We start from the raw sequence: 230,686 nt of genomic DNA, 5'->3' as shown, positions 1-230,686 counted from the left end.
TCTCTCACGTATGGGTGATATAACACTGATAATTAAATCAGCTAACTCTTTTTTGAAGTGCTTCATGTCATGTTTGTTCACTTCTTCACATACTTTTTCCGCATTTACATTACTAAGCACTGAATAAATGTTTATCAAATTGCTTATTTCTGGTCGGCACTCTAAAGTAGCAAAATCAAAGCCTAGAATTGAATCTGTTTTTGCTTTTTCTATTTTTTTGACAATTAAATCATCCGTATCATCAAGGTTAATGCACGAATATTCTGAAGGGTCAGATTTACTCATCTTGCTTGTGCCATCTCTTAAGCTCATTATTCTTGATGTGCAATCCAAAGTTAAGATTTCAGGTACGATGAAATAATCCAGTTTATAATGATTGTTAAAAGCTGATGCAATATCACGTGCAAGCTCCAAATGCTGTTTTTGATCATCACCAACAGGAACGTATTTAGTTTGATACAACAATATATCTGCAGCCATAAGTACTGGATAACTATATAATCCAAGAGAGGCTTTTTGTTTATCGCCGCCAGCTTTATCTTTAAATTGAGTCATGCGATTAAGCCAACCAATTGGTGTATAGCACCCAAGCAGCCAGCCCAGTTCTGCATGACCACTAACCGTGGACTGATTAAAAATAATGGACTTTTCTGGATCTATTCCACATGCAATATAAGCTGCTGCTGTTTTGAAAATATTACTTTTTAATTCACTTGCGGGAAGCTTATTTGCTGTGATTGCATGTAGGTCGACAATACAAAAAAGAGATTTGTATTTATGCTGTAAGTCTATCCACTGTTTGATTGCACCAAGATAATTACCTAAATGTAGTACGCCACTTGGCTGGATACCTGAAAAGACAATACTTGTCATTATACATTTACCTCATGCTAATCGCTTCCACAATCAGCAGATTTCTTAGAAAGAATAACCATTGCAGGACGGAGCAACCTATTTTTGATAGTATAACCAGTCTGTAGTACTTCTATAATAGTGCCAGGCTCTTTTTCATTGTCTTCTCTTTCCACAACAGCTTGGTGTAAATTACTATCAAAAAGCTCACCAAGTGGATCTACTTCCTCTATTCCATGTTTTTTTAGATCATTTATAATTTTTTGATAAGCTACTTTAATCCCCTCATGAACAGGATCACCGTCTTTCAAAATTTCCATTACTTTTTTTAAATTGTCGCACGAGTCGATCATATCACGTGCAAATTTTGTGACTGCATAGTCACTTGCATCGCTAATTTGCTTTTGCATTATACGTTTGACGTTTTCATTATCTGCAACAGCACGGCGTAAATGATCTTCAAGCTGAGCTGCACGTTCTTTTAATGTATTGAGATCTTCATTTAAATCATCAGTTTGCTTATGGTTATCACTTTGTTGGTCGTCACCTTTCTGCCTATTTACCATATCGGCAAATTTCCTCTTTTTTTCTTTACTGCTGTCTGACATATCACTATCCTTAAGAATCTAATAAATATATAGCAATTAATTCGAAAATATCAAGCACCAGCTACATTTGTCTTTCTATGCTCGCATTTAAAAAGTCAATTAAAGTAATTTTATAAAAAGAATCAGAAAAAGTACTAATATCATTTTGTGCCATATTAATGTAGTATCTAGCTTTTTCCATAGAAAGCTGAATGGCATTATGGTGATTAATATAGTGTAATGCTTGGTCAAAATTGTGTCTAGCTGAAGAAAAGCATTTTTCCCAGAATTTTTGCTCTGCTGGACTGCCCTTTTCGTATGCTATAATAGCAGGTAAGGTGACTTTACCTTCGAAAAAGTCTTTTCCGACTTGTTTTCCAGAAGTGCCTTGATTAGCAGTATAATCGAGCATATCATCAACTATTTGAAATGCCATACCAAAATTAAAACCAAAATTCTTTAGCCTCTCTGTTTCGTCATTTGTTGCACCAGATACTGTAGATGCAGCTTCACAGCATGCAGAAAATAAAGATGCTGTCTTTTCTCCAATGATATCAAAATAATTTTCCCTGACTGTGTGGGGGTCAAAACGTGTTGTCATCTGCTTTATTTCACCCTTCACAAGTAAATGCGATGCTTTAGATAAAATAGAGAGAATATTTAAATTTCCACACTCTATAAGCCATCTAAATGCTAGAGTCAACAATAGATCACCAACTAAAATGCTTGATTTATTCCCCCAAATCTTATTCGCTGTTTTAACTCCATGGCGTGCCTCACTTTCATCGAGCACATCATCATGAAGTAAAGTAGCATTGTGTATAAACTCTACCGATGCAGCAACGTTGATCCTATCCTCCCCAGAATAGTTTAGCATTTTACATATAATAAAAACTAGTTTAGGCCTTATTTTTTTTCCACCTGAACTAACAAGATGAGATATAATATCAGTAGCAAGCTTAGCACCTTCATCATTGACATTTTTGAAGATAAAGTCCTTCATAGCTGATAGATCAGAAGATACGACATCGTCTAATTTACCATTATTTGTTAAATCAGTATTTAGCATTTTAAAGAGACTTATGCTTCTTGTCCCTGTGCTTTCTCGTTCTCTACTTTCTTCTTTTCTGTTTTCTTTGGTTCTGTTTCTAAAGTTACTATGCCTTTTTTAATGAACCATAGTACTCTTTCAGTTGCTTGCGCGCCTACGCTTAGCCAATGTTTTAATCTATCAGCCTTCACCACAACACGATTTTTATTGTCTTTTGGTAACATTGGATCATATTGTCCTATTTTCTCAATAAAACGCCCATCTCTTGGTGCTCGTGAATCAGCTACAACTATCCTATAAAAAGGGCGTTTCTTTGCGCCAAACCTTGCCAACCTTATTTTAACTACCATGTTAACCTTTATTCATATATTAGTCACAATTTTATACAATGAGCCGTTTTAAGTCAAATGAATTATACAACTTTTGCACCTTATAATATAATTACCAATAATGTAGGGCAGCGCCGGGCGCACAGCTATACGAACATTCATTTTTGAAGGTAAATTGCACAGCAAATGGTGTCATTCCAGTCTGGAATCCAGCCTTTTCATAATCATTAAAACGTTGTATTTTAACATAAAACGGCTACTTTTATACTTAATAAAATTCCTGGATCCCAGACTGGGATGACATCCTTCCTAGTGAAGATTGCTCTCAAATCGCAATGTTCGTACAGTTGTGTGTCTCGGCACTGGATGCGTTTGAAGCAACTTATAAGATTTTTGACTATATATCATCAAGTATAGCGTGATTAACTTCGACTTTATACTTTGATTCCAGATAGCTAATTAATTGCTCTTTTAGCGATATCATCACACGTTTTCCGGTGTCAAGCGTGTTTAATTTACCATTTGATGAATGCATTTCTTTTAGAACACCTATTATAATTTCATTATTGTATTGAATAGGGTCTGTCACTGAACCAGTTGTTTTCATATTGAAAATCTCTTCTACAAAAGAAAAAGGGTAGTTTTGTTGATCCACTTCATTGCGTTGCATCTGCTGACCTTTAACTAATTCCACACCTTGAATTTCTTCCAAATCTGTTTTTTCTCTTAGTTGAACTGCAACCTCTTGCCCAATTTTAAACATTCTTTCTTTTATAAACTCACTACACCAAAGCTCTACCGCTAATGCCCTGCCTTCTTCAAAACTTTGCAATTTGGGTGGAACGATATCAATGATTTTTACACTAACAACAGCGTCCCCAACGCCCTTGAAATAACCTTTCTGATCCTTTTCTCGCGAAAAAATGAAAGAAATCAAATCACCAGAATCTCCTACGTTATTACCGCTTTGATCTTTTCCACTCGCATCTACTGGACCAATAGTTTGTATAGGTAAATTATATTCACTCAATATTTCTTCAATTTCTGAACCATTGTATATCTTATAGTTCACTTGGTTTATGAAATCATTGACTCTTTCAAAAGACTTTTGGTTAGTTAGAACTGACTTTATGTCTTTTTTTAAATCAACTAAGTCTTCATCAGAGATTTGATGCGCACTTTCCACTTTTATTATATGCCAACCAAAACTGCTTGCTAAAACTTCACTTACTTCACCTACTTTGAGAGCAAATACCTTTTCCCTCACGTCTTCTGGTAAAAAATCCTTAGTTATATTATTTACTCTAGTTTCCTCAAGTTTTGCTTTGCCAAACTCTCCTACTATCTGTTCAAAGCTTGTTTTACCCTCCTCAAATGCTCTTCTTGCTGTCTCAGCTTCTTCTTTGGTAGAAAATATTACATTGAATACATCTCTTTGATCTTTTAGTTCCTGTTGTTCTATTATACCATCAACTTCTTCATCTGAGATCTTGATTTGATCTTCAAAATACTTTTGGCCTAGGGAAATATATTGCGCAGTTCGATACTCAGGATAATAAAAATGGGATTTATTTCTTTCGTACAAATCAAGTAATGCTTGATCATCTGGTTCAGGAATGTTTGTAACTGCATCTTCAGTTATTTTAACAATATCAACCACTCTAGTTTGGTAGCGACTTTTGTATATCTGCTCATCAACTCTCTCGCCAAAAGTTACCGGATAATTATCTTTAAATAACGAAGTCATGAACATCATTGCAGGCAGAACTTTCTCTAGCTTTGCTATATACTCTTTCTCTGTCATATGCAGGTCATTTAGCGTTTCATGGAATTTATTTTTGTCAAATTCGCCTTTATCATTTTGAAAGTATTTGGTATTTTTAATATGGTTTTTTATAGACTCTTCTCCAACTGTCAACCCCAGCTCACTAATTAGGTTAAACAATAGTTTTTGCTCTATAAGTGCGTTAAGCAAATCATATTTCAGCTTTTTTACTTGTTCTCTACTCGCATCAGATCCAGAAATTTGCTTTTCATAATTTTGATATAGTGATTTATACTCATCTGACGTTATAACTTCTTTTCCAACCCTAGCTACCTCTTCTTTTTCATCATCACCTGATAAAAGGTTGCCAATTCCCATGAAGACTAATAAGCAAGCTAAAAGGACAACGGTTACTTTAGTGAAAAAATTTTTAACATTCATTTTAAACTCAGTTAATTAATGGTTAATTATAGAATAGTGATAATTTAATTCTTGTAAACCTGTTGCTTTATTAGCCAATATATATAATATTACAATATATTAACTTAAAATTTAACTCTTTTCTTAAATAGAAACATATGTTTGACTAAGTTATACTATACCTTAAGAAGGGAAAATATTTTTTTGAATCGTTTGAAATATGCTTAAACGTAAGCGCATTTAATTAACTTAAGAGGTGGGAAGTGACAAACAAAAAGTCATTGAATGACAAAATTAATGCTTTTTTAGTTTTAATAGCTTATATTTTAGCTCTGTATAACAGTAAGGGATACTTTAAATGGGAGATGCTTTTTTGATGTCAATGGAATCTTCTAAGGGCAATAACGATAGAAATAAACAGTTTCTAATGCAAATAGCTGCTTGGTTAGTAGACAACACTGGTTTAACTTTTAATCAAATAGCACAATGCTGTAGGTTGGCCCTTGAAGAAGTACAAGACATAGCTGATGAGGAAATAGAAGTTGAAAAATATAACCCTATTATTTCTGGGGTAATTACTGAAAAAGAAATCGATGATTGCAAAAAAAATTCAAACCGTGTACCAAATTTGATTATAAAAAATATAAAAAAAAGGAGTAAAGCGATTGGTAGCATTCTTGGCTTTGCCTCTACGGCAAGGCGTAGAGATAAACCTGATGCGATTTATTATTTAGTAAAAAAATTTCCTATCTTGGATAATAACGTTATAGCTAAATTAATTAGTACAACAAATTACACAGTTGAGCAAGTAAGAGATGGATCTCATCATAACATGCAAAATATAAAACCCCAAGATCCTGTACTACTTGGCTTATGTAGTCAAGAAAATTTAGAAGCAGAAGTGGAAAAAGCAAAAGTAGAAGAAGAGAAGCAAGAAAGGTTAAAAAATATAAAGAATAGCTATTGAAAATCCTCAAATTTTTGTGCTTTGTTAACATTAAATTAACTTGACTTGCTAGTGTTTATTAGTATAATGTAAGTAAAGTACGGGGTTTAATAATAATTAAGCTTAATACGCACTAAAACTAGCTCAGCCTAATTTATTATCTTATAGTCACATTTTAGGTTAGTAAGCATCAATTAAAATTTTTGGAGGATTATGACAACAATCAATGAAGATGTTTTGGCAAAAGGAAAGGTTACAGCTCAACCTGAAAAAAGTGAGCAAATTCACAATAACGATACAGTAAAACAGATGGTCAATGAAGGTACTGAGAAAAACAGAAAAACATTAGATCTGAGCGAATTAAAAGAGAAAACAGCAGAAGAATTGTTAGAGTTAGCTGAAGAAAGAAAAATTTCAACTAACGGTAAAAGCAATGGTAGAATGCTAAAGCAGGAAATGATATTCAGCTTAATGAAGAAAATGAGCGAAGAAGGAGGCATAACCACAGGGAGTGGAATAGTGGAAATATTGCCTGATGGTTTCGGTTTCTTACGTTCAGCAAGTGCAAATTATGCTCCAAGTACCGATGATGTTTATATTTCTAACGGGCAAATAAAGAAGTTTAATTTACGTACAGGAGATATGGCATGTGGAGAAATAAGGCCACCTGGTGATAAAGAAAGATATTTTACTTTAACTAAGGTTCAAAGTATAAACTCTACTGAAGTCAGTGAATTAAGAAAGTACGTCCATTTTGATAATTTGCTTCCTCTTTATCCTGAGGAAAGCATAGTACTTGAGTGTAATAGTGGTGATGATAAAAAAGGCTTAAGCATGCGTGCTATAGATATAGTAGCTCCTCTTGGAAAAGGGCAAAGAGCGTTAGTAGTTGCTCCACCTCGCACAGGAAAAACTGTATTGCTTCAGCAAATGGCTAACTCTATAGCTATAAATCACCCTGAAATAGAATTAATAGTGTTACTTATAGATGAAAGACCTGAAGAAGTAACAGATATGATACGTTCTGTAAAAGGTGAGGTAGTGAGTTCTACGTTTGATGAGCCTGCTTACCGTCACGTACAGCTTGCTGAAATAGTAATAGAAAAAGCTAAAAGAATGGTTGAGCATAAAAAAGATGTGGTAATCCTACTTGACAATATTACTAGACTTGCACGTGCTTATAACGCTGTTATTCCTTCGTCTGGGAAAGTTCTAACTGGTGGTGTGGATTCAAATGCACTGCAGAGACCCAAGCGTTTTTTTGGAGCGGCTCGTAATATTGAAAATGGTGGTTCTTTGACAATCATTGCTACAGCTCTTATAGACACTGGTTCAAAAATGGATGAGGTTATTTTTGAAGAGTTTAAAGGTACAGGAAACGCTGAGATTATACTTGATAGAAAACTTTCTGATAAACGTATATTTCCAGCTATTGACATTACAAAATCCGGAACAAGGAAGGAAGAGCTATTAGTTGATAAGGCTATACTAAATAAAATATGGGTGTTGCGTAGAATACTCAATCCTATGGGATCTGTTGAAGCAATGGAATTTTTACGTGACAAACTACTTTTAACAAAGAGCAATGCTGACTTTTTTAACTCCATGAATCACTAAAAGTAAGCCAGTTATGATGGATATGCTGAGCAAAAAGTAAAACGCTTTTATAGTTAAAATAATTGTATCCGTTCAGGCAATGGCGAACTTAGGGAGCGTTAAATAAACTATACGCGTCAAGTTAAGAAGCAAAGGTAAGAAAATTCAATGAACTTAAGGTGGATACTCTAGTCTTTCTATATCTGTCTTTCACAGAAAATTGTGACCAGTTTGTGGTAAGTTTTTTCAGGAAAATTCTCAAATTATTAATTTTGCTGCTTAACGCTAAAAACAAGTAACCGTTCACGGATTGTGAGAATGAATAAAGAACTAAGCAGTCGTAACTTTTGGAAGGGATTTTGGCCATTGAGACGTGATGTCAAAAATATCGACAACATTCTTCCACGAACCTTTCCCCACGTTCCAACCAGGTGAAAAAGCTGTTTTTACGATAGCCGTCTAATTTGCCGTTCTGCAAGGTTGTTGATTGACTTCAGGCTTTCGTAAAAACTTCCACACTATAACCTCGGCCTTAACATCTTAATGGCCATTCTCAAACCATTCTCGTCATTTCATGAAAAAACCCTTCTTTCGCATTAGTTGTGTAGCATCTTTTAATATTAACAAGGCCTATAATAGTGCAGCACTGCCTTACGTATTGCCAATCCAAATTCTACTTGCTGTAAAATAACACAATCTGCTACATCGCTGCTAATCTCAATCCCTCTATTTATTGGCCCTGGGTGCATAACAATCGCATCTGGTTTTGCGTATGATAGCTTTTGTGAATCAAGTCCATACAAATGAAAATATTCTTTCTCTGAAGGAACAAAACAACTATTATTCATGCGCTCTTTCTGCAGTCTTAAAAGCATGATTACATCAGCATCCTTTATACCTTCAATTAATGAATAATGGACTGAATCTACTTCAGGAAAATGCTTACAAATCAAAGTTGGTGGTGCGACCAAGCTTATCTCTGCTCCAAACATTTTTAGCAACCTTATATTTGACCTTGCAACTCTGCTGTGCAGAATATCTCCACATATCACAACTTTGAGATCCTTTATTTGCTTTTTATGACTGCTGATTACAAGATAATCTGCAAGAGCTTGAGTTGGGTGTTCACTGCTTCCATCGCCTGCGTTGATTAGCGAGCAGCTAACATTCTTAGCCAGCATATTAACAATACCGCTATTTTTTTGCCTGATTATTATATAGTCAGGATTCATTGCATTTAATGTTTTGATCATGTCTTTTAGATCTTCTCCCTTGTTAATAGAAGAAGATCTTATTGGCAAAGTTACAACATTTGCTCCAAGGCTTTTTGCTGCTATTTCAAAAGACGCAAGTGTACGCGTTGAATCTTCAAAGAATAAATTTATTACTGTCTTATTTTCCAAGATATGACTATTTGCAGCTTTTTTTTTAAGGTACTGGTTAGCCAACTTAGTTATATTTTCTACATCATCGACTGTAAGGTCTGAGATGTTTAACAAATTCCTTCTCTTGTGCATAGTTTCCTTTTCAACTACTTGAACCTATTCTACTTTCTTATTATTGTTTTTCAATAGACCTCTTGTGCAGCAATTGTTTTGGTGAAAGAACAGAAAAAGATAGTAAAGTCAAAATTAAGTTAGAAGGAAGAAAAAGTTCAGCGAGTCAAGAGTAAGGTACATTAGCATAAATCTTTCATCCCAGTGTTCAGTGGCACTGGGGATTACTTCCACTTACACTCATCCGCTATCATAACAGCCTCAAGAAGATGCTTCTCAAGTTCACTTAGAGGTAAATCACTTTGTGGATAATTTCCCCAAGACTTTAGTATATCGGAAGTTTCAACGCCTTCAATAACAGGGTATTCTTGGTTTTTTTTAGCGTATAGCTCTTGAGCCTGCTTGCTTACTAAAAATTCCAATAAGACTATAGCATTTTCCCTGTTTTTTGCGTTTTTTGTTACTGCTGCACCACTGATGTTTACCATTACGCCGTGATCATTGCGATTAGGAAAAAAAGCCCCTAGCTTGTCTATAACATTCTTTTTATTTTCTGATGAAAGAATTCTTGCAAAGTAATAACTATTTACTATTGCAACATCTCCTTCACCAGCAGCTACAGCATAAATTTGGTCAGTATCACCACCACTTGGTTTTCTTGCCATATTACTCACAATTCCACTTACCCATTCTTTCGTCTTTTCAAAACCATTATTTGCAATCATAAAAGCAATCAATGACCGGTTATATGGACTTGTAGAAGAACGCACTAATATTTTTCCTTTCCATTTTTCATTTGCTAAATCTTCATAAGTACTTAAGTTTTTAGGATTTACTGACTCTTTATTATAAACTAATATTCTGGTTCTTTTTGTAAGGCCAAACCAATAATCTTCACTATCTCTAAATTTTGCAGGTATAACACTTTTTAAAATCTCTGAATCCACTTGAGATAAAAGCCCTCTTTTTTTTGCCAAAATCAGGTTCACTGCATCTGCAGTTAAAAGCAAGTCAGCTTCACCGCCATTTTCCATGCGTGAAAGTAGCTGAGAATAATCATCAATGATGTAACGTACTTTAATGCCTGTATTTTTTGTAAATTCATCAAATAAAGTACGTACTAATTCTTCTTTGCGCGATGAATAGACATTCACTACTTGTGAATTGTCAGTTCCGCTGTTTTTATACAAAAAAGTAATGACTATTAATACAACTGCTATTAAGGATGTGAATATAAAGGCTTTTTTCATATTGGATAAAAAATAACTTCTTTCAGTTAAAGATACTCAAATAGCGCAATCTTAGCAAGTGTAAAATTCGTTAGATGTAGCTAATATAATTTGGATTTACCGAAGTCAATGTATGAAATAATCGAAATTGTCATTCCAGCGCGTGACGCTAGGCCATAAAACCTACTTGACAAACTCCGTCAGCCCCCTTATCATGAAACTGAAGGTATTCAGTTATCTTCATCTGTGCAGATTAAACAGCAAAAAAACAACGTAGTTGGCGTCTTATTTTTAATTTTTTGCACTATGTGCACCTTATGTCTTCACAACATTTCTAGGTTTTTACCTACACAAGCTGAAACGCGCTTATAAAGCGTTTAAGACAGTATAGTACGCCAATTTGCAGGATTAGAGAGTGATAACTAGCTAACACGGGGTTTCTTTTGCCTTTTTTTCTGCTTAGTAAATTTCTTAAACATTTGAACTAAGGTGAGCTGCACTTAAAAGCAGCTAAATTGCAGTGTTTAAGACTTAAAAAAACGCCAATACAGAAAATAGACAATGACCAGGGCCTCTTTTGCCTTTTTTTTCGTTTGGTAAATTTCTTAAATATTTATGGCTAAACGACAACCGTCATCCCGCTACGTGTTAGCGGGATCTGGAGATACCGCGGCGGTATGACGGTCTGCGGCGGTATGGCGGTTCGCGGTGGCATGACAATAACTTCGTCATCCCGCTACGTGTTAGCGGGATCTGGAGATACCGCGGCGGTATGACGGTTCGTGGCGGTATATTCGTCATCCCGCTACGTGTTAGCGGCTAAGAGATACCGCGGCGGTATGACGTATTACTTATTATAGCTATAGTTCTACATGAATTACAAAAGTAATATTTACTAGATCTTAATATTTTAGATCTATATTTTAATAAATAATGAGCTGTAATTAGTATGAATGATCCATTTAAAAGTGAGAACTATAAAAAAAATCTCGACTCCTTGATAGAAGCTATAAAGCTGAAAAATATTGGTGAACAATATAATAAAACAGTGAGAGATTTATCCCAGACATTAGAGAGTTTTACAGATAAGGCAGAAGATTTAGCTAAGTTTGTTATATGTAGTGACTTGAATAATTATATAGAACCGGTGAACAAAAAGCCATCAGGTTTTTTTGGAATATTCAAGGAAACATTTAATAAAATCTTGGGAAAAGATGCTTCAATTCAGGATAACGATATAAGAAATTTTGCTAATGATAAATTGCCCAGTCTTGCTGAAAAAATAACATTCGAATACCTAAATGTTTTAAAGAAAATTTCAGATTTAGAGCAAAGTAAAAAAAATCAGGAGGAACATAGATTGTATGGAGTGAACTTAGAGGATAGAACAGCGTCAAAGCAAGAAGAAAATCCTTTATATGATCTACAAGCAGGAGATTCAGGCTATGGAAGTTCATTAAATGAAGAGCATGAATATGAAGACATATCACATTATCAAGAGAAAAAGCAAAAGGAAAATCCTTTATATGAGCAGAGAGAAGATTTAGGCTATGGAAGTTTATTAAATGAAGAGCATGAATATGAAGACATATCAAATTATCAAGAGAAGAAGAGTAAAATTTTAATAGAAAATTCGCAGAGTTCAAAATCGCCCAAAGAAGAGCCAATTTATGCAACAGTTTCTAAAGAACATATAGAGGCAAAAAGAAAACGTAAGCAGAAACAACAACCTCAATCCCTCGTACTACCAAAACCACCAAGAGCATCGCAAGTGCCAAAAAAAATGTTTACTACTGGTCAAGAAGTTAGACAAGAATCGAAAGTGGTAGTCAAAGATAAACCTGCAGTACCGCCAAAGCCTAAAAATCTAAGCCGTGCTGATCAAAAAGTAAGCACAGAGCCAAAAGTAGTAGAAGTAATTCTTAAAAAATCAGCTGAAAGTAAACCTACAGTACCACTAAAATCTGAAAATCAAGACAATAGGAAATCAGCACAAAAAGCTGCTGGTAAGGCGATACCAAAAGTAGCAGCAGCTACTATGAAAGGAGGAGCTAATCGCGAGATGGGCAGTAAAGTAAAGGCATTAAAAGAAAAATTTGAGCAAAATCAAGCAAAAGGAAATGCTAATGTACGGCTTGCTGAAAGCAAAACTACCCCAGCAGCACAAGCGGATATCGGTGTGAAGAAAAAACAATCTCATTCATTTCTAACAGAGAATAAAAGATCTGCAACGAAACACATAACAGCAAAATCTGATCCAAAATCTCATGTCAGCAAAAATCCTCCTTCCACACAAGTAAGTGTTAAGGAAATGGTTGCACAAATTGAGAAAGGAAAAGGAGGAAGATAGTAACATTTGGGAAAAAAACATATGGTCAAGTCAAGAGATTGTGAGCAAACTTAGGAAGTTATAGCTAAACTGACTGTATCTGTTCAGAGGAGTGGCTAATGTGCAAATATTGAAGCAAAGTGCGTGACTCACAGCTGTACGAACATTGCAATATGGCACATAGTAAACGATGTCATCCCAGTGCCCAGACACTGGGATCCAGTTTTCCATATAATCTCATCGAAAATGTTGTAATCACTTTCTGTGCTAGTTTGCTTGTTCACAAGCAAACTTTTCTGGTTCCCAGTGTCAAGCACTGGGATGACATCATAGGGACACTGGGATCTAGGGAATGTTCAAAAAACTGTGTCAAATCAACTCATACACTTCATTACCAACTTCATGATGAAGTTCTGCAGTTGGATGGAAATAATCAAAAAAGAAATAATCCTTTAGTGTTTCTTCGCTACACCCAGGGTTATAGTGAACGTCAAGTTCCCCTTTAAATATCAACTTTAAGAGTATTTTTATATTTTCTTTAAATCTCCCAATTTGGTCTGCAATGTTCGATGTGCATGCATCTTGACAATTTAAACCTTTGCTCTTGTATTCGCTAAGCATACTTTTCATTTTAGAGTTAAGATCAAATGCTTTTATTTCAAGATTTGTACTTTTCTTCATATAATCTAAGCCATTAGCCAATTTTGCATTGAAACTCTCTGTGAGCTTCGTAGCTAGTTCCCTTGCTTCTTCATCTCTATTAAAAGCTGGTATTGAGCCAACTTCAGGTGCGTTTGCAACAACTACATGCTTAACACCATGTTCATTTAGAACCTTAAGTGCATTACATATTTCACTCACTGCTTGTTCCAACACTTCTTCCGCTTTAGTATCGTCATAAGCAGTGGCAACCATAACATCATTTCCGCCGATTATGATGCAAAATAAATCTTCTTTACCTATATCTGGATGGCTTTGTTGCATAGCTAGTGTTGGTTGAGGTTATTGTAAGAAGAAAAGCTTTTTAATATATGGCTACTAACGCATTTTGTTGTAAAATAGGCATTTTTCAAACAAGTACAACTTATGCCACAAAAAATGAGAGTAAGTAACCAAAGAGAATATAACGAGTTTCTCAAAAAAAGAGGAAATGTTTTTCATTTTGTTAATCAAGCCATAGAAAATTGGTATGAAAATAGTCCAAAAGTTGCAGGTGGCAATAACACTTATAGTGATAAAGTTGTAATTTTAATACACATAATAGTTCATCTTTTTAGAATTGGCTTGAGACAAGCTGTAGGTTTTGTAAAAGGTTATATGGTACAAATAGGCAAAAAACTTAAGATTATCAGCTATACACAAGCTTCCAGAAGATTTAAAAAGCTTAATTTGAAGATTGATGACCATAGAAGCAATAAAGATGATCTGGAAAATGTTGAAATTGCCGTAGATAGCACTAGAGTTAGTATCTACAATAAGAACGGTGGGCATAGTAAGCTTAATATTCGAAAAAGAAAATACAGTGGTTATGGTCAAGTAAGAAAATTACATGTTGTTTTAAACATAAATGATAAGAAAGCAATAAGCATGAACTACACTAGTGGTGTTGCTGTAGACTATTTGCCGGTCTGCGATATGTTAGAAGAAGTCAGTGATAAATATAACATTTGTTCTATTCGAGCAGATGCGGCTTATGATATAAAAAGTGTGTATAAAGAATGCAGAAAATACAATATTGTGCCTATTATTCGCCCTAGGAAGGATACTAAAATTTGTTTAGCTGACTACTTATCAGAAAGAAACAAGTATATTAGTAGAATTAGGTCATATGAGAATTATGAAGATGGTATTAATGAATGGAAGAAAAAAGTTAAGTATGGAGCACGGTCTTATATTGAAGTCTTTTTCTATAGGTTGAAGCAAATATTTGGGTTTGGCTTGAAAAATAAATCAGAGGTAAATCGTGAAAAAGAGCTGTTAATTAAGTGCTACTTATTGAACAAATTTACTGATATAGGTATGGCTAAATTTAAATTAGCTGCGTAAATTCACTGTGATTTACATGCCTATCAGTGCTATGCAACAAAGCCTATCTGGATGATGTTTAATTACCGCATCTAGCTGGTTAGCTAAACGAAATTTATTGAAGAAATAATAAAAAATAGGGTCAAAAATTTCAGATGCTGTTGCACATGAAACTGCATAGTTTTGACCTTGCTGTTCGTGGCATTTCCCAAAAAATGAATAACTCCACCCAGGTTTAAATTCGTCTAAATCTAAATATTTTGCTACATATTCAACAGCAGTGGGGCCATTGCTAAAAGATCCTCCTTGATAAAAAGGGTCATCAAACTTTACGCTTTTTGCAAAGGATAAGTTATTTAAAATTCCAATGATTGCGCCATTATCGGATAAACTATCACCCAGAACATAAAAATTTCTATACTTTGAATTAGAATTGTCATTTTTGTTTGTCATAATATTTACCGTAGATTAGCATGTTGTTTCATTAGATTCATAAAAAAAAATAGCGGTGCAACTTTTTTACAACCCCCATTTTAAACTTTATTGTGCATTTCCTTCATATCATACCTTTTTGAAAAAACGTTTTATTTTAAAAACGCTCTGACTTTTTCTCCACTTTTTCCGGGCAAAATCAGCTTCTTCTTAACTTGACACGTATACTTAAAAGAACCCTCTAAGTTTTCTAGCGCGGCTTGGATGTTTCAACTTGCGCAGTGCTTTTGCCTCTATTTGCCTAATTCTCTCACGTGTTACATTAAAAATTTTTCCTACTTCTTCTAAGGTATGCTCCTTCCCATCTTTACCAAGGCCAAAACGCATTCTTAGAATTCTTTCTTCCTTTGGTGTTAAAGTTGCAAGAACATTGGTTGTAATGCCACGCAAGTCAGCAAGTATTGCAGCATCCTCTGGTCTGGAGACTCGCTTATCTTCTATACAATCACCGAAGGTACTACTATCATCCTTTCCTGTTGGAGCTTCAAGACTTACTGGGTCCCTTGCTATTTTCATAACTTTGCGTATTCTTTCCAGTGGCATTGTCAGTTCTACACTTAATTCCTCTAACGTCGGCTCTCTTCCCATCTCATGAGTCATTTTTCTTAATGCTCTGTTGATTTTACTGATAACTTCTACCATATGAACTGGTATTCTAACTACTTTAGACTGCTCAGGTATTGCCCTAGTGATTGATTGTCTTACCCACCAAGTGCCATAAGTTGAAAATTTATATCCACGTTTGTAATCAAACTTATCCACGGCCTTCATAAGACCAATATTGCCTTCTTGTATCAAATCAAGCAGATCAAGGCCTCTTTTTGAATACTTCTTAGCAATGGAAACTACTAGCCTTAAGTTAGCCTTAATCATCTCTTGCTTTGCTTCAGAGACTTCTCGTTCGTGTTTTTGTATTCTCCTGATTAGATCCTTAAATTCTTGCACGTTATCTTCCTGTATATGCTGCTTAATACCGTTCAAAGTACTAGCTATATGTTCAGAGTTATCGTCTATAAACCTTAAAAATTTGTTTTTTAATTCACCTGTAAAAGAGGACTGATTTTCATTGATCTTTAAAAGAATTATCTTTTTCAATTCGTGCTTTAAAAGCACGTCATCATAAACTTTATAGAAACTTTCTCTATCGATATCGTATTTTCTAGCCTCAGCAATAAGATTAGCCTCTTCAAGCGTGATGGATCTATTTATCTTATAAAGTTCTTGTGTAATTCTGGCAACAGCAGCATCACTTAACTTAATTTGTAATGCTATAGACCATATTTGACTATATAAATTCTCTAGTTCATCAGAGGAATCTTTAGAATTTTTTCTTAATACCAATGCTTCATTTGTTAAAGTAATTATCTCATCCAATGCAACTATGACCTTTGGCAATAAGTCACTTTCCATTTCAAGAATAGAAACATTTAAATTCGCTGAATTTATATCTTCATTATCACCGTCTTTCTCATCATCACTTTTTTTACTATCTTTCTCATCATCACTACAGTACTCAGCATCTTCAGAAACATCCTCAGAATCCTCAACATCTTCAGCACTTTCTTCACTCTCTTCTTTGGGTACCACATTAAAGTCAGAGTTATAAATTGCATCCAGATCTATAATTTCTCTCAGTAAGAGAGCTCCACTACTTAAATCATCACGCCATACTTTTATCACCTTTAATGTTACTGATGTTTCAATTATTGCACGTAACATGTTATGCTTTTCAGATTCAATTTTTTTTGCTATCTCGATTTCATCTGCCCTTGACAAAAGCTTTACAGAGCTCATGTCTTGTAAATAAATCCTCACTGGATCATCATTTTGTACTAAAGTTGCAGTAATATTTGGCGATGTGTCATCATCATCAAGTTTACTATCATCACTGTTGGAAGGAATATCTTCTTCATCTTCGCTACTTTCAAGCACATTAATTCCGGAATCCTGCAATAAAGATATAGCATCATCTATAAAATCAGACGAAAAATTTTCATCTGATAATTTATCATTTATATCATCAAAGGTGACAAAACCACCTTTTTTTATACTTTTAGTTACAAGATCTCTGATAACTTTTTTCTTATCTTCTGCATCATTAATAGTTGACATCATTACCTTTATAGTTTATAATTTTATTTCTTATTAACAAATAAACTTACAACGAGCAAGTCTATAATTTACTTTTAACTTGTGGCTATTCGTTACTTCATATAGTTTAAGATACTGTTAATTTATGTACACTTGTCTTGATCAATTGTTCCATACTTTTCTTCCATTTTTACTGCTATGGACAATCCAACTGAAAATGTTGCAATTCCAACCACTATAGCAGTAAGCATTAAAACATGAGGTATAGGATTGCTATATGAATAAAAATTTGAAACCAATATAGGAGGCAAAGAACTTTTTATATATCCTAGAGATATGTAAAACAACAAAACAGATGCTTGGAAGACGCTTACCCCTATCATTTTCTTGATTAAATTTTTATCGTTTATAATAATATATAAACCTAGCACCATTAATACAATAATAATCGTATAATTATATAAAGTCATTGTTTTTTCCTACGAGCAAAATTCATATATATAATTAACATAGAGGAGCAGACAGTAAATGCTACACCTAATTCCACCAAAAAAATACCCAATTTTTGACCGGTTCTATTATTGGCTGACAAGATATCATAAGATAAAAAATTTTGGCCAAGTAAAGTTGTTGCAACGCCCGTTCCTCCATAAATTAAAATACCTAACACGTTAGTCAATCTAATCACAGAATAAGGTATTGCTTTTAGAGTTGTAGATACACCAAATAGCATTGAATATAATATTATCCCGGAGGCAATAATTATTCCTGCTTGAAAACCTCCACCCGGAGTGTAATCACCGTGAAATTGTATGTATAAACCAAATAAAATGATAAAAGGTATCATCAAAAATGTTACTGCATTTAATATCGGATCTTTAATCATTGTCTTTTTCTTCTTTTAATATCAACGTTATACAAAGCGCAGCAGTAAAAACTACTATAGTTTCTCCAAACGTGTCATAACCACGAAAGCTTGCCAAAACAGCTGTCACTATATTAGGAATACCGGTAGCTTTTTCGGTATTTTCCACATAATAAGGAGCAACATGCAAGTGGATCGGAGCATTGTGGCTGCCAAAATCTGGCAATTGAATCATAAAATATGACAAACATACAGCCAGAAATAACATAAAAAAAAGCGTTATAGGGTTATGAGATAGATTTACTTTATGATTCTTTATCAAGGAGAGTGCTGCAAACGTAAAAATCGTACTGAGCCCCGCACCAACAGAAGCTTCAGTAATTGCAACATCAGGTGCATTCATAATTAAGTATATAAGCGCAATAAGTGAACTAAATACACACATTAGAACAGCACTTACGACTAAATGTCGCGAGAAGACTATAAAAACCGTAACTGTTAGTAACAACAAAAGTAGCACTACATTTAATATTTCTAACACCTTAACCTTCTTTAACAGTTTTTTTCTTAACTTTATAATAAGTGCGCGCTAAAATATAGCCATTAGTTGAGCTAGCTACCCATATTATAAGAATTAATAATATTATTTTAACAGTATTGATTGAAAATCCATTCTGCAAAGCAAAACCAATTAACAATAGCGTTGCACCGCTAGAATCTGTAATACCTGCTGCATGTAACCTAGTATAGAAATCAGGAAATCTAATTACTCCCACACTTGAAATGATTACTGAACAAATGCCTAAAAATATAAGAACGGATCCTATCATAAATTATTAAAACAACATTAATCTCATTAGTGCTATAGTTGATATAAAGCTAACGCTAGCATACAACAATGCTATATCAATTAAAAAAAAATTATTCAGAATGATTGATATTGCTGTTATGAGTACAACTACTTGCGTTGAGAAATTATTGAACGCTAAAACCTTATTGTACACATCACTTGACTTAGACACTATGCGGCACAACATTATACTCATACAGAACGACAGTGTATAGATAGCAATGTGAAGCATTTAAAGACTATGTAACTTCAGTAGATTTCTAAACGGATACTTCTTCATCGCCATCTTGATCATTTATTTCATCATCTATTTCACCATCCACTTCATAATCTTGGCTTTCTTGACTTGCATCAAGATCTGTGTTAAATTGACCATCAGAAAAATTTAATAAATTCGCTAGCTTACTTGTATTACTGCTGTAAACATTATTCATATTTCCTTTCATGTACTCCTTGCATCTACCTACCAAAAGGTTAAATAGCTCATGAGTATCCACCTGTTTTTCTGCTATTTCATATAAGGAAACTATGGTGTTTTTATGGTCTTTAAACTGAACTGTTTGAACTGGATTACTTGCTCCTGTATTTAAATCATGTGTTCTTTGACTTGCCAATAGAACCAATTTGAAACGGTTACTTACCTGTTCTGTACACTTTTCTACAATAGACTCAGCCATAAGATACTACCTTAATAAGTTTTATACTATATCACAAAAAACAAGTTGTCAACTTTGTATCTATTGCGATTCAACTTCATGTTTTACTTTTTCTGCCTCAGATTTTATTTCTTGGCTTTCTGTCATCGTGATTGTTATTTCATGATCAAGTTTTTTTAGAAATCCTAACAATCGCTCTAAAGAAAAACCATCTATTTTACCATTTTTAATTTGTGATACCTTTGGCTGATCAATACCAAGTTTCTCAGCTGCAAAAGCCTGAGTCCAAGCATTTTTTTCTATAATTTTATTTATTATATAAAGCAACTTTGTTTTTATTGCTGCACTGTCTAAGTTATTTAACGATATTATTTCCATAATTCTTACACTCACATATCAATTAACTTTATTAAATATTATAGCATAATATTTAATATACCAAGATATTAATATCATATAACTTGTCAATAATTATATGATATCAAATTTAAAACTTTAAGTTGATTGTATATTAATATTTCAATCAAATTTCTAGTAATTTTAAATTACCATTTTACCATCAGCCTCTCTGAAAAAATCATTTACAGAAAGAACAAGCTAAAATTACAAAGCTTGAAATACAAAAATAATTATTTTATAAATTTATCTTACATAAGAAGTTTATATCTCTATATCTTAACATAGATATTTATTTAAATTTTTAAAATTTCTATTTTAACGAGAATTCTATATACTATATTTATAATATAACTTAAATATTTGTTGCTTTTTAGCTGGAACACTATTTAGTTAGTAAGTAAAATTGTGTTGAATATGACAAAAATAAAAAAAGATGTTGCTGTTATTATGGGAAGTGAGTCAGATTACACCACTATGGTCCATACCGTCGATATGCTAAAAGCATTAGAAGTTTCACATGACATATTCATAATATCTGCACATAGAACACCAGAAAGGCTCTTCAATTTTGCTAAATCTGCACAAGAAGAAGGTTTCAAGGTTATTATAGCTGGTGCAGGAGGTGCAGCTCATTTACCTGGTATGGTTGCGTCATTAACTTGTTTACCAGTTATCGGCGTTCCTGTGCATAGTAAACAATTAAATGGGCTGGACAGTCTACTCTCTATAGTTCAAATGCCAAAGGGTGTTCCAGTTGCAACCATGTCTATAGGAGAAAATGGAGCATATAATGCTGCCATTACCGCCGTATCTATATTGTCAATTTCCAACAGTGAAATTGCAGGTAGGTTAAAAAAGTGGAGAGAGAGACAGACCAAAGAAGTAAAAGAAAAACCAGTTTCATAATAAATCTATGGCAATAATCCTTCTAGACACAAAAACCATAAACCGTATAGCAGCGGGGGAGGTGATAGAAAGGCCAGCAAGTGTAGTAAAGGAATTAGTGGAAAATGCAATAGATGCTGGAAGTTTAGAAATAGAGATCAAAATAGAAAGTGGTGGGCGTAACCTTATTATTGTGACAGATGATGGTAACGGAGTAGAAAAAAACGATTTAGAACTTGCGTTTATGCGCCATGCTACTTCAAAATTGAGCGATAGTGAGTTGATAGAAATCAAGCATCTTGGCTTTAGAGGAGAAGCTCTGCCTTCAATAGCAGCAGTAAGTAGGATAAAATTATCGTCTAAAGCAAGCGGAGCAAGTGAAGCATGGTCTATAAGTTATGAGGGTGGAGAAAAGATGGGGGAGCTAACTCCTTACTCTTTATCACAAGGGACACATATTGAAGTACGAGATTTGTTTTTCGCTACCCCAAATAGACTAAAATTTCTAAAAACCGAAAGAGCAGAAACTCAAAGCATTGTTGATATTGTAAACAACCTAGCAATGGTTAACTATCATATAGGGTTTACTCTCACTTCAGGTAATAAAAAGCTCTTAAAATACGCTAAGCAGACTTCGTTATTTCATAGATTGTGTGAAGTAGAAGAAGAATTTCAGGGCAATTCTTTGGAGGTCAATGAAGAAGAAGACGGCATCAAACTTACGGGACACATCTGTAAGCCAACCGTCAATCGTGGTAAGTCAACTCAGATCTATACATTTGTTAATGGAAGGCCAATTAAAGATAATTTACTTATTGGTGCGGTTAGGTATGCATATCATGATTTTATTCCAAGCGATAGGTATCCTTTTGCAGCGTTACATTTAGAGATACCTTATGATCAAGTAGATGTAAATGTGCATCCAAATAAGTCAGAAGTAAGGTTTCAGAATAAGAAGCTCATATATGAGATAGTGACAAGAGGATTAATCAAAGCATTGTCAAGAAGGATAGGCACCTTTGATGTCATTCCAGCTAGTGACCAGAAAACTACTAATACAATAGAGGGTTTTTTGAAAGGTTCATTATCAGATCCTTTTGATAAATCTGATGTTCAAAATGAATTTTATGAAAGAAGGCCAAGTCCTTTTGAAAATCAACTAATAAAAGAATTTGCTTCTCCAAATGAAAAAGCAAAAGGCTTATCAGAACAGTCAAAATCGTTTGATTATACCGGCATACAGAAATCCCCATCACAAGCGGAAATTATGGTTCTAGAAAAAAAGGTGTTAGAGCAAGTTGATTTGATAGAGAGCCACCCGCTCGGGTTTGCACGCTGTCAGGTCTATAATACTTACATTATTGCCGAAGTAAGAGACAAATTGATTATAGTTGATCAGCATGCAGCCCACGAGAGATTAGTATATGAATGCCTAAAACAAAAATCAAGTATAAAAAGACAAAAACTACTTCTTCCTGAAACGGTTGAAATCAAAAATCAAGCTGGAATGGAGATGATTGAAATCTATAAAGATAAGTTATTTGAAATGGGTTTTGATATTGAAATCAAATCAGAGAATAAAGTGATAGTAAAAGAAATCCCTGCAATTTTGGGAGCAATAGATGTGAAAGAGATGCTAATTAATATAGTGGGTAGATTAACGGAAATAGAAGATACATTGCCAGTAGAAGACAAAGTGAACAAGATATTGGCTACTATCGCTTGTCATGGATCAATTAGAGCAGGCAGGAAAATGAGGTTAGAGGAGATGAATGAGCTGCTGAGACAAATGGAAAAAACTCCATATTCCGGGCAATGCAACCACGGAAGACCAACTTATATAGAAATGAAACTCAGTGATATTGAAAAACTGTTTGAGCGCAGGTAATGAGGTTGCCATAAATATGTAAGTGCTCTTTCCTCGTCATCCAAGTAGCTCATAGAAACGGATTAAACGAAAAACGACTTGACAAACTCCGCCAGCTCCCTTATCATGACAATAAGGGTATTTATGACTCAAAACTTGTTTTTGACCTGCAGGCTTAATGACAAAATTCAGTAAAAAACTTAGGGTATTTATTGGCGGATTACATAAAATTATAGCGGCTGCATGTCTTTTTTATTTTTTCTACATTCAGCCAAATCGCGCTTATTTTAAGCGTTAGCACATTATTACAGCGCCACTTACAGTAATATAGAGTCAAAACTCGCTACTCGGGGCTTCTTTTGCCTTTTTTTTCATTTGGTAAATTTCTTAATGTTTATAGCTCAAAGAGAGGTGTCATTCCAGCACTTGATGCTGGAATCCAGGAATTTTATCAAGTATAAAAGTTATGTTAAAATGCACCATTTATGGAAAACTAGATCCCAGTGTCTGGGCACTGGGATGACATCATAGGGGCACTGGGATGACACCCTTTCCTAGATGGAGATAAATTACAATGTTTGTACAGTTATGGGATTGCGCAGTGGATGCAGTTTAACATAAAAAGCTTTGCTTTTTGAAATTTTGGGTTATACTCAACTTCAACACTATTAGCAGGGGTAATGATCATGAATAAAGAAGAAGCTTTAAAAATTTTGGAACTAACAGATAGCCATGACGTTATCTCTAAAGCCAGAAAGAAATTATTTGATAGTGAAAAAAACTCAGATGTATTAAAAACGCAGATCGAGGCATATAAATCGCTTACCGATAGTCAAGCAGAAGCTTTTTCGGATCTTGTAATATCAGCTATTAACAGTAATGAGCTAGATTTTCTGAAGTTGTTGCTGAAGACAGTAAAAAATGATGATAAATTTAACTATTTGAATACAGAAGGTACTAGTGGCAGTATACCATTGAACTTTGCATTAAGATATACAGGTTATAAGAATGAGTCAAGAGTTAAGATCATAGCTTTGCTTTTAGAGCATGGTGCTAATCCTAATACGAGAGATCGAGAAGGTAAATCATCATTACACTATGTTATTAATAATAGTGATGGCGTTTCTTGCCACAAAGTTACTGAATCACTTTTAAATAAAGGTGCTGACCCTAATGCAAAAGATAGTCAAGGTAAAACACTGTTGCATTACTTATTTGAAGATAAAAGTCACGATCGTGTTGAAATTGCAAAATTGCTGTTGAGGAAAGGCGCTAACCCAGACAGGCTTTGTTGCATAGCACTGATAGGCATGTAAATCACAGTGAATTTACGCAGCTAATTTAAATTTAGCCATACCTATATCAGTAAATTTGTTCAATAAGTAGCACTTAATTAACAGCTCTTTTTCACGATTTACCTCTGATTTATTTTTCAAGCCAAACCCAAATATTTGCTTCAACCTATAGAAAAAGACTTCAATATAAGACCGTGCTCCATACTTAACTTTTTTCTTCCATTCATTAATACCATCTTCATAATTCTCATATGACCTAATTCTACTAATATACTTGTTTCTTTCTGATAAGTAGTCAGCTAAACAAATTTTAGTATCCTTCCTAGGGCGAATAATAGGCACAATATTGTATTTTCTGCATTCTTTATACACACTTTTTATATCATAAGCCGCATCTGCTCGAATAGAACAAATGTTATATTTATCACTGACTTCTTCTAACATATCGCAGACCGGCAAATAGTCTACAGCAACACCACTAGTGTAGTTCATGCTTATTGCTTTCTTATCATTTATGTTTAAAACAACATGTAATTTTCTTACTTGACCATAACCACTGTATTTTCTTTTTCGAATATTAAGCTTACTATGCCCACCGTTCTTATTGTAGATACTAACTCTAGTGCTATCTACGGCAATTTCAACATTTTCCAGATCATCTTTATTGCTTCTATGGTCATCAATCTTCAAATTAAGCTTTTTAAATCTTCTGGAAGCTTGTGTATAGCTGATAATCTTAAGTTTTTTGCCTATTTGTACCATATAACCTTTTACAAAACCTACAGCTTGTCTCAAGCCAATTCTAAAAAGATGAACTATTATGTGTATTAAAATTACAACTTTATCACTATAAGTGTTATTGCCACCTGCAACTTTTGGACTATTTTCATACCAATTTTCTATGGCTTGATTAACAAAATGAAAAACATTTCCTCTTTTTTTGAGAAACTCGTTATATTCTCTTTGGTTACTTACTCTCATTTTTTGTGGCATAAGTTGTACTTGTTTGAAAAATGCCTATTTTACAACAAAATGCGTTAGTAGCCATATATTAAAAAGCTTTTCTTCTTACAATAACCTCAACCAACACTAGCTATGCAACAAAGCCATTCTGGATTAAGGATAAAAAAGAGCAAATAACTTATAATTTTATAGCTAAAGTGACTTAGGTTTACCGATAATTTGAAAAACAACAAATTCGTCATTCCGCTACTTGTTAGCGGAATCTATCCTTGGCGGTATGACGTAGGGAAACCTTTCTTGGGTTAGTTATAGAAGGTTAAGAATTTTTCATTGGACAGGCTTCTTATACTTTTGGTGAGGTTAAATTTTGAAGTGAAAATTTTAATAAACAGCAAATAAACAAGTTTATCAAAAAAAGAGTTAAATGTTAGGGTTTTCAGCATTCCGGACAATTTAAAATCAACCTGGGATGGAGGAAGTTAGTGGCGGTCACATACTCTTTCATCACAATGATAAAGAAGCTTACCTTTATCTCTGACGTATTTTAAAGGAATTTTGGGATTATTGATGTCTTTACCACCAGTATCATGCCATTTCTTTTCCCATGTAATATAATATGGTTCAAGGTCTTGCGGCGTTAATTTATATATTTCTTTTAGCTCTATTCCTTCATAAATAGCAAATACCCAATCCACCTTTCGGTATTTTGCAATTATTGTAGGATTCATATGATGATGAGTAGAAAAGCTTTTTGTAAGAAGAGCATTTACTGATTTAAGCTCATATTCATTACCATACTCATCAATGACATCATTTCCCTCGCGTGCTGGAAGAATAGTGAGTCCAGTTAGTAATAAGACTTGTAGGATTTTTCCGCCGTTATCCTGAAAGATATCATTTATACCATGCTTAACAGCAAACTCCTGATACTTCCGTATATGAGGAAATATATCTTTCAGACATTTTCTGTCTTGATCCTGATTTAGAAGTGCAGTAGGTTCAACACCAAGGGCATCTGCTATGCGCTCAACATTATCTATAGAGATATTTCTCTCACCACGTTCAACGGAGCCTATATATGTTCTGTGTAATTCACATAAATCAGCAAGAGTTTCTTGGGAAAGCCCTTTTATATTTCTTATCTTTCGTATATTCTGGGAAAGAAGTAACCGCAAAGATTGTTTTTTTATTTTTGTCATCTTTGTAAGATAATAGTTGACAATTATAAGTCTACAGACTATAAGTATCTTTCATATGGTGCACATATTGGAAAAATTTAAATTTAATAGTAAACCCACATATATTACAGATAGGGGAGCTGCATATTGTGGAGACTCTCTTAACCTATTGCCACAATTACCAGACAATAGCTTAGACCTCGTAATAACCAGTCCACCGTTTGCTTTGCAAAGAAAAAAAGAATACGGAAATGAATCCCAAGCCGAATATGTTGCCTGGCTTAGTCGATTTGCAAAATTAGTACATAGCAAACTCAAAGATACAGGCAGTTTTGTACTTGATTTAGGTGGGGCTTATGAAAAAGGCGTGCCATCCAGAAGTTTATATAATTTTAGAGTGCTTATACATTTCTGTGATGACATAGGCTTCTTCCTTGCAGAAGATTTCTATTGGTATAATCCTTCTAAATTGCCAAGTCCAATTGAATGGGTAAATAAGAGAAAAATCAGAGCAAAAGATTCTGTTAATACAGTATGGTAGTTCAGCAAAACTGAGTGGCCTAAAGCAGATGTCACAAAGGTGCTAGTGGAATACAGTGGCCGCATGAAAAAACTTATCGAGAACCCAAAGGCTTATTATACTCCAAAAGAACGACCATCAGGACATAATATTGGTAGTAGCTTTGGTAAAGATAATGGAGGAGCTATTCCATCAAATCTTTTGCAGATTCCCAATTCAGAATCTAACAGCCAGTATCTTGCTGCATGTAAGGAACTAGGTGTAAAAGAGCATCCAGCTCGATTCCCTGCTAAATTACCTCAATTTTTTATTCAGTTTCTAACACAACCAGGAGATGTTGTTTTAGATATTTTTGCTGGTTCTAACACAACAGGTTTTGTATGTGAGCAAGAAGACCGTTACTGGTTAGCATTTGAAGAAAATAGAGAATATCTTGCTGCATCTGCTTTTAGGTTCTTAAAAAAAGAATGCTCAAAAGAAACTATTTATCAACGCATTGTTCATGGTGAAGAGCAAGTGTTAAAGGCTAAGCAGTCTGTATTGGATCCTAAGTTCACTCAGCAGTCATTAGTAGTTTAGTTATGCTCTTTGTTCGTATCCGTTCAGCGGAGCGGCAAAATAAGGTAGACAAGGTAGTATAAAAAGATAACCATAGAGTAAAAGTGAGTTTACAACAAATGCCAGTGCGTGACACTGGGATGACAAAAAAGGGGCTACTCGGATGACAAAAAAAGGAGCACTGGAATGACAGCAGCCCTACGTCATACCGCCGCGGTATCTCTTAACATAGATCCCGCTAACAAGTAGCGGGATGACGAATATACCGCCACGAACCGTCATACCGCCGCGGTATCTCTTAGCCGCTAACAAGCAGCAGACCGTCATACCGCGATTCATTCGCGGTATCTCATCCGCTAACAAGTAGCAGGATACTTGACCTTTACAGGGATGACGGTTGTCGGTAGGCCTAAATTACTTTAGCTACAAACATTAAGAAATTTACCAAATGAAAAAAAAGGCAAAAGAAGCCCTAGTCACTGTCTATTTTCTGTATTGGCGTTTTTTAAGTCTTAAACACTGCAATTTAGCTGCTTTTAAGTGCAACTCACCTTATCTTAAATGTTTAAGAAATTTACTAAGCAGAAAAAAAAGGCAAAGAAATCCCGTGTTAGCTAGTTGTCACTCTCTAATCCTGCAAATCGGCGTTCTATACTGTCTTAAACGACTTATAAGCGCGTTTCAGCTTGTGTAGGTAAAAACCCAGAAATGTTGTGAAGACATAAGGTGCACATAGTGCAAAAAATTAAAAATAAGACACCAACTACGTTGTTTTTTGCTGTTTAATCTGCACAGATGAAGATAACTGAATACCTTCAGTATTATGATAAGGGGACTGGGGGAATTTGTCAAGTAGTTTCTACCTGAAACCACAATATTCGCACAGTTGGAAAATGGTTGCGGGAGTAGGATTTGAACCTACGGCCTTCAGGTTATGAGCCTGACGAGCTACCGAGCTGCTCCATCCCGCGTCGTTGTTTATTTAGCTATTATACTTGCAATTATAGGATATACAAGGATAAAATCCGCTATGGGTCGTATATTAGTATATTTATTAACTTTTTTTGACATAATAGTTAGCTATATACGTCATAACCTACGTAATGAAAAATATAACTTGATACTGTGGTTTCCTGTGTGTCAGTGTGTAGGGATTTTAACCTATTTTTCCCTAAGTTTTGAACCAAGCTGCATTTTCACTATATCTATTTTTCTTTTGCTTCCACCTACACTAACTCTGATTGCGATACTGCACAAAAGGTACACAATACTATGCATTGCTTTAATTGCAGTGCTCATAGGATTTACAGCTAGTAAATTAAGAACAGCTTTAGTTGATACTCAAATTCTTGATAAAGAGAGATACGTAAAAGATATAATTGCCACAGTGAAGGACATTAATGACAGGGGCTCATACAAACAATTTCTGCTTTCTGTCTCTACTATCTCAAAATCCTCTCCTGTCATCCCAGCACCCCCTTTTGTCATCCCAGTACTTGATACTGGGATCCAGAAAAAAAAGATATGGATTCCAGCGTTACGCGCTGGAATGACACCGGATAGAGCTCTAGATAACATCAGAATATCAGTTAGAACCAAAGTGGAAAAAGGCATTAAAATAGGCGATCAAGTAAAATTATCAGCAAAACTCTTCCCTCTAAAGATTGCGCCCTCGGAGCATGCATATGATTTTGCAAGAATAGCATATTATCAGAAAATAAGTGCAACAGGTTTTGCAACAAGCAAAATAGCTTTGCACAAAAAGGCTGAAGCAAGGAAATTTCAAGAATATATAGAATCTTTCCGTCAATACATTTATGAAAACCTGCAGCAAAATATTAAAAAACCACATGCAGACATAATTTCTGCATTACTAATCGGCAAAAAGGACGGAATAGACCAAAAAACTATGGATGCGATAAGAGATTCAGGTATAGCACATTTGTTTGCCATATCTGGTTTGCATTTATCATTTGTTGCTGGCCTGTTTTTTATAGTGTTTCGTAATTTATTCGCAATATCTGAAACTTTGACTCTTAAGTATAACACCAAGAAAATATCTGCATTCCTTACTATCTTGCCAACCACGTTTTATTTGTTGATTACCGGTATGCAAATTTCTGCTCAGCGTGCCTACATCATGGTGATTTTAGTACTCGTTGCAATAATGATAGAGAGAAAATATCGAGGGTTAATAGCAATTGCGTTTGCTGCTGCAGTGATACTCTCAGTAGAACCAGAAGCAATTTTAAAGCCAGGCTTTCAGATGTCATTTTCTGCGGTTTTGGCACTGGCTGCCAGTTATCAAATTAATGCTAATAAATTGTTCAAAATAAAAATAATGAAATATTTTGTGTCGATAATGATCAGCTCAGTAATAGCAAGTTTAGCAACTGTTCCGTACACGATATACAATTTTAATTATTTTTCAATTAGTGGTATTATCACAAATTTAGTTGCTATACCAATAGTTACATTAATTATTATTCCACTTGGAATAATTTATGTCTTATTGATTCCTTTAGGTATTGAATGGATTATAGCGCCATTTATAGAGCGCCCAATTGACAGTATCTTGTATATAACAAATGCAATCGCTAGTCTTCAGTATTTGGTTATTCCCATTCGTACTTTTCCTGCCTCATCAATTATTATCATAACACTTGGTTTATTGTGGCTGTGCTTGTGGGAAAGAAATTGGCGTTTCTTCGGAATTTTCTTTATTGTACTAGGTATTTGCTTTAGCACCGCATATAAAACCCCCGACATCCTAATAAATGCTGATAATGTTGCTGCAAAGGAGAGTGATAACTTACTATATTCTCTCACCAGAAAAAATAGGAACTTTGTTGTCAAAACATGGGCGAAACAAAATGGGCAGAACCAAATTTTGAATCATACAAAATATAGCAATCCAGATAAAAGACTAAAGTGCAACGATTATGGCTGTATATATAATAAAGGAAATAATAAATCAGTACTGCTTGCTTATAAAAAAGAAGATATTTCAGAAAATTGTGATAAAGTTGATTTAATAATTCAATTAAGTGAATTCGACTATTCAGTTTGTAATACTAGAACTATTAAATACACCAATCTAAAAACATATGGCACACATTCAATTTGGTTAACAAATCGTTACGTAAAGATTAATAAAGTGCGCTCTAACCGGCCTTGGCATAAGTTAAAAAGCTTGATTTTAAAGTGTTGTTAACAATAATTAATTAAATTTAAATGTAAGGAAATTTATGTATTTAGGTACTCAAGAAGGAAATTCTTTAAACCTCAACCTAACTCATGATCATAATGTAGCCAGAATAAATGATGCCATTGGTTTTCTCCCTAAAGCATGGCATGCAGCAAAAAAATATTCTGTAAATAATACCCTACCTATAGCAGTTGTGAACACTTGGCTTCAATTTTCTCTAGCCTACATAACTGCAATGGTAATAACCCTTAACGATTTAAGCTTTATTGCTACTTTTAACCCAACATTAATGCCAACTTACTTTCTGGTTTCTGTTATTTTTGGAGTAGTTTTATTAACCTCTCTTGCTCTAAGATATATATACAAGCAAGAAATAAAAGATGAGAAATCAAAAGATGGTGATAGCCCAATAGATATAAAGATTAGAGGTGGAAAAAGTGATGAAATAAATGAGATTGCTCAAAATGCATTAACAATAGAAATTGTTCCTGATTTGGTCGATAAAAAGCAAGGTTTTTCAATAATTTTACCAATCTCTGAAAAACAGGGAGAAATATTAGAAAACAAAAGACAAGAGAATAGAAATAAAGTTATTTTGCTTACTGTGCCATATGTGCTGAGCGGTCTAATTGTAGCTGGTGCATTGATACAAAATAAATTTAGCTTTGCCAATGTTCATGGTTGGGAAGAATGGGGTTTCATTGCATTCGTGAGTGCTGTCTTCATTGTTGGAATATGTATAGCATTGAGTAAATTAAAAAGTAATGAAGTAAATAACGCATGCAATATTGTTAAAAAATTCGATAATGTGGATATTTTACTCCCATGGAGAAAAGGTAGTGTTGTATCAGTAATGGAGAATAAATTTAAGAGTGAAGAGGAGAATGATCCGATATCTCGATTGGGAAGATTAGTTAATAGACACCTAACTGACTTTATTGATAAAATTTGCTGTTTATTTAAGAACGATCTTTTAAAGCCTGCAAATATTAACATTAAAGAAACGCTTGGCAGTATAGGGAAGGATCTCAAAGCTTTACTTGATAAATTAGAAAAAGATATAAAGAAAAATGTGGATGAGGTGAAAACAACTGCTAGTAAAGAAATAACTGACTGCCTGAAAAATATTAGTAAAAGTGTGGATGTTCTGTGTAAAGAAGTTAGCGGAGACGTAAAAGGTAAACTGAGTGAAGTGGACGTAGAAAAGGTAATGAGTTTAGTAAACAACTTGAGTAATCTAGCAGAGACTTTAGAAGATAGAATATCTAGACTTAAACCTGGAGCCCGTATGGGATTATCCGGAGCGACTTTTGCAGATGAAAGATTACCTAACGCACCTAATAACCCCAACCCTCAACAAAATGGGCAAGGAAGCAGTAGTCAATCTAATACTGATCGATCTGCAAATAAAGATATGCAAACTAGTACTAATGAATCTGCAGATCAAGAGATACAGACACAGTTATTAGAAGAACACAACCGACCAAGTGAGCCTGATAATGAAGATAATACTGATCAATTAGTAGATGAAGAGAAGAAGCTACAAGAAAAAATGGCAGTCTTAGAAAAACAAGACAGAGTAAGGCAGCTGAAAAAAGATTTATTTGAACGAGAAAAAACAGATGAATGGAAAGAAAAAATCAACGGCAAACCAAGTGACTTTCTATATTATTTATTAGAATCTATTAAGCTGGAAGAAAAAGATAATAAAGAAGAAAAGGTTGAGGCAACACTACGGGATTTTGATAACAAGATAATAATTCACTGGAAAGATGGCTCTCAAACAACTTGCCATATTAAAAAACAAGGTGATCTTCCTAGTACAAAAGTTGATTTCGTAAATCAAAATATTCAAGCAGCATGGGAAATGGCGCGGGGTAAATCACTATAGATCACTCAGTAATAACCTTAAGTGTTAATAATGATAAGGAGAAATTAAGGCTAGATATCTACGTAGCTGAAAAGTGCAACATATCACGCAGTAAAGCTCAAAGATTGATACAAAATGAGCAGGTGAAATTACTTGGCATACCGATAATTAATAATGATCACATAGTAAAACCAGGTGAAGAGTATGTGGTGCATCTCGTTCAACCTGACATATCCACATCAATTGAGCCTAATTATGACATAAAACTTGATATCGTCTATGAAGATGAGGACATTATAGTTCTGAGTAAACAAAGTGGATTAACAGTGCACCCTGGTGCTGGGACAAACAATGATACGCTCTTGAACGCAGTTATCGCTCACCTTGATGTAAGACCAAGAATTGTTCATAGACTCGATAAAGATACCAGTGGGCTGATGGTAATTGCAAAAAATGAGGAAGCCCATAGTTTTTTGTCTGAGTTGTTATCAAATCGTAAAGTAAAGCGGGAATACTTAGCAGTAGTTTGGGGAACATTGTCTACTCAACAAGGAACGATAAAGACTAACATTGCTCCAAAGCGTGGTAATAAAGAAATGATGTGTGTAACAAAAATCACAGGCAAATTAGCAATCACTCACTATTTAGTGCAGAAAGTTATAGGACAAGTAAGCCTGGTTAAATGCACTTTAGAGACAGGTAGAACACACCAAATTCGAGTCCACATGAGCCACATAGGACATTCCATAGTTGGTGATCAAGTTTACGGAAAAAATAGTAGTAAAAGCACAAAATATGCTAAAAACTCTAGTTTCATTCATAATTTCAATAGGCAAGCACTACATGCTTATACACTGGGCTTATACCACCCAAAAAGTAAGGAATACATGGAATTTGTCTCTGATTTACCGCAAGATATAAAAACTTTAATTGGTGAGTTTGAAAATATACCTAAGAAAGGTTTACCTGATTTTTGAAGTAACGGCATCATTGCTGGTATAGCTAACCCAAGAAAGGTTTCCCTACGTCATACCGCGATTCATTCGCGGTATCTCTAGATCCCGCTAACGAGCAGCGGGATGACGAATTTTTGTTTTTCAAATTGTAGGTAAACCTAAGCCACTTTAGCTATATATATCTTTGGCTGAAATAAATTAAGATTTACTGCAGCTACAATAAGTACTCTTATCATCACATTTTGGTGTTAAGTCGGGATAGAACGTGAGTATAGCATCATTCTTTCTTACAAACACTGATTGATAATTGTCATCTTCCATTTCATATAGGCACATTCCATCTTTTCCTAATTCCTTGAACGCCTTAGTTGCAGAAATTAAAATATCATCGGCATGAAGGTTATATGCGTATCCATTTGGGCATTTAACTTTCACTTCCCCATCCTTACCCAAATATTTCATTCCAAATGTATAAACTGGTGGCTTAATATCTGATTTATTGCATAGGGACTTATCATTCCAAATTGCACCTGCCCATTTATCTTCTTGAGCTTCAACATATCTACCTACAAAATGCATACCACCTAATTTATCGTTTGGCTCACCACAAAAAATATGTCCAAACCCTATAGTTTCTTTTTCACTTTCACTATTTGTAAACCAAATGTTAGCCAGTTCATCTTTAAATAACTCCAAATCCGCATCTGGCGTAATCACTTGATGATCAAGCTTATCATATATTCCTTTCACTACTTCTTGATGCTGCGGACAACTAAGTAAAATTTTGAAATCTTCTTTATCTGGATGTGCTCCCCAATCTCCACAAACTTTCAACACTCCTCTATCGAAGTCAGTTAATTCTGGAAACGGTGGTATATAACCTGGTTGTGAACTGAAAAATGGTTCAAAATTGACCTTAACATTTTCTTCTACATAACTGGTGTGAAAATAATGATCCTTAATATAAAAAATAAATCCTATTATTGGTATTATTAAACACAAAATTAGTTTAACTGTCTTCGACATAATCACGTTCACAAAAAAGCTAGCTTATAATAAACAATTTAAAAAAGTTTTAATCTAATCATTTTTGCAGAGCAGCAACTCCCGGCATTTCATCACCACCCAGCCAACTTAAAAACGCTCCTCCACCAGTGGAAACATATGTAAAATCCTTATCGGTAAGGCCTGCAGCGCTTATTGCAGATAGACTATCACCTCCCCCTATTATGCTGGTTAACTTTCCTTTGTGCGTTAAGTCACTTACGACTTTCATTACCCCTATTGTACCACTTGCAAAAGCTGAATGTTCAAAAACACCAATAGGTCCATTCCACAGCAGAGTCTTACTGCTTGCTATTATACTGCTTATTGTACTCAAAGTTTGTGGTCCGATATCCAAAATTATATCACCGTCCAAAATGGACTCAGTTCTTCTTGAAATACTAGTGCTGTAATCAGAGTTTACTGCAACCAGAACGTCTTCTGGCACAACTATTTTGCAATTGTTTTTATTTGCTGTTTCAACAATATTATGTAGAAGGTCGTCAACACCATTTTGAAAGAAAGATTTTCCTATATTTACTTTGCTAAATAACAAAAAATTATTAGCAATTGCACCTCCGAGAACTAGGTAATCAACCTTTTCTGTTAGCTTTATAAGCATTTTTATCTTAGTTGACATTTTGGCTCCCCCAACTATCGCAGTAATAGGTTTAGCTTTAAACGATACAGCTTTTTCAAGATACTTTAGCTCATCTTGTAAGCAAAATCCCGCGTAGGAAGGTAAAAACTCTGTAATGCATGAAATAGAAGCGTGAGCTCTGTGAGAGCAAGAAAATGCATCATTTACATATATATCCGCTAGAGATGCTAGTTGTTTGGCAAAATTTGAGTCACTCTGCTCTTCCTCTTTATAAAATCTTAGATTCTCTAGTAATATTATATCTCTTGCATCCATAGCACTCACTGCTTTTTGCACTTTTTCACCAACGCAATCATCAATGAATTTCACTTTTTTATTTAGTAACTGCGATAAAGTGTCAATTACATTTTTTAGCGACAGATTATTGTCTCTGGCCTTTGGGCGTCCGAAATGCGATATAATAATAATCTTTGCACTTGCATTCACTAAATACTCAATAGTAGGCAATGCTCTCAAAATACGAGTGACGTCACGAATTTCTCCATCTTTTATAGGAACATTGAAGTCAACTCTGAGTAAGACGGTTTTATTGTGAAGATCACAATTTTCTATACTAGGTATATTCATTGTAAAACTAAAGCTATAAAGCCACTATACAGCAGTTTGACCTAAAGTAAAGTTTTAAGTTTACGAACGTTTAAGGAAATTTGCATCCAGATGGTGTCATGAAAGTAGCTGACACTGGTTCACTCTATAATGGTGTAATCCAAGTAGCCGACACTGGGATCCAGGTTGCTTACAAGCAAATTAGCATAGAAAGTGGTTACAACGTTTTCGATGAGATTGCAGGAACCAGTGTCAGCTACTTGGATGACACCATTCTTTTTTCTGGATCTCAGTGTCAGCTACTTTCATCTGCCACCTGCAAATTGCAATGTTCGTACAGTTATGTGTCACGCTACTTGGATGACACCGTTGAAAGAAATGAACCGCCTTTTCAAAATTGTTTTGAATAGAGGAATAACATTCACAAGTAAAATTTCATATTACCATTTTTTAATTTATGTATTATAATAAGCTTAATCTATAAGAAAAACAAAGTTGGAAAAGTTGGAAGAACTAAGCAAAAACTGGGTGATAAGAACGGGAAGATTTTTATCTTCATTGTTTTTTTTACTGTTGATTGCGCTATCAATACGTAGTTTTTTATTCGAGCCATTTCATATACCTTCTGGTTCAATGAAAAGCACCCTACTTGAAGGGGATTACATTTTTACTAGTAAATATTCATACGGTTACAGTAAACACTCATTTCCATTTTCTCCAAACATTTTTAGCGGCAGGATTTTTTATACCCCTCCAAAGCGTGGCGACATAGTAGTTTTCAAACCCACAAGAAACGACAGTATCCGATTTGTTAAGCGAGTAATAGGAACACCAGGCGACAAAGTGCAAATGATAGAGGGAGAATTATACCTAAATGATCAGAAAGTAGAGCGAAGGCAAATTGAAAGTTTTTTTGATTATGAGTCAAATCGTAACATACCAAGATATATAGAAACGCTTTTAAGTGGCAAGGAGCATGAGATTTTGGTAGATAACATTTCTAATAAGCTATCATATAACACTACGGTTTATTATGTACCTAACGATCAATTTTTTGTTATGGGAGACAATAGAAATAATTCTTTGGATAGCAGGTTTCCTGAGGTTGGTTTTGTACCAATGGAAAATATCATTGGGCGTGTAAGTATAGTTGGTTTATCGTTTAAATTGGGGAAAGTCGATTGGTTACCATTTAATTTCAGGTTACCTGTTGCTTTGAGATTAAATAGGGTATTGCACAAGGTTGTGTAAGCTTTTTCTACCTATTTGTTAATTCACATAACTCTAAAGAAGAATTTTCTAACTCGGCAATAGTGTTGTTAATTTCATTCAAGTCATTGCCTTGTAAAGCGTTTTTTGCATTTTGTAATAGGTTTTTCAACTTTTGATCAGTGGAAAGGTTATTATTGTTTTCAACCAAGTGTATGAGTTTATTTCCATTAATTTTAGCACCTGCAAGGGAACGAGCCTTCATATCTTCATCAAAGCTGTTTATTGACTGGTTAACCATATTTTGAACATCAGCTTCACTCAAGCCAAAACTTGAATTTACTTTAACTGTCTGCTCAATTCCAGTAGTTTTTTCTCTTGCAGTAACAGTCAAGATCCCGTCAACGTTAACTGTAAATTCTATTTCAACTCTTGCAGAACCTGCAGGCAGTGGCGGTATACCTTTTAGTTCAAACTGCGCTAGAGATTTGTTATCCTCGATCATTTCACGTTCTCCCTGACAAACGTGAATTTTCATTGCTGGTTGCCCATCAACATAAGTTGTAAACTCTTTTATCTCTGAAACTGGTAGTGGTGTATTTCTTGGTATGATTTTTTCAACTATGCCTCCCATAGTTTCTATGCCAAGTGATAAAGGTAAAACATCCAGGAGAATATTCCTATCTTTTGAGCTCGAAGTTAAATCATGAGCCTGCAGAGCTGCTCCCATGACAACTGCTTTATCTGGATCCACGTCATTCAGTACTTTATTTCCAAAGAGCTTGACTAGTGAATTTTGAACCAATGGTGTTCTAGTTGCACCACCAACTAAAATTACTCCTTTTATATCATCAATTTTAAGATCTATGTCGCTTATAGTACGAGTGACTATATTGATAGTCTTATTAACTAAAGGACTTATTGCCTGTTCGAACTTCTCTCTAGTTATTTCACATTCAAATGGCTTGCCGTTAATGTTAAAGCCAAAAGTGCCTGATGCATTTTCACTTAAGTATTCTTTCGCGGTACGGATATTGCAGGTTCCAGCGTTATGTGTTGGAATGACATTAAGGTGTGTTGTCGACTCCTTGTTTAAACCTACTTTTTCTCTATACTTATCAAGTACAATTGAACTCAGAAGATGATCAAAATCATCACCGCCGAGTTTGGTATCACCACCAACCGCAAGGACTTGAAACACTCCTTGATGTAATTTCAATATTGAAATATCAAATGTTCCTCCACCAAGGTCGTAAACTGCATATATTCCGCTGCTGTTGTTCTCTTCAATGGAGTAAGAAAGTGCAGCAGCAGTTGGTTCATTAACGAGACGAAGAACTTCTATGCCAGCTAATTTTGCTGCATATTTAGTTGCGTTACGTGCTGAATCGTCAAAGTAAGCTGGCACAGTGATCACTGCTTTTTTTACTTCCATTCCTGTAGACTTTTTCACCCTCTCGCATAAAGCTTTTAATATCTCAGCAGAAATCTCAACAGGAGTAAGATACTTTTCCTCTGAGCATTTTACTCTAATAACTTTTTCACTTTCGTTATCTATTTCAAAATTGAGGCCTTCTTTATTTAATTCTTCAACACTTTCACCCATTAAACGCTTTATTGAGTAGATTGCATTTTGACCGACGTCACAGCCAGTTTTCAATGTATTATTTTCATACGAAATAACAGAAGGCAGTAGCTCTCTTCCCTGCTCATCTTTAAATATCTCCACGTTGCCAGCTTTATTTACCATAGCAATTAAAGAGTTAGTAGTGCCAAGATCTATACCAAAAACTACTTCACTTGAATTTGGTTCAGAAATTTGAATTGGTTGCATTCTTTTTCACCTCCTCAAATGACTTATATAAATATTTCAATCTTAAGACTTGTGTAGCAGCTCCATCAAAATTCTTTACAGCAAAAGTGTTAATTAGGTTTTTAACGCAATCTTTTATTTTTTCATCAACCATCCTACTTGCAAATTGTAGATCATCGCAGTCCAACAAATATTCTCTTATTTCCATTGATTCATTTAATATTTCAGAATTTGGATGATCCTTTGGGCTTTCCACACCAAAAAGATTCAACAAATGCTCGGCACGTTTTAGAGGTGACTTTAGCACCTGATAAGCTTTGTTAATATTAATTATATTTTTAGATTGTCCTTCGTTTATATCAGTCCTGCTTAGCTCAATATATTTTTTCTCTAACTCATCAAAGCTGATATTGAAAGTTGGTTCAATTTCAAACAATGTAAAATAGCTGCTAGACATGAAAACTCTCTCCACAACCACATTTTCCTTTCTCATTAGGATTTTTGAAAACAAAACCCGATGAAAATTTTTCTTCTACATAATCCATTTCAGAGCCAAGAATAAACATGACAGATTTTGGATCGATCAACACTTTAACTTTTTGGTCATCACTGCAGTTTTCCTCAATTATCGACTCTAAAGGACGAGTATCATATGCATATTCAATATCATATTTTAAACCAGAACATCCTTTTTGTTTAATTAGCACTCTTATTCCTATTGCTTCTTCCGGTTTCTCAAGGTTAGTATGCTTCTTTTGGTCCAATAAATACCTTATCCTTTCTACTGCTTTCGCAGTTATAGTAATAAGTTTTTTATCTTTCTTTATAGCGTTTACTCCTTGATATTCACTCATGCTTTAGTTCTCAATGTCCACCTTTACTTTGTTTGCTTTGATAATCATGAATAGCAGCCTTTATAGCATCTTCAGCAAGCACCGAGCAGTGTATCTTCACTGGAGGTAAAGACAACTCTTCCACTATTTGAGTATTCTTTATCTGTGTAACGTCACTGATGGTTCTTCCCTTTATCATCTCTGTTAACAAGGAACTTGAAGCAATGGCAGAACCACAACCAAAAGTTTTAAATTTTGCATCTTCAATAACACCTTTGTCATTGACCTTTATCTGCAATTTCATTACATCACCGCACGATGGTGCACCAACTAAACCAGTACCAACATTTGGATCATTTTTATCCAGAGAGCCAACATTCCTTGGATTTTCGTAATGATCTAAAATTTTCTCATTATAACTCATAAAATTACCTGTGAACCGCTATTCTACATTATAACATATTTAGGTTAAAAACTAAAGTGAAATACACTAGTTTTGTGTATATTTTACTTACAAAATATTACGAAAATGAGTATATTTACTTTACAAATTCACGTAGTGCATGTCATTCTCTATATTGTAATTAAGTTTGTAATTTAAAAGGAGTATTCTCTTGAGTTTATTTGGTAACCTTTATAAAGGCTTGTTAAAAACTTCTTCTCGCTTTAGCGACGGGGTGAAAAGTATTTTTTCTGGCAAAAAAAAATTAGATCAGTCGCTTTTAGATGAGCTAGAAGAATTGCTAATTAGCATGGATATTGGTCATAAAACTTCCAAGTTGATTATTGACAGGCTCACAAGCATCAAATTTGACAAGGAAGTTGAGTATAATATTATCTCGCAGCAGTTAATGAACGAAATAGAAGCTATATTGAGCCCAGTTGTGCAACCGTTAATTTTGAACAAAAAACCACATATAATAATGGTATGTGGAGTAAATGGTAATGGTAAAACCACAACTATAGGTAAGCTCGCATATAAATATAAGGAGATGGGAAAGTCCGTTATGCTTGTTGCATGTGATACATTTAGAGCTGCTGCTAGTGAACAATTAAACATTTGGGCAGAACGTTCTGATTGCTTGATTGTTACTGGAGAGCATGGTAGCGACTCTGCAAGTGTGGCATATAGAGCTGTGAGTCAAGCTATAAAAGATAACGTTGAAGTTGTTCTAATTGACACAGCAGGCAGGCTACAAAATAATGTGAACCTTATGGAGGAGTTATCAAAAATATATAGAACGATAAAGAAATTGGATGACACTGCCCCTCATGACGTTATTTTAGTTCTTGATGCAACTACCGGCCAAAATGCTTATAGCCAATTAGAGGCATTTAGTAAGATGGTTAGTGTTACCGGGCTAATCATAACAAAGCTAGATGGCACCGCTAAGGGCGGAGTAGTAATTGGACTTGCAGAAGCTTATAAGGTAAAGTTACATGCTATAGGAATTGGTGAAAGTATAGAGGACTTAAAGGAGTTTACTAGTAAAGAGTTTGCTGAAGCGTTATTTAATTGTAATTAAAGACTTCTCTTAATTCCCTTACGTGACCAAGCTTAATTATCTCAATATCATGAGAAGAGTAATTACCATTTTTAGGCATAATTGCTTTTTTGAATCCTAACTTTTGTGCTTCTTTTAGTCTAAGATCAGCATGCGAGACATTCCTAATTTCTCCTGAAAGTGCAACTTCACCGCAGATTATTGAAGAAGTTGGCAGCGGTAAATTTACTACACTTGAAATAAGGGAAGCAGCAACAGCAAGATCAGCCGATGGTTCCTGTATTTTGAGTCCCCCTGCAATGTTTAGGTATACCTCTTTATCATGCAAAAACATTTTACAGCGAGCATTTAGCACCGCGATGATCATAGCCAATCGATTAATATCCCATCCAACTACTGCCCTTCTTGGGGTTGCCATATTAGTCCCTGCTATCAACGCTTGAACTTCCATTAAAATTGGTCTTGAACCTTCAATTCCTGCAAATACGGCGCTGCCAACTACTTCTCTGTCATGGGCCATCAGAAACAATGATGATGGATTATCAACAGGCACAAGTCCTGCTTCAGACATCTCAAAAACACCAATTTCATTTGCAGGGCCAAATCTATTTTTAATAGTACGCAAAATACGGTATTGATTGCTATTTTCACCTTCAAAATATAATACCGTATCTACCATATGCTCCAAAGTTTTAGGTCCAGCTATTTGCCCATCCTTAGTTATATGACCAACTATTAAAAGAGAAACACCATATTGTTTTGCAAGAATGGTTAATTCATGGGCACAAGTACGAACCTGAGTTACAGTTCCTGGTGCCGATGTAATTCTGCTATCATACATTGTTTGTATAGAGTCAATTACTAAAAATTTAATGCTTTTATTTTCCTTTATTGTTGCTACTACATCAGTTAAAGACACTGTAGATAAAAGCTTAATTTTAGGTTCATTTATCTTAAGACGCTTTGCTCTGAGGCTCACCTGCTCTAAAGATTCCTCGCCAGATACATAAAGACATTCAAAAGAGGAAAGTTGCACAACATTAGCTGCAATTCTAAGCAAAAGGGTAGATTTTCCAATACCAGGTTCGCCTCCAATTAGAATGCTAGCACCTTGAACGATACCCCCACCAAAAACTCTATCTAATTCTTCTACTCCTGTTAGAAAACGACTTGGAGTGATAATTTCGCTACCCGATAACGCCTTTATTAAAATTGGCGCAGATATACTTCTTTTGCCCGTTTTTACTGCTATTTCTTCAACAACTGTATCCCAATTGTCACATGCAATGCACTTTCCTACCCACCTACCAGTGCTATGACCACAGGATTGACATACATATACAGTTTTCATCAAAGCCAAAATTATTTTGTTATAATTGTAATAAAAATTAGCTGAATAGGCGAAGTAAATCTAACCACTGAGTCTCACAAACGTTTTGGTGCGAAGATAATTGTCATAAGTTGTGCCATTTAAATTCATGCACAATAATTGCACGAACGCTTCCCTCTAGGATCCAAGTAGCCCATTCTCCTGTCATTCCAGTAGCATCCTTTTTTTGTCATCCCAGTGCCCAGACTACTTGGATCCAGGAAAAAGAATGATGTCATCCCAGTGCCCCGACACTGGGATCCAGAAAAGTTTGCTTGTAAGCAAGCAAACTAGCATAGAAAGTGGTTACAACATTTTCGATGAGATTATATGGAAAACTGGATCCCAGTGTCAAGCACTGGGATGACAGCAGTCCTACGTCATACCGCGATTCATTCGCGGTATCTCTTAACATAGATCCCGCTAACAAGCAGCGGGATGACACCTCTCTTGGGCTCTTTTAGCTACAAACGTTAAGAAATTTACCAAACGAAAAAAAAGGCAAAAGAAGCCCTAGTCATTGTCTATTTTCTGTATTGGCGTTTTTTAAGTCTTAAACACTGCAATTTAGCTGCTTTTAAGTGCAACTAACCTTAACTAAAATGTTTGAGAAATTTACTAAGCAGAAAAAAAGGCAAAAGAAACCCCGTGGTAATTAGTGTTCACTCTCTAATCCTGCAAATTGGCGTACTATACTGTCTTAAACGACTTATAAGCGCGTTTCAGCTTGTGTGGGTAAAAACCCAGAAATGTTGTGAAGACATAAGGTGCACATAGTGCAAAAAATTAAAAATAAGACGCCAACTACGTTGTTTTCTTGCTGTTTAATCTGCACAGATGAAGATAACTGAATACCTTCACTATCATGATAAGGGGGCTGGCGGAGTTTGTCAAGGAAGTTTTTTCGTTTCTAACGGTTGTTGCCAAAAACTATACAAAAAGTCTAATGAGTTAACTTCCATATATCCTGAGTAGTTCTTGTGCATTAGCTTTGATTAGGATAGGGCATTTTCTGTCATTTAATAGGGAACGCAATATTTCAGTTGCACCTTTAATGTCGTTATTATGTATCTTTACTACAGCGATAGCTTCTTGGCTTGAATAAGGATACACTGCACTTGATTCTAAATTATCAATTTTATCTTTATTTATTTTTTCACCGTTGGAGTGAAGTAAGCTCATTACCTCTAAGTATTGTGCTAACTCACGCAAAACATTAGGAGCATCTTTATCATCTGCCAAATCATTATAAATAGATGCTGTGTTTGTTGGCATTGAATCTGAGATATGATTGAATGCGTGTTCAAAATTTGCTAAATACCCCCAATTTGAATCTATTTCTTCTAGCAGCGGCTTATTATCTTTTTTAAAGAATAATACTTCGTAAAACTTGTCACCCGCAGTTATAGATTGTTTTGTGTTATCAATGTTGCGCAATAAGTATAATGTGATGCCAACTAACATTGGTGCGAGTGCAAGCAGAAAGATGTATTTTTTCATGGTAATATTCCAAATAGTTATATATTTATACATTAATGCTTTTGATTTGCAAAAACATATTGACATAGTGATTATATCACATAATAATGTTCTCAAAGTTGTTTGAATAGTTGGAGATTAAAATATTTCTAAAGTAGAAATAAAGACAGCAGTATTAAGCTAAATTATTTTTTGTCGGATCCGATGTACCCTCAACCTTTTATAGGTTGAAGTCTAAATTTGAGAGTTTGATCCTGGCTCAGAATGAACGCTGGCGGCAGGCCTAACACATGCAAGTCGAACGGAGTTATATTGTAGCTTGCTATGGTATAACTTAGTGGCAGACGGGTGAGTAATATATAGGAATCTACCTAGTAGTACGGAATAATTGTTGGAAACGGCAACTAATACCGTATACGCCCTACGGGGGAAAAAATTTATTGCTATTAGATGAGCCTATATTAGATTAGCTAGTTGGTGGAGTAATAGCCTACCAAGGCAATGATCTATAGCTGATCTGAGAGGATGATCAGCCACACTGGAACTGAGATACGGTCCAGACTCCTACGGGAGGCAGCAGTGGGGAATATTGGACAATGGGCGAAAGCCTGATCCAGCCATGCCGCATGAGTGAAGAAGGCCTTTGGGTTGTAAAGCTCTTTTAGTGAGGAAGATAATGACGGTACTCACAGAAGAAGTCCTGGCTAACTCCGTGCCAGCAGCCGCGGTAATACGGAGAGGGCTAGCGTTATTCGGAATTATTGGGCGTAAAGGGCGCGTAGGCTGGTTAGTAAGTTAAAAGTGAAATCCCGAGGCTTAACCTTGGAACTGCTTTTAAAACTGCTAACCTAGAGATTGAAAGAGGATAGAGGAATTCCTAGTGTAGAGGTGAAATTCGTAAATATTAGGAGGAACACCAGTGGCGAAGGCGTCTATCTGGTTCAAATCTGACGCTGAGGCGCGAAGGCGTGGGGAGCAAACAGGATTAGATACCCTGGTAGTCCACGCTGTAAACGATGAATGTTAAATATGGGAAGTTTACTTTCTGTATTACAGCTAACGCGTTAAACATTCCGCCTGGGGACTACGGTCGCAAGATTAAAACTCAAAGGAATTGACGGGGACCCGCACAAGCGGTGGAGCATGTGGTTTAATTCGATGCAACGCGAAAAACCTTACCACTCCTTGACATGGAAATTATACCTATTCGAAGGGATAGGGTCGGTTCGGCCGGATTTCACACAGGTGTTGCATGGCTGTCGTCAGCTCGTGTCGTGAGATGTTGGGTTAAGTCCTGCAACGAGCGCAACCCTCATCCTTAGTTACCATCAGGTAATGCTGGGGACTTTAAGGAAACTGCCAGTGATAAACTGGAGGAAGGTGGGGATGATGTCAAGTCATCATGGCCCTTATGGAGTGGGCTACACACGTGCTACAATGGTGGCTACAATGGGCTGCAAAGTCGCGAGGCTAAGCTAATCCCTTAAAAGCCATCTCAGTTCGGATTGTACTCTGCAACTCGAGTACATGAAGTTGGAATCGCTAGTAATCGTGGATCAGCATGCCACGGTGAATACGTTCTCGGGTCTTGTACACACTGCCCGTCACGCCATGGGAATTGGTTTCACTCGAAGCTAACGACCTAACCGCAAGGAGGGAGTTATTTAAAGTGGGATCGGTGACTGGGGTGAAGTCGTAACAAGGTAGCAGTAGGGGAATCTGCAGCTGGATTACCTCCTTGGGCTTTGCGCATAACTTACCATTTTTAATGATGGTGTTGTTATGTGCTATACTGCTGTCTTTACTTCTACTTTATTTTAATTTCCCAATAACGAAATTTTATGAGTGATAGGCCTCTTTCTCCACATTTACAAATATATAAAGTACAAGTTACTAGTTTTTTCTCTATTATGCACAGATTGACTGGTATCTTGCTATTCCTTTTATTAATGATACTTTCTTGGTATTTCATATTACATGTTTACTTTCCTGAGTTACTTATAGTAAGGTACTTAAATGCATTATTATTCACTCCTGTTGCTAAATTAGCTTATGTCTTATGTTTTGTAAGTTTTGTATATCATTTTCTTAATGGTATTCGTCATTTATTGTGGGATGTTGGGCTTAATTTAGAAATTACTGGCGTTTCAAGGAGTGCTATACTGCTGACAGTAACGCTACTTCTTTCTACTATTGCTTTTTTATTTATGTTTATATGAGTCAATCTGGAAATTCAGTACATCATTGGTGGGTCCAGCGTGTTTCTGCAGTAATTTTACTGCTCCTGTTTCCTTGGTTTATCTATTCATTTTCTTGCGCATTTTATACTGATAGCTCTTTGTCTTTTAGTGAAAAATTTATTAATCACCCTCTAGAGCTTTTATTTTTTGTTGTATTGTTGTTTTGCATTTTTTGGCACGCAGTTCTTGGAATGCAGGTAGTGTGTGAAGATTATATACACAGCGTATCTCTAAGGATTTTCACAATTACATGCATAAAGTACTTATCAAGCATTACTTATATAACCCTCGCTTTTACAATCTTTGTCTTCTACAGGCATATTTTCTTGTAAAATTGCCAATTCTGTGTTAATATATTATTAGTGTACTAGTTTTATCATTGAACTATAGCGATTTTGGTTTAGCAATATGTTAGAGACATTGAAAAAGTGGGGAATAGACCTTACGCTAAAGGTGAAGGATCTATTTAGTTCATCTGAGTCTCAAGTTTATGTCAAAGACCTTAGAAAGGTAATGATATATGAGGATGGACGAAAGTGTCAATATCCAAAAAATTATGATCAGATTGTAGATTCTGGGAGAGTTGTAAAAAAAAATGACAAGCTTGTAAAAAATAAAGACGGAAATCCAGAGTACCAGCTTATATATAATGAATACGAATTTGATCTAGCCTTGGTTAAGGAAATTGATAAAAAATCTTACTTTACTATTGACTTTTTAGTTAGTAAAGGTAGGCGTGAGGTTAATGATTATAGTAAATTTTATAAGCCATTTAAGTTTTCAAAAATAGATCTTGAAAAACACTTGCCGGTCTTTGAGGTTGATACTAAGTTACTTAGATTAACTAATTCTTCTTTTCTTGCTAAAAAAGGTTGCTTCATCAATGATGACACGGGAGAAGTTGATGAGAAAGATAGAGATGAAAAAGGAAGAAATGGAAAATTACTATACACTAGTGATTACAAGAAGCTAAGCACCCATTTTTCAGAAATTAGAGATCAGAATAATAACTTGGAGCTAGATAAAAGTCTTATATCTGTTCCTATTATTTTCGTTGCAAGCTTGGCTAAAGTTTGTACTAAATTGTTGACTTCTCTTCCTATAAAGTTAGGGGAGTATTTAATAAGCGAACAAAACCCAATTGCAAAGTCTTTTGGCTATCTTTTGTTCACCCCTGCAATGGCAGTAAAAAATTTAGTGAATATGGGAGCTACCATACTTAAGGCTCCAATTTTATTATTTGTAGCAGATAAGAAGAAGTATGGTGATGCTTACTTCACTATGTGGAAACACCAATTGAAAGGATGTTGGGAAGAAGCAAAAAGTGACTTTAATGTTATTAAAGGTGGAGAAAGGCTAAAGCCAGGGCAAAAGGATCATAAGCCACTTAGTATAGTGGGCACATGGGATGAGCTTAATGCTAGAAGGCCAGGTATTGAAAAAGACTTAGAGAAGCCGTCAAATAAAAGTAGTGAAAGTATAGATAAATCTAGAGAACCAGATATTGGAAAAAGCTTAAAGAAGGAGAAGTTGCAAAACAAAAGTAATGAGAAAATAGCTGCGTCTAAAAAAGCAGATGTTGAAAAAGTGAGTGATACTCCTCATGTTAATGAAGTACTAAGCAGACGGAGTTCATTGCAAGACGAAAAATTTCAATTACCTCCTCGCTAACCGGCCACTACTTTAAATTAACATTTACTTTCTTTATTAACTATTCCACAACAAAAACTTGCATGCATTTTACTATTAGCATAAGATGTTAATTATTTAATTAATTTTCTTAACTATATGCGCCCTGTAATACTATGTGGTGGTAGTGGCAGCAGACTTTGGCCTTTATCGAAGCCAAAGCAATTTCAAAAAATATTTAGCCATAACACTATGTTTCAGAACACTTTATTGAGGCTAAAAAGTGGTTATATGCCACCCATAATTGCCACAAATATACAGTACGAGTCGTTAGTGAAGAAGGAGTTGCATGCGCTGCGAGAATATAAAGTGATTTTCGAACCAGTGAAAATTGGAACAGCAGCAGCGATATTAATTGCTGCGCTTCTCTGCAATGAAAACGAGATAATGTTAATTCTGCCTTCAGACCATTTTATAGGTGATTTGAATAATTTTTATGCTTCTGCTCACAAAGCATCTCAGCTAGCTTCTGAAACTAACTCTATAGTTACGTTTGGAGTTAAGCCTCATGAATTCAATTCTGAATACGGCTATATAAATGCAGTTTATGATCATAAGGAAAAGTATCATATAGTAAAGGATTTCATAGAGAAACCTGAGCATGTATTAAGTAATGATTATTATTGGAATTCTGGAATATTTGTGTTCAAAGCAAAACGCTATATAGATGAGATCAAAAAATCTGCCCCGACTCTTTATAATTTATGTTTTGCAAGTGTGAAACATTTCACACCGCAAGAGAGATTTCTGTATTTAAAACAACGAGATTTTGCAGGAATTGAAGGCGTCTCTATTGATTACTTGGTAATGGAAAAAGCAAAAAACGTTGCAATGATAGAAGCTAATTTCGATTGGCTGGATGTTGGAACTTGGAATTCAGTTTTAGAATTGAGTGAGAAGTTTACGTCGTCATTCCGACATGTAACAAAAAAAAGAGAGCCAGTTTCAACGACAGAAAGTAATAAAAATTTATTGGGTGGAGCTTATAAGCAACCAAACAAAAGCCTAATATCGTTTATTAATAAGGTTAAGAAAGCAAAAGCGATAAGAAGAGAAATCAAGCCATGGGGATTTTGTAGTATAATTTTAATAGGCGAAAATTTTCTTATAAAATATCTTTTTATAAATCCATTAAGCTGCACTTCTAAGCAATTCCATCACTATAGAGATGAATACCATATAGTACTATCGGGAGTTGGGTATGTTAGTTTAGGCAACAAAGAATATGCTATAGTAAAAGACCATATGATAGAAATCCCAAGGGAAGTTTCCCATAGGATTGAAAATAGAAGCACAAGCTCTCCACTTGAAATAGTTGAATTTCAGATAGGAGAGCATTTATCTGATAATGATATAGTGAGGTTGGATGATGTATATGGAAGATTTTGAAATTCTAATGTTAAAGATACTCTATAAGTCTGCTAAATTTAAAGGAGTAAAAATATCTAGTTTTCAAATAAAGAAAAGTCTACAATTATACGAAGTTTCAAGAATATAATGTTTAACCTCAAAATATTTTGTAATGTCCATTGCCTTTGAAATTACTATGGCTGCTTGCTATTTGCGAGCGAAAAATGCCAGATTTTGCTCTATAACGACTTTGTTCTCTATTATCGGCATTGCCCTTGGAGTTGCAACACTAATAGTGGTGATGTCTGTGATGAACGGATTCAGAGCAAAGTTGCTTGACTCAATACTTGGCATTGATGGCCATATTAATGTTTATTTTGATAGGAACATAAATTCAGATTACTGCACAGTTTCGAAATCGATTGAGAAAATTCCTGGTATATTAAAAGCTACTCCTATGACCAATGATCAAGTTATTATTGTAGCAAATGGTAAAATTGCAGGTAGCGTAGTGCGAGGTGTGTCAACTAAAGATTTGCTTGATAGTACTACCATTACAAATAATGTAATTATAGGTGATGTAAAAAAATTTGATGAAGGGATAATAATAGGAGCACGATTGGCAGAAGCTTTGAACGTTGACTATGGCGACAAAATTACGTTTATATCATCTGAAGAATTTGATGCATTACTTGGTGAAATGCCGCGAATGAAAAAATATAAAGTTATAGCAATATTTGATATGGGTATGTTTGAGTATGACAATACCTTGATATATATGCCTCTAAAATCAGCACAAGCCTTTTTTAATTATGAAAATAGCATAAAAAATATAGAAGTACTTGTAGACGACGTTACTAGAGCTGGTAAGCTTGCAGATGCTATAGAAAAAGAAATAGGAATGAAAGCTGAAAGTTGGCAATCACAGCAAAGCCATTATTTTAGTGCTTTAAAAACTGAAAGAAATGTGATGTTTTTAATTCTTACTTTGATTATAGTTGTAGCAGCGTTTAATATTATCTCAAATTTAATGATGATAGTGCAAGAAAAGAAATCCGCGATTGCAATTATGCGTACATTTGGTGCAACAAGTGGAAGCATTATGCGCATATTTTGCGCTTGTGGTCTATTAATCGGTTTTACGGGAACTTGTCTTGGCTGTATTATAGGTGTCGTTTTTTCTCTCAATATCGAAAGTATTAGAGTGTTTTTAGAAAACATTACTAACGTCAAGCTGTTTGATCCTATGATATACTTTTTTTCAAGTTTACCGGTGATATTAGTCCCTCAAGATGTAGTAAGTATTTCTGCACTTGCGTTACTCTTATCATTTTTAGCGACAATTGCTCCTGCATTGCAGGCAGCTGCACAAGATCCTGCGGAGATACTACGTTATGAATGATACTCAGCAAAAGTACATAGGTTGGTTCTTAATTGTATTGTTATTTACCGGTTACATCACAATAAATAACATAATCTTTTTTAAAATAAGTCAGCAAGAAAGCGAAGACAATATAAATGTTTTAACGGAAAAAATAGATGAATTCAGAATGTCACTTGAAGTTAATCAATCCAGGGTAGAAAAAAAGATATTTGACTTAAAGAGAGGTCTGCACACTCAATGTGAGCAAGGTGATGGTAGCTCAAGGTATAAGAACCTCGCAAGATTGCTGCTACTTGTAGTTAAAATGAAGAATTCGTTATTGCGAGAAGCAAAATTTGATAATCATATAAATTCAATAAAGCCTTTGATATCAGAGCTTGATGATCCAGAGATAGAAAATGCAGTAAATGAATTGGAAAGTTTGAAAGAGGTAGATACTTTACGTGAGTTGAAGTTATCTTTTGAGAAGACCATTGCTGTTATTAACTACAATAAAAGTACATTGTCTAAAAAAATCATTTCAAACTGGATTAGAATACAAGATAAAAATGACCCATTAAGGGCAAAATTCGCAGAAATTGAGGAGTCAATAAACGATAATGATTGGCAAAATATAACTGTTACAGTAAGCAATTTAACGCATTCAGAATTCAAGCCATGGCTGAATAAATTGAATGGTTTTATTGTAGCTTCTAAGAATATTTCAACAATATATCATCACTTATTACAATATATCTCATGATTTATTTTATAATTTTCGCTCTTTCGTTTTTATTTGGCATATGGGTCAAGGTAAGTGGTGAAGTAATAAAATTGGAATTAGGCAATTACACTATAAGTATTGATCTATATTTCATTATTTTTACTTGTGTAGTTTTATTATTTTTATTAATTACACTTGTACGCTTTTTTTCCTCCATTTTATCAACATTTGCCAACATAAGAAATAGAAGAAGGGATAGGGAAGAATTGCTTCTCTTTGAAGCTTTTTTTAGCATAGACTTAGACAATATAGAGAATGCTGAAAAGCTAGTTAAAAGTCTAAATGAGAAGAGTGATAAGTTATCTTTAATAAAGCTCTTTAACTCAGGTAAGACGGGAAATTACAGCTTTTTCAGTAACGGTTTAACAAACGTTGCAAATAAAAATCGTAACTTAGCTCTACTTCTGGCCAATAAGCTGATTGTTCACCTCAAACAAGAAAAAGTAGTCTTTCAAAAATTTATAGAATATTGCTCTAGTTCAATTAATGATAAAATGCTATCTATTCCCTTTCAAATAGAGCATTGCATATTGAAAGAAGATTGGATTAATGCAATTTTGAAGTTGAGGGAAGCAGTTAAGTTCAATATTTTTCTTCCCTTTGACCATAAAGAAATGTTTGCAGTTTTTTATTGTGCTTTGGCAAAACAATATGAAAGTAAAGGGGATTTTAAAGGGGCTATAAAGTCTTTACTCAGAGCACAAAGTTATTATGCAACTTTTCGGCCCATTAATTATTTAAAGGCAGAATTATATATTAAACTTGGAAAAATCAGAAAAGCTTCTGCAGTGCTAGAGGCAGAATATGCAGTAAATCCTACTCCTCAGTCAGCTAAAATGTACATCAATTTAAATAGTAAAGGTGCTGAAAGACTATACAACTTACGCCCTGATTATTATTTTAGTTACTGTTTACTTGCTTTGTCCTCAATGAGTTCAGGTAAATATGATCTTGCAAGTCAATATTTAGACACTGCTATGAAAAAGGCTAATTACATGTCAATCTACTTTATTGTAATACAACTTAAGGTTACATTGCAAGAACACGACAAGGTAATTTATTGGCTAAACAAGATGGGCTCAGAAGCTTTGCCTGATCCGGGCTGGAAGTGTAAAAATTGTAACAGAGAACTAAAGCAATGGGATCATAAATGTTCAAATTGTAATAGTTTTAATTGCGTTTATTATATATTATAAGGTTCCACAAAGTGTGATGATAATAATATATGGGAAATTACCATCAAAGACCTCTATTGAACAATTTTTGGAGTAGATCTCTTAATATAACCCTTATTTCAAAATAATAAACCTGCAAGTTTTTTAGTTAGACTTGGTTCTAATGTCAAAAAAACTTGCTTTTAGACACTAACAATTATATATTTTAATAAATCAGGGTTGTATACAAAATGAAGAGCTTAAAGGAATTATCCTTAAGAATTAAGAATATTAGGTCTGTACAGAAAACCACGAAAATAATGCAAATGGTTTCTGCAGCAAAGTTATTACAAAGCCAAAAGAAATTATCAAATTCAAAATTATATATATCTAAGCTGCATAGCATTATTTCTTCATTAATGCTATCAGTTGATCAAAAATTACTGGCAAAAATTCTAAATATCAGTAATGACGGTTCTTACCTAGTATTCATTGTTGCGTCTGATCGTGGCTTGTGCGGCAACTTTAACTCTTCTATTGTCAAATTTAGTCAAGAGCGTGTAAATAAGTCAATCGCAAATGGCAAAAAAGTAGATATTGTATTTCTTGGTAAAAAAGCTTTTGATGTAGGTAAAAATAGGTTTGACTCTAAAAGTATCTTAAAAATTGAAAATAGTAAGGGGATCACGTTAAAGCACGTAGAAGCTTTGGTTGGTGGTATAGATCTAAGTAAATACGATAAAGTTAAAGTTTTTTATAGTAAATTCTATAATACCTTCACGCAAAAACCAATGTTGGAAACAATAAAACCATGGAGTAAAGACTCATCCTTGATTGATAACTCTCTGGCTGGTCCAACAACAGATTACGGCTATGAGTATGAACCACAAAATATTGAATTTATTTTAAAATCTTTGATTCAGGATTACGTTGTAATTGCTCTTTACTCTGCTTTACTTGAAAGTGCAACAAGTGAGAATAGTGCTAGAATGGTTGCTATGGAATCAGCAAACAGAAACACTAAAGAGATGCTGAACAAACTAGCATTGCTTTATAATCGTTCTCGTCAAGCAGCAATTACAACTGATTTAATTGAAGTTATAGGTGGTGCAGAGTCTTTATAAAAATCTAAGGAATAGAAAATGAATATATTAAATATTGCAGCAGATATCACTAAATTAATAAAAAAGCAGAATCAAGATGCGGAAGTTACAATATATGAAACTAATAAGACTTCAGTTTCTCAGCGTCTATCAAAAATTGAGCAAATATCACAATCTAAAAATTGCACTGTAGGAATCAGAGCTATAGCAGGTAAAAACAAAGCTGCGTATATTTCTACAAATGATTTGAATAATCTTAGTGATACGGTAAGCCAAGTGGTAGAAATGGCAAAGAATGCGCCAGAAGATCCTTGCATTAATTTTGCTGTAAATGGTAGTAATTATATCTCTTCTGCAGATTTAAGTATCTCAGATAATAATGTTGTAACCGTTGATAACCTAAAAGAAATTGCTGAAGCTGCAGAAAATTCAGCCCTTGCACATAAGAGTATCACTAATTCTGAAGGAGCCTCTTCTTCATACGCTTTAGTGAATACAGTATTATCGACTGTTTCTGGTTTTATTGGCTCGTTTAGTAAATCAACCTTTGCTAATCAGGTCTCTGTTGTTGCTGGAAGAGAAAGTGAAATGAAGGTTGGTTACGATTATGATATAGCATGTAATTTTAGTGATTTAAAGTTGCCAGAGTTAATGGGAAAAGAAGCAGCAAAAAGAGCAGTTGATCAATTGAATTCACGTACAATTAAAACTGGTAAATTTCCAGTTATTTTTGAAAAAAGAGCAGCAAAAGGGCTAGTAAAAAGTTTTGCTTCTGCTATAAATGGGAGCAGTATTATAAGCAACAGTTCTTTCTTGAGGGGTAGTTTAAACGCTCAGATTTTCAACGATAGAATTAATATTGTCGATGATCCATTGTTGCCAAGAGGCATAGCATCGAGACCATTTGATGGAGAAGGGATAACTAGCAAGAAAAATATATTTGTAAAAAACGGAATATTACAAAATTGGATTTTAGACTTATACTCGGCTAGAAAATTAGACTCAGAAACAACCGGAAGTGCAACTCGTGCAAGTAATGCTGCAGTTATTCCTGCAGCTAGTAACCTCTACATTGAGAATGGTAATGTATCGTTTGAAGAATTAATTCAGGAAGTGAAAGAGGGAATATATGTAACTGATTTATTTGGTTTTGGTGTTAATTTAATCAATAGCGATTACAGCCAAGGCGCTTCCGGATTTTTTATAGAAAATGGAAAAATAACGTATCCAATACATGAGATTACCATTGCTAGCAATTTAAAGGATATGTTTAGCAATTTAGTCGTTGCAGATGATCTAACTTTTTGTGGGCAATTTAATTCACCAACGATTAAAGTTAGCGAAATGACGGTTGCAGGTTCGCTTAACGATTAAAAAATTTATTTGCATTAAGTACAACAATTGTGTATTATTGTCATGTAATGTTAAGAATAGACTATGGAGTATAAAGGTTTAGTTTCAATAGCTAAGCTTAAAGCATTCTCAATCGTAATTTCAAAGTTTTTCATCACATTAGTAATGTTAATTAATAATTTAGGAGTTGTTTAAATGGAATTTGGTAATGTAAAATGGTTTAATGCCGAAAAAGGCTATGGTTTCATCAAGCCAGAAGGTAAAGGGGGTGACGTTTTTGTACATATTAGCACGTTGGAACGTTCAGGAATAAGGCCTGAGACACTTAAAGGAGAGAATAAAGAGAAGGGGATAAAAGGAGAAAGGGTGAGTTATGAGGTTAAAGAGGAGCGTGGTAGAAACGGAGAAGATAAAAAATCTGCAATAAATTTAAGATTGGAAGATTAATCTATTATGAAGTCTTTTAATAGGGTTAACGTATTGTGAATAATTTTTATGAGATGGGTCTCCCAGCTTCGCTTACACAAGCTCTAGATAAAAATAATCTTTTCGTCCCAACTCCGATTCAAATACAAGCGATTCCCTTAGCGCTACAAGGTAAAGATATTCTTGGGTCTGCTCAAACGGGAACTGGAAAAACTTTGGCATTTGCTATTCCGTTGGTTGCTAAGTTGCTGAATGAGCCTAACACTGGTTCAGCTTTAGTCATCGTGCCAACCAGGGAGCTTGCGCATCAGGTAACAAATGAGATAAGAAAACTCTTATTTCAAAATTCTGCACTAAGGGTCGCTTTATTGATTGGTGGTGAGCCTATTTTTAGGCAGCTAAATCAGCTTCAGAAAAAACCACAAATTGTAATAGGTACTCCTGGTCGTATTATAGACCATATTGAGCGTAAAACTTTGATTACTCGCAATGTTAGCGTTCTTGTGCTTGATGAAACGGATCGTATGTTTGATATGGGCTTTGGAATTCAAATTGAAGGGATCATGAAATATCTGCCAAAAATACGGCAGACTCTTATGTTTTCTGCAACTCTTCCTAGTGATATAGTTAAACTTACTGAGAAGTACCTTAATCGACCAGAACGTATTTCTGTTGATTGTGAGACTACAACTTCTGTAAAAATTAAGCAAGAGATTGTTTATGCATCAGAATCAGAAAAATATGAAAAGCTTGTTACACAACTATGTCAGCGCGAAGGATCAATCATTATCTTTGTCAAAACAAAGCAAGGAGCGGATCAGCTAGCTAGCAGATTGCACAAAGATGACTATAGCGCTTTAGCAATTCATGGTGATTTAAGGCAGCACAAGCGCGAAAGGGTTATTAATTCTTTTCGTCGTGGCCGCAATCAAATCATGGTTGCAACAGATGTTGCTTCTCGCGGCCTTGATATTCCCCACATTCAACATGTTATCAATTATGATGCACCACAATCGCAAGCTGACTATATTCATCGTATAGGCAGAACTGCACGTGCTGGAGCTGAAGGGCATGCGCTATCTTTTGTTACACCTCAAGATAAGAGAAGACTGCCTGCATTGGCAGACAAAGAAGGAGAGCCAAATTTTGATTGTAGTGTGCAATTTAAAAAACGTAATAGCAAAAAGGTCTTTAAAAGGCCAAGTACGTTAAAGACTAAATACGGTAGAAAAAAGATCAATGCATTTAAGAAGAAAAGCAGAGTACTAGAAAAAGCATATTAAATAGGATTTACCTACAACTTGATAAGCGTAAAACTCGTCATTCCGCTACTCATTAGCGGAATCTATGTTGAGATATCGCGGTGCTATGACGTAGATCCAGAGTGGGGATTCAAATTGGCTACAGCGAACTGCTGGATTTCAATTTTTTTAATAATTGTGTGCTATTCATTATATATGAGTTCCCACTTTTAAAGAGAATAGGAGATGATTTCCAAAAACTTAGAGGCAAGTTTGAATAGAGCGCTACTCATTGCTTCTAATTTTAATCTAAAATATGCGAAAGTAGAACATTTATTGCTGGCGTTAACTAAAGACGTGGATGTAAATTACGTTTTATCAAGATGTAATATCAGAGCCGATGAAATCATCAATATGGATAACATTCTATCAAGATGCAATATTAAGGCTAATGATTATAATAATAATATAAAAGGGTTTTTACAAAGCAGTTCTGAATTGATTATCAGTGGAGTTAAACCTAGCTCAATGTTTCAATGCATAATACACAGAGCAATAATACGGGCTCATAGCTTGGGAAAAAAAGAAATAAATGGAGCAAGTGTTCTAGTAGAAATTTTGTCTGGGCAAGATTTATACGTTGAAGATCTATTGCAGAAACAAAGTGTGAAAGATTCCAATTTGATTTACCATATATCTAATATGAAATACTTGAGCGATATAGATGAATACACCACCAATCATAAAGTAAAACTTGATAAAAATAATGACGCTCCTACTACAGTAAATAAAGGTGAGCTACTAAAAGATGAGGAAGTTCTACAAAGTTATTGTAAAAATTTAAATGACTATGCAAGAAGCAAAAAAATAGATTATGTTATTGGTCGTGATTATGAATTAAATCGCACTATAGAAATATTATTGAGGCGTAGAAAAAACAACCCTTTATATGTTGGAGACCCAGGTGTTGGCAAAACAACAATAGTTGAGGGTTTGGTACTCAAGATCATTGAAGGCAGTGTTCCGAGTGCGCTCAGGTCCAGTATAATTTATGCTTTGGATTTAGGATCACTCCTTGCAGGGACACGCTACAGAGGTGATTTTGAAGAGAGAATAAAATCTATAATAAAAGCGATTGAGGCAAAACCAGGTGCTATCCTTTTTATTGACGAAATACACACTATCATTGGAGCAGGTTCTACAAGTGGTAGCTTTCTTGATGCAGGTAACCTACTCAAACCTGCGCTTGCAAGAGGTACACTGCGTTGTATAGGTGCAACTACATATAGAGAATACAGCACTAGTTTTGAAAAAGATAAAGCACTAGCGAGAAGGTTTCAAAAAATTAATGTTAAAGAATCTTCTGTTAATGAAACGATAAAGATACTAGATGGTATAAAGCACTACTATGAAGGGTATCATGGAGTATATTATACAAAGAATGCCATTAGGTCTGCGGCTGAACTTTCGCATAAGTATATTACTGGGCGAATATTACCTGATAAAGCGGTTGATGTTATTGATGAGGCAGGGGCATATTGTAAATTGCTAAGAAACAGGGGTAAAATTGTAAATAGTAGAGATATTAAGAATACCATTACTAGAATTACAAATGTGCCTTGCGGATCTGAATCTGATGATTTGCAGAAAGTAAAGTCTTTAAAAGCTAATCTAGAAAAGGTGATTTTTGGCCAAGAGCAGGCAATAGAATCTCTTGTTAATTCTATTAAAATTGCTAAATCTGGGTTGAGAAATTACAATAAGCCTTTAGCAAATTATCTTTTTGCAGGGCCAACCGGTGTTGGTAAAACCGAGCTAGCAAAACAATTAGCAGAAAGCATGGGCATGAATCTTATACGCTTTGATATGTCCGAATATATTGAATCTCATACGATATCAAGGATGATTGGTTCTCCTCCTGGATATGTAGGTTATGATCAGGGTGGATTACTCACAGAGTCTGTATCTAACAATCAATATAGTGTTGTGCTGCTTGATGAAATTGAAAAGGCCCATAGCGATATCTATAATATATTGCTACAAATTATGGATTATGGTTGTGTTACAGACACTTACGGACGTAAAGTTAACTTTTCCAATATAATTTTAATTATGACAACTAATGCAGGAGCAGTTGAACGCAGCAAAAGTTTTGTTGGCTTTGGGCATAAAAATTTTAACATTGGTGATAGCGAAAAAGCAATAGAACAGGTTTTTAGCCCTGAATTTCGTAATCGTCTTGATGCGATTATTTCTTTTTCTGACTTAAGTACGGATGTGATTTTGCATATTGTGGATAAATTTGTCCTAGAACTGAAAAAGCAACTGACGCAAAAAGGCATAAACTGCTTGGTAGAGGATGAAGTGAAATCTTATCTTGTACAAATGGGTTATAGTAAGGAAATGGGAGCACGTCCGATAGAGAGACTTATTGAAAAAGAGATAAAAAGTTACTTAGCGGAAGAAATACTGAATCGTAAATTAATAAAAGGAAAGAAATTAAGAATCTATATGAATAAAGTAGAAAATAAAATTGCTTTTAATATAGTTTAAAATCCTTGTATTGAACTTCATCTTTGTTACAATTTATAACTTAAATTTAATTTGAATTATAGTGATAAGTGATAAAGTAAAACAAGTCCTAAGCTACTACGAAAGTGAAAACCCCGGGGTAAAAGCAAATCTTACTCGTATTCTCATGCATGGAAAGCTTGGCGGTACTGGCAAGTTAGTGATTCTGCCAGTAGATCAAGGATTTGAGCACGGGCCAATAAAAAGCTTTGAAGTTAACCCTGATGCTTATGACCCACATTATCATTTTCAGCTTGCAGTTGATTCGGGAGTAAGTGCATATGCTGCTCCACTTGGTATGATTGAAGCTGGTGCTTCAACTTATGCTGGAATGCTCCCACTTATTTTGAAACTTAATAGTTCCAACTCCTTACATTCAAAAAATCTGACTTCTGATCAAGCAATAACCTCTTCTGTGAAAGATGCACTGCGTTTGGGCTGCTTGGCTGTTGGATTTACTATATATCCTGGTTCTGCTAAGTGTTTTGATATGATGGAAGAAGCCCGTGAAATCGTAGCTGAAGCCAAATCTTATGGGCTTGCAGTAGTGCTATGGTCTTATCCACGTGGTGAAGGAATTTCCAAAGAAGGTGAAACAGCAGTTGATGTTATTGCCTATGCTGCGCACATAGCAGCTTTACTTGGCGCTAATATAATCAAAGTAAAGCTTCCAACTAGATATTTGGAAAAAGAAAAGATAGAAACAGAAAATATTGAATCATTATCTAAAAGAATTGAATATATTAAAAAATCTTGCTTTGCAGGGAAAAGAATAGTAGTTTTTTCTGGTGGCGAATCGAAGGAAGTAGATGACATATGCAATGAAGCGAAAGAAATTAAGCAGGGAGGTGGTAATGGTTCAATCATTGGACGTAACACTTTTCAACGCAAAAGGGAGGAAGCTTTATCTATGCTAAAAGATATAATGGATATCTACACATAAAAAACGGCTGGGTGGCAGAATGGCTTATGCGGAGGACTGCAAATCCTTTTATACCGGTTCAATTCCGGTCCCGGCCTCTTTCATTTTCTATATCTTGTAAAAGTTGCTCAATTCAACAGTAGCTTTAAGTGTGTAACCTATAGAGAAAGCTTGTCCATTATTCATAAGTAAAATCAATTTCTTTTCAAGTTATGGTTATACTCTTATAGCGTTTCATGGTAAAAAATAAACTAAAAATAAGCAAAGTGTTTTACAAAATGATATTACGTAATTTATTGTTTTTACTGCCGCCTGAAGTTGCTCACTCTTTGGCAATCATGGCATTAAAGAAAATACCTTATAAGAATCCTATAGAGCTACCAGAATCTTTGAGTGTGAATTTTTTTGGTAATAAGCTCAGAAGCCCCGTGGGCCTGGCTGCAGGTTTTGACAAGAATGCAGAAGTTATAAGGCCTATGCTTTCATTTGGTTTTGGGTTTATTGAAACTGGTACTGTAACTCGTAATCCACAATATGGAAACAAAAAACCAAGAATTTTTCGGTTAATTAAAGATCAAGGGGTAATTAACAGATTGGGATTTAACAATAAAGGAATAGACTATTTTCTTAAACAAATAGATGAAACCAAGCTTGATGACTGCATTTTTGGCATAAATATAGGAAAAAATAGTGCATCGAAAGACCAAATTAGTGATTATGTTGATTTAATAAAGATGGTATATGGAAAAAGCAATTATATAGTGCTGAACATCTCGTCTCCAAACACGCCTAATTTACGCAATCTGCACAATAAGCAAGAATTATCGAAATTGTTGAAATCCATCCGGAAATCAATTGATAATTCTAAATCCATACCAATAATATTAAAAATCTCACCAGATATAGATCAGCAAACGAAAGAAAATATCGCTGAGCTTGCGTTGGAATATAAGATTGACGGATTAACAGTAAGCAACACTACGGTAAGTAGAGATAATCTGCATTCCCACTACAACGAAAGTGGCGGATTGAGTGGCAAACCACTGTTCAAACTTTCAACCGAGTTATTGGGCGATATGTACAAATTTACTAAGGGCAAAATATTATTGATAGGGTGCGGAGGAATCTCAAGTGGTGCTGATGCATATAAAAAAATAAAGGCAGGAGCCTCTTTGGTGCAGTTGTACACTGCTCTCATATACCACGGACCTCAAGTTGTAAACAAAATTAATCTAGAACTTGCAGAACTAATAAGGAGAGATGGATTTAGTAACATTAGTGAGGTGGTGGGTTGTATACATTAATTTTGGAAGTTGGTGGTATTATTTTAATAAAATAAGACTAATTCTCTGGTATAAAGGTGGTAGAAAGTGCTTTTCTTTTAAATAATGGGTATGAAGAGTTTGAATGATGCAATATCTAAGATCATTGATTATAAATTTACAAATTATGCAATATTAGAAGAGGCACTAACTCACCCAAGCGTAAATAAAAGGAATAGCAAAAACCAGATTGTAAGCTACGAAAGACTAGAGTTTTTGGGCGATAGTGTTTTGAATATGGTCGTATCTGCCATACTGTTTAAACTATTTCCTGAAGAAAAAGAAGGAGCATTGGCAAAAAGAAAGACGGATTTAGTTTGTGGCAACACCATTGCTAATGTTGCTAAAGAAATAAAATTAGGCAGCTTTATCATCATGAATAATAGTGAACGCTGCAATGGAGGAAGATGTAACCTAAAAAATTTAGAAAACTCGCTTGAAGCACTAATAGGTGCAATTTATATTGATGGCGGACTTGAAAATGTTGAAAAATTTATTACCCAATATTGGGAAAAGCTAGCTAAAAGCATGCTTGACCCCCCTCAAGATCCTAAAACCTCACTGCAAGAGTGGACTCAGAAAAACAAATTGCCTTTACCAGAGTATGAGCTTGTAAAACAAACTGGACCAGCACACAATCCTGAATTTACTATATCAGTTTGCATAGAAGATTATGGTAAAGTTTCTGCATGTGCTTCTAGTAAAAAGATTGCTGAACAAAAAGCTGCTGAGTTGATGCTAGAAAAAATTGGAAAAGACGCTTCAGTTTAGGCAAAATAGGCATTAATGTAAGTTTTGAGGAAGCTAATAGCGTTTAGGGGAAATGGTCAATTTAAGGAGAAGCATAGTATTATTCATAAAAAAGTTGATCTACCAAAAATTAAGCCTTATGTAGTGGAATATCAATGGCCGTTGTTGGAGATGCGGAAAAAAAAGAAGTAGCAAGTTACCAAAAGGTGTTATGCCAGATACATTTGGTCCAAGAGTTGTTTTGTGAAGTTGACAGAGTCAAGGAGAATGAAAGTTTTAAAAAATAGCATATTTTTTAATTATAAAAATTTAATATTAACTGATATAGCTAACCCAAGAAAGGTTTTCCTACGTCATACCGCCGCGGTATCTCAGCATAGATTCCGCTAACAAGTAGCGGAATGACGAATTTTTGTTTTTCAAATTATCGGTAAATCTAAGTCAGTTTAGCTATATTATCTCTCACACCGCTTAGCTGAACAGATACCATAAAAGATAGCTAGAAAGCAATTGCACTTGCAGCAAATTTCAAGATACAAGCTTCTGTATTTATTTTAAATTAAAAAAAGCTCAAGAAAAATAAAGTCAATTTTTGACGTCCCAAATATTACAGAATGTAATTGATTGATTGAGTAAAAACCAGTGAACGGTCAGGTTAAAACATGTTTTTAAATTTTTGCCAAAATCATGGTTTATTATCATTAACCTTTGTAAATGTTATATTTAAACTGTATTTCGGATCATTTGGCACGTCGTATTTTATGCTAAATGTTGAAACTTTATCGTTATTGTAAATATGTACATCATCATATGATAGCTTTGTTGTGTAACACTTTACATGCTTTTGCTTATCATACACTAAATCACCTGACTCCCTTTCTAGTTCCACAAATTTCGTTTTTTTCTGACATTCCTTCATTTTTATTAAATCCTTATCTAGTGATATTGAAACTGGCAACGTATTTCCAGCATATTCTTTAGCTAAAAGTTCACTTTGAGGATACATTTTTATTTCCCTGCCAAAATGTGAGTCTATGAAATTATTACTCCAAAATTTATCGCCAGAATGCACGTACTCATCAGTAGCATACGGCACCCCACCATAACTGCATTGAACTTTGTAATCTCCAACACCGTTGTTTTGAAAAAAATCATGAATGGCAGTGTAGCTACCGTCAGCATCATTTATATAATCCATTACTTTATTCCTTAAACTTTTAGTTCATTATATCATAATCATTATGTCAATCAATCAAAAAAGCTCTCTCTTGCTGTTTTTAGAACTGATTTTAAGCAAGCGCTCTCGATTAGTTGGGAGCGTATTTATAAGATTGTGACATTCGTGCCTCCCAGTTTTTCACATACTGCTGGATCAATTCAGGATAATCTGTAATAATTAATAAATTTTCAGCATTTCCTTTTTTAGCTGTCTTACTAAGGTTAAATGACCCTGTGATGACTTTTTGATTGTCAACAATCATTATCTTATTATGAGCAATCTTTGGCTTATCATCGATCCAAATTGGTACTCCACCTGAAAATAATTCATTTATAACACTATATTTTGAGTAGAGTTGCGATTTATCTAAGATGACTTTAACATCAACACCGCGTTCTTTAGCATTAATCAAAGATTTTGCAACTGTTCCAAGAGTAAATGTATATTCTTGAACTAAGATAGATTTTTTAGACTGATCTATTACGCTGATTATCGGTACAGCACAATCTTCTCCAGGTGAAAAGCAAACCGTAGCTTTTGGGCAGGGCGAAAATATAAAACCCGCATAGTAATACAGAGAAAAACACATTAACAAGAATAAAAAGTGAAAAAGCCTCACAACAACCCACCCCCGGATATACGGCGATAGGCTACATCATAATTTAATCACCTGTCAATCCATATTCTTCCCACTTCTCCGTGACTTTTCTTACTATTTCCTCACTCATTTTAATTTTCTCTCCCCATTCTCGTTTGGTTTCAGGCGGGATTTTATTTGTTGCATCAAATCCCATTTTACCTCCAAGTCCACTTTCAGGGGAAGCAAAATCTAAATAATCAATAGGTGCGTTCTCTATTGTGATTGTGTCACGCACAGGGTCCATTCTCGTTGATATTGCCCACATCACTTCCTTCCAATCACGTACATTTATATCATCATCAACAACGATAATAAACTTCGTGTATAAAAATTGCTTTAGAAAGGAAAGTATGCCCATAACAATTCTTTTTGCCTGCCCTGGATAAGACTTTTTTATCGATATCACCGCTATTCTATATGAACAACCTTCTGGTGGTAGATAAAAATCCACTATCTCTGGAAATTGATTGATAAGAATGGGCACAAAGATTTCGTTGAGCGCTTCACCAAGAATTGATGGTTCATCAGGTGGCTTGCCAGTGAAAGTGCTGAGATAAATTGGATTTTTGCGCATAGTAATTGCAGTAATATTAAATTCTGGAAATTGCTCAACAGAATTATAGTAGCCGGTGTGATCTCCGTATGGCCCTTCATCTTGATATCTATCCAAACTTACATAGCCTTCCAGAACAATCTCTGCATGAGCTGGCACTTGAAGCGGAATAGTCTTACAATTTACAAGCTCAAGCGGTTTTTTGCGCAGCAACCCAGCAAATTGGTATTCTGACAATGTTTCTGGCACTGGAGTTACCGCAGCAATAATTGTTGCAGGATCACTACCGATCACAGCAGCAGCAGGAAATTTCATATTTTGTTCCTTCTCTTTCCATCGTTTGTGGTGACCTGCACCACCACGATATGCAAGCCAGCGCATTAGAGTCGTTTTTTTATCTATAACCTGCATACGATATATTCCAAGATTGAAATTATCTTGCTTGTCTTCCGTTGGGCCTTTTGTCACCACAATTGGCCAGGTGATAAGTGGTGCAGGTTCATTTGGCCAGCATGTTTGAATAGGTAGCAAACTAAGATCCACCTCATCCCCAGTTAGCACCACTTCTTGACATGGAGCCTTGCTCACAACTTTACTTCGCATCGACAATACAACTTTTAGTAAAGGAAACATTTTCACGGCATCTTTGAAGTTTTTTGGTGGCTCAGGTGATCGCAAAAATGCTAAAAGTTTACCAAGATCTCTTAGTTCACCAGGGTTTATGTTCAACCCCAATGCAATCCTCTTAATAGTACCAAATAAATTCACCAAAACTGGAATCGAATTTTTACCGTTTTCCGTGACAACATTTTCAAAGATGATAGCTGGTCCTTTATTTGACAAAACCCTACGGTGAATTTCTGTCATTTCAAGAACTGTTGAAACTTCCTCCTTAATCCTAATCAGATCTTTTTTTTCTTCTAAGGCTTTAATGAAGTCGCGTAAGTTGGTGTACATATTAAAATTTAAAATAACTTAAAACAAGTCTTCTAGTGTAATCACATGATGTATCGTATCTTTTAGATATTGGTTCTCAGAAACTCCATTTGCAGCAATTAACACCCAGAATATTTGCTTCTTTGATTTCGTTTTTTCTCTATAAATTGCTTCTTTTCTTTTTAATTGTTCGACAAATTCCTTTGTTACTGTATAAGGTTTATCACTATATTTTATCTCACAGAGCATTACACATCCATCTTCTCGATCGAAAACTAGATCTATTTGAGCACCAGACTCTTTACTGTATTTTTCTGGTTGATATTGCCAATCTCCACATATAACTGCTATATGCTCTATATCTAATTTTTTTCTAATTACATTGGCATGTTTAAAACACACTGCTTCAAATGTTTGCCCTGTCCATGTTTGCCAAGCTGGTTTCTTTATTGCTAACTCCCAATAGTGAGCATCACTTATTATTGCCCTTTTTGTTACTTCCTTAAACGGCTCAATCCACGTTAGATAAAATAATACATATTCGTCCATTACCCTGTAATATACTCCTCTCTTTCCCTTGTTCAATGGTAAAAAACCACCAATAAATCCTGCTTCTTCTAAACTCCTTAATTTAGCAGTTAAGCGACCACCCTCAGTGATTTTAGTCGCTTTTATAAGTTCTTTTCTGCTTATCCCTTTTGGCTTTTTTGCAATCGCACGAATGATATTTAGATATGTCTCTGGCTCTTCATACAAGGAGTGAAACAACATATCAAATTCATCAAATAACAAACCACCCTTCTGAAAACAGATCATATTAATGTTTTGTGCTGCTGATAATCCTTTACTTACTTCCTTAAGGTAATGTGGTATTCCTCCAATAGCCATATAGATCTGTAATATCTGCTGGTGATTAAGGTTGATTCCTAAATATCTTAGATACTCTTTAGTTTCACGTAAGTTAAAAGGCTGCAAAGGTATCCTTGCGGTAATGCGGTTATGCAACCCCCCTTTTGGTATAAATTATATTTTCCAACATCCAAGAAGCTGCTGAACCACATACAACCAAGATAAGCTTCTTTCGGTTTGTCCAATGTATATTCCAAAAATATTCTAACGTTTCTAGAAAACGAGACTTTCTTGTAGCTAACCATGGAAGTTCATCAAAAAATAAGACAATGTGTTCATTCTCATGTGTGTTATCAATAGCAAGTGTTAATTGTTGTAATGCATCCAGCCACACTTCAGGCAAAGCCATTTTTGCACCTTTATAAAAAGTATTTGATAACGACTGTGTAAAAATTGCAAGTTGTTCCTGCATAGTACCATTATTAAGACCTGTTTGTTCAAATAAAACATCGGCATGTTTACTGAAAAATTGTTTTATTAGGTACGTCTTACCCACACGACGCCGACCATACACTGCAATAAACTTAGCAAATGGGGAAAAGAGAAGCTTACTTTCTAGAATGGCTATTTCCTTTTCTCTACCAATTATTGGTTCGCTCATATAATTTACCGCCGCATTTGTTAGCATTATACACGGCGGTTATAAGATGATCAACTTTTTTTACCGCCATGTTTACAGTTGTTATACGCGGCGGTAAAAGATAGAGCATCTCATAATTGGCTATTCTGGCGATGGTTTGGTCATTTGCATCACCAAGTCTTCTGATGAGCTTTTCAGTAATGTGCTTGAGTTCCATTGTACGTAAAGTTTGCATTTGAGGCAAAACTGGTTATAAAATACACTTGATATAAATGTTTTCATATATTAATATTAGATGCTTCTTTTAATATACAGATAAATGTGTACTAAAGTTTTATGTTGTAGGTTTTTAAATAAATTGTATGTCTAGAATATCGTTTTTATTGATCCTTATACTGGCAGTAGCAAGTTTACCAGTAATAAACAATTGGCTTTCAAATCGCAGCCAAATGCTAAGCGATGATTATATAGGTGAGAAATTAGATAATTATATAAGTAGAAATTTTGATAAGATCGTAAAAACTCTCAAAGAGGAGTCGATTAAAAGTAGTTACGCTGCTCGAGATAATGTGACCAAAAGTAAAATTTCACAATACAAGGATCAAATATTTGACCTTACTTATCCTTACTCCGGAAATGAAAATAGTAGTGTTATAGCTGTAGGTTTCTTTGACTATTCTTGTGGATATTGCAAGACTATAAAAGACGATATAAAACAGTTAATTAACGACGGTAAAATTAAGTATATCTTTAGGGATGCTCCAATACTTGGTAATGACTCTTTAAGGGCAGCAAAAAGCGCTTTAGCTGTTTACTTTATTGATAAAGAAAAATATTTCGACTTTCACTATTCTGCTTTAAGTCACAAAGGAGGATTTTCAGACGAAAGCATATTGGATATAGTGAAAAGCATAGGGATTGATGAGGACGATTTTAATAATTCCATGAAAAATAACGCGGACAAAATTGAGCAAATGATAAATGGCAGTAAGCTCCTAGTAAGAGATTTGGGAGTAGGGGGCACACCTTTTTTAATAATTGGGGATAGTCTGTTTGTAGGAGCAACTGATTTGAATGTATTACGCAAAAAAGTAGATGAATTAAGTCGCAAGCAAAAACTAGCTTCAGCGATTAATTTGCTATAAAATTTTATTTTTTTACTTGACAACGTAAACGAATCTAATTATGAATGTGATAAATAGCAGTACGTATAAGATACGCAGTAGCTCAAGAAAAGCAGGTGATGCCTACAGTCGAGCATAACCTTAGCCTGCAAAGGTTGACTAATCCATTAAAAAGTGTTAAACTTAACATATAGCTACCATTCTGAGGTTACAATATGAAAGAGCCTAATTATACAAGAGAACCAATTGCTCTTTTTCGACAAATCAAAGAAAAGAAAAAATCAAGTGATTTACTGCATAATTTAAAAAATGCTTGTCCCAAAAATCTAAACATAGGAATTGCTATAAAGACAGGAGATTGCTTTTTTGACTCCGTGGCTCAAGAGTTGAATGAGTTAAATATAAAACCTGGTTATCGTTTTACCGCAAAATCATTAAGAAAAGATTGTGCAGATTATGCTGAAAACAAAAAGGACTCACGATGGGTTTTTAATGAAATAACAAAAAATATTGCTGAAGGATATGCTGTACCTATGATAGGTTCAAACGGAAATGTAATGAAAGATAACCAGAACAATATTATACCAGACAATATTGCATCTTTTGATAGATATTTAAAAGATATTAGAAGTATGGCTACAGAAGCTAGCCCACCTATATGGGGTCGCCCAGGGGTTGAAGGGAGAATGATATGTGATAAGTATGAAGTGGAGCTTTATATTTATTCAATAGAGGAAGATAGTCAAAAAGTTACAGTAACTAAAATTACAGCACATGATGATGATCTAGAAGTTTTTATACAAGATGTGAATCTTGATCAATTAAAGATAGATAATAGTAAAAAAACTGTAGGAGTAGTGAATTACATGCAACATTTTGTACCACTCCTTAGTGGAATTTCTGAAGATATAAAAGAAGATCAACAAGTTTCTAGTGAAGAAATTTTTAGTACAGATAAAAGAGTTCCTCCTTCTAATCAACCAGAGCAAGAAGTACAACAAGAAAGAATTAATACCAGCACTAATGCGACTGTTTATACGGATAAAGAAATCCCTTTTTCTCATCAACTAGAGCAAAAAACACGACAAGAAGGAATTAATGCCAGCGCTAGTGCGACTGTTTATACGGATAGAGAAATTCCTACTTCTAATCAATCAGAGCAAAAAGTACAACAAGAAAGAATTGATACCAGTACTAGTGCGCCGGTTTTACAAATTCACATAGATAAAGAAATCCCTTCCTCTCATCAGCAAGAACAAAAAACACAACAAAAAGAAATACAAAAAAAATTAATTAATAATTACAAGAAAGAGGGAGTGTTAAATAAACTGTGTCAAACCGCATTTTTAGTTCAACTCAATTTTCAATCTGCCAGGAAAGAAAACATCAAGTTGAGAGATAGTTAATGCCCAATCATGTACAGGCATCGTCCACTTTTCCTCTGCCTTCTTTATAGCACAATATACCTGCTTATACAAGGCATTTATGCTGGTAAATGAGCATTAGGAAAGACACTGTTTATAGCTGCAGGAAAGCTTTTCAGCCCATCAACGCAGGCAATAAGGATATCTTCTACTCCTCTTTCTTTGAGGTCATTTAGCACTCCCAACCAGAAGTTAGCTCCTTCACTTTCAGCCAAATAAAAACCTAATACTTCTTTTTTGCCATTTTGATCTATGCCTAATATGTTATACATGCATTTACTTACGCAATGCCCGTCCTCTTTGACTTTAAAAAACCATGAAAACTATCGGATATACAGACTGCAGCGGGCGACTACGCCATTCGTTGATTACTGGTAGCAATTTGTCAGTAATACTTGATATCTCTGCCACCGATATTTTGTGATCATAAATTTCCTCAACATGTGACACTATATCTCTATAGCCCATACCACTGGCAAATGTGCTCAAAATCTTCGTTTCAAGCTCTGGATGTAAGTTTGTTTGCCTTTTTTTGACTATTTGTGGTTCGAAACTTCCTTCCCTATCTCTTGGCGTCAAAAGCTCAAATGACCCTGCGCTTGTACGTAAAGTCTTTGCATTCCTCCCATTTCTTCGATTATTCTCTTCGCTTTCAGCCGACAAGTGGTTTTCTATTTCACCTTCCAGGCTTACCTCCAGCAACTTTTTTATAAACGGTGTTAATGCTCCATCTCTTCCTGTCAACGGTCTTCCTTCTCGTATAGACAACAGGATATTTGTTTCTAATTCTTTATAATCTACCAAACCGGTAGTTCTGTTTACTACTTTCTGACTCATTGTCAAACCTCCATTTTTTTATATCAATTTATTACTTTTTTTTCGGTTTGACACAGTTTATTTAACACTCCCTTTCTATTAATTCTTTCGTCTTGTCAGACTTATGAAAACTCGCATTGTCAAACCTAGCCAGGTTTTAATATTGGCATAAGCCTATTTTCAACATACGCTTCAAAAAGCTCACTGTTGCAATATCCCTCATGGTGCCTCTTCACTTAGGGCTCCAATTATTTCTTCCTTTGTATCTTGGTTTCTCCGCAAATAGCCCTTTTCCTCTTCGAGACCATCCATATTCATAAAATTCGTTGTCTTCTATACCTGATTCATCTATGAATACTAAATTTTCTTCATTTATTTCTGCTACCTTTTGTATGACTTCCTTTCGTTTTCCTTCATCCCTTTCCTGGTAGAGAAAAGTTTTTTTTATACATATAGTTCACTTTTTTAAGGTAGTTATATACTTTGTCTTTGCACATATTGCCAAATTTTTCAATTATCTTTTCAACTCTGATTTTCATCTAGAAATTCGACAAAGCTATCTAAGTCTTTAATTTTATGACTATGCCCCTTTTGATAGCCTGAAGATGGTTTTATGCTTCCTGTTTCTTCTCTTCTTTTCCTCCACCAATATATTGTTTTTCTATCAATTTTGAACATCTTCCTCCATAGTCATTTTTTTCTCGTCTACTACTTTCAAAACACGTTCCCTCAGATCCTCACTTTGGCATCATTCTACCTTATCCAAAGCCATTTTATACCTTTTTATCCCTTCTGAGGTAACCTTTTTTCAGTTAGCTATAGGTATAAAATAATGGAGTATGTCTCTCCATCATTCAACAGCAATCACAGTATGTTTTTACAAATTTGAAAATTAGTGTTAAATAAAAATATAAATGCAAAAGGAAAAGAAATGATTGAACTTAAAGGCCAAGAAATTTGTGCAGGCGGAAATAAGAAAAATTTGATTATTTTTTTACATGGTTGGGGCTCAAGTGGCGATAATTTCATTCACCTTGCTAAAGTTATGAGCAAGTTTTTACCCGAGTCATATTTTGTAGCACCCAATGCTCCGTTTGAAAGAGAAATAGGTGATGGTTATCAGTGGTTCAGCTTGGAAGATCGTAGTGAGGAAGCGCTATATAATGGAGTAAAAAATGCTACATCAATTGTAAATCATTTCATTGATACAAAATTAAAGGAGCTTAATTTAAAAGATACGCAACTTTCTTTGGTTGGATTTTCTCAAGGAGCAATGCTTGCAATACATACAGCTCTCACCCGCTCTCAATCCTGTGCATCAGTTGTTGCATACTCTGGTAGGTTTCTTTCACCTTCAAAAACTGCACCAGAGATCAAGTCAAAACCTAACATATGTGTTATCCATGGTGATGCTGACGACGTGGTACCTTTTTCGTCCCTCGACTTAGCGGTTAAAGCTTTGAAAGAAAATGGAATAAATGTTGAAGGGCACCCAATTCATGCATTAGGGCATATTATTAATGAAGAGGGGATAAAATTAGGAGTAGAATTTATCAAGAAGAATTTTAAAAATTAATTTTCATGCACTTGTTTTGCTTTGGTTATGGGTATGTGGCTAAATTTTTATCGAAAAAACTGCTGAACTTAGGTTGGAAAGTCAGTGGCACATCAAGAAGTAAAAATATACAAAATGTAATCCTCTTTAATTATGAGAAAGTTAGTCAAGATCTGCTTAAAAGCGCAACGCACGTTTTAATTTCTATTCCTCCAGATGGTGATGATGTTATGGAGAGATATGGTGATTGCCTGCAAAATGTTAAATGGTTTGGTTATTTGTCTGCAACTAGCGTTTATGGTGATTACTCTGGTAATTGGGTGAATGAGGAATCTGAAACAAAACCTATAGAAATCAGAGGAGAAAAGCGCCTTAGATCTGAAAAGAAGTGGCTGAATAGCAAACTGCCTGTACATATTTTTCGTTTAGCTGGAATATACGGTCCTGGTAGGAACGTGTTAATTGACTTGCAGCTTGGCAAAGCAAAAAATGTGAAAAAAGAAGGGCATTTTTTTTCTCGTATTCACGTTGAAGATATATCGAACATTCTATTTTCTTCCATGCAAAACATAAAACCTGGTGAAGTATACAATTGTGCAGATGATTTACCCACTACACAATCTGAAGTGATAATGTATGCAGCCAAACTCCTCAATGTTAGTCCTCCAGAGCCAATTGAGGTTTCTTCCTTACCAGATTATGCACAGAGTTTTTATTTAGAGTCAAAAAAAGTAAGTAATGTTAAAATTAAAAAAGATCTTAATGTCTCTCTAATTTATCCTAACTATAAGGTGGGATTAGAGAGTTTGCATGTAAAAAAAACTGAAATCACATTAGAATGAAGTAGATAGACCTATTGTTTAGTTGTATCCGTTCAGCAAAGTGGCAAAATAGGTAGGCGAGATAAACCAAAAAATCAAGAAAAAAGTAAGTTTACAACAAATGGTGTCATTCCAGTGCTTGACACTGGAATCCAGCCTTTCCATAATCATCAAAACATTGTATTTTAACGTAAAACAGCTATTTTTATGCTCACCAACTTAATAAAATTCCTGGATCCCAGTGTCTGGGCACTGGGATGACAAAGGAGAGCAGTGTCAAGCACTGATCACTTTTGCTTCAATATTTGCACATTAGCCATGCCTTGAATCAATACGTTTAGTTCTGTAATTGTGTCCGCTCAGACTAATGTTCTCTAGGTAAGATTGTGGAGTATTCGTTGCAGCATTTGGCTGTTCAATTACGCTAGTTGGTATAATACTTCTATTTCTTTCAAAATTTCCATCTCGTATAGCTTCCAGAACGCTTTTTCCTCCTAAAAGACAGTTTTCTCCTAAACTTTTCCCCTTATCTTCTAACTCGTTAAGCCTTGCTTCGCTCTCCTTATCAATCTTTACTTCTATTTCATTACTATTTTCCTTAGGATTTAGATGAATACTGATTTTTCCTGCTTCACTATCAAAAGATAATGTTACACCTTGCTTACAAACATCCAGATAATTTCTTTTTCCGTTGTAGCTTTCAACTCTTACTATACTTTTCCCAATTTGCAGTATACCAACTCTTAAGTTTAAACCTTTATTCTTTTCATTGCTTAGGATTTTTGCAACTTCAACAGTACTATCTTGTGGATATTTTATACAAAAGCACTCATTATCTATCTCTACTTTTAATTCTAATTTGTCCTTTTGAGCTTGCTCATTTTTGTTTACAATACTTTCATATGCTGCATTTTTTAGATCGTTTTCAATTTCCTTACATTGTGCAAAGAGATCATTTACATAATCAGAATCAGAAGTTACATGTCCTAGCTCACCACCATCGAAAAGACCTCTTTCTACTTTCCCACCTTTTAACAATAAATCCCTAATGGTGTTTCTTATGATGTCTAAATTACCATCTTCCAGTGCTTCATTCGTGTTGTCATCATCTTGATCTTCATTGTTACAGGAAACATCCTGACCTCTAAATGCATGCGCTTTACTGCTAGGGCATAGGCCTTCATTATTGATAACATCTATTATTTCTTCAAATATCAAATTTGTTACAGTTCTATAACGATCACCATAACATGAATTTAGTCTTATCCCTTTCCCTAAATATTTATTTGTTATGTCTCGAACAAGCCTTAAAGCACTTCCTTTGTTATTTTCTTCTTCCACCTTTTTCATCTCCTTACAAAATTCATCAATCAGCTTCTCTTCATTTTCAGTTAATGGTATTTCTAGATCCATTAAAAGTGAGCCACCTTCCGGAAAATAAGAATAATCTGAACTACAGCTCGAATTTGAGTCCCAATCACTTGGTTCAGTACAAGGCGTCTGATTACCATCAGCAGAACTATCATATGAATCATAATCACTAAAGTTCTGTAGTCGATTATCACTTTCGTGTTCATCTGTTTTGTTTGACAAATCACTGCGAGAGAACTCCATCGGATCTTTTATATTACTTCCAAACTTTGTTGATTATCACTTTCGCCTAACCTAATATCAGTTAGTGTTGGATCATATAATTCTTGGGTATTTTTTGCTTCTGTTTTCCTCGTCTTACGTAATGGATAAGGCTGATAAAATTGAGTTCGTTTCCTTTTTACCTTATTCATGTTGCATAACTGTTATTCAATAATTCTTTAACAAATACCATAATACATAGGCAAGTCAGTAAAAAAATTTGACTTACATTACTCTACCACAATTTTGAGATAGAGTAATGAATTATTTTCGTTTGGCATTTAAACGTTTTGTATCTGCTGTAATGATTTCACTTCCAATTTGCTATTCTTTACATATTGAATTGCAAGCACTAACGCTTTACTCCCAGAAGCTGTGGTGCTATAAGCTATATTTTGCAAAATAGCAGTTCTCCTGATATCTTTGCTATCTGAGACTGATTTCACACCTTTTGAAGTATTGATTACTAGATTTATTTTTCCATCTTTGAGCATATCAACTATGTGGGGTCTGCCTTCTCTCACTTTATTTACAGCTTTTGCAGCAATGCCGTTATTATTCAGATATAAAGCTGTGCCTTTGGTTGCATATATTTCAAAACTCAGTTCTTTCAACATTCGTGCAACAGGCAATATATACTCTTTATCATCATCTTTTACTGAAACCAGAGCTGTTCCTTCTATTGGTAACTTGTATCCTGCAGCCATGTGCGTTTTTGCAAGTGCAGCTTCAAACGATGAGTCAATTCCCATTACTTCTCCTGTTGATTTCATTTCAGGACCAAGTAGAGTGTCAATTCCCGAAAAGCGCGTGAATGGAAAAACAGCAGCTTTAACTGCAAAATGATTGAAAGGCTTGTTTTCCTGATTCAATTTTTTACCCAAAATAACCTGAGTGGCAAGCTTTGCAATAGGAATATTGATTACCTTGGAAATAAAAGGAACGGTTCGACTAGCTCGTAAATTTACTTCAAGTATGTATACATAACTCTCTTGAACAGCAAACTGAATGTTTATCAGACCTTTCACTTCTAGTGCAAGAGCTATTCTTTCAGTTTGGAGCTCGATCTCTTTTATTACTTCGTCACTCAATGTATTTGTCGGTATTGAGCATGTTGAATCGCCAGAGTGGATACCAGCTTCTTCAATATGCTCCATTACCGCTGCAATGAAAACTTTTTTCCCATCACACACAGCATCAACGTCAACCTCAACTGCATTGACTAAAAATTTATCAAGAAGCAGCGATCCGTGTTCAAAAATTTTGGTTTGATTCAAGACATACTCTTTAAAGCTCTGAGTATCGTGTCTAATCGACATAGACTGACCGCCGAGGACATATGATGGCCTGACTACTAGTGGAAACCCCACCTTTTCTGCGTTGGTTAACGCTTCTTTTACTGAATGGCAGATAGAACTTTCAGGTTGTTTTAAATTAAGTTGCAAAGCAAGGTTTTTAAACCTCATGCGATCTTCTGCAAGGTCAATAGAATCAAACGAAGTTCCCAGAATTTTGAAACCTCTCTCGTTAAGCACTTTGGCTAACTTTAAAGGTGTTTGACCACCTATTTGAACTATTACACCAACCAGTGTGCCATTTTCTTGCTCTTTACTTAGTATTTCAAGCACATCCTCTGCAATCAGTGGGGCGAAATATAAACGATCAGCGGTATCATAATCAGTTGAAACGGTTTCTGGATTACAGTTGATCATTATTGTTTCATACCCCATTTCTTTGGCGGCAGAAGCTGCATGTACGCATGCATAATCAAACTCAATACCTTGACCAATGCGATTTGGACCACTTCCTAAAATGACAACCTTTTCTCGGTCAGAAACATCTGCTTCGCACTCCATTCCCTCTGTCATCCGAGTAGCTGACACTGGGATCCATTCTTCCTTATCTCTGGATTCCAGCGTCACGCGCTGGAATGACATCATTGTGTTACCCTCATAACAGCCATACATATAAGCAGTGCTCGATTCAAATTCAGCTGCACAGGTGTCTACACGCTTATAAACTTGTTTAATGCCAAATTTTTTTCTTATTTCTTCAATTTGCTCTACTTTCTTATTGCTTAATTTTGCCAATCTTGCATCTGAAAACCCCATTTTTTTCAGCTCTAACATTTCATATGCAGTCTCAGGAAGGCCGTTTTCCTTGATTTTTTGTTCAGCTAATATAATTTGCTGTATATTCTGCAAAAACCATAAGTCATATCCTGTAATCGAATTTATTTCTTCTATGCTTATTCCATGACGCATTGCGTCAGCAGCAATCAGTAATCTGTTTGGCAGCAATTTTGCTAATTGAGATCTGATGTGATCAATATCAGTATTTTCAGGAAATACTTCATTAAGTCCCGTAAGCCCAGTTTCAAGCGAGCGAAAAGCTTTCTGCAGCGACTCATTAAAAGTGCGGCCGATCGACATCACTTCCCCCACTGATTTCATGGAAGTTGATAGTTCACAATTCGTCCCCTTAAACTTCTCAAATTCAAAACGAGGAATTTTAGTGACGATGTAATCAATCACTGGTTCAAATGCAGCAGGTATAACTGGAGCGCAATCATTACGTATCTCATCGAGTGAATAGCCGATAGCAAGTTTAGTTACAACTTTTGCAATAGGATAACCTGTTGCTTTTGAAGCAAGTGCAGAAGAGCGAGAAACCCTTGGATTCATTTCAATCACAACGAGGCTTCCATCTTCTTTAGGATTCACTGCAAACTGAACATTTGCACCACCGGCACTAACATCAATTTCTCTTAGCACTGCTATAGATGCATTTCTCATCTGTTGGTATTCTACGTCACGCAGAGTCAAAGCAGGAGCAACCGTGATACTATCTCCGGTGTGCACTCCCATTGGATCAATATTTTCTATCGAACAGACTATTATGCAGTTATCTTTACAATCACGGATAACTTCCATTTCATATTCTTTCCAGCCGATAATTGATTCATCTATCTGAACTTCATTTATTGGCGAAATTTTGAGAGCACTTTCTGCAATATTGAAAAACTCCTCTTTATTGTATGCTATGCCGCTACCTGCACCACCAAGGGTGAATGACGAGCGGATGATTGCTGGTAATCCAATGTAATCCAAAGCCTTTCTTATTTGTTCTTGATTTTTTATAATGATACTTTTGGGGTATTTTAGCCCTATTTTATCCATGGACTGACGGAATAACTCTCTATCCTCTGCTTTTTTTATTGCTTCTCTATTTACCCCTATTAATTCTACATTGTATTTGTCTAACACTCCATCATCTGCAAGTTTTATTGCGCAATTGAGTGCTGTTTGCCCGCCCATTGTTGGCAATATTGCATTTGGCATCTCCTTAATTATAATTTTCTCTATGATTTCAGGCAGTACCGGCTCAATATAAGTTGCATCAGAAAACTCAGGATCTGTCATTATAGTTGCGGGGTTGGAGTTAACCAAAATGACTTTATAACCTTCACTTTTTAATACTTTACAGCTTTGCGTTCCGGAATAATCAAACTCGCATGCCTGACCTATAACTATTGGGCCTGCTCCTATTACTAATATAGATTCTATATCTGTGCGTTTTGGCATAATTACAATAACGATTTCTGTTCAAATAATGTTACCAATCTTTCCTGTATATGTGAATTTTTATTAAACCTATTAGCTAACTGTTTTTAGGCTTGACGCATAACTGTACGAACATTGTGATTTGAGTCCACTAGGAGGGCGTCATCCAAGTAGCCTTCTACTTGTATCTTGTCAAAAGCATCTAATGTTTTAAGCTTAAGCATTAGGTGGAGAAGGGAGGAACTCTGTGCTTCTTCTTAGATATAAAATCTGTAGAGGAGATAAGAATTCCCTTCTCAAAAGTATAGGCTGGACGGTATCGTAGAAAGACCTGAATGGTTCTAATTCTGTATTCACAAGACTAGCCTTACTTTTCATTTTTAATGGTAACGTATGGGGTTATATATGATCAACAACTTTTTGGGCATAGATATATCAAAAGATCGCTTTGATGTTTTTCTCTCATTTATAAGCAAAAAAGGAAAGCGTGAAACTAGAAAAAGAAGCTTTAAGAACGATGGTTTCAAAGTCTACTGAATTTTCTACACAAACATAATGTAGAAAAAGTAAAAACCTGCATGGAATCTACTGGTTGTTATAGCGAAGCACTGGCTGAATTTCTACACAATGCTGGACATTTTGTAAGTGTTGTAAATCCTTATTGCATAAAATCTTATGCAAGGAGTAAGCTGATACGACAAAAGAATGATCAGACCGATGCAGAAGTTATTGCTGATTATTGCCAAAGACAGGAACCTTCTAGTTGGACACCACCTTCTCCTGAAATGAAAAAATTAAAACATCTTTATCGTTGCTCAGTTGCGTTAAAAGATGAGTTAACATTAGTAAATAACCACTTAGAAAAAAAAGAGAGACTGCCTAAAGAAGTTGCAAATGCTTGGGAAGACCTTGCAATGAATATAGCTCAAAAAATAGAAACAATAAAAAACTCCGTACGTGAACTATTAAATCAACACAAAGAATTGTTGGAAAATTTTCAACTTCTATTGACTATTCCAGGCATAGGAGAAGAATCAGCAATAGCTATTTTAGCTGAAGTTTCTGATATAGAGGTTTTTAGAGATGCCAGGCAATTGGCAGCATATACAGGAGTTATACCACGAAATATGACGTCAGGTTCCTCTGTATATGCCAAACCCAGATTAAGTAAATCCGGTTCACAAACATTACGTAAGGCACTTTTCTTTCCTGCCATAGTAGCTAAGAATCACAATCCTATCATTATGAGCTTTTGCCAAAGATTAAAGGAAAAGGGTAAGCATAATATGGCCATCGTTGGTGCTGCAATGCGTAAGCTACTCCATATCATTTTCGGTATTCTGACATCCAAAAGTGCTTTTGATCCTAACCATATCAAAAACTACAGGGCTAGGAGGTTGACTGAAGGTTTAGTACTTTAAAATCAAAAATGCTTCCTATCATCTATCTTATGTAAAGTGGTATCTTACACAAATTTATTGAATGTTGTTGGTTAGTGGATATGTTGATAAGTAAACTTCATCTGTTTTGTGCGTATAAAACTAATTTACTTATCAACATATCCACTAACTATAATCTGTGTACTGTTACACAATTGGAAGTATTTTTTGATTTTATGATGCAACTTGGGAAATTTTTATAATTTTTTTGTTGACTAACAAGACGGTATCTCCTCTTTCTTTGAGGTCATTTAGCACTCCCAACCAGAAGTTAGCTCCTTCACTTTCAGCCAAATAAAAACCTAATACTTCTTTTTTGCCATTTTGATCTATGCCTAATATGTTATACATGCATTTACTTACGCAATGCCCGTCCTCTTTGACTTTAAAAAACCATGAAAACTATCGGATATACAGACTGCAGCGGGCGACTACGCCATTCGTTGATTACTGGTAGCAATTTGTCAGTAATACTTGATATCTCTGCCACCGATATTTTGTGATCATAAATTTCCTCAACATGTGACACTATATCTCTATAGCCCATACCACTGGCAAATGTGCTCAAAATCTTCGTTTCAAGCTCTGGATGTAAGTTTGTTTGCCTTTTTTTGACTATTTGTGGTTCGAAACTTCCTTCCCTATCTCTTGGCGTCAAAAGCTCAAATGACCCTGCGCTTGTACGTAAAGTCTTTGCATTCCTCCCATTTCTTCGATTATTCTCTTCGCTTTCAGCCGACAAGTGGTTTTCTATTTCACCTTCCAGGCTTACCTCCAGCAACTTTTTTATAAACGGTGTTAATGCTCCATCTCTTCCTGTCAACGGTCTTCCTTCTCGTATAGACAACAGGATATTTGTTTCTAATTCTTTATAATCTACCAAACCGGTAGTTCTGTTTACTACTTTCTGACTCATTGTCAAACCTCCATTTTTTTATATCAATTTATTACTTTTTTTTCGGTTTGACACAGTTTATTTAACACTCCCTGCTTAACAGCAGTTCCTACTTCCATATCTGGATTTTCTGCTTTCTTTTCATAAATTTTTACTGCTCCAAATAGTATAGCAGCAGTTACCACAGCTCCAACAAATATGCCAGCAGCTACCACAGGATCGAAAACTGCTGCACCTACAACTAAAGCGTAAATTCCCACTGCTATAAATGGAGAAGCTATCATCACACCATACATAATTTTCTTTTTTGTGCTGACTTGCTGAAAGGATTTACTTGCAGTACTAGGTGTTCCTATACTTTCACTTGCATTATGTACAGAGGCACATCTTCTTTGTGATCTTTCTTTTTGTTCCATGAAAATTGGAGCTCTAGAATTGGGATCGGCTTTAAGTAAATCTTCGTGGCTCATAGGTTTTGTATGAACTATATAGCGTGCCCAATCTGCTAGTGACATGTCGTCCGAGTATTCTAGTGCGTTTGTGCTCACTTGCTCCAATTGCTTGACTACACCTTTAAGCCCTTTTATTGACTCTTCTAACTCCTTGAGTGCTGCATCATTTAATGGGATGCTTTCTGCATAATCTACACAAGCCCCTAATCTCCTTACATTTTCTAGGTTTACTTTTTGTGTATTGAAAGTTCTTTCCAAATTAGATGTACTTCGTTTTAAAACACCGGTAAAAACGCTTATAACAGCTTTTTTATCATAACGATATTGAATGCTTAGATTACTCAACTCGCTCTTTATTCTTTTTGCAACTGCGTTTCGAAGACTTTGTTCTTTCTGAAGATGAGGATCCAAATCATAGAGTACGATAATTTGCTTTATATCCCACTCCAACAAAGCAGAACACGTTTTAATATTACCTTCTCCATCTCGAATATAATTTTCATGCCCCTCCTCAAGCTTTGTAATGAGGTTTGCTCCTGATAGCGTAGTTATTTCATCAACCTTTAAGCAGCTTTCATCAGATGTAAACATATCAAAATAACATGATCCTTTACTTTTTGCATCTCTTCCAACTCTTCCCATAAGCTGAAGTAAAAACATTGGATCTAGCATTTCGGTTTTGTCTTTTACTATAGCTGCAGCTCTGCTGAGTCTTGGAGCATCAATTCCTAATGCCAGCTCTTTAGAAATAGTGTTTGGCACAAAGCCAGCCTTAATTATACTAAGTATATTCTTTTTATCCATATCATCAATATACTGATAGATTTGCTCTCCATTACTTTTGAAACGCTTCACACTTCCATTAAAGCAACAGATAACTGCATCCTGCTCACAAAATTTTTTAATTTTAGGAAATTCGTTAAAAATATGCTCATGTAGTTTTTTATCTCCAGGATAGTTACGTTCCGTACTTTTTTTGTGACCTTGATCACTTTGAAGCTTATGTAATTTCAATATAGCATCTGTGAGTTCAGAATTGAACTCTAGAGAAGAAGAATCAGTAATTTCATATTTTTCATCAATAAATTTACTTATTTCATCCTTATTAACTGCTCTGCCACTCTTTTTATATTCATCCAAAGTATCAAGTATGTTATGTAGTTTAATGGAAGGAAGTAATTTGCTACCAATTTCAACATTTAAGTTTTCCTCTACCAGGCATCTTATATTGTTTTCTGTTAACCCAATATTCAGATCTTTAATTACTTTAACAAAAGATTCTATGCGCTTTTTTCTTCTTTCTTGAGCATCATCTTTTCTTCCCTCAGTGATATAATTTTTCACGTTTTCTGCCCACCTTTCTTCAGTGCCGATTAAACCTTTCTTATAAGCTTGACTGTCTAATGATTTGCTAATGAAATCTAAAAATGGCTGTGATAGCTTACTAAGATCACCGTTCTGCTTTGTTATCTCACTTATAAATTTCGCTACTGCATCTTTATATTGATTGAGTCTTGTATGGGTATTTTCACTTTTTTCTGTATATGCTATTTCTGGATTTACAAATCGCAACTCATATGTGCTTTTGCCTCGACCTTTAGCACTTACCATCTCTTCCAAGTTTTTAAATTTCATTTTATGGTAGTACACCACAGGCAATTTTCCAATACCAAGTGCTTCTCTTTCCTTTGGAGAAAGCAAGATCTGTTGTTTTATTTTAAATTCTTCACTGAGAAATTTATCTGGTGTAGCACTGAAAAAAGCAGTCGGGTTACCACGAGATACTTCAACTGCACGAGCCATTTGCACAGCATTTTCTTTCAATTTTGGAGCTTCATCGATAAGAATCAATGCTGGTTTGCTTTTATTTTTACCATATTTATCATTAAGCAAATTCCATTGCGTATTAAACGCTTCAGTAAAAGTTGAAGTTGCATATTCAGCATTTGTTTCAGAAAAAGGTTCAGCAAATTCTTGTGCAACTTCATCAGGTAAAAATGCTCTATCAAAATTATTTGATTGATTTCTCAAATTGTCGCTTGGAACTGCAGTAACGCAAGGAATATTTGTAAGATAAGCCCAGAATTTTAAGAGCGCTATATCCCCTGTTTTTCCTGAACCAGTTGCTATATTATTTGCTATTCTTAGTCTTTCTTCTAATGGTGTCCCTTCATCCTTTAAAACCTCTATGACTTTGTAAAAATTGGCAAAACGCAAAGCAAATGGAACTTTTTTACCTAGCCCACCGACTTTTAAATCTTGCAATCTTGATTGATCATGTAAACCAACAGCAAATGCCCTATTATTATTGGCTTTGTTGCATCGCTAGCTATGATGGATTAAAGATAAAAAAGATGGAGAATATCAGTAGCTTATTATTCTGGTATTTATAACAAGAACGGTCAGTGAATACCTAAATTTGAGTAAAAGAAATTTCACTACCACTCACTAATCCGGCTAAAATTCAAGAATTTCAATGCTTTAGCTATTTTCAATAGAATTAAGTTTATTAATATAAATAATAAATTACTATTCCTAAATTTGATCAGATTGATTGCAAAAAAACAAGATTTTCAATAGGTTGCTTATAATCCTAGCTATAGTTAGCCTTTCATAAGTAGCGATGCAACAAAGCCATCCCGTATAATCTATCTGGCTGTTGCTTTAATATCTGCACCATGTATGACTTATCCTTTGATTCATACAACGCTTGCTGCCCTAGATGTGCAAAACAATCTTTCATAATCTTTTTATTTTTTCTTGCATACTTTACCTTTATGCACTAATCTCTACATGCACGCTAAGAAGGGGCATACTGGTAGAGCACTTTCATGCCTCACCACTTTTGTAGTTGCTCTACCAGTATTGTTATGCTGCAACGACTTTGATTAATATTCCTGGGCGATGGCACATTGGTAAAGGATTTGACTGAGTATGTAAATCGGTCCCTCTATCAAATCTTCTTGGCTCTTGTTTTGCATATAACGGTTGCCCTAGTGTATTTACTGTTTCATTGAAGTCGCTGGGGCAAAGTAAGTAGTAAATGTGCTTGCTGTTCCTAGTGGAAAACAGTGTCCCGTGTCTTTTTCTATAAATCTTCTCACATTTCCTTCAGGGTCAGTTGCTTGTCCTCTGTACTCCTCAAATGTTATTCCACAGAACGTAAATCCTGATCTCATGTCGTTCCGGAGTGCTGCTCCTTCTTGCCATCTCTCGTATGCTTCTTTTACCTTGGTATGAGAAGTTAAAGCGTCAAAAAACTCTGGGCTTACCAGCGCATGAATCCCGGTCATATATTCACCACTTAAGTTGTCCTCAACATGCCTCAATACTTCCAGACACTTACGCTTGACATCGGTGGTTGCTGTTCCCAGCGCAAAATTTACTACTTTTGGCGTAATTTCAAATTCGTTGTAAAGGTTTAATAACTCACTGCCATCAGCATCCAGAATAATCCCTTTTAACGCCCCCATCCGCAAATGTTCTAACGTTATTGCGTGTTTGTTTCTCATCAATTGCAAATGATCGGTTATTACATCTGCAAGTGCTTTTAGTTCACTCTCTGACCCAAATGCCCTTATTCCTTGTACTTCTTCAGGCAATACTACGTCATCATGGGGAATATGTGGTATCGTAAACGTCCTTATTTTCCTTTTTCCTCTTTTCCCTACTGTTGCTGGTGCTCCTGGGACTTGTGTTGGTAATAAAGTTAAAACTCCGTGGTGTTCTTCTATCGTAATATGTCGAAATCTTACCGATCTACTTGGAAATAAATTTAAGCTTTCTGTTCGACCATAATTTATCGGCAATATGTTTATTGCTTTAGTTAATTCCGTCATACTAAATGCTGGATTTGTAAATGGATTTTGCATTCTTTCCCCCTTTCCCTTTAATGCTGTGTGTTTTAAGTTGTTTCTATGTAAGTTGCTGAGTCTGGTAGCTCGTTAAACTCCCTTGCGGATGATAACGCCTCGTGCTTCAAGTTGTTTTATTGCTGCAGCTTTTTGCTCTTCTGTTATATTTGCTGGCCACACCACTGCATGATCTGCTAACATTGCAATACGAGTAATGATTACTGCTTTGGTGGTTTCCGTTGCGTTTACATCACTTGTTATTACACCTATCGCTGTTTGTGTTCCATCCGTGGCCGTTGGATTTATTATCTTAATCATGTTATCTTTATCATAGCCAACAACTGTTCCAAGTTTGAGGTTTTGTCCTTTGGCTACGGTTATTTCCTCTCTTGTATAATCTCTATATACTTCATATTTCAGAAGGTCACCTTATATGTTAAAAACAAGTTCATAAATATTACAAAGTGGTAATATTAAGAACATGCAGAGAAGAGGAACCGTAGATCGCCTTGGTCATAAAGGACCGTAATTTAGCAAGGTTCTCTTCCCTGATTATTTACTGAAAAGTTCCGAACAACTGATTGAGCTTTTAGGCTCGTATATAAGGGTGGAAAATGCAGTATTACATGTTATTCTATGGAGGAATTATGAATTTATCAAATATCATTGCTGGCATTGATGTTAGCAAAAATAAACTAGATATCCACATTCATCCACTTGGACATTATAAAGTATTTGAAAATAACGTTCAAGCTATTGATCAAATACTCGACTTTCTGCATTTACATAATGTAATCAAAGTTGGACTTGAAGCAACTGGTGGGTACGAAAAATTATGTGCTTATACTTTACTAAGCCATGGTTTCGAAGTATATGTAATTCAACCTAGATGGGTGAGAGACTATGCAAAAAGCCTTGGTATTGCTACTAAAACTGATAAAATAGACTGCAGCATTATCTCACGTTATATTAATAATACAGATATGCGCGTTACTCCTTTAAAAGTTAGTAATGTTGACTTCTTGAGGCAAAAGCTATCTCGTAGAAATCAACTAGTAGAAATGGCAAAAATACAAAAAACTCAAGCTCATCAAGTAACTGATATATCCATAATCAAACAAATGGAAGAGCTACTTGTCATATTACAGAATCAAATTCAAGTTTTAGAAGATGAGATGATTGAGTTGATTGAACAAAGTCAAGAGCTTAAAAAAAAATACATATCAATAACTAGTATACCAGGTGTAAGTAAAATCACAGCTATTACTATTATTTGTTATCTGCCAGAATTAGGAACTCTTCAAAGAAAGCAAATATCTAGCATTGCCGGAGTTGCACCTTTTAATCGAGACAGTGGTTTTAATAAAGGAAAAAGGTGCATTCAAGGCGGTAGGTCACAAATTAGAACAGTCTTGTATATGTGTATTCTTAGTGCGCGGAAATGGAATTCTTTCATAAAAACTTTTTTTGATAGGTTACATAATCAATATAAAAAACCATATAAAGTTGCTTCCACTGCTGCTATGAGAAAGTTACTTTTACTTGCTAACTCTTTAGTAAGAGATGACAGGGTTTTTACTGAGGAATACAGCCCTAAGTCTGCTTAGATCCAACACTAGCAGATTAGTGTGGATGTGGATAAGTGCGCTTACACAGACTGAAAGCACTTATCCACATCCACACTTTTTAAAAGAATTTAAATCAAATATTACAACTTATTTTTCCAACAGTTGCTGGTGCTCCTGGAACTTGAGTTGGAAGTAGTGCTAAAAAACCGTTTTGTTCTTCAATGGCAATATGGCGAAACCTTACTGATTTACTCGGAAAAAGTTTTAAACTTTCAGTTCGACCAAAACTAATTGGTAAAATATTAATAGCTCCAGTTAATGCTATCATATTGAATGCTGGATTTGAAAGTGGATTTTGCATAATGTTTAGCTCCTATTAAAAATTAATATAAAATTCAGATTCCTTTACGGACAATAATACCCCTCTCTTCAAGTTGTTTTATTGCTGCTGTTTCTTGCTCTTCAGTTATATTTGCTGGCCAGACAATTGCATGATCAGCAAGTAAAGCTACGCGAGTAATGATTACTGCTTTAATATCTGCATCTTTACTATTTACATCGTTTATAATCACACCTATTGCTGTTTGAGTACCATCTGTGCCTAGCGGATTTAGAGCTCTTATAAAGCCCCCATCATCTGTCTTTTTGCTAACCACTGCTTCAAGCTTTAGGTTTTGTCCCTTAGCAACAGTAATTTGGTCACGTGAGTATAGATTTGATGCCTCATATTTTAAGAGGTCACCAAGATTATTTGGTTCAGTTATACAAGACATGTTTTTCTCCTGGAAATTTTGGCTGATAAAGTTATTAATTTTGTTTTTTCCGCTGAATTTGTAGTTGCTATAGTCCGCGGAATAGCTTTAGCTTTGTAGGTTTATATATTTTGTCGTGCCTTGGCTGCCTGCATCAATAAATCCTCCGAAATTACGTAAAATATGTTAAAAGCATCTTTGGCTTTATAGCCCACCAAGTAAAAATTATTTTTCAGTATTTTTCATTTCTCTATTGACTTTTAACACAACTGCTAAATTATTTGTTTCAGTTATACTTGTCATGTTTTTTCTCCTATATTTGTTACTTAAAAAAACTGCTTAAGTTTTTCTAAAATTTTGATGTTAAGTTAAAATAAATCTTCTAACGTAATCACTTTGTTGATTATATCTTTCAAGTGCTGGTTTTCAGTCGCTCCGTTTGCAGCAATAAGTACCCAAAATATTTGTTTCTTTGACCTAGTTTTCTCTTTATAAATTGCCTCTTTTTTTCTTAACTGTTCTATATATTCTTTTGTTATCGTATAAGGCTTATCACTGTATTTTATTTCACAAAGTGTCGTACATCCATCCTCTCGATCAAACACCAAGTCTATCTGAGCACCACTTTCTTCGCTGTCTTTCTCTGGGTGATATTGCCACTCACCACATACAGTTAGTATATGTTCCATCTCTAGTTTTCTTTTAATCGTATTGGCATGTTTAAAACACACTGCTTCAAATGCTTGTCCTGTCCATGTTAGCCAAGCTGGTTTTTTTATTGCTAACTCCCAATAATGAACATCACTTGTTATTGCCTTTTTCATTACTTCTCTGAATGGTTCAATCCACGTTAGATAAAATAACACATATTCGTCCATTACCCTGTAATATACTCCTCTCTTTGCCTTATTCAGTGGTAAAAAACCTCCAATAAATCCTGCTGCTTCTAAGCTCCTTAGTTTAGTAGTTAAGTACCCACCTTCAGTGATTTTAGTTGCTTTTATAAGTTCTTTCCTGCTGATCCCTTTTGGCTTTCTTGCAATCGCACGAATAATATTTATATATATTTCTGGTTCTTCATACAACGAGTGGAACAACATATCAAATTCATCAAATAACAAACCTTCCTTCTGAAAACAGATCGCATTAACATTTTGTGCTGCTGATAATCCTTGACTTACTTCCTTAAGGTAGTGTGGTATCCCTCCCATGTCCATATAGATCTGTAATATCTGCTGGTGATTAAGATTGACTCCTGAATACCTTAGATACTCTTTAGTTTCACTTAAGTTAAAAGGCTGCAAAGGTATTCTTGCAGTAATACGGTTATGTAATCCTCCTTTATTATAGATTAAATTTTCTAACATCCATGATGCTGCTGAACCACACACGATCAATATAAGCCTTTTTCGATATGTCCAATATACATTCCAGTAGTGTTCCAGTGCTACTAAAAATCCAGATTTTCTTGCAGCAAGCCATGGCAACTCATCAAAAAATAAAACAACCTGCTCATTTCTATGAATATCAATCGAAAGAGTTAATTGATGCAATGCATCCATCCAGTTTTTAGGCAAAGCCATTCTTACACCATTGTAAAAAGATCTAGATAATGATTCTGCAAAGATCTCAAGCTGCTCCTTCAAAGCACCTTTGTTGAGACCTGTCTGCTCAAATAGGATTACATCACGTTTGTTGAAAAATTGTTTTATTAAATATGTTTTTCCTACACGACGTCGACCATACACTGCGATAAACTCGGCTGATTGGGAAAGAAGCTTATTTTCTAGGATGGCTATTTCTTTTTCTCTACCAATTATTGGTTCACTCATACAATTTACCGCGGCGTATGTTAGCATTATATACCGCGGTTATAAGATGATCAACTTTATTTTACCGCGGCGTATGTTAGCATTATATACCGCGGTTATAAGATGATCAACTTTATTTTACCGCGGCGTATGTTAGCATTATATACCGCGGTTAAGACCATCAAATGCCCCGACTTTTCGCTACCTGCATCATCAAGTCTTCCGGTGTACTTTGCGGTATTGTACTCAAAATCTCTGTCTTCTTCGTACGCTCTGCTAGTATCGACATTAATATCTCTTGCGCTTGTTTCGCATTTACATTCTGCTCAATAAATTCTCCTATCTTCTCTGGCATCTTTGATAAATTACATAATCGTATTACCTCTAATACTTCCGTGCGGCAGCTCTCGTACCCTAAACATCTTCCTTGCTCAATTAGATCATCAATATCTATTGCTTGTTCTTTTATCTCAGTTTTAGTCATATTATTTCTCCTATAATTATCTATAAATTCAGAAAACGTTGTGATTCCATCAGCAAGACCTATTTCTATTGCTCTCTCACCAAAATATAGCCCTGCTTCCGTTGATTTGATTCTTTCCGTGGACAAATTTCTGTTTCTTGCTATAAGCTGCAAAAACATTTCATATAGGCGGTCTACTTCCTCTTGTAAGCTTTCCAGACTTTCTGATGTTATTGGCTCATGCGGGTTTAAATCGTTTTTTCGACTTCCTGCAAATACTGTGGTATATTTTATCCCTTGTTTTTCATCAAACCCACTTTGATCTATATGGCTTGCTATTACTCCTATGCTTCCTACCCCAGATGTTCTGCTTACAAATACTTTTTCGGCACTTGACGCTATTGCATACGCCGCAGAATACGCATCATCATTTGCTATTGCTATGATCTTTTTTAATGCCCTTGCTTCGTAAATAAAGTCAGCAAGGTCGAATAAACCGTTTACTTCTCCTCCGGGGCTGTCTATGTCCAAAATTATTATTTCTACTTCTTCATCTATTAAAGCTTCTTCTATCTCTTTACGTATCTTCTCATACGATGTCATCCCCAACACATCATCAAAAGCTTCTGAATTCTTCGTCAAGATTCCATGTATTGGTATTACTTTTATTCCCCTTTCACTATTTCTTACTGCATGTTTTATGTTTTTAAACGTTGGATGCTTCTCTACATGTAATGACAATAAATCAAAGCTTCTTTGCTCTATCATCATCGGTTTATTGAGCCAGCTCACTTATATTATTTCAGTATTAGAATTAAAACTACTGACGTCCGAGTCAAAACTTAAGTTGAGTGAACTAGCACGTCTTTGATCTTCGGCAATTTCTTGGTCTATTTCCTCTACATCATAACCAAGTTCTGATACCACTTCTGACCTGCTCTTAAACCCATTCCTTACCGCCATTTGCTGTGCTTGCTGGTCTTTTAGCGGATCCACCCAATCAAATCCTTGTGGTATCCATTTTACCTCTTTCGCCGCTTCTTTTGCCCACTTTTCACCTATGTCTAGTTCTCCAGATAGTATTGCTAACTCTAACCACCTATCCCATACTGGCCGGCAAAATTGAAATACCATTATGTTATGCTGTAACATTCCGCACCTCCGGCGAAACTCTATTAACCCGGCTCGGATTGATGAATAATTGACATTTGTTAAGTCACCTGTTAGCTGCTCATAAGTTATTCCCATGCCTACTGCTATTGCCCTGAGCTGCTGTTTCATGAATGCTTCATAACTTCCTCCAACATCTGATGGTTCCGAGAACTTAATATCTTCTCCGGGATGGCTTTGTTGCATCGCTACTTATGAAAGGCTAACTATAGCTAGGATTATAAGCAACCTATTGAAAATCTTGTTTTTTTGCAATCAATCTGATCAAATTTAAGAATAGTAATTTATTATTTATATTAATAAACTTAATTCTATTGAAAATAGCTAAAGCATTGAAATTCTTGAATTTTAGCCGGATTAGTGAGTGGTAGTGAAATTTCTTTTACTCAAATTTAGGTATTCACTGACCGTTCTTGTTATAAATACCAGAATAATAAGCTACTGATATTCTCCATCTTTTTTATCTTTAATCCATCATAGCTAGCGATGCAACAAAGCCATTCCGCATCGTCATATTGATCAAGTTCATAGAGCTTTAACAGTACACTGGACAACCACGGTACTCCTCGAATCTGCCCAGGTCTTAGTGGTCTATAGATATGTAAAACATCATTTGCTGGTACACGAACTGATTCGCCAAATGATCCTTCTCCAGGGTGTTCTCTAAATAGGTAATATGCTTCTCTTTGCCCAAGTCTATTGAACTCAATGCCGTTTCTAATTACATTACCATTGGCAAGGGTTTGATTGCTCTTATTGTCTAAATGCTCTGATTCCAGTACTTGCAGTTGCAACGGCACACAAAGTCCATCTTCTCGTTTTCTTGTTCAGAGTCTTACAAAACATTCTCCTCCTTCTATCATGCTCCTACAAACCAAAGCTTGTAATCCATAAAAATCACTCACTCCGCTACTGTCTGCTTCATCTGTCCATCTCAGCCATAACTCTTGGACTTTTTTCCGAAATTCTGCATCTTTCGCCTTTGACTGCGGTTTTATCCCTGTTCCAACGCAATTACTCACTATCGTATCGATTATGTTTGCTGCATAGGAGTTCTTTCTTACCATATCACGAGACCGACTACGTAGGTGCTCAAGGCTTTGAGACAGCAAATTGTTTATACTTCCTGACTCTGGTTGAAAGTGCAATAATCTCCTTCCTGAACCTGATGCATCCCACGCTGAGCTCTTGATTCTTGGTTTCCGGAATAATTGTTTGAATGATTTCAATAACATTTAGCCTCTGATTGTTTTAATTATGCAGCAGGTTGTTGCACAAATTTATAGTTTAATATTGAGAAATTTCAGCAAGCTGCTGGAGAATTTGGTCATTATAGTGCATTTACCTCGGGAGTGTTAAATAAACTGTGTCAAACCGCATTTTTAGTTCAACTCAATTTTCAATCTGCCAGGAAAGAAAACATCAAGTTGAGAGATAGTTAATGCCCAATCATGTACAGGCATCGTCCACTTTTCCTCTGCCTTCTTTATAGCACAATATACCTGCTTATACAAGGCATTTATGCTGGTAAATGAGCCTTTGGTCTTAGTGAATTTCCTAATTTGCCTATGTAGCCCCTCTATGGGATTGGTGGTGTAGATTATCCTCCTAACTGGACCAGAATACTTAAAATAACCAGACAAGTTTTCCCAATTATTCTGCCAAGATTTTATAACCATAGGGTACTTTGTGTCCCATTTTTCATCCAATTCCAACAGATAATTCTCGGCAATTTCCTTGCTTGAAGCTTGATATACCTTCTTTAAATCGCTCAAAAAACTCTTCGCATCTTTACTGGCCACATACTTCAGTGAGTTGCGTATCTGATGCACTATACACATCTGCACTTCCGCATTAGGAAAGACACTGTTTATAGCTGCAGGAAAGCTTTTCAGCCCATCAACGCAGGCAATAAGGATATCTTCTACTCCTCTTTCTTTGAGGTCATTTAGCACTCCCAACCAGAAGTTAGCTCCTTCACTTTCAGCCAAATAAAAACCTAATACTTCTTTTTTGCCATTTTGATCTATGCCTAATATGTTATACATGCATTTACTTACGCAATGCCCGTCCTCTTTGACTTTAAAAAACCATGAAAACTATCGGATATACAGACTGCAGCGGGCGACTACGCCATTCGTTGATTACTGGTAGCAATTTGTCAGTAATACTTGATATCTCTGCCACCGATATTTTGTGATCATAAATTTCCTCAACATGTGACACTATATCTCTATAGCCCATACCACTGGCAAATGTGCTCAAAATCTTCGTTTCAAGCTCTGGATGTAAGTTTGTTTGCCTTTTTTTGACTATTTGTGGTTCGAAACTTCCTTCCCTATCTTCTTGGCGTCAAAAGCTCAAATGACCCTGCGCTTGTACGTAAAGTCTTTGCATTCCTCCCATTTCTTCGATTATTCTCTTCGCTTTCAGCCGACAAGTGGTTTTCTATTTCACCTTCCAGGCTTACCTCCAGCAACTTTTTTATAAACGGTGTTAATACCCCTGCAACAATGTTGCAACAAACATAAAACTAAAAAAAATAATTTCCCGGCAGCTTCTACTCAAAGAACGAGGAGTTGTTTTCACTTATAGAACCAACGATCAACTGACCATCTGTTTCGATGAGTGATATATGAACATATTTATATATTTTCAAGGAAAGCTCATGGGAAAAAAGAAACTGACTGTTCGTGTTAGCTATAGTTATGAACCTAATCGGTTAGCAGAATTGTACTTATTAGATGCATATAAAAAACTAGCATTAAATAAACAAGTAAATGGGAGCCAAAAGGAGAAAATTTTTGAATGTAACAATAGAATCAATTTAAGGGGGAGCAATGATAACTGTTAGTCTGTACGCGAGAGTTTCTTCAGGAAAACAAGTGCAAGGAGATACAATAGCAAGCCAAATTACTGCTATAGAGAATAAGATTAGTGCTGATGGACATAAATTACTAAGTGAATATAAATTTATTGATAATGGTTATAGTGGCTCTGATATAATACGTCCTAGTTTAGAAAAATTAAGAGATCAAATAGCAGAAGGTAATATTAATAAGGTTTATATTCATTCTCCTGATCGTTTGGCTCGCAAATATGTACATCAAATGTTATTAGTTGATGAATTTAAGAAATTGGGTGTAGAAACAGTTTTCTTGAATTGTCAAATTGACGATAATCCAGAATCTCAATTACTATTACAAATACAGGGTATGATAGCAGAATATGAACGTGCAAAAATTATGGAACGAAGTCGTAGAGGCAAGATTCACGCAGCCAATAAAGGCAGTATAAATGTAATGAGTGGAGCTCCTTATGGCTATCGTTATATAAATAAGCATATAGGAGGAGGACAAGCCTTTTTTGAAATTAATGAAGAGGAAGCTGAAGTCATTCGTAAAATGTTTTTTTGGGTGGGAAGGGGAAGAGTAAGCATTGGAGAAGTATGTCATAGATTAAGAGCTATGTCCATCGTAACACGAACAGGAAAAAGGTATTGGGATAGGAGTGTAGTCTGTCGTCTATTACAAAATCCTGCTTATAAAGGACAAGCAGCATTCGGTAAAAAAAAGCTAGGAGTAAAATTAAAACACGTAAGACCACAGAAACGCTCTTGTGAGCAACCGAAAGACAATTATTCTACTTTTCGTACTGATAAAGAAAATTGGATTTATATTCCTGTACCTAATATTATAAACGAAGATTTATTTGATATAGTTCAAGAACAGCTAACTGAAAATAAAAGAATAGCTAGGAGAAGACGAATGGGAGCAAATTACTTGTTGCAAGGTTTAACAGTATGTCAGCTTTGTCATTATGGATATCATGGTATTAGCACTTGCTCTAGCGCTCGTCGAACATATTATCGTTGTACTGGTACGGAGCGAGGTCACTTTGGTGGCAATAAAATGTGTAATAATAGAATGATTCGTACAGATGTATTAGACGTGGCTGTATGGGAAGAGGTAAAATACCTATTGAAAAATCCTACTCGGATATTAGAAGAATACAAGCGTAGACTTTCAGAGATTAAAAAATCACCATTAGATCAAAAAAGTGACTTTCTTGAGAAAAAAGAAGATCAATTAAACTGTGGCATTGCAAGGCTTATTGATGGCTATACTCAAGGATACATCAATGAAGAAGAGTTTAAACCAAGAATTAAAGCAATGAAACAAACCTTACAAATGATCGGAGAGCAAAAGAAAAAGATATTTGATCAAAAAAGACTTGAACAAGACTTAACTCTAGTGGTGACTACTTTAGAAGAGTTTTCTTCTAGCGTTAACTCAAGTCTTGATAACGCAGATTGGCTAACTAGACGTGATATCATTAGAACATTAGTTAAGCGAATTGAGATTAACCATGAAGACGTGCATATCGTGTTTCGAGTAAAAGAGCTGCCAGACTCTTTCACACACAGTGGAAAAGCGGACCAAAGTTTATTGCAACATTGTTGCAGGAGTCAAGCCTGTTGATATAAGAGCAATGATAAACCTATTTATAGTTCAATCTGGAGTAAATTATAAAATAGATGAGTTATTGCTAATTAAAATAGCAGAAGGCTTAGAAGAAGGAGAATTACGCTCACAAATAAATCAGATGATAGAGACGCTAAAAAAACATGAAAGGTTTGTAGAATTGGAATATAAAGTAAGAAGATTAAAATCAGAACTTGCAAGTGGAGAAGAGCAAGCTGAAGCTATGAAGTCTAGCATAGAAGAACGAGAAAGAGAAATGAAAGAGATTGGGAACAAAAGCGACCAAGTAATAAGGGAAAGAGAGAAGTTATTATCAAGATTGAGCAATAATGCAAATAGAAGACATTAGTGGGCAAACGGTTTGAGGAGTGATGGCAGAGGCTACGGTTCTTTAGACTACAAAGTAGGGCAGAAAGTAAGGAGTTGTAGGCTAGCGAAGAAATATACTCAAGAGGATTTGGCAAGTAAAATTGGTACAAAATATCAGGTCATACTACAATATGAAAAAGGAACACGTAGAATTTCAATTAAGAAGTTATATGCATTGGCAGAAGCATTATCGACAAGTGCTAGAGATCTAGTTTCAACAGTATCAAAAAGGTATTTTGAAAATGAGGGAGAAGAGATATTAAATCTGGTAAGAAGACATAAAGAGATTAAGGATCAAGAATTACGCGAGATATTTTATTTATTAACCAAATTCATCCGTATTAGTGAGGAAAGAAGTGGAAAAGCGGTGAAAATAGAAGTAGCAAGGGGTTTAGTTAAAGAAGGAGTTTCTGTTGATGTTATCTCTCGAACAACCAATTTATCTATTGGTGAATATGAAGAGAAGAAGATTTTTATTCCGTACAAGGTAGGTCAAAGAATAAAAGGGTGGAGGTTGAGACGAGGATACACTCAGGAAGATTTAGCAAACAAAGTGGGCATAACAAATCAAAGAATATATGAATATGAACAAGGGCGAGCTGCTGTTTCACTTGAAATGTTGGATGAAATAGCAAAGGTGTTATCAATTAGTATCGTAGATTTACTTCCCGAAACAACAGAAAATGAAGATGGGGGAGAAAATGAGCTATCAAATTTGATAGAAGAATACAAAAAGATTGAGAGTCAGGAATTACGCCATGTACTAATCGAATCTTTATTTGAAGGCATACGTGTTTGTAGGGAAAAGGTTAGAAAAGCAAAGAAGATCGAAGTTGCAAAGAATCTAGTTAAAGAAGGAATTTCTGTTGATATTATCTTACAAACGACTGGCCATAAGTTTTAAATAAGATATTAATATCTTTTATATTTTCATAAAAAAAATAAACGAAAAAAATTGAAAAATTGATTTGACTTCACCCGGAACCTATGGCTTTATGCCAATACTGCTAAAAAAACAGCAGTAAATATTTAAAAAAAATTTATTATTAGTGAAGGATATATTATATGAATAACAAGAATAAAAGTAAAGATCGTAGAGAAGAAATAGAGTTTAGAGCATTGGTAAGCAAAGGAAATGCTTTACTAGATCATGAAATAATAGAAACGTTTCTGAGTGGAGCGCATGATGGGGTCGAAGCTCGTGTTATTGCTGAAAGGCTAATGGATCGTTTTAAAGGAATAGGAAAGATTTCAAGTCTGGAAATAGATGACCTGAAAACTATAGAAGGGGTAAACGACTCTACAGTTACAGCAATTTTATGTCTTAAGGAAGCTTTAAAGAGGGTGCCGAGAGAAGAATTAAAGAAAGGCCCTGTAATAGGTGGTAACTTAGAAAAGCTCGTAGAATATTTAAAGGCATGTATAGGGCACTTAGAAAAGGAATGTACAATAATAATATATTTGGATCAAAAGTTCCATTTAATAGGGGAAACAGTGTATGTTGGTAAAATGGATAGTGTACCTATTTGCATACATGAAGTGGCAAGAAAAGCAATAATAGAAAAAGCAAAGTTAATGATAATGTCGCACAACCACCCATGCGGAAGTGTAAAGCCATCTGATGAGGATCTAGCTGTAACTAAAAAATTGGCTAAAGCTTGTGAGACTATAGAGATTAGGTTATATGACCACATTATCATTACAAGTGCAAGTCATTTTAGTCTTAAGAAAGAAGGACTGTTATAGCATCCGAAAAGAAGAAATGAGCAGCTGTTCCAAAGCAAAAGATAGCTGCTCTGAATCTTAAAAGTCTTTTGTGATCAAGACTTGAATAATATTTGCAAGCACATTAATTACGCTTTATAATTAATGAAAAAGCATACATCTAGTTAACAATAAAGTAATAAAGCTCGGTGTAAACTTAGAAAGTATTTTAAATAGCGGAGGCTAATATGAGTAATAAAATAATTGTACCTTTTAATGATAAAGAGGGAAATACTTACGAATTAAACATTGATCTTGACGTATTGTCGAAGGATAATAGCATATCTAAAGCTATTGTAGGCATCTTTAAGAAAAACCAGCAGTCTATCCCTGCAGGCGATGATCTTAGCAAATTACCGGAGATATTAGATGCTATTGCTGGAAAGAAAAACCTGTTGTCCGCCTTTTCAAGTAAAACGACTAATAAGAAGGCTAAGAACCTTGAAAGTAAAAAGCCTTCTTCTCAAGATGGTCGTGACAAACCAAGCAACTCGGAAGAAGGACTGAATAATCATTATAGCAGACAAGGTCGTTCAAGGAAATCAAATCCATTTATCTCACCGCTGCAAAAAATAGAGCCAAGTTGGGATGAAAATGAGAAGTTGAACCGGTTTAAAAATGCAGTAATAAAAGCAGAAAACATAAATGAAGTGGTTGAAGCCTTAAAACAAGCAATAGGTAAAGGAGTAAGGATGAATGCATATTATGATGGACAGCGTAGTTTTGCTGATATCGTGATGTGTAAAATACTTTCGAACCAATTCACAAAAGATGAGCAGGAAAAGATTGTGGGTGCATTAATGCTGAGAGGCGCAACATTTAGCAGTTGTGTTAAAAGTCAATAGAGAAATGAAAAATACTGAAAAATAATTTTTACTTGGTGGGCTATAAAGCCAAAGATGCTTTTAACATATTTTACGTAATTTCGGAGGATTTATTGATGCAGGCAGCCAAGGCACGACAAAATATATAAACCTACAAAGCTAAAGCTATTCCGCGGACTATAGCAACTACAAATTCAGCGGAAAAAACAAAATTAATAACTTTATCAGCCAAAATTTCCAGGAGAAAAACATGTCTTGTATAACTGAACCAAATAATCTTGGTGACCTCTTAAAATATGAGGCATCAAATCTATACTCACGTGACCAAATTACTGTTGCTAAGGGACAAAACCTAAAGCTTGAAGCAGTGGTTAGCAAAAAGACAGATGATGGGGGCTTTATAAGAGCTCTAAATCCGCTAGGCACAGATGGTACTCAAACAGCAATAGGTGTGATTATAAACGATGTAAATAGTAAAGATGCAGATATTAAAGCAGTAATCATTACTCGCGTAGCTTTACTTGCTGATCATGCAATTGTCTGGCCAGCAAATATAACTGAAGAGCAAGAAACAGCAGCAATAAAACAACTTGAAGAGAGGGGTATTATTGTCCGTAAAGGAATCTGAATTTTATATTAATTTTTAATAGGAGCTAAACATTATGCAAAATCCACTTTCAAATCCAGCATTCAATATGATAGCATTAACTGGAGCTATTAATATTTTACCAATTAGTTTTGGTCGAACTGAAAGTTTAAAACTTTTTCCGAGTAAATCAGTAAGGTTTCGCCATATTGCCATTGAAGAACAAAACGGTTTTTTAGCACTACTTCCAACTCAAGTTCCAGGAGCACCAGCAACTGTTGGAAAAATAAGTTGTAATATTTGATTTAAATTCTTTTAAAAAGTGTGGATGTGGATAAGTGCTTTCAGTCTGTGTAAGCGCACTTATCCACATCCACACTAATCTGCTAGTGTTGGATCTAAGCAGACTTAGGGCTGTATTCCTCAGTAAAAACCCTGTCATCTCTTACTAAAGAGTTAGCAAGTAAAAGTAACTTTCTCATAGCAGCAGTGGAAGCAACTTTATATGGTTTTTTATATTGATTATGTAACCTATCAAAAAAAGTTTTTATGAAAGAATTCCATTTCCGCGCACTAAGAATACACATATACAAGACTGTTCTAATTTGTGACCTACCGCCTTGAATGCACCTTTTTCCTTTATTAAAACCACTGTCTCGATTAAAAGGTGCAACTCCGGCAATGCTAGATATTTGCTTTCTTTGAAGAGTTCCTAATTCTGGCAGATAACAAATAATAGTAATAGCTGTGATTTTACTTACACCTGGTATACTAGTTATTGATATGTATTTTTTTTTAAGCTCTTGACTTTGTTCAATCAACTCAATCATCTCATCTTCTAAAACTTGAATTTGATTCTGTAATATGACAAGTAGCTCTTCCATTTGTTTGATTATGGATATATCAGTTACTTGATGAGCTTGAGTTTTTTGTATTTTTGCCATTTCTACTAGTTGATTTCTACGAGATAGCTTTTGCCTCAAGAAGTCAACATTACTAACTTTTAAAGGAGTAACGCGCATATCTGTATTATTAATATAACGTGAGATAATGCTGCAGTCTATTTTATCAGTTTTAGTAGCAATACCAAGGCTTTTTGCATAGTCTCTCACCCATCTAGGTTGAATTACATATACTTCGAAACCATGGCTTAGTAAAGTATAAGCACATAATTTTTCGTACCCACCAGTTGCTTCAAGTCCAACTTTGATTACATTATGTAAATGCAGAAAGTCGAGTATTTGATCAATAGCTTGAACGTTATTTTCAAATACTTTATAATGTCCAAGTGGATGAATGTGGATATCTAGTTTATTTTTGCTAACATCAATGCCAGCAATGATATTTGATAAATTCATAATTCCTCCATAGAATAACATGTAATACTGCATTTTCCACCCTTATATACGAGCCTAAAAGCTCAATCAGTTGTTCGGAACTTTTCAGTAAATAATCAGGGAAGAGAACCTTGCTAAATTACGGTCCTTTATGACCAAGGCGATCTACGGTTCCTCTTCTCTGCATGTTCTTAATATTACCACTTTGTAATATTTATGAACTTGTTTTTAACATATAAGGTGACCTTCTGAAATATGAAGTATATAGAGATTATACAAGAGAGGAAATAACCGTAGCCAAAGGACAAAACCTCAAACTTGGAACAGTTGTTGGCTATGATAAAGATAACATGATTAAGATAATAAATCCAACGGCCACGGATGGAACACAAACAGCGATAGGTGTAATAACAAGTGATGTAAACGCAACGGAAACCACCAAAGCAGTAATCATTACTCGTATTGCAATGTTAGCAGATCATGCAGTGGTGTGGCCAGCAAATATAACAGAAGAGCAAAAAGCTGCAGCAATAAAACAACTTGAAGCACGAGGCGTTATCATCCGCAAGGGAGTTTAACGAGCTACCAGACTCAGCAACTTACATAGAAACAACTTAAAACACACAGCATTAAAGGGAAAGGGGGAAAGAATGCAAAATCCATTTACAAATCCAGCATTTAGTATGACGGAATTAACTAAAGCAATAAACATATTGCCGATAAATTATGGTCGAACAGAAAGCTTAAATTTATTTCCAAGTAGATCGGTAAGATTTCGACATATTACGATAGAAGAACACCACGGAGTTTTAACTTTATTACCAACACAAGTCCCAGGAGCACCAGCAACAGTAGGGAAAAGAGGAAAAAGGAAAATAAGGACGTTTACGATACCACATATTCCCCATGATGACGTAGTATTGCCTGAAGAAGTACAAGGAATAAGGGCATTTGGGTCAGAGAGTGAACTAAAAGCACTTGCAGATGTAATAACCGATCATTTGCAATTGATGAGAAACAAACACGCAATAACGTTAGAACATTTGCGGATGGGGGCGTTAAAAGGGATTATTCTGGATGCTGATGGCAGTGAGTTATTAAACCTTTACAACGAATTTGAAATTACGCCAAAAGTAGTAAATTTTGCGCTGGGAACAGCAACCACCGATGTCAAGCGTAAGTGTCTGGAAGTATTGAGGCATGTTGAGGACAACTTAAGTGGTGAATATATGACCGGGATTCATGCGCTGGTAAGCCCAGAGTTTTTTGACGCTTTAACTTCTCATACCAAGGTAAAAGAAGCATACGAGAGATGGCAAGAAGGAGCAGCACTCCGGAACGACATGAGATCAGGATTTACGTTCTGTGGAATAACATTTGAGGAGTACAGAGGACAAGCAACTGACCCTGAAGGAAATGTGAGAAGGTTTATAGAAAAAGATACGGGGCACTGTTTTCCACTTGGTACAGCAAACACATTTACTACTTACTTTGCGCCAGCGGACTTCAATGAAACAGTAAATACACTAGGACAGCCGCTCTATGCAAAACAAGAGCCAAGAAGATTTGATAGAGGAACTAACCTTCATACCCAATCAAACCCTTTGCCGATGTGCCACCGTCCGGGGATATTAGTAAAAATCGTTGCAGCATAGAGGAGCCAAAAAGGAGAGAATGACTTTAATCAAACTCTCCTACCAATGTAGCCACTTTCTTAGCGTGCTTCTTAAATTACTATATAAAGGTAAGATGTGCAAATGGTTTTTGTAGGCAGAGCAACTACAAGAAAAGAGGTACGAAAAAGCTACCTACACAAGCTTTAGAAGTTTAGTAAGTATAAAGGAAGAATGCAAGGAAATATTAAGAGATTATTTAAAGATTGTTTTGCACATCTGGGAGAGCAAGCGTTGTATGAGTCAAAGGATAAGTCATACAAGGTACAGATATTAAAGCAACAGCCAGATAAATTATACGGGATTGGTGAAGGACAATTTGTAGGAGAAATTTTGACTTTAGAAGTAAGTGTGTTTGATGTATTAAAGCCAATGGTGGGAGATACTTTTTCCATAGGTAGTTGTAGATACAGAGTACACTCACCGCCGCTTAGGGATAATTCAGGAATAATCTGGAAAATTCAAGCGTCAGGGGTGTAAATGCGTATTAACGTTGAAGTTACCGGTAGTATTGAAAAGGTAATACAAAGTATAGATGCTGAAAGGAAAAAAGTGGAAAAAGCGACGGTGAGGGCATTAAACAAAACAGCACTATGGGTAAGGTCGCAAACTGTCAAACAAGTTAGCGAAGAAAAACAAATACCAAAAAAAGCAATGAGAAAAAAGTTAAGTGTGGATAAAGCAAATAGAAAGCGTTTATGGTCAGTAGTGAAGCTGAGTTCGCAGTGGATAGGAGTAGCAAAACTTGGGAGTATAAAACAGACAAAGATAGGAGCAAAAGTAGGAAGCCGTATGTATGAAGGAGCATTTATAGCAACAATGAAAAATGGTCATATAGAAAAGAAGGTACATACCAATAGATGAAATTAAAGTAAACACGCAAGCTCGGGAAATAATGAAAGAGTTAGTTGATAATGAAGTAGAGAGAGTATTTGAGAAGTATTTTGATCAGCAAATGAGTTATATGAAATAATGTTCTGGGGAAATTTACATCAGGCAATTTGTAAAACGCTAAAAGAAGAAATCCCAGCAATACAAACGTGCGAAATGTATAGAGCAGAACGTCGGGAAATAATAGCGCCAGCAGTGTTTGTAGAGCTTGCAAGTTTAGAACCAGGAAAAGATCCGGGGACTGAGGAATTAGCGTTGAGGGCAAGATTTGAGGCAAGAGTAGTAGTTGATGGAACAGTCGAGGATTCTCAGGTAGTGGTAAGGTCACTGGCAGCGGAAGTTGCAAGGGTTGTAAGTAAAAATACTTGGAACGTGGAAAATGTTTCGCCAGGAGAATTTATATCTGCGGAAATTGACGGATTTAGGCCAGAGTTGGATGCGTATTTAGTGTGGTTAGTTGAATGGGTTCACGAGCTGCATTTGGGAGAATCAGTCTGGTTAGAGGGAAAAATTAAGCCACATACCATAAACGTGGGAAATATAAATGTTAGACCATAATTTTGCCATTGCAGAGCTAAATAGAAGGCTAGCGAATATTATTCGTATAGGTCTAGTGAAAGAAATCGACTATGAAAAAGCAAGAGTAAGGGTCAAAGTAGGAGAATTTTTAACAGATTGGTTACCATGGATTACTTGCCGAGCTGAAAGCTGGTCACCACCGAATATTGATGAGCAAGTGGTAGTGTTATCACCATTTGGGGAATTATCATTAGGAGTGGTGTTACCGGCAATATATCAGGAGAAATATCCGCCTCCGGAGAATAAAAAGGAAATAAATAGTGTAAAATTTCAAGATGGAACAAAATTATCGTACGACAAGGAGAATCATCATCTTGAGATTGAAGTAGTAGATAAAATAACGTTGAAAGTAGAGGGATCAAGCGTAGAGATGACAAAGGATGGAATAAAACTTAAAGCACAAAGAATAAATCTAAATTAGGAAAAGGAATGAATAAATCAGTTATATGCCTAGGAGATCACTGCGGGGAAGCGTTGCCGCATTTTTGTATAAGTGGAAGCAGAGATATATTTGTAAACGGAAGACCAGTTTGTCGGCAAGGAGATAGTTTTACAGAAGGTAAGGTAATGGCACAAGGGTCAAAAACAGTGTTTGCAAATGGTCATGGTATAGGAAGAGTTGGGGATTCAGTATCTTGTGGTTTTAAGGTAATAAGTGGAAGTAGTAATGTTTTTTCAGAATAAAAATAAACCATGTGCTATACTTACCAAAAGTAAAATTATGAACATGGATATAACTACTAGCCTATTAGGAGACGTTAGTAATTTAATAGATAGAGCAAAGAATCATCTTTCTGTTCAATTCAATTCTACTCTAGTATTGTTAAACTGGGAAATTGGCTCCAGAATTGATCAAGATATCCTAAAGCACAAACGTGCAGATTATGGGAAGCAAATCATCTCCCAACTTGCAAAAGAACTTCAGATGAAATATGGACGTGGATTTGATAGAGCTTCATTGTTTCGGATGGTGCAATTTTCCAAATTCTTTCCCGATCAAGAAATTGTCGCGACACTGTCACAACAATTGAGTTGGTCACATTTTGTAGAAATTATTGCAATTTCTGATGAGCTGAAGCGTAATTATTATATAGAAATGTGTCGTATTGAAAGATGGAGTGTTAGAGCACTACGTAGTAGAATCGATACCATGTTGTATGAACGTACAGCACTAGCAAAAAAGCCTGAGGACTTCATAAGACAAAGCATCAAACAGTTACGTGAAGAAAATACGTTAGCCCCCGAATTCATTTTTCACGATCCATACTTCCTTAACTTTGTGGAATTGCCATCAAGTCATAGTGAGACTGATCTAGAAAATACGATTTTGGATGAATTGGTAAAATTTTTACAAGAGTTTGGTAATGATTTTTGTTTTGTGACACGTCAAAAAAGGATGAGTACCGAAAGAATTGATAGGTATTTAGACTTGCTATTTTTTCATAGGGGATTAAGGCGCCTTATTGCAATAGAACTAAAAATTGGTCGATTTGAACCAGCTTATAAAGGACAGATGGAATGGTACTTAAATTGGTTAGATAAAAATGAACGAAAACCAGATGAAGAAAAACCCCTAGGGATTATTTTGTGTGCTGATAAGGATCAAGAAGATATAGAATACCTGGAGCTTGAAGGATCTAATATTCATGTTGCACAGTATTTAAGACAGTTGCCTCCTAAGGAAATCCTTGAGGAGAAGTTGAGAAAAGCTATCTCTATAGCTCGTGAAAAATACGCAAGTACTAAGAAGAAAATGATTAAACAGATATAACACAAAAGGCAACGTGTTTATGCGAGGAATGGACGTTAATACTGGAAAAGAGTTAGAAGGAATAGAACATTTAAAGCAATCAATAGTTAATATTTTAACTACTCCTATTAACAGCAGAATAATGCGCAGGAACTATGGGTCAAGATTACTTGAGTTAGTTGACCGGCCAATCAATCGTGATTTTACGTTAGAAATTTACGCAGCAACAGCAGAAGCACTACAAAAGTGGGAAAAGAGATTTAAGTTAGAAAAAGTAAAAATAACAGAAGTGAAAGAAGGAAAAGTAACGCTTGACCTAGAAGGATTGTACTTACCAATGGGGGAAAAGATTCGCTTTGATGGAGTTGTGGTATAAAGATGGAGCAGCCTAACATTATTGAGCCACTGAACTTCGAAGAAATCTTTTCACGTATGAAGGAGGAGTTGATACGTCTAGACTCAAGTTTTACAGCATTAGTAGAAAGTGACCCAGCAATAAAGATTTTAGAGGTAGCAGCATGGCGAGAACTTTTGCTGAGAGAAAGAATAAACGAAGCAGCAAGGGGCAACTTACTTAAGTTTGCAAGGGGAGAAGAACTTGATGATTTAGCTGAATTTTACGGAGTGGAAAGGGAGAACGGGGAAAAGGATGAACGATTTAGAAAAAGAATCAAGGCAAGAATAGTTGGCTCAAGCACAGGAGGAAATTATCGGTATTATGCATTATCAGCAGATACGAGAGTAAAAGATGCATTAGTAGAATCACCTGTACCAGGAAAAGTACAAGTTTCAATCTTATCCACAGAATTATCCACACTGCCAGAAGAATTACTAGAAATTGTCAGAAATCAGCTAAACAGGGAGGATGTGAGGATTTTAACAGATACAATAGAAGTGGTAAGTTGCAATATTATTGAAATAGATATCCACAGTAAAATTAGCATTAAAAGACCAGATATTATTGAAACGGTGAAGAAGCAATTTATAGAAAAATTTGAAACAACGAAAAGATTAGGATGGAAAGTAACGAAATCATGGATTATAGCCAACCTGTTTGTGGATGGGGTAGAAAACGTAGAATTAATCGAGCCAAGAGAGGATGTTGTGGTACTGGGGAATGAGTGTGCTGCCTTAAGAAGTTTAAATGTTGAGTTGAATTAATGCTATTACCACCAAACGCAACAAAGCAAGAAAAAGCGCTGATTGATGCAATCGATTACAAAGTAGACCCAAGCTGTGTAAAAGGATTTAAATTTAGCCTAGGGGAAAAAATATTGCCGTGGTTGGTTGAAGAATATGGATTGGGGGAAATTCTACGCTGGGTAAAAGACAAAAGAAAGGCGATAAAAGAAGGAATAAAATTTCAGCGTTTGAGAGGAACACCAGCATCGCTGAAAATAGCACTGAAGTGGGCAAATATAGAAGATATTACAATTATTGAAGAGCCACCCGGAGAACACTTTTTTGAATTACAGATAGGGATAAAAGATGTTCCGAACGACTTCTTCGTTGATGCAGTAGTAGAATTAGCAAAACTATCATTGCCAGCAAGATCACGGCTAATGAGGATTTTTAACGATTATTATAATGCGCAGAGATTTATATTGGATGAGAGTTTATTTGGAGATCTTCTTTCTGACTATTCGGGGGTAAAAATAGAAAAAGATGGACCAGTGTTATCATTTGGGAGAGTAAATTTTCAGGTCTAGTGGTCCAGTTATTAGGATTATAGAAAACTATCTACGCGATCATTATGAGCAGGCATTAAGTAATGATCTGTATAGGCTAGATGTAGCAATACTTGGAGAAACCGAGCCTCACACAAAGAATTATAACGGTATTTATGAAAGAAGTCATCAGTGGAATAATTTAAAAACGTTATATCCGCTACCACAGAGCTTATTACCTGAGATTAAGTTTGCTAAAGCGCAGATAGTATTATCGGACAGTTGGAGTTTAGGAGAAATAAACGCATGTTTTCCAGTAAGTAGTATAGAAGAGAGGGGAAAAAGGTTTTTACTAGGAAGTGATAAGCTATCTGAACAACTGTGGAATTTAAAATACAAGCCAATTTTAGAAAGATTTTTTGCCGTTCACCACTATCAAGTAAAGAATTTCTCTACCCCAAAATAATAAGATTTAGCGTAGCAGAACACTACATTCATTTTGAAAACGAATTGGATTCAAAGCAAAAAAATGCAACATACGAGCTAGAAAACTACATTTTAGTGTTTTACCCAGGTATACTAACATGGCATGAACATCGACATTTGAACAGGTCCTGGGAAGAAAAACAACCTATATGCTTAATGAATTAAATACATATATTTATATCTTCATATACTACATTAACATTCGGTAAAAATGTGTGTTTTTTGAAAAAAAGAAGTTGCTTTTCCATGCCAAAACAGCTATAAATTAGGTAGGTGTAGGTAAACATAAGAAATTGATCTTGCACTGAAGTGAGCCAAATTGGCGACTTTATGTATGTTTTTATAGTGAGGTAACTAAAATGTTCAATTTAAATAAAAGACTGGAAAAATTAAAGGAGAATTCATTTCGTGGAATAAATGAAAAAGACGCAGCAGGTTGCACAATATTGCACCGAGCAGCACAAGTGTCAAATCCAGAAGTAATAAAGTTATTAATAGAAAAAGGTGCAGGTACAAACGATAGAAACAATAGAGGCGAGACACCATTGCACCTAGCGGCATTCTATGGAAAGGTAGAGAATGTAAAAGCACTGATAGAAGGAGGAGCAAATGTAAATGCTATAGATGATGGAGGATATACGGCATTACATAGTGCGAGCTTAATGAGTTGTGAAAAGACAGTAAGGGAGCTAATAAAAGCAGGGTCGAATGTTAATACTGGGAACTACATAGGAAGGACCCCCCTACATGAAGCAGTATTTATGAGGGAAATAGTGAACGTGAGGGCAATATTAGAAGCGGGAGGTGACGTAAATGCGAAAGACCAAAAAGGATATACACCACTACATATAGCATGCAAGACAGGAGAAACAAAAGAGATAATAAAAGAGCTAGTAAAAGCTGGAGCAAATGTAGAGCAAAAGGATAAATTTGGCAAAACAGCAATGTATTATGCGAGAACTGAAGAGTTGCTAGAAAAACTAAGGGAGTTGTCGGAGCGGACAGTAGATGCGATATTTAGCCTAGATTTAAAAGAAAAAGGAGAAAGAAGGTTTGAAGAAATAAGGGAAAAGTTAGAAGAAGCGCCATTGGTCAAGAAGGCACTGATGGAAGTGGAAAAAGAGCTAGAAGATATGGATGAGAAGATAAAAGGGCTATAAAAAGAGCTTTCTGTAAGAGAAGGGAGTAAAAGGGTTGGCTACAAGATAATAGGAAAAATAGGAAGCCTAAATTTAAAAGAAAAAGCTGACAACAGCAGGAGAGGAACCGCTTATTATTTAACAGATTAAGTATATTAGATTTATATCTTAATCTAATATGCGAAAAAAATGTGTATATTTTGTAAAAAAAACTTGCTTTTTATGCCAAAATAGCCCTAAGTGAAAAAGTAGCTAGTAAATAAACAAGATTTGCTAAGCGCTAAAGTGAGCCAAATTGGAGGCACTTTAAATTGCATTAATAGCTGAGGAACATTATGGTAAAATTTAGTAAGAAAGAAAGAGAAGAGTTTAATAAGTCGTGGAAAGAAGTATTAGATAACTCAATAGAAAATATTAATAAAAAAGACACAAAAGGAAGGACGATATTGCATTACGCGGTGGGAATGCCAGATCCAAAAAAAGTGAGGTTATTAATCAAAAAAGGAGCAGATATAAATGTGGCAGATGCGGGACAATATAGACCATTGCACTTAGCAGTAATGGGACAACGTGTAGAAAATACAAAGGAGCTGATAAAGGCAGGAGTAGAGGTAAACGCAGTGGAACGAAGTAGCAAATTTGCTGCGTTACACCTGGCATGCATGGTAAGTGAGGTAAAAATAGTAGAAGAGCTAGTAAAAGCGGGAGCAAATGTAGAGCAAAAGGATAAATTTGGCAAAACGGCAATGGATTATGCGAGAAATAATAAAGAGATAAAAGAAGTGTTAGAGAACGTAAAAATCGCAAATAAGCAGAGAGAGTTCATAGAAAAATAAGGGTCGTATCAGCAGCAGGTGTGATAGTGGCAAAAGAAGAGCTTGTGAAAATTTAGAAGGGCTGTGGCTAAGAAAGAGGTGATTATGGAAAAAGGGAAATTTTATCATTAGAGGGAAAAAAGAAGCTTGATGATTTGGGAGAGTGCTCAATTGATGAAAGATAGCGTATGTGTTTCTAAAATTTTGCATAAAAGCTGAGAGAAATAAAGGTTAACAGTTGCGTCTTTTTCGCAAGAGTAATGGATTTATGGAAAAAGGGAGTGCCTGAACTATGAAAACATTTACAGGAGAAATTATGAGAAAGAGAACGTTAACTGTGACCTGTCGATATGAGCCTGATGAGTTAGCAGATAAACATTTATCAGAAGCTTACGAGCAGTTACTAAAGTATTCAGTAAAAAGAAACAACGAAAAGGAGGTAGAAAAAGATGATAACGGTAGCCTTGTATGCAAGAGTTTCATCAGACCGACAAGTGCGGGATGGCTTTGTTGCATCGCTAGCTATGATGGATTAAAGATAAAAAAGATGGAGAATATCAGTAGCTTATTATTCTGGTATTTATAACAAGAACGGTCAGTGAATACCTAAATTTGAGTAAAAGAAATTTCACTACCACTCACTAATCCGGCTAAAATTCAAGAATTTCAATGCTTTAGCTATTTTCAATAGAATTAAGTTTATTAATATAAATAATAAATTACTATTCTTAAATTTGATCAGATTGATTGCAAAAAAACAAGATTTTCAATAGGTTGCTTATAATCCTAGCTATAGTTAGCCTTTCATAAGTAGCGATGCAACAAAGCCGTGCGGGATCATACAATAGAGAGCCAAATTGCAGAGCTTAAGCGTAGAATTGCTGTAGATGGACATGAGTTATTGGAAGAATATGTATTCACTGACGATGGCCGTAGAGGGTCAAATTTAGAGCGTGAAGGTTTAAAGAAATTACGTGATAAAGTAGCAGAAGGAAAAATTAATAAGATTTATATCTATTCACTAGATCGGTTGTCACGTGATCCTGTAGATCAAAGAGATGTAATAGATGAATTTAAGAGAGCAAGAGTAGAAATAATCTTTTCAAATCATAAGGTTGATGATACACCAGAGTCCGATTGGCTTTGTTGCATCGCTACTTATGAAAGGCTAACTATAGCTAGGATTATAAGCAACCTATTGAAAATCTTGTTTTTTTGCAATCAATCTGATCAAATTTAAGAATAGTAATTTATTATTTATATTAATAAACTTAATTCTATTGAAAATAGCTAAAGCATTGAAATTCTTGAATTTTAGCCGGATTAGTGAGTGGTAGTGAAATTTCTTTTACTCAAATTTAGGTATTCACTGACCGTTCTTGTTATAAATACCAGAATAATAAGCTACTGATATTCTCCATCTTTTTTATCTTTAATCCATCATAGCTAGCGATGCAACAAAGCCAGTCCGATTTAATGACAGATGTGCAAGGAGCAGTAGGAAGGTTTGAACTGAGACAAATCTTGATACGAAGCATGAGGGGAAAACTGCATGCAGCAAGAGAAGGTTGTGTGAGTGTAATAAGCAATGCACCTTATGGTTATCGATATATAAGAAAGCATGTAAAAGGAGGAGAAAACAAATTTGAAATTAATGAAGAGGAAGCAAAAGTAGTGAGAGAGGTGTTCATGTGGATTGGAGAGGAAAGGATAAGTATTAGAGAAGCGGTAAAGAGACTAAGAGAAGCTTCTGTTAGAACACAAACAGGAAAAGAGGTGTGGCATTCAAGCACCATCCATAAGATGTTAAAAAATCCAGCATACAAGGGGCTAGCAGCATATGGTAAAACAAAGGCGGGCCCAGTAATGCTAGAAGTCAAACCAAAAAAAAGCAACAGCCGGCGAACTCACTCTATTTACAGTACAGATGAGGAGAATTGGATTCATATACCGGTGCCGAAAATAGTTGACGAGGATTTGTTTAATGTAGTACAAGAACAATTGATTGAGAATAAACAGAGAGCAAGAGTGCAGCAAAGAAAAGAGACATATCTGTTGCAAAAGCTAGTTGTGTGTAAGTGTTGTGGACGTGCTTACTGCGGAAGGCGAAATTACAGCAAAGAAAAAAAGATTGTGTATACTTATTACACTTGCCTGGGTACAAGAAATTTTTACGGTAATAAGGTATGCACTAACGGATCTATTCGTGGAGAAGTGTTAGAAACAGGTGTGTGGGAAGAAGTAAAAAGTGTATTAAAAAATCCAGATAGGATGGTAAAGGAGTACCAATGTAGAATTTCAGAACATAAGAATGAATTATTAGATGAAAGGTTTGCAAGACGTGAGAGTCAATTAAAACAAAATATTAAAGAACTTATAAATGATTATTATATTCAAGAGAATACAAGTGAGGAAAAATATATAAGTAAGGAAGACTTTAAGCAGGCAATGAAAAAAATGAAGGAACGTTTAAAAGAGATTGAAGGAGAGAAGAAAAAGGTGATTGATCAAAAGGGACTACAGGAGAAAATGAATCTTATTACAAATAGCATAAAGGGCTTTTATTCTAGTGTTAAATCGGAATGGCTTTGTTGCATCGCTAGCTATGATGGATTAAAGATAAAAAAGATGGAGAATATCAGTAGCTTATTATTCTGGTATTTATAACAAGAACGGTCAGTGAATACCTAAATTTGAGTAAAAGAAATTTCACTACCACTCACTAATCCGGCTAAAATTCAAGAATTTCAATGCTTTAGCTATTTTCAATAGAATTAAGTTTATTAATATAAATAATAAATTACTATTCTTAAATTTGATCAGATTGATTGCAAAAAAACAAGATTTTCAATAGGTTGCTTATAATCCTAGCTATAGTTAGCCTTTCATAAGTAGCGATGCAACAAAGCCAATCGGAATTGGAACAACTAGATTGGCAAGCTAAACGTAGTCTTATTAGGACATTAGTAAAAGAAGTCAACATTGATCTTGATGAAGTAAATGTAGTATTTAAGATCAGAGAACTCAACAATCCCGCCCAGAATGGACAAAATCAGAAGTTGGCAGATTGTCTAAGGTGTCTGGGCACTGGGATGACACCATTTGCTGTGCAATTTACCTTCAAAAATGAATGTTCGTACAGCTATGTGTCAGCTACTTGCATGACACCCTGCTGGTGGGACAATGTTTGTATAGTTGTGCGTCACGCGCTGGAATGACGAATTACTTAACCGTCATACCGTCACGGTATCTCCTAGCATAGATCCCGCTAACACGTAGCGGGATGACGAATTTGTATCGGAAAACAAGTAGCATGACGGTTTGTCAAATGTCTCTCAGTTTCTCAAAAAAATCCTTTAACAAAAAAGAGCATTCTGTTTCTAATATCCCACCATAAACTTCAGGTATATGGCTGCAAAATTGAAATATCTTAGCACCATTTTCAATTCCTCCACCTTTTGGATTATAAGCTCCAAAGTACAATCGTTTAATCCTGGCAAAGGAAATAGCTTGAGCACACATCGGACATGGTTCTAATGTTACGTATATGTCAGAATCATAAAGCGTTGAAGTTGAGAGCAACTCACATGCCTGCTTGATCGCTAACATCTCTGCATGTGCAGTTGGATCGTTGGATATGTTGTGTGCAGAAGAAACGACATTGCTTCCACTAACTATTACGGCACCTATGGGAACCTCATCATTTTTTTGAGCAAGTTTGGCTTGCTCTATGGCAAGCTCCATATATTGATACTTGAACACTTTCCTTTGCTAATCTTCTTTTTTAAATTTTATTAACTGCTGCCTTAATAAACGATATAAAAAGAGGATGAGGAGAAAACGGCTTTGATTGAAACTCTGGATGAAACTGCACACCAATAAACCACGGATGACTCTCTAACTCCACTGCCTCTATACATGTTCCATCTTCTGATATGCCACTGCATAGCAGCCCATTTTTTTCCAAATCATCTTTATAATCTGAATTGATTATGTATCTATGTCTGTGTCTTTCTGAAATAGTAGTGTTACTATATGCATCCATCATTTTAGAGCTTGCATTTATATTACATTTGTATGCCCCAAGTCTCATGGTTCCACCAAGATCGTCATCTTGATCGCCAGCTAACTTAACGATTGGATGTTTACAGTTATGAAATTCTTCAGAGTGTGCATCTTCAAGCTTAACAACATTACGAGCAAACTCAATAATTGCAAGCTGCATACCAAGGCAAATTCCGAAAAATGGGATATTATTTGTACGGGCATAATTTATTGCTAATATTTTACTCTCTACTCCGTCATCACCAAACCCCCCTGGGACAAGAATTGCATGAGAATTCTGTAACTTCTCCCCTATAAGCTTTTCATTTATAGGTTTTTCTTCCTTCTCTCTTGAGTTAACCCAATTTATCTTTACTTTGACTTTATTACTAATCGCACCATGATTTAATGCTTCAACTAGTGATTTATACGCATCAGGGAATTCGGTGTATTTTCCCACTATAGACACAGTAACTTCCTGTGTTGGGTGCCTTATGGAATGCACTATTTGATCCCATTCAATCAAGCTTGGTTTTGGCTCACTTAAATGAAAGTGCTCCAAAATTTGCGTATCAAGCCCACATTGGCTATACAACACCGGTAACTCATATATATGACTCACATCAGGAGCAGGTATCACATTGGACAAAGAAACATTGCAAAGCTTAGCTATTTTCTCTCTCTGATTATCGAAAATTTCTTTCTCACTGCGGCATAATATAATATCTGGTTGTAACCCCGCGGAATTTAACTCTCGAACTGAATGCTGCGTTGGTTTTGTCTTTAATTCTTGCGCTGCGGTAAGATATGGTATTAAAGTTAAGTGAATAAGGATAACTCTTTGTTTTCCTAATGTGTAGTTAACTTGGCGTATAGCCTCCAAAAATGGTTGGCTTTCAATGTCACCTACAGTTCCGCCTATTTCACATATTACAAAATCTAAACCTTCCGTACCATTAAAAATGAACGATTTGATTAAATCTGTCACATGAGGAATGACTTGCACAGTTTTGCCCAGATAATCACCACGCCTCTCTTTCTTCAACAACTCATGATATATCTTACCAGTTGTTATATTGTCATCTTTTGTTGCTTTAATTCCAGTAAAACGCTCATAATGCCCAAGATCCAAATCAGTTTCAGCACCATCCTCGGTAACAAACACCTCTCCGTGCTGAGTTGGGTTCATTGTCCCAGGATCAATGTTGAGATACGGGTCAAGTTTTCTGATACGGATCTTAAAACCGTAAGCTTGAAGAAGCGCACCAACGCTTGAAGCAACTAAGCCTTTACCAAGCGATGACACAACTCCACCTGTGACAAAGATAAATTTAGCTTCCTTCATTAATTTTCAAATGGAACAGAAGTAGGTTCACTTTCTTGCTTTTTTTCTAATATAATTTTCTCTGCAATCGATTTTTTATGTACGTCTTTTGAATATAATCCTGACAATAGCAATGTGTTTATAATAAACAATCCAGCAACAATAGCCGTTATTCTGCTGAGCGGGTTTTCAGAAGATTTTACCGGAATCATCGAATTGACTCCCTGTTGTGTATTACTAAAACCACTTAACGAACTACTCCCAGGCGGCTGCAAGAGCACTAAAATTACTAACACAACAACCAATATTACTTGAAATATACTTAATACCGCTACTGACATTATAGATAGAGCTGAAAATAAAAATTTTAGGAGCATAAAGTGCATAAGTCAAGAACATCTGTCACCCAAGTAGCTTGGAATCTAAGTATGTATTTACTACCTACCTTATTTTGGTTAGCATATGCATAAAACTGTGGGCTTAATATGTATCACATTTTAAAATACAAAGATTATGAACCAAAAATAGACGAAAGTGCTTTCATCGCAGGTGGTTCGCATATCATAGGCAAGGTTGAAATAGGAAAAGATGCGAGCATCTGGTTTAATTGTGTGGTCAGAGGGGACGTTGGATCAATAAAAATAGGTGATGGAACAAATATTCAAGATGGAACGGTAATTCATGTGGATAGAAACCCAGGTGGTGATACAACTATTGGCAATATGGTAACAGTGGGACATTTTTGTATGTTGCATGCATGTATGGTGCATGATAAAGCGTTTATTGGTATGGGCTCTACCGTGATGGACCATGCAGTTGTGGAGCCTGAAGCTATGGTAGCTGCTGGCTCGCTAGTGACACATGGAAAAGTAATAAAAAGTGGGGAAATATGGGCTGGCAGGCCAGCAAAGTTCTTCAAAAAAATGTCGAATGAAGAAATTAAACATATTACACAATCAGCACAAAATTATATTATGCTAATGAAGGAATATAAAAATTAAAGTTCGCGTGAGGCTAATTTATACTACCAACCCTATTGAGGGACTGCATAGACAGATTAGAAAATTCACTAAAACTAGTGTACAGTCCCAGAGTGTGATGGTATGATAAAATATGAGAAAAAAATACCATCAAAGGAGGAGTTATGGGACAAATATTACATGGGTGCGCCAAAACAACACAGACGATTCGTAGAGCAATACAAAATAGAAAAGAGAGCATAGCAAAACTCTCCAAGCATTATAACCTTAATCCAAAAACTATTATTAAGTGGAGAAAACGTTCATTTACGAAAGATGCTGATATGGGTCCAAAGCGTCCAAGATCGACTGTTTTAACGCTAGAAGAGGAAGCTATAATAGTTACATTTCGCAAGTATACACTACTGCCACTAGATGATTGCCTTTACGCTCTGCAGTCTACAATTCCGCATTTGACTCGCTCTAGCTTGCATCGTTGTTTACAAAGACACAACATTAGCAGATTACCAACTGTTGATGGAGAAGTTAAGTCAAAAAAGAAATTCAAACAATATCCTATCGGTTACTTTCATATTGATATTGCTGAAGTTAGAACTGAGGAGGGCAAATTACATTTGTTTGTTGCTATTGATAGGACATCCAAATTTACCTATGTTGAGTTGCGTAACAGTGCTACAAAACCCATAGCTGCTGAGTTCTTACGTAATTTGATTAGAATTTTACCGTATAAAATCCATACTATTTTGACAGATAACGGTATACAATTTACAAACCAGAAGCGTCATAAGTATGCTTTCCAACACATATTTAATAGAGTTTGCGAAGAGAATGTTATTGAACATCGTTTGACAAAAGTTAGCCATCCTTGGACAAATGGGCAAGTTGAGCGTATGAATAAAACTTTAAAGGATGCTACAGTTAAGAAGTATTACTATCAATCGCACCAGCAACTTAAAGAACACCTTTATAACTTTGTTATGGCTTATAATTATGCAAAGAGACTCAAAACTCTTAAGGGTCTTACTCCTTATGAATTTATATGTTATCAGTGGACACAGTCTCCAGAATTATTTATACTAAATCCACACCATCACACTCTGGGACCATACACCTAATCAAACTACTACCCAAGACATTGACAACTCTAAAACGATGGAACGTTAGTTCAACTATTTAACGACTCATCATCTGCAGCAAGCACTGATTCGTGTATCATCTCTGAAATGGTTGGATGAGGAAAAATCGTAGATTTTATGTCGAAGTCTGTTCCTTCTAGTTGCTTTGCAAGAGCAAAATTGCTAATTAACTCCGTTACTTCTGCACCTATCATGTGGCTACCCAGAAGTTCGCCTGTCTTTTTGTCTATAATTGTTTTCACTAACCCTTCAGTTTCACTGAGTGCAATAGACTTACCATTAAAGTTAGAGTGAAATTTTCCTATTTTTACATCATACCCACCTCTTATTGCCTGTTCCTCAGTAAGGCCGATGCTCGCTATTTGTGGATGAGAATAAGTGCAATTTGGTATGCATTCTTTTTTTAACGCATGAGCACTTTTACCAGCAATCTTTTCAACGCAGATCACAGCTTCATGGCTCGCTTTATGTGCTAAACATGGTGGGCCAGCTACATCACCTATTGCATACACATTTGATTCACTAGTTTCATACCATTCATTCATTTCAATAAAACCAGAAGGGCTTAATTTAATTTTTGTATTTTCTAAACCTATATTTTCAATATTTGCTTGAATTCCAACCGCAACAATCACCCTATCAAATTCTTTGCTCTCGCCACTACTTAGTAGCACTTGAGCAGAGTCTTTACTTTTAGTAAGAGCTTTTACGCTACTGTTTGTATATATTTTTATCCCCTGTTTTGTGAATATTTCTTCTGCTAGGCCTGAAATGTCTTTATCTTCCAGCGGCAAAATAGTGCTCTTTATCTCTATGATTGTTACATCAACCCCCAAAGTACTATAAAAACTTGCAAATTCTATTCCAATTGCACCAGACCCTATGATTAGTAGTGATTTTGGTAATCTCTCTGGAGTCATAGCGTGCTGCGCATTCCATATTAAATCTCCATCTGCCTCTATTCCAGGCAGATTCCATGCTCTCACGCCTGTTGCTAAAATGATATGTTTGGAAACAATTTCTTGTTCTTCCTTATCGCCAGCAACTTTTATAGTACTATTGCCTGCAAGTTTACCAAAGCCTTGATGAACTTTGATGTTATTTTTTTTCATCAAATATGCAACACCGCTTGACAATTTATCAACAACGTTTCTTGAGTATTTCACTATTGATTGTATATCAAAACTCGCTCCCTTTACTTCTATACCAAACTCTTTTGATCTTTTTATTAGCCTATAAACCTCAGATGCTCTAAGTAGTGATTTTGTTGGTATACATCCCCAATTTAAGCATATACCGCCTAAATTTTTTTCTTTTTCTACAATTGCAGTTTTAAACCCAAGCTGTGCCGCCCTAATTGCTGCTATATAACCACCAGGACCGCTACCTATAACCGTAATATCATACTCATTCATCAGTTTTCTTCGTATTCAAAAAGATTATATATAACAGATGGAACCCGTATGATCAATATTCAGGTAGCTGACAACATAGAAACGAAAAAACTTGCTTGACAAACTCCGCCAGCCCTCTTATCATGACAATAAGGGTATTTATGACTCAAAACTTGTTTTTGACCTGCAGGCTCAATGACAAAATTCAGTAAAAAACTCAGGTATTTATTGGCGGATTACATAAAATTATAGCGGCTGCATGTCTTTTTTATTTTTTCTACATTCAGCCAAATCGCGCTTATTTTAAGCGTTAGCACATTATTACAGCGCCACTTACAGTAATATAGAGTCAAAACTCGCACCACGGGGCTTCTTTTGCCTTTTTTTTCGCTTGGTAAATTTCTTAATGTTTATAGCTAAAGTAACTTAAGAGACCGAAAATGGTGTCATTCCAGCGCGTGACGCTGGAATCTAGTCTTTATTATGCAGCCACTTATTTAAAGTTAAGTTTTCTGGATCCAAGTAGTCAAGCTACTCGGATGACACCTTGACAATCGTCATCCTGCTACGTGTTAGCGGATGAGATACCGCGAATGAATCGCGGTATGACGTAGGATTGCTGTCATCCCGCTGCTTGTTAGCGGGATCTATGTGAGATACCGCGGCGGTATGACGGTTCGCGGTGGCATGACGATAACCTCGTCGTCCTGCTACGTGTTAGCGGATGAGATACCGCGAATGAATCGCGGTATGACGTAGGATTGCTGTCATCCCGCTGCTTGTTAGCGGGATCTATGTGAGATACCGCGGCGGTATGACGGTTCGCGGTGGCATGACGATAACCTCGTCATCCCGCTACGTGTTAGCGGATGAGATACCGCGAATGAATCGCGGTATGACGTAGGATTGCTGTCATCCCGCTGCTTGTTAGCGGGATCTATGTGAGATACCGCGGCGGTATGACGGTTCGCGGTGGCATGACGATAACCTCGTCATCCCGCTACGTGTTAGCGGATGAGATACCGCGAATGAATCGCGGTATGACGTAGAAGCTATACTTTTATACTCACCAACTCAGTATCCAATCTGGATCCAAGTGTCAGCTACTTGAATGACACAGTTTTTGCTTAAACCCGTAACGTTCGTACATTTTGCTAAAAGTTCAAATATCAACATCATGCACGTTGAGTGCATTACTATTAATAAAATCACGGCGTGGTTCAACTATATCACCCATTAATATTGAAAATATGGAATCAGCTTCTTCACAATCTCTTATTTCAACCTTCAATAAAGTTCTAGCCTCAGGATTTAACGTAGTATCCCATAGCTGATCAGCATTCATTTCACCAAGACCTTTAAATCTCTGCAGAGTTAAACCTTTTTTACCATAGTCCATTATTATTTTTGCAAGCGTACTTGGAGAAGTGATTTTTATTTCAGTTTCTTGTGACTTTAAAAATGAATCACCATTAAATAAATTACTTATACCATCAAGCAAACTTAATATGTTTTGCATATCTTTGCCTTCAAGCATACTAAGTGCAAATATATATTTGTCTGCCAATCCTTGAAATAATTTAGAGATGTGAATTTCTTTTTCTTCATCCTTTATTTCTACTTCCCAAGTATATTCACTGTACATTAATTTTAAATACTTTAATATCTCATCAGCCGATGATAGAGCATTCTTTTTGCTTAAAATTAGCAATGACTCTAAGAGATTTTGTGGTATTTCTCTATCATAATTTTTGCTAATATTAGAAATGCTAACGCATTTATTCAAAATAAGGCGCAAGTCGTTAAATTCTGTAGCTGTACCACTTAGTGTTAATCTTTTAACTGCTGAGTTTATTATATACTCTTCAAAAGTTTCGTCATCTTTAATATAAGTGTCTTTAGCATTCTTTGTAACTTTATAAAGGGGTGGCTGTGCTATGTATAAGTAGCCTTTTTCAATAACTTCACGCATATGTCTAAAAAAGAAAGCTAGAATCAAAGTTCTTATATGTGAACCATCAACATCTGCATCTGTCATGATGATAATTTTATGATATCTAGCTTTTTCAATATTGAAGTGTTCACTCCCTATTCCAGCACCAATTGCAGTAATTAAAGAGCCTATTTCTGCAGATGAAAAAATACGATCTAAACTTACACGTTCTACGTTTAGAATTTTTCCTCTTAAGGCAAGCACTGCTTGTGTTTTACGATTACGCCCCTGCTTTGCAGTACCACCTGCTGAATTACCCTCTACTATAAATAATTCCGATAACTCAGGGGCTTTTTCCTGGCAATCAGCAAGCTTTCCTGGCAGAGTTGCAATATCAATATTGTTTTTGCTTTTAACTAACTCTCGTGCTTTTCTTGCGGCTTCTCTTCCTTTTGCTGATCTGATTGCTCTTTCTACTATACTTGCTGCCAATTTGGGATCAGTTTCAAGGATTGTGCTCAATTTATCAGAAACTATGCTCTCCACAACTGTACGCGCTTCAGAACTAACTAGTTTATCTTTTGTTTGTGAAGAAAACTTAGGATCAGGCATCTTGAGAGATAAAACACAAGTTAAACCTTCTCTAACGTCCTCTCCAGTTAAATTTACTTTTGCTTTCTTTAAAAACCCTTCATTAGTTGCATAGTTATTGATACATCTAGTTAGTGCAGATCTAAATCCTGCCAAATGCGTACCACCATCTCGTTGCCTTATATTATTCGTGAAGCATAACATATGTTCATAGTAGGAATCATTCCATTCCATCGATATTTCCAAGCTGATGCCAAGATCTTCTGCATCTCCTTTCATACTGGCAATTTTAGTTACATGTGTCTTATTCTTATCTAAGTACCGCACAAAATTCGCTGTACCAAAATTGTCTTTAGATTGATTGCTCTGATTGAAATGAGATTCTGTATATGGTTCATTGCGCAGATCACGTAAAGTAATGTCGATATTTGAATTTAAAAATGCTAATTCTCTTATACGACTTTCAAGCGTTGAGTAACTGAAATTAATGCCATTAAAAGTCTCTGTTGATGGCATGAACGTGACTTTAGTTCCTCTTTTGTTTGTATTTTCGTTGACTACCTTTAAAGGTTCAATAGACTCACCATCTTCAAAGCGCATAAAGTGTTCTTTCTTATTGCGCCAAATAGTTAATTCCAACCAGCTTGATAATGCATTCACAACTGAGATTCCAACACCATGTAATCCCCCAGAAACTTTATAGGTATTACTGTCAAATTTACCACCAGCATGGAGTTGAGTCATTATTACCTCTGCTGCTGATATTCCTTCTTCTTCATGAAGGTCAGTTGGAATGCCACGACCATTATCAGTTACAGATACTGAACCATCTTTATTTATGCTAACTTCAATTTTATCACAATATCCAGCTAAAGATTCATCTATTGCGTTGTCAACAACCTCATATACCATGTGGTGCAAGCCAGATCCATCGTCAGTGTCACCAATGTACATACCTGGACGTTTCCTTACAGCATCAAGACCCCTTAAGATTTTTATTGCATCGGCATTATAACTATTTTCCATTAGATTGCTTCGTTTATGAATGTTAATTAATATTACATCCAGATATACTAGTTAGCAACATTTTTAAACTGATAACCCATGTTAAAAGCACAACTTTACGAATGCTTATTTTTGAAGACAGCAAATAGTGTCATTCCAATGCGTCTTCCATAACTGTACGAACATTCATTTTTGAAGGTAAATTGCACAACAGATGATGTCATTCCTGTCTGGAATCCAGAAATTTTGCTTATAACTGAGCTGATGAGCTAAAGGTAGTTGTCTTACGCTAAAACAAACGTTTTTAATTAAGTTGCATAGAAGCTGGATCCCAGTGTCTGGGCACTGGGATGACACCTCACTGGTGGGAATTGCTCCCAAACTACAACGTTCGTACAGTTGTGTATGTCTTCCCATGGAGATTGCTCTCAAATCATAATGCTCATGCAGTTGCGTGCTCGACTAATTAACAGAAAAATCTATAATTCAGTTTACGTATTTTCTTATCTCAGCCAAAATCTTATCAGATTGACTTTCGTCTGAATTTAAATCAGCTGCAAAGTGTGTAACATATTTTCCTCCAGGGCCAATAAGATATATTATCGAAGAATGGTTGATTTCTTCTTCTCCGTCTACTTTGCTTGCATATACTTTATATTTCGCAACTACTTCGTCTATTTTTTCTCTTTCACCAGTTAACATTTGTATTCTATGGTCAAATTGCTGCTGAAATTCTTTAAGTCTTTCCGTGCTATCGCGCTCAGGATCAACTGTGATGAAGAATGTTTGTAGCTTGTTGTTAGTTTTCTCATCTAACTTTGCAAGTGTTTCTGAAATTATCCCAAGGTTCATAGGACAAATTCTTTTACATGAGGAAAATCCAAAGAAAATCATCATGTATTTATCTTTAAAATCACTACTGCGCAGAATCTGTCCGTCCTGATTAATTAAAGAAAAATCTCCGCCTATCTTAACTTCCGCGTTGTGAATCGCTGCCGGGGCAAATATGCCTTTTTTAGTGAAATAACAATAACCTAAAAAAACAACTGCTAATGCTGCTAGCACATTAGATAACAATCTTATAAACCTTACCATTAGAATGCTCTCAGTAAAATCAAATTGTATCTTTATTGGTTAACCTATTCAATATATTTATCCCAAAGTGTATTGTTAATTTTGTCTAACAGTTTCTTATGTTCATCAATTTCTTCACTATTTGGTGAATGTTCTCTGGGAGTTAGATTACGCACTTTATGCTGAACGAATGTAGAGTTACTGTCCTGATTGCATTCATTATCAAACAGAAAGGTTTGTAACCCTCCTGTAAGTTCAACATATACCTTTGCAAGCAATTGAGCATCAACTAGTGCTCCGTGCAATTCTCTATTCTCTAGCGATATATCAAAACGCTTACATAATGCATTCAAAGAAGCAGGTGATCCTACGAATTTTTTCCTCGCAAGAGGTAATGTATCTAGCACTCTATCTGAGGAAATTAACCCAGCATTCAGCTTGCTTAACTCCATGTTAAGGAACTTAACATCGAATTCAGCGTTGTGAATTACCAAAATATCATTAGATATAAAGTCAAGAAATTCAAGTGCAACATCTGAGAATAATGGTTTATCTTCTAAAAATTCTTCACTAATACCGTGAATCTTAAACGAGTGATAAGGTATATCTCTTTCTGGGTTAAGGTACCGATGGAGTACTTTACCTGTTGGAATACGATTAATTAATTCCACACACCCTATTTCAATAATTCGATGACCAGATCCAGTGTCAAGACCTGTCGTTTCAGTGTCAAGTACTATTTCGCGCAGCTTGCTTTCCATGGTTAACTCTAAATAAAACTAATCTTACTTGTCATTTGTCTTATCGTTATTTGTCTTTTTATAGTTAATAGAAACAAGCAACCAGCTTGGGTCTGATGAATTAACATTTTTTTTGAATTGCCATACATCCTCAACTTTATTAATGGTGGATGTGCTACCTGATATTATATTTTCTGAGCTATCTTTAATAAAGTTAATTTGCTCTGAAAGGAAATATACTGCAATAAACACTGTGTTTTTTACTAGCTTTATTTCTAAAATCTTTTGTGAAACGATAGAAACAATTATAGACTCGTGCACCTCTTTACGATGTTTAATCTTCTCTGCAAAATTATCATATAAGTCTTTATCGAGAAGTGGTTTTAACTGAGACAAATTTCCTTGATTGAAATACTTTATTATTAATTCAAAAGCTATGCTTGAACCTTCTATAAAGTGGGAAATAGAAAAATCTTTGTTTTTTTTTAATATTTGTTCATAAGTAACTTTTATTGAATTTTCATCGTTGCTATCAATGTAACCCTCAATGTTTTCTACTACATCTTCTTTACTTCGGCTTACATCCAACACACTAGTTAGCTTTTTTAGATTGAGATTGGCTGACCTTCCTAAAGAATTATACAAACGTGAAAAAATGAACGCCGCTAATAAAGTATATATTACAAGCTCTATCATAGTAACTCAACTCCTTGGCATATAAAGTATCCGAACATTATTAATTATTAATGAAAATATGTTTTTCATATCAACTTATAATCAGGTTTGCTATTCGTTTGTAAATGAATATATTATATAAGAAAGTATTAAATATCTCAACTTAATTAAAGGAGACGTAAGAAATGCCACAACAAAAAATGAGAATTCACGGTCAATATGTTAAAGATCTATCGTTTGAGAATCCGAATTCGCCATTCCTTTCTTCAAATAAAGCTCCCGATATTAATGTAATGGTTAATATCAATTCAGCGAAATTAGAAGGAATGGAAAACAAAGAAGGAGTAAATGAAGAAAAATCTTTCCATGAAATTACTTTACATATAGAAGTCAGAGCAACGATAAAAGATGAAGGTATAAAAGATGGCGTAGCTTTCATTTGTGAGACAAAATATTGTGGCATTTTTTCAATAGAAAATTTTAAAGAGTTGAGTGAGGAAGAGGTAAGACAAGCTTTGTTTATTGGCGGACCTACTTTTCTTTTCCCTTTTGCAAGAGAAATAATTGCAAGAGTTACAAGTAGTGGTGGATTTCCCCCACTAATGCTAGATCCCATAGATTTTGAAACTATGTACGAGCAGCAAAGTCAACAACAAAGAAGTAACGGTAGTAATTCCAATTTTAACTAATATGATGTAACCTGATGAATAATTCTTTAAACGCAAAAACGACTTTAAACATTGACGGGAAGTCATACAACTATTTTAGCCTAAATAGTGCTAGTGAATTTTTAGGAATAGATGTAACTAAATTGCCCTGCTCACTTAAGGTTCTGCTTGAAAATTTATTGCGCAATGAAGATGGAGTAAACGTAAAGCTGGATGATATAAAAATACTAGCAAGTTGCGTTAATAAACACGCTAATCATGAAATTAGCTACAAGCCAGCAAGGGTGTTGATGCAAGATTTTACAGGGGTTCCTGCTGTCGTCGATTTAGCTTCTATGCGGAGTTATGTCAAGAAAAATGGAGGCGATCCAAGCAGCATAAATCCGTCTGTGCCCGTTGATCTTGTGATCGACCATTCTGTTCAAGTAGATAGTTATGGAAGTGTTTCCGCATTCAGTAAGAATGTTGAGCTAGAAGTAAAAAGAAATTTGGAGAGATATCAATTCTTAAAGTGGGGAGAATCATCCTTCACAAATTTTAGAGTAGTACCGCCAGGTACTGGAATTTGCCACCAAGTGAATCTTGAGTATTTAGCGCAAGTTGTATGTAATAAGGATGGGGTTTTGTATCCTGATACTTTGGTTGGTACGGATAGCCATACTACGATGGTTAACGGGTTATCAGTCCTTGGTTGGGGTGTTGGAGGCATAGAAGCTGAGTCTGTGATGCTTGGTCAACCAATTAGTATGGTGATTCCAGAAGTAGTTGGATTTAAATTAATTGGCAGACTGCCGGAAGGAGTAACTGCGACTGATTTAGTGCTGACGGTTACCAATATCCTAAGAACAAAGGGTGTTGTTGGTACGTTTGTAGAATTTTATGGTGATGGTTTAGATTATTTATCTTTGGCAGATAGGGCAACTATAGCAAACATGGCCCCAGAGTATGGCGCAACTTGTGGATTTTTTCCAATTGATCAGAAAACGCTAGATTATTTAAGCTTAACCGGAAGGCCAGAAAAGCTAGTTGAGGCTTATGCGAAAGAGCAAGGATTGTGGCGTGGCAATAATGAGTTAGCATTTTTTGACATACTAGAGCTTGATTTATCAAGCGTGAAGCCAGTAATGGCTGGTCCCAAAAGACCACAAGATAAGGTTTTTCTTTCACAAGTGGCAGAGTCTTTTTCTAAATCATTTTCAGTTAACGAATTAAAGGAAAGTGATAAGCTTCAAGATGGAAGTGTAGTTATTGCAGCAATAACAAGCTGCACTAACACCTCAAATCCAAGTGTAATGATTGCTGCAGGTCTTGTAGCTCGTAATGCAATTAAACTTGGATTAAAATCAAAGCCTTGGGTTAAAACTTCTCTTGCTCCAGGGTCACAAGTTGTAACAGAATATTTAGAAAAGTCTGGATTGCAGGTAGATCTAAATGCTTTGGGTTTTAATCTAGTTGGATATGGTTGCACAACTTGCATTGGGAATTCTGGTCCACTTAATAAAGATATAGAAGATGGCATTAAAAACAAAAATTTAACTGTTGCTGCAGTTTTATCCGGTAATCGTAACTTTGAAGGAAGAATTCATCCGTTAGTCAAAGCTAATTACTTGGCATCTCCTCCACTTGTTGTTGCATATGCACTTGCTGGTACTGTGCAAACTGATTTGATAAAAGATTCAATATGCAAAGATAAGAATGGAAATGATGTCTATCTCAAAGATATATGGCCAACAAACAATGAAATCGAAGATTGTGTTAAAAATGTGGTAACACGTGAGATGTTTATACAAAAGTATAAGGATGTTTTTTCTGGTGATGAACATTGGCGAAAGATAAAGTGTGAAAAAAGTGAAATCTATAATTGGGATGCAAACAGCACTTACATACAAGATCCGCCCTATTTTGATAATTTATCACCTAAAAATAATAAAGATAAAACAATCGATATAAAAGGTGCACAAATATTGGCAATGTTTGGCGATAGCGTAACCACTGATCACATTTCCCCTGCTGGAAATATTGCCTCAAGTAGTCCTGCAGGTATATATCTAAAAAATCTTGGAATTGAGCCACAGGACTTTAATTCGTATGGGTCTCGTCGTGGTAACCACAATGTAATGATGCGTGGGACTTTTGCTAACATTAGAATAAAAAATGAAATGGTAAGCATCGAAGGCGGCTATACAAAATATATTCCTTCTCAAGAAACTATGTCGATTTTTGATGCAGCAATGCGCTACAAGGAAACTCTCATCATTGTGGCAGGAAAGGAGTATGGCACAGGTTCAAGTAGGGATTGGGCAGCAAAAGGTACTTTATTGTTGGGGATTAAAGTTGTAATTGCAGAAAGCTTTGAGCGTATACATAGGTCCAACTTGGTCGGCATGGGTGTTCTTCCACTTATATTCCAAAATGGAATAACCAGAAAGATATTTGATGGTAGTGAGGTAATAAGCATAAAAGGTGAAATAGTGCCAGGTGGAAATCTAGAATGTATCATCAAAAGAAAGGATAATTCAAAGCAATCAATTCAACTCAAATGCTGTGTACAAACCGCAACTGAGATTAAATACTTAATGCATGGCGGAGTGTTAAGCTACATACTTGCACAATCCTTTTAAAGTTATTGCATGGACTTCTTTTAGCCAGCCCTGATCCCTTTATAAATAACAATTTGCTCTGTGCAAAGTTATGATATAATTTTACCTTACATATAGTAAAGGTGTTTTATAAATAATTATGATTACCTCTATACAAGAACCTAACGAATTGAGAAAACGTTTACAAGGATTTTATCGTGCTGATGAGAAAAGTTATGTACGCCGCCTTATAGAAAAAACAGAGCTTTCAGCTGATTCAAAAAGTAGAATTTATAATATTGCAAAACAAGTTATTGAAAAAATCAAACACAATAAATTAAGTATTGTAGATTCCTTTATGCAGCAATACTCGCTTTCCAATGATGAAGGAATAGCATTGATGTGCCTTGCTGAATCGCTACTTAGAATACCAGATGATTATACAATAGACGAAATAATCAAAGATAAAATTGCCAATCAGGAATGGAATAAATATTTAGGGCACTCTTCTTCGTTGTTTGTCAATGCTTCCACATGGAGCTTGATGATAGGTAGCAGTATATTGAGAGATAATGAAGGCGATTCGAAGTTCTATTACGCAATTTCTAAGTTACTTAAGAATTTAGGAGAACCGATCATTCGCAAAGCAGTAAAACAAGCAATGTCTATGCTTGGTAATCATTTTGTTGTTGGAGAAACCACAGAAGAAGCTTTAAGGTATGCAAAACTAGATGACAATAGTAAGTTTTTATACTCTTTTGATATGCTTGGCGAAGCTGCTCACACAGCTGAAGATGCAGAAGAGTATTTTAATTCATACATGCACTCAATAAAAGCTATAGGTGAATCCACTGAAATAAATGATTGTTTTAAATCGCATGGAATTTCAATCAAATTGTCTGCGTTACATCCACGTTATGAATTTGGTCAATTCGATAATATAGCTGAAGAGTTGAGAGCTAAACTGCTAGAGCTTTGTCATGAAGCAAAAAAATACAACATTTCATTATGCATAGATGCAGAAGAAACAGAAAGGCTTGAAATGTCCTTAATCTTGTTTGAACAATTACGGCTTGATGAATCACTTTCTGAGTGGGAAGGGCTTGGCTTGGCTGTACAAGCATATCAAAAACGTGCTTTATCTGTTCTTGACTTTGTAGAGGATGTTGCTATTCGATCAAATCATAAAATTATGGTCAGACTTGTAAAAGGTGCATATTGGGATTCAGAAATCAAGCGTACGCAAGAATTGGGATTAAATGATTACTCAGTATTTACAAGAAAAAGCTATACTGACGTATCTTACCTCGCGTGCGCACAGAAACTTTTGAGTAAACCAAACAGCTTTTACCCATGCTTTGGAACTCATAACGCCTATACTTTTGCTTCTATCATGGAACTTGCTGATAAAAACCACCCTGGATTTGAATTTCAACGCTTACATGGAATGGCAAAAGACTTATATGATTATGCAATGTCAGAGCTTGCAACAAATGTTAGCTGTCGTGTCTACGCACCCGTTGGGGAACATAGTGACTTGTTGCCTTATCTTATAAGATGCCTTCTTGAAAATGGAGCTAATAGTTCATTTGTTAATCAAATAAATGATTCTAACGTTAAAATTGATGAGTTAATTTCAGATCCACTGGAAAAAGCTATAAATTTTAATTATGAACCTCATCCAGGCATTCCGTTACCACAAGATATTTTGGGACCAGAAAGAAAAAATTCTTTGGGAATGGATATTAGTGACTCGGTGATAGTCTCACAATTTGCAGATGATATAAAGAGCTTTAGTGAAAAAAAATGGCAAGTTGGGCCGATAATTGACGGACAGTCACTTTTTGATGATGCCAAATTTACTGAAGTGGTGAATCCTGCACATTTAGAAAATGTAATTGGAGAAGTGTCAAATACAACAAGTGCTCAAGTTTTAAACGCTCTTGAAATAGCACATAATGCTTTTACTGAATGGCAGAATGTTTCAGCAGAAAAGCGCGCTAAATGCCTTGAAAAAGCTGCAGATTTGCTTGAAGAAAGGATGAAAGAGTTGATTTACATTCTGATCGTAGAAGCAGGAAAAATTTTATCTGATGCAATAGCGGAAGTAAGAGAGGCAGTGGATTTCTTACGTTACTACGCAACGATAGCAAAAAATGAACTGAGCGACTGGAAAAAATTGCCAGGTCCAACGGGTGAAGATAACTTCATCTTTTTTGAAGGCAGAGGAGTTTTCCTGTGTATATCACCATGGAATTTTCCACTTGCTATCTTCATTGGGCAGGTTTCAGCTGCACTTGCAGCAGGTAATGCGGTGCTGGCAAAACCGGCAGAGCAAACGCCGATTATTGCCTACGAAGCTGTTAAGATACTACATGAAGCTGGGATACCAAAAAATGTGTTACACCTCATTCCTGGGGATGGTGGATATTTAGGCAAAATATTAGTTCCAGACAATAGAATTGCTGGAGTAGCTTTTACTGGCTCAACACAAACTGCTCAAATAATTAATAAAATGCTTGCGGATAGGGATGGTCCTATTGTACCGCTTATTGCTGAAACAGGAGGGCTCAATGCTATGATTGTTGATAGCTCCGCTCTCTTAGAGCAAGTGACTACAGATGTTGTACTTTCTGCGTTTCGCAGTGCCGGCCAACGCTGTTCTGCACTTAGAGTGCTGTTTATTCAAGAGGACATAGCAGAGAAGCAGATAAAAATGATATGTGGTGCAGCGCAAGAACTCAAGATTGGTGACCCAATACAACTTAGTACTGATATTGGTCCAATAATTGACAAAGCATCTATCGATATGCTAACTCAACATACGCAAAAAATGTCAGAGGACGAAGATTCAAATCTGTTATTTAAAGTACCCATGGATACAAATTCTCATAATGGTTATTTCTTTCCTCCATATATTTATGAGATACAAAAAATTTCGCAATTAAAGCAAGAAGTATTTGGTCCTATTTTGCATATCATACGTTTTAACAAGTCACAATTAAATGAAGTTATAAGTGATATAAACAATACAGGATATGGGCTTACATTTTCTTTGCAGAGCCGTATACAAAATCAGATCGATTTAATAAGCAAAAAAATATCAGTTGGAAATGTCTACATCAACCGTAACCAGATAGGTGCAGCAGTTGGGATACAACCATTTGGTGGTAGAGGACTATCTGGCACTGGGCCAAAAGCTGGTGGTCCTCATTATTTACAGCGTTTTTCTACAGAAAAAGTTGTAAGTGTTAACACTACAGCATTCGGTGGTAACACTACACTTATGTGTTTGGATTAATTTGCGGGCCCTAATTTTTCTCCTATCTTACCCCTAAACTAGACGTTCGTGCAGACAGCGCTAAAATCAGAAAAGGACCAGTTCATGCACTAGACTTCTTGCATAACCTAAACTAAGCAGAAAAAAGGTGTCATCCGAGTAGCCCCTTCGGTTTCATCTCAGTGCCTCTATGATGTCATCCCAGTGCCCTGACTACTTGGATCCAGGAAAAAGAATGATGTCATGAAAGTAGCCCCTATGATGTCATTCCAGTGCTCCTTTCTCGTCATCCCAGTAGCCTCCTTTTTTTGTCATCCCAATACCCCCCTCTTGTCATCCCAGTGCCCAGACACTGGGATCTCATTTTACTTTATGATAATGTCATGAAAGTAGCCTCCTTCTTGTATCTTGTCAAAAGCATCTAATGTTTTAAGCTTAAGCATTAGGTGGAGAAGGGAGGAACTCTGTGCTTCTTCTTAGATATAAAATCTGTAGAGGAGATAAGAATTCCCTTCTCAAAAGTATAGGCTGGACGGTATCGTAGAAAGACCTGAATGGTTCTAATTCTGTATTCACAAGACTAGCCTTACTTTTCATTTTTAATGGTAACGTATGGGGTTATATATGATCAACAACTTTTTGGGCATAGATATATCAAAAGATCGCTTTGATGTTTTTCTCTCATTTATAAGCAAAAAAGGAAAGCGTGAAACTAGAAAAAGAAGCTTTAAGAACGATGGTTTCAAAGTCTACTGAATTTTCTACACAAACATAATGTAGAAAAAGTAAAAACCTGCATGGAATCTACTGGTTGTTATAGCGAAGCACTGGCTGAATTTCTACACAATGCTGGACATTTTGTAAGTGTTGTAAATCCTTATTGCATAAAATCTTATGCAAGGAGTAAGCTGATACGACAAAAGAATGATCAGACCGATGCAGAAGTTATTGCTGATTATTGCCAAAGACAGGAACCTTCTAGTTGGACACCACCTTCTCCTGAAATGAAAAAATTAAAACATCTTTATCGTTGCTCAGTTGCGTTAAAAGATGAGTTAACATTAGTAAATAACCACTTAGAAAAAAAAGAGAGACTGCCTAAAGAAGTTGCAAATGCTTGGGAAGACCTTGCAATGAATATAGCTCAAAAAATAGAAACAATAAAAAACTCCGTACGTGAACTATTAAATCAACACAAAGAATTGTTGGAAAATTTTCAACTTCTATTGACTATTCCAGGCATAGGAGAAGAATCAGCAATAGCTATTTTAGCTGAAGTTTCTGATATAGAGGTTTTTAGAGATGCCAGGCAATTGGCAGCATATACAGGAGTTATACCACGAAATATGACGTCAGGTTCCTCTGTATATGCCAAACCCAGATTAAGTAAATCCGGTTCACAAACATTACGTAAGGCACTTTTCTTTCCTGCCATAGTAGCTAAGAATCACAATCCTATCATTATGAGCTTTTGCCAAAGATTAAAGGAAAAGGGTAAGCATAATATGGCCATCGTTGGTGCTGCAATGCGTAAGCTACTCCATATCATTTTCGGTATTCTGACATCCAAAAGTGCTTTTGATCCTAACCATATCAAAAACTACAGGGCTAGGAGGTTGACTGAAGGTTTAGTACTTTAAAATCAAAAATGCTTCCTATCATCTATCTTATGTAAAGTGGTATCTTACACAAATTTATTGAATGTTGTTGGTTAGTGGATATGTTGATAAGTAAACTTCATCTGTTTTGTGCGTATAAAACTAATTTACTTATCAACATATCCACTAACTATAATCTGTGTACTGTTACACAATTGGAAGTATTTTTTGATTTTATGATGCAACTTGGGAAATTTTTATAATTTTTTTGTTGACTAACAAGACGGTATCTCCTGTCATTCTAGTGCTCCTTTTTTTGTCATCCGAGTAGCCCCTTTTTTGTCATCCGAGTAGCCCCTCTTCTGTCATCCGAGTAGCTGACACTGGGATCTCATTTTACTCTATAATGGCAGTGCTCCTTTCTCTTCATCCCAGTGCCCAGACTACTTGGATCCAGGAAACTTAACTCTACACCAAGTAAATGTACAATAAGAACTAGATTCCAGACTGGAATGACACCCTACTTAACCGTCATACCGCCGCGGTATCTCTTAGCATAGATCCCGCTAACAAGCAGCGGGATGACGAATTACTTAACCATTATACCGCCGCGGTATCTCTAGATCCCGCTAACACCTTACTATTACCCACAAATATAAATGTTTGTTGCATAGCTCTTAATGGCATAACTTTTGCTTGAAATAACTGTTTATATGGTGCAATTTACAGCTTTTAGTTGCTAAAATTATAACTCTTAATTTAATAATTTTAATCCAATAAGCTTTCAGGTTAATAAAATTAAATTATTTGAGTAAATACAATACCATGTCTTTATTTGTGGGTAATAGTAAGCGCTAACACGTAGCGGGATGACGAGATGCCACCGCGAACCGTCATACCGCGATTCATTCGCGGTATCTCTTAGCCGCTAATACGTAGCGGGATGACGGTTGTCGGTAGGCCTAAATTACTTTAGCCATAAATATTTAAGAAATTTACCAAACGAAAAAAAAGGCAAAAGAAGCCCCGAGTAGCGAGTTTTGACTCTATATTACTGTAAGTGGCGCTGTAATAATGTGCTGACGCTTAGTTTAAGCGCGATTTGGCTGAATGTAGAAAAAATAAAAAAGACATGCAGCCGCTATAATTTTATCTAATCCGCCAATAAATACCCTGAGTTTTTTACTGAATTTTTGTTGTTGAACCTGCGCAGATCAAAAACAAGTTTTGAGTTATAAATACCCTTATTATCATAATAAGGGGGCTGGCGGAGTTTGTCAAGGAAGTTTTTGTATTTTAATTTTAGAATTTTATAGGCTTTTGTTTTCATGAAATTATGTTCTCATGGGTAAATTAATGTTATCCTTTTTTGTTGATCTAAAGTTTTTTATGTTCATACACTTACGTGTTCATAGTGTTTATTCGCTGCTTGAAAGCTCGGTTAAAATTGAGGAGCTGATAGGCCTTTGTTTGCGAAATAAAATGCCAGCGGTTGCAATTACTGATTCAGGCAACTTGTTTGGCTCGCTCGAATTTTCAGAATATGCAGCAAGTAGGGGAATACAGCTAATAATAGGATGCAATATTATAGTTAAACATTCAGAACAAAATTTACCTATATTATTGCTTGCAAAAAATGAGCAAGGGTACACTAATTTAGTCACTTTGGTGAGTGAGTCTTTTAAAAAGCGCAAGAATAACAGCGATATTCCTTACGTTGATTTTGATGAGCTATTGAATTTAAGTATGGGTCTGATCGCTTTAACCGGTGGATGTTTGGCTCAACTATTGTTGGGGCAAGATAAAGAAACGGTTGAAAAACTGCTTTCAGCATTCGATGGTCATTTATATGTTGAATTGCAGCGTCATGGGCTGAATAAAGAGCTAGAGCTTGAAGAAGCTTTAATAGATTTTGCTTATCAGCGCAATGTACCACTGGTTGCAACGAACGATGTGTTTTTTCCAAATAGGTCTGATTATGAGGCTTATGACATATTAACGTGCATATCGGAGGGGAGTTATGCCCTGGAGAATAACAGAAAGAAGTTAACTACCGAGCATTACTTCAAATCTGTGGCAGAAATGGAGGAGCTGTTTAGCGACATTCCCGAAGCAATTCATAACACTTTAGTGATAGCTAAGCGGTGCTCTTACATGCCAAGAAGCAGGCAGCCTATCTTGCCTAAATTTCCTTGTCGAGAAAATAAAACTGAGAATGAAGAACTGAGGGAGCAGGCAGTTGCAGGATTGAAGCTGCGTATTGCAAAATCCTCTTCTGTCACCAGAACACCCTCCACTGTCATCCCAGTACTTGATACTGGGATCCAGAGAGATTCCAGCGTCACGCGCTGGAATGACACCAAACCAGATGATGACACACAACATGATATCGATTTCAAGCAATACTACGACAGGTTAGATTATGAACTAAGCGTAATAACTTCGATGAACTACGCTGGCTACTTTTTGATAGTTTCTGATTTCATTCGTTGGAGCAAAGCAAATGGCATTCCAGTTGGTCCAGGAAGAGGCTCTGGTGCTGGATCAATTGTTGCTTGGAGCTTACAGATTACAGACCTTGATCCAATAAAGTTTGGCCTAATATTTGAAAGGTTTTTAAATCCCGATCGTGTATCAATGCCTGACTTTGATATCGATTTCTGCCAAGAGAAAAGGGACCTGGTTATTGATTATGTTCAGAAAAAGTACGGTTATGTTGCTCAAATAATCACTTTTGGAAAATTGCAAGCAAGGGCAGTATTGCGTGATGTTGGTAGAGTATTGCAAATGCCTTACTCTCAAGTGGATAAAATATCTAAAATGGTTCCATTTAATCCAGTAAATCCTGTAACTTTATCGCAAGCGATAGAGCTTGATCAAAACCTGCAGAAAGAACGGGATAGTGATGAGGTAATTGCAAAGCTTCTTGATATATCACTAAAGCTTGAAGGAATATATCGTCACGTTTCAACTCATGCTGCTGGAATTGTAATATGTGATCAAAAGTTGGAAAATTTTGTTCCTGTGTACTACGATCCAAATTCGGCTCTGCCAATCACTCAATACAGCATGAAATATGTGGAGAAAGCTGGGTTAATAAAATTTGATTTTCTTGGACTTGGTACGCTAACACTAATAGATCATGTATGTCGTTTAATTAATCGTGATGAAAAAAAGATCGATATTTCTTCAGTTCCTTTGAATGATCAAAAAACCTATGAGATGCTCTCTAGCGGTGATTCAATTGGAGTGTTCCAGCTTGAAAGTTCGGGAATGAGAGAAGCTTTAATCAAATTAAAGCCAGATTGCATTGAAGATATTATCGCTTTAATTTCCCTTTATCGTCCAGGACCTATGGATAACATTCCAACTTATGTTGCAAGAAAGCATGGACTTGAAAAGCCAGATTATATTCATCCGTTACTTGAAGGAGTGTTAAAAGAAACATTTGGGGTAATAATCTACCAGGAGCAGGTGATGGAAATAGCCCGTATTCTTTCCGGGTATAGCTTAGCGGAAGCAGATCTGCTGAGACGTGCCATGGGTAAGAAAATTAAGGAAGAGATGGATAAACAACGTGAACTTTTCATCCAAGGGGCAACGAAGAATGGCGTTGATTATGACAGGGCAAGTTATATCTTTGACCTTGTTGCAAAATTTGCTGGTTATGGATTTAATAAATCTCACGCAGCTGCATATGCGGTTATATCTTATCAAACGGCTTACCTTAAAGCTAATTATCCATTAGAATTTTTTACAGCACTAATGAATCTAAATATTGATGATAGAGATAAACTGAATTTATTTTATCATGCAGCAAAGTTTAGTGGCGTTACCGTTCTTCCACCTGATATAAACAAGTCTCAAGCTGAATTCTCAATAGAGGGTGAGTGCATACGTTATGGTATTGCTGCCTTGAGGAATGTTGGTTTTTCTATAGCAGAAGGAATAGTGAACACACGTTCAAGCGCTTATAAGGACATATGGGAATTCATTCAAAATTCAGGTCATATAATAAATAAGAGAGCGCTAGAAAGCCTAATTAAATCCGGGGCATTCGATAGCGTGCATAAGAACAGAAAGCAGCTATATGAGTCAATGGACATGCTGATTTACTTTGCAAATAAAAACAAACAGGATAGGGAATCAAGTCAAGCTGCTTTGTTTGGTAGTCTTGATGTCCTCAAACCGAAATTTGAGAATGTGGAAGATTTTGATGAAGAGGAAAAATTAGAGCATGAGTTATTTTCACTAGGATTTTATTTAACTAATCATCCACTTGAAAAATTTAGAATTCTTCTGGAAAAGTTAAATATTGGGTTTATCGGAGAAAATAGAACAGCAAAAACTGCTGGGGTAATATTAAATGCACGTATGAGAACTTCAGAGCGTGGAAGGTTTGTTATACTCACACTTTCTGATCCCCATAACGTTTCTGAAATAGCATTTTATAATAATGAAATAATAGAAGAAAAAAGAGATTTATTTTCACCAGGAACATTTGTGATAATTGATCTTGAAGCTTCGGAAAATACGACAAGATTAGCAGGCAAGGATATATCTGAGTTTACAAAAAGAATCGCTTCTACAATAAAGGAATTAGTTCTCACCACTGAGTGCACGGATTCGAAAAAAGCCGCTATGGAATTAAATGCAATATTGAAAGATAAAGGCAGAACCAAAATAATGCTAAAACTTCTTCTCGAAAAACATAAAGTGAGCATCTTATTACCAGGTGCATACTCAATTGCTCCTCAAGTTATTTATGAAATATCTAACTTAAGCTGGATTAAAGGCGTAGAAATTAATACAAATAACTTGCTTATATAAAAAAGCTTTATATAATGAAATATTTAATCGGTATTAAAGGAAGATATAGTGAATCTTTATGAATTTACTTTTATAGCACAACAAGGATTATTACAGCAAGAAGTAGAGGAGATGGTCCAAGAGCTAGCTGTTTCATTGAAAAATATTAAAGCAGATGTTATTTTCCAGAAGATCAAGAGTCTTATGGAAAGGCAAAATAGTACGCTTACAAAACAAGAGTTAGAAACGCGTGCTGAAGACATTAAAGAAGGTCTAGTTGCTTACTCTGATTTCTTGGAAGATCTTACAAAAATTTTATGGGTTGAATTGGAAGAAGATCTTTCAAATTTGAAAGAAGTGAAGTCAAAAATCGATAAAGAGTTGAAAGATGACCTAAAAGATTTAGGAATAACGCAAGATTTTATAAAATTTCTAGGAGGCAGTGAGCAAATTACTAAAAGTGCGTTTATCCATAATGCAGTAAATGCTTTGAAGAGAAATATTTCAGAACATCTAATAAAGATTTTTCAAGATATTTTGAAAGATTTTAGAATAAACGGTCCAACTCAATCGAGCAAAGCATTGGAGATGCTTTTGGAAAACATTGAAGCATCGGGATTAATCAAGTATGAACATTGGGGTCTTTTGGATTTTGCATATCCAATAAATAAGATGAAGAGCGGTCATTATTGTATAATGTGCATAAGTTCTACTGCAAACATTCTGGATGAATTTGTGCGTAGAATGAAACTTAATGAGAACGTTATTCGCCACTTGTCTGTGCAGGTTGATAAATTTTTTGAAGGTAAATCTTATATGATGAATAAACAAATTGAGGAGCAAAACGCATAATGATGAAAAGACGAAATAGTTTTAATAATTCTTACGTATCTGTAAATAATAGGACTGGCTTTAGGCGTTCTAAAGTTTGCCCTCTTGCTACGTCTAAAGATGAAGACATAGATTATAAGAATACAGATTTATTATCCAAGTTTACCTCTGACTATGGTAGGATATTACCTAGAAGGTTAACAGGCGTATGTGCAAAAAAACAAAGGAAGTTACACTTAGCGATCATAAGGGCACGTTTTTTGGCTCTTGTTCCTTACTGTACTAAAAAAGTTTAGGTAATTTATGTTGATAATTTTAAAGGAAAATATAAGGACTTTAGGTAAGCTTGGTGAAGTTGTCAAAGTTAAACCAGGTTATGCACGTAATTTTCTTTTTCCACAAAGAAAAGCGGTGAAAGCTACCAAGGAAAATTTAACAAAGCTAGAGGAGCAACGTTTATTACTGGAAGAAGAGAATATAAAAAGATTAAATGTAGCAAAAGAGCTTGCATTGTTACTACATGATAAGTTTGTGGTATTGATAAAGCAAGCTTCAGAGGATGGTAAAATTTTTGGTTCTGTAACAACACGTGAAATTGCGAAAGTTTTACTACAAGAAGGACATGCGATAGATCATCGTAGTTTATCTTTTGGTGGAATAAGCATCAAAAACTTGGGTGAATACCAAGTAAACGTAGAATTACATAGTGAAGTAGTAGTACCAATTACTATATACGTCGTGAAATCCGAAACAGATGCGCATGAATTAAGGCAAGTAAAGTTGCAAAATCAGAAGTCTGAGCAACAAGAAGGTGAAGCAGTGGAGCAAGAAGATACAAATAACAAATAGCAGTGAATAAAATATATCAACTATTCCTGTCATTCCAGTGCCTTTTTTTTCTGTCATCCCAGTGCGTGACACTGGGATCTAGCATGTTCAAAGATAAGACGGGGGTCATTTAATGATCCCGCGCTATAGCCAAAAAGAAATGTCTTCCATTTGGGAGGAAAATAATAAATTTAATATATGGCTTAAAATAGAAAAATTAGCGTGTGAAGCTCAAGCAGAGTTAGGAGTGATTCCAAATAGTGTTGCTCAGAAGCTCTCTGGTGCTATTGAATTTGATATTGAACGTATCAACGAAATTGAATCCATTGTAAAACATGATGTTATAGCTTTTCTGACATATGTTGCTGAAAAAGCGGGAGTTGATGTTCGTTATCTCCACTATGGAATGACAAGTTCTGATATTTTGGATACATGCCTTGCGGTGCAGTTGAAAGAGTCATGTGATATTTTACTCGGGAATCTAAAAAATTTACTTGCAGTATTGAAAAAAAAAGCTGAGGACTATAAAGATATTGTTTGTGTTGGGCGCAGTCATGGAATGCATGCAGAACCAACAACTCTTGGATTAAAATTTGCTAGATTTTATGCTGAATTTAAACGCAATTATCAGAGATTAATTAGCGCGCAAAAAGAGATCTCAATTTGTAAAATATCAGGTGCAGTAGGTAATTTTGCAAATGTTGATCCGTTTGTTGAAGAGTATGTAGCAAAAGAAATGGGACTCATACCTGAAACCATATCGTCTCAAGTCATTCCTCGTGATAGACATGCCATGTTCTTTTCGGTTTTGGGAGTGATTGCAAGCTCAATAGAAAATATTGCAATTGAAATTCGTCATTTGCAAAGAACTGAAATCGGCGAAATTTCTGAGCATTTTTCCATTGGGCAGAAGGGAAGCTCTGCTATGCCACACAAATGTAATCCTATTTTAAGTGAAAATCTGACGGGACTCTCACGTTTAATACGCAGTTATGTTTTTCCTGCGTTAGAAAATGTTGCATTGTGGCACGAACGTGATATATCACACTCGTCTGTGGAAAGATGCATTGCTCCTGATGCTTGTATAACAATGGATTTTGCTTTAGTGCGATTAACAGATTTGATAGATAAATTGGTAATCAATAAGGAAAACATTGAAAAGAACTTAAATTCTTCAAAAGGTTTAGTTTTCTCACAGCGTGTATTGCTTGAGTTAGTAAATAGTGGTTTGGCGAGGGAAGAGGCGTATAAAATTGTTCAGAGCAATGCAATGAAAGTGAAACAAAACAACAGTGATTTTCTGGCCGAATTGAAACAAGATAAACCTTTACTTAAGGTTATTAACTCGGAAAAACTTGAATCTTTGTTTGATTTGAAATATTATACAAAGCATGTAGGTCACATATATAGCAAGGTTTTCAATTAGGCTGAGTAGCTCAGTTGGTAGAGCAGGAGGATCATAATCTCTTGGTCGGGGGTTCAAGTCCCTCCTCAGCCACTCGAACTAAACTATGTTTAGCAAGATAGTGCTATTGGTGAAGTAGTGCGACCCAGTGTCAGCTACTTGGAATGGTTACGTTCAGTTGTATATCCACTTAGGTGTACAGTTTAGAGGAAAATGGATAAGAGATTGTGAAAAGGGTTTAGCTTTTGGCCTATGATCTCTTTAAATGACAGAATTTCACTACAAAACTTAACTTTCTTCTATGCAATTAGCTAAGTCAAGAAAGGTGAATCTATCTCTTGTTGCAAACGCAAGATCGACCACTTTACAATATTGTTCTTTATTCCAACTGAGGTGCTCTGGTAAGTGCGGAATTGATAGATCTTCAAATATTTTTTGCAGGTATTTTGCAGGTAGTAAATTTTGCTTAATTAAATTGGAAATATTAGTCCATTCTTTACAAATAATCTCTTGGATTTTTTGCTGCATAATTTGCTTCTGTTCAAAAGTTCTTACAAATTCGATATTATCAAAGCACTGAGTTATATGTTTTACATCTAAAGTGGTCGGGTTGATAATCGGGTTTTGTATTGATAATATTTTTTCCTGCAAATTAGCCATGGTAATCGTCGTAACAGCAATTTTTTCGCCATGTAGTGAGGAATGATCTCTTGTTACCATTTCCATTGCGTGAGCTATCATATGCTCTCCTTGGCTTGCAGAATAGCTGCCTTTTGATATTACCATTCCAAGTCCTGAAATTAGTAGAACTTCCATAAGTAATAGGACCACTTTTCTACTTCTTTTAATAAGCGCCGTATACTCTCTTAGCAAAATTTGCTCCAAATCGCGAACAAGTGTAAAAGGTAATTCATTGTATTCTGTGCCAAGCAACAAATGAGATAGTAGCCAGTCAGCCTGAACTGTCGAACGGCAAATGAAATCTGCAAATCCGCTTAATGTGAGGCGCAGTGGTGCATTGGTAAGTATGTCTATATCTATATATATCGCTCTTGGAAGATGTGCTTTGAACGATTTTTTGTATCCATTTACTAATATTGAAGCATTTGTGGATGTATATCCATTCATGGAAGCGGCTGTTAGGAACGATATATAATCTTTTTTCTCGAGGTAGCTTGCATATTTGCAGATGTCGTTAACGGTGCCGCTACCAAATGCAACTATTAAGTCACTGTCTTTTGCTTTGTTTCTAACTAGATTTATGGTTTCAAGAGAGGCAAGTGAAAGATTAGTACCCATGGTTGGTGTCATTCCAGCGCGTGACGCTGATTTTTTTTCCTGGATCCCAGTCTCGAAGGACTGGGATGATAAAATGTAGGGAGCATCCGAAATGATATGAGGTTTTGCAAGAGGCCTAATGGTATTGCTCGGGATAATTAAGTGAGAAATTTTATTAAATACGTTTTTGTTTAAAAGTTTTGCTGTATTTTCATCTGCAACTAGAAAGATGTCATTTCCGTGTCGTGTGCATATTTCATAGATATCATCAGCAAGGTGGTAATCTGTTATTACTTCTCTTAGAAAAGTTTGTTCGGTTTGATGTAATATTTGTTTTAAATAGTGCATAGAGTGTTTACAATATAGCAATATAATTATTTTAAGGTTGACATGAAAATTGACCCTGTAGAGCTAACTAAGAAATTGATCTCTTTTGAGAGTATAACACCAAGGGACGGCGGGGCAATAGAGCATATAGCAACAATCTTCAAGAAAAGTGGCTTTGACTGTGAGATTTTAGAATTTGGTGATGATGGAACTAAAGTTAAAAATCTTTATGCGAAATATATAAATGGAGTACCAAATTTGTGCTTTGCTGGGCATGTTGATGTTGTACCACCGGGTCAGTTAAAAGATTGGGCATTTGGTCCATTTAATCCAGAAGTTAGAGATGGAATGCTATATGGAAGAGGAGCAGCTGATATGAAAAGCGGAATAGCTGCATTTATTGCTGCTATGGCAAATTTAATTGCAGAAAAGTTTCAATTTAATGGTTCGATAAGTGCATTGATTACCAGTGCTGAAGAAAGCACGGAAGAATATGGAACAAAGGCAGTTTTGGAATGGATGAAAAGTAAGCAAAAAAAGATAGATTTTTGTGTAGTTGCCGAACCAACCAGTAGTGAGAAATTAGGTGATACCATAAAAATAGGCAGAAGAGGTTCTGTAACATTTGAATTAATTTGCCATGGAAAACAAGGACACGTTGCCTACCCAGACCTAGCAGATAATCCAATATATAAGGTAATATCGATATTGAGTAAGGTAAAAAATACTACTTTTGATCATGGTAATAAATATTTTCAGCCTTCACATTGCGAAGTTACTACTATCGATGTTGGAAATAATACTAGCAATCTAATACCTAGTTCAGCAACTACACGTTTTAACATTCGATATAACGATACACAAACACCTGACGGCTTATATAAGCTGATTGATGAAATATGCTCCAGTGTAACTAACGATTATAAACTTTCTATGCATAGCAGCAGGGACGTTTTCCTCTCTACTCCTGATAGAAATACTGATATTATGCTTGATGCAATAAATAAAGTTACCAGTATTGATGCTGTGCTGAGCACAAGTGGTGGCACATCTGACGCTGCGTTTATCAAAGATGTTTGTCCAGTGATTGAATTTGGTATAATCAACAAAACCGCACATCAGATAAACGAATGCGTATTAGTAAATGATATACATAAATTAACAGCTATATATAAGGAATTTATAGAAAATTATTTCAATCCCACTAATAAAATATTGAGTCAGGTCAACGTAGTTAGTAATATATCTAGTGGTCCATTGTTAGCTTAGATGTAATCAGATCTCTTGCATAACTGTTGTTTGAGTAACAACTGCCAGCGTGTGACGTTAGAATCCAAAAACCATGAGAGCTACAAAAACCACTTGACAAACTCCGCCAGCCCCCTTATCATGAAAATGAAGCTATTTATTTATCTTCTCTGTACAGATTAAATGACAAAAAAACTCAACGTATTTGGCGTCTCATGTTTAATTTTTTGCACTATGTGCACTCTATGTCTTTATCAAATTTCTAGGTTTTTACCTATACAAGCTGAAATACGCTTATAAAGCATTTAAAACATTAAAAAACGCCAACTTAAAAAATGGATAGTGAATAATTAGCTACCCTAGGGTTTCTTTTGCCTTTTTTTCTGTTTAGTAAATTTCTTAAACATTTATGACTAAAGGTTAGTTGCATTAAAAAGCAGCTAAATCGCGGTTATTAAGCGTTTAGAATAAAAAAACGCCATACTTGAAAGTATAATGTAAGTAATTAGCCAACCACGGGGCTTCTTTTGCCTTTTTTTCCATTTGGTAAATTTCTTAATATTTGTAGCTAGAGACTCTCATCTTTAGCGAGCTTCAAGGTAATTGGTTGCTATTTGCGAAAATATTTGCATAATTTAAGCAACATTAATTGATAAAAATTAACTATGGAGCTTAATAAGATTGCAGCATCGATTTTACTTTCTGGGCTAATCATTATGATAGTCAGCAACGTAGTTGATATGCTGTATAGTCCAGAGGAATATAAGATTGAACACCAAACGATAGTAGCTGCTGGTAACAATGAGTTCCAGCAAAAAATCGAGCAAGTGGCGCTCGATATTGGAGCGCTCATGCAGAATGCTAGCTTTGAAAAAGGCAAGTCAGCAGCGAAGAAATGTATAGCCTGCCATAGTTTTGAGAAAGGTGGAATGAATAAGGTAGGACCAAACTTATGGAACGTAGTTGGAAACAAAAAGGCTCATCTTGGTAACTCATTCAATTACTCAAAAGCAGTGCTTGAAAGAGGTGGAAAATGGGGGTATGAGGAGCTATTTGCTTTCTTAAAGAACCCAAAAGCCTATATAAAAGGTACGCGTATGGCATTTGCAGGTATTTCCAATCCACAAGAAATTGCAGATCTAGTTAGTTATTTGCGTCAATTGAGTGATAACCCGGTTGCTTTGCCAAAGTAGTATGGATTATTGTAATGATGGAAATAATGGTCACATAGCATATCGAAAGCTACAAGGAAAGAAAGCTTCTGTAGTTTTTTTCGGTGGATTTGCATCTAATATGGATGGAACTAAAGCAACTGCTATTTACAAATTTTGCCAAGAAAACGATATAGCACTTGTGCTATTTGATTATTTTGGTCACGGTCATTCAAGTGGTGATTTTATTGATTACACGATAAGTGATTGGCAAGAAAATTGTGCTAAAGTGATAAGTGAATTAACTAGCGATAAACAAATAATTATAGGTTCAAGTATGGGAGGATGGCTGATGCTGCTCATTGCCCTTCAATTTTCAGAAAAAATTGCAGCATTAATCGGCATATCGTCTGCTCCTGATTTTACTGAAGATTTGATATTCAAGCAATTGTCAGGCAAGCAAAAAGAAGAACTAGGTTCTAAAGGTGTAATAGATTTTACTTCAGAGCATTGTACATACAAAATAACTAAAAATTTGATCGAAGATGGCAGAAAGAACCTTCTTTTAAACAGAGAAGCAATAGATATAAACTGTCCTGTGCGCTTATTGCATAGCATTAATGATAAAGATGTTCCTTATCAAACTTCATTGAATTTAGCTGAAAAAATTAAGTCAACCGATGTTGAAGTATACTTGATGAAATCAGCAGAGCACAACATGTCTGACAATCACTCACTGAAAGTTTTATTTAAGACCATTAGAGAATTTTTGCCAGCAAAAACATATAGGTAACCGTTCACAGATTTCCACTTAATTCTTCAATCGGGAGTGTTAAATAAACTGTGTCAAACCGAAAAAAAAGTAATAAATTGATATAAAAAAATGGAGGTTTGACAATGAGTCAGAAAGTAGTAAACAGAACTACCGGTTTGGTAGATTATAAAGAATTAGAAACAAATATCCTGTTGTCTATACGAGAAGGAAGACCGTTGACAGGAAGAGATGGAGCATTAACACCGTTTATAAAAAAGTTGCTGGAGGTAAGCCTGGAAGGTGAAATAGAAAACCACTTGTCGGCTGAAAGCGAAGAGAATAATCGAAGAAATGGGAGGAATGCAAAGACTTTACGTACAAGCGCAGGGTCATTTGAGCTTTTGACGCCAAGAGATAGGGAAGGAAGTTTCGAACCACAAATAGTCAAAAAAAGGCAAACAAACTTACATCCAGAGCTTGAAACGAAGATTTTGAGCACATTTGCCAGTGGTATGGGCTATAGAGATATAGTGTCACATGTTGAGGAAATTTATGATCACAAAATATCGGTGGCAGAGATATCAAGTATTACTGACAAATTGCTACCAGTAATCAACGAATGGCGTAGTCGCCCGCTGCAGTCTGTATATCCGATAGTTTTCATGGTTTTTTAAAGTCAAAGAGGACGGGCATTGCGTAAGTAAATGCATGTATAACATATTAGGCATAGATCAAAATGGCAAAAAAGAAGTATTAGGTTTTTATTTGGCTGAAAGTGAAGGAGCTAACTTCTGGTTGGGAGTGCTAAATGACCTCAAAGAAAGAGGAGATACCGTCTTGTTAGTCAACAAAAAAATTATAAAAATTTCCCAAGTTGCATCATAAAATCAAAAAATACTTCCAATTGTGTAACAGTACACAGATTATAGTTAGTGGATATGTTGATAAGTAAATTAGTTTTATACGCACAAAACAGATGAAGTTTACTTATCAACATATCCACTAACCAACAACATTCAATAAATTTGTGTAAGATACCACTTTACATAAGATAGATGATAGGAAGCATTTTTGATTTTAAAGTACTAAACCTTCAGTCAACCTCCTAGCCCTGTAGTTTTTGATATGGTTAGGATCAAAAGCACTTTTGGATGTCAGAATACCGAAAATGATATGGAGTAGCTTACGCATTGCAGCACCAACGATGGCCATATTATGCTTACCCTTTTCCTTTAATCTTTGGCAAAAGCTCATAATGATAGGATTGTGATTCTTAGCTACTATGGCAGGAAAGAAAAGTGCCTTACGTAATGTTTGTGAACCGGATTTACTTAATCTGGGTTTGGCATATACAGAGGAACCTGACGTCATATTTCGTGGTATAACTCCTGTATATGCTGCCAATTGCCTGGCATCTCTAAAAACCTCTATATCAGAAACTTCAGCTAAAATAGCTATTGCTGATTCTTCTCCTATGCCTGGAATAGTCAATAGAAGTTGAAAATTTTCCAACAATTCTTTGTGTTGATTTAATAGTTCACGTACGGAGTTTTTTATTGTTTCTATTTTTTGAGCTATATTCATTGCAAGGTCTTCCCAAGCATTTGCAACTTCTTTAGGCAGTCTCTCTTTTTTTTCTAAGTGGTTATTTACTAATGTTAACTCATCTTTTAACGCAACTGAGCAACGATAAAGATGTTTTAATTTTTTCATTTCAGGAGAAGGTGGTGTCCAACTAGAAGGTTCCTGTCTTTGGCAATAATCAGCAATAACTTCTGCATCGGTCTGATCATTCTTTTGTCGTATCAGCTTACTCCTTGCATAAGATTTTATGCAATAAGGATTTACAACACTTACAAAATGTCCAGCATTGTGTAGAAATTCAGCCAGTGCTTCGCTATAACAACCAGTAGATTCCATGCAGGTTTTTACTTTTTCTACATTATGTTTGTGTAGAAAATTCAGTAGACTTTGAAACCATCGTTCTTAAAGCTTCTTTTTCTAGTTTCACGCTTTCCTTTTTTGCTTATAAATGAGAGAAAAACATCAAAGCGATCTTTTGATATATCTATGCCCAAAAAGTTGTTGATCATATATAACCCCATACGTTACCATTAAAAATGAAAAGTAAGGCTAGTCTTGTGAATACAGAATTAGAACCATTCAGGTCTTTCTACGATACCGTCCAGCCTATACTTTTGAGAAGGGAATTCTTATCTCCTCTACAGATTTTATATCTAAGAAGAAGCACAGAGTTCCTCCCTTCTCCACCTAATGCTTAAGCTTAAAACATTAGATGCTTTTGACAAGATACAAGAAGGAGGCACTGGGATGACATCATAGAGGCGCTGGGATGACACCCGGACAATCGTCATCCCGCTGCTTGTTAGCGGGATCTAGAGATACCGCGGCGGTATGATGGTTCGTGGCGGTATAATGAAGCTTGAAAGCGGATCACCTTTCACGACCTGTATTTACTTCAGGAGTATTAACAGGTGTTATCGTTGGGTTTTCAAGCTTTGTTGCCTGCTTCAAACCCTCGCTTATACTTTGGTCCTGATTTAAAATTTTATCAAAGTGCTTACTCTTTTGTTGCTCTTCGTTATTTGACGTATCTCTTTGAGCATCTTCTTTTATGCCACGAGCATTTTCCACACTCTTTTCATCCTCACCTAAAAGTTTTTCTAATATTTTCTTAACAAAGCGCTTCAGAAGACTCAAAAACCCTTCTTCTTTTTGATTTTCTTGTGGTTGAGGTGTGGTATCTTTTTTGCCTGGCTCAGTGTTGGGCTTCTCTTTTACAGAACTCTTGCTCACTGAGGGACTAACGATGTGCTCTGATGGCTGTGTATCTGTTTGTACAGAAGCTTCAGAAGTCTTTTTTTGTCCACTCTGTTCAACGCTTTTACCTTCTGCTGTAGTTTCTCTAAGAGTGTTGGCTGCTTCTTGAAATTTTTTGTCATTTTTTGATTCTGCAACTTTTTCACTTGTGAAGATGCCCTTCCCTTTATATTGTTGGTCAAGCTTAGCAATTCTTTCAAAATCTTGACGTATTTTTTCATCTGTACGCCTTTTTTGACTTTCAAATTTCTGATTCAATTCTGCAACGCTTTTCATTTTGTTTTCGAGCTCTTTACTTTTCATAGCCTTTAGAGCCTTTGTTCCTTTTGCAATATAATTAACCTTCTCTTCTAACGGAGTACCTTCTGGAAAAGCACCTGGAGAACGTTCAAAGACACCTTTAAACTTTTTTTCAACACTTTCTTTAGATGTCTGGGCCATACCTGTTACCTATTAAAACATATCATATAACCAGTATATTAGCTAATTATATAAAAAACAGTTAACATAACTTGTGGTAAAGAGTAAGAGCGTCCTATTTATATTTTTTTATTAAAATGCTATTTACTTATTAAGTTGAAATGTATAACCATATAAGAGATGAAGGATAGTCAATTAGCAGTAGTATTCGATTGGGATAATACCTTAGTTGACACTCAAGATAACATTTTTAATGCTATTAAGCATACCATAAACTCAATGGGGTATAGTAATAAAGCTGCTGATAGAAATTCCCATGAGTCGAGAAAGAGCTATATGGTCAATTTATTTGGCGATCAGTGGAAAAAAGCGAACCAGATATATCAACAATATTTAGACGATGCACTATTGCAAAACATTGCTCTGAATCAAGGAGTAGAGAAAATGTTGCAGACACTGAAAAGCCACAATATTTATCTAGCAATAGTAAGTAATAAGAAAAATACTAATTTACGTAAAGAAGTTGCCTATTTTAAACTAGATTCTTACTTTGAAAGAGTAGTTGGGTCATGCGATACCGCGGAAGATAAACCATCTGCAACCCCACTGCTATTTGCACTAGAAGAGAGTACGTTGCCTATAAATAGAGAAAATGTGTTTTTCGTTGGTGATAGCATCACAGATGTTCTGTGTGCACAAAATGCCAATTGTTTACCTATTATATACGGTCAATCAATAAGCGGTTATGAAGATTTGTCATGTTTTCAACATTTTGATAAACTTACAGATTTTATAATAAAGTATTTAGAAGATAGGTAATGACCGCTGTTACAGAGATTGCCAGTATACAAAGGCGCTTTTGCGCATATTTAATAGATGTAGCAATTTTATTAATTCCAACTTTATTAATTATACTGCTATTAGAGGATTCTCCGTTGATCTTACATCTATCATACATGTGTGTAAATTGTAGTTACTTCACATATTTTATATCTTCAAAGGCCCAAGCAACTCCAGGTCAACAGTTAATGAATATATGTACTATCAATTTAGATAATTCTAAAATAGACTTGAATTTAGCGTTTGACAGAAGCACTTCCCAGTTTTTTCTTCCTTTGTTAAACAGTGTAGTAGTTGTCCTTACTGAATTTTTGCAAGATCAGGAGGTATTAGTGAATGTCTTGAGTGCATTGAAAGTAATTATAATGCTGCTCACTCTCTGCTGGTATCTAGTTGCTTGTTTTTCTAAAAAGAAACAGACATACCACGACATGCTATTTAATACGGTTGTTATCAAAGGAACTATTAAATGAGTTGCTATAATCATCGTTATCATATAAATTATGCTGATAAATTGAACTAAGGGAAGATTATGAATGAAGAGATAGTAAAACATTTGAACAAATTATTGACCAATGAGCTGACTTCTGTACGTCAGTATCTTTTGCATTTTGCGGTTCTCAAAAACAATGGAATTAATAGACTTGCAGAAAAGGTAAAAAATGAGCTTAACGAAGAACTTGAACATGCAAACAAGTTGGCAGAAAGAATTTTATTGCTTAAAGGCGTACCAAATTTTCAAGATACAAATGAAATATCAAAGTATGATGGAAAGTTTGCAAAAGACACAATACAGAAAATCTTAGAGGCTAATTTAAAATTAGAGGGAAAAGGTATTAAGGATATCAAAGAAACGATTTCTATTGCTGAGAAAGAAAAAGATTTTGTTAGTGTAATGTTATTAGAAGAGATGTTAAAAAATGAAGAAGAGCACTTCCATTGGATTGAGAAACAGATAGACCTTATTGAACTAATGGGTGTTGAAAACTATTTAAGAACACAAATATAGAGTGTTAAAAAAAACAGTATTTATTTTAATTATACCTTGCTTGCTTCTTTTTTTATTAGGATTATGGCAAGTATTCAGATTGAACTGGAAGAATAATATTATTAAAAGTATGAGTCTTCCAGTTGTTCATCTATTGCCCAATAACGACCTTGAAAAATTTAACTATAGGCATGTCAAGATCGATGGGATTCTAAGTGACATAGAACTATATGTTTTTGCAGGGCAACACGGCTATCACGTGCTGTCTCCTATGTTGCTCACCACTGGACGTTACATGTTGGTGAATAAAGGAATAGTCAGAGAAAAAAAGGAGAAAAAAGTAAAAATTGAAAAAGTAGTTGCAGATGGAACTTTATATTGCGATAGCAATAAAAGCAAAAATTGGTTCATCAAAAACGATACTGCTTCGAATACATGGTTTACCCTGAGTACAGAGGAAATTTCCAATGAGTTAGGTATTAAGCTAGAGAAGTGTGTATTGTGGCCGAACAATTTTGGCAGCAAAGTAGCTATACAGCCAATGAAGCATTTGGAATATGCAATCACTTGGTTTGCACTTTCCTTAACTTGGTTGATTATGTGCGTAATTTACTATATGCAAAACCTCAATAAAGCTTGAAGCTTTCTGTACATAAAATTAGAAAAGTAGTTATTCATCTTTATCACTACCAAGGTCTTTTAACATACTGTAATTGCCTTTTCTAAATCTACTTTTTAAAGACGTAACTCCACTTTCGCTAATACCACTGAGGCTCAGTGCAGCTCCACCTAGCTGCAATCCTATCTCAGATGTTTCAGGAATAATTTTACTAGCTCCTAGATCTCTATAAACCTCCACATTACTCAGATCTGGTAAGCGTATTACAATATTTACATGCGGAAAATTTGCAGCAACTAAGGAAACAACTTTTTTTATAGTAACTTCATTCTTTATTGAAATAACGAGAGCTTGAGCTCTTTCTATTCCTACTGATTTTAAAATTTCACATCTTGTAACATCTCCAAGATATATAGGAAAACTATCACTTTTTCCTTCTTTGACTATTTTTGATTGAATATCTACAACAACGTAACTTAAATGCTCTGCAGTAAGCATTTTTGTTACCATATATCCCACTCTACCAAATCCAGCAACTATTACATGGTTATAAAGATCTTGTGTATCTGTTTCAACAGCTTCATCATCTAATATTATTTTCTCAGTGCTAAATGAGTTTGCTATCCAATCTCCAAGCCCCGATAAAAGAGGAGTGAAAGCCATGGTTACTGTAGTTACCATCATAAGTACTTGAGCGATTTCACTTGGTAGCACATTTAGTTCATTTGCTAAGCGAAATAAAATAAACGCAAATTCACCGCCTTGTGAAAGTAGTAACCCAGCTTGTATAGCAGGTGCACTCTTAAACCCAAAAAATCTACACAATATATATATGATAGATGTTTTTAAAACGATAAGGATAATCGATAATAAAGTAATTAGTGGTAACTTGTTGAGTAAAAGTTCGGTATTGATAGACATACCAACAGTCATGAAAAATAAGCCAAGAAACAAATCTTTAAATGGCAATACTGCGTGTTCTACTGAGTGTCTGTATTCTGTTTCTGCAACTAACAATCCAGCGACAAATGCACCTAATGCCAACGATAAATGGAATTGCTCAGTAATAAATGCTGCTCCTAATACTATTAAAAGCGTTGTTGATATAAAGACCTCATTACTTTCCATTTTAGCAATAACCGAAAATAAAGGTCTAAGCAATAATCTACCAGTTATAAATATCAGCACTAATGCAATAGCTGCTTGCACCAATGAACCTGCCAATGAGCTTATCAGGCTGTGCTCAGAATTGCCAGCAAGTAAAGGTACCAATACTATTAATGGTACCACTGCAAAATCTTGCATTAATAGTACTGCTATTGACAACCTACCAACCTGACTTGCTTGAGAACCTTTTTCTTGCAGAACCTGCAACACTATTGCTGTTGAGGATAGCGCAAGCCCACCACCAATAACTGTTGCTATATTCGTATTCACTCCGAAAGCAAGAGCGATGCACCATATTGCTACCATGGTAACTATAACTTGAAGAGAACCGAACCCAAATACATGAATACGCATAGCGATCAGGCGTTCAAATGTCAATTCAAGGCCTATAATGAATAATAGGAAAACTACACCAAATTCTGCAAGATTATCCATTACTTCAGCTGAGTGTATCAGATTAAATCCATGAGAACCAATAACTGCACCTGCAACGAAGTAACCGAGCACTGGACTAATATTCATTTTCCAGAACGCTATGACTATAAACACAGCAGCAGAAAGTAAAATTATAATATCAAACAAATGCTGAGAGCCACTGTGCATGATATTTAACCTGTAGAATTAGACCATTTAATTGAGCAGCCAATACTTGATTTTTGGTCAATTGGAGAATTACCAGTTTCTGCAATAAATTTCATAGCTTGAAATAAGTCACTACTTCCTACTTCATAGCTTTGAACCTTTTCTTTTTTTGTGTCATTAAAACGTCCACGATAGCAAAGGTTTAAATTGGAATTAAAGCCAAAAAAGTCAGGAGTGCAAACAGCCCCGTATTCTTTAGCTATTTTCTGTGTACTATCAATTAAATATGGAAATGTAAATTTATTTTCCTTGGCAAAATTAATCATATTTTCAAAGGAATCTTCTGGATATTCATTTACATCATTTGACATTATTGCAACGGTGTTTACCTGATAATCTTTTTTCAATTGATCAACATCGCTTACCAGATTGCTAATAATTGACTGAACGTAAGGACAGTGATTGCATATAAACATTACAATAAGACCATTTTTTCCACAACAGTCACTTAATGTATAGTATTTATTGTCTACTCCCAAAAGATTAAAATCTTTTGCAGTAAAACTAAAATCGACTTTAGGAGTATTCAGAGCAACCATAGACTATTATTATACCATATGTAATTTACGGTCTTATTATTTAAATGTCAAACGGTTTCTATGTATACTGTTTGCATATTCTTTTTTAGTATTATAATTATAAAACTTATGTTCATAACTTTCGAAGGAATAGACGGCTCTGGTAAAACAACACAATCTAAGCTACTTGCAAATCATTTTAAGCAAATTCACGGCGAAAATAATGTAGTGTCGACTCGAGAACCAGGTGGCACTGATTTTGCAGAAAAGATAAGAGGAGTGTTGTTAACAAATAATATTGATCCTATTTCTGAACTCTTGCTACTTATCTCGATGAGGCACGAACATATGAAAAAATTAATATTACCAGCTCTTGCAGAAGGGAAAATAGTGATTTGTGATCGGTTTATTGATTCAACCATTGCATACCAAGGATATGGGTTTGGAGTTGATTTAAAACTAATAGAAGATTTGCACAGGTTGGCTGGAGTTAGATATCCAGATATTACATTTATTCTAGATATTGATGTTAAAGTTGGGTTAAGTAGAGCGAAAGACAAGAATAAATATGAAGAAATGGATGTTAATTTTTATAATAAAGTTGGAAAAGGGTTTAAAGAAATCGCCATAAAAGAGCCCGTTAGGTGCCATGTCATCACTGAAATTGAAACAAAAAATGATAATCAAGTACACACTAAGATTATTGATAAAATCACTATTGCAAAGACTTAACTATATTTATTTAACCTCTACTAATTTAAACCGAACCTTTAACTTGTGATAGAAAATTATTAATTTTAGGTAACATTATTTCACATGAATAACTTTTTGTTTGAGTAGCTAAAAAATCCTGTATTTTGTCTGGATCTTCTTCACTTATTATCTTATATGCCCTTGTGAGGTTCATTAATTCACTTCTATTTTTTTTATTACTTACTTCAGTAATAGTAAAAAATTGATCAAAATGGTCTAAGAGGTCTTTATTTTTTATTGAAGACACAATATCGTCAATTTCTTTCACAGATAATGCAAGTTCGTGTGCTTTACTACGATCTTCAAAACAAAGATTAACAAGCGCGTTGCAAAACCTATCTCTCGTAGTACTTCTCACTTCTGCTAATAAGGATTTAATATTTTCTTGGCAATACACTCTCTTTACTGATTCAGCTGGTTCAACCATACCAAGAACATTCTTTACCAAAGATTTTTTTTCACAACTAAATATGAACATGTAATAACCCATAGATAGAGTAAAGAACAAGAATACGGCTGGGAGCAAAAATGGCACTAGTACATTTTGTGATACAGGAAAGAGAAACCAGACAGCAGTTGCTGCTGATACAACAAGAAATAGCCCTAATAAAGTTAATTGCGCTCTTTTTTTATACTTATGATCAATGACTGCATTTACACCAATAGAAACTACGTCAACCATTACTCATACCTCATTAAACAGTAATACTAACTGAATGATAGCATTATCGTGATGAAAATGCAACATTATGAATATTCTAATACAATTTATATTGACAGTTACAATTCTGAATGTTTTATTGCAGCGTTAGCTGATTAGCATTTTAAGCTAGGGTCAGATCTAATAGAGAGAGGATTTTTTTATTTTCTCATTCTTCTCATTTTCCTCTCTAACAATTTTTTTTCCGCTTAATATGTCCTTTATTTCATCTCCTGTTAAAGTTTCAAACTCCAGTAGATTTTCGGCAATGAGATCTAAGCCTTTCTTATGCTTGGTCAAAATGTCTTTCGCTTTTTCATAGCAAGAAGACACAACTTTCTTCACTTCTTCATCTATAAGTTTTAACGTATCTTCAGAAATTATCTCAGAACCATGCATAGTTTGTTCGCGATTGTGATAGATCGGACCTATTTTGTCGCTCATTCCCCATTTTGTTACCATAGAACGTGATAAATCTGATGCTAGTTTTATATCTGAAGATGCGCCGCTTGTGACTTTATCATAGCCAAAAATTAGCTCTTCTGCCACACGTCCACCCATTGCAACAGTTATATCTGCTAGTATCTTTTCTCTTGTGAGGGACACTCTATCTGTTTCTGGTAGTCTCATAACTAAACCGAGTGCCCTACCGCGTGGAATAATTGTTGCTTTGTGTATAGGATCAGAAGCAGGCATATTAACAGCAATCATCGCATGGCCAGCTTCATGGTATGCAGTCAGTCTCTTTTCCTCTTCTGTCATAATGAGAGATCGCCTTTCCACACCCATCATCACTTTATCACGTGCATATTCGAAATCATCCATGGTAACAATCTTCTTGTTTCTTCTTGCAGCAATAAGCGCAGATTCGTTCACTAAATTTGCTAAATCAGCCCCTGAAAAACCAGGTGTTCCTCTTGCAACTGTTTTCACATTTACATCAGGGGCCATTGATATTTTCTTTATATGCGTATTTAATATTTTCTCGCGCCCATTTATATCGGGTAAAGAAATAGTAATCTGCCGGTCAAAACGACCAGGCCTAAGCAGTGCTGGATCTAAGACATCCGGACGGTTAGTCGCAGCAATTATTATTACGCCCTCATTAGACTCAAAGCCATCCATCTCAACTAATAACTGATTTAATGTTTGTTCTCTTTCGTCATTACCACCACCAAGACCAATGCCACGATGTCTACCCACCGCATCTATCTCATCTATAAAAATTATACAAGGAGCATTTTTCTTGCCTTGATCAAACATATCACGAACACGGCTCGCACCAACACCAACAAACATCTCAACAAAATCAGATCCAGAAATGCTAAAGAATGGCACATTAGCTTCTCCTGCAATTGCACGAGCAAGTAAAGTTTTACCAGTTCCAGGAGAGCCAATTAAAAGGCACCCTTTTGGTATTTTTCCACCTAATATTTGAAATTTTTGCCTTTGTTTAAGGAAATCAACGATTTCTACTAGCTCTTCTTTTGCTTCATCAATTCCGGCAACATCATCAAATGTTACTTTTTTCCCACTAGTCATGAGTCTAGCCCTTGACTTGCCAAAGCTTATAGTTCTGTTGCCCCCCGCTTGTGTTTGTTTAAGAAAGAATAGCAAAAAGCCAATAAAGATAAATGTTGGGACCCATGAGATAAGTAATCCACCAATTACGCTCATGGCAGAATCTCCAGTTGAAAAGGAGAATCTCACTTTTCTATCATGTAAATTTTTTATTAGGTCGCTATATATAACACCGCTTGAGTTGAAACTTGAACCATCCCTAAACTTGCCCTCAATGCTCTGGTTTTTTATGACAATATTTTCTACATCATTGTCTTCTAGTCTAGTTAAAAATTCCGAAAAAGGTATGGTTGTTTTACTTCTACCTACATTTCCGCTGAACTGAATATAAACAACTGAAATAAGAACAATAATTACTAACCAGATCAATAAGCCTTCTAAAAATTTTTTCATTTCTATTTCTAACTAAGTACTAATCAAGCTTACCAAATTTTGTTTTATCGTGCTATTAATAATGCATTGAACCTTATCGTCATTGGTATTTTTTTCGTTATAATTTACATCAGGATAAGCAAGCACCTTTCCATCTTTTTGTACTGTAGGCAAAGAATAAAAGACTTCAGGGCAGCAGTTGTAAATTTAAAAGGTGTATTTAATTGTGACCACCACTCAGTGTGTTTTTTTTCATGAACAATAATTAACTTCATCTGCTATAAATTCACGTACTAGTAAGTCCATTAGAATTCCTTGGAGCTATACTAAAAAGAGTCTGTAACACATTTCCTACATTTGCTTCTTCATTCTCAGGCTTTTGAAATTCATCCTTAAGCTTTTCAAGTGCATTACTAACATCATTCATGGTAATAACGATTTCTTCTGTGTCCTCTTTTACAATACGATTTCTGGCAAAATCTTTTACAGAATTTACTAAATTAAATAAATCAGCTCCTGAAAAACCTTTAGTTCTACCTGCAAGTTCTGTAAGATCTAGATCTTCTGTTCTTGGTGTGTCCTTCATATAAAGATTTAATATTTTCTCACGTAGGTTTTCGTCTGGTAAAGGAATATTAATGTGCTTGGACAAACGACCACTCCTAGTGAGTGCAGAATCTAAAACACCCATACGATTAGTTGCAGCAATTACTATCACACCCTCTCTAGATTTGAAGCCATCCAATTCAGTCAATAACTGATTTAAAGTTTCTGTATACGCTTGATGACCATAACTGCTACCATCACAGCGCTTTTCACCAACAGAATCAATTTCATCTATAAAAACTATACAAGGAGCATTTTTTCTTGCTTTCTCAAAAAGCTTACGTATATTTCCTGGACCAGTGCCAACATACCGCTGAATAAACTCAGATGCAGAAACACTTATAAATGAAGATTTAGTTTCATTTGCAATTGCTTTAGCAAGCAAAGTTTTGCCAGTCCCCGGTGGACCATAAAAAATGTATCCTGTGTCTTGCGCATAATTTAGCTTTTCGTCTATTTCTATTTCCCTTTTTGACTGAAGTTTACAAATCTTTCTTAACTCTCGTCTTACATCGTCTGAAACTGCAACATCATCAAGTGTTACTTTTTGTTCATTCGTTACTTTAGGTGATGTCATTAGTTCATAAACAACAACACATATTGCCCCAAACACAAAAAGTACAGCTGCAGTACCTGCCACTACACAAGTTACTACAGTGGATTTTATAATGATAGGCATAAAAAGTATAGTGTCCGTAGCAGTCTTAATTCTAAGAAACAGAATATACATAAGATAAATAAAAGCAGCAATTGCTAAACATAACAAAGGGAAAATGAATTTAAAGAACTCTCGCCAAGTTATTTTCATTATAATCCCTCACTAAGATAAATTTTCATCATCGATCATACTATATCGATAATATAAGATTTTTTTGTATTATGCAACTAATAATGAATTGAACCTTATTACTATTGATGTCTTTTGTATCATGAATTACATCAGGATAAGCAAGTACCTTTCCATCTTTTTGTACTGTAGGCAAAGAATAAAAGACTTCAGGGCAGCAGTTGTAATCCTTCAGAAATTCAGGAACTTTTTGTGTTTTTTTTAATGGAGCGATGATAACTGAACACTCTTGATTTCCGAGTATTGTGCAGCTAAATCTGTTATCCCATTGAGTAGGTTCATTTAAAGGTAGGTTTACGGTAATTTCTTGTATCTTTGACGATTCTCTAATTATTAAGATATTTTCTCCATATTTTCTTATTTTGCACCCAGAAAGTGTACAGTTAACATTACTATCCTTTTGCAATATTTTATTAAATATCGCAATAAGGCTATTGTACCTTGGTTTATAATGTTTACTGGCAATTGCCATTATAGAGTAAAGAAGAAGCCTCAAGGCTATTTCCTCTGGCAATTGATAAAATTCACTTAGTTTAATTTCAATATAACCAAGATCATGAACATTAACACAGTCATTAAATGCAAGGCGTGTGTAGTGCATCAACGCTTTTGCAGCTCTTTTCATATGAAGGGCTGTGAGGCATATTCGCTCTGTTAAAATCTCTTGATTGTCACTTGCTTTAAGTAAGCTACGGTATAAAGTTCGCCTGTATTTTAAGTTATAGTTGCTTCTATCTTCGATCCATTTTAACCGGTGAAGCTTAGCGTACTTTTCTATTTCACTACGACTAAAATTTAACAATGGCCTAAATATATAAATACCATTTAAGAAAGATTTGTAATCCATTGATGATAATCCATCTACGCCACTACCTCGCTCCAATCTTAATAAGAACGTTTCTGCTTGATCATCTTTGTGATGAGCAACGAGCAAACATTTAACATTATTGTTTTTACAACACTCTGCTAGTAACTTATATCGTGCTTTTCGTGCCTGTAATTGAATATTACCTTTAATATTTTGCTTCTCCCAATTTAATATGAACGATTCCTTTGCTCCAAGTTCTTTTGCATAACTTGTAACAAAATCAGCTTCTTTTTGAGACTCTGAACGTAACCCATGATTTACTGTTAATGCTATAGGAAGTGAAAGCTTGTTTTTTTTTGCCCAGTTAGTCATTAAGTGCAGTAAGACTATACTATCTACACCACCTGATACTGCAACTGCGATTTGGTTGTAGAAAGCAAAGCTATTAGCTATATTTTGAAATAATAACTCTAATTTCATTATGTTTCTTGATGGCAAGATAGTCTCTACGTCATACAGCGACTTATTTGTTGTATATATAGATCCCGCTAACAAGCAGCGGAATTGCTCTCTTTTGTCATCCCAGTGCTTGACACTGGGATCCAGGTTTTAATGCAAGAAACTATTTCTTTATTCCAGAAAATGAAAATTCCACTCTACGATTTTTAGCATGCTCTTTTTCATATTTAGAATTTCTAGAATCATCTTTTACATTAACCAAAGGCTCAGTTTCACCCTTAGAAGCAGTTTTTATTCTGTTTTCTATGTAGGGTGCACAACTAACCATAAATTTTTTAGCTGCATCTGCCCTTCTAGCGCCTAGCGCAAGATTATATTCATGAGAACCACGGTTGTCAGTATGACCAGTTAAAGTAACCTTCGCGTCAGGGTTATCTTGTAACACCTCCATTATGTTAAGTAATGCATCTGCGCTTACTTCAGTAATACTAGATTCATCATAACCAAAGAAAACTCTTTTATCACCTATCTGCTTAACAACAGAATTCATTTTATTTGTTGTATTTGCTCCTTTTTTTGGGCAAGAACTTACACCAGTAAGTAGCAAACAAAAACAGCACATTATAACCAGTCTACTCCACATTACTAAACCTCCATAAATTTTAAAATAGTGCGTAACTTTAATTTCAGTAGCTAATAATCTCTCCATATTGTAATATAGTCAAGAGAAATAAAATACTAAATACTTTTTCTACACCCTTACAATTAATTTTCTTATAATATGCTGGACTCTGAGTAGAAAAATCCAATAAAGGAATAAAAAGTACAATTTTTTATGTACTTTAAGCAAATATACTTTTAACTTTATTATTAATCTATTACGATATTAAAGAGATGTTTTCTAAAATAATGAACAAATTATGAAATCTTATAAGTTTTTAGAGGAAGTATTATATAGGGTAAAGAATATCGAAAATACGCTAAAAGTACTAAACCAAAGCCAATTGAATATAGAGGACAAAGTTGAACAAATGAGTCTTCTAGAAGAAATCAGACATGAAATTATCTCTCATGATGCAATAAAGGAATCATTAGCAGATGCTCTTGGTAACAAAAAAAGTGCAAATACTCAGCAGCTAAAGTTAATAGAGAGAATACATAAAAGCAACAGTGCTGTTCCTATTGATTTAGTAAAGTCTTTATCCAAAGCTAAGGTTGAATGCCAAAATTTATGGAAACTATCTCATTCTGAAACCAGTAACTTAGAAAAACTAAAAGAACGTTTTACTGATTTAATCACACTCATTCGCGAAGTAGCTTCTATAAAATCGCAGCAATTAAAATGCTCAAAATACGACTCACTGCTTGCTGACTATGACTCTGATATCACAGAAAAGAATATAAGGGAAGTATTCCCCAAGGTAGGCAAATTTTTTAGCGAAAATGTGGATGAAATAATTGAAAAGCAGAAAAAGGATAAGGTTACTAATATACAAAGAGTTGCTACTCAGAAGCAGATTGAACTTGGCTCGTTATGTTTACAGCAAATGGGTATTGCACTAAATGAGATTCGTACTTCTTATTACTACCCTATAGATTATGATGAATCTGATTTTTGTTATGGTTTATTTTCACTTTTACGGCATAGTGGTTATGCGATTTATCAAAAATGTTTAGCGCAAAATTCTATAAGTAGCCCAATTACGAGACATGTTATGTATGAAACTCAAGGGTTATTCATGGAAAGGATGATTGGAACATCCAGAGAATTTATTGAGTTCATTCAACCACACATAAAAGAGAAATTTGCTATAAAAGGCAAAACTAATAGCAGTGTTGAAAATTTGCACTTGGTTTTCAATGAAATAAACCTTTCCTCTTCTTTAAAGAACGCAGATGAATTTAGTCTGTTAGCTCATATTATGTTGAGAACTAGGTTAGAACAGGATATAATAAATGGTACACTGGAAGTTAAGGATCTGCACGATGCGTGGCTGGAAGGTATGAAGCACTATAAAATTCCAGTAAAAGCTAAAAATGAGCTGGACACTTATTTTCAAGATGAATATTGGGCAAGCGGTGTTATGGGCTACTTTCCTATAAAAATTATTGCTTTAATTGCTGCTGTGCAGATTTTCTCTTTCGTTAAAAAGAATCATTACGAATCATTAAGTGCTATAATAAAAGGAGATTTTAGTTTACTTATCAGTTGGTTATCTCAAAATATATACAGTGCAAAGTGTGGCCTGGAACTGCTAAAAAAAGTAACAGGCAAGGGTTTAGACGTTGAGAGTGTTACTTACTACCTATCTGAAAAGTATAATTTGTCTCAATAAATGGTTTTCTTGAGTTATGTATGAATTTTGTTCGAAAATTGACCGGAAAGTTTTATAGCCTTTTTACTTTCAAAGGTTTGTTTGCTAGCGATATTGCCATAGACCTTGGTACTGCAAACACTTTAGTTTATCAGAAAAATCAGGGAATAGTGCTTGATGAGCCTTCAGTTGTAGCAAGAGTAAAAGAAAAAGGAAGCTACGTTCCTTATGCTTTTGGTAAAAAAGCTAAAATGATGCTTGGAAAAACGCCTGGAGAAATAGAGGCGATAAGGCCCTTAAAGGATGGAGTTATTGCTGATTTTAAAAGTGCGGAAGAAATGCTAAAATATTTCATACGCAGTGCAAACACAAAATTCACTGTTAATAAACCTAATATTATCATATGCGTTCCATCTGGATCCACGCCAGTTGAAAGGCGTGCTATACAAGATGCAGCAGAAAGTGCTGGTGCAAATGAAGTATTTTTGATTGAAGAACCAATGGCTGCAGCAATCGGAGCTGGGCTCCCAGTTACTGAACCTGAGGGTTCTATGATCGTTGATATAGGAGGCGGTACAACTGAAGTTGCAATTATTTCTTTAGGCGGAATTGTTTATTCACGTTCTGCCAGAGTAGGTGGCGATATTATGGATGAAGCAATAAAATCGTATATTCGTGAAAATCATAAGTTATTAATCGGTGAAACAACTGCTGAAAAAATTAAGAAAAACGTAGGTTCAGCCAGTCTGCCAGGTGAAAATAACAAAGAGGGAATGATAATTAAAGGCAGGGATTTAGTGAGTGGCATGCCAAAAGAAATGCTTTTATCAGAATATCAAGTTGCAGAGAGTTTAATAGAGCCTGTACATCAGATAATTTCTGCTATTAGGACTGCACTGGAGAGCACTCCACCTGAACTTTCTTCTGATATAGTCGATAGAGGAATAATTTTATCCGGTGGTGGTGGATTATTGCGTAACTTGGGCAAAGTTATCAGTGAAACAACAAAATTACCAGTTCGTGTTGCAGATGACCCACTTTGTTGTGTTGCCTTGGGTAGTGGAAAAGTGCTTGAAAACATGGATTATTTTGGCCATGTTTTATTCAAGCAAGATTAAATTGTTTTTGAAGGTAGTTTATCGAATTGTTTTGATGGAATTATGTAATATAAATGAGATCCCAGTGTCACGCACCAAGTAATTTGAAGGCAACTTCCAGCAGGAAAGGGTGTCATCCGAGTAGCTGACACTGGGATCCAGGAAACTTAATTACAAATAAATATGCTGTTTTAATGAATTTGCATAAATAGACACTAGATTCCAGTGTCAGCTACTTTCATGACATCATCTACTATGTAAATTGCCCCCAAATCAAAACGTTTGCACAGTTGTATGTTGGAATGACACAAGATTTGCGTTTATAAATTAAGGCGATTATGCTAAAAGAATTTAAAATTGAACCTCTGCTAAAAGATAGAGCTCCGCACCAGACCAAGGCTATTGTTGCAATGTCCGGGGGAGTTGATAGCTCCGTTGCTGCAGCACTGCTATATAACTTTGGGTACCAGGTGATAGGTGTGACTCTTCAACTCTATGGCACCGACGGTAATGCTAACGCAAGAAAAGGTGCATGTTGTGCTGGACAGGATATTTACGACGCTAAGCGCGTGGCTGAAAGTGTTGGCTTTCCTCACTATATTTTAAACTACGAGGAAATATTCAAAAAGGAAGTAATAGAGGATTTTGCAAGTACCTATATGCGTGGGGAAACTCCCATACCATGCGTAAGATGTAACCAAACGGTAAAATTTCGTGATCTATTGCAAGTTACAAAAAATCTTGGTGCGGATGTGCTTGTAACAGGACATTACGTGAGAAGATTAGAAAAAAATGGTGAGGTAAAGTTGTGCAGAAGCATTGATAAAAGTAAAGATCAAAGCTATTTTCTATTTGCTACAACAAAGGAGCAGTTGAAGCTTTTGCGATTTCCACTAGGTGGGTTCTATAAAAGTGATATAAGAAAATTAGCAAAGTATTTCAGCTTACAAATTTCTGAAAAGCCGGACAGTCAAGATATATGCTTTGTTTCCGAAAGCTATAGTAAAACAATAGCTAAATTAGCTCCACAATCTGTACAGAAAGGTAAAATAGTGGATGTTAATGGAAAAGTGCTAGGCGAGCACAGTGGCATAGTAAATTTTACAGTGGGGCAAAGAAAGGGCTTGGGTATCGCACACAATGAACCTCTTTATGTGATAAAAATTAATACAGAAAATAATGAGGTTATAGTAGGTCCGATCAACGCATTAATGCAAAAAAAAATATTGATCAAGGAGTTAAATTGGTTAGAACAACCAAAGGAAGGTATGGAAGTAACTGTGAAGCTGAGATCATCACATGCGGGAAGTTTAGCAACAATACATTCAACTGACGAAAAAAATAAAGCCTGTGTCATTTTAAACGACGATTACTTTGGCATCAGTCCAGGTCAAGCCTGTGTGGCATATAAAGGTGAACAAGTTATCGGTGGAGGATGGATATGCTCTTAACTGGGTGGCTTAATTTTTTTATGCAGAATGTAAACGTACAATAATATTTATTGCTATTTTACCCTATATCGCTTATACTATAAAGTAGAACATTATAGGTTTTAGCAATGGTTAAGGAAGTTGAAGAACTAATAAAAATTGTTGGTAAGGGTAATTTATTAGAGACTTTGTTTATTTTTTTAGGTGGCTTTCAACATGCCGACTTAGATCGTAGTATGGACTGCAGAAATCATTTTGGTTTGTCTGCATTCATTAAAAAAGAGGGGGAGCCATTAGATGAATATTTTAACTTAAAGTTTAGTCTACAAGGGCTGTTTTTAATTTATGCTCAAGCTTATAAGATACTTAGTGAAAACAACAACCTGAATACTAAAGATGTCATAGATAAAATATATAAAGTTATTAAAGGGTCTGAGTTAAATAGAGATATAAATGAAGTAGTAGAAGTAGATGGAAGTAAATTAGATTTACTTAACATCTTAGCAAATCCAAAGAGAGAAGCAATATTTAAAACAGAAAAAGATTTTGAAAATAAAGTACTTATTGGTGTTAGAAAGTTACTAAATGAAAAAACTACATTAAACAAATATGACAGAGAATTTGCATTAAATAAGTGCATTATCAGCAGCTATTATTCCATTCATGACATAAAAGCAGATAAAGATATAGCATTGTTCTTTTCTTTGGGTGGTCACTATAAAGAACTTTCGTCATCTAACAAAACAGTAAAAAGAGAAGTATTAGAGATATGTGAGAATCAGTTAATAGCGCATTATACAATGTTCTTAGCTAAAGCACTACATATGATCAAGTTATCAAGTAGAGATAAATATACAATCGACCATGAGAATGTGGATCGACAAGAGAAAGAATTAAAAATGGATGGATTAATATATCCTATAAATACAAAAAACACCCTAGAGCAACTGTTAAAAAACCAAAATAGTGATGAATTTGAACAATTAGTAACGAGCCCTAAAAATATATACTACTCAGTGCCACAAGAAGAGAATAAATGTAGGCCAAATTTCATTGTCAGCAAGAAAAAAGAAAAAGACCATAAAAACACAGTCTGTAAACTTATTTTGGGTATGTTTGTATTATCTGTTGGGTTATATGTTGCTGATTATTTCCTTATGGAGCAAAAATTGTTCAACTCAATAAAAAATGTTTTGCCACAAGACAACCTTACTAACTTGATAGTTGGTGCGGTGCTTACTATTGTAATAGTATATGCTTTATTTCAATTATCACAGAAACCACCACTTTCAACAGTCAATGGAATGACGAATGAAAATTTAGAATCGCTCCATGCAAAACAAGCTTAGAACTACATAAATGTAGCAACTTAAAAGTACATATTGTATAATGCTTATTCTTAAGTTAAGAAGGTAATTTATGGATTTAAGTAAAATAACAGCGGTACCAAATGCGGTGAATGTGGTAATTGAAATAAGTGCAAATGCTGAGCCTGTAAAGTATGAATTTAATAAAGAGCTTGGGTTGTTACAAGTTGACAGATTTTTGTCTACCTCAATGACTTATCCTTGCAATTATGGGTTTATACCAAATACCTGCGCAGGTGATGGTGATCCTGTGGATGTTTTGGTGCTAACTCAATTTCCCTTAGCATCTAGTGTTTTAATATCGGTGCGTCCAATAGGCGCATTACTCACTAAAGATGAAAAAGGAGAAGATGAAAAGATATTAGCTGTGCCTGTTTCCAGTGTTGATAGCTATTATGACAATATAAAGGACTATTCTGACTTATCTAAAAACCTACTAGATAAAATTGCTCATTTCTTTTCTCATTATAAAGATCTAGAAAAGGGAAAAACGGTAGCAGTTGGAGAATGGGTTGGTGTAGAAGAAGCAAAGAAAATCATTGAAAAAAGCAGAAATTAGTTTTTGTTGATTTATAGCTAAAGTGGCTTAGGTTTGCCTACAATTTGAAAAACAACAAATTCGTCATTCCGCTACTTGTTAGCGGAATCTATGCTGAGATACCGCGCACAACTGTACGAACATTCATTCTTGAAGGTAAACTGCACAGCAAATGGTGTCATTCCAGTGCTTGACACTGGAATCCAACCTTGCCGTAATCTCATCAAGAACGTTGTGTTTTAACATAAGACCAGCCACTTTTATGCTTACCAACTTAGTGCCCAATCAAAATTCCTGGATCCCAGTGTCTGGGCACTGGGATGACATTCTTCTGGTAGGCTCAAATTGTAATGTTCGTACAGTTGTGGAATGAATTGCGGTATGACGTAGGGAAACCTTTCTTGGGTTAGCTATAGATTTTTGTACCACAGATCTAAAAATTACAGTTGTTCGGAAAAATGTTGCTGTTAAAAGCATTAGACAGGCGGTAGAGGTCTTGGTATTATATAATCTTTAGGTTCTAAATTTGGAAGGGTGGCCGAGCGGCTGAAGGCGGCGGTTTGCTAAACCGTTATACGATTGAAAAGTCGTATCGAGGGTTCGAATCCCTCTCCTTCCGTATACTGTTTTAGCACGGTCTGAATTCGCTATATTGGCATGTTTTTAGCCTGTTTACCTGATCTTGTTGCAATGGTTTTTATTTCCGTCTTTGCTTAGATAGCTATTAAAAAGTTGGCTAGCGTTGACTCAGTATTTATTATAGAATTGGTTGTTAACCTTACTTATATGCATAAAATACTAATTTTACTGTTGATAGTGTTGCCACTTAGGTTGCTTGCAACCGAGATTGAAATTGTTGCAGATGTAAATGGTGAGCCAATTTCAAATTTAGATATCGAAAAACGCATCAACTTTATAAATTCATTGTTTGGCACTCAAAGTGTTAATCAAAAAGAAGCAAAACCTCAAATTCTTAGGGAGCTAATAGACGAAATTATCATTATCAATGAAGCACAGAGGCTGAATATAAAATTGAGCAACGAGGAGTTAGATAATGCTATCATATTATTTTTAACCCAAAGTTTTAAACTTAAGGCTAATGAAGTTGATCAATACATAAAAAAGCATAATATAGATCTTAGTATTTTAAGAAAACAAATAAAATGTCAGTTACTATGGAGCAAAATTATTGAAGTAAGAATTGTGCCATTTATTAATATAAGCGATAAAGAAGTAGATGATGTAAAAAGGCAAACAGAAAAGCCGGATTATCTTATCACGTTCCAAGAGTTTATAATTCCTGATCAAAAAGACAAGGATGTTTATGGCATAGCTGAAGATTTAGTAAAAAAATTACGTAATAGTAATAACCCGGAATCTCCAATAAAGATGCGTAAAGCAACAGTTAATTTAAGTCAGCTCAAAGATAAACTTAAGAGCGTTTTAGAAAGACTAGAAACCGGCGATATAGCAGGTCCATTCAGTTTCAGTGAAGGTTACTCTATTATAAAAGTCATAGACAAGGTACAACTTAATTATGCACTGCTGGAAAGCACTTTAAAATTAAAACAGATTGTGGTTGAGGGTTCAGAAAGTTTATTGGATAATTTTCAAGAGCAAAAGGTCAATTGTTTAAATTTTGACAAATTAGCAGATGATTTTAAGTTGCCAAACGCAAAAGAGTTTGAAATAAAAATGCGAGATTTAAATCCTGATTTACAGATTTTATTTAGTAAAACAAGTGTGAATGAAATAGTAGAATTAAGAGAAAATGGCACTGCAAAGTTAATGATGTTGTGTGATATCAAGAGTAATGCAGCGGATATAGAAGCAATTAAACAGCAGATGTACCAACAAAAGATTATGATACAAAGCAACTTGTTATTAGATGATATGCGTAAAAATTCAGCTGTCAGTTATCGGTATAGTTGAAGTCAGAGAGTGTCCTTGTCTCTGTCTTTGTGTACGAAAATTACTTTGTTCTATAAAATTTCAAAAAATTTGAACAAATATAGTTAAAATAGCACATGAAGAATATAATGCTAATTGGTGGTGGAGTTGGAAATGCAGTATTATTTTCGATAGGGAAGGCGTGTCTTGAAAATAATAATAAGGTTTTGTACTTTGCTGGCTATAAGAAATTAAGTGATGTATTTAAACGAGCACTGATAGAGCGTGCATCAAATGCAGTAGTTTGGGCATGTGAAGAAGGATTGATAGAAACAAGCAGAGATCAAGATAAATCCTTTCATGGTAATATAGTTGATGCAATAGTCTCTTATCAACAAGGAAGATTAGGTATTAATTTAAACACTATAGATAAAATTATCACTATTGGTTCTGATAAAATGATGAAAGCTGTGAATGAAGCTAGAAAAACAATTTTAAAGCCATATCTGAAGTCAAGTCACATAGCAATATCGTCAGTTAATTCTCCTATGCAGTGTATGATGAAAGAAATCTGCGCTCAGTGTGTTCAGCAACATATAAATACGGAAACAGGAGAAAGGAGTTTTGTTTATAGTTGCAGTAATCAAGACCAGGATATGGAATTTATTGACTTTGATTTTTTAAGTGAGCGCTTAAAGCAAAATAGTTTACAAGAAAAACTCACTGCGAAATGGATAGATCATGTTCAAAGATATTAAACAGCACAAAAAGGAAATAAGAGAGCAATATAGAGCTATAAGAAAAGATATTGATGAAAGTTATTCCAGTTATGCGGCAAGTTCCCTTATTAATCTCTTTAATCAGAACTTAAGTTACGTTAAAGGCAAAACAATTGCGGCTTACGTTCCAATGGATGGGGAAATAAATGTTGTCCCTTTGATGTGTCGTTTGCTCTATTTAGGTTATAAAGTAGCAATTCCTGATAAAAATCAGTTGCTAAGATTTGAGGGATGGAACGAAACAAATGAAGATGTAATTCCCGACACAATCATTACTCCTGTTGTTGCTTTTGATGATCATTTTAATAGATTAGGTTTTGGCGGTGGTTGGTATGATACAATGATAAAAAAATTACGGCCGCTTGGAAAAATATTTATAGGTGTAGCCTATGAGAAACAATATTGTAAAGATTTACCTGTAGAAAAACATGATCAAAAATTGGATATTATAATCACTGAGATGTGTGTTAGATGTGGAGGTGGATTGCTCAAAAAAGTGGATAGAAAGGAGTAGCGTAACCCCACTTTCTGATAGTAATTTTTGCGTCAAAACGCTCCTCAAATGCATCAACCCGGTCCTGTGATTCCTTCTTCACTCACTCGTTCAGCACTTGAACTACCTAATTGAGAATCTGGCTTCATTTCCTGAGCTTTCTCATTAACTTTTTGTTCTACATCTTCTATTTTACCGTTACCAATAGCCATAATTGCAGGTTGAAATTTATTTATAAGATCATTAAGTGCTTTCATATCTGCTACATGAGTACTGAGGCCCTTTTCCAGAAGTCTGCTCATATCATCTTCTGAAAAATTTTGAATGGTTCCATTCTTTACTAACTCTTGTATAGCAGATCGCTGCCTTTCATTTTGAAGCATTTCTAATATTTTTTTCCCATCATCAAGACCTTTTTTAGCGTCAACGCCTTCGTTATCTTTAAGACTAATGTTTGCAATAGTTTCAAGCACGTTTGTTCTTAATCTACTAAAGTTATTCTCTCTTGCTTGAACTGTAGGTAATTTATCTATTAAATCCTTATATGAACTTTTCACTGCTTTTCCTGCTTCAATCGCTCCTTCTTTTATTTTTTCCCCTGCCTTTCCTATACCTATTCCTACATAACGCGCTCCAATAGCTACAAGCGCTATTAATGTAGCAAGCACAATAAGCGGAGAAAATTCTACTCCCAATACTATTGCTGTAGAAGCTATTCCAATTTTTTTATTTGCAGATGCTGATTTAAAATAATTGACTAGATTGTCCAGCGGACCTTTATTATTATTTATAACATTACTTATTGCTTGCTGATTAACAGATTTTAACGCCTCTTCTATTATTTTTGAGTCAACGTTTTCAGAAGTTAACCCTTTAAGTGCTTCTTCAATGAATTTTATAAATAATTCTTTGTTTACCTCCTTTTGCAAGCCTTGGTCATTAATCGCTAAACCTAAATCTTTGAGATTCATCCCTTTAACTTGTTCTGATAGGGCTTCAAACAACTTCCCTTTTTCTTCCTGTGGGAATTGTGCGATGCTTTCTATTATATCTGAAATAGCTTTTCTTAGTTCTTGGTAGTCAGTTTCATTATCAAAGAACTCAGCCACATTTTACTCCATTGACTGTAAATATGCCTAATTATACATACTAATTATTAATTATATCATAATTGATATAACATACCCCTTTCCAAATATAGAATTTGTATTAAAATATCTAGATTATATGAAATCAAGGTACTTTATGGGTGAAAAAAAATTAAAAGCTGCTGTGATTTTATCAGGGTGTGGTCACCTTGACGGTGCAGAGGTAAGAGAAGCGGTTTTAAGTCTGCTTGTGCTTGATCAGCAGGAAGTGGATGTTAAATGCTTTGCACCTGACATCAATATCACACAAGTTATGAATCATAAAACAAAGGAGGCAGTGAAAGAAAAAAGGAATGTACTTGTAGAAGCAGCAAGAATCGCAAGAGGCGAAATATATGACTTAAAAGAAGCCAAAGCTGAAAATTTTGACATGCTAGTCGTACCTGGTGGATACGGGGTTGCGAAAAATTTATCTGACTTAGCTGAAAATAAAGACATGGTGACAGTAATGCCTGAATTTGAAAGATTAGTTTCAGAATTTTTTGTCACAAAAAAGCCAATAGGAGCAATATGCATATCTCCAGCCGTAATTGTTTCAATTTTAAGTAGCAAGATAGGTAAAGAAGAAAGTGAGATTAAGGTAACTATAGGAGATGACAAAGAACAGTTGATAGAGAAGCTTGGCGGCAAACACATAAAGTGCGATACAGGGTTATCAATAGAAGACGAAGAGTATAATGTATTTTCCTGTTCTGCTTATATGCGTAGCGACGAAAGTACATACTCTGTATATCAAGGGATAAAGCATATGATTGACAGTATGGTAAAAAAAATTAACAAAAAAACTAAACAACCATTCCTCTAAGATGTAGTAATTTAGACTTCCTTACACAATTAACTGTTGAACTTTACATTCCTAGCTGTATTATGGTTATATAGCTAAGAGACCTAGGTTTACTGACTATTACTTGTTAGTGGTATGGCGTAGGGCTGCACTAGCTATATATATTTAGCTCTTTTTTTATAAACGTAAGGTATTTTATATGTCAGACCTTTTCTATATTGAAACTACGTGTTGTATGGACGGTCAGTGTGATGTCTATACAGGGGAAGTGAGTTTTAATGATGTTATGTTAGGCAAGTTCAGTCTAAATTCGTGCAGCGGGAAAGAAGCTATGATAAATCTAGACGTTATTACATTCGATATTAATATCGCTATTGATGGTCAAAATGGAAAGACAATAGAAAGAGACCTTAAAGGTCTTGAATTTGTAACTAAAGATGATGGTTCTTGGTATATTAATAAGAATTTTGGTAATGATAGATTTGAAGTTATAGTAAAGCAATCATAATTTTACATCTCAGGTGTAACATTTAGTATAGGTGCTATTCTATTTATAATGTTCTTTACTATAGGCGCAGCAATTATTCCCCCGGTATGGTGTATCCCTTGAGGTTCATCAATAGCAATTAGCACTATATACCTTGGGTCAAGCATGGTTAGCACTCCTATAAATGACGCTATGTTTGCATCTTTGCTATATTTACCATCTACAACTTTTTCCGCCGATCCAGTCTTTCCCCCTATTGAATATGCCTTTATTTTTGCTCTGCTGCCAGTGCCATCCGTTACTGCTGCGCGTAATAATTTTCTCATTTCCCTGGAAGTTCTTCTTGAGATAATTTGCTCTCCTATACTTCTCTTATTCAACATCAAGGTTGCGTTATGAAATACCCCATTGTTGATTAATGCTGCTGCAGTTTGTGCAAGATGTATAGGAGTTACAGCTATGCCATAACCATAAGATGCTGTTATTAAAGTGTTTTCACTCCATTTATCCGGGATTATCGGTGTAGATTTTTCTGGTATTTCTATTTTCAAAGGAGAAAATAGCTTCATAGCTTTAAAGTATTCTACTTGTTTTTCAATACCTAATTTAACTGCAATTTTTGCTGCACCAATGTTGGATGATTTCACAAATATATCTCGCACAGTGATTTCCGGAATCTTAAATTCATGAAGATCATAAATTTTATATTTCCCAATAGTGATTGGCTTTGACACGTCATATAAATCATCAATTTTTACAACGTTTGCATCAAGCGCTGCGGCTATTGTAAAGAATTTTAATACCGACCCCATCTCATACACCCCAAGACTGGCGCGATTAAACTTTTGTACGTCTTCTGCCTTATTCTGTAGGTTGGGGTTAAAATCAGGCAGACTGACCATTGAGATGACTTCACTATTTCTCACATTTAAAACAATTCCTACTCCGCCGAGTGCCTGATATCTGCTTACAGCTTTAGTTAGCTCTTCATGCACTATGCTTTGCACTCGTGTATCTAAGGATAGTTGAATACCCTGGTAAGGTGTTATTCCAGCGCGTAATGCTGGAATCCACGTATTTTTTTTCTGGACCCCAGTGTCAGCTACTTGGATAACAGAATGTTGTTTGTTTTTACTTATATATGCCTCAACTCCTGCAATACCGTTGCCATCTATGTCAGTGTAACCAAGCACGTGTGAAAATAAATTACTGTGAGGATATATACGTTTTACATCGTTATAGAAGTTTATTCCTGGCACGCCGGCATTTTTTATTGTTAACAGTTCTTTTGGAGTCAAGTGCCGCTTTACCCAAGCAAATTTCTTTTTTGAAGTAAGTACTCTATATGAATTCTCGTATTCAAGATCATTCAAAATAGAACACAGTTGTGCTGCTATACTTTCCGGATTCTTTACTTTGGTTGCATCTGTATATAGTGATGTTGTGGGCACATTTGTTGCTATTACCACTCTATTTCTATCTAAAATATCAGGTTGTTTATATACTGTATTATCTTTTCTAAAATTTTCTGAAGTAGTAGGTTGATCAAATGTTAAAGAGAATATGCGAAAAATAATTATTATATAAAACGTAAATAATGGTACTATAAAACACAGTGAGCGGAGCTTATTTTTAAGTAATGCTTGCATATTTACTTGATTTGACAAAAATGGAAATTATCTTAGCTGAGCCGCGAGGTTTTTGTGCCGGGGTAAAAAGAGCTGTGGACATATTAGCTATTACTTTAGAAAAATACAAAAACAAGTGCCAAGTTTATGTGCTACACGAAATTGTTCACAATAAATATATAGTAGAGGACTTTAAGAGACAAGGAGTGGTTTTTGTGAACAGTATCGAGGAAATTGAAGATAATGGAGGAATACTGATCTTCAGCGCGCACGGAGTGTCAAAAAATATAGAAGATGAGGCAAAAAGAAAGGGTATTCAAGTGATTGATGCAACATGTCCTTTAGTCAGCAAAGTGCATAAAGAGGCAAAAAGGTATGAAAACGGTGGTAAAGAACTAATTCTCATTGGGCATGAAAACCATCCAGAAGTTAAGGGAATTAGAGGAAGAGTAAATAATCCTATCATTTTAGTGCAAACTGTGCAGGATGTACGCAATTTAAAAGTTAAAGATCCAGATAATTTATCTTATGTTACACAAACCACGTTAAGCATCGACGATACCCGTGAAATTATTGTTGCCCTGAAGCTCAGGTTTCCAAGCATAACAGGTCCAGATTTAAAGGACATATGCTATGCAACGCAAAACAGACAAAATGCTGTTAAAAAGCTAGCTGAAATTGTAGACATGGTGTTAGTTGTAGGAAGTAAAAATAGCTCAAATTCAAACCGCTTATTAGATCTGTGCACTGCCAGAGGAAAAAGAGCCTACTTAATTGATAATTACAGCTGTGTGAATAAAAGCTGGTTTCATGGCGTAGAAAAGATAGGAATCACTGCAGGTGCTTCTGCTCCTGACATATTGGTTGATGAATTAATGGACTACCTAAAAGTAAACCTGAGTGTAAAAATTTCAGTGATGCCAGGTGGTATTATTGAAAATGTTCAGTTTAAAATACCGAATTTGGTTTAAAACACAACTTATCTACTAAGCTTCTCTTGAAATCACACAAATCAGCATCTATAGCTAAGACGTCATACCGCGATTCATTAGACTTCTTGCATAACCTTATAACAAACTTTTATTGGGAATAGAAACGAAAAACTTACTTGACAAACTCCGCCAGCCCCCTTATCATGAAACTGAAGGTATTCGGTTATCTTCATCTGTGCAGATTAAACAGCAAAAAAACAACGTAGTTGGCGTCTTATTTTTAATTTTTTGCACTATGTGCACCTTATGTCTTCACAATATTCTGGGTTTTTACCTATATAAGCTGAAACGCGCTTATAAGTCGTTTAAGACAGTATAGTACGCCAATTTGAAGGATTAGAGAGTGAACACTAATTACCACGGGATTTCTTTTGCCTTTTTTTCTGCTTAGTAAATTTCTTAAACATTTGAGATAAGGTGAGTTGCATTTAAAAGCAGCCAAATTGCAGTGTTTAAGACTTAAAAAACGCCAATACTGAAAATAGATATTAACCGGGGCTTCTTTTGCCTTTTTTTCCGTTTGGTAAATTTCTTAAATATTTATAGCTAAACGACAATCGTCATCCCGCTGCTCGTTAGCGGGATCTAGAGATACCGTGACGGTATGACGAGGGAGAACAGTTAGCGGCTGAGATACCGCGAATGAATCGCGTTATGACGTAGGACTGCTGTCATTCCAGTACTCCTTTTTTTGTCATCCCAGTGCTTGACACTGGGATCCAGTTTTCCATATAATCTCATCGAAAACGTTGTATTTTAACGTAAAACATCTATTTTTATGCTTACCAACTTAATAAAATTCCTGGATCCCAGTGTCTGGGCACTGGGATGACACCATTCTTTTTTCTGGATTCCAGACTGGAATGACACCGTCTTGGATGGAAACCAGTGTCAGCTACTTTCATGACACCATCATAAGGTGAAACTGGATCCCAGTATCTGGGCACTGGGATGACAGGAGAAGGGGCTACTGCCGTCATAAAGGAACCAGTGTCAGCTACTCGGATGATACCTTTTTCTACTTAATTTGGGTTATGCAAGAAGTCTATTCGCGTTATCTCAGCATAGATTCCGCTAACGAGTAGCGGAATGATGGTTTTTTAAATCGTCGGTAAGCCTAAGTCAGTTTAGCTATATGCTTTTAATTTCCCCAAAAGGAGAATTAAATATGTGAAATTCTAGTTGATATGATTTAATGAATGGTTAGTTTAAATTACTAATTTATTTAAGAGATTTTAATAATATTTAACCCACTTACTTTTCTATTTTCCATATCACGATGGGCTTGAATTATTTCATCAAATTTATATTTTTTATTGATCCGTACAGTTAAAAGTTTTTTTCTTATCATCTCGAAGATTTCCATTGTGGTAAGCACTAATGTGAATCTATCATGCTTATAATGGTATATTGAGGTTCCAGTTGCAAATAACGAACGTGAACTAAGTAAAGAAAAACTAATAGGAGCGTTACCTGATATCTGCCCATAGGAAACGTATATGCCGAACCTGCCTAAAGATTCAAAAGAGAGCTTGCTTGTAGCGTAACCTATGGGGTCATACACTGCACCTACTCCTCTGTTTTGCGTAATCTCCATAATTTTAGAAACGAAGTCTTTATCATTGTAGTTTATTGCGTATGTACAGCCACTTTGTAAAGCTGTCTTCATTTTTTCATCAGAGCTTACAGAGCCTATCACTACACCTTTTTTATCCTTTGCCCATTGGCATATTATTTGTCCTAAACCACCATTAGCCCCATGAACTAGCACGAAAGCACCAGGCCTAACTTTATAAGATTGATTAACTAAATAGTGAGCTGTCATACCCTTAAACAGCACTGCAGCAGCAACTTCATCAGATATGTCATCTGGAATTTTTATCAGATATTTCTGGTGTATAATGCGCTTTTCACAATATGCCCCTGGAGGAGCTGTGCAATATCCAACTCTGTCTCCAACTTTGAATCCATCACTGATTTTTTTACCAAGTTTTTCAATAACCCCAACTGCTTCCACTCCAAGCACTGATGGTAAATTTTTAATTTTGCGTGTACCTTTTCTGTGCTCTAAATCATAACGATTTAAGCCGATAGTTGTGTGACGTACTAAAACTTCCTCGCCTTTTGGCTCACTTATATTCTTATCTACAAATTCTAATACTTCTGGCCCCCCAGTTTTTTTAATTTGTATAGCTCTAACCATGATGAATGTAAGATAAAAACTTTGATTATGTTATCTAATAATTAATATTTTGCAAAGTTATTGTTTTCACAATCAATAGACTTCTTGCGTTACCTCCTGTCATTCCAGCGCGTGACGCTGGAATCCAGATACGATTTCATCATATAAATCTTTCCATTCTTGATTTGTTTTTTCAATTAAGTTTATTTTCCATTTTCTCTGCCAGCTTTTTAGAAGCTTTTCTTTACTAATTGCTAAATTTATGTCTTGAAACTCCTCAAAGTAGACTAATTTACTAACATTGTACTTTGACGTGAAACCGGAAATGGCTTTGCTTTTATGCTCCCAAATTCGTTTAATTAAATTTGATGTTATACCTATATACAGGGTTCCATTTCGTTCACTTGCAAGTATATAAACATAATAACTTTTCATATATAGTAACCTGGATCCCAGTGTCAAGCACTGGGATGACACCATTTGTTGTAAACTCACTTTTACTCTATGGTTATACTACCTTGCCGCTATCCTGAACGGATACCTTCTTTCAGCTTTGGATGACAATAGGAAAAAGTTTGTTACTTAAGCTTAAAAAACGTGTATGATAGTGTTATTTCGCTCAAATCTTTTGTATTACTATCAAGCATTATCTCAGGATCTATATAGAAAGATACGGGCATAGCAGCTTTTTGTTTTGGTAGCAACATTTGTTCTTCAAAACAAAAGCATGCAACTTTATTAAAATACTTACCTGCTTTGAAAGGCGTAACGTTATATACTGCCATACCAAATGAAAGATGATCAGATAGATTTTTTGCGTAATAAAATGCTAAACTTTGTTCTCCTATGTTTACGTCAACGTAGTTAGTTTCTGATTTAAATTCCCAAGGTAGATCGGACATTATATCAGCATTGAAGTGGACCCTGATTTTTTGGTCAGTTGCACTTATTGTTGCATTAGTTACTTTTCTTGTTGTGCCACCATACCCGGTAGCTTTACAGAAAATGCTATATAGTGGCACCGATGCATATGCAAGACATAGCATCAACACGACTAAAGATATTAAAAAGAAAACTATAGAATTCTTACTACCTTTCCTTAAAAAGGAAAACATCTAGTCCCTATTATTGAACAAGTTAAGTAACCTGAGTAGATTGAGAAATATGTTAATAAAGTTAAAATAAAGATCAGTTGCACCCAGTATTGCCAATTTAGTAGTAGCGACTTCTGATCCGTCGTTATATTTATAATAAACGTCCTTGATTCTTTGAGCATCATACGCAGTCATTAAGGTAAAGACTATTACTGATATGAACGATATTGCAAAGTAGAGAGGACTACTTCCAAGGAATAAATTTACTATGGATGCTATAATTATCCCCAAGACTCCCATAATCAAGAAAGAGCCCATACTTGTAAGATCTCTTTTTGTGGTATTACCATATAAAGCCATAGAGCCAAACATAATTGATGTAATGAAAAACGCTCTTGCTATATTTTCTGCAGTATAAACTATAAAAATATAAGATAAGGAAAGCCCCATTAACACTGAGAACGAGAAAAATATAGTAACGGCAGACTGAGCACTTAGGTGTTGAATTCTATACTGCATATAGATCACCAATGCAGCTGGAGAGAATATTATCACAAGCGACAGAACAGGATTAGAATGAATTACCTGAAAAAGACCAGAAAATACCGTTAGAAACGCAACAAGCCCTGTAACGCCTAAAGCTAAAGCCATGTAATTATATACTTTAGTTAGGTAACTTCTGAGCCCAGCGCTATAATAAACGCCCTGAGAGCGGATATCCTGTTCATTTCTCATGTAAGACATAAATACAACTCCTTTTGTCCATTATTTAACACATTATAATATAAAACCACATTTTTATCAAGTATTTTTATTATAAACAGTTATGCGCTGGCATTTGTTTTAATATAAATAGAATATAGGCCTATTGCTGCTGCATTTGAAACATTTAAGCTGTCAATTACGTTTGACATTGGGATTTTTAAAAGATAATCACAATTTTCTTTAACTAACCTCCGCATTCCTTTCTCTTCAGAACCAAAAATGATTACTCTTTTTTTCTCAAAGCTCTTTATTTCATCTATATTTTCTTTAGCATTGCAATCAAACCCGTAACACCAGTAGCCGACCTTTTTTAAATACTGCATAGTTTTTACTATATTTGTAACGTATATTAGCGGAACAATATCTAAAGCTCCACTTGCTGCTTTTGCAATAGATGCATTTTCACTCGGTGAGTGGTTATGTGGTAAAACCAATGCGTTGACATTAAAACAAGCTGAAGTTCTTAAAATTGACCCAATATTGTGCGTGTCAGTGACTTGATCTAAAATGACTATAGTAGAGCTGTCGTTTGAGCTTTCAGCTACTTCTTCGATGCTTAAGTTACAAAGAATAGGGGCAACATTTAAAGCAATTCCTTGATGGTTAGCACCTTTAGATAAAACGTCATTAAGTATTTTGTTTTCTACTAATCGAACTTTAATGCCCTTACTATTTGCACATTGCCTAATTTCTTTTTCGTGTTCTCTATAGAAATTTTCTGTTGCTAATAGTTCTATACACCGCCTATTTTTATTCTTCAGTGCTGACATGCAGGTGTGCTTTCCATACAGCCAAAAATTCTCATTAGTTTTTGACGATTTCATCGTATTATCGAAAATCTGATTTTTATAGAATAAGCAACATTTTACTATGTTTGGATATTGTTGTAAAATTATACAATTCGATTAATGCGTTTATGTCGGACGATGAGTTGGATTGGCAAAAAAATGTTAAGCCAATAGAATGTGGAAAAGTTACTTTAAAAGTTAATCATAAAGTAAATATAAAGTCTATGGTTGATAAAGGTACCTCCGACTTACAAAGGAATTTTCTTAATACCAATAATGGTAACTCATCATTTTGTCTTGACCAAAACACAAAATCAAAAGTTGATAGGGGTAAATATTTTATAAGCGATAAGCTCGATTTGCACGGCTATAGTATAGAGGATGCTTACTGTAAATTGATAGATTTTATTATCAAAAATTATCGAGCAGGAAATAGATTTTTATTGGTAATTACGGGATACGGCAGTGCAACAAATAAAACAGACACTATAAAGAATAACTTAAATAAGTGGTTAAATGATACTAAAATCCAGCATATGGTTCTATACTACCAGCAAGCTACGAAAAAACATGGTGGTAAAGGGGCTTTTTATGTTTTATTAAAAAGGCTTAGGCCCTATTAGCTGCTTAAGTTTCCTTTTAAGCCTTAATTTTTCTTATATAGCCATATAAAAACCAGTGTTCGGCAGCGCGTTACGCACAATTGTACAAACATTGTAGCCGTTATTCAAGTAGCCCGCAGAAACGAAAAAACTTCCTTGACAAACTCCGCCAGCCCCCTTATTATGACAGTCAGGGTATTTATGACTCAAAACTTGTTTTTGACCTGCAGGCTCAATGACAAAATTCAGTAAAAAACTTAGGGTATTTTTTGGCGGATTACATAAAATTATAGCGGCTGCATGTCTTTTAAATTTTTTCTACATTCAGCCAAAACGCGCTTAAACTAAGCGTCAGCACATTATTACAGCGCCACTTACAGTAATATAGAGTCAAAACTCGCACCACGGGAGTTCTTTGCCTTTTTTTTCATTTGGTAAATTTCTTAATGTTTGTAGCTAAAAGAGCCCAAGAGAGGTGTCATCCCGCTGCTTGTTAGCGGGATCTATGTTAAGAGATACCGCGAATGAATCGCGGTATGACGTAGGAATGAATCGCGGTATGACGTAGGACTGCTGTCATCCCAGTGCCCAGACACTGGGATCCAGTTTTCCATATAATCTCATCAAAAATGTTTATTTTCTAGCTACTTTTATACTTATCAACTCAGTATGCTTACTTACAATTAAAATTCCTGGATCCAAGTAGTCAAGCTACTCGGATGACACCCTCCTGATGGGACCAAATCACAATGTTCGTACAGTTGTGGGCGGTATGACAGCGTTAGCTATACTTTTATACTCACCAACTCAGCATCCAATCAAGTAGTCAAGCTACTTAGATCTGGTGGACTCAAATCACAATGTTCATACAGTTATGCTGTGCCCTATGGTGCGATGTTCTACGAGTTGGGTAACAGGAGGTAATGCAAGAAGTCTAATAGCGCAGCAACACGGAACCCCATGTGAGACCTGCACCTATTGCAATCAGCAGTACCAGATTTCCTGATTTTATTTTTGATTCTTGTATTGCATAGTCTAAGGCCAGTGGAATTGACGCTGCTGAGGTGTTTGCATGCTTATCAACGGTATTAATCACTTTCTCTATAGGAAAATCTAATTTCTTTACTACTGCTTCAATAATACGAATGTTTGCTTGATGGGGAATTAACCAGTCAATATCAGTGATTTTCAAATTATTGCATCTTAGTGTTTCCTCTACTGAGGCTGTTAACTTATCCACTGCATGTTTAAACACTTCTCTTCCATTCATGCATATTTTTCCAGAATCATCAGTAGAGGATACCCCTCCGTTCGTACATAATATGTCCACATTGCCATCAGAGTGTAAGTTTGTTGATATGATGACGCTGCTACCCATTTCCGATTTTATTATCACTGCACCAGCACCATCACCAAAGAGTACACAAGTTGACCTATCTTCCCAGTCAACAATCCTAGACATTATTTCAGCACCAATAACGAGCGCATATTTAATTCTATTGTTAGATTTTATGAGCGAATCAGCAACTGTAACTGCATATATAAAACCAGAGCATGCTGCTTGTACATCAAAAGAAAATGCGTTTTTACATTTTAACTTACTTTGTACAATCGTTGCACAGCTAGGCAAAGTTTTATCAGGCGTTGTTGTTGCAACTATAATCAAGTCAATTTCATCTACTGAAATTTTAGCTTTTTCTATAGCACTTTTTGCTGCATTTACAGCTAGATCTGACGTTAATTCTCCTTCATCTGCTATATGCCTTTGAACTATTCCTGTTCTCTGCCTTATCCATTTATCGCTTGTCTCAACTATCGATGCAATTTCGTTGTTACTCAACGTTTTTCTTGGTAGATAAGATCCAGTGCTTAATATGAAACTTTTATTCAATATGACTTACCCCGTTAATTATCTTTTGATTTAAATTTTCACTAATTGCATTTACTGCAAATTTTATAGCATGGGCAAAAGAAATAGCATCAGAATTTCCATGACTTTTAATGATGATACCATTCAGCCCTAAAAACATAGCTCCACTTCTAATTTTGGGATTAAAATGCGTTAATGCTTTATTTAGTTTAGATTTTAACAATATACCAATAAGCATTTTCGCTATCCACGAGTTGAATACTTCCTGCTTTATTAGATTGATAAAAGTACTAGCGGTTGCCTCAGCTGTTTTGAGCATTACATTGCCAACAAAACCATCAGCAACAATCACATCTATATTACCCTCTAAAAATTCACTTGCCTCTATATACCCTTTGAAATTAATGCCTGGAGCGTTTTTAAGCAACTCAAAAGCGCCGCGCACTGAGTCATTACCTTTAACTTCTTCTGTACCGATATTTAGCAAAGCAACCTCAGGATTGTCAATTTTTAGCGCTACTTTTGCAAATATACTTCCCATTAATGCAAATTGGAATAACGAATCGGCATTACAATCGACATTTGCACCAAGGTCAAGCAAAGCGAAGCTTTTTGTCTTAGTTGGACAGATAGAGACAATAGCAGGACGATAAATATTTGGTAATGTTCCTAAAATAAATCTGGAAATTGCCATCAACGCCCCGGTGTTGCCTGAAGATACCACTCCGAAAGCTTTACCTTCTTTCACTGCAACAATTGCAGCTTTCATACTTGAGTCTTTACGATGTCTCAGCGCAAAAGATGGCTTATCATTTGCAAGGACATTGTCAGAACAATGAGTAAACTCAGAATTGTTACTTACTTTTTTATATTTCAAAAGCAAAGGAGATACTTTTTCCTTATCTCCATAAATATGAAAAAGAACTTTAATGCCTGGGTCAACAAGATTATCCAAAAAAAAACCAGCACCCTGAATTACGGAAAGAGGCGCAAAATCGCCCCCCATAGCGTCAAGTGCAATAACTATGTGATTATTGACCGTAGGTAACATACCATAATAGTCATTCTGCCTGTTGCTTAATGAAAACTCGTTTTCCTTTGTAACTGCCATCTACTGCTACATTGTGAGGCAACATGAATTCTCCAGTTGTTGAACATACCACAACATTCTTAGGCTCAATAGCATGATGAGAACGATGCATATTACGCCTTGACTTCGACTTTTTTCTTTTTGGAACTGCCAAAACTTCCTCCATTCTACTACAAAATTCAATTCATTAATAACATGTTTTTACAAGAAGTAAACAGGGATAATAAAATAAGTAAGGTTTGCTTATGTAATTGAGTCCTATAGCTAAAGTGGCTTAGGTTTACCTACAATTTGAAAAACCGTCATTCCGCTACTAGTTAGCGCCGCGGCGGTATGACGTAGGGAAACCTTTCTTGGGTTAAGCTTTAAATTAAAACATCAAGTATGTTGAACTTAAAACATATCTCAGCTATACTTTGCGATAAAGTTAATAAAAATTTTAATAAAATCAGTAAGACTAACCTCTAGCTAAAATGAATACAAAGTGAGCTTTTTTGATATAAATAGTGTTAGAATAATTGGTAGGTACTTTATCAATTTTTTGTTAAGGCTTGGTAGTGCATTCATATTTTTTATTCAATCTCTATACCACTGCTTTGTGCCACCATATTATTTTAGCAACGTAGCAAAACAAATTATAGAGATAGGCTTTTTCTCTCTGCCAATTGTTGGGCTCACTGGAGTTTTTATAGGAGCGGCGATAGTTTTACAAAGCAGCTTGAGTGACTCATTAATTAACCAAGAGCAGATAATACCCAAACTTGTTACGATCACTATCATTAAAGAGTTAGGACCAGTTTTGATCAGCTTAATAATGGTAGGGAAGGTTGGATCATCAATTGCAGCAGAAATTGGTACAATGCGCATCACCGAGCAAATAGATGCCCTTACAACTTTGAACATCAACCCTTTCAAGTATTTAATTGCACCAAGGATTTTAGCGTCAATCATAGTATTTCCCATACTTACAGTATGTGCAGATCTAATAGGAATATTTGGAGGATGTATCACTGCAGTCTTCGAATTTAACCACAATTTAAATATATACATTAAATACACAGCTCAGTTCTTTAATATGTACGATTTTATTGTTGGGCTAATAAAAGCAATTGCTTTTGGCGCCATAATTTCTGTCTCAAGTTGCTATTACGGTTATCATTGCAAAGAAGGTGCACGAGGAGTAGGTGTTGCTACAACATCAACTGTTGTTTTATCGTCCATACTGATCATTTTAGCAAACTACATGATTACTTTGATACATGCGTAACCCCATAATATCAATATTGAACTTAAGCTTATCTTTTGATGATAGGACAGTACTAAAAGATCTAAGTTTCGATATATTAAAAGGGGAATCATTAGTCATACTTGGCGGCTCAGGAAGCGGCAAATCTGTACTAACAAAAACAATTATCGGCTTGCTTGCTCCAGACTCAGGGTCTGTTAAAATAAATAGTAAAAGCAAAAATAAATTTGGGGTTTTATTTCAAAATTCCGCTTTATTTGACTACGTTACAGTGTGGGAAAATATATCTTTAATTATAAAAAGCGCTTTAATATCAGCAAAAAGGAGGCAAAACAGCTAGCAATCGAGAAGTTAAATGATGTTGGACTGGAGGAAAGCATAGCAGATATGTTTCCAATAGAGCTATCAGGTGGAATGAAAAAAAGAGTAGCACTTGCAAGGGCGATTGCACACAATCCAGAAATCATCGTATTAGATGAGCCAACTTCAGGATGGCTTTGTTGCATCGCTACTTATGAAAGGCTAACTATAGCTAGGATTATAAGCAACCTATTGAAAATCTTGTTTTTTTGCAATCAATCTGATCAAATTTAAGAATAGTAATTTATTATTTATATTAATAAACTTAATTCTATTGAAAATAGCTAAAGCATTGAAATTCTTGAATTTTAGCCGGATTAGTGAGTGGTAGTGAAATTTCTTTTACTCAAATTTAGGTATTCACTGACCGTTCTTGTTATAAATACCAGAATAATAAGCTACTGATATTCTCCATCTTTTTTATCTTTAATCCATCATAGCTAGCGATGCAACAAAGCCCTTCAGGATTGGACCCAATTATGTCAGATATAGTAAACGAGATAATAATAAAATTATCTAAAGATCTTAACACTACAATTATCACGATTACACATGATATTCATAGCGCATTTAAAATAGCTGATAAAATAGCAGTATTACATGAAGGGGAGATCATTTCCCATGGAACTGTTCAGGAAATACAAAATACTAATAACGAATATATAAAGAAATTCATTCGTTATATAAGGTAGCAGACATTGGAATTCGGATTTTTTCAAACTGGATCCTATAGCTGACCCAAGCAACACGTCATACCGCGATTCATTCGCGGTATCTCGGCATAGATTCCGCTAACTAGTAGCGGAATGACGAATTTGTCGTTTTTCAAATTGTCGTAAGTCAGTTTAGCTATATATAGGATGACAGAAATTGTTTGTATTAGCTATATTCAAAAGCTCTATTGATATTTTGCAATATTTGTGATAAAATAATAGCTTAAGGTTGAGAGTAAAAATTTATGAGTGAAGCTCAAGGTCCAAATATTGCAGAATGGCAAGCGCAGCAGCAACACCAAGAGGCTGCTGGTGAGAAAAGTGGTTTTGGTCTTGGTCATAGCGACTCTGTTTCAACAGTCGTGGATGGAATGAAATGGTTGTTCAACTTTCATGAAGGAGCAATTGCTGCTTATAGTAACGTGTTTGAAAGTTTGGTAAGTGGCAGTAGTTTAGTAACACTGTTTGGAAAATCAGGTAATATGTTTGGCATAAAATTTCTTGAAAGCCTTGGAGAACATTTTTCAGGTGGAGGTGGGGAAGATATGCCATCAGAAGGAATGGATATGGCTCATGGTGATGAGGGACCTCACTCAGATGATTACCCTCATGCCAATAATGAAATAGCTCATAATGCTGATGGTTTGCAAGACATGCATGATGCAGGTGATCACCATGGTCAATCTTTTTCACCTGGTCCTTCACCATCTGTTGGCGATGACCACGGACATGAACTTGGTTAAACGCTTAAAAACTGCTGAATAGTATGCGAGAAGACCTAATAAGAAAAGTTGCTATTGTTGTGAGTTTGTCTTAGTGAAAAAGGTTTCAGTTTTAGGATCAACAGGAAGTGTTGGAAAAAAGACTGTAGATTTGCTCTCAAGGAGAAAAGAAGAATACCAAGTGGAAGCACTAAGTGCCCACTCAGACTTTGCTCTACTGGCACACCAAGCAAAACTGCTGAATGCAAAATACGTTGCTATCTCCGATGAAAGGTTTTACAAAGATTTAAGAGAAAACCTACTTGGTACAGATGTAAAAATAGCAATTGGCGCTGAAGGTCTAGTAAATGTTGCTTCCCTACCCGTTGATCTCTCAGTTATTGCAATAGTTGGTATCGCAGGCCTTGGGCCAGTTATAGAAGTCATAGAAAGTGGCACTAAAGTCATTGCACTAGCGAACAAAGAAAGCATTGTTTGCGGTGGAAAGTTATTACTTAAAAAAGCTAAAGAAAAAAACGTACAAATAATCCCTATTGACTCTGAACACAACGCAATTTTTCAAGTTTTGCAAAATGACGACAAATGCGTAGAAAAGATCATACTTACTGTTTCTGGTGGACCATTCTTAAACTATAGTTCTGAGCAATTAAGAAATGTCACGGTAGATCAGGCGCTTAGTCACCCCACTTGGAATATGGGAAGGAAAATCTCAGTTGATAGTGCAACAATGATGAATAAGGCACTAGAGATAATAGAAGCACATAACTTGTTTAACATCAGCCCGGATAAAATTGAAGCAATAGTGCATCCTGAGTCAATAGTACATGGAATTGTAACTTATAAGGATGGGTTCAACTTTGCTGTGCTTGGAGAAACTGACATGGCAATTCCTATTTCATATGCTTTGTCTTGGCCGGAAAGATCAGCTTTAAATCGTAAATTAGATTTAACAAAGCAAGGAAAATTGACCTTTCAAGAACCAGACCATAAGCGTTTTCCTGCGCTAAAGCTTAGCATGGCAGTGTTAAACTCTTCTGCTCCACAAACAAACAGTATTGTGCTCAATACTGCAAATGAAATAGCTGTTAATGAATTTTTGAAGTCACGAATTGGCTTTTTAAAAATAGTAGAGGTAGTGGAATCAACAATGGAAAGTTTTGATAGTTACACTGATATTAATTCACTATCTGATATAATAAATATTGATTGTGAAAGTCGTATTATTGCTAATAAAATTGTTGAAAGTAAAGTTGTTGCGTATAGCTAGAGTAATGTAACCAGACTGCATTCTGTGATTTTAGCAAAACACGATCTTTCATTTGAGCTTTCTTCAATTTAAAATAAATACAGAAACTAGCTATCTTCAAAAATATGGTTGAATAATTGTATCCGTTCAGGCAATGGCATCAACTTAAGGGATGTTAAGGAGTAAAATACTACAAGAGACAGCACTTTTGTTTCTATTTTATTGCAACAAAAAAGTTTAAAATGTGTCATTTTTAGGTGAGGCATGCAAAAAGGAAAAGATCTTATCTTACAAATTAAAAATGCAATATACTCGAAAACTTTTCAGAAAATCCATTGTGTTGAGTTTTACACGAACAAGAAAACTTCTTTTTTCGACAGTATTTTCTATAGTTAGTTAAAAAAAGTTTGGGAATAGAATGTGAACTTATGGAGCCATTGACATGTACCCTCAAAGCAAGCTTTTTCTAAAGCAAGGTATAAGATTTGCCATACAGGCTTTCAAGAATTTAAGCATCCAAACAGCCTATCAGGATGAACCTGAGTTGGAGAGGCTATAGACTTATTGCAGCAGATGGTTCTGGTATTCAGCTCTGAGGAAATTGTATCCGAGTTTGAACCAAATGGAACAACAGGCACCATTGGCAATTTGTTTGTTGATTTGTGTACTTCGCTGATTTGTAGTGCTCGTTTTACGGCTTGGAATATAGGTGAACAAACGTTGGCGGAAGAGCAATTACCCGAAGTTATCACTCAAATGCGTTCATTAAATCAAGAGAAATTATTATTTATCTATGATCGTCTTCAGTAAAATTCATTCAGCAGCATGATGATTTGGAAGTAGATTTTATTTTTCGCTTGCAAAAAAGAAATTATAGCAAGCTATGGGAACGCTGGCGAATTAGATTTTGATTTTATATTGGAAAATGAAAAGCTAAAAAATAAAATGAAAGGACAGAAAGTAAGAGCTAACATTAGCCAACGGAGAAACAGAGTTTTTGATCGAGACTTTGGAGTAAAGCTTATGTATTAAGGTGGCACATAGAGGAGTGCTATAAACGACTCAAAGTAGGAGCAGAGTTAGAGAATTTTTCTGGAGAGGCTGTATGGCTTTGTTGCATCGCTAGCTATGATGGATTAAAGATAAAAAAGATGGAGAATATCAGTAGCTTATTATTCTGGTATTTATAACAAGAACGGTCAGTGAATACCTAAATTTGAGTAAAAGAAATTTCACTACCACTCACTAATCCGGCTAAAATTCAAGAATTTCAATGCTTTAGCTATTTTCAATAGAATTAAGTTTATTAATATAAATAATAAATTACTATTCTTAAATTTGATCAGATTGATTGCAAAAAAACAAGATTTTCAATAGGTTGCTTATAATCCTAGCTATGGTTAGCCTTTCATAAGTAGCGATGCAACAAAGCCAGGCTGTATTACAAGAATTTTGGGCAAACTTGGTCATGTGCAATATATTATCGCTTCATATGTGTGATGCACAAGGGCCTTCCCAGATCAAATTGCTGAGAAATTTTTCAGTTTTATTTGGTGTGATTAGGCAATCAAGTGCTTGTTGCACCAAAAAACTTTCAAGCCCTTTTTAAGTATACGCACTAAAGTTAAGATCCGACCGGGAAGATTGTATAGCCGCGATAAAGTAGATAAGCCTAAACGCCATCATGTCTTTAGGAGAGTTTGCTAATGTATGCTCTTAAGTTGACGCCATTGACTGTTCTCCCTCGTCATACCGCCGCGGTATCTCTAGATCCCGCTAACAAGTAGCGGGATGACGGGGTTATCGTCATGCCACCGCAGACCGTCATACCGCCGCGGTATCTCATCAGCTAACAAGCAGCGGGACGACAGCAGTACTACTTCATACTACCGCAAACCGTCATACCGCCGCGGTATCTCTAGATCCCGCTAACAAGTAGCGGGATGACGGTTGTCAGGCTAGCTGTCATCCCAGTGCCCAGACACTGGGATCTCATTTTACTCTATAATGGCAGTGCCTCTATGATGTAAGGAATCCAGTTTTTATGCAATCTCATCAAGAACGTTGTGTTTTAACGTAAGGTTGGCTACTTTTACACTCACTAACTTAGCTGGATCCCAGTGTCTGGGCACTGGGATGACGAGAAAGGAGCACTGGAATGACACCCTCCTGATGGGCCCAAATCACAATGTTCGTACAGTTGTGGGTTTAGTACGCCTTATAATTCTCAAACTGCTGTTCCGAATTAGAATTATTAAATTTACTATAAGGAGGAGAGTAAGGAGGAGGTGGTCCATAATTCCTAACTGCTTCTTTAGCCTTCTCAATATTATCTGATTCTTTCTCATGCTTCATATGAAAAGCTAAACCACCAGCAAAACATACGAGAGAATTAACGCCAAGGATAACTAAACCCCACACTGGTAACACTGGATAAACAGCACAAGCTACCAAAGCCGCTAAAGAAACAGCGCCAACCGCAAATTCTATATTCCTAAGCATCTTAAGCTTATTATCAAGATAATCTATTTTTTCTTCTTTTCTAGCCGCTTTTCTGCTGCTGTTATACCAAAAACACATACCAGCATGGAAAGCAACACACACAACTGCAGCTACCATACCTAAAGCTAATAGCTTTCTACTGTCTTCCGAGTCTTTTTTCTTATCTTCTCTGCTTTGATGGCTACCACTACTGAAACCAGGGTTATTTATAACTGTAGTATGACCACCAAACAGGCTGCGAAGTAGTAAATAATCCCAAAAATCTAAACCTCTATCATTGTGTACATGTACGTGTGTAACCTGAGGGCCTGTAGGTTGCCTGTTATTCCCTGCGTTATATTGATTATTTCTGCTTCCTGTATCGTGCCTATTGCTTGAATTTGGATGTGTAAATTTTTCATACGCATTTTTAAAATTCTCCTCACTCCAATTTGTGGTGTTTTGCGTATTACAAAATTGTAAAAACTCTTTAACATTACTGTTACTACCAGATTTTTTTATATAGGCTAACGCATACCTTTTTAAAACACTATCACTTGCTACCATAAATACCCTCTTAAGTTAAGACTAAATTAATAAATACTTATTATAACAAAGTAACGTCTTCTTGTCAAATCAACCATAACTTAATACCCAGTTAATATCCTTTCCACCAGCTCTTTTACTGTCGGTACGTAGCCATTCTCATAAAACGGATCTTGCTTAAATTTGTACACATTGTGCCCGGAAAACATGAGTTCATTTTCAATATCGCCGTCATGTATAATGTTTTGCAGTGTTTTTTGTATACAAAAACTCCGTGGATCTGGCTTTCGTCCTGTTGAATGGTCGCCGTGATCCTTCCAATTGCTAAACAAACAATGACTTAAGCATCCCATACAATTGATTTGATCTTGTCTTATCTCTGCAAATTTGCCTGGCGTCACAAAAATAACAGTTGTATCTGGAGTTTTCATTGCTTCTGTATACCCTGCTTTAGTCCATGTATTTGCCAGCTCTTTGTCTTTTGAAGTAAGGTAGATCTTCCTACCTCTGCTACCCATTGCAAATTCACTACTAAATTCTTCGCTGGCATTTTCTGAAAACTTTATTTGACGTGAATTCCGTTTCTGCAACTCACGTATGAAGTTATTTTTTACTGCAGATGAGTAAAACCCTGTTGGACTGAATTTATTTAAAAATACATCACCTTCTTCTAAAGTGAGTAGCTTCTTTTTCCACTCTGCAGAAATTGGGCTTTCTTTCGTCAAAAGTGGACGAGTGCCAAACTGAAAAGCTATTGGTCCAATTTGCAGATTGTCAAACCAATGTTCCCAATCTTTCAAATGCCACACTCCTCCTGCCATAACAATTGGTGTTTCTGAAAGACCGATCTCGTTCATGAAAGATCTAAGCTCTGCAACTCTTTCAAATGGAGCCTGTGGTAGCTCTGGGTCTTCACTGTTACTGAGTCCATTGTGCCCTCCAGCAAGCCATGGATCTTCATACACTACTCCACCAAGCAAACAGGAAGATATTCTTTGGTAAGTACGCTTCCATAATGCTTTAAAAGCACGCACCGATGAGACAATAGGGTAATAATAAACCTGATATTTAGCTGCAATTTCTCCAAGCCTATAAGGCATACCAGCACCGCAGGTAATACCATGAACTAAGCCTTTTGCTTTTTCTAATATGCCATGAAGCACGCGTTCTGCTGCTCCCATCTCCCAAAGCACATTCATATGTATTCTTCCATGACCTTTTGATATTTCATTCGCTATTTTTGCCTGACTGATTCCAGCTTTAATACTATACTCAATCAATTCACTGTGTTTTTCATTTCTTGTTTTGCCTTTGTAAATCAGCGGCACTAACTCACCATTATCATCAATAAGCTTAGCATTTGCACCAGAAAACGTACCCACAGCATCTGCTGCAGCAAATGCTCTACTTGACCTTCCATCACTGATTGCGATGCCTTTGCCGCCCTCAATGATTGGCCACACTTCCTTTCCTGAAATTACTATCTTTTTTATCTTATTTTTCAAAACTTCCTCGCAATCTTTCACTCTATTTTACTTAATTACTAAAAAAATAATAGCTGTTTATTTTTTCTTTTATCATCAGAGCCTCTGCATAGCCAAATTTGGGTTGGCTTTGTTGCATCGCTACTTATGAAAGGCTAACTATAGCTAGGATTATAAGCAACCTATTGAAAATCTTGTTTTTTTGCAATCAATCTGATCAAATTTAAGAATAGTAATTTATTATTTATATTAATAAACTTAATTCTATTGAAAATAGCTAAAGCATTGAAATTCTTGAATTTTAGCCGGATTAGTGAGTGGTAGTGAAATTTCTTTTACTCAAATTTAGGTATTCACTGACCGTTCTTGTTATAAATACCAGAATAATAAGCTACTGATATTCTCCATCTTTTTTATCTTTAATCCATCATAGCTAGCGATGCAACAAAGCCATTTGGGTTTTGAGTAGACACAGCAGCTACTGTAATATAGTTTCGAAAGAAGTCTAATGTATTTTGCTATATGATCATAGGTCTAACAGGCGGAATTGGGGTAGGAAAGAGCTTTGTAGCTAATTGCTTTCAAGAGTTTGGTGCTGCTGTGTTTGATGCTGATTCTGTTGTACACCAACTTTATAAAGTGGATAAAAGCATAATAAGTTATGCAGAAAAAAATTTTCCTGGAGTGGTAGTAAATGGTGAAATAGGTAGAACAGTACTGTCTAAATATTTCTTAGCCTACGATGAAAATTGGAAACAATTTCAATCTTTGGTTCACTCTGCTGTGCTGCGTGAATCAGAATTTTTTATTGCCAAGGAAAAAAAGATCGATAGAAAGCTTTTAGTTTTAGATGTGCCACTTCTATTAGAAACAAAATTTCATTCATACTGTGACCTTATTATTTTTATCTATGCAGATAGCGTTGTGCAAGCTCAAAGACTTAACGAACGCAACATAGATAAAGAAAAGCTAAATTTAATCTTCAATGTTCAGTTATCTATTGAGGAGAAAAGGAAGATGAGTGACTTTATTATCGACACCAGTGTAAGCAAAGAGTATGTTTTTTCTCAAATAAAAAAAATAGTGGATTCATTAAACCTCAACACGTAGCTCTACGTCATACCGTCACGGTATCTCTTATACCAAACTTCGTTATTGGGAAGACAAATAGAATATACGATAAATTCACTTAAACCTCCAGTTATAGGCGGAAAGCACTCTTTTTCATTTGTCTCATTATTATTGAGAATTGGTATTAGCATAGATCCCGCTAACAAGCAGCGGGATGACGAAGTTATCTTCATACTGCCGCGAACCGTCATACCGCGATTCATTCGCGGTATCTCTAGATCCCGCTGACAAGCAGCGGGATGACGAGGTTATCTTCATACTGCCGCGAACCGTCATACCGCCGCGGCGCTAACAAGCAGCGGAATGACGATTGTCGATAAATCTAAGTTACTTTAGCAACAGTTATTCTCCACTAAATTACTCTGAATTTTGGTTATATTATTTGCGGATTTCACTGCTGAAATCTCAAATTTTGAGCTTGTGTTCAAAAATGATTCAACTGACCTGCCAAAAAAATCGTATCTCCACCCCTTGAATAGTTTATCTATCTGCCCAGATATTGACCCGGTTAACTCATCTTTTGAAGAAACTAATTTCCTTGATATGTTACTTTCTTTACATTTACTATCTAAAATAATTGAGAGTATATCGAATACAGATTTGTCATAATTATTCGGTAAGATGTTGTTTTGCTGCATCCAATTTTTTTCATTTTCATTAAAAATATTCACAAACTCTAGTAAATCTGCATCTTTTATATTTTTTGCATTCCTCTTGAGATCATCTAAAATCTCATCAACATGCTCTACATTTTTTTCAATAAAACCAGCTATTACAGCATTATTAATTACTTTATTACGATTCATATTATAGCGCTGTGCTAAGGTCTCTTGCCATTCACTAACTGCTTTAACAGTTAATACCAATCTTGGATTTGCTTCATAATTAAATTTAATTCTCTTCCATGCATCTTTTGGACTATGTAAATACTTATTTATATTAACTATTGATTCCATCTCTTCTTGAAACCAACACATCCTATTATTTTCTTCAAGTTTATTGCACAATATTTGGTATAAGTCATATAGGTGTACCACGTCGTTTATTGCATAGTCTAACTGATCCTCGGACAACGGACGCCTTAACCAATCTGAATTTTTAGCTTTAATTTTATCCAGCACTACTCCTTGATATTGCTCTACTACTTTTGAGTAACCAATAAAGTCATGATAATAATGACAAAACATAGCGGCAACTTGGGTATCAAAAATGGGAGTGGGAATACATTTAAACACAGTGAGTAAGGATTCTATATCCTGCCGGCAGCTATGAAACACTTTGGTTATCCCCTGATTTAGCATTATTTTCTTAATGAATGATAAATCAATTTCTGGCACTAATGCGTCTACAATAAAACTCTTCTCTCCGTAAGAAATTTGAATTAACGATAATTTTGGGTAGTAGGTTAAATTATTTCTAATGAACTCCGTGTCAACTGCTATAAATTTCGGCTTTTTTGCTATTAATTCTTCACACGTATCTTCCAGCTCTGATGTTGTACTAATTAGCATATATTTTTCACTTGGTGGTTCTACTTTATCTGACCTTACCCAGAAAAAGTAGAGAGAAAGTTAAGACGTTTTTGTCATGAGAATGATGCATCAAATTGTGCAGGAATGCAATAATTAATAGTAGAATGCCTACGTTGTTTGTTATAAAAGATTTCTATGTATTCAAATATGGCAGTTCTGGTTTGTTGAGCGAGAAGTATCAATAAGCAGCTCCCTTTTGAGTGAACTTTTCTGCAACAGAGTTATCGTAACAACATCCCTTATGGCTCATGCTGGAAATGATGTTTTTTGTATTCAATAGAAATTGGTAATTTTGAGAGGTATACTGTGACCCTTGATCGCTATGTAACAGCAGATTTTTATCGGGTTTGCGCTTATTAACGGCCATCAATAAAGAGTCAACAACCAATTGTTTATTTATTGAACTGCTCATTAACTACCATGCGTGAATATAGATCCTGCCAAATATAGTCATCCTTCTTTGGTTTTTATATAAGTAATCCCATATTTTATTTGGTTGATCGACAATAAAGTTTTGGTCTAATATATTGAGAGCTACGACTCTATTGTCCGTTTGTTGCTTCTTAGTTTTAAATTTTCTTCTCAATATAGCCCGAATACCATTTTTCTGCATAACACTTTGTACTGTTTTAATTTTTGCCTAAAGCTTTTAATTCAGCGTGAATTTTAGGGATCTGCATTTGGATGCTTTTTTTGAATATCTGCTAGAAGCCCATCTCTTGCTAATTCCTTACTGCTTTTTCCCTTAGCAACCCATTTATAATAACCACCAGCAGATATGTCTAAAACCCTACATAGTTCCTGTATTTTATAGCAATTTCTATATAAAAGAATACTTTACTCTTTTTGTTTGGTCAGGGCTTTTTTTTAAATGTCTCTTTCTCTTGTTACTCTTGCTAGTTCTTTTTTTAGATCAAATCTTTCTTTGTCATAAGGAGCCTTTGTCTGGAAATGCGTATGCTTCTGACATTTTTCCATCATATTTTCTTACCCATTTACTTAACATACTGCCATCTATGCCTAGATCTTTTGCTATTTTTTTACTTCTGTTTCTTTAACCAGCTTAACAGCTTCTAATTTGAATCCTGCTGCTTCTATTTGCCATATTTTGAAAAAACGTTTTATTTTACTCCAAAAACGTCTTAACTTTCTCTCTACTTTTTCTGGGTAAGGTCAGAGTATCCACTTTAACCTCTCTAAATTTGCTCATAACCTCTTAACTTGACGCGTATGACTCCCTACTTGGATGACAGATAGTAGTGCGAAAGCCTCTTACAACTTACTTTTAATTAGTCTAACCCATGCGTGCCAATCCCTCTCACCAAGATTGCTTTCAAAAGATAGGAGATCCTTTACAGCTTTTGAGCAAATTTCTTCACTTGGAATTGATAACTCCCTATTCATTGCTAACGTTAAACATTGAGTTTTGCACGCTCGTTCTAAATGATACGTGTAAAACATTGCTTCTTGTATAGTCCGACCACACGTTATAGATCCATGATTGCGCATTAACATGACAAAATTTTCTTTCAGATCAGCTATTAACCTCTTTCCTTCTGTATTGCTAAGTGCTAGGGAATTATAATTATGGTAAGAGATTTTATTGTAAAAGTGCAGTGCCCATTGACTTATTGGAAGTAGTCCATCTTTTAGAGAAGAAACTGCTACAATAGAAGGTGTATGCAGGTGAAAAATTGCTTGAATGTCTTTCCTTGCTTGATAAACAAAACCATGAATTATATAGCCAGTTTTATTATATTGATATTCTGTACCCTCAATCACATTTCCATCTAGTGATACTCTCATCAATGAATTTTCATTCACTTCGTCAAAGCGTATACCAAATGGGTAAATATAAAACGACTTTTGATCTTCAGAACATACCGAGAGGTGAGTATATGTATGATCATCCAGTTTAAGGTAAGACAAAATCTGATAGGCATAGACTAGATCCCTTTTTACTCTGCTCTTTGTTAACAACACAATCCTCTGTTAGAATCTTCTGAAGATTTATACACGAAAAAAGGCTTGTAGTAAACTAATAAGTCTATGCCACTCTGTCTTGCTTTCTGAATACCAAACACTTTTGTGTTGTAGCTTGCTTAAAAATAGTTATCGTTATTATAGAGTTTATATACAGAATTTATGTTTCTAAATTACATAATATCTTAACTATAAAAATAATTTTCTATGTAATATTTCATATGTTTTAAAGCTTTGTTTTTATGTTATTATAAATGTAAGTTTCAAGATTGAAAATAATATGGTAAGTATTAACACAAAAAAACAGCCAGCAGGATTTTTCATATATCTCTCTGGTCTTTCAGGAAGTGGTAAACTTTCCACAGCAATAGAATTGTCCAATATGATAGACGCATTAATTGTAAATAGTAAGTTCTATAACAATGTTCAAGTTTGCTCTATATACAATGGTGTCTTTGAACGTGATCAAATACCTAAAGAAGTTCAAGATAGAATATATGACATTATGCAAATTATGCTTCAGGTAATAGAAAATTATCCGATTCACTCAAAAAATTACATATTTATTGATGAGTTGATGGAAAATAATGACCAGAACATGAGGATGTATGATTCAATAGTAAGGCTTAGTAAAAAAATGAACACAGAAATCCTTCCTGTGGTACTTAGGTGTGATCTACCGACATTACAAAAGCGTATTGCATTAAAAAGGCAAAGAAAAAATAGGAAGGTGACTAATGTAAATAGCATGATAGAGCAATTTAGGATTAACAATTTATTTATACCACCGAGTGCCATAGAGATAGAAAATTCAGATATGAGTATAAAAGAAGTAGCTCAAGAGATAGTAAACCAGATGCACAGGCTTAGCCACATTGTATGTACGCGAAAGAATAGTCTATAATGATTTCATATACTGAGGCTCATTTAAATATAGAGCCTCAACTTCATTTAATTTTTGCTTGTTCTTCAGTCTATAATGAACCAATAGTCCTGCATGGCTAGCATTTAAATTGCAATCCATATGTGTAATGCAGTCACTGCTTGTAGCGTGACACTTGGATCCAGGTTCACGTGCTGCAGTTGGACCAGATAGCGGCAATAAATTGAAATCAAATAACTGCGTATAAAACCCTTGAGCATTTTTGATTATAGCTCTGATATTTTTTTTGCTATTCGTACAAAGCAAAGATATTGTGTAAGCTTGAACTTCCAGCGCATTAACTCCGTATAATGGCTTATTTGTAGCAAGATTTATACTTTGTGCTGCTGATATACCAACTCTAATTCCAGTGAAACTTCCTGGTCCAACTACTACCGCTAAATGATCTATTTTATCATAATTATAATTGTGCTTATCAAACAAAGTATTCAGAATTTGAAAAAATGATTCTACATGATTGTTGCTGGCGGAATTGCGCTCTACAAAACAATTACCATCATAATCAACTATTGCTATTGAACTACCAGTACCTACAGTATCAATCGCTAAAATAGACATTACTTAAGCTTATCATAGAGTTTTGTAAACATCATAGTAAAGGCACCATTACCCATAACATTTGCTGAAGTGATTATTGGATCAAACACTATATACAAGGCTGTGATTAACGAAAGCATTTCTGGAGAAAATTTGAGGTATTTCTCAAGAATAGGTAGCATTACCATAATTCCTCCTGCCGGCACTGCAACGATAGCAAACTTAAATAACAAAAAATAGAGAAGAAAAGTTACATAGTCCGTTGTGGACAATAAATAACCAGAAGTAATTACCATTGATAATATTATAACAAAAAAGCAATCACCTACTAAATGGAAGCTAGCAGTTATTGGTATAACAGACGATGCTATATCAGGTTGCTTTACATTTTTTTTGCTTCCTTCAAGAGTAAGCGGCATAGTTGCATTACTAGACATTGTGCTCATCGCAGTAATAAATGCCGGTATCATATTGCCTATACTAGCTATCCAGCTTGTGATCTTGAATGAATTTGCTGCTCCATATAAGAGGAAAACATAAAGGTAGGTTGCAGATGCTATAATAATGAAAATTATTGAGTAATCCTTAAATATTATAGATAAAACTTGATCATGCTGCATTTTTAAAGCAAGCCCAAGTACAAATATTGGAATAATCGGCGTCAAAAACGTCTTCAAAATAAAGAGAGTTAAATCTAACATTTTGTTCGAAAGCTCTTTGCTTTTCTTGGGTAGCAGTGTGGACACTACTATGCTGGACACAAATCCACAGGCAAGGGCATAAAAATTAGAAAGCAATGCAGGCAGCCTAAACGACCATAAAGGAACAATTGTTTCTTCATACGTTATATCTTGTATTGAATAAGTGTTTTGTATGATAAAATGCCCAACAGAATAAGCTATTAAACTTGAAGCCAGATTCGATAAGAAGATCATTATAATAAGTAACAATATAAACTTTATAGCTGACTGCTTAAGATTGTTAACACTGCTAAAGATTAACGCAAAAATAATAAAAGGCATTATAAATAGCAAAACCTCTTTTATACTCAGGCTCGTTGAGTACAAGAAGGTTTTTGCTTCCATTGGAACTAAATGACCAAAGAATGCAACTGAAGTGATGACCGTGAGTAAGATTAATAGTTGTAGCACGTTCTTATATACCAATGTCCTATGGACATATATATGGTAAGTTGGTTGTTAAGTAAAGCAAAACTGCCTATTGCTACGAAACATTATGAAAGACAAGCAGCTTTTGTTACTCCCGCGCGTACTGCACGAATATTATCTATTAGATCCCAGTGCCTTGACTACTTCGATCCAGGAAAATTGATTATGCACTATACAACATTCTCGATCAAAAAACTGATTCCAGTGTCAGCTACTTGCATGACAAAGAAGAGTGAAATTAGCACTCACCTATTATTCGTGTCGTTTTCAGTAAAAGCCTCCTCCCATGTGCCTTGAGTTGCTGCACGACTATACTCTGTTACTCTATTTTCAAAGAAATTCGTATGTTCAACGCCATTTAGTATTTCATCGAGCCATGGAATAGGATTATCATTGACATCATATATGGACTCAAGACCTAATTGCATTAACCGTCTGTTTGCTACGTAGCGTATGTAATTGCGCACTTCTTCTGCGGATAGTCCTTCAACATCTCCTAAATCAAAGGCAAGCTTTATGAATTCGTCCTCAAGCTCAACAATAGTGCGGCATGCAGAATATAATTCCTCTTTAAACTCGTTGTCCCAAATTTCATTATTCTCTTTAATAAATGTATTAAATAACATAATAATTGAATTGGTGTGCAAAGTTTCATCACGGGCTGACCAGGCGATTATCTGCCCCATGCCTTTCATTTTTCCAAAGCGTTGGAAATCGAGCAAAATTGCAAACGATGCGAATAACTGCAACCCCTCGGTAAATGCACCAAACACTGCTAGAGTTTTAGCTACATGTTTTTTATCGTGTTTTTTGCTTTCCTCAAATTCCAGCATGTATTCATATTTCTTTCTCATAGCATCATACTTTAAAAATGCTTGATACTCGCTTTCTGGCATGCCAATTGTGTCTAAAAGATAAGAATAAGCTGCAATGTGTATGGTTTCCATATTGGAAAAACTTGCAAGCATCATGCATATCTCTGTTGGCTTAAATATATTTGAATAATGCCTCATATAGCAGTTATTTACTTCAATGTCCGCTTGAGTAAAGAATCTAAAAATCTGAGTTAGTAGATTTTTCTCTACGTTTGAAAGTTTAGTTTTCCAATCCTTCACGTCATCAGCAAGCGGAACTTCCTCAGGTATCCAATGGATTCTTTGTTGCTGCAGCCACGCATCATACGCCCAAGGGTAATTAAAAGGTTTGTATATTGGATCTGCTTCTAACAATGACATAAGACACCTATTATTTTCTAAAGTAAATATTATATTAAGTGATATTGAGAATCAGTCAATTTAACTTTTTGAAATTTGACGGCAGGTAATTTATTAGTGTATTATAGCTTCAAGTAATTTATCAACAGAAATGCGAGTATTAATATCTTTTATTTTATTATTTACAGTGAGCTGCACACACACTATTCACAACCACGGAGCTCCTGGCATTAGTGTTGAATTGTGGAGCAAGATAAAAGCAGGTGACGATAAAGAAAAAGTGGTTCACACTTTAGGATCACCAATATTAGTATCAAAGTTCGATGACAATGTTTGGTACTATGTCTCATATAAAATTAAACAAGCTAACTTCTTAGGACAAAGGAAGTATAGCAGTAAGTCCCTGCAAATTTCATTCGATCAGGACGGTAAAGTTGCAGATACAAAAGAAACTGACATCTTAGAGAGATCTTTGGCTGTTCCTGATTGAAAATCTGCTGACTACAGAGTTTTTCCCGCCCTTCTTTGTCATCCAAGAACCGTATTACGTCATCCCAGTGCCCAGACACTGGGATCTATTTTTTTTCTGGATGCCAGTGTCACGCACTGGCATAACAAGAAAGGAGCGCTGGAATGATAATGTGAAGTGTCTACTTCTGTCATCCAAGTAGCCTGACTACTTGGATGACAGAAGGTAATATAAGAGGTCTATTGTAAGATTTTACCCATTTAGAATAAAGTCTAGTGTTACTTCACGCCAAATGTGGTGGTGCTGAGTAGGCAAGCCAGTCAATGGGCTACATTTATATACTGCACGCATTGCATTATCTGCTATCGACCTGAAAAGTGGATTATTTCGATAGGAATCACTGTCTGCTACATCGGCCATAATTATCTCGCCTTGACTGGATAATAATAAGTTAATTTTTATATTAAAATTTTCTTTGTAAGCTATGCTTTCAGGAATGCTCCAGCATTTTGTAAGTTTGTCTCTTATAGAGTTAATAATTTCTGTTACAACTAATTCATCGTTTTTATTCTCAACGCTTTTTTCGTTTCCTATTTCATTTTTTGCCTCTCTAACATCCCTTCTTAGTTTCTTCCCTACACTTTTTTTTCTTTTTGGAACTGGAATGAATTCTTTACCCTCGTTAATAATGACTTCTTCTTGCATTTCGATAATTTGCCTCGGTTGTGCTACAACAGTGTGCTCAACTGTTTCTTTTTTCCTTTGTGGTATAGGAACAACTGACGTATCATTCGTTTGGGCTTTTGTTGAAGGTAACGAAAAAAGCAGAAAACAACATAAAGATAAAAAAAGAATGTAATTAGAATAGAAAAAACGCATATGTTAAGCAGTTTGTTTTACTGGTTTAAAGCTAATATTGCACATAAAGTCAATATATTTTAGTTGATTTAAGCTCAAAGACGTAGTTTTTGCTGTACTAATTTTACTATTTCTATAATATTATACGGTCAATACGGTCAATATACTCTAAATGAGATGGAAAGATGAAGGCATCATTATAGCTGCTAAAAAATACGGCGATAAAAACTTAATTCTTTCTCTGTTTACAAAAAATCATGGAAAGCGCAGGGGATTAACTAAGCTAACAAACAATAGCAATTATAAGTTTCAGATAAGTAATCTATTACATGCAGAATGGAGTGCTAAGTTACCTGAAAATCTGGGTTTTTTAAAGTGCGAATTAATCGAATCTCCATTCCATCATTTCTTTCAAGATAGGTTAAAAAGCATTACTATTGTCTCTTTCTCCTCTATTTTAGAAAAAGTGCTTCCAGAAAGTGAACCCTGTGCCATGCTGTATGACAATTTTCGATATTTCATCGATGTAGTTAAACACAACAATCAGTCTTGGCAAAGCCATTATCTTAACTTAGAGCTTCTGCTTCTTACGCAATTGGGATTCAAGTTAGACTTATCCAAATGTGCTGTAACAGGTGTTAAGGAAAACTTACAATTTATTTCTCCAAAAACTGGTAGAGCAGTGTCAAAAAAAGCAGGAGATTATTATGCAGATAAACTCCTACCTTTTCCACAAATGTTGCATGATGTATACAATAATAACCTACAAAACAGCTACTCATTCCAAGAATTTCAGTTAGGACTGAAAGTCACAGGATATTTTTTAAATAAGTATCTATTTTTGCAGTTAAACATGAAATTTCCAGAGCTGAGAAACCTCATGTTGTCGCTTTAACCTTAGTTATCATTTTTTTGAAATCATTTCAGAAATCTATAGCTAACCCAAGCAACACGTCATACTGCGATTCATTCGCGGTATCTCAGCATAGATTCCGCTAACGAGTAGCGGAATGACGGTTGTCGGTAAACTTAAGCCACTTTAGCTATAGCCAGTAACCACTCTATTTCTACCACTGTTTTTTGCCTTATATAAATATTTGTCAGCACGTACTATAAATTTTTTAATATCGTCAAGGTCAGATCCTTGCATTTCTGCAATTCCAATGCTAACAGTTATGTTATGGGTTGTATTTTTGTCCGCAAGTATAAAAGGTTCTTTAGCAATAATTTTTCGTATTCTCTCCGCAATAGTGTACGCATCTGATACATTGGTATCTGGCATTACAACAACAAACTCCTCACCACCAAACCTAGCTAGTAAATCTGTCACTCTGATATTTTCAGAAATTCTTTTCTGTACTTGCTTTAAAAGTTCATCTCCAGCACTATGCCCAAAACTGTCATTCACCATCTTAAAATAGTCTATATCAAGTATCATAAGAGACAACCTTCTATCCTTTTCCACAGAGTCCTTAACAATGTTTCTTAAGTGTGCATCAAAATATCTTCTATTATAACAGTTAGTTAATGGGTCCTTTATAGACATTTCCGCATTATTAAATAAATTCATTCTCAAGGCATCTTGATATCTTTTGCGTTTTACTTGCGAATTAACCCTTGCTATTAACTCACCCTCATCCAAAGGTACTGTTAAATAATCATTAGCACCTACATCAAGTGCTTTTACTAAATTGTTTTTATCATAATCCTCAGAAAGAATCAGAATTGGTGTATAGCGTGTTTCTACTTTACTACGAAACTCAGAACACAAACGCAGGCCGTCAGTTTTTGAAAACTGCATATCAGAAATGATCAGGTCGTAATTATTCTTAATACCAACCTTTAATGCCTCCACTGGATCACTCAGTATTTTAATTGACCTAAAGCGGTGCTTTAGTACATTATATATCTGCTCTGCTTGAAAGACATCTTCATCTACAACAAGTATGTTAGCATCAAAAATCTGATTAGAATAATCCATAATACTGTTTCCTGCTACTCCGCCAATCTCAGCGTTGGTTTCTCCTCTCAAACGCAATTCGTCGATAATCATCTTTAAGCGTGTGAGAGACTTAATTCTCGCAGATAAAGCAGTTTCGTTTATTGGTTTAGTCAGAAAGTCATCTGCACCAGCATTAATGCCTTGTACTCTATTGTGAGTATCATGCAGTGCAGTTACCATAATTATTGGAATATGGGTTGTCAAGGGATCACTCTTTAGCTCCTTACAAACTTGAAAGCCATTCATCTTTGGCATCATGATATCAAGTAATATAATATCAGGCTGCTGCTTTGCTACTAAATCTATAGCTTCTTCACCATCATGAGCTACGATAACCGTATAGTACTCTGCTTTTAGTCGAGCTTCTAAAAGCTTGACATTAGATAGTACATCATCTACTACTAGAATCTTCGCTGTCATTATCTTTAGATGTATTATCTATATCGTAAGTAGGATAAAGCTTACCATTTTTACCAACTATGTAATTTACCTTCTCAGTATTACACTCTTTATATAAGTCTTCAATTCCTGCGTCTTTCAATAACCTCCTAGCTTTTGATTTTATAATCATAAGATACCTATATGTATTCCTAATAAGATCAATAAATACAGGCACCTTATTTCTATCAAGAACAATTATGCTCACTAAAGCAACGACCAAAATTTCTGAAAGACCTATATTAAACATTTTTCCTATGAAGCAAGTACTTTAATCCTCCTGATTATAAATATTAATTTGCTTAAATCAAGTTTAGAAGCAACTATCTCATCTAAAAAACTATTATAACGTTCTATGTAGTCCTTATCATTACAAGCCCAGGTTTGAACCTTATCTTCGGGGTTATCAGTAGCTTTTATGACTTTAACAGCTAGCTTGTGATGGTAATTGCTTAAATCGTCCAATAAATCATTAACTAAGCTGCGATCCCAATAAGAAGAGCGGCTTTTCATCTTGATGGCAATTGTTCTAATCAGATCGAATCTTAACAGCGACTTTAACTCAAAGTATATTTTACCAGCATCAAGAATGGACAAAGATGTCTGTTCAGCAACAGATATAATGTCCAGTGCATAAGCAAGAACGTATAGATCAGCAACTTTTTTTGCTAGATCTTTATTTATATTAAGTTCTACTAAAGAAGTTGATCCATGGCTACAGACCTTTAATAGGTGTTCATCTAAAACATCAGTTAAGTTCTGGCCTAAAGTTTCAATTGCATCTTTAAATTTTGTAACATCATCCAACTCTACAAAGCTAAGCTTGCCAAGATTTTTCACTAACCAAAACGATACTCTGCCAATAAATTTCTGCACGTTCCTCACTATTTGTAAGTATGAGTTAACATCAATTTTTCCATCCAATTCATCAATTTTCTGCCACAGGCTGTTTAAATCATACAGGTGGTTAACAACAATATATATGTTAACCGCTTCTTGTACCTTAATTCCAGTGTTCTCAGCCAAATTATTGATGAATATACAGCCCATTCTATTCACTACATCATTTGCAATGCAAGTAGAGATAATTTCTCTACGAAGTTGGTGTTTTAATATGAAATCCTTAAACTTTGTTATCATCTTTTTAGGAAAATAACCTAGCAAGTAGTCATTAGATATAAGATCTTTTTCAGGCAGATCGGAATGTATAATGTCATTTTTTATTGCCGTTCTAGCATAAGACATTAGAATAGAAAGCTGAGGAGAACTGAAACCTTCTGCACCAGTTAACATCCTTGCTATCTCTTCTTCAGTTGGAAGAAATTCTACGCTTCGGTTTAACAGCCCAGATTTTTCTAAACTGAGCAGTAACCTGTGGTGCTGCTCCAATCTCTCTTTAGCTTGCAAACACTCAAGAAGTAATGCTTTTGTTTCAATTCTGTTGTGGTTCTCAAGCACTTTGGATGCAACTTCGTCCACCATACTTGCCAGTATTTCATTCCTTTTTTCTAAAGAAACACCCCCTGCTTTCATAGCTGAAACAAATGCAATCTTGATGTTAACTTCAAGGTCCGAACATATCACTCCGGCTGAATTATCAACAAAATCTGCATTTATATATCCACCTCTTTCAGCATATTCTATTCTTCCAAGCTGTGTGCATCCCAAATTTCCGCCTTCTATAAACATAGAAGCTCTAATATCTTTACCATTTACTCTTAACTCATCGTTTGCTTTGTCACCGACCATGCTATGATTTTCACTCTTTGCCTTAACAAACGTGCCAATTCCTCCATTCCATATGAAGTCCACTTCTGCTTTGAGTAGATATCTAATCAAATCACTTGGAGGTAGCATATCTTCTGTTATATCAAAGCATTTTTTTATTTCTTGAGAAATGTTTACTTGCTTGCTGCTACGCTCAAATACTCCTCCACCCTTAGAAATCAAATCTTTGTTATAATCCATCCAAGTTGAAAATGGTAACTCAAAGAGACGTTTACGCTCTGTGAAACTCTTTTCTGCACTAGGATTTGGATCAATAAAAATATGCATATGGTTAAATGCGCCGATTAAATGTATATTTTTTGAAAGCAGCATACCGTTTCCAAATAGATCGCCAGCCATATCTCCAATTCCAATAACAGTTGCATCTTGGTAAATATCCTTATTCATTTTCCAAAAATGCCTCTGCGCTGCAATCCATGCACCTCTGGCTGTAATACCCATTTTTTTGTGATCATAACCTGCTGATCCACCAGATGCAAATGCATCGCCAAGCCAAAAATTGTATTCAGAGGCTATTTGGTTTGCATAGTCAGAAAAAGAAGCAGTGCCTTTATCTGCTGCAACTACCAAGTATGGATCATCCTCATCATACCTAATCACATTCTCTGGTGGAATTATTTTGCCATTAACTACATTATCAGTAATGTCAAGCATTCCCCTGATAAAACTCTTATAGCATTCAACACCTTTCTCTCTTAAAATATCTTTGTCTTTATAAACTTGCTTAATTACAAACCCACCCTTTGCGCCAACAGGTACAATAACCGCATTTTTTGTCATCTGAGCTTTCATGAGCCCCAAAACTTCAGTGCGAAAATCTTCCGTCCTATCCGACCACCTTAAGCCACCACGGGCCAATTTCCCTCCTCTTAGATGTATTCCCTCAAAAAGATTTGAATAAATATACAATTCACGATATGGACGAGGATTAGGCAAACCATTTATTTTATTTGAGTCAAATTTTGTAGATAAATATGGTTTATCGTCTTGATAATAACTGGTCCTTAAAATAGCCATTATCAAGTTAAATATCGAGCGCAAAACGTAATCATGTGAAACATTGCTGATCTCTTTTAGAAGTTCCTCAATTTTTTCTATGAAAATGTCCGTGGTTTCTGCTCTATCAATGTCTATGCTAGGATCAAATCTTGCATGAAATAGTTGTATCAAATACTTTACTATTTTTGGATACTCTGAGACTACCTTTTGGATATATTCTGGATTGTAGTTAAATGACGTCTGCTTTAGGTAAGCACTGAGCGCTCTAACCAGAAGCACTTCTTTCCACTCCAGTCCAGCAATAATGACCAAACTATTGAAATAATCATTTTTAATTTCCTTTCTAAACACTTTCGCAAGTGTTATTTCAAATTGCTCTTTTAGAGTAATGTTGTCTATTAATTCATCGACTCTTGACAACACAAAATGGTGTATCCATATTCCGCCGTTAATTTCTATGTAATAGCCATTATGAGATAGAATCTTAGCTCCCAAATTCTTAGTGATCCTTAATATCTTCGATAATTCAAGGCCTCTATTGCTTGGAGTATAAACCTTTAATTGATAATTAAGATTATCACAAGTAAGTCTTAAATCGACCTCGCTAACTCCTTTTTTCCTCACTATCTCCAATTTTTTCATATCGTAATATGCGTCATGAGGTTCGAAACTCTCTTGATAGCTTATTGGAAATGCCTTGCAATAACGGATGAATATATCCTCAACAGTACTAAAAGTATTATATAAATTGTCTATAAAACGATCTTCCCACTTTTCCGTAATGTTCCTCAATTTGTTTTCGATACGCAAAACTTCGTCATCAGGAACACTAGCATTTTTGGTCTTTAGCACTACATGCAATTTCATCAAATCATATTCATTGATAATGTGATTGTTATAAATATCTGAACTTTCTGCACTTGTCTCATCCTTCAATATGTCACGTATCTTGAACATTAGCCTAGCGCTAGCATAACGCATTGGTATCAGCACTATGCAACTAATAAAATCCCTTACTCTTCTTAAAAATAATCTGACCCTTGGCCTAATCGCAAGAGACATGATCGAAATGCAAATTTTAAATAATTCGTCTTCATTTGATTGGAATAATTCATCACAAGAGAATGCTTGTAAAATAGAAATTAAAGCTTTGTTATTGTGGCCCCCGGTTACAAACCCTGCATTTTTTTCTATAACTTTAACTTTATCTCTTATTATTGGGATAGTTCGAATATCTTGGACCTCCGCTACAGAAGTAAATAGCCCGAAAAAACGCCGTTCCTTTACTACATTACCCTGGTCATCAAATTCTTTTACTCCTATACAATTCATGTATGTACGCCGATGGACTATTGAGATTAGATCTGATCTCAATATGTATAGGGAATCAAGGTTTGCAGAAGGAATCAACGTACTTTGACCTACTCTTATCAGGCCAAGGTCCTTTTTGCTATCACAGACGAGTTTTTCATCTTTACCAGCAATATATTCTTGATAACCTAGAAATACAAAATTATTGTTTTTTAGCCAATCTAAGAAATCTTTTCCTGGTGTCACTCCAGCGTTCGACGCTGGCTGCTCGATGGCAAAAAGAAGACTTTTTGCTTCATCAAGTTTCTTGAGCATTAAGTGCCAATCTTTCACAACGCAATTAACTGCTTTCAGCGTTTTTTGTAGAGATTCTTTTAATGTATCAACAAAACTGTCACTTATACCTTTGATAATTACATATATAACTGATTCTTTGACTCCATTGCTTTCTTCCAAGGAGTAAATCTCATCTATTAGGCCATCTTTTCTTTTAATGTTAATTATGCTGTTGCTGTAATAGCATATGGTTAAATTGTGCGATTTAATAGTTGCAATAACAGAATCAACCAAAAATGGCATATCATCGTTTGTTATCTTAATCGTGGTAAAATCGCCTTCTATTCCTGGTATATCATCTATATTGCTTACTACTAACTTACTTTCATCTTTCTCTTTTTGAGAAACAAAATTGTAAGCATCGTTTACAATATATAGCAAAAACTTATCGTTGGCTTTTAGGTCGCTTTTATAAACAAAACTATAAAAATACTTAATAAATTTTTTAATTTTTTCTTTATCTTGCTGATTTTCTTGATCAACTAACTCAAATAAAGACTCAGTGTCAACATTATGATCTATACACATTTTTTTAACAAAAATACACAGTGAACTTAAACCTTTTTAACTAAGATTTCATTATCAAGAGCGTACACTATTAGCTCATCATTTTCTACTACTTCCCCTGATAAAACTAATTTAGCTAAATTATTTTGAATACACTCTTGTATAACCCTTTTTAGGGGCCTTGCTCCATATTCAGGGTCATAGCCAGTTTGTGCTATTAGTTCTTTAGCTTCCTGCGACAAACTTATACTCAGTTTACGCTTAGCAAGTGTTTTTTGTAAATAAGAAAATTGAACATCTATAATTTTATAGATGTCATCTCTGGTTAAACTGTGGAATATAATAATTTCATCCAGCCTGTTTAAAAATTCTGGACGAAATGCTGATTTAACTATTTGCATCACTTCGCTTTTTACAGAGTTAGCAACTCCTCCTTCCGATGTCATTCCAGCGCGTGAAGCTGGAATCTGCATCTGGATCCCAGTGTCAGCTACTTGGATGACAGGAGGTAGAGTCTCATTTTCTGTAACTCCCTTAAGCATTATCTCTGCACCAAGGTTAGAAGTTAAGATCAGTATGGTGTTGCGAAAATCAACTAATTTGCCATGACTATCAGTGAGTCTACCCTCATCCAAGATTTGCAGCAATAGATTAAATATATCTGGACTTGCCTTCTCTATTTCATCAAACAGAATAACCTGATATGGCCTTCTTCTTACTGCTTCGGTTAATCTGCCACCTTGCTCATAGCCAACATACCCTGGAGGCGCGCCAATTAGCTTTGAAACAGAATGTTTTTCCATATATTCTGACATATCAAAACGCAAAAGCGCTGATTGATCGTCAAACAGAAATTCAGCAAGGGCTTTTGCCAGTTCTGTTTTTCCAACCCCGGTTGGGCCTAAGAATAAAAATGAACCGAAAGGTCGATTAGTATCTTGCACACCAGAGCGAGAGCGCCTAACTGCATTACTTATTGCTTCTATCGCGCCTTTTTGCCCTATTACTCTTCTTCCTATTTCATTCTCCATGTTAAGAAGTTTTTCCTTTTCGCTGTGCATCATGTTATCAACTGGAATTCCTGTCCACTTTGAAACAATGTTTGCAATATCATCTCCAGTCACTTCTTTCTTTAAGACACTATCAGTAACCTTTTCCTGATTTTTTAATTCATTCTCAAGCTGAGGGATCACACCATACATCAGCTCTCCTGCTTTTCCTAAATTTCCACTCCGCTGAGCCAATTCCAGCTCTTTTCTGGCGTTATCTAATTTTTCAACTGTTTCTTGTATTCTAGCTATTTTATTCTTTTCCATCTGCCATTTGCTGTTCAAGTCAGCAAATTTACTGTTTAGATTTTCGATCTCTTCATTTATCTTTTTTAAACGCTGTTTAGAATTTTCATCACTTTCTTTTTTTAGAGCTTCTGCTTCAATCTTTAGCTGTATAACCTTTCTCTCAAGTTCATCAATAACTTCAGGCTTGCTATCCATTTCAATTCTCACCCTACTTGCTGCTTCATCAATCAAATCAATTGCTTTATCAGGTAAAAACCTATCTGTTATATATCTATTGGACAACGTTGCAGCAGCAATTATTGCACCGTCTGTAATTCTTATACCATGATGCACTTCATATCTTTCCTTCAAACCCCTGAGTATTGAAATGGTATCAGTTTCAGTTGGTTGAGAGATAAACACAGGCTGAAAACGCCTTGCAAGTGCAGGATCTTTTTCTATATGCTGACGATATTCATCTAAAGTTGTGGCTCCTATACAGCGAATTTCTCCACGCGCAAGAGCAGGCTTTAGCAAATTTGAAGCATCCATTGCACCACTTATTGCTCCTGCTCCAACTAAAGTATGAAGCTCATCTATAAACAAGATGACTTTTCCCTCCGCTTTCGAAAGCTCATTAATAACTGCTTTTAACCTTTCTTCAAATTCTCCTCTAAATTTTGTTCCAGCAATTAATGCGCCAAGATCGAGGGCTAAAACTTTTGCATCACGCAAACCAAGTGGCACGTCATTTGCAACGATTCTATTTGCAAGCCCCTCAACTATTGCAGTTTTTCCAACACCAGGTTCACCGATCAGCACTGGATTATTTTTTGTCCGCCTCAGTGATACCTGCATAGTTCTTCTGATCTCTTCATCACGACCAATTACAGGATCAAGCTTGCCTTGCATAGCAAGCTCTGTAATATCCTTTGTATATCTCTTAGCCGCGTTCAATTTTTCCTCACTGTTTGGCAAGTCTGCACTGCTACCTTTCCTCATGTCTGTAACAACTGAATTTAATTTTTGCGGTGTAACACCATTCTCTGCCAGAATTTTGCCTACAGTATCATCTTTTTGTGCAGTGAGGCCCTGCAGTAAACGCTCAACAGCAACAAATGAATCTTTATTTCTCTTTGCAATACCAATTGAATCTTCAAAAACTTTTGCTATTTCTCTTGAAAGTTGAAGGCCCCCACTTCCTGGACCTTCAATTACTGGCAACTTTTTTATTGCGCTATCCACAGCATCAGAAATACTTTGCACATTTCCACCACAAGCGTTTATCAAATCCTGAACTAAACCTAATTCATCCTCAAGCATCACTTTGAGTAAATGCTCAGGCATAAAAATCTGATGCCCAGCTCCCAACGCTTTCATCTGAGCACTTTGAATTAGACTTTTTGCTTTTTCGGTAAATTTATTTAAGTCCATAACACCAGTTAAATTCGTATTTGCTGATGTATATAACAACTGATTTCATAAATTTAAACCCAAAGTTGTTTATTGTTAGGTATGGTCTGCAAAAATTTAAAACTTTCTTAAGAACCTGTTTAAAATCTTCGTAATAGGAGAGAAATGAAGGAAAGGACAATCATTTGCAAGCTGGTATTGAGTTTACGTTCGCAATTTTTCCACAACTGCCTACACTTTTCCAACCAAGCAAAAGAGCGCTCAACGACCCATCTCTTTGGCAATACAACAAAGGTCACTGGGATCCAGAAAAGTTTGCTTGTTTATAAGCAAACTAGCATGGAAAGTAGCTGATCTTATACTAAATGAATGTTTTTGATGAGGTTGCATAGAAGCTGGATTCCAGTGTCAAGCACTGGAATGACAGCAGTCCTACGTCATACCACCGCGAACCGTCATACCGCCGCGGTATTTCTAGATCCCGCTAACAAGTAGCGGGATGACGATTGTCAGGGTGTCATTCCAGCGCCCCTATGATGTCATCCAAGTAGCCAACACTGGGATCCAGGAAACTTAACTCTACACCAAGTAAATGTACAATAAGAACTAGATTCCAGACTGGAATGACAGCAGTCCTACGTCATACCACCGCGAACCGTCATACCGCCGCGGTATTTCTAGATCCCGCTAACAAGTAGCGGGATGACGATTGTCAGGGTGTCATTCCAGCGCCCCTATGATGTCATCCAAGTAGCCAACACTGGGATCCAGGAAACTTAACTCTACACCAAGTAAATGTACAATAAGAACTAGATTCCAGACTGGAATGACAGCAGTCCTACGTCATACCATCGCGAACCGTCATACCGCCGTGAATTAACCGTCATACCGTCACGGTATCTCTTGACATAGATCCCGCTGCGGGATGACGAATTACTATACCACCGCAAACCGTCATACCACCACGAACCGTCATACCGTGATTCATTCACGGTATCTCTTAGCCGCTAACAAGCAGCGGGACGACGATTCTTCAAATCGTCAAGGTGTCATCCGAGTAGCTTGACTACTTGGATCCAGAAAACTTAACTTTAAACAAGTGGCTGCATAATAAAGACTAGATTCCAGCGTCACGCGCTGGAATGACACCATTTTCGGTCTCTTAAATTGCTTTAGCTAGAAACATTAAGAAATTTACCAAATAAAAAAAAGGCAAAAGAAGCCCCGTGGTGCGAGTTTTGACTCTATATTACTGTAAGTGGCGCTGTAATAATGTGCTAACGCTTAAAATAAGCGCGATTTGGGTGAATGTAGAAAAAATAAAAAAGACATGCAGCCGCTATAATTTTATGTAATCCGCCAAAAAATACCCTGAGTTTTTTACTGAATTTTGTCATTGAGCCTGCAGGTCAAAAACAAGTTTTGAGTCATAAATACCCTTATTGTCATAATAAGGGGGCTGGCGGAGTTTGTCAAGCAACTTTCTATATAATATTTTCTAAAATAAATGGACTTCTCGCATCCAATTTCGGCAGCGCATGACACACAACTGCAATGACAAGGTGTTGTAAGATATTACCACAAACATCATATTCACACGAAATACTTGACTTCACTTGTACTAAGAAGCATTTTATATATATTGTGTGCCCGTAGCTCAGCTGGATAGAGCAACAGCCTTCTAAGCTGTGGGTCGTAGGTTCGAATCCTACCGGGCACACTCTTCTATCAATACTTTCTATAAATCTTCAAGTATTCTGGCACCACATTTTCAATTGCTAATGGTCGAACCTTCATTGTTTCAAGGTCAGCTGACTTTTCGATTGAGCTATTCATCATAACTTTCACCTGATTCTTGAGTAAGCACAGGGTTCGTATCTCCAGTTATTGGTTTTAGCAGCATAGAAATAATTTTATTTTCTAAAAAGAAAGCTATTAACTTTGCCATTGGAAAAGATACATTGATCAACAAACACTTTCTGTTAGTAACATTCAGAATAAACTTCAATAAGCTTTTGAAAGAGTAAACCTTTGGTCCACCCATGTTATAAATTTTCTTGTCTTGCTTATTAAAACTGATAATACGATATACCACTTCAGCTAAGTCTGTTACACATATTGGCTGAAATTTAGTCGTTCCATTGCCAATTAGCGGCAAAAAAGGAAGAACAGTTGCTAATCTTGCAAATTTATTAAAGAAGTTATCTTCTTTACCAAATACAAGGCTTGGCCTAATTATTATTGCTTCTTGAAATGCTGAAGTTACAGCTTTTTCACCTTCCAATTTACTTTTGGCATATTTTGACAACTTGCTATTTTCTATTCCCATAGCGGAAAAATGTATCATCATAGGTACATTTTTCATTTTTGCAGCTTTTGCTATCCTTTCAGCTATTTTAACGTGAACAGCGTAAAAATCGTGCTTTTTTGCTTCATATAATATTCCCACTAAGTTTATGGCTACATCACATTCTTCCATACCCTCTAGAACTGATTTTTCATCAAAAAAATCGCCTTTAAATATTGATATTTGTCCCAAATTGCCACACAATTTTAAACAAGCAGCTTTTTCCTGATTACGAGTGAATATCTTTATTAAATATCCTTCTGCTGCCAAGCGTCTTACGATGTGTTTCCCTATAAACCCCGTTCCACCAAAAATAATTACACGTTTTGTCACGATTAAAGTTCCTAATAATTTGTTACTGTAAATTAATACAATGATTTTGCTTAATATTCTATTATGAATTCCCGTACAATAAGATCCATTTTCATTCTTCGTGAGCCTTTAACTAGAATTGCGTCATTATTCTGAATAATGTTAGCTAAATCACTTTTCAATTGATTAGAATCATTAAAATGCGCGCCTCTTATATTATCTGGCAAAAGCTCATGCAATTCTAACATAAATTTACCAACTGTATAAATTTTATCTATATTATTTTCTGTGACAATCTTAACCAAATCTGTATGAAATTCTATGCTTTTATCACCAAGTTCCAACATATCACCAAGCAAAGCTACTTTTCTCTGATTAGAATATGTACTCAAAGTTTTTATTGCAGTTTTCATCGAAGCAGGGCTGGCGTTATAGGAGTCATCAATTAAATGTATATATTTTTTATTGTATTTGACCTTATGAATATTGCCTCTACCTTTCGTTACACTAAAATTCTTAAGTGCAAGTGGTAATTTTGATAAATCAAGTCCGAGGCTCTGCACAACTGCTGCAACAACAAGTAGCGAATAAGCAAAATGCTCACCTTGTACACGTAAATTACAGTTTATAATTTGATTATCACTCAGCCTGATTTTTAAACTTAATCTATTAGCAACTCGGTTTGATGTCATTCCAGCGCGTGACGCTGGAATCCAGTCTTTATTATACAACCGTCTGATATGCTCATTTGCAATTGAACTTCCTGGATCCCAGTGTCTGGGCACTGGGATGACAGAAGATAGTGCTGAAATGACAGAAGATTCATCGTTTCTTATTAAGTTTAGTAAACAAACTTCAGCATTTTTATCTTTACCGAGGCTTATTACATTTCTATTGGCGCGTGATGAGAGATAATCATAATATTTATTATCTCTGTTCAAGACCAAAGTACCATTACTTTTCATACCATATAGAATTTCTAACTTCGCTTGTGCAACGTCAAATAGTGATGAAAAATTTTCAGTATGTGCAGGTTCGATGTTGGTAATAACTGCAATATTTGGATTACTAATCTTTGATAATTCTTTTATTTCACCAGCTTTATTCATTCCCATTTCAAGGATTAAGTACTGGCAGTTTTTTGGAGCTTTTAGAATTGTCAAAGGCAATCCTATATTATTATTTAAGTTACCTTTGTTTGCATGGGACACTCCATATTGCGATAAAACAGTGTGCAGCATATCCTTTGTAGTGGTTTTCCCTACACTGCCTGTAATTGCAATAATTTTAGCATCAACAAGAATATTTCTAATATAGTATGATGCCATATCGTGCAAAGCTTTCAGGGTATCTTGTACAATAATGAGAGGGAAATTTTTATATTTACCCTCACTTACTATTGCAGCGGCAGCCCCTTTTAAAAACGCTTCATGCAAAAAATTATGGCCATCAAAATTCTTTCCCTTGAGTGCAATAAATAAATCACCTTTTTTTATGCTTCTTGTGTCCGTTGAAATATTTGAGCTATGTGTCCAATTACAACCATTTACGCCTCTTCCGCCAGTTGCATCAATGATATTATTTGTATTCCATTTAAACATAATTTAGAGAGTACTCTTTAAAGTAAATTGAATAAAGTAGCAAATACCACATGTTTTAGACAATGTATAAATAATGGTTGCAATCCCTATAATTCTATCTTATAATGGATATAGAAGTTTAAATTTTTTCGTCTATAATTAAAATGTATTTAGTTGTAGAAAGTAACTTGGAGGTGTGTATGCCAAAAAACGACCAAAATGAAGAATCTAAAGTTGGTAATGCAGCTTCGGGAGTAGGAAATTTTCTGGGTAGAGGTATAGGAGCTCTATTTGGGGGTATAATATATCCTATACAGCCAAAAAACTGGTTTAAGTCTCGGGGCGAAATGTGGCACGACATAAAAAATGGCGGGCGTTATATTATTGGCAGCCCACTTGAAGAGTATGACCCACCTATAGAAACCACACAAGCTAGTGAGAATCTTGGTGTAGAAATAACAGAGCAAAAGAAAGGGAAAGGAAAGGTAGCTTTTTTAGCGTCAAGGACTCTGACGGGAGATATACCTTATTTGAACGATGAACAATTAGGTCAAATAAAGAAAAACCTGCCAAATGTAACTATTTTTAGAGAAGAAAACAAAATTGTAATTGAAATTAACGTTGAGGAAATAGCTAACACTATTAAAACTAATCCTGATAATAAAGGCAAGAGCAAGAAAGAAATAGAAGAGCTTGTTCTTAAAGGAATTGCTAATAAAGTTGACGAAGACCTTAAGAAGCTTGCAGGAATTACTGGTGGAGAATTTAAAATTCATACAGACTTAAAATTGCTGAATGGTATTGCAGAAAAATTGTATCGAGAATATGATAACCAGAACAAACCATCAAAAACTCCAGGGCCAGCACAAACTGGAAAGTCACCAGGGCAGTCTTCAGAAACTGTTACAAGTACAGATGAATTAGTAAAATCTTTTAACATTACTAATCCTAACGAGTTTCCTTTTGGTAAAAGTAAAGAAGCTATTTCTCCTATAAAAAATATGCAGTTATCAGAACGAGATATCAAAAAGCAAGCAGAAGGATTGGGAAGTACTTTTTTGAATTTTGAAGATGCCTCTTGTGAAGTAATAAAACCACTATCTACGCCTGATGTAGAAAGAAATAAAGGAAGAGGGAAAGGTCGCTCTTAAAATATGAGCAATGAAGTTTATGATAGCAATAACATCTTTGCTCAAATATTAAGAGGTGAGTTACCTTGTGAGAAGGTACATGAAAATGAAAATGTACTAGCTTTTCGTGATAAGTACCCTGACGCACCAGTTCACATTTTAGTTATACCAAAAAATCAATATATTTCATACGATGATTTTATTCTAAAAGCTTCTGAAGAGGAGATAGTAAGTTTTTTCAAAATTGTCAGAGAAATAGCACATAAATATAATTTAGAAAAAACAGGATATAGATTAGTCACTAACTACGGTGAAAATGGAGAGCAGGTTGTACCACACTTTCACGTGCATATTTTAGGTGGTAAAAAGTTAGGAAAGCATGTAAACTCATAGTGTTATATGTTTTGTTAAATGAGCGAATATCTAACCATAGTAATCTTTATCTGCGTATCAATTGTAGTATCTTTTGCTTTAGGTATATTGCCTATGTTTCTTGCAGTGAGTAAGCCAGATGGTGAAAAACTTTCCACATATGAGTGTGGCTTCAATCCACTATCCAGTGCAAGAAAAAATTTTGACATTAAATTTTACCTAGTTTCAATATTATTTATAATATTTGACTTAGAAATCGCTTTTCTTTTTCCTTGGGCTGTTTCTTTATCTAAGATAAGCTATGGTGGATTTTGGTCTATGATGGTATTTCTTGCAATACTCACTATAGGTTTTATCTATGAATGGTGTAAAGGTGCATTAGAGTGGGAGTAGTTTATGACAAATCAAATTCTATCTAATGATGACTGGGGTCGTTATAAAAAAGAAGGGTTTCTTGTTACTAAATTTGGTGATTTAATAGATTATGTAATGAATTGGGCAAGGTCTGGTTCATTGTGGCCAATGACATTTGGTCTTGCATGTTGCGCAGTTGAGATGATGCATACTGCATCCAGCCGTTATGATCTTGATAGATATGGCATAATGTTTCGTGCAAGCCCACGTCAATCAGATGTGATGATTGTTGCTGGCACACTAACTAATAAAATGGCAGCAGCATTGCGCAAGGTTTATGATCAAATGGCAGACCCGAAGTATGTTATTTCTATGGGAAGTTGTGCAAATGGTGGTGGTTATTACCATTATTCTTATTCAGTAGTCCGAGGCTGTGATAGAATTGTGCCAGTTGACGTGTATGTCCCTGGATGCCCACCAACCGCTGAGGCGTTGCTATATGGAATGCTATGCCTACAAAACAAAATAAAACGAACTCAGAATATAAAGCATGGATAAAACTGCAAGGCATATACAAAAAAAGACCAAGTGTGAGTGCATTCAAAAAGATGATGGCATTATTGTAATATATTCAACTTTAGATGAAATTGAAAAGCACCTATCCTTTCTACGTGATGATGAAAAGTGTAGGTTTGAACTATTAGTTGATATTTTTGGGGTTGACTATCCAGATCGAGAAAAGCGCTTTGAGTTAGTGTACAATTTACTCAGCATTGTGCATAATATTAGAGTACACATAAAACTTCAATTATGTGAGGGCGATATGCCTCCAAGCATAGCAAAGGTATTTAGCACAGCTTCGTGGTTTGAGCGTGAAGTGTTTGATATGTATGGAATAGAATTCTCTGATCACCCTGATTTGCGTAGGATTCTAACAGACTATGGATTCAAAGGTCATCCAATGTTAAAAGATTTCCCTCTCACTGGTTATGAGGAAGTAAGATACGATATAGAGGCAAAAAAGGTTGTATATAATCCTATAGATTTATCGCAAGATTTTCGTATGCTTGATAGCCTATCGCCTTGGGAAGGTAAAACCATAAAAGTAAATACAAAGGAGTAGAAAATGACAGTACAAAGAAAAAAAATATCTTTAATCGGTGCAGGAAATATCGGTGGAACTCTTGCCCATATGATTGCACTAAGGGAACTCGGCAATGTTGTTTTACTTGATATTAGTGATGGAATACCGCAAGGTAAAGCACTCGACATAGCAGAATCATCCCCTATTGATGGATTTAATTCTGGTTTAACTGGAACTAATCAATACAAAGATATAGAAAATTCTGATGCAATCATCATAACAGCAGGCATTGCTAGAAAACCTGGAATGAGCAGGGATGACCTCCTGCAAACCAATGCTAAAGTAATGAAGGAGGTTGGTGAAAATATTAAGAAGTATTCTCCAAATGCGTTTGTAATAGTGGTTACCAACCCTTTGGATGCCATGGTTTCAGTGGTGCATAAATTTTCAAACCTTCCAGCTAATATGGTTGTTGGAATGGCAGGAGTGCTTGATTCTTCCCGTTTCCGTTATTTTCTTGCAAGTGAATTAAATATTTCAGTTGAAGATATATCTGCTTTTGTGCTTGGAGGACATGGTGACACTATGGTACCACTCATTAATTGCACTTCTATCGCTGGCATTCCACTTACCCAAGTTATCGATATGGGTCTCATTACGCAGAAAAAAGTTGATGAAATAGTTGAACGCACTCGCAATGGCGGTAAAGAAATAGTTGATCTGCTTAAGTCTGGATCTGCATACTACGCTCCTGCATCTTCAGCTATATGCATGTTAGAGTCATATTTAAAAGATAAAAGGCGTATATTACCATGTGCTGCTTACCTTAATGGTGAATATGGTGTAAAAGATTTGTTTATTGGTGTTCCTGTAATTATTGGAAAAAATGGAGTTGAAAAGGTCCTAGAAGTTAAGATGGATAATAGTGAACGAGAAATGTTCGATAAATCTGTGAATGCAGTGAAAGAACTATTTAGGCTCATAAGCAAATCAATGGTTTTATAGAACTTCCTTGTAGCTCAAGTTTCGTAAACAGCCTAAAAAAGTTGCTTGTGGTTATTTCTGCTACTTTGTCGGGTGACTCATTCCATAACTCTGCCAAACAATCCACAACATATTTTACCATTGCTGGTTCGTTCTTTTTTCCTCTGTAAGGCTCAGGTAATAGATACGGTGCATCAGTTTCAACCAAAACACGTTCGCGTGGTACACCTTGTGCAATTCCTCTGAGTAAGCTCGCATTTTTAAAAGTAATGATTCCAGAAAATGAAATATATAACCCTAAATCTATAGATTGATAAGCAAGCTCTTTAGAGGAAGCAAAGCAGTGCATTACTCCACTAAAAGCACAGGTTTTCATTTCTGACTTTAACATATCGATCATCTCACTATCAGCACTCCTAGTGTGAATAACTAAAGGTAACCCTGTTATTCTTGCTGCTTCTATGTGTGATGCAAAACTTTTTTTCTGATTGTCTTTGTTGTCAGATTTATAAAAATCTAACCCGGTTTCACCGATACTAATTACCTTTTGATTCTTAGTAAATTCAACTAATTCATCAGCATGTATACACTCACCGTTTTCTATAGCAGCATCAAGTGGATGTATACCAACAGAGAAGTAGACTTGATCGTAGGATGAAGAAATTTTTAATAATTTAGGGATATCATCAATGCTTACGCATATGTTATGCAAAATTTTTACACCATTTTGCTCTGCCCTTGAAATTACTTTTGGTATTTCATCATCGGAAAAATAAATCAAGTGGCAATGAGAATCTACTATCATGAGCTTATTGTAAATTTTACTCAATAATAGAGGTTTTTATTATAGAAGAAAACTCTTCTATCACTGTCTTATAAACTTCTTTTTTAAATGATATAGCATTGGCTACTAAATCATCTATACTTTGCCAACGCCACTCTTTGAACTCTGGATGATCAGTATAATTAATATCAATATCCTTATCCTCTCCATAAAATTTCATTAAGAACCACCTTTGCTTTTGACCAGAATATTTCCCATTCCAGCACTTTGGTATAACTTCTTCAGGCAAGTTGTAGTATATCCAATCCTTGCTTTTAGTTATAACCTTTACTTTATTAGTACCAACTTCCTCTAGCAACTCACGTAACGCTGCTTGTTCCAGTTCCTCACCATCATCAACACCTCCTTGTGGCATCTGCCAGTAAGAGTCGCTATCAAAGCGTTTTCCAATAAAGGCATGTCCTTGTCTGTTAAATAGCATTATGCCAACACAAGGACGATACTTATCTTTCTGCTCAACCACGAGTACGCTCTGTTTTTAAATGATTTGTTACAGAAGTTTTAATTAATTTTCCATTTTTTTCTTCCTTCATCTCTTCAACAATTTTCTTTGCAACTTCCTTTGCACTTAAGTTTGAGTTATCAATTTCAAGTGTACCTTCCGGTATAAATAGCCTTTTCCCTTCAATTCTTTTCATAACAAAATCCGAATCAATAATTTTATTTTTCCGGCATCTCTCCTTTGAGTGAATACGCCTTGCTAGTTCTTCGTCATTACAATGTAACACTACAGGAAGAATTTCCATATCCATTTTTTTACTTAAATTTACCACAGAGTTGTATATTCTCTGATCATAGGGGTCACCCTCTATCAATTCATTTGTAAATATATAATGTTTTGATTTTATGTAGTGTTTTTCTAGTATTGCTAATATATTTTCCCTAACTGCAAAAATTTTTTCCCATAGTTCATCTGGAACTTCAGCATCCTGCAATTTAACAATATCAAATATAATATTATTGAATAGATTATTGCTTACTATTACTGCATCAATGATTTTACACAGTTCCTTTGCAGTAGTAAACTTACCACTGCCTGGAAAGCCGATTAAGTAGATGAGAGTCTTGTCCATAATGAATACTAGTAGAAAGCTATTTTCAATTATATATAAAAGTATATCATTGTACATGCTAAAAACATGATGATAAAATAGATGCAGGTAATACCTTTTTAACGAACAGTCGCGTTGAAAATAGTTCATATTTAGAGATTTTGAGTGTATAATTATAAGTAAATTAAATAATTTAAGATGATGACTAATGTATCCAGTGATACAGAATCAATAAAAAGCATGATTGTAAGTATAATAGATCAAAATAAAGGTCACGATATAGTTACTCTCGATGTGCAGAATAGAACCATTATTGCAAAATATATGATTATTGCATCTGGTGATTCAAGTCGCCATGTGAAAGCGTTAGCTGAACACGTAATAAAAAGTCTCGAGCGACATGATAAAATAGATGTAGAAGGTATGGATGAAGGCAATTGGGTGATTTTGAATTTTCAAGGCATAATGGTTCACATATTCAGGTCAGAAGTAAGGGAGTATTATAAAATAGAAGAGTTATGGAACTGATTGCCTGGATAGCTGGTGCACAACTGCACAAACGTTGTAATTTTGAAGGCAACTCCTGCACAGGTAGTGGTGTCATGAAAGTAGCTGACACTGGAATCCAGTTTTTCATGCAATTTCATCGAAAACGTTGTATAGTGTGCTTGTTTATAATTAAGTTTTCTGGATCCCAGTGTTGGCTACTTGGATGACATCTTTCCCTATTAGGGTTACCTTCGGCATTAATGACAGGATAGACTGGGGTTTATAAAATGAAACACAAGTCCGAGTTTTTAAATTTTATCCAAGAAAGAGGGTACCTATACCAATGTACAAATATTGAAGAGTTAGATCAGCTATTATCCGAAAATAATCATATAGTCGCATACATTGGGTTTGATTGCACAGCACCAAGTCTTCATGCTGGTCACCTAATTCAGATTATGATGCTCCGTCACCTGCAGAAATTTGGTTATAAGCCGATAGTCTTACTTGGAGGTGGCACAACAAAAATTGGTGACCCATCCTTCAAAGATAAAGCAAGAAGCATCTTGCCCGTAGAGAACATCAATCAAAATACATCCAGCATAAGGAGAATATTAGAGAAAATGGTGTCTTTTAATGACAGCAAGACTGGTGCAATGATAGTAAATAACGCAGATTGGTTGGATAACATAAAATACATAGATTTTTTGCGTGATATAGGAGCTTATTTTTCTGTAAATCGTATGCTAAGTTTTGATAGTGTGAAAACCAGGCTGGATAGAGAGCAAACCTTAAGCTTTCTGGAATTTAATTACATGCTATTACAGGCTTATGATTTTGTTGAGTTGAATAAAAAGCATGGCTGTCGTCTGCAGATTGGAGGGTCAGACCAGTGGGGAAATATAGTAAACGGAATTGAGCTTGGAAAAAAGTTGAATTTACCTGAGCTGTTTGGCCTTACTGCCCCTCTTTTATTGAATGCTCAAGGGGTAAAAATGGGCAAAACTGAAAGTGGAGCAGTGTGGCTTGATGATAATATGCTAAAGCCTTACGACTACTGGCAATATTTTCGCAACGTTGATGATCAAGATGTTGGACGTTTTTTGAGATTGCTCACTGATGTGTCAATTGATGAGATCAAAAAGTTAGAATCCTTAAAAGATCAGGAAATAAATGAAGCAAAAAAAGTTTTAGCAACAGAGGTGACAAAAATATGTCATGGTGACAAAGAAGCGGAACTTGCACTATCTGCTGCAGTCTCTGCTTTTGAGAATGAAGATAGCTCACTACTTCCTGATTACATCATAAAAAAAGCACAAGTTGCAAGCGGCATATCCTTAGTAAACCTACTGCGTGACACCGGTTTTGAACCTTCAAAAGGCGCAGCAAAGCGTTTAATACAGGGCAACGGGTGCAAAGTTAATGATAATATTATAAATGACGTTAACTATATAATAAATTTCGAGAGCTTTAAAGGTCAGCCATTTATAAAATTATCTGCAGGAAAGAAGCGCCATATTAAAGTTGTGGTAGATTAGGTCTCGAAGTAAGAAAACAAATTTTATACAAGTGAGAAATTAGATAATGATGATATGAATGACTTAAATCAAATATATTTATCTAATCATAAGCCTATATCGAATCTCTTTTTAAATTTGGATATTATTACGTTACGTGAAGCATTAGAATATGTACATGAGCTGCCTTATGGACGCAATTTTGACCGCACAGATTGTATATCAGTATTCAATGAAAGACGAGGAACGTGTAGTACAAAACATGCTCTGATTTATAAGTTAGGTTGCGAATGTGAAATCGACATAACGCTACACATAGCTGTCTTTATGATGAATAAAGTGAACACTCCGAAAGCTTCTGCAATTCTAAATGAGTATAACTTACTACACATTCCAGAAATGCATTGCTATCTTCGTTACGAAAGCCGAACTATTGACATAACTTTTCCAGGAAATAACATGTTATTAAAACTGACAGAGGAAGAAAAAATTGAGCCAGAACACCTTGGAAGCTATAAAATAGAAAAGCATAAACAATTTATTGAGAGCTGGCTGATCAGTAACCCAACCATACCGTATAACATGGAGCAAATTTTCAAAATTCGAGAATTATGTATAAAGCGATTGGAAAGATAGTAGAAAGCGAAATTCTATTATATATAGCTAAAGTGGCTTAGGTTTACCTACAATTTGAAAAACAACAAATTCGTCATTCCGCTACTCGTTAGCGGAATCTATGCTGAGATACCGCGAATGAATCCATAGCTGTACGAACATTCATTTTTGAAGGTAAATTGCACAGCAAATGGTGTCATTCCAGTGCTTGACACTGGAATCCAGGAATTTTGCTTATAACTGAGCTGATGAGCTAAAGGTAGTTGTCTTACGCTAAAACAAACGTTTTTAATTAAGTTGCATAGAAGCTGGATCCCAGTGTCTGGGCACTGGGATGACACCCCACTGGTGGCCCAAACTACAACGTTCGTACAGTTGTGGAATGAATCGCGGTATGACGTAGGGAAACCTTTCTTGAGTTAGCTATAGCACTATAAAGTTGTCCGCAGGGCCATATAAAAGTTGTGGTGGGTTAATAAATTTTTATGGAAGAAAGGATATATTAGAAAATTGAGGGCTTTATATATGAAATAAGGAGGCAAAAATGAGACTGTATTATAAAGATATCACAGGTCTTATCAAAGAACCCTACCTCTCTAGCGGAAGAGATTATTTTAACAAAGGAAAGGTACAGATTATATCTGTTAATGAATCTCAAGCTAAATCAAAGGTAGTTGGATCAAATGTATATCGAGTAACACTAAAGCACGATGGTCCTCTTTTCAGTGGAACATGTTCCTGCCCTGCATTCTGTTACTTTGGTCCATGTAAGCATATGGCTGCAACAGGTTTTGCTTTGATTGATCTTGACAGAGAGGAGTATCGGTCGTCTGCGCGCCCAGATGAACAGACTCTCTTTGAAAGGTTTTTACTTAAAAAAACAAAGCAAGAGCTAATTTCAATAATTACTCGTTCCAGTGAACATTATCCTGAGATTTTTGAAGAACTAGAGGATAAAGAATATGAGCAATTCACTCAAAGTAAGTTTTCAAAATCCGAGAATTATGTATAAAGTGATTGGAAAGATGGTGAGATCAGGTAATCTATAGCTGATCCAAGGAAGACATCATACCGCCGCGGCGCTAACAAGTAGCGGGATGACGGTTGTCGTTTAGCCATAAATGTTTAAGAAATTTACCAAACGAAAAAAAAGGCAAAAGAAGCCTTAGTCATTGTCTATTTTCAGTATTGGCGTTTTTTAAGTCTTAAACACTGCAATTTAGCTGCTTTTAAATGCAACTCACCTTTGTTTAAATGTTTAAGAAATTTACTAAGCAGAAAAAAAGGCAAAAGAAACCCCGTGTTAGCTAGTTGTCACTTTCTAATCCTGCAAATTGGCGTTCTCTACTGTCTTAAACGCTTTGTAAGCGCGTTTCGGCTTATATAGCTAGAAATGTTGTGAAGACATAAGGTGCACATAGTGCGAAAAATTAAAAATAAGACGCCAAGTACGTTGTTTTTTTGCTGTTTAATCTGCACAGATGAAGATAACTGAATACCTTCAGTACCATGATAAGGGGGCTGGCGAAGGGTGTCAAGTAAGTTTTTTCGTTTCTGAGGGCTACTGAATAACGGCTACAATGTTTGTACAGCTATGTACATAGTGCTGGAACCAAAAAAAGAACCAAGTAGCTTGGCTACTTGGATGACAAAAGGTAATACAAGAAATCTATTGGCTCTCGTATACCTTAGTGAAACTTAACAAGTTTATCTATAGTTTTAGTGATGATTCTTGGAGTATCCGGAGAAACTGCTGAGCTCAGCCTATTTAACCGTTCTATAGCAAACTCGCTGTTCTCATTTGCTATGAAATCACATAAAATATTTTCTATATCCTTAGTAACACTTTCATGCTTCCTCAGAGGATGATTATGTGGATACCTATTGATGGTTCTGATGCTAGAATACTCAACAAAAGCTTGATCCTTAAAAGCAAGTTGTCTCAATTTCTCTTTGAATTTTCCTTCTTCCTCTTTTGCTAAAAGGCGGGACTTTATCAGTGATTTTATAATCAAATTTATAGCTTGATGTATTTCAGAATGCACTATAACTTTAATAGTATTTTCCTCTACTATACAATCATAAATACTTTTTTCGCTCTTTAATGACTCTATAAGCGTTCTGCTATTTTGTGAATTCAATTCCAAATTCTCTTCACTCATAGGAGTTATTATAAAGGTATTCTTATTTACTCTGATGTTAAATTGTGGAGAGCCTTCAGAAAAAGAAAATGCTACATTCTTAGATTCAAGTGCGTGATTGTATGCAGCAAAAAGGGTATGTGCTATAACACTGCTGGGCACCTTCATTTCATGTTTACTCAGGTGGTTCAATACATTTTCAACCTCATGATATGTAAAGTCTGTATCTTTTAGCAATTCAACAACTTCTCCGCCGTTGTGCTGTTTATACTCTATTCTCACTTCTTCTGTAAAAAGTGTTTTAGCTGCTATATGTTTATCAAGCACTGTGAAAATCTTGATGAAATTCTCTAAATCTTGTTTGTTAACTAATTCGATACTAATTAAGTTTCTGCTAATAATTGAAATATTTTTTGTCATTTTTTCCCACTAAAAAAACTCACTAAATGAATTGTATTTTTAATTCATTAAGAATTGTTTAAAGTAAGCATACTAGTTTTCATTTACGTATTACACGACAAAACAAGATAAAAAGTTACATAAAATCATCATGTGGTATAACACACTCTCCACATTCATCATTGCTGTTTGTGTAGGTTGTGACATCAGTGTGATTGTCATTATTATTTAGCATATCATCCAATTTTCCTTCTTTTTCAAGATCCATCAATTTGTCACACCCCCCAATGTGCTTATCGTTAATAAAGATCTGTGGAACTGTTCTAACGTTATACTTTGATTTTATGTCGTTAAATAGATCTGAGTTTTTGAGCACATCGATTTCTTCATATTTCACCCCTTTTTTATCCAGTAACTCTTTTGCTTTTTTGCAGAATGGGCAGTGATGCTTTACATATATTATAACTTTTCCTTTAGTATTTTTCACAATTTATCTCCGTAGCTTGCTAAAATATAGTTATTATATATAAGAAACATGTAAAAACATCAAATTGTATGAAAATTATTTATAATTGTGAGCAAGGGATAGAAAATAATATAGCACTAACCTTCGGAAATTTCGATGGCATTCATTTAGGACATGAATTTGCAATTTCCACTCTAAAGAAGGTAGCACAAGAAAGAGGATTACCCTCTGCAGTTTTAACTTTTGAGCCTCACCCATCAACTGTTTTATTTGGTAGAAACAATTTTAGGTTAATAGACCAAGAACAAAAAAAGGAACTAATCAGCAGCTATGGTATAGATTACTTGTATATTATTAATTTTAGTAGAGGTTTTTCTGAGGTTAGCTGCGATGACTTTATCAGTGAGATTTTAATAGATAAATATGGCGCTAAACACATAATTGTCGGAGAAAATTGTACTTTTGGTCATAAACGATTGGGTGATATATTAACTCTAGAGAAATATTCTGAAACATATGGATACTCTTTGACTAAATTAGAGCCATTAATAATTGACGGCAAAATTTGCTCTTCTTCTTCAATCAGAGAGTATGTACAGAAAGGTGAAATAGACATTGCTAATAAATTACTTGGTAGACCTTATCAAGTTTCTGGTGTTGTGACAAAGGGTGCGTGTAGAGGTAGAGAAATAGGATTCCCAACCATAAATATTCCTATAGAAGATTGCATGATAAAACCAAAATTTGGTACATATTACGCTAAAGTGATGTTTTCTTATAATAACCCAAACTGGTTATATGGAGTAGTCAATATTGGTATGAGACCTACATTTAAGGATCTGAAAAAGCCTATAATAGAAATGCACATATTCGATTTTGATGAAGACTTATATAATCATAAAGTTAATATACAACTTTTAAAATTCATAAGGTCAGAAAAAAAATTCCATAGTATTGAGGAGTTAACAAAACAGATAAATTATGATATACTTAAAATTTATAGGTTAAAGGCAAATTTATGAAAAAGTTATGCTTAATTGTTATATTAATTATAGTATTGATTGACCAAACGAGCAAATTGTACATAAACTCATTGATTGATGAGGGAGAATCAATTGAGATCGCTAGCTTTATAAAGCTAGTTGAAGTTTGGAATTCAGGCATTAGTTTTGGAATGTGTAGCGCTTTACCGCATGGCGGTTTCTTTTTTTCAGCATTTTCAATACTAATAATTGGTATACTTGCATACTTGATATACAAGTCTGATGATCAGTCAACTTACCTTGGGTTTTCTCTGATGATTGGTGGAGCAATCGGAAACGTAGTTGATAGGATTTATTGGGGAGCTGTATATGATTTCATATATTTTCATATTGATGATTGGTATTGGCCAGCTTTTAATTTAGCGGATTTATCTATAGTTTGTGGAATGTTTACATTGTTATATAAGTGGTATATATACGATATGTTTATTTCCAAACAAAATGAGGAATAAAATAATTGTTTTTATATTAGGTCGAAATAATGCTTCATAAGTTTTTTAGTTTTCTTATACTACCTGCACTCTTTTTTACTTACCCAATTTCTTTGAAGGCTTTAAGCATAGAGCACGACATAAAACATGCTAAACTCAGTAACGGACTAGATGTCTATGTTGTTCCTAATCATCGGATTCCAGCCGTTTTACATGCAGTAATATACAAAGTTGGGGGAATGGATGATCCAATTGGCAAAGCAGGATTGGCTCACTACTTTGAACATTTAATGTTTGAAACTACAGGGAAGTTCACAGATATAGAAGCCACTATGAGTAGCATTGGGGCCCAGTTTAATGCGTTTACTACTAAGGAATATACCTGTTACTACGAATTAGCCCTTAAAAATGACTTACCACTGGCAATGGAAGTTGAAGCAGACAGAATGGGCAATTTTAATGTTACTCAAGATAAAATAGAAAGAGAAAAAAACATTGTACTGGAAGAGAGGAAGATGAGATTTGATAATCATCCTAACAACTTATTACGGGAAGAAATGAATAGTGCATTTTACCGTAATGGCTATGGTAGATCTGTTATTGGCTGGGAGAGCGATATTAAAACTTACAATCAGGATGACATAGTGAGGTTTCATAATAACTATTATCACCCCGGCAATGCAATATTATTGATTGTTGGTGATGTGGAATTTGATGAAGTTGTGAAGCTAGCAGAAGAAAAATATGGTGACATTAAGTCTAAGGCAGTAATTAGGCATTATCCAAATCAGGATCCAGTTCATAATGCAGGCTTATCGGTGATTTTAGAGAGCACTGAAGTAAAAGAACCAGTTTTATATTTTCGTTATCGTGTTCCCTTATTTGATCACATAAATGAAGCCTCTGCTGCTCATTTAGCGGTTGACATTTTAGGTGGCGGCAAATCCAGCAAACTGTATAAAGATTTGGTTCTAGATAAAGATGTGGCAGTATCAGTATCTGCTTATTACAATAGTTTAACTTTTAGTGATGGCTATATTGATATTCAGGTCATTCCAAAAAGTGGGGTTAATTTAGGCACTGTTGAAAGAGAATTAGAAAATTCTATTAATAATTTTATGTCCACAGGAATAACAAGCGAGGAATTGCAAAACTCGAAGTATAGGTACAAGGCAGCACAGTTTGACAATTTATCCAGTTTAAATAGTATAGCATTTTTTTATGGCTCACACTTAGCGCTTGGTATTCCACTTGATGAAATAGATATTTCATATAGCAAGATTAATGATGTCAATCTAGAGGATGTAAATAATAAAATCTGTGCTATTTTTTCTGCTAATAAGTTAATTGGTCGTTTGTTGCCAAAAGGAGATGATAATGAGAATAAGTAAATTTGTACTCCTATTTTTTTTCTGTCTAGGCTTTAATTTACAAGCAAGTGGTAACCTAAATATAGAGGAGGTCACTACCCGTAAAGGATTTAAGTTTCTATTTGTTGAAAACCACGATTTACCAAAAATTTCACTTAATATATCATTCAAAGATGCAGGTTATGCATATGAAAATGTAGAAAAACAAGGACTTACCTGGTTTACTTCTCTTATAATTCAAGAAGGGGCAGGAAAAAATGATGCCAAAGATTTTGCAAAAAGGCTAGAAGATAAAGGGATTAGTTTAAATTTTATTGCTGGTTTAGAAGCATTTAGAGTTTCATTAGATGCTTTATCAGAAAATCTTGAAGAAGGTATTTCATTATTGAGCGACGCTATAATGCGTCCTAAAGTTGACCCTGAAGGGTTGAATAGAGTTTTCGAGAAAGCCAAAGTTGATTTTAATAATCTTGAAAAAAATCCTTTTTTTGTTGCTGGAAAAGAATTGAATACGTTATTGTTTAAAAAACATCCTTACTCAAAAAGTGAATATGGAACTCTTGACACTGTAATGAGCATTACTAGAGATGATGTTTTAACATACATAAAGCGTAATTTTGCTAAAGATAACATAGTTATCAGTGTTGCTGGTTGTGCAAAAAAAGAAGAAATTATTACATTATTAGATAAATATTTATCTAAATTGCCGTCAAAAAGATCAAAAGTTAGAAAAATACCTGTGAAAAATGATTTTGGTCCTGCAGAGAATAAAAACATTTTTATGGATATACCACAGAGTGTAATATTTTTTGCTCAAAAAGGCATAGCTTATGAAGATCCAGACTACTATAATGCTCAAGTCTTGATTAATGCGCTTGGCAGCATGGGGCTGAATTCAATATTAATGAAAGAACTGAGGCAAAACTTAGGCATTACTTATGGTGTTTATGCGAGTATTATTCTCAATAAACATGGGAACATTATGATTGGAAGTCTTAGTACTGATAGTTCTACTGCCAGTCAATCAATATCAGCGGTAAAAGATACATTTAGCAGGATAAAAAAGGAAGGAATTGATGAGCAGTTGTTTCGGGATACAAAAATTAGTATGGTAAATTCCTATGTTTTCTCTATGTTTAATAATAACAACATAGTTGCAAAACTAAATAATATTCAGACAAACAACCGCGATATTAACCATATAAATGATTTTGTGAGCTATATTAATGACGTTAAATTAGAGAAAGTAAACGAACTGGCAAGCTCTTTACTGGAACCCGAAAATTTATTTTTTGTTGAAGTTGGGAGAAACACTTAAGGTCAATAATTAATATTTTCTGCTATTGATCTTACTGCTTCTACATAACACTTATGCTCCTCAGCTAGAATGCGTTCTGAGAGGCTTTGAATATCATCAGCTGGTAACACTGGCACAGCAACTTGAGCAATTATGGCTCCAGCATCAATTTCAGGAGTGACGTAATGTACAGTACAGCCTGCGATTTTTACTCCTGCTTTTAGAGCTTGCTCTTGAGCATTTAGGCCCTTAAAGGACGGAAGTAGAGAGGGATGAATATTTATCACCTTGTTATTCCATTTACTGAGAAAATTAGCTTGCAGGATTCTCATAAACCCTGCAAGGCAAATTAAATCAACCTTATGTTGAACAAATATTTCGTGAATTTTATCAGCATCAAGTGGTTTATCTCTAACAATAAACGCTGGCACTCCTGCTTGTTCTGCTATTTTTAGGC

General features: G+C 35.3%; 204 protein-coding genes, 5 tRNA genes, 1 rRNA gene and 22 pseudogenes (2 of these 232 cut by a window edge). 125 read left to right on the top strand and 107 right to left on the bottom strand.

The features are described from left to right. The 5 genes and pseudogenes from trpS to ABWU38_RS03670 all read right to left on the bottom strand — a co-directional run. Nucleotides 1-873, bottom strand: partial view of a tryptophan--tRNA ligase gene (gene trpS, locus ABWU38_RS03690; RefSeq protein WP_264688393.1) — the 5' portion only. Its footprint begins 126 nt before the window's first position; only the first 873 of its 999 coding nucleotides appear in the window; its start codon is at nucleotides 871-873; its stop codon lies beyond the left edge, outside the window. Nucleotides 874-890: 17 nt separating this feature from the next. Beyond that, entirely contained in the window at nucleotides 891-1,460 is a 570-nt protein-coding gene (locus ABWU38_RS03685) for a nucleotide exchange factor GrpE (protein ID WP_253307254.1), read from the bottom strand. Nucleotides 1,461-1,521: 61 nt separating this feature from the next. After that, nucleotides 1,522-2,508 (bottom strand): polyprenyl synthetase family protein, encoded by a 987-nt coding sequence (locus tag ABWU38_RS03680; protein WP_253307255.1) that lies wholly within the window; start codon nucleotides 2,506-2,508, stop codon nucleotides 1,522-1,524. An 11-nt stretch (nucleotides 2,509-2,519) separates the two neighbouring features. Beyond that, nucleotides 2,520-2,840 carry a 30S ribosomal protein S16 gene (gene rpsP / locus ABWU38_RS03675; RefSeq protein WP_253307256.1) on the bottom strand — a complete coding sequence of 107 codons (321 nt, stop codon included), beginning with the start codon at nucleotides 2,838-2,840 and terminating at the stop codon, nucleotides 2,520-2,522. 376 nt (nucleotides 2,841-3,216) lie between these two features. Then, a pseudogene (locus ABWU38_RS03670) lies at nucleotides 3,217-5,028 on the bottom strand (SurA N-terminal domain-containing protein); the annotation flags it as partial. Between the two features lie 334 nt (nucleotides 5,029-5,362). On the opposite strand from ABWU38_RS03670, the gene ABWU38_RS03665 reads away from it, so the two are divergent. After that, the gene (locus ABWU38_RS03665; protein WP_064124724.1) at nucleotides 5,363-5,971 is read left to right on the top strand and encodes a cell cycle transcriptional regulator TrcR; all 609 of its coding nucleotides are present in this window, start codon (nucleotides 5,363-5,365) and stop codon (nucleotides 5,969-5,971) included. A 192-nt stretch (nucleotides 5,972-6,163) separates the two neighbouring features. Beyond that, nucleotides 6,164-7,567, top strand: coding sequence for a transcription termination factor Rho (gene rho / locus ABWU38_RS03660; RefSeq protein ID WP_264328936.1), 1,404 nt, complete (start codon nucleotides 6,164-6,166; stop codon nucleotides 7,565-7,567). 121 nt (nucleotides 7,568-7,688) lie between these two features. Here the strand turns inward: rho and ABWU38_RS03655 are convergent. The 3 genes and pseudogenes from ABWU38_RS03655 to ABWU38_RS03645 all read right to left on the bottom strand — a co-directional run. Beyond that, nucleotides 7,689-7,841 (bottom strand): annotated as a pseudogene (locus tag ABWU38_RS03655) (IS4 family transposase); the annotation flags it as partial. A gap of 325 nt (nucleotides 7,842-8,166) precedes the next feature. Continuing rightward, nucleotides 8,167-9,063, bottom strand: a complete 897-nt coding sequence (locus ABWU38_RS03650) for an aspartate carbamoyltransferase catalytic subunit (RefSeq protein WP_353272489.1) — start codon at nucleotides 9,061-9,063, stop codon at nucleotides 8,167-8,169. A 203-nt stretch (nucleotides 9,064-9,266) separates the two neighbouring features. Continuing rightward, complete coding sequence (locus ABWU38_RS03645) at nucleotides 9,267-10,292, bottom strand: extracellular solute-binding protein (protein ID WP_253307261.1); 1,026 nt, start codon at nucleotides 10,290-10,292, stop codon at nucleotides 9,267-9,269. Nucleotides 10,293-11,220: 928 nt separating this feature from the next. On the opposite strand from ABWU38_RS03645, the gene ABWU38_RS03640 reads away from it, so the two are divergent. Next, the gene (locus tag ABWU38_RS03640; RefSeq protein WP_353272488.1) at nucleotides 11,221-12,621 is read left to right on the top strand and encodes a hypothetical protein; all 1,401 of its coding nucleotides are present in this window, start codon (nucleotides 11,221-11,223) and stop codon (nucleotides 12,619-12,621) included. Between the two features lie 128 nt (nucleotides 12,622-12,749). On the opposite strand, the gene ABWU38_RS03635 is transcribed toward ABWU38_RS03640, so the two are convergent. Both ABWU38_RS03635 and ABWU38_RS03630 read right to left on the bottom strand, forming a co-directional pair. Beyond that, a complete protein-coding gene (locus tag ABWU38_RS03635; RefSeq protein ID WP_265016477.1) occupies nucleotides 12,750-12,884 on the bottom strand; it encodes a hypothetical protein in 135 nt (44 codons plus the stop codon). Between the two features lie 85 nt (nucleotides 12,885-12,969). Continuing rightward, complete coding sequence (locus ABWU38_RS03630) at nucleotides 12,970-13,584, bottom strand: SGNH/GDSL hydrolase family protein (protein WP_353272487.1); 615 nt, start codon at nucleotides 13,582-13,584, stop codon at nucleotides 12,970-12,972. A 102-nt stretch (nucleotides 13,585-13,686) separates the two neighbouring features. Here ABWU38_RS03630 and ABWU38_RS03625 point away from each other — a divergent pair, with 102 nt between their 5' ends. Next, nucleotides 13,687-14,646 carry an IS5 family transposase gene (locus ABWU38_RS03625; protein WP_353272271.1) on the top strand — a complete coding sequence of 320 codons (960 nt, stop codon included), beginning with the start codon at nucleotides 13,687-13,689 and terminating at the stop codon, nucleotides 14,644-14,646. Between the two features lie 12 nt (nucleotides 14,647-14,658). On the opposite strand, the gene ABWU38_RS03620 is transcribed toward ABWU38_RS03625, so the two are convergent. The 9 genes from ABWU38_RS03620 to ABWU38_RS03580 form a co-directional block, all read right to left on the bottom strand. Continuing rightward, on the bottom strand, nucleotides 14,659-15,078 hold the full coding sequence (locus ABWU38_RS03620) for a hypothetical protein (RefSeq protein ID WP_353272486.1): 420 nt from the start codon (nucleotides 15,076-15,078) through the stop codon (nucleotides 14,659-14,661). Nucleotides 15,079-15,285: 207 nt separating this feature from the next. Further along, on the bottom strand, nucleotides 15,286-17,229 hold the full coding sequence (gene rpoD, locus ABWU38_RS03615) for an RNA polymerase sigma factor RpoD (protein WP_353272485.1): 1,944 nt from the start codon (nucleotides 17,227-17,229) through the stop codon (nucleotides 15,286-15,288). Between the two features lie 122 nt (nucleotides 17,230-17,351). Further along, the gene (locus ABWU38_RS03610) at nucleotides 17,352-17,678 is read right to left on the bottom strand and encodes a cation:proton antiporter subunit C (protein WP_253307288.1); all 327 of its coding nucleotides are present in this window, start codon (nucleotides 17,676-17,678) and stop codon (nucleotides 17,352-17,354) included. After that, nucleotides 17,675-18,094, bottom strand: coding sequence for a Na(+)/H(+) antiporter subunit B (locus ABWU38_RS03605; RefSeq protein ID WP_164224942.1), 420 nt, complete (start codon nucleotides 18,092-18,094; stop codon nucleotides 17,675-17,677). Before ABWU38_RS03605 ends, ABWU38_RS03610 begins: the two co-directional genes overlap by 4 nt. Further along, the gene (locus tag ABWU38_RS03600) at nucleotides 18,087-18,614 is read right to left on the bottom strand and encodes a DUF4040 domain-containing protein (protein ID WP_264688399.1); all 528 of its coding nucleotides are present in this window, start codon (nucleotides 18,612-18,614) and stop codon (nucleotides 18,087-18,089) included. The genes ABWU38_RS03605 and ABWU38_RS03600 overlap by 8 nt, the downstream gene beginning before the upstream one ends. A gap of 1 nt (nucleotide 18,615) precedes the next feature. Then, nucleotides 18,616-18,903 carry a monovalent cation/H(+) antiporter subunit G gene (gene mnhG, locus ABWU38_RS03595; protein WP_096617042.1) on the bottom strand — a complete coding sequence of 96 codons (288 nt, stop codon included), beginning with the start codon at nucleotides 18,901-18,903 and terminating at the stop codon, nucleotides 18,616-18,618. A 6-nt stretch (nucleotides 18,904-18,909) separates the two neighbouring features. Beyond that, nucleotides 18,910-19,155, bottom strand: a complete 246-nt coding sequence (locus tag ABWU38_RS03590) for a monovalent cation/H+ antiporter complex subunit F (protein WP_353272484.1) — start codon at nucleotides 19,153-19,155, stop codon at nucleotides 18,910-18,912. A gap of 28 nt (nucleotides 19,156-19,183) precedes the next feature. Further along, nucleotides 19,184-19,600: a DNA-directed RNA polymerase subunit omega gene (rpoZ, locus tag ABWU38_RS03585; protein ID WP_253307286.1), complete on the bottom strand. Its 417-nt coding sequence runs from the start codon at nucleotides 19,598-19,600 to the stop codon at nucleotides 19,184-19,186. Between the two features lie 60 nt (nucleotides 19,601-19,660). Then, entirely contained in the window at nucleotides 19,661-19,957 is a 297-nt protein-coding gene (locus ABWU38_RS03580) for a helix-turn-helix domain-containing protein (RefSeq protein ID WP_253310011.1), read from the bottom strand. Between the two features lie 435 nt (nucleotides 19,958-20,392). Here ABWU38_RS03580 and purE point away from each other — a divergent pair, with 435 nt between their 5' ends. From purE to ABWU38_RS03565, 3 genes are all read left to right on the top strand, one after another. Then, nucleotides 20,393-20,884 carry a 5-(carboxyamino)imidazole ribonucleotide mutase gene (purE, locus tag ABWU38_RS03575; RefSeq protein WP_253307285.1) on the top strand — a complete coding sequence of 164 codons (492 nt, stop codon included), beginning with the start codon at nucleotides 20,393-20,395 and terminating at the stop codon, nucleotides 20,882-20,884. Between the two features lie 7 nt (nucleotides 20,885-20,891). Continuing rightward, nucleotides 20,892-22,751 (top strand): DNA mismatch repair endonuclease MutL, encoded by a 1,860-nt coding sequence (mutL, locus tag ABWU38_RS03570; protein ID WP_265017345.1) that lies wholly within the window; start codon nucleotides 20,892-20,894, stop codon nucleotides 22,749-22,751. A 665-nt stretch (nucleotides 22,752-23,416) separates the two neighbouring features. Then, nucleotides 23,417-24,046 carry an ankyrin repeat domain-containing protein gene (locus tag ABWU38_RS03565; protein WP_353272483.1) on the top strand — a complete coding sequence of 210 codons (630 nt, stop codon included), beginning with the start codon at nucleotides 23,417-23,419 and terminating at the stop codon, nucleotides 24,044-24,046. A gap of 12 nt (nucleotides 24,047-24,058) precedes the next feature. Here ABWU38_RS03565 and ABWU38_RS03560 read toward each other — a convergent pair whose 3' ends face one another. Further along, nucleotides 24,059-25,018, bottom strand: coding sequence for an IS5 family transposase (locus ABWU38_RS03560; protein WP_353272271.1), 960 nt, complete (start codon nucleotides 25,016-25,018; stop codon nucleotides 24,059-24,061). A 449-nt stretch (nucleotides 25,019-25,467) separates the two neighbouring features. Then, complete coding sequence (locus tag ABWU38_RS03555; RefSeq protein WP_253309548.1) at nucleotides 25,468-26,187, bottom strand: helix-turn-helix domain-containing protein; 720 nt, start codon at nucleotides 26,185-26,187, stop codon at nucleotides 25,468-25,470. 55 nt (nucleotides 26,188-26,242) lie between these two features. Between ABWU38_RS03555 and ABWU38_RS03550 the strand changes: the two are divergent. Then, a pseudogene (locus ABWU38_RS03550) lies at nucleotides 26,243-27,265 on the top strand (DNA-methyltransferase). Nucleotides 27,266-28,138: 873 nt separating this feature from the next. On the opposite strand, the gene ABWU38_RS03545 reads toward ABWU38_RS03550, so the two are convergent. Continuing rightward, nucleotides 28,139-28,215: transfer RNA gene (locus tag ABWU38_RS03545), tRNA-Met, on the bottom strand. A gap of 59 nt (nucleotides 28,216-28,274) precedes the next feature. Here ABWU38_RS03545 and ABWU38_RS03540 point away from each other — a divergent pair. From ABWU38_RS03540 to ABWU38_RS03530, 3 genes are read left to right on the top strand one after another with little or no spacing between them, the layout of a single operon-like run. Continuing rightward, on the top strand, nucleotides 28,275-30,458 hold the full coding sequence (locus ABWU38_RS03540; RefSeq protein ID WP_353272482.1) for a ComEC/Rec2 family competence protein: 2,184 nt from the start codon (nucleotides 28,275-28,277) through the stop codon (nucleotides 30,456-30,458). 34 nt (nucleotides 30,459-30,492) lie between these two features. Continuing rightward, nucleotides 30,493-32,343 carry a hypothetical protein gene (locus ABWU38_RS03535; protein WP_253309546.1) on the top strand — a complete coding sequence of 617 codons (1,851 nt, stop codon included), beginning with the start codon at nucleotides 30,493-30,495 and terminating at the stop codon, nucleotides 32,341-32,343. Further along, nucleotides 32,334-33,299, top strand: a complete 966-nt coding sequence (locus ABWU38_RS03530; protein ID WP_253309973.1) for an RluA family pseudouridine synthase — start codon at nucleotides 32,334-32,336, stop codon at nucleotides 33,297-33,299. Before ABWU38_RS03535 ends, ABWU38_RS03530 begins: the two co-directional genes overlap by 10 nt. Before the next feature lie 177 nt (nucleotides 33,300-33,476). Here ABWU38_RS03530 and ABWU38_RS03525 read toward each other — a convergent pair whose 3' ends face one another. Both ABWU38_RS03525 and ABWU38_RS03520 read right to left on the bottom strand, forming a co-directional pair. After that, nucleotides 33,477-34,304, bottom strand: a complete 828-nt coding sequence (locus ABWU38_RS03525; RefSeq protein ID WP_253309545.1) for an EndoU domain-containing protein — start codon at nucleotides 34,302-34,304, stop codon at nucleotides 33,477-33,479. Between the two features lie 58 nt (nucleotides 34,305-34,362). Continuing rightward, the gene (locus ABWU38_RS03520) at nucleotides 34,363-35,550 is read right to left on the bottom strand and encodes a phosphoglycerate kinase (RefSeq protein WP_353272481.1); all 1,188 of its coding nucleotides are present in this window, start codon (nucleotides 35,548-35,550) and stop codon (nucleotides 34,363-34,365) included. 98 nt (nucleotides 35,551-35,648) lie between these two features. Here ABWU38_RS03520 and ABWU38_RS03515 point away from each other — a divergent pair, with 98 nt between their 5' ends. Together ABWU38_RS03515 and lepB are read left to right on the top strand one after the other, a co-directional pair. Beyond that, the gene (locus ABWU38_RS03515; RefSeq protein WP_265045322.1) at nucleotides 35,649-35,939 is read left to right on the top strand and encodes a hypothetical protein; all 291 of its coding nucleotides are present in this window, start codon (nucleotides 35,649-35,651) and stop codon (nucleotides 35,937-35,939) included. Between the two features lie 94 nt (nucleotides 35,940-36,033). Beyond that, nucleotides 36,034-36,780 (top strand): signal peptidase I, encoded by a 747-nt coding sequence (gene lepB, locus ABWU38_RS03510; protein WP_253309972.1) that lies wholly within the window; start codon nucleotides 36,034-36,036, stop codon nucleotides 36,778-36,780. Nucleotides 36,781-36,787: 7 nt separating this feature from the next. Here the strand turns inward: lepB and hscA are convergent, their stop codons facing one another. Genes hscA through iscU form a run of 4 tightly spaced genes read right to left on the bottom strand, consistent with a single transcriptional unit; the run spans nucleotide 36,788 to nucleotide 39,808 of the window. Then, entirely contained in the window at nucleotides 36,788-38,572 is a 1,785-nt protein-coding gene (gene hscA / locus ABWU38_RS03505) for a Fe-S protein assembly chaperone HscA (protein ID WP_353272480.1), read from the bottom strand. Further along, nucleotides 38,550-39,008 (bottom strand): iron-sulfur cluster co-chaperone HscB C-terminal domain-containing protein, encoded by a 459-nt coding sequence (locus ABWU38_RS03500; RefSeq protein ID WP_253309542.1) that lies wholly within the window; start codon nucleotides 39,006-39,008, stop codon nucleotides 38,550-38,552. The genes hscA and ABWU38_RS03500 overlap by 23 nt, the downstream gene beginning before the upstream one ends. Continuing rightward, on the bottom strand, nucleotides 39,001-39,405 hold the full coding sequence (locus ABWU38_RS03495) for a HesB/IscA family protein (protein ID WP_264328899.1): 405 nt from the start codon (nucleotides 39,403-39,405) through the stop codon (nucleotides 39,001-39,003). The genes ABWU38_RS03500 and ABWU38_RS03495 overlap by 8 nt, the downstream gene beginning before the upstream one ends. A 10-nt stretch (nucleotides 39,406-39,415) precedes the next feature. Next, entirely contained in the window at nucleotides 39,416-39,808 is a 393-nt protein-coding gene (gene iscU, locus ABWU38_RS03490; protein WP_114516867.1) for a Fe-S cluster assembly scaffold IscU, read from the bottom strand. 190 nt (nucleotides 39,809-39,998) lie between these two features. Between iscU and ftsY the strand changes: the two genes are divergently transcribed. Beyond that, nucleotides 39,999-40,910, top strand: a complete 912-nt coding sequence (ftsY, locus tag ABWU38_RS03485) for a signal recognition particle-docking protein FtsY (RefSeq protein WP_353272479.1) — start codon at nucleotides 39,999-40,001, stop codon at nucleotides 40,908-40,910. Here ftsY and radA read toward each other — a convergent pair. Next, complete coding sequence (gene radA / locus ABWU38_RS03480) at nucleotides 40,897-42,240, bottom strand: DNA repair protein RadA (protein WP_265045316.1); 1,344 nt, start codon at nucleotides 42,238-42,240, stop codon at nucleotides 40,897-40,899. The two genes, ftsY and radA, sit on opposite strands and share 14 nt — an antisense overlap. A 205-nt stretch (nucleotides 42,241-42,445) precedes the next feature. Between radA and ABWU38_RS03475 the strand changes: the two genes are divergently transcribed. Then, nucleotides 42,446-42,625, top strand: a complete 180-nt coding sequence (locus ABWU38_RS03475; protein ID WP_265016489.1) for a hypothetical protein — start codon at nucleotides 42,446-42,448, stop codon at nucleotides 42,623-42,625. A 584-nt stretch (nucleotides 42,626-43,209) separates the two neighbouring features. Here ABWU38_RS03475 and ABWU38_RS03470 read toward each other — a convergent pair. Next, nucleotides 43,210-43,824 carry a hypothetical protein gene (locus ABWU38_RS03470; RefSeq protein WP_253309859.1) on the bottom strand — a complete coding sequence of 205 codons (615 nt, stop codon included), beginning with the start codon at nucleotides 43,822-43,824 and terminating at the stop codon, nucleotides 43,210-43,212. 149 nt (nucleotides 43,825-43,973) lie between these two features. On the opposite strand from ABWU38_RS03470, the gene ABWU38_RS03465 reads away from it, so the two are divergent. The 18 genes and pseudogenes from ABWU38_RS03465 to ABWU38_RS03380 all read left to right on the top strand — a co-directional run. Further along, nucleotides 43,974-45,478: ribosomal RNA gene (locus ABWU38_RS03465) — 16S ribosomal RNA — on the top strand. A gap of 100 nt (nucleotides 45,479-45,578) precedes the next feature. Then, the gene (gene sdhC, locus ABWU38_RS03460; RefSeq protein WP_253309858.1) at nucleotides 45,579-45,956 is read left to right on the top strand and encodes a succinate dehydrogenase, cytochrome b556 subunit; all 378 of its coding nucleotides are present in this window, start codon (nucleotides 45,579-45,581) and stop codon (nucleotides 45,954-45,956) included. Then, on the top strand, nucleotides 45,953-46,309 hold the full coding sequence (sdhD, locus tag ABWU38_RS03455; RefSeq protein ID WP_253309857.1) for a succinate dehydrogenase, hydrophobic membrane anchor protein: 357 nt from the start codon (nucleotides 45,953-45,955) through the stop codon (nucleotides 46,307-46,309). The genes sdhC and sdhD overlap by 4 nt, the downstream gene beginning before the upstream one ends. Before the next feature lie 76 nt (nucleotides 46,310-46,385). Then, a complete protein-coding gene (locus ABWU38_RS03450) occupies nucleotides 46,386-47,648 on the top strand; it encodes a hypothetical protein (RefSeq protein WP_253309856.1) in 1,263 nt (420 codons plus the stop codon). 117 nt (nucleotides 47,649-47,765) lie between these two features. After that, a complete protein-coding gene (locus ABWU38_RS03445; RefSeq protein WP_353272478.1) occupies nucleotides 47,766-49,055 on the top strand; it encodes a sugar phosphate nucleotidyltransferase in 1,290 nt (429 codons plus the stop codon). 133 nt (nucleotides 49,056-49,188) lie between these two features. Then, entirely contained in the window at nucleotides 49,189-50,418 is a 1,230-nt protein-coding gene (locus tag ABWU38_RS03440) for a lipoprotein-releasing ABC transporter permease subunit (RefSeq protein ID WP_265017656.1), read from the top strand. Beyond that, the gene (locus ABWU38_RS03435) at nucleotides 50,411-51,142 is read left to right on the top strand and encodes a hypothetical protein (protein WP_253309852.1); all 732 of its coding nucleotides are present in this window, start codon (nucleotides 50,411-50,413) and stop codon (nucleotides 51,140-51,142) included. The genes ABWU38_RS03440 and ABWU38_RS03435 overlap by 8 nt, the downstream gene beginning before the upstream one ends. Next, nucleotides 51,139-52,359: a heme biosynthesis protein HemY gene (locus ABWU38_RS03430; RefSeq protein WP_253309851.1), complete on the top strand. Its 1,221-nt coding sequence runs from the start codon at nucleotides 51,139-51,141 to the stop codon at nucleotides 52,357-52,359. Before ABWU38_RS03435 ends, ABWU38_RS03430 begins: the two co-directional genes overlap by 4 nt. Nucleotides 52,360-52,568: 209 nt before the next feature. Next, nucleotides 52,569-53,441, top strand: a complete 873-nt coding sequence (gene atpG, locus ABWU38_RS03425; protein WP_264688382.1) for an ATP synthase F1 subunit gamma — start codon at nucleotides 52,569-52,571, stop codon at nucleotides 53,439-53,441. Nucleotides 53,442-53,459: 18 nt separating this feature from the next. Continuing rightward, nucleotides 53,460-54,794 carry a TldD/PmbA family protein gene (locus tag ABWU38_RS03420; protein WP_353272477.1) on the top strand — a complete coding sequence of 445 codons (1,335 nt, stop codon included), beginning with the start codon at nucleotides 53,460-53,462 and terminating at the stop codon, nucleotides 54,792-54,794. 174 nt (nucleotides 54,795-54,968) lie between these two features. Continuing rightward, nucleotides 54,969-55,220, top strand: coding sequence for a cold-shock protein (locus ABWU38_RS03415; RefSeq protein ID WP_064124857.1), 252 nt, complete (start codon nucleotides 54,969-54,971; stop codon nucleotides 55,218-55,220). Nucleotides 55,221-55,255: 35 nt separating this feature from the next. After that, entirely contained in the window at nucleotides 55,256-56,482 is a 1,227-nt protein-coding gene (locus tag ABWU38_RS03410) for a DEAD/DEAH box helicase (RefSeq protein WP_253309848.1), read from the top strand. Nucleotides 56,483-56,686: 204 nt separating this feature from the next. Then, entirely contained in the window at nucleotides 56,687-58,993 is a 2,307-nt protein-coding gene (locus ABWU38_RS03405; protein ID WP_253309847.1) for an AAA family ATPase, read from the top strand. A gap of 64 nt (nucleotides 58,994-59,057) precedes the next feature. Further along, a complete protein-coding gene (locus ABWU38_RS03400; protein ID WP_253309992.1) occupies nucleotides 59,058-59,954 on the top strand; it encodes a class I fructose-bisphosphate aldolase in 897 nt (298 codons plus the stop codon). A 5-nt stretch (nucleotides 59,955-59,959) separates the two neighbouring features. Then, a tRNA-Cys gene (locus ABWU38_RS03395) sits at nucleotides 59,960-60,031 on the top strand. Between the two features lie 138 nt (nucleotides 60,032-60,169). Beyond that, entirely contained in the window at nucleotides 60,170-61,237 is a 1,068-nt protein-coding gene (locus ABWU38_RS03390; RefSeq protein WP_353272476.1) for a quinone-dependent dihydroorotate dehydrogenase, read from the top strand. A 90-nt stretch (nucleotides 61,238-61,327) separates the two neighbouring features. Beyond that, entirely contained in the window at nucleotides 61,328-62,026 is a 699-nt protein-coding gene (gene rnc, locus ABWU38_RS03385) for a ribonuclease III (RefSeq protein WP_253309845.1), read from the top strand. A gap of 81 nt (nucleotides 62,027-62,107) precedes the next feature. Then, nucleotides 62,108-62,243: pseudogene (locus tag ABWU38_RS03380) on the top strand (IS66 family transposase); the annotation flags it as partial. Between the two features lie 447 nt (nucleotides 62,244-62,690). On the opposite strand, the gene ABWU38_RS03375 reads toward ABWU38_RS03380, so the two are convergent. The 6 genes from ABWU38_RS03375 to ABWU38_RS03350 form a co-directional block, all read right to left on the bottom strand. Continuing rightward, nucleotides 62,691-63,203, bottom strand: coding sequence for a hypothetical protein (locus ABWU38_RS03375; RefSeq protein ID WP_353272475.1), 513 nt, complete (start codon nucleotides 63,201-63,203; stop codon nucleotides 62,691-62,693). A gap of 109 nt (nucleotides 63,204-63,312) precedes the next feature. After that, on the bottom strand, nucleotides 63,313-63,843 hold the full coding sequence (locus ABWU38_RS03370; RefSeq protein ID WP_253309843.1) for a phospholipase D family protein: 531 nt from the start codon (nucleotides 63,841-63,843) through the stop codon (nucleotides 63,313-63,315). Nucleotides 63,844-63,886: 43 nt separating this feature from the next. Further along, complete coding sequence (locus ABWU38_RS03365) at nucleotides 63,887-65,374, bottom strand: UbiD family decarboxylase (protein ID WP_353272474.1); 1,488 nt, start codon at nucleotides 65,372-65,374, stop codon at nucleotides 63,887-63,889. 18 nt (nucleotides 65,375-65,392) lie between these two features. Continuing rightward, a complete protein-coding gene (locus tag ABWU38_RS03360; protein WP_265016485.1) occupies nucleotides 65,393-66,241 on the bottom strand; it encodes an AAA family ATPase in 849 nt (282 codons plus the stop codon). Nucleotides 66,242-66,350: 109 nt separating this feature from the next. Continuing rightward, nucleotides 66,351-66,863 carry an AAA family ATPase gene (locus ABWU38_RS03355; protein ID WP_353272473.1) on the bottom strand — a complete coding sequence of 171 codons (513 nt, stop codon included), beginning with the start codon at nucleotides 66,861-66,863 and terminating at the stop codon, nucleotides 66,351-66,353. After that, complete coding sequence (locus ABWU38_RS03350; RefSeq protein ID WP_264732495.1) at nucleotides 66,841-67,077, bottom strand: hypothetical protein; 237 nt, start codon at nucleotides 67,075-67,077, stop codon at nucleotides 66,841-66,843. Before ABWU38_RS03350 ends, ABWU38_RS03355 begins: the two co-directional genes overlap by 23 nt. 127 nt (nucleotides 67,078-67,204) lie before the next feature. On the opposite strand from ABWU38_RS03350, the gene ABWU38_RS03345 reads away from it, so the two are divergent. Then, nucleotides 67,205-67,987 carry a DsbA family protein gene (locus ABWU38_RS03345; RefSeq protein WP_253309838.1) on the top strand — a complete coding sequence of 261 codons (783 nt, stop codon included), beginning with the start codon at nucleotides 67,205-67,207 and terminating at the stop codon, nucleotides 67,985-67,987. A gap of 194 nt (nucleotides 67,988-68,181) precedes the next feature. Further along, nucleotides 68,182-69,372 carry a hypothetical protein gene (locus ABWU38_RS03340; RefSeq protein ID WP_353272472.1) on the top strand — a complete coding sequence of 397 codons (1,191 nt, stop codon included), beginning with the start codon at nucleotides 68,182-68,184 and terminating at the stop codon, nucleotides 69,370-69,372. On the opposite strand, the pseudogene ABWU38_RS03335 reads toward ABWU38_RS03340, so the two are convergent. Together ABWU38_RS03335 and ABWU38_RS03330 are read right to left on the bottom strand one after the other, a co-directional pair. Beyond that, nucleotides 69,313-70,227 (bottom strand): annotated as a pseudogene (locus ABWU38_RS03335) (IS256 family transposase). The gene ABWU38_RS03340 and the pseudogene ABWU38_RS03335 sit on opposite strands and share 60 nt — an antisense overlap. A 501-nt stretch (nucleotides 70,228-70,728) precedes the next feature. Then, on the bottom strand, nucleotides 70,729-70,884 hold the full coding sequence (locus ABWU38_RS03330; RefSeq protein WP_253309621.1) for a hypothetical protein: 156 nt from the start codon (nucleotides 70,882-70,884) through the stop codon (nucleotides 70,729-70,731). Between the two features lie 253 nt (nucleotides 70,885-71,137). On the opposite strand from ABWU38_RS03330, the gene ABWU38_RS03325 reads away from it, so the two are divergent. After that, nucleotides 71,138-71,782: an alpha/beta hydrolase gene (locus ABWU38_RS03325; RefSeq protein ID WP_309166945.1), complete on the top strand. Its 645-nt coding sequence runs from the start codon at nucleotides 71,138-71,140 to the stop codon at nucleotides 71,780-71,782. 5 nt (nucleotides 71,783-71,787) lie between these two features. After that, a complete protein-coding gene (locus tag ABWU38_RS03320) occupies nucleotides 71,788-72,603 on the top strand; it encodes an SDR family oxidoreductase (RefSeq protein ID WP_353272471.1) in 816 nt (271 codons plus the stop codon). A 291-nt stretch (nucleotides 72,604-72,894) separates the two neighbouring features. Here the strand turns inward: ABWU38_RS03320 and ABWU38_RS03315 are convergent, their stop codons facing one another. The 3 genes from ABWU38_RS03315 to carB form a co-directional block, all read right to left on the bottom strand. Then, nucleotides 72,895-74,175, bottom strand: a complete 1,281-nt coding sequence (locus ABWU38_RS03315; RefSeq protein ID WP_253309624.1) for a hypothetical protein — start codon at nucleotides 74,173-74,175, stop codon at nucleotides 72,895-72,897. Between the two features lie 29 nt (nucleotides 74,176-74,204). Then, complete coding sequence (locus ABWU38_RS03310) at nucleotides 74,205-74,366, bottom strand: hypothetical protein (protein WP_264688451.1); 162 nt, start codon at nucleotides 74,364-74,366, stop codon at nucleotides 74,205-74,207. Between the two features lie 129 nt (nucleotides 74,367-74,495). Next, a complete protein-coding gene (gene carB / locus ABWU38_RS03305) occupies nucleotides 74,496-77,798 on the bottom strand; it encodes a carbamoyl-phosphate synthase large subunit (protein WP_253309625.1) in 3,303 nt (1,100 codons plus the stop codon). A 384-nt stretch (nucleotides 77,799-78,182) separates the two neighbouring features. Here carB and ABWU38_RS03300 point away from each other — a divergent pair. Beyond that, nucleotides 78,183-79,198: pseudogene (locus tag ABWU38_RS03300) on the top strand (IS110 family transposase). Between the two features lie 231 nt (nucleotides 79,199-79,429). On the opposite strand, the pseudogene ABWU38_RS03295 reads toward ABWU38_RS03300, so the two are convergent. The 5 genes and pseudogenes from ABWU38_RS03295 to ABWU38_RS03275 all read right to left on the bottom strand — a co-directional run. Next, nucleotides 79,430-80,132 (bottom strand): annotated as a pseudogene (locus ABWU38_RS03295) (transposase); the annotation flags it as partial. A 23-nt stretch (nucleotides 80,133-80,155) separates the two neighbouring features. Further along, nucleotides 80,156-82,828, bottom strand: coding sequence for a hypothetical protein (locus ABWU38_RS03290; protein ID WP_353272470.1), 2,673 nt, complete (start codon nucleotides 82,826-82,828; stop codon nucleotides 80,156-80,158). Between the two features lie 346 nt (nucleotides 82,829-83,174). Then, entirely contained in the window at nucleotides 83,175-83,306 is a 132-nt protein-coding gene (locus ABWU38_RS03285) for a hypothetical protein (RefSeq protein WP_353272843.1), read from the bottom strand. Nucleotides 83,307-83,503: 197 nt separating this feature from the next. Continuing rightward, nucleotides 83,504-84,402 (bottom strand): annotated as a pseudogene (locus tag ABWU38_RS03280) (major capsid protein); the annotation flags it as partial. Between the two features lie 105 nt (nucleotides 84,403-84,507). Then, a complete protein-coding gene (locus ABWU38_RS03275) occupies nucleotides 84,508-84,837 on the bottom strand; it encodes a head decoration protein (protein WP_264688489.1) in 330 nt (109 codons plus the stop codon). A 227-nt stretch (nucleotides 84,838-85,064) separates the two neighbouring features. On the opposite strand from ABWU38_RS03275, the gene ABWU38_RS03270 reads away from it, so the two are divergent. Then, nucleotides 85,065-86,024 (top strand): IS110 family transposase, encoded by a 960-nt coding sequence (locus ABWU38_RS03270; RefSeq protein ID WP_253308968.1) that lies wholly within the window; start codon nucleotides 85,065-85,067, stop codon nucleotides 86,022-86,024. A 112-nt stretch (nucleotides 86,025-86,136) separates the two neighbouring features. On the opposite strand, the pseudogene ABWU38_RS03265 reads toward ABWU38_RS03270, so the two are convergent. The 7 genes and pseudogenes from ABWU38_RS03265 to ABWU38_RS03235 form a co-directional block, all read right to left on the bottom strand. Next, a pseudogene (locus ABWU38_RS03265) lies at nucleotides 86,137-86,346 on the bottom strand (major capsid protein); the annotation flags it as partial. Nucleotides 86,347-86,380: 34 nt separating this feature from the next. Continuing rightward, complete coding sequence (locus tag ABWU38_RS03260; RefSeq protein WP_353272463.1) at nucleotides 86,381-86,758, bottom strand: head decoration protein; 378 nt, start codon at nucleotides 86,756-86,758, stop codon at nucleotides 86,381-86,383. 347 nt (nucleotides 86,759-87,105) lie between these two features. Further along, nucleotides 87,106-88,596 carry an AAA family ATPase gene (locus ABWU38_RS03255; RefSeq protein ID WP_353272469.1) on the bottom strand — a complete coding sequence of 497 codons (1,491 nt, stop codon included), beginning with the start codon at nucleotides 88,594-88,596 and terminating at the stop codon, nucleotides 87,106-87,108. 133 nt (nucleotides 88,597-88,729) lie between these two features. Further along, the gene (locus ABWU38_RS03250) at nucleotides 88,730-89,782 is read right to left on the bottom strand and encodes a S49 family peptidase (protein WP_253309939.1); all 1,053 of its coding nucleotides are present in this window, start codon (nucleotides 89,780-89,782) and stop codon (nucleotides 88,730-88,732) included. Between the two features lie 21 nt (nucleotides 89,783-89,803). Further along, nucleotides 89,804-90,367: pseudogene (locus ABWU38_RS03245) on the bottom strand (phage portal protein); the annotation flags it as partial. Between the two features lie 190 nt (nucleotides 90,368-90,557). Beyond that, nucleotides 90,558-91,416 (bottom strand): annotated as a pseudogene (locus ABWU38_RS03240) (phage portal protein); the annotation flags it as partial. 147 nt (nucleotides 91,417-91,563) lie between these two features. Then, nucleotides 91,564-92,687: pseudogene (locus tag ABWU38_RS03235) on the bottom strand (IS256 family transposase); the annotation flags it as partial. 129 nt (nucleotides 92,688-92,816) lie between these two features. On the opposite strand from ABWU38_RS03235, the gene ABWU38_RS03230 reads away from it, so the two are divergent. From ABWU38_RS03230 to ABWU38_RS03195, 8 genes and pseudogenes are all read left to right on the top strand, one after another. Continuing rightward, complete coding sequence (locus ABWU38_RS03230; RefSeq protein WP_341819653.1) at nucleotides 92,817-93,035, top strand: hypothetical protein; 219 nt, start codon at nucleotides 92,817-92,819, stop codon at nucleotides 93,033-93,035. Beyond that, on the top strand, nucleotides 93,022-94,662 hold the full coding sequence (locus tag ABWU38_RS03225; RefSeq protein ID WP_353272467.1) for a recombinase family protein: 1,641 nt from the start codon (nucleotides 93,022-93,024) through the stop codon (nucleotides 94,660-94,662). Before ABWU38_RS03230 ends, ABWU38_RS03225 begins: the two co-directional genes overlap by 14 nt. Nucleotides 94,663-94,672: 10 nt before the next feature. Continuing rightward, nucleotides 94,673-95,014: a hypothetical protein gene (locus ABWU38_RS03220; protein WP_353272466.1), complete on the top strand. Its 342-nt coding sequence runs from the start codon at nucleotides 94,673-94,675 to the stop codon at nucleotides 95,012-95,014. Nucleotides 95,015-95,026: 12 nt separating this feature from the next. Beyond that, nucleotides 95,027-95,938: a helix-turn-helix domain-containing protein gene (locus ABWU38_RS03215; protein WP_353272465.1), complete on the top strand. Its 912-nt coding sequence runs from the start codon at nucleotides 95,027-95,029 to the stop codon at nucleotides 95,936-95,938. Nucleotides 95,939-96,099: 161 nt separating this feature from the next. Further along, complete coding sequence (locus tag ABWU38_RS03210) at nucleotides 96,100-96,780, top strand: RadC family protein (protein WP_309165857.1); 681 nt, start codon at nucleotides 96,100-96,102, stop codon at nucleotides 96,778-96,780. Between the two features lie 206 nt (nucleotides 96,781-96,986). Continuing rightward, on the top strand, nucleotides 96,987-97,643 hold the full coding sequence (locus ABWU38_RS03205) for a hypothetical protein (protein WP_353272464.1): 657 nt from the start codon (nucleotides 96,987-96,989) through the stop codon (nucleotides 97,641-97,643). A 229-nt stretch (nucleotides 97,644-97,872) separates the two neighbouring features. After that, the gene (locus ABWU38_RS03200) at nucleotides 97,873-98,250 is read left to right on the top strand and encodes a head decoration protein (RefSeq protein ID WP_353272463.1); all 378 of its coding nucleotides are present in this window, start codon (nucleotides 97,873-97,875) and stop codon (nucleotides 98,248-98,250) included. A 34-nt stretch (nucleotides 98,251-98,284) separates the two neighbouring features. Then, nucleotides 98,285-98,494 (top strand): annotated as a pseudogene (locus ABWU38_RS03195) (major capsid protein); the annotation flags it as partial. Nucleotides 98,495-98,606: 112 nt separating this feature from the next. On the opposite strand, the gene ABWU38_RS03190 reads toward ABWU38_RS03195, so the two are convergent. After that, nucleotides 98,607-99,566 carry an IS110 family transposase gene (locus tag ABWU38_RS03190; protein ID WP_253308968.1) on the bottom strand — a complete coding sequence of 320 codons (960 nt, stop codon included), beginning with the start codon at nucleotides 99,564-99,566 and terminating at the stop codon, nucleotides 98,607-98,609. A 227-nt stretch (nucleotides 99,567-99,793) separates the two neighbouring features. On the opposite strand from ABWU38_RS03190, the gene ABWU38_RS03185 reads away from it, so the two are divergent. The 17 genes and pseudogenes from ABWU38_RS03185 to ABWU38_RS03105 all read left to right on the top strand — a co-directional run bounded on the left by ABWU38_RS03185 (nucleotide 99,794) and on the right by ABWU38_RS03105 (nucleotide 111,763). Beyond that, entirely contained in the window at nucleotides 99,794-100,123 is a 330-nt protein-coding gene (locus ABWU38_RS03185) for a head decoration protein (RefSeq protein ID WP_264688489.1), read from the top strand. Between the two features lie 72 nt (nucleotides 100,124-100,195). Further along, on the top strand, nucleotides 100,196-101,200 hold the full coding sequence (locus ABWU38_RS03180; protein WP_353272462.1) for a major capsid protein: 1,005 nt from the start codon (nucleotides 100,196-100,198) through the stop codon (nucleotides 101,198-101,200). 192 nt (nucleotides 101,201-101,392) lie between these two features. Further along, nucleotides 101,393-101,698: a hypothetical protein gene (locus ABWU38_RS03175; RefSeq protein ID WP_253308967.1), complete on the top strand. Its 306-nt coding sequence runs from the start codon at nucleotides 101,393-101,395 to the stop codon at nucleotides 101,696-101,698. Further along, entirely contained in the window at nucleotides 101,699-102,082 is a 384-nt protein-coding gene (locus ABWU38_RS03170) for a phage tail protein (protein WP_253308966.1), read from the top strand. 108 nt (nucleotides 102,083-102,190) lie between these two features. After that, nucleotides 102,191-102,667: a hypothetical protein gene (locus ABWU38_RS03165; protein WP_264688407.1), complete on the top strand. Its 477-nt coding sequence runs from the start codon at nucleotides 102,191-102,193 to the stop codon at nucleotides 102,665-102,667. Beyond that, a complete protein-coding gene (locus ABWU38_RS03160) occupies nucleotides 102,654-103,109 on the top strand; it encodes a phage baseplate assembly protein V (RefSeq protein ID WP_253308964.1) in 456 nt (151 codons plus the stop codon). The genes ABWU38_RS03165 and ABWU38_RS03160 overlap by 14 nt, the downstream gene beginning before the upstream one ends. 8 nt (nucleotides 103,110-103,117) lie before the next feature. Beyond that, on the top strand, nucleotides 103,118-103,372 hold the full coding sequence (locus ABWU38_RS03155) for a PAAR domain-containing protein (protein WP_253308963.1): 255 nt from the start codon (nucleotides 103,118-103,120) through the stop codon (nucleotides 103,370-103,372). After that, complete coding sequence (locus ABWU38_RS03150; protein ID WP_353272461.1) at nucleotides 103,344-104,459, top strand: YhcG family protein; 1,116 nt, start codon at nucleotides 103,344-103,346, stop codon at nucleotides 104,457-104,459. Before ABWU38_RS03155 ends, ABWU38_RS03150 begins: the two co-directional genes overlap by 29 nt. A gap of 19 nt (nucleotides 104,460-104,478) precedes the next feature. Beyond that, entirely contained in the window at nucleotides 104,479-104,814 is a 336-nt protein-coding gene (locus tag ABWU38_RS03145; RefSeq protein ID WP_253308961.1) for a GPW/gp25 family protein, read from the top strand. Nucleotides 104,815-104,816: 2 nt separating this feature from the next. Next, a complete protein-coding gene (locus ABWU38_RS03140; protein ID WP_353272460.1) occupies nucleotides 104,817-105,599 on the top strand; it encodes a baseplate J/gp47 family protein in 783 nt (260 codons plus the stop codon). Beyond that, nucleotides 105,599-106,756, top strand: a pseudogene (locus tag ABWU38_RS03135) (phage tail protein). Before ABWU38_RS03140 ends, ABWU38_RS03135 begins: the two are co-directional and overlap by 1 nt. A gap of 194 nt (nucleotides 106,757-106,950) precedes the next feature. Continuing rightward, complete coding sequence (locus ABWU38_RS03130) at nucleotides 106,951-107,751, top strand: ankyrin repeat domain-containing protein (RefSeq protein WP_265016401.1); 801 nt, start codon at nucleotides 106,951-106,953, stop codon at nucleotides 107,749-107,751. 314 nt (nucleotides 107,752-108,065) lie between these two features. Beyond that, nucleotides 108,066-108,566 carry an ankyrin repeat domain-containing protein gene (locus ABWU38_RS03125; RefSeq protein WP_264688210.1) on the top strand — a complete coding sequence of 167 codons (501 nt, stop codon included), beginning with the start codon at nucleotides 108,066-108,068 and terminating at the stop codon, nucleotides 108,564-108,566. A 271-nt stretch (nucleotides 108,567-108,837) separates the two neighbouring features. Next, complete coding sequence (locus tag ABWU38_RS03120; RefSeq protein ID WP_353272359.1) at nucleotides 108,838-109,131, top strand: hypothetical protein; 294 nt, start codon at nucleotides 108,838-108,840, stop codon at nucleotides 109,129-109,131. Between the two features lie 243 nt (nucleotides 109,132-109,374). Next, the gene (locus tag ABWU38_RS03115) at nucleotides 109,375-109,785 is read left to right on the top strand and encodes a recombinase family protein (RefSeq protein WP_353272358.1); all 411 of its coding nucleotides are present in this window, start codon (nucleotides 109,375-109,377) and stop codon (nucleotides 109,783-109,785) included. A 212-nt stretch (nucleotides 109,786-109,997) separates the two neighbouring features. Continuing rightward, nucleotides 109,998-111,212 carry a recombinase family protein gene (locus tag ABWU38_RS03110; protein ID WP_353272459.1) on the top strand — a complete coding sequence of 405 codons (1,215 nt, stop codon included), beginning with the start codon at nucleotides 109,998-110,000 and terminating at the stop codon, nucleotides 111,210-111,212. Between the two features lie 230 nt (nucleotides 111,213-111,442). Then, complete coding sequence (locus ABWU38_RS03105; protein WP_353272458.1) at nucleotides 111,443-111,763, top strand: hypothetical protein; 321 nt, start codon at nucleotides 111,443-111,445, stop codon at nucleotides 111,761-111,763. 106 nt (nucleotides 111,764-111,869) lie between these two features. Here the strand turns inward: ABWU38_RS03105 and ABWU38_RS03100 are convergent, their stop codons facing one another. From ABWU38_RS03100 to secG, 3 genes are read right to left on the bottom strand one after another with little or no spacing between them, the layout of a single operon-like run. Beyond that, nucleotides 111,870-112,289, bottom strand: coding sequence for a nucleoside deaminase (locus ABWU38_RS03100; protein ID WP_253307249.1), 420 nt, complete (start codon nucleotides 112,287-112,289; stop codon nucleotides 111,870-111,872). A gap of 40 nt (nucleotides 112,290-112,329) precedes the next feature. Next, on the bottom strand, nucleotides 112,330-113,934 hold the full coding sequence (locus tag ABWU38_RS03095; protein ID WP_265017586.1) for a CTP synthase: 1,605 nt from the start codon (nucleotides 113,932-113,934) through the stop codon (nucleotides 112,330-112,332). After that, the gene (gene secG, locus ABWU38_RS03090) at nucleotides 113,934-114,254 is read right to left on the bottom strand and encodes a preprotein translocase subunit SecG (protein ID WP_264732556.1); all 321 of its coding nucleotides are present in this window, start codon (nucleotides 114,252-114,254) and stop codon (nucleotides 113,934-113,936) included. The genes ABWU38_RS03095 and secG overlap by 1 nt, the downstream gene beginning before the upstream one ends. Nucleotides 114,255-114,398: 144 nt before the next feature. Between secG and ABWU38_RS03085 the strand changes: the two genes are divergently transcribed. Then, nucleotides 114,399-114,914, top strand: a complete 516-nt coding sequence (locus ABWU38_RS03085; RefSeq protein ID WP_253307252.1) for a gamma carbonic anhydrase family protein — start codon at nucleotides 114,399-114,401, stop codon at nucleotides 114,912-114,914. A gap of 143 nt (nucleotides 114,915-115,057) precedes the next feature. After that, nucleotides 115,058-116,008: an IS481 family transposase gene (locus ABWU38_RS03080; protein WP_353272457.1), complete on the top strand. Its 951-nt coding sequence runs from the start codon at nucleotides 115,058-115,060 to the stop codon at nucleotides 116,006-116,008. Between the two features lie 50 nt (nucleotides 116,009-116,058). Here the strand turns inward: ABWU38_RS03080 and lpdA are convergent, their stop codons facing one another. From lpdA to ABWU38_RS03055, 5 genes are all read right to left on the bottom strand, one after another. Further along, nucleotides 116,059-117,444, bottom strand: coding sequence for a dihydrolipoyl dehydrogenase (lpdA, locus tag ABWU38_RS03075; RefSeq protein WP_353272456.1), 1,386 nt, complete (start codon nucleotides 117,442-117,444; stop codon nucleotides 116,059-116,061). Between the two features lie 1,141 nt (nucleotides 117,445-118,585). Continuing rightward, nucleotides 118,586-120,973, bottom strand: a complete 2,388-nt coding sequence (gyrB, locus tag ABWU38_RS03070) for a DNA topoisomerase (ATP-hydrolyzing) subunit B (RefSeq protein WP_353272455.1) — start codon at nucleotides 120,971-120,973, stop codon at nucleotides 118,586-118,588. A gap of 465 nt (nucleotides 120,974-121,438) precedes the next feature. Further along, nucleotides 121,439-122,047: an SCO family protein gene (locus tag ABWU38_RS03065; protein ID WP_253309508.1), complete on the bottom strand. Its 609-nt coding sequence runs from the start codon at nucleotides 122,045-122,047 to the stop codon at nucleotides 121,439-121,441. 44 nt (nucleotides 122,048-122,091) lie between these two features. Continuing rightward, nucleotides 122,092-122,787: a DNA polymerase III subunit epsilon gene (gene dnaQ / locus ABWU38_RS03060; RefSeq protein ID WP_253309507.1), complete on the bottom strand. Its 696-nt coding sequence runs from the start codon at nucleotides 122,785-122,787 to the stop codon at nucleotides 122,092-122,094. Nucleotides 122,788-122,811: 24 nt separating this feature from the next. Continuing rightward, entirely contained in the window at nucleotides 122,812-123,462 is a 651-nt protein-coding gene (locus ABWU38_RS03055; protein WP_264688327.1) for a Tim44/TimA family putative adaptor protein, read from the bottom strand. Between the two features lie 164 nt (nucleotides 123,463-123,626). Here ABWU38_RS03055 and secB point away from each other — a divergent pair, with 164 nt between their 5' ends. The 10 genes and pseudogenes from secB to ABWU38_RS03005 all read left to right on the top strand — a co-directional run bounded on the left by secB (nucleotide 123,627) and on the right by ABWU38_RS03005 (nucleotide 139,532). After that, nucleotides 123,627-124,130 carry a protein-export chaperone SecB gene (secB, locus tag ABWU38_RS03050; RefSeq protein WP_253309505.1) on the top strand — a complete coding sequence of 168 codons (504 nt, stop codon included), beginning with the start codon at nucleotides 123,627-123,629 and terminating at the stop codon, nucleotides 124,128-124,130. A gap of 14 nt (nucleotides 124,131-124,144) precedes the next feature. Continuing rightward, nucleotides 124,145-126,730: an aconitate hydratase AcnA gene (gene acnA / locus ABWU38_RS03045; protein WP_353272454.1), complete on the top strand. Its 2,586-nt coding sequence runs from the start codon at nucleotides 124,145-124,147 to the stop codon at nucleotides 126,728-126,730. 118 nt (nucleotides 126,731-126,848) lie between these two features. Further along, on the top strand, nucleotides 126,849-129,989 hold the full coding sequence (putA, locus tag ABWU38_RS03040; RefSeq protein WP_253309503.1) for a bifunctional proline dehydrogenase/L-glutamate gamma-semialdehyde dehydrogenase PutA: 3,141 nt from the start codon (nucleotides 126,849-126,851) through the stop codon (nucleotides 129,987-129,989). 603 nt (nucleotides 129,990-130,592) lie between these two features. Continuing rightward, nucleotides 130,593-131,608 (top strand): annotated as a pseudogene (locus tag ABWU38_RS03035) (IS110 family transposase). A gap of 1,347 nt (nucleotides 131,609-132,955) precedes the next feature. Continuing rightward, the gene (dnaE, locus tag ABWU38_RS03030; protein ID WP_353272453.1) at nucleotides 132,956-136,396 is read left to right on the top strand and encodes a DNA polymerase III subunit alpha; all 3,441 of its coding nucleotides are present in this window, start codon (nucleotides 132,956-132,958) and stop codon (nucleotides 136,394-136,396) included. A 48-nt stretch (nucleotides 136,397-136,444) separates the two neighbouring features. Further along, complete coding sequence (gene rpsF / locus ABWU38_RS03025) at nucleotides 136,445-137,227, top strand: 30S ribosomal protein S6 (protein ID WP_265016769.1); 783 nt, start codon at nucleotides 136,445-136,447, stop codon at nucleotides 137,225-137,227. Then, nucleotides 137,227-137,502, top strand: a complete 276-nt coding sequence (gene rpsR / locus ABWU38_RS03020) for a 30S ribosomal protein S18 (RefSeq protein ID WP_353272452.1) — start codon at nucleotides 137,227-137,229, stop codon at nucleotides 137,500-137,502. Before rpsF ends, rpsR begins: the two co-directional genes overlap by 1 nt. Before the next feature lie 7 nt (nucleotides 137,503-137,509). Continuing rightward, on the top strand, nucleotides 137,510-138,055 hold the full coding sequence (rplI, locus tag ABWU38_RS03015; protein WP_353272451.1) for a 50S ribosomal protein L9: 546 nt from the start codon (nucleotides 137,510-137,512) through the stop codon (nucleotides 138,053-138,055). A 112-nt stretch (nucleotides 138,056-138,167) separates the two neighbouring features. Further along, nucleotides 138,168-139,460: an adenylosuccinate lyase gene (gene purB / locus ABWU38_RS03010; protein ID WP_353272450.1), complete on the top strand. Its 1,293-nt coding sequence runs from the start codon at nucleotides 138,168-138,170 to the stop codon at nucleotides 139,458-139,460. After that, nucleotides 139,460-139,532: transfer RNA gene (locus ABWU38_RS03005), tRNA-Met, on the top strand. Before purB ends, ABWU38_RS03005 begins: the two co-directional genes overlap by 1 nt. Before the next feature lie 195 nt (nucleotides 139,533-139,727). On the opposite strand, the gene ABWU38_RS03000 is transcribed toward ABWU38_RS03005, so the two are convergent. Beyond that, nucleotides 139,728-141,065, bottom strand: a complete 1,338-nt coding sequence (locus tag ABWU38_RS03000) for an iron-containing alcohol dehydrogenase (RefSeq protein WP_353272449.1) — start codon at nucleotides 141,063-141,065, stop codon at nucleotides 139,728-139,730. A 42-nt stretch (nucleotides 141,066-141,107) separates the two neighbouring features. Between ABWU38_RS03000 and dapE the strand changes: the two genes are divergently transcribed. The 4 genes and pseudogenes from dapE to ABWU38_RS02980 all read left to right on the top strand — a co-directional run. Beyond that, complete coding sequence (gene dapE / locus ABWU38_RS02995; protein WP_253309628.1) at nucleotides 141,108-142,313, top strand: succinyl-diaminopimelate desuccinylase; 1,206 nt, start codon at nucleotides 141,108-141,110, stop codon at nucleotides 142,311-142,313. 644 nt (nucleotides 142,314-142,957) lie between these two features. Continuing rightward, on the top strand, nucleotides 142,958-143,485 hold the full coding sequence (locus ABWU38_RS02990; protein ID WP_253309627.1) for a c-type cytochrome: 528 nt from the start codon (nucleotides 142,958-142,960) through the stop codon (nucleotides 143,483-143,485). Between the two features lies 1 nt (nucleotide 143,486). Continuing rightward, the gene (locus ABWU38_RS02985; protein ID WP_253309626.1) at nucleotides 143,487-144,236 is read left to right on the top strand and encodes an alpha/beta hydrolase; all 750 of its coding nucleotides are present in this window, start codon (nucleotides 143,487-143,489) and stop codon (nucleotides 144,234-144,236) included. Nucleotides 144,237-144,340: 104 nt separating this feature from the next. Continuing rightward, nucleotides 144,341-145,043 (top strand): annotated as a pseudogene (locus tag ABWU38_RS02980) (transposase); the annotation flags it as partial. A 231-nt stretch (nucleotides 145,044-145,274) separates the two neighbouring features. On the opposite strand, the pseudogene ABWU38_RS02975 reads toward ABWU38_RS02980, so the two are convergent. Both ABWU38_RS02975 and ABWU38_RS02970 read right to left on the bottom strand, forming a co-directional pair. Further along, nucleotides 145,275-146,290 (bottom strand): annotated as a pseudogene (locus ABWU38_RS02975) (IS110 family transposase). Nucleotides 146,291-146,651: 361 nt separating this feature from the next. Next, complete coding sequence (locus tag ABWU38_RS02970) at nucleotides 146,652-147,479, bottom strand: hypothetical protein (RefSeq protein ID WP_353270844.1); 828 nt, start codon at nucleotides 147,477-147,479, stop codon at nucleotides 146,652-146,654. Between the two features lie 159 nt (nucleotides 147,480-147,638). On the opposite strand from ABWU38_RS02970, the gene ABWU38_RS02965 reads away from it, so the two are divergent. Genes ABWU38_RS02965 through ABWU38_RS02950 form a run of 4 tightly spaced genes read left to right on the top strand, consistent with a single transcriptional unit; the run spans nucleotide 147,639 to nucleotide 149,926 of the window. Beyond that, nucleotides 147,639-148,277 carry an HAD family hydrolase gene (locus ABWU38_RS02965; RefSeq protein ID WP_253309895.1) on the top strand — a complete coding sequence of 213 codons (639 nt, stop codon included), beginning with the start codon at nucleotides 147,639-147,641 and terminating at the stop codon, nucleotides 148,275-148,277. Further along, nucleotides 148,277-148,771, top strand: coding sequence for an RDD family protein (locus tag ABWU38_RS02960; protein ID WP_253309894.1), 495 nt, complete (start codon nucleotides 148,277-148,279; stop codon nucleotides 148,769-148,771). The genes ABWU38_RS02965 and ABWU38_RS02960 overlap by 1 nt, the downstream gene beginning before the upstream one ends. A gap of 59 nt (nucleotides 148,772-148,830) precedes the next feature. After that, nucleotides 148,831-149,307: a bacterioferritin gene (gene bfr / locus ABWU38_RS02955; protein WP_253309893.1), complete on the top strand. Its 477-nt coding sequence runs from the start codon at nucleotides 148,831-148,833 to the stop codon at nucleotides 149,305-149,307. Between the two features lies 1 nt (nucleotide 149,308). After that, nucleotides 149,309-149,926: an SURF1 family protein gene (locus ABWU38_RS02950; RefSeq protein WP_353272448.1), complete on the top strand. Its 618-nt coding sequence runs from the start codon at nucleotides 149,309-149,311 to the stop codon at nucleotides 149,924-149,926. Between the two features lie 30 nt (nucleotides 149,927-149,956). Here the strand turns inward: ABWU38_RS02950 and ABWU38_RS02945 are convergent, their stop codons facing one another. Continuing rightward, on the bottom strand, nucleotides 149,957-151,675 hold the full coding sequence (locus ABWU38_RS02945) for a monovalent cation:proton antiporter-2 (CPA2) family protein (protein ID WP_353272447.1): 1,719 nt from the start codon (nucleotides 151,673-151,675) through the stop codon (nucleotides 149,957-149,959). 5 nt (nucleotides 151,676-151,680) lie between these two features. Beyond that, the gene (locus ABWU38_RS02940) at nucleotides 151,681-152,253 is read right to left on the bottom strand and encodes a thioredoxin family protein (protein ID WP_182367219.1); all 573 of its coding nucleotides are present in this window, start codon (nucleotides 152,251-152,253) and stop codon (nucleotides 151,681-151,683) included. A 108-nt stretch (nucleotides 152,254-152,361) separates the two neighbouring features. Between ABWU38_RS02940 and tmk the strand changes: the two genes are divergently transcribed. Continuing rightward, a complete protein-coding gene (gene tmk, locus ABWU38_RS02935; RefSeq protein ID WP_253302246.1) occupies nucleotides 152,362-152,964 on the top strand; it encodes a dTMP kinase in 603 nt (200 codons plus the stop codon). Nucleotides 152,965-152,989: 25 nt separating this feature from the next. Here the strand turns inward: tmk and ABWU38_RS02930 are convergent, their stop codons facing one another. The 6 genes and pseudogenes from ABWU38_RS02930 to ABWU38_RS02905 form a co-directional block, all read right to left on the bottom strand. After that, nucleotides 152,990-153,667, bottom strand: a complete 678-nt coding sequence (locus ABWU38_RS02930; RefSeq protein ID WP_353272446.1) for a hypothetical protein — start codon at nucleotides 153,665-153,667, stop codon at nucleotides 152,990-152,992. A gap of 159 nt (nucleotides 153,668-153,826) precedes the next feature. Next, on the bottom strand, nucleotides 153,827-155,659 hold the full coding sequence (ftsH, locus tag ABWU38_RS02925) for an ATP-dependent zinc metalloprotease FtsH (protein ID WP_264731997.1): 1,833 nt from the start codon (nucleotides 155,657-155,659) through the stop codon (nucleotides 153,827-153,829). 12 nt (nucleotides 155,660-155,671) lie between these two features. After that, a pseudogene (locus tag ABWU38_RS02920) lies at nucleotides 155,672-155,842 on the bottom strand (tRNA(Ile)-lysidine synthetase); the annotation flags it as partial. 82 nt (nucleotides 155,843-155,924) lie between these two features. Next, nucleotides 155,925-156,884, bottom strand: coding sequence for an ATP-binding protein (locus ABWU38_RS02915; RefSeq protein ID WP_353272445.1), 960 nt, complete (start codon nucleotides 156,882-156,884; stop codon nucleotides 155,925-155,927). Between the two features lie 208 nt (nucleotides 156,885-157,092). Further along, a complete protein-coding gene (tilS, locus tag ABWU38_RS02910; protein WP_264688043.1) occupies nucleotides 157,093-158,379 on the bottom strand; it encodes a tRNA lysidine(34) synthetase TilS in 1,287 nt (428 codons plus the stop codon). Between the two features lie 142 nt (nucleotides 158,380-158,521). Next, a complete protein-coding gene (locus tag ABWU38_RS02905) occupies nucleotides 158,522-159,001 on the bottom strand; it encodes an OmpA family protein (protein WP_353272820.1) in 480 nt (159 codons plus the stop codon). A 277-nt stretch (nucleotides 159,002-159,278) separates the two neighbouring features. Between ABWU38_RS02905 and ABWU38_RS02900 the strand changes: the two genes are divergently transcribed. The 9 genes from ABWU38_RS02900 to ABWU38_RS02860 all read left to right on the top strand — a co-directional run bounded on the left by ABWU38_RS02900 (nucleotide 159,279) and on the right by ABWU38_RS02860 (nucleotide 168,288). Then, nucleotides 159,279-160,694 carry a carboxypeptidase gene (locus ABWU38_RS02900; RefSeq protein WP_353272444.1) on the top strand — a complete coding sequence of 472 codons (1,416 nt, stop codon included), beginning with the start codon at nucleotides 159,279-159,281 and terminating at the stop codon, nucleotides 160,692-160,694. A 20-nt stretch (nucleotides 160,695-160,714) separates the two neighbouring features. Further along, entirely contained in the window at nucleotides 160,715-161,791 is a 1,077-nt protein-coding gene (locus ABWU38_RS02895) for a rod shape-determining protein (protein ID WP_253309829.1), read from the top strand. Between the two features lie 317 nt (nucleotides 161,792-162,108). Beyond that, nucleotides 162,109-163,221 carry a tRNA 2-thiouridine(34) synthase MnmA gene (gene mnmA / locus ABWU38_RS02890; protein ID WP_253309830.1) on the top strand — a complete coding sequence of 371 codons (1,113 nt, stop codon included), beginning with the start codon at nucleotides 162,109-162,111 and terminating at the stop codon, nucleotides 163,219-163,221. Between the two features lie 107 nt (nucleotides 163,222-163,328). Further along, nucleotides 163,329-164,549 (top strand): hypothetical protein, encoded by a 1,221-nt coding sequence (locus ABWU38_RS02885; protein ID WP_353272443.1) that lies wholly within the window; start codon nucleotides 163,329-163,331, stop codon nucleotides 164,547-164,549. 70 nt (nucleotides 164,550-164,619) lie between these two features. Beyond that, on the top strand, nucleotides 164,620-165,126 hold the full coding sequence (ppa, locus tag ABWU38_RS02880) for an inorganic diphosphatase (protein ID WP_182183735.1): 507 nt from the start codon (nucleotides 164,620-164,622) through the stop codon (nucleotides 165,124-165,126). A gap of 507 nt (nucleotides 165,127-165,633) precedes the next feature. After that, a tRNA-Ser gene (locus ABWU38_RS02875) sits at nucleotides 165,634-165,724 on the top strand. A gap of 167 nt (nucleotides 165,725-165,891) precedes the next feature. Then, entirely contained in the window at nucleotides 165,892-167,037 is a 1,146-nt protein-coding gene (locus ABWU38_RS02870; protein ID WP_264688035.1) for a SurA N-terminal domain-containing protein, read from the top strand. A 95-nt stretch (nucleotides 167,038-167,132) separates the two neighbouring features. Then, nucleotides 167,133-167,753: an oxidoreductase gene (locus ABWU38_RS02865; RefSeq protein ID WP_253309835.1), complete on the top strand. Its 621-nt coding sequence runs from the start codon at nucleotides 167,133-167,135 to the stop codon at nucleotides 167,751-167,753. Beyond that, a complete protein-coding gene (locus ABWU38_RS02860; protein ID WP_253309836.1) occupies nucleotides 167,737-168,288 on the top strand; it encodes a 5-formyltetrahydrofolate cyclo-ligase in 552 nt (183 codons plus the stop codon). The genes ABWU38_RS02865 and ABWU38_RS02860 overlap by 17 nt, the downstream gene beginning before the upstream one ends. Nucleotides 168,289-168,341: 53 nt before the next feature. On the opposite strand, the gene ABWU38_RS02855 is transcribed toward ABWU38_RS02860, so the two are convergent. Then, a complete protein-coding gene (locus ABWU38_RS02855; RefSeq protein WP_410542162.1) occupies nucleotides 168,342-169,238 on the bottom strand; it encodes a hypothetical protein in 897 nt (298 codons plus the stop codon). A gap of 274 nt (nucleotides 169,239-169,512) precedes the next feature. Between ABWU38_RS02855 and elbB the strand changes: the two genes are divergently transcribed. Then, nucleotides 169,513-170,220 carry an isoprenoid biosynthesis glyoxalase ElbB gene (elbB, locus tag ABWU38_RS02850; protein ID WP_253307279.1) on the top strand — a complete coding sequence of 236 codons (708 nt, stop codon included), beginning with the start codon at nucleotides 169,513-169,515 and terminating at the stop codon, nucleotides 170,218-170,220. A gap of 178 nt (nucleotides 170,221-170,398) precedes the next feature. Further along, on the top strand, nucleotides 170,399-170,707 hold the full coding sequence (locus ABWU38_RS02845) for a hypothetical protein (protein WP_253307278.1): 309 nt from the start codon (nucleotides 170,399-170,401) through the stop codon (nucleotides 170,705-170,707). Nucleotides 170,708-170,709: 2 nt separating this feature from the next. Here the strand turns inward: ABWU38_RS02845 and ABWU38_RS02840 are convergent, their stop codons facing one another. Beyond that, nucleotides 170,710-172,335, bottom strand: a complete 1,626-nt coding sequence (locus ABWU38_RS02840) for a peptidoglycan D,D-transpeptidase FtsI family protein (RefSeq protein WP_353272441.1) — start codon at nucleotides 172,333-172,335, stop codon at nucleotides 170,710-170,712. A 20-nt stretch (nucleotides 172,336-172,355) separates the two neighbouring features. On the opposite strand from ABWU38_RS02840, the gene ispH reads away from it, so the two are divergent. After that, nucleotides 172,356-173,285 carry a 4-hydroxy-3-methylbut-2-enyl diphosphate reductase gene (gene ispH, locus ABWU38_RS02835; RefSeq protein WP_253310009.1) on the top strand — a complete coding sequence of 310 codons (930 nt, stop codon included), beginning with the start codon at nucleotides 172,356-172,358 and terminating at the stop codon, nucleotides 173,283-173,285. Between the two features lie 1,246 nt (nucleotides 173,286-174,531). Here ispH and ABWU38_RS02830 read toward each other — a convergent pair. From ABWU38_RS02830 to rlmB, 5 genes are all read right to left on the bottom strand, one after another. Continuing rightward, nucleotides 174,532-175,509 (bottom strand): quinone oxidoreductase family protein, encoded by a 978-nt coding sequence (locus ABWU38_RS02830; protein ID WP_265016719.1) that lies wholly within the window; start codon nucleotides 175,507-175,509, stop codon nucleotides 174,532-174,534. Between the two features lie 99 nt (nucleotides 175,510-175,608). Beyond that, a complete protein-coding gene (locus tag ABWU38_RS02825; RefSeq protein WP_253307275.1) occupies nucleotides 175,609-175,923 on the bottom strand; it encodes a GIY-YIG nuclease family protein in 315 nt (104 codons plus the stop codon). A 143-nt stretch (nucleotides 175,924-176,066) separates the two neighbouring features. Continuing rightward, the gene (locus tag ABWU38_RS02820) at nucleotides 176,067-176,603 is read right to left on the bottom strand and encodes a cytochrome c oxidase assembly protein (protein ID WP_253307274.1); all 537 of its coding nucleotides are present in this window, start codon (nucleotides 176,601-176,603) and stop codon (nucleotides 176,067-176,069) included. After that, entirely contained in the window at nucleotides 176,604-177,326 is a 723-nt protein-coding gene (locus ABWU38_RS02815; RefSeq protein ID WP_353272440.1) for a Bax inhibitor-1/YccA family protein, read from the bottom strand. A gap of 80 nt (nucleotides 177,327-177,406) precedes the next feature. Then, on the bottom strand, nucleotides 177,407-178,171 hold the full coding sequence (gene rlmB, locus ABWU38_RS02810; protein ID WP_253307272.1) for a 23S rRNA (guanosine(2251)-2'-O)-methyltransferase RlmB: 765 nt from the start codon (nucleotides 178,169-178,171) through the stop codon (nucleotides 177,407-177,409). 92 nt (nucleotides 178,172-178,263) lie between these two features. On the opposite strand from rlmB, the gene ABWU38_RS02805 reads away from it, so the two are divergent. Continuing rightward, nucleotides 178,264-178,758: a Smr/MutS family protein gene (locus ABWU38_RS02805; protein WP_353272819.1), complete on the top strand. Its 495-nt coding sequence runs from the start codon at nucleotides 178,264-178,266 to the stop codon at nucleotides 178,756-178,758. Nucleotides 178,759-179,671: 913 nt separating this feature from the next. Here the strand turns inward: ABWU38_RS02805 and ABWU38_RS02800 are convergent. From ABWU38_RS02800 to rpmF, 3 genes are read right to left on the bottom strand one after another with little or no spacing between them, the layout of a single operon-like run. Then, nucleotides 179,672-180,628, bottom strand: coding sequence for a beta-ketoacyl-ACP synthase III (locus ABWU38_RS02800; RefSeq protein WP_264688027.1), 957 nt, complete (start codon nucleotides 180,626-180,628; stop codon nucleotides 179,672-179,674). Further along, entirely contained in the window at nucleotides 180,621-181,658 is a 1,038-nt protein-coding gene (gene plsX / locus ABWU38_RS02795) for a phosphate acyltransferase PlsX (protein ID WP_353272818.1), read from the bottom strand. The genes ABWU38_RS02800 and plsX overlap by 8 nt, the downstream gene beginning before the upstream one ends. Before the next feature lie 10 nt (nucleotides 181,659-181,668). Further along, nucleotides 181,669-181,851, bottom strand: a complete 183-nt coding sequence (gene rpmF / locus ABWU38_RS02790) for a 50S ribosomal protein L32 (protein WP_010962967.1) — start codon at nucleotides 181,849-181,851, stop codon at nucleotides 181,669-181,671. Between the two features lie 330 nt (nucleotides 181,852-182,181). On the opposite strand from rpmF, the gene ABWU38_RS02785 reads away from it, so the two are divergent. From ABWU38_RS02785 to ABWU38_RS08405, 7 genes and pseudogenes are all read left to right on the top strand, one after another. Continuing rightward, nucleotides 182,182-182,964 carry an MlaE family ABC transporter permease gene (locus tag ABWU38_RS02785; RefSeq protein WP_264731954.1) on the top strand — a complete coding sequence of 261 codons (783 nt, stop codon included), beginning with the start codon at nucleotides 182,182-182,184 and terminating at the stop codon, nucleotides 182,962-182,964. Beyond that, a pseudogene (locus tag ABWU38_RS02780) lies at nucleotides 182,957-183,435 on the top strand (ABC transporter ATP-binding protein); the annotation flags it as partial. The gene ABWU38_RS02785 and the pseudogene ABWU38_RS02780, both read left to right, overlap by 8 nt. 314 nt (nucleotides 183,436-183,749) lie before the next feature. Then, nucleotides 183,750-183,995 carry a hypothetical protein gene (locus ABWU38_RS02775; protein ID WP_410542152.1) on the top strand — a complete coding sequence of 82 codons (246 nt, stop codon included), beginning with the start codon at nucleotides 183,750-183,752 and terminating at the stop codon, nucleotides 183,993-183,995. A gap of 266 nt (nucleotides 183,996-184,261) precedes the next feature. Further along, nucleotides 184,262-184,759, top strand: coding sequence for a hypothetical protein (locus ABWU38_RS02770; RefSeq protein WP_264688024.1), 498 nt, complete (start codon nucleotides 184,262-184,264; stop codon nucleotides 184,757-184,759). A gap of 73 nt (nucleotides 184,760-184,832) precedes the next feature. Further along, nucleotides 184,833-186,005, top strand: a complete 1,173-nt coding sequence (gene dxr, locus ABWU38_RS02765) for a 1-deoxy-D-xylulose-5-phosphate reductoisomerase (protein WP_353272439.1) — start codon at nucleotides 184,833-184,835, stop codon at nucleotides 186,003-186,005. Between the two features lie 243 nt (nucleotides 186,006-186,248). Further along, nucleotides 186,249-187,081: pseudogene (locus tag ABWU38_RS02760) on the top strand (transposase); the annotation flags it as partial. Between the two features lie 323 nt (nucleotides 187,082-187,404). Continuing rightward, complete coding sequence (locus ABWU38_RS08405) at nucleotides 187,405-187,593, top strand: hypothetical protein (protein WP_410542151.1); 189 nt, start codon at nucleotides 187,405-187,407, stop codon at nucleotides 187,591-187,593. A gap of 599 nt (nucleotides 187,594-188,192) precedes the next feature. Here ABWU38_RS08405 and ABWU38_RS02750 read toward each other — a convergent pair. Both ABWU38_RS02750 and ABWU38_RS02745 read right to left on the bottom strand, forming a co-directional pair. Next, nucleotides 188,193-189,032, bottom strand: coding sequence for a hypothetical protein (locus ABWU38_RS02750; RefSeq protein ID WP_353272438.1), 840 nt, complete (start codon nucleotides 189,030-189,032; stop codon nucleotides 188,193-188,195). An 80-nt stretch (nucleotides 189,033-189,112) separates the two neighbouring features. Further along, nucleotides 189,113-190,516, bottom strand: coding sequence for an NAD(P)H-dependent flavin oxidoreductase (locus tag ABWU38_RS02745; protein ID WP_353272437.1), 1,404 nt, complete (start codon nucleotides 190,514-190,516; stop codon nucleotides 189,113-189,115). A 501-nt stretch (nucleotides 190,517-191,017) separates the two neighbouring features. Between ABWU38_RS02745 and coaE the strand changes: the two genes are divergently transcribed. Beyond that, nucleotides 191,018-191,605 carry a dephospho-CoA kinase gene (coaE, locus tag ABWU38_RS02740; RefSeq protein WP_353272436.1) on the top strand — a complete coding sequence of 196 codons (588 nt, stop codon included), beginning with the start codon at nucleotides 191,018-191,020 and terminating at the stop codon, nucleotides 191,603-191,605. Between the two features lie 353 nt (nucleotides 191,606-191,958). Here the strand turns inward: coaE and ABWU38_RS02735 are convergent, their stop codons facing one another. The 5 genes from ABWU38_RS02735 to ABWU38_RS02715 all read right to left on the bottom strand — a co-directional run bounded on the left by ABWU38_RS02735 (nucleotide 191,959) and on the right by ABWU38_RS02715 (nucleotide 195,141). Continuing rightward, complete coding sequence (locus ABWU38_RS02735) at nucleotides 191,959-193,137, bottom strand: ribonuclease D (protein ID WP_253307194.1); 1,179 nt, start codon at nucleotides 193,135-193,137, stop codon at nucleotides 191,959-191,961. 74 nt (nucleotides 193,138-193,211) lie between these two features. Continuing rightward, the gene (locus tag ABWU38_RS02730) at nucleotides 193,212-193,340 is read right to left on the bottom strand and encodes an IS3 family transposase (protein ID WP_353270857.1); all 129 of its coding nucleotides are present in this window, start codon (nucleotides 193,338-193,340) and stop codon (nucleotides 193,212-193,214) included. Continuing rightward, the gene (locus ABWU38_RS02725) at nucleotides 193,337-193,570 is read right to left on the bottom strand and encodes a DDE-type integrase/transposase/recombinase (protein WP_253307195.1); all 234 of its coding nucleotides are present in this window, start codon (nucleotides 193,568-193,570) and stop codon (nucleotides 193,337-193,339) included. The genes ABWU38_RS02730 and ABWU38_RS02725 overlap by 4 nt, the downstream gene beginning before the upstream one ends. Before the next feature lie 3 nt (nucleotides 193,571-193,573). Then, nucleotides 193,574-193,771 carry a transposase gene (locus ABWU38_RS02720; protein WP_264688017.1) on the bottom strand — a complete coding sequence of 66 codons (198 nt, stop codon included), beginning with the start codon at nucleotides 193,769-193,771 and terminating at the stop codon, nucleotides 193,574-193,576. 659 nt (nucleotides 193,772-194,430) lie between these two features. After that, a complete protein-coding gene (locus tag ABWU38_RS02715) occupies nucleotides 194,431-195,141 on the bottom strand; it encodes a class II aldolase/adducin family protein (RefSeq protein ID WP_253307196.1) in 711 nt (236 codons plus the stop codon). Nucleotides 195,142-195,421: 280 nt separating this feature from the next. Between ABWU38_RS02715 and ABWU38_RS02710 the strand changes: the two genes are divergently transcribed. Beyond that, nucleotides 195,422-196,045: an AAA family ATPase gene (locus ABWU38_RS02710; RefSeq protein WP_253307197.1), complete on the top strand. Its 624-nt coding sequence runs from the start codon at nucleotides 195,422-195,424 to the stop codon at nucleotides 196,043-196,045. On the opposite strand, the gene tsaB is transcribed toward ABWU38_RS02710, so the two are convergent. The 3 genes from tsaB to ABWU38_RS02695 all read right to left on the bottom strand — a co-directional run bounded on the left by tsaB (nucleotide 196,040) and on the right by ABWU38_RS02695 (nucleotide 199,025). After that, nucleotides 196,040-196,642, bottom strand: coding sequence for a tRNA (adenosine(37)-N6)-threonylcarbamoyltransferase complex dimerization subunit type 1 TsaB (gene tsaB, locus ABWU38_RS02705; protein ID WP_353272435.1), 603 nt, complete (start codon nucleotides 196,640-196,642; stop codon nucleotides 196,040-196,042). The genes ABWU38_RS02710 and tsaB overlap by 6 nt on opposite strands. Continuing rightward, nucleotides 196,642-197,772, bottom strand: a complete 1,131-nt coding sequence (locus ABWU38_RS02700; RefSeq protein ID WP_253307199.1) for a cation:dicarboxylate symporter family transporter — start codon at nucleotides 197,770-197,772, stop codon at nucleotides 196,642-196,644. The genes tsaB and ABWU38_RS02700 overlap by 1 nt, the downstream gene beginning before the upstream one ends. A 263-nt stretch (nucleotides 197,773-198,035) precedes the next feature. Next, entirely contained in the window at nucleotides 198,036-199,025 is a 990-nt protein-coding gene (locus tag ABWU38_RS02695; RefSeq protein WP_353272434.1) for a ribonucleotide-diphosphate reductase subunit beta, read from the bottom strand. Between the two features lie 130 nt (nucleotides 199,026-199,155). Between ABWU38_RS02695 and ABWU38_RS02690 the strand changes: the two genes are divergently transcribed. Beyond that, the gene (locus ABWU38_RS02690; RefSeq protein WP_353272433.1) at nucleotides 199,156-199,494 is read left to right on the top strand and encodes an outer membrane protein assembly factor BamE; all 339 of its coding nucleotides are present in this window, start codon (nucleotides 199,156-199,158) and stop codon (nucleotides 199,492-199,494) included. 231 nt (nucleotides 199,495-199,725) lie between these two features. On the opposite strand, the gene ABWU38_RS02685 is transcribed toward ABWU38_RS02690, so the two are convergent. Then, the gene (locus ABWU38_RS02685; protein WP_353272432.1) at nucleotides 199,726-200,352 is read right to left on the bottom strand and encodes a hypothetical protein; all 627 of its coding nucleotides are present in this window, start codon (nucleotides 200,350-200,352) and stop codon (nucleotides 199,726-199,728) included. Between the two features lie 151 nt (nucleotides 200,353-200,503). Between ABWU38_RS02685 and recO the strand changes: the two genes are divergently transcribed. Further along, nucleotides 200,504-201,226, top strand: coding sequence for a DNA repair protein RecO (recO, locus tag ABWU38_RS02680; RefSeq protein ID WP_353272431.1), 723 nt, complete (start codon nucleotides 200,504-200,506; stop codon nucleotides 201,224-201,226). Between the two features lie 144 nt (nucleotides 201,227-201,370). Here recO and ABWU38_RS02675 read toward each other — a convergent pair whose 3' ends face one another. From ABWU38_RS02675 to ABWU38_RS02655, 5 genes and pseudogenes are all read right to left on the bottom strand, one after another. Beyond that, a complete protein-coding gene (locus ABWU38_RS02675) occupies nucleotides 201,371-202,753 on the bottom strand; it encodes a PleD family two-component system response regulator (protein WP_264688012.1) in 1,383 nt (460 codons plus the stop codon). Further along, a complete protein-coding gene (locus tag ABWU38_RS02670) occupies nucleotides 202,725-203,021 on the bottom strand; it encodes a hypothetical protein (protein WP_253307184.1) in 297 nt (98 codons plus the stop codon). Before ABWU38_RS02670 ends, ABWU38_RS02675 begins: the two co-directional genes overlap by 29 nt. Before the next feature lie 5 nt (nucleotides 203,022-203,026). Beyond that, complete coding sequence (locus ABWU38_RS02665) at nucleotides 203,027-207,733, bottom strand: NAD-glutamate dehydrogenase (RefSeq protein WP_353272430.1); 4,707 nt, start codon at nucleotides 207,731-207,733, stop codon at nucleotides 203,027-203,029. 26 nt (nucleotides 207,734-207,759) lie between these two features. After that, nucleotides 207,760-210,423, bottom strand: a complete 2,664-nt coding sequence (gene clpB / locus ABWU38_RS02660; protein ID WP_353272429.1) for an ATP-dependent chaperone ClpB — start codon at nucleotides 210,421-210,423, stop codon at nucleotides 207,760-207,762. A 119-nt stretch (nucleotides 210,424-210,542) separates the two neighbouring features. Beyond that, nucleotides 210,543-210,698, bottom strand: a pseudogene (locus ABWU38_RS02655) (transposase); the annotation flags it as partial. A 1,350-nt stretch (nucleotides 210,699-212,048) separates the two neighbouring features. On the opposite strand from ABWU38_RS02655, the gene ABWU38_RS02650 reads away from it, so the two are divergent. After that, nucleotides 212,049-212,122, top strand: a tRNA-Arg gene (locus ABWU38_RS02650). Between the two features lie 8 nt (nucleotides 212,123-212,130). Here ABWU38_RS02650 and ABWU38_RS02645 read toward each other — a convergent pair. Together ABWU38_RS02645 and ABWU38_RS02640 are read right to left on the bottom strand one after the other, a co-directional pair. Next, nucleotides 212,131-213,082: pseudogene (locus ABWU38_RS02645) on the bottom strand (complex I NDUFA9 subunit family protein). A 50-nt stretch (nucleotides 213,083-213,132) separates the two neighbouring features. Then, nucleotides 213,133-214,662, bottom strand: a complete 1,530-nt coding sequence (locus ABWU38_RS02640; RefSeq protein ID WP_253307181.1) for a UDP-N-acetylmuramoyl-tripeptide--D-alanyl-D-alanine ligase — start codon at nucleotides 214,660-214,662, stop codon at nucleotides 213,133-213,135. Between the two features lie 179 nt (nucleotides 214,663-214,841). On the opposite strand from ABWU38_RS02640, the gene ABWU38_RS02635 reads away from it, so the two are divergent. The 6 genes from ABWU38_RS02635 to mdh are packed head-to-tail and all read left to right on the top strand — an operon-like array spanning nucleotide 214,842 to nucleotide 218,586. Then, a complete protein-coding gene (locus ABWU38_RS02635; RefSeq protein ID WP_264688007.1) occupies nucleotides 214,842-215,792 on the top strand; it encodes a hypothetical protein in 951 nt (316 codons plus the stop codon). A gap of 3 nt (nucleotides 215,793-215,795) precedes the next feature. Beyond that, the gene (locus ABWU38_RS02630; protein ID WP_164224547.1) at nucleotides 215,796-216,164 is read left to right on the top strand and encodes an HIT domain-containing protein; all 369 of its coding nucleotides are present in this window, start codon (nucleotides 215,796-215,798) and stop codon (nucleotides 216,162-216,164) included. An 18-nt stretch (nucleotides 216,165-216,182) separates the two neighbouring features. Beyond that, nucleotides 216,183-216,536, top strand: coding sequence for an NADH-quinone oxidoreductase subunit A (locus ABWU38_RS02625; RefSeq protein ID WP_006279576.1), 354 nt, complete (start codon nucleotides 216,183-216,185; stop codon nucleotides 216,534-216,536). A gap of 3 nt (nucleotides 216,537-216,539) precedes the next feature. Then, on the top strand, nucleotides 216,540-217,055 hold the full coding sequence (locus ABWU38_RS02620; protein ID WP_164224545.1) for a NuoB/complex I 20 kDa subunit family protein: 516 nt from the start codon (nucleotides 216,540-216,542) through the stop codon (nucleotides 217,053-217,055). Further along, the gene (locus tag ABWU38_RS02615; protein WP_253307178.1) at nucleotides 217,048-217,620 is read left to right on the top strand and encodes an NADH-quinone oxidoreductase subunit C; all 573 of its coding nucleotides are present in this window, start codon (nucleotides 217,048-217,050) and stop codon (nucleotides 217,618-217,620) included. Before ABWU38_RS02620 ends, ABWU38_RS02615 begins: the two co-directional genes overlap by 8 nt. 3 nt (nucleotides 217,621-217,623) lie before the next feature. Then, nucleotides 217,624-218,586, top strand: coding sequence for a malate dehydrogenase (gene mdh, locus ABWU38_RS02610; protein ID WP_253307177.1), 963 nt, complete (start codon nucleotides 217,624-217,626; stop codon nucleotides 218,584-218,586). On the opposite strand, the gene ABWU38_RS02605 is transcribed toward mdh, so the two are convergent. The 3 genes from ABWU38_RS02605 to ABWU38_RS02595 are packed head-to-tail and all read right to left on the bottom strand — an operon-like array spanning nucleotide 218,561 to nucleotide 220,482. After that, nucleotides 218,561-219,370, bottom strand: coding sequence for a TatD family hydrolase (locus ABWU38_RS02605; protein WP_353272428.1), 810 nt, complete (start codon nucleotides 219,368-219,370; stop codon nucleotides 218,561-218,563). The two genes, mdh and ABWU38_RS02605, sit on opposite strands and share 26 nt — an antisense overlap. A 16-nt stretch (nucleotides 219,371-219,386) precedes the next feature. Continuing rightward, entirely contained in the window at nucleotides 219,387-219,872 is a 486-nt protein-coding gene (locus tag ABWU38_RS02600) for an RNA pyrophosphohydrolase (RefSeq protein ID WP_253307175.1), read from the bottom strand. Beyond that, complete coding sequence (locus ABWU38_RS02595) at nucleotides 219,865-220,482, bottom strand: AAA family ATPase (RefSeq protein ID WP_253307174.1); 618 nt, start codon at nucleotides 220,480-220,482, stop codon at nucleotides 219,865-219,867. The genes ABWU38_RS02600 and ABWU38_RS02595 overlap by 8 nt, the downstream gene beginning before the upstream one ends. A gap of 180 nt (nucleotides 220,483-220,662) precedes the next feature. Here ABWU38_RS02595 and rsfS point away from each other — a divergent pair, with 180 nt between their 5' ends. The 5 genes from rsfS to ABWU38_RS02565 all read left to right on the top strand — a co-directional run bounded on the left by rsfS (nucleotide 220,663) and on the right by ABWU38_RS02565 (nucleotide 224,094). Next, entirely contained in the window at nucleotides 220,663-220,989 is a 327-nt protein-coding gene (gene rsfS, locus ABWU38_RS02590; RefSeq protein WP_253309997.1) for a ribosome silencing factor, read from the top strand. Continuing rightward, entirely contained in the window at nucleotides 220,980-221,177 is a 198-nt protein-coding gene (locus ABWU38_RS02585) for a hypothetical protein (RefSeq protein ID WP_265017553.1), read from the top strand. Before rsfS ends, ABWU38_RS02585 begins: the two co-directional genes overlap by 10 nt. A gap of 60 nt (nucleotides 221,178-221,237) precedes the next feature. Further along, a complete protein-coding gene (gene tyrS / locus ABWU38_RS02580) occupies nucleotides 221,238-222,488 on the top strand; it encodes a tyrosine--tRNA ligase (RefSeq protein WP_253307173.1) in 1,251 nt (416 codons plus the stop codon). Between the two features lie 54 nt (nucleotides 222,489-222,542). Next, nucleotides 222,543-223,103 (top strand): hypothetical protein, encoded by a 561-nt coding sequence (locus ABWU38_RS02575; RefSeq protein ID WP_353272427.1) that lies wholly within the window; start codon nucleotides 222,543-222,545, stop codon nucleotides 223,101-223,103. 523 nt (nucleotides 223,104-223,626) lie between these two features. Then, the gene (locus ABWU38_RS02565) at nucleotides 223,627-224,094 is read left to right on the top strand and encodes an SWIM zinc finger domain-containing protein (protein ID WP_253309578.1); all 468 of its coding nucleotides are present in this window, start codon (nucleotides 223,627-223,629) and stop codon (nucleotides 224,092-224,094) included. 676 nt (nucleotides 224,095-224,770) lie between these two features. Here the strand turns inward: ABWU38_RS02565 and ABWU38_RS02560 are convergent. Then, entirely contained in the window at nucleotides 224,771-225,643 is an 873-nt protein-coding gene (locus tag ABWU38_RS02560) for a hypothetical protein (RefSeq protein WP_264688001.1), read from the bottom strand. A 115-nt stretch (nucleotides 225,644-225,758) separates the two neighbouring features. Further along, nucleotides 225,759-226,109, bottom strand: coding sequence for a glutaredoxin 3 (gene grxC / locus ABWU38_RS02555; protein WP_164224674.1), 351 nt, complete (start codon nucleotides 226,107-226,109; stop codon nucleotides 225,759-225,761). Between the two features lie 68 nt (nucleotides 226,110-226,177). Between grxC and ribF the strand changes: the two genes are divergently transcribed. Genes ribF through ABWU38_RS02535 form a run of 4 tightly spaced genes read left to right on the top strand, consistent with a single transcriptional unit; the run spans nucleotide 226,178 to nucleotide 230,250 of the window. Beyond that, nucleotides 226,178-227,110: a riboflavin biosynthesis protein RibF gene (gene ribF, locus ABWU38_RS02550; RefSeq protein WP_264687999.1), complete on the top strand. Its 933-nt coding sequence runs from the start codon at nucleotides 226,178-226,180 to the stop codon at nucleotides 227,108-227,110. After that, nucleotides 227,107-227,583, top strand: a complete 477-nt coding sequence (lspA, locus tag ABWU38_RS02545) for a signal peptidase II (protein ID WP_096617753.1) — start codon at nucleotides 227,107-227,109, stop codon at nucleotides 227,581-227,583. The genes ribF and lspA overlap by 4 nt, the downstream gene beginning before the upstream one ends. A gap of 29 nt (nucleotides 227,584-227,612) precedes the next feature. Further along, the gene (locus tag ABWU38_RS02540) at nucleotides 227,613-228,953 is read left to right on the top strand and encodes a M16 family metallopeptidase (protein WP_253309575.1); all 1,341 of its coding nucleotides are present in this window, start codon (nucleotides 227,613-227,615) and stop codon (nucleotides 228,951-228,953) included. Further along, complete coding sequence (locus tag ABWU38_RS02535) at nucleotides 228,940-230,250, top strand: M16 family metallopeptidase (RefSeq protein ID WP_265016709.1); 1,311 nt, start codon at nucleotides 228,940-228,942, stop codon at nucleotides 230,248-230,250. Before ABWU38_RS02540 ends, ABWU38_RS02535 begins: the two co-directional genes overlap by 14 nt. 2 nt (nucleotides 230,251-230,252) lie before the next feature. Here ABWU38_RS02535 and purN read toward each other — a convergent pair whose 3' ends face one another. Beyond that, a protein-coding gene (gene purN, locus ABWU38_RS02530) for a phosphoribosylglycinamide formyltransferase (protein ID WP_187297655.1) crosses the window boundary here: on the bottom strand, nucleotides 230,253-230,686 show its 3' portion. It continues 133 nt past the right edge of the window; the window shows 434 of its 567 coding nt (coding positions 134-567); its start codon lies off the right edge, out of view — the gene reads right to left on this strand; it ends in the stop codon at nucleotides 230,253-230,255.

It is taken from the genome of Wolbachia endosymbiont (group A) of Urophora cardui (assembly GCF_964028435.1).
Lineage (GTDB): Bacteria > Pseudomonadota > Alphaproteobacteria > Rickettsiales > Anaplasmataceae > Wolbachia.
This window is presented reverse-complemented; position numbering and strand designations above follow the sequence as displayed.

What these genes read in the sequence shown, in the direction of transcription:
- ABWU38_RS03685 (WP_253307254.1), bottom strand. Translation starts at nt 1,460, where the DNA reads ATGTCAGACAGCAGTAAAGAAAAAAAGAGGAAATTTGCCGATATGGTA.
- ABWU38_RS03680 (WP_253307255.1), bottom strand. Translation starts at nt 2,508, where the DNA reads ATGCTAAATACTGATTTAACAAATAATGGTAAATTAGACGATGTCGTA.
- rpsP (WP_253307256.1), bottom strand. Translation starts at nt 2,840, where the DNA reads ATGGTAGTTAAAATAAGGTTGGCAAGGTTTGGCGCAAAGAAACGCCCT.
- ABWU38_RS03665 (WP_064124724.1), top strand. Translation starts at nt 5,363, where the DNA reads ATGGGAGATGCTTTTTTGATGTCAATGGAATCTTCTAAGGGCAATAAC.
- rho (WP_264328936.1), top strand. Translation starts at nt 6,164, where the DNA reads ATGACAACAATCAATGAAGATGTTTTGGCAAAAGGAAAGGTTACAGCT.
- ABWU38_RS03650 (WP_353272489.1), bottom strand. Translation starts at nt 9,063, where the DNA reads ATGCACAAGAGAAGGAATTTGTTAAACATCTCAGACCTTACAGTCGAT.
- ABWU38_RS03645 (WP_253307261.1), bottom strand. Translation starts at nt 10,292, where the DNA reads ATGAAAAAAGCCTTTATATTCACATCCTTAATAGCAGTTGTATTAATA.
- ABWU38_RS03640 (WP_353272488.1), top strand. Translation starts at nt 11,221, where the DNA reads ATGAATGATCCATTTAAAAGTGAGAACTATAAAAAAAATCTCGACTCC.
- ABWU38_RS03630 (WP_353272487.1), bottom strand. Translation starts at nt 13,584, where the DNA reads ATGCAACAAAGCCATCCAGATATAGGTAAAGAAGATTTATTTTGCATC.
- ABWU38_RS03625 (WP_353272271.1), top strand. Translation starts at nt 13,687, where the DNA reads ATGCCACAAAAAATGAGAGTAAGTAACCAAAGAGAATATAACGAGTTT.
- ABWU38_RS03620 (WP_353272486.1), bottom strand. Translation starts at nt 15,078, where the DNA reads ATGACAAACAAAAATGACAATTCTAATTCAAAGTATAGAAATTTTTAT.
- rpoD (WP_353272485.1), bottom strand. Translation starts at nt 17,229, where the DNA reads ATGTCAACTATTAATGATGCAGAAGATAAGAAAAAAGTTATCAGAGAT.
- ABWU38_RS03610 (WP_253307288.1), bottom strand. Translation starts at nt 17,678, where the DNA reads ATGACTTTATATAATTATACGATTATTATTGTATTAATGGTGCTAGGT.
- ABWU38_RS03605 (WP_164224942.1), bottom strand. Translation starts at nt 18,094, where the DNA reads ATGATTAAAGATCCGATATTAAATGCAGTAACATTTTTGATGATACCT.
- mnhG (WP_096617042.1), bottom strand. Translation starts at nt 18,903, where the DNA reads ATGATAGGATCCGTTCTTATATTTTTAGGCATTTGTTCAGTAATCATT.
- ABWU38_RS03590 (WP_353272484.1), bottom strand. Translation starts at nt 19,155, where the DNA reads ATGCTTCACATTGCTATCTATACACTGTCGTTCTGTATGAGTATAATG.
- rpoZ (WP_253307286.1), bottom strand. Translation starts at nt 19,600, where the DNA reads ATGGCTGAGTCTATTGTAGAAAAGTGTACAGAACAGGTAAGTAACCGT.
- ABWU38_RS03580 (WP_253310011.1), bottom strand. Translation starts at nt 19,957, where the DNA reads ATGGAAATAATATCGTTAAATAACTTAGACAGTGCAGCAATAAAAACA.
- purE (WP_253307285.1), top strand. Translation starts at nt 20,393, where the DNA reads ATGACAAAAATAAAAAAAGATGTTGCTGTTATTATGGGAAGTGAGTCA.
- mutL (WP_265017345.1), top strand. Translation starts at nt 20,892, where the DNA reads ATGGCAATAATCCTTCTAGACACAAAAACCATAAACCGTATAGCAGCG.
- ABWU38_RS03565 (WP_353272483.1), top strand. Translation starts at nt 23,417, where the DNA reads ATGAATAAAGAAGAAGCTTTAAAAATTTTGGAACTAACAGATAGCCAT.
- ABWU38_RS03560 (WP_353272271.1), bottom strand. Translation starts at nt 25,018, where the DNA reads ATGCCACAAAAAATGAGAGTAAGTAACCAAAGAGAATATAACGAGTTT.
- ABWU38_RS03555 (WP_253309548.1), bottom strand. Translation starts at nt 26,187, where the DNA reads ATGACAAAAATAAAAAAACAATCTTTGCGGTTACTTCTTTCCCAGAAT.
- ABWU38_RS03540 (WP_353272482.1), top strand. Translation starts at nt 28,275, where the DNA reads ATGGGTCGTATATTAGTATATTTATTAACTTTTTTTGACATAATAGTT.
- ABWU38_RS03535 (WP_253309546.1), top strand. Translation starts at nt 30,493, where the DNA reads ATGTATTTAGGTACTCAAGAAGGAAATTCTTTAAACCTCAACCTAACT.
- ABWU38_RS03525 (WP_253309545.1), bottom strand. Translation starts at nt 34,304, where the DNA reads ATGTCGAAGACAGTTAAACTAATTTTGTGTTTAATAATACCAATAATA.
- ABWU38_RS03520 (WP_353272481.1), bottom strand. Translation starts at nt 35,550, where the DNA reads ATGAATATACCTAGTATAGAAAATTGTGATCTTCACAATAAAACCGTC.
- ABWU38_RS03515 (WP_265045322.1), top strand. Translation starts at nt 35,649, where the DNA reads ATGAAAGTAGCTGACACTGGTTCACTCTATAATGGTGTAATCCAAGTA.
- hscA (WP_353272480.1), bottom strand. Translation starts at nt 38,572, where the DNA reads ATGCAACCAATTCAAATTTCTGAACCAAATTCAAGTGAAGTAGTTTTT.
- ABWU38_RS03500 (WP_253309542.1), bottom strand. Translation starts at nt 39,008, where the DNA reads ATGTCTAGCAGCTATTTTACATTGTTTGAAATTGAACCAACTTTCAAT.
- ABWU38_RS03495 (WP_264328899.1), bottom strand. Translation starts at nt 39,405, where the DNA reads ATGAGTGAATATCAAGGAGTAAACGCTATAAAGAAAGATAAAAAACTT.
- iscU (WP_114516867.1), bottom strand. Translation starts at nt 39,808, where the DNA reads ATGAGTTATAATGAGAAAATTTTAGATCATTACGAAAATCCAAGGAAT.
- radA (WP_265045316.1), bottom strand. Translation starts at nt 42,240, where the DNA reads ATGAAAACTGTATATGTATGTCAATCCTGTGGTCATAGCACTGGTAGG.
- ABWU38_RS03470 (WP_253309859.1), bottom strand. Translation starts at nt 43,824, where the DNA reads ATGTCAATATGTTTTTGCAAATCAAAAGCATTAATGTATAAATATATA.
- sdhC (WP_253309858.1), top strand. Translation starts at nt 45,579, where the DNA reads ATGAGTGATAGGCCTCTTTCTCCACATTTACAAATATATAAAGTACAA.
- sdhD (WP_253309857.1), top strand. Translation starts at nt 45,953, where the DNA reads ATGAGTCAATCTGGAAATTCAGTACATCATTGGTGGGTCCAGCGTGTT.
- ABWU38_RS03450 (WP_253309856.1), top strand. Translation starts at nt 46,386, where the DNA reads ATGTTAGAGACATTGAAAAAGTGGGGAATAGACCTTACGCTAAAGGTG.
- ABWU38_RS03445 (WP_353272478.1), top strand. Translation starts at nt 47,766, where the DNA reads ATGCGCCCTGTAATACTATGTGGTGGTAGTGGCAGCAGACTTTGGCCT.
- ABWU38_RS03440 (WP_265017656.1), top strand. Translation starts at nt 49,189, where the DNA reads ATGTCCATTGCCTTTGAAATTACTATGGCTGCTTGCTATTTGCGAGCG.
- ABWU38_RS03435 (WP_253309852.1), top strand. Translation starts at nt 50,411, where the DNA reads ATGAATGATACTCAGCAAAAGTACATAGGTTGGTTCTTAATTGTATTG.
- ABWU38_RS03430 (WP_253309851.1), top strand. Translation starts at nt 51,139, where the DNA reads ATGATTTATTTTATAATTTTCGCTCTTTCGTTTTTATTTGGCATATGG.
- atpG (WP_264688382.1), top strand. Translation starts at nt 52,569, where the DNA reads ATGAAGAGCTTAAAGGAATTATCCTTAAGAATTAAGAATATTAGGTCT.
- ABWU38_RS03420 (WP_353272477.1), top strand. Translation starts at nt 53,460, where the DNA reads ATGAATATATTAAATATTGCAGCAGATATCACTAAATTAATAAAAAAG.
- ABWU38_RS03415 (WP_064124857.1), top strand. Translation starts at nt 54,969, where the DNA reads ATGGAATTTGGTAATGTAAAATGGTTTAATGCCGAAAAAGGCTATGGT.
- ABWU38_RS03405 (WP_253309847.1), top strand. Translation starts at nt 56,687, where the DNA reads ATGATTTCCAAAAACTTAGAGGCAAGTTTGAATAGAGCGCTACTCATT.
- ABWU38_RS03390 (WP_353272476.1), top strand. Translation starts at nt 60,170, where the DNA reads ATGGTAAAAAATAAACTAAAAATAAGCAAAGTGTTTTACAAAATGATA.
- rnc (WP_253309845.1), top strand. Translation starts at nt 61,328, where the DNA reads ATGAAGAGTTTGAATGATGCAATATCTAAGATCATTGATTATAAATTT.
- ABWU38_RS03375 (WP_353272475.1), bottom strand. Translation starts at nt 63,203, where the DNA reads ATGGATTATATAAATGATGCTGACGGTAGCTACACTGCCATTCATGAT.
- ABWU38_RS03365 (WP_353272474.1), bottom strand. Translation starts at nt 65,374, where the DNA reads ATGTACACCAACTTACGCGACTTCATTAAAGCCTTAGAAGAAAAAAAA.
- ABWU38_RS03360 (WP_265016485.1), bottom strand. Translation starts at nt 66,241, where the DNA reads ATGGCTATTGGAGGAATACCACATTACCTTAAGGAAGTAAGTAAAGGA.
- ABWU38_RS03355 (WP_353272473.1), bottom strand. Translation starts at nt 66,863, where the DNA reads ATGAGCGAACCAATAATTGGTAGAGAAAAGGAAATAGCCATTCTAGAA.
- ABWU38_RS03350 (WP_264732495.1), bottom strand. Translation starts at nt 67,077, where the DNA reads ATGCAAACTTTACGTACAATGGAACTCAAGCACATTACTGAAAAGCTC.
- ABWU38_RS03345 (WP_253309838.1), top strand. Translation starts at nt 67,205, where the DNA reads ATGTCTAGAATATCGTTTTTATTGATCCTTATACTGGCAGTAGCAAGT.
- ABWU38_RS03340 (WP_353272472.1), top strand. Translation starts at nt 68,182, where the DNA reads ATGAAAGAGCCTAATTATACAAGAGAACCAATTGCTCTTTTTCGACAA.
- ABWU38_RS03330 (WP_253309621.1), bottom strand. Translation starts at nt 70,884, where the DNA reads ATGTTCAAAATTGATAGAAAAACAATATATTGGTGGAGGAAAAGAAGA.
- ABWU38_RS03325 (WP_309166945.1), top strand. Translation starts at nt 71,138, where the DNA reads ATGATTGAACTTAAAGGCCAAGAAATTTGTGCAGGCGGAAATAAGAAA.
- ABWU38_RS03320 (WP_353272471.1), top strand. Translation starts at nt 71,788, where the DNA reads ATGCACTTGTTTTGCTTTGGTTATGGGTATGTGGCTAAATTTTTATCG.
- ABWU38_RS03310 (WP_264688451.1), bottom strand. Translation starts at nt 74,366, where the DNA reads ATGAATAAGGTAAAAAGGAAACGAACTCAATTTTATCAGCCTTATCCA.
- carB (WP_253309625.1), bottom strand. Translation starts at nt 77,798, where the DNA reads ATGCCAAAACGCACAGATATAGAATCTATATTAGTAATAGGAGCAGGC.
- ABWU38_RS03285 (WP_353272843.1), bottom strand. Translation starts at nt 83,306, where the DNA reads ATGAAAGATTGTTTTGCACATCTAGGGCAGCAAGCGTTGTATGAATCA.
- ABWU38_RS03270 (WP_253308968.1), top strand. Translation starts at nt 85,065, where the DNA reads ATGAATTTATCAAATATCATTGCTGGCATTGATGTTAGCAAAAATAAA.
- ABWU38_RS03260 (WP_353272463.1), bottom strand. Translation starts at nt 86,758, where the DNA reads ATGTCTTGTATAACTGAACCAAATAATCTTGGTGACCTCTTAAAATAT.
- ABWU38_RS03255 (WP_353272469.1), bottom strand. Translation starts at nt 88,596, where the DNA reads ATGCTAACATACGCCGCGGTAAATTGTATGAGTGAACCAATAATTGGT.
- ABWU38_RS03250 (WP_253309939.1), bottom strand. Translation starts at nt 89,782, where the DNA reads ATGATGATAGAGCAAAGAAGCTTTGATTTATTGTCATTACATGTAGAG.
- ABWU38_RS03230 (WP_341819653.1), top strand. Translation starts at nt 92,817, where the DNA reads ATGAACATATTTATATATTTTCAAGGAAAGCTCATGGGAAAAAAGAAA.
- ABWU38_RS03225 (WP_353272467.1), top strand. Translation starts at nt 93,022, where the DNA reads ATGATAACTGTTAGTCTGTACGCGAGAGTTTCTTCAGGAAAACAAGTG.
- ABWU38_RS03220 (WP_353272466.1), top strand. Translation starts at nt 94,673, where the DNA reads ATGATAAACCTATTTATAGTTCAATCTGGAGTAAATTATAAAATAGAT.
- ABWU38_RS03210 (WP_309165857.1), top strand. Translation starts at nt 96,100, where the DNA reads ATGAATAACAAGAATAAAAGTAAAGATCGTAGAGAAGAAATAGAGTTT.
- ABWU38_RS03205 (WP_353272464.1), top strand. Translation starts at nt 96,987, where the DNA reads ATGAGTAATAAAATAATTGTACCTTTTAATGATAAAGAGGGAAATACT.
- ABWU38_RS03200 (WP_353272463.1), top strand. Translation starts at nt 97,873, where the DNA reads ATGTCTTGTATAACTGAACCAAATAATCTTGGTGACCTCTTAAAATAT.
- ABWU38_RS03190 (WP_253308968.1), bottom strand. Translation starts at nt 99,566, where the DNA reads ATGAATTTATCAAATATCATTGCTGGCATTGATGTTAGCAAAAATAAA.
- ABWU38_RS03180 (WP_353272462.1), top strand. Translation starts at nt 100,196, where the DNA reads ATGCAAAATCCATTTACAAATCCAGCATTTAGTATGACGGAATTAACT.
- ABWU38_RS03175 (WP_253308967.1), top strand. Translation starts at nt 101,393, where the DNA reads ATGCAAGGAAATATTAAGAGATTATTTAAAGATTGTTTTGCACATCTG.
- ABWU38_RS03170 (WP_253308966.1), top strand. Translation starts at nt 101,699, where the DNA reads ATGCGTATTAACGTTGAAGTTACCGGTAGTATTGAAAAGGTAATACAA.
- ABWU38_RS03165 (WP_264688407.1), top strand. Translation starts at nt 102,191, where the DNA reads ATGTTCTGGGGAAATTTACATCAGGCAATTTGTAAAACGCTAAAAGAA.
- ABWU38_RS03160 (WP_253308964.1), top strand. Translation starts at nt 102,654, where the DNA reads ATGTTAGACCATAATTTTGCCATTGCAGAGCTAAATAGAAGGCTAGCG.
- ABWU38_RS03155 (WP_253308963.1), top strand. Translation starts at nt 103,118, where the DNA reads ATGAATAAATCAGTTATATGCCTAGGAGATCACTGCGGGGAAGCGTTG.
- ABWU38_RS03145 (WP_253308961.1), top strand. Translation starts at nt 104,479, where the DNA reads ATGCGAGGAATGGACGTTAATACTGGAAAAGAGTTAGAAGGAATAGAA.
- ABWU38_RS03140 (WP_353272460.1), top strand. Translation starts at nt 104,817, where the DNA reads ATGGAGCAGCCTAACATTATTGAGCCACTGAACTTCGAAGAAATCTTT.
- ABWU38_RS03130 (WP_265016401.1), top strand. Translation starts at nt 106,951, where the DNA reads ATGTTCAATTTAAATAAAAGACTGGAAAAATTAAAGGAGAATTCATTT.
- ABWU38_RS03125 (WP_264688210.1), top strand. Translation starts at nt 108,066, where the DNA reads ATGGTAAAATTTAGTAAGAAAGAAAGAGAAGAGTTTAATAAGTCGTGG.
- ABWU38_RS03120 (WP_353272359.1), top strand. Translation starts at nt 108,838, where the DNA reads ATGAAAACATTTACAGGAGAAATTATGAGAAAGAGAACGTTAACTGTG.
- ABWU38_RS03110 (WP_353272459.1), top strand. Translation starts at nt 109,998, where the DNA reads ATGCAACAAAGCCAGTCCGATTTAATGACAGATGTGCAAGGAGCAGTA.
- ABWU38_RS03105 (WP_353272458.1), top strand. Translation starts at nt 111,443, where the DNA reads ATGCAACAAAGCCAATCGGAATTGGAACAACTAGATTGGCAAGCTAAA.
- ABWU38_RS03100 (WP_253307249.1), bottom strand. Translation starts at nt 112,289, where the DNA reads ATGGAGCTTGCCATAGAGCAAGCCAAACTTGCTCAAAAAAATGATGAG.
- ABWU38_RS03095 (WP_265017586.1), bottom strand. Translation starts at nt 113,934, where the DNA reads ATGAAGGAAGCTAAATTTATCTTTGTCACAGGTGGAGTTGTGTCATCG.
- secG (WP_264732556.1), bottom strand. Translation starts at nt 114,254, where the DNA reads ATGTCAGTAGCGGTATTAAGTATATTTCAAGTAATATTGGTTGTTGTG.
- ABWU38_RS03085 (WP_253307252.1), top strand. Translation starts at nt 114,399, where the DNA reads ATGTATCACATTTTAAAATACAAAGATTATGAACCAAAAATAGACGAA.
- ABWU38_RS03080 (WP_353272457.1), top strand. Translation starts at nt 115,058, where the DNA reads ATGGGACAAATATTACATGGGTGCGCCAAAACAACACAGACGATTCGT.
- lpdA (WP_353272456.1), bottom strand. Translation starts at nt 117,444, where the DNA reads ATGAATGAGTATGATATTACGGTTATAGGTAGCGGTCCTGGTGGTTAT.
- gyrB (WP_353272455.1), bottom strand. Translation starts at nt 120,973, where the DNA reads ATGGAAAATAGTTATAATGCCGATGCAATAAAAATCTTAAGGGGTCTT.
- ABWU38_RS03065 (WP_253309508.1), bottom strand. Translation starts at nt 122,047, where the DNA reads ATGGTAAGGTTTATAAGATTGTTATCTAATGTGCTAGCAGCATTAGCA.
- dnaQ (WP_253309507.1), bottom strand. Translation starts at nt 122,787, where the DNA reads ATGGAAAGCAAGCTGCGCGAAATAGTACTTGACACTGAAACGACAGGT.
- ABWU38_RS03055 (WP_264688327.1), bottom strand. Translation starts at nt 123,462, where the DNA reads ATGATAGAGCTTGTAATATATACTTTATTAGCGGCGTTCATTTTTTCA.
- secB (WP_253309505.1), top strand. Translation starts at nt 123,627, where the DNA reads ATGCCACAACAAAAAATGAGAATTCACGGTCAATATGTTAAAGATCTA.
- acnA (WP_353272454.1), top strand. Translation starts at nt 124,145, where the DNA reads ATGAATAATTCTTTAAACGCAAAAACGACTTTAAACATTGACGGGAAG.
- putA (WP_253309503.1), top strand. Translation starts at nt 126,849, where the DNA reads ATGATTACCTCTATACAAGAACCTAACGAATTGAGAAAACGTTTACAA.
- dnaE (WP_353272453.1), top strand. Translation starts at nt 132,956, where the DNA reads ATGTTCATACACTTACGTGTTCATAGTGTTTATTCGCTGCTTGAAAGC.
- rpsR (WP_353272452.1), top strand. Translation starts at nt 137,227, where the DNA reads ATGATGAAAAGACGAAATAGTTTTAATAATTCTTACGTATCTGTAAAT.
- rplI (WP_353272451.1), top strand. Translation starts at nt 137,510, where the DNA reads ATGTTGATAATTTTAAAGGAAAATATAAGGACTTTAGGTAAGCTTGGT.
- purB (WP_353272450.1), top strand. Translation starts at nt 138,168, where the DNA reads ATGATCCCGCGCTATAGCCAAAAAGAAATGTCTTCCATTTGGGAGGAA.
- ABWU38_RS03000 (WP_353272449.1), bottom strand. Translation starts at nt 141,065, where the DNA reads ATGCACTATTTAAAACAAATATTACATCAAACCGAACAAACTTTTCTA.
- dapE (WP_253309628.1), top strand. Translation starts at nt 141,108, where the DNA reads ATGAAAATTGACCCTGTAGAGCTAACTAAGAAATTGATCTCTTTTGAG.
- ABWU38_RS02990 (WP_253309627.1), top strand. Translation starts at nt 142,958, where the DNA reads ATGGAGCTTAATAAGATTGCAGCATCGATTTTACTTTCTGGGCTAATC.
- ABWU38_RS02985 (WP_253309626.1), top strand. Translation starts at nt 143,487, where the DNA reads ATGGATTATTGTAATGATGGAAATAATGGTCACATAGCATATCGAAAG.
- ABWU38_RS02970 (WP_353270844.1), bottom strand. Translation starts at nt 147,479, where the DNA reads ATGGCCCAGACATCTAAAGAAAGTGTTGAAAAAAAGTTTAAAGGTGTC.
- ABWU38_RS02965 (WP_253309895.1), top strand. Translation starts at nt 147,639, where the DNA reads ATGAAGGATAGTCAATTAGCAGTAGTATTCGATTGGGATAATACCTTA.
- ABWU38_RS02960 (WP_253309894.1), top strand. Translation starts at nt 148,277, where the DNA reads ATGACCGCTGTTACAGAGATTGCCAGTATACAAAGGCGCTTTTGCGCA.
- bfr (WP_253309893.1), top strand. Translation starts at nt 148,831, where the DNA reads ATGAATGAAGAGATAGTAAAACATTTGAACAAATTATTGACCAATGAG.
- ABWU38_RS02945 (WP_353272447.1), bottom strand. Translation starts at nt 151,675, where the DNA reads ATGCACAGTGGCTCTCAGCATTTGTTTGATATTATAATTTTACTTTCT.
- ABWU38_RS02940 (WP_182367219.1), bottom strand. Translation starts at nt 152,253, where the DNA reads ATGGTTGCTCTGAATACTCCTAAAGTCGATTTTAGTTTTACTGCAAAA.
- tmk (WP_253302246.1), top strand. Translation starts at nt 152,362, where the DNA reads ATGTTCATAACTTTCGAAGGAATAGACGGCTCTGGTAAAACAACACAA.
- ABWU38_RS02930 (WP_353272446.1), bottom strand. Translation starts at nt 153,667, where the DNA reads ATGGTTGACGTAGTTTCTATTGGTGTAAATGCAGTCATTGATCATAAG.
- ftsH (WP_264731997.1), bottom strand. Translation starts at nt 155,659, where the DNA reads ATGAAAAAATTTTTAGAAGGCTTATTGATCTGGTTAGTAATTATTGTT.
- tilS (WP_264688043.1), bottom strand. Translation starts at nt 158,379, where the DNA reads ATGAAATTAGAGTTATTATTTCAAAATATAGCTAATAGCTTTGCTTTC.
- ABWU38_RS02905 (WP_353272820.1), bottom strand. Translation starts at nt 159,001, where the DNA reads ATGTGGAGTAGACTGGTTATAATGTGCTGTTTTTGTTTGCTACTTACT.
- ABWU38_RS02900 (WP_353272444.1), top strand. Translation starts at nt 159,279, where the DNA reads ATGAAATCTTATAAGTTTTTAGAGGAAGTATTATATAGGGTAAAGAAT.
- ABWU38_RS02895 (WP_253309829.1), top strand. Translation starts at nt 160,715, where the DNA reads ATGAATTTTGTTCGAAAATTGACCGGAAAGTTTTATAGCCTTTTTACT.
- mnmA (WP_253309830.1), top strand. Translation starts at nt 162,109, where the DNA reads ATGCTAAAAGAATTTAAAATTGAACCTCTGCTAAAAGATAGAGCTCCG.
- ABWU38_RS02885 (WP_353272443.1), top strand. Translation starts at nt 163,329, where the DNA reads ATGGTTAAGGAAGTTGAAGAACTAATAAAAATTGTTGGTAAGGGTAAT.
- ppa (WP_182183735.1), top strand. Translation starts at nt 164,620, where the DNA reads ATGGATTTAAGTAAAATAACAGCGGTACCAAATGCGGTGAATGTGGTA.
- ABWU38_RS02870 (WP_264688035.1), top strand. Translation starts at nt 165,892, where the DNA reads ATGCATAAAATACTAATTTTACTGTTGATAGTGTTGCCACTTAGGTTG.
- ABWU38_RS02865 (WP_253309835.1), top strand. Translation starts at nt 167,133, where the DNA reads ATGAAGAATATAATGCTAATTGGTGGTGGAGTTGGAAATGCAGTATTA.
- ABWU38_RS02860 (WP_253309836.1), top strand. Translation starts at nt 167,737, where the DNA reads ATGTTCAAAGATATTAAACAGCACAAAAAGGAAATAAGAGAGCAATAT.
- ABWU38_RS02855 (WP_410542162.1), bottom strand. Translation starts at nt 169,238, where the DNA reads ATGAATCTCAAAGATTTAGGTTTAGCGATTAATGACCAAGGCTTGCAA.
- elbB (WP_253307279.1), top strand. Translation starts at nt 169,513, where the DNA reads ATGGGTGAAAAAAAATTAAAAGCTGCTGTGATTTTATCAGGGTGTGGT.
- ABWU38_RS02845 (WP_253307278.1), top strand. Translation starts at nt 170,399, where the DNA reads ATGTCAGACCTTTTCTATATTGAAACTACGTGTTGTATGGACGGTCAG.
- ABWU38_RS02840 (WP_353272441.1), bottom strand. Translation starts at nt 172,335, where the DNA reads ATGCAAGCATTACTTAAAAATAAGCTCCGCTCACTGTGTTTTATAGTA.
- ispH (WP_253310009.1), top strand. Translation starts at nt 172,356, where the DNA reads ATGGAAATTATCTTAGCTGAGCCGCGAGGTTTTTGTGCCGGGGTAAAA.
- ABWU38_RS02830 (WP_265016719.1), bottom strand. Translation starts at nt 175,509, where the DNA reads ATGGTTAGAGCTATACAAATTAAAAAAACTGGGGGGCCAGAAGTATTA.
- ABWU38_RS02825 (WP_253307275.1), bottom strand. Translation starts at nt 175,923, where the DNA reads ATGAAAAGTTATTATGTTTATATACTTGCAAGTGAACGAAATGGAACC.
- ABWU38_RS02820 (WP_253307274.1), bottom strand. Translation starts at nt 176,603, where the DNA reads ATGTTTTCCTTTTTAAGGAAAGGTAGTAAGAATTCTATAGTTTTCTTT.
- ABWU38_RS02815 (WP_353272440.1), bottom strand. Translation starts at nt 177,326, where the DNA reads ATGTCTTACATGAGAAATGAACAGGATATCCGCTCTCAGGGCGTTTAT.
- rlmB (WP_253307272.1), bottom strand. Translation starts at nt 178,171, where the DNA reads ATGAAATCGTCAAAAACTAATGAGAATTTTTGGCTGTATGGAAAGCAC.
- ABWU38_RS02805 (WP_353272819.1), top strand. Translation starts at nt 178,264, where the DNA reads ATGTCGGACGATGAGTTGGATTGGCAAAAAAATGTTAAGCCAATAGAA.
- plsX (WP_353272818.1), bottom strand. Translation starts at nt 181,658, where the DNA reads ATGTTACCTACGGTCAATAATCACATAGTTATTGCACTTGACGCTATG.
- ABWU38_RS02775 (WP_410542152.1), top strand. Translation starts at nt 183,750, where the DNA reads ATGCAACAAAGCCCTTCAGGATTGGACCCAATTATGTCAGATATAGTA.
- ABWU38_RS02770 (WP_264688024.1), top strand. Translation starts at nt 184,262, where the DNA reads ATGAGTGAAGCTCAAGGTCCAAATATTGCAGAATGGCAAGCGCAGCAG.
- ABWU38_RS08405 (WP_410542151.1), top strand. Translation starts at nt 187,405, where the DNA reads ATGCAACAAAGCCAGGCTGTATTACAAGAATTTTGGGCAAACTTGGTC.
- ABWU38_RS02750 (WP_353272438.1), bottom strand. Translation starts at nt 189,032, where the DNA reads ATGGTAGCAAGTGATAGTGTTTTAAAAAGGTATGCGTTAGCCTATATA.
- coaE (WP_353272436.1), top strand. Translation starts at nt 191,018, where the DNA reads ATGATCATAGGTCTAACAGGCGGAATTGGGGTAGGAAAGAGCTTTGTA.
- ABWU38_RS02735 (WP_253307194.1), bottom strand. Translation starts at nt 193,137, where the DNA reads ATGCTAATTAGTACAACATCAGAGCTGGAAGATACGTGTGAAGAATTA.
- ABWU38_RS02725 (WP_253307195.1), bottom strand. Translation starts at nt 193,570, where the DNA reads ATGAGCAGTTCAATAAATAAACAATTGGTTGTTGACTCTTTATTGATG.
- ABWU38_RS02720 (WP_264688017.1), bottom strand. Translation starts at nt 193,771, where the DNA reads ATGCAGAAAAATGGTATTCGGGCTATATTGAGAAGAAAATTTAAAACT.
- ABWU38_RS02710 (WP_253307197.1), top strand. Translation starts at nt 195,422, where the DNA reads ATGGTAAGTATTAACACAAAAAAACAGCCAGCAGGATTTTTCATATAT.
- tsaB (WP_353272435.1), bottom strand. Translation starts at nt 196,642, where the DNA reads ATGTCTATTTTAGCGATTGATACTGTAGGTACTGGTAGTTCAATAGCA.
- ABWU38_RS02695 (WP_353272434.1), bottom strand. Translation starts at nt 199,025, where the DNA reads ATGTCATTGTTAGAAGCAGATCCAATATACAAACCTTTTAATTACCCT.
- ABWU38_RS02690 (WP_353272433.1), top strand. Translation starts at nt 199,156, where the DNA reads ATGCGAGTATTAATATCTTTTATTTTATTATTTACAGTGAGCTGCACA.
- ABWU38_RS02685 (WP_353272432.1), bottom strand. Translation starts at nt 200,352, where the DNA reads ATGCGTTTTTTCTATTCTAATTACATTCTTTTTTTATCTTTATGTTGT.
- recO (WP_353272431.1), top strand. Translation starts at nt 200,504, where the DNA reads ATGAGATGGAAAGATGAAGGCATCATTATAGCTGCTAAAAAATACGGC.
- ABWU38_RS02675 (WP_264688012.1), bottom strand. Translation starts at nt 202,753, where the DNA reads ATGACAGCGAAGATTCTAGTAGTAGATGATGTACTATCTAATGTCAAG.
- ABWU38_RS02670 (WP_253307184.1), bottom strand. Translation starts at nt 203,021, where the DNA reads ATGTTTAATATAGGTCTTTCAGAAATTTTGGTCGTTGCTTTAGTGAGC.
- ABWU38_RS02665 (WP_353272430.1), bottom strand. Translation starts at nt 207,733, where the DNA reads ATGTGTATAGATCATAATGTTGACACTGAGTCTTTATTTGAGTTAGTT.
- clpB (WP_353272429.1), bottom strand. Translation starts at nt 210,423, where the DNA reads ATGGACTTAAATAAATTTACCGAAAAAGCAAAAAGTCTAATTCAAAGT.
- ABWU38_RS02640 (WP_253307181.1), bottom strand. Translation starts at nt 214,662, where the DNA reads ATGTTTAAATGGAATACAAATAATATCATTGATGCAACTGGCGGAAGA.
- ABWU38_RS02635 (WP_264688007.1), top strand. Translation starts at nt 214,842, where the DNA reads ATGCCAAAAAACGACCAAAATGAAGAATCTAAAGTTGGTAATGCAGCT.
- ABWU38_RS02630 (WP_164224547.1), top strand. Translation starts at nt 215,796, where the DNA reads ATGAGCAATGAAGTTTATGATAGCAATAACATCTTTGCTCAAATATTA.
- ABWU38_RS02625 (WP_006279576.1), top strand. Translation starts at nt 216,183, where the DNA reads ATGAGCGAATATCTAACCATAGTAATCTTTATCTGCGTATCAATTGTA.
- ABWU38_RS02620 (WP_164224545.1), top strand. Translation starts at nt 216,540, where the DNA reads ATGACAAATCAAATTCTATCTAATGATGACTGGGGTCGTTATAAAAAA.
- ABWU38_RS02615 (WP_253307178.1), top strand. Translation starts at nt 217,048, where the DNA reads ATGGATAAAACTGCAAGGCATATACAAAAAAAGACCAAGTGTGAGTGC.
- mdh (WP_253307177.1), top strand. Translation starts at nt 217,624, where the DNA reads ATGACAGTACAAAGAAAAAAAATATCTTTAATCGGTGCAGGAAATATC.
- ABWU38_RS02605 (WP_353272428.1), bottom strand. Translation starts at nt 219,370, where the DNA reads ATGATAGTAGATTCTCATTGCCACTTGATTTATTTTTCCGATGATGAA.
- ABWU38_RS02595 (WP_253307174.1), bottom strand. Translation starts at nt 220,482, where the DNA reads ATGGACAAGACTCTCATCTACTTAATCGGCTTTCCAGGCAGTGGTAAG.
- rsfS (WP_253309997.1), top strand. Translation starts at nt 220,663, where the DNA reads ATGACTAATGTATCCAGTGATACAGAATCAATAAAAAGCATGATTGTA.
- ABWU38_RS02585 (WP_265017553.1), top strand. Translation starts at nt 220,980, where the DNA reads ATGGAACTGATTGCCTGGATAGCTGGTGCACAACTGCACAAACGTTGT.
- tyrS (WP_253307173.1), top strand. Translation starts at nt 221,238, where the DNA reads ATGAAACACAAGTCCGAGTTTTTAAATTTTATCCAAGAAAGAGGGTAC.
- ABWU38_RS02575 (WP_353272427.1), top strand. Translation starts at nt 222,543, where the DNA reads ATGAATGACTTAAATCAAATATATTTATCTAATCATAAGCCTATATCG.
- ABWU38_RS02565 (WP_253309578.1), top strand. Translation starts at nt 223,627, where the DNA reads ATGAGACTGTATTATAAAGATATCACAGGTCTTATCAAAGAACCCTAC.
- ABWU38_RS02560 (WP_264688001.1), bottom strand. Translation starts at nt 225,643, where the DNA reads ATGACAAAAAATATTTCAATTATTAGCAGAAACTTAATTAGTATCGAA.
- ribF (WP_264687999.1), top strand. Translation starts at nt 226,178, where the DNA reads ATGAAAATTATTTATAATTGTGAGCAAGGGATAGAAAATAATATAGCA.
- lspA (WP_096617753.1), top strand. Translation starts at nt 227,107, where the DNA reads ATGAAAAAGTTATGCTTAATTGTTATATTAATTATAGTATTGATTGAC.
- ABWU38_RS02540 (WP_253309575.1), top strand. Translation starts at nt 227,613, where the DNA reads ATGCTTCATAAGTTTTTTAGTTTTCTTATACTACCTGCACTCTTTTTT.
- ABWU38_RS02535 (WP_265016709.1), top strand. Translation starts at nt 228,940, where the DNA reads ATGAGAATAAGTAAATTTGTACTCCTATTTTTTTTCTGTCTAGGCTTT.